We start from the raw sequence: 230,686 nt of genomic DNA on the forward strand, positions 1-230,686 counted from the left end.
TCCTGATGGGATACCGTAGATAGTATCTACGCCCCATGTTTTCAATACGTTGAGCATTGCTGCAGATGCAGTAATTTTCCCTTGAGTCATAATGATAACTCTCCTTCAAAATAATTTCATATATTTACAAAAAACGCTTTTATATGTTATTTGAAAACGATTCAGTAAATTTACAATCCTAATTTATCACATTTGATTTTAGATTTCTAAGTATATGCTCAGAAACTTTCATTCTCTATTACAGTACAGTTTGGAAGCGTTTTGAAAATCTGTTTTAGAATAGAAAAAAGCGGTTAAGACCGCCTTTTTATACTCAATGAAAATAAAAGAGCAAACTAGGAAGCTAGCCGCAGGCTGTACTTGGGTACGGCAAGGTGAAGCTGACGTGGTTTGAATTTGATTTTCGAAGAGTATTAATCGACTTTAGTAAAATTAAGCATAAGAGAGCTGATTAGAACAGAAACTGAACTAAAGGCCATGGCCAATCCTGCAAGTTCTGGATTGAGCACTAAACCAAGTCCTGAAAAGACTCCTGCTGCAATCGGAATACCAATGAGGTTATAGATAGAAGCCCAGAAAAGATTGAGTAGAATACGATTAAAGGTCTTCTTACTCATATCAAAAGCACGTGCCAACCCTAGTAAATTATTGGTTGTAAGGACAAGATCTGCTGATTCAATGGCAATATCTGTCCCAGAGCCCATGGCAATTCCGACATCGGCTACACTGAGGGCCGGCGCATCATTGATACCATCTCCAACAAAGGCCAATTTGCCATTCTTTTGAAGTTTGTGAATTTCATGTGCCTTTTCCTCTGGCAAGACATTTGCAATCACTTCTTCTATCCCAATTTGCTCTGCAATCGCATGGGCTACTCCAGCATTATCTCCAGTAAGCATGACCGTTCTAAGGCCACGTTTTTTCAATTTGGCAATAGCTTCTCGAGCATTTTCCTTAGGGACATCCTGCAAGGCAATTAAGCCTTTTAACTGACCATCTACGGATAGGAAGACAACTGTTTTTGCTTCTTTCTCAAGCAAATCAAATCGTTCTTGATAATCATGTGGAATAGCAAGATCATCTAAGAGTTTGGCATTCCCCAGCAAGACTTGTTTACCATTAATAATCCCAGTCACACCTTTTCCATGCAAGGCTTGGAAGTTTTCCACTGGGTAAAGGCTAATTCCTAGTTCAGATGCACGATTAACAATAGCTTGAGCTAGCGGGTGTTGAGATACATCTTCCAGTGAAGCAGCCAAACTTAGCACTTCTCTTTCATCACCAATAACATCTGTCACTACTGGCTTCCCTTCGGTCAAGGTTCCTGTCTTATCAAAAACAACCGTTTGGACTTTTTGGATTTCCTGTAAAACTGTACCATTTTTGAGAAGAATCCCCATCTTGGCACTTCGTCCTGTTCCAACCATGAGTGCTGTCGGTGTCGCAAGTCCTAGTGCACAAGGACAGGCAATAATCAAAACAGCAACTCCGTAGAGAAGTGACGTCACAAAGCTTTCTCCTAGGAAAACAAACCAGATCCAAAAAGTAAGAAGTCCTAAAATGACAACTGCTGGTACAAAAATCCCTGAAATCTTGTCGGTCAAATCTTGAATAGGAGCACGACTCGTTTGCGCTTTCTTCACAAAGTCTACAATCTGAGCCAACATAGTCTCAGAGCCCACTTTTTCAGCTCTAAAGATGATTGTACCACTATTATTGATGGTTGAACCAATGACAGCATCTCCAACTGATTTATCGACTGGAATACTTTCCCCAGTCACCATTGATTCATCAATACTCGTTTCACCTTCTAACACAGTCCCATCAACGGCAATTTTTTCACCTGGTCGAACGCGAATGAGATCCCCAACTTTGACTTGTTCTAGAGGTATTTGAACATAAACATCATCACGCAAAACCTCTGCTGTTTTTGCTTGTAGGTCTAATAATTTTTCGACTGCCTGCGAAGTATTTTTTCGCATTTTTTCCTCAAAAACTGCTCCCAAAAGAATGAAGAAGAGGATAAATGCAGCACTTTCAAAGTAAACGGGCAGACCAGTGAAGAGGGCAACTAAGCTATAGAAATAGGCCACTAGGGTTCCCAGAGCAACCAAGGTATCCATGTTGGAATTGTGCTTTTTAAAACTAGCCCAGGCGCTTCTGATATATGGAACTCCAGCTACCAGCATAATTGGTGTTGTGGCTAAAAAGGTGCCCCAACGCATGACTTGGTGACTAATTCCTCCTGTAGACATCCCAATCATGAGAATCACAAGAGGCACAGTAAAGATACTAGTAATCCAAAAACGCTGTAAAAGACTGAGAGACTTTTTAGTTTTTTCAACAACGGTGTATGTCCCCTTTTGCATCCTCATGCCGCATGAAAATTCATGCTCACCCAAGTCTTGAGGAGTAAAACGAATGACTTTTTCCTCATCTTGAGCGATTGGTTCTAGGATTCCTTCTTCTTCGAAGAGAATCTCTTTATAACAGTTTGAAGGTGTCACACGATGAAAGGTGATCTCAGCAGGAACTCCTTTTTGTAGTTGAATATGGGCTGGATGGTAGCCTTTGTCTGCCGTGATACGGATTTTTTGAACACCATTTTCAAGACTTGCTTTTACAATTTCAGTCATATCATTCTCCTATTCTACAATCATCTTACCGTGCATCATATTCATGCCACAAGAGAAACCATACTCACCTGCTTCTTCAGGAGTGATTTCAACCACATATTGGTCTCCCATAGGCAGATCAGCATGCACACCAAAGTCTGGGAAAACGATTTGGTCCAAGCAAGGTGAAGGATCTTTTCGATCAAAAATAATACGAGCTGGTTGCGATTTTTTGAGGATAATAGTTCCTGGAGTGTATCCCCCCATGACTTCCACTCGAATTTCTTGATAGCCATTCTTTTGTTGAGCTCTCTTAGCATCTTCTTTCGGTTTTTTGAAAAACCAAAAGAGGATAAAAGCAATCAATCCTAGAACAATAATAGATACAAATAGATTTAACATAGCGTCTCCTTTACATACAATTACATCTTACTTCTGCCACAGCACTCGCTTTTTTCTTTGAAATCACTTCTTCCAAGCCTTCCAAGTCAGCCAGAGTAAAATCACATTCCATAATCAAATCAGCAAGTAACTGCTTCATCCTGCGGGAACAAACCTTGTCTTTGATATCCTGGACAAGTAACTTCTTGCTATCTTCCTGTGTCAACAGGGCTGAATAGATAAAGGACTTGCCCTGTTTTTCCCGAGTCAAACATTCCTTCTCCACCAAACGAGCCAAGAGTGTCTGGATCGTGGATTTGGACCAGCTAAACCTTTTCTCTAATACTTTTATGAGATCAGTACTAGTCTGTTCTCCCTGCATCCAGATAATCTTCATGACCTGCCATTCTGCATCTGAAATCTGCATCAGCACACCTCCAAAATCTACATTTGTCAATTACAATTACCAGTATACTCTCAAAATCTACATTTGTCAACTAAATTTCCTAAAAATTTTTAAAATAATTTGAAATGTATTAAAATTTTTTCTTATATACTCGTTGAGTTCACTTTTTAAACTCTCTTTCATGTTTACAAAAACATAACTCAAAAACCTCCACATGGAGTGGAGGTTTGTTTTACTACTAATACAATTTTAAGTCACGAGGATCAACTGGGAAGGTTGGGTTGTAAGGGTTGTGACGGAGTTTGAATCGTTTCACATCTTCAATTGTCTGTGTTCCAGATAACTGCATAACTGTCTTCAATTCATCATTCAAATGTTCAAAGACTTGGCGTACACCAACACTACCACCAAGGGCTAAGCCATAAATGACAGGTCGACCAATGGCTACTAAGTCAGCTCCTGAAGCTATGGCTTTAAAGACGTGCTGACCACGACGAACACCCGAGTCAAAAACGATTGGCACACGTTTATTTACTGCTTCAGCCACTTCTTGTAGCGAGTCAAAAGCAGCAGGTCCACCATCAATTTGTCGACCACCGTGGTTGGTTACCCAAATACCTGAAGCCCCTGCATCCAGTGAGCGTTCAACGTCTTCACGGCATTGTGGCCCCTTGACATAAACAGGAAGTCCTGAGTATTCTGCTATAAACTCAACATCTCGTGGAGATAGGCGCTGTTTGGCTGACTTGTAAACAAAGTCCATTGATTTACCAGCACCTTCTGGCAGGTATTCCTCAACAATTGGCATACCAACGGGGAAGACAAAACCATTGCGCTTGTCGACCTCACGATTGCCCCCTACAGTAGCATCTGCTGTCAAGACAATCGCTTTATAACCTTCAGCCTTCACACGGTCCATGATATGGCGGTTGATACCGTCATCCTTACTAAAGTAAAATTGAAACCAGTGAGGTGTCCCTTGAAGGGCTTCTGTAATTTCTGGAAGATCTACAGTAGAGTAAGAGCTAGTTGTGTAAAGAGAACCAAACTCATGCACACCACGCGCAGTCGCAACTTCTCCTTGGTCATTAGCTAGTTTATGGGCTGCAACAGGTGCCATAATGATTGGTGAAGATAGTTTTTCACCATCAAATTCAATCTCTGTGCTTGGATTTTCCACATCACATAAGGTCCGAGGAACAATAAGTTTGTGGTTAAAAGCTCGGATATTCTCTCTCAAAGTAAAAGTGTCCTCTGCACCACTTGCAATATACCCAAAAGAAGCTTTGGGAATAACTTGTTGGGCCATAGGCTCCAAGTCATAGGTATTTATAAAATCTACAGGTCCTTCTGCATTGCTTGTTTTATATGACATAAAATTTCCTCCTGTTCGAGTAAGCGCTTTCCTATTTCTTTACACATACATCTTAACTCTTTTTCATAGAATTTTCAAAAAATTTGTCTGGGAATTTCAAACTGATTACCTGGACCTTTCAAAAAGAAATCAGGTAATCCTAGCGACTACCTGATTTTTCTATGCTCTATACATTTTGCCAATTTTCTTGGTCTTCTTTAAAGCGTTTTAGGAGGTCAAGTCCTTCTGGTGTGATGTAGCCTTCTTCTTGGGCTAGGTGAATGAGCTCACTGTAGTTTGAAAGAGTCACCAATTTGACACCAGCATCCGCAAAGTTTTTATCAGCTTTTGGTAATTGATAGCTGAAGATAGCCACGACACCAAGCACATCTGCTCCTTCACGTTTAGCAGCTGCTACGGCTTCAAGAACAGACCCACCAGTTGAAATAAGGTCTTCCACAACGACCATCTTTTGTCCTTGAGCTACACGGCCTTCGATTTGGTTTCCTGCTCCGTGGTCTTTTGGTTTGCTACGGATATAGGCAAATGGCAGATTCATCTTATCAGCGATGATAGCACCGTGTGGGATACCCGCAGTCGCTGTTCCTGCAATCACTTCTACCTCAGGGAATTCTGCCTTGATGGCTTCTACAAAACCATTCTCAATCAAGGTACGTGTCTCTGGATAGGCAAGTGTTACACGGTTATCCGTATAAATTGGTGACTTGATTCCTGATGCCCAAGTGAAGGGCTCTTCTGGTTTGAGGTAAACGGCTTGAATTTTCAATAGATGGCTAGCAATATCTTTAGCAAGTGTCATGGGTTTCTCCTTTGTATTTTAAACTATATTCTTATTTCCAGTCTCGTGTCCATTCATCCTTGATAGCATGATAAGCTACCACTGGATCAGTGGCTTGAGTGATTGGGCGTCCGACAACGATATAGTCACTACCAATTTGATAGGCATCTGCTGGTGTCATTACTCGTTTTTGATCTCCTACTGCAGCACCTGATGGACGAATGCCGGGTGTCAGGCAAATAAAGTCTGGACTGGTAGCTTCTTTGATGAGTTTTACTTCTTGAGCTGAACAAACCACACCATCTAATCCCGATTCCGCAGTTTTCTTAGCATAGTGAATAACCGATTCTTGAAGACTGGTTTGGATATTTTGAAAGTCTCTCATTTGCTCCTCAGAGGTTGAAGTTAACTGAGTGACAGCAATCAATTTGGCTTCTTTCCCAAGGCCTTCACGCGCAGCCTTCATCATCTCAACGCCACCTGCTGCATGAACATTGGTCATATCAACGCCCAGATGAGACAAGACCTTCATGGTTGATTTGACTGTATTTGGAATATCATGGAGTTTGAGATCCAGAAAAACACTATGTCCCAAACCTTTCAGATAAGAAACAATCTCAGGACCTGTAGCATAATAGAGTTCCATACCTACCTTTAGATAGAGACTCTCTCCTGCTGGAAAAAGAGCTAAAAATTGCTTGACTGCCTCAAAACTTGGAAAATCAAGAGCAATAACTGGACGAGCTTCGCGCATACTTTTCTCCTTTTACCTTTGTAAGCTAGAGAGCATGAAAAAAGGAACCTGCCTGCAGCAAGGTTCCACGAAAAATGGGTAGTCTCCACCCTTTCACCGTCTAACCTTAGCTGCCTCTCTGGACTGCTTTAAAGGTTTTTTACTATTCTATTATTTAAAGCAGTACTTGTCAAGTAAAAACAAGTAACTGAACGAATCATCTTAAACTTAGCGACTCTGTGTTGTTTGAGTCGTCTGTGTTGTTTGATCTTGATTTCCTTGCTCAGCTTGTTTTTTCTTCTCTTCTTCCTGCTTCTTCTTTTCCTCTTCTTTGGCTTTGACTCTTTCGTCATCCAGAGCCTTATCCACTAGACTATAGCTATAGATACCGACCTCCATGTCAATACCGCTAGGAACTGTTAACTGTGGTTTTATCTTACTATAGTAAGGTAATTTCTTCCCTAGTTCTGATAATGGCACCAAAATCTCGTCTGTATCATACATGGTAATCTTTAGAAGGTCACTTGTTACCTTACTTGGTGCAAGTTCAATCTTCTCAATCTCTTGCTTAATTTCTGGACTAACTTCATTTAACTGAGAAATTAGGGTTTTAATCTGTTCCTCATCGTTAAATAAAACAGATATGTATTTCTCAGGTAAGTTGTCAGAACTAACGGCAGTTGATTCAATGCTTCCACTAGATAAGATTGGATAATAGTTATCTCCTGAAACTGAATAGGCTACAATTTCAAATTCCTTCACTTCAATGGTGAAGTGAACTGGAAATTGATAAACTATCTTAGCTGATTCAATCCAGTGATTTGATTTGACCATTTCCGCATACTTATCTTTATTTAAGAGCAAGCTGATTGTATAGTCGCTGTCACGAATGCCAGATGCTTCTCTAACTTGGTCTGCACTTGTCTGAACAGTGCCCGTAACCTCAATATGTTTCATTGTAGCTAGAGGGCTTAGAAGATAAATAGACAAGAATAAGATTATAAAACTTGGGACGAGGATTGTAACTGCTCGCCAGATATGTATAGAAGGAATGGCCGGTTTTGGAGGTTTACTCTTGGCTTTTACCTTTTTCTGTTTCTTAACCTTTTCGTCAGCTTTTTCTTTTTCTACTTGATCCTGACTCTTAGAGTCCTCTTGAGGAGTTTCCTCCGAATCTTTCTCTTCATTTGAAGTCTCATCGCTAGTATCCGAATCCTTCTCTTCAGATTTTTCGGATTCTTCATCCACTTCTTCAGAACTCGTAGAGTTTTCTTCCATTCTTTTGCTCAAATACTCGTGGTGTTGTTTTTGCCATTCTGACACTTCTTGAGCGCTTTCAGAAGACTCTGATACTTGTTCTTCTTTTTCACGAGCTTCTTCTTCGGCACGTTTCGCCTCTTCTTCAGCTTTTTTTTGAAGATATTCTTGATTTCGTTTTTGCCACTCTGACAATTCCTTGCCTTGAGTGTCCTGATTCTTTTTATCCTTTGACATCAATTTTCCTTATGATAAATCTTTTTTGAGTAGCTCATAAAAATCTGCCACAGATTTTAATTCCTGAGAATTCTTCATCTTGTTTTGGTAAATCTCTTTGTTTGTCAAGAGTTGATTTACTTTTTCTTCTAAAGTTGACAAAGTCAAATCGCTCTCTTGCAACTCCTCAGCATAGCCTTTCTTCACAAAATAGGCTGCATTTTCAATCTGGTCCCCACGACTAGCTTCACGACCCAGTGGCACAATGACGTGCAATTTAGCCATAGCAAGGAGTTCAAAAATCGTATTGGCACCACCACGAGTGATGACCACATCAGCCATATTCATGAGTGGTTGATAGAGTTCCGTCGCATAGTCAACACGGTAGAGGTTTTGACTGAGTTCATTTAAACTAGCATCCCCTGTCAGGTTAATGATATTATAGCGACTAGTCAGCTCTTCCTTGTGGTCTGTTACTAGTTGGTTAAAGACACGCGCCCCAGCAGAACCTCCAACAAAGAGAAGAGTTGGTAACTTGTCGTTGAAAGAAGTTCGGATATCCACCATTTCTTCAGGTTCTTCCATAACTGGACCAGAAACCTTGGTCACAGCTCCTACATGTTCTACCTTAGTGAGACTAGACGCTTGCTCGAAAGTAGAGTACATCTTAGTCGCAAACTTATAGGCAATTTTATTGGCCAATCCCATAGAGAGATCAGACTCGTGGATGAAGACTGGTACTCTGCATACTCGCGCTGCGATAACAGGCGGAACAGATACAAATCCACCCTTAGAAAAGAGGGCTTGTGGACGAACTCGAAGCATGATAAAGAGCGATTGAAGAATTCCAAAAGCAACCTTAAAGACGTCAACCATATTTTGCCATGAGAAATATCGACGTAATTTCCCTGTTGCAATCGAATGGAAGGTAACATCTAAACCTGACTTGAGAATTTCATGATGCTCAATCCCATTTTTATCACCAATATAGTGGACTTCCCAGCCATCTTCGATGAACTTAGGCATTAACAAAAGGTTGAGGGTAACGTGTCCAACCGTTCCCCCACCTGTAAATACTATTTTTTTCATATTATCCCTTTAACTCCGCTACAGTGTCGATGAAAAGATCTCCACGTACTTCAAAGTTAGCATACATATCCCAGCTCGCATTGGCAGGACTGAGGAGAACAACATCTCCTTCTTCTGCAAGTTCAGAAGCCTTACGAGTTGCATCTGCAATATCAGTCGCGTCAACATAAGGCACACCAGCCTTATCTGCTGCACGTTTGACACGTTCTGCAGATTGACCGAGGATAACCATTTTCTTCAGTCCGGTAATATCTGGAACCAATTCGTCAAACTCATTGCCACGGTCCAAACCGCCCGCAATCAAGATAACCTTGCTATTGTCAAATCCAGACAAGGCTTTTTGAGTTGCTAAGATATTGGTTGACTTACTATCGTTATAAAATTTAACGCCATTGATTTGGTCTACAAATTGGAGACGGTGTTTTACACCACCAAAAGCAGACAAGGTTTCCTTGATGGTTTTATTGTCCACACCACGCAGTTTAGCAACGGCAATGGTTGCAAGAGCATTTTCCACATTGTGGCTACCTGGAACACCGATTTCATCAGCTGCCATGACTTTTTCACCACGGAAGTAGAGAAGACCATCTTCAAGATAAGCTCCGTCAACCTTTTCAAGTATTGAGAATGGTACTACAATCGCGTTTGTCTTTGTAGCAAGCTCTTTAGCTAATTCCTGGTTGAAGTTCAATACTAGGTAATCAGCTGCTGTCATATTGCTTTGGATATTCCACTTGGCTGCCACATAGGCTTCAAAAGAACCGTGATAGTCAATATGTGTTGGCATCAGGTTGGTGATAACAGCAATTTCAGGATGGAATTCCTGGATTCCCATTAATTGGAAAGAAGAAAGTTCCATGACAAGGGTGTCCTTATCTGTGGCAGTTTGAGCCACTTGACTAGCAGGATAACCGATGTTACCTGATAAGAGTCCATTTTGTCCTGCAGCAGTCAGAACTTCACCAATCATGGTTGTGGTCGTTGTCTTACCATTTGAACCAGTAATTCCAACAATGGGTGCATCAGAAATCAAGTAGGCCAACTCAACCTCAGTCAAAACTGGAATGCCTTTTTCTAGAGCTTTTTCAATCATAGGGTTGCTATAAGGAATACCAGGGTTTTTCACCATGAGGGCAAAATCTTCATCCAACAATTCCAAGGGATGACCACCAGTTACAACCTTGATACCATCTTCCAAAAGGCTTTGAGCAGCTGGATTTTCCTCAAAAGGCTTGCCATCATTAACCGTTACAATGGCACCCAACTTATCCAAGAGACGAGCTGCAGACTCACCTGATTTTGCTAAACCTAGGACTAATACTTTCTTATTTTCAAATTGATCAATTCGTTTCATATCTAGAACTCCATTTCTACTCTTACTATTTTACCATTTTTATGAAAATAAAAAAGCCACAAAGGGCTTTCTTATTTGTTTTTTGTATAAAAAACTATTCTACCGACTTGAGGGCTTCTAACATATCCACCTTTCGGAGATAATGATTGACAAAAACTCCTAGGATGGTCAAAATGACACTGACAGCTAGAACTGGGATTAGATACACTTCCCAGCCGACCTTTGGTTGAAAACGGAAGGTACCGGGTGCGATCATCTGAATGAGAAATTGATGGAGATAAAAGCCTGATACCAATCCTACAATCATTCCAATTAGTGACAATATGATAGTTTCCCGATAGATGTAAAGGGTCACTTCTTTGTTATGAAAACCAAGAACCTTGATGGTTGAGAGTTCCCGAATCCGTTCAGCAACATTGATATTGGTCAAATTATAGAGAATCACAATAGCTAGTAGCACCGATACCAGCACCAAAATCGCCATGGTATGATTCAGAGAATTAGCAAAACTTTCAAAGAGCTGAATGGTGGAGGCGTTTTGAACGAGGCCACTGACAGCGACCTGGTCCATAAATTCTCCTGCGACTCTTTCAGTATTCCCTTCACTTTTATCCTTAAGTTGGACCAGATAGGTGTTCATCTTGGGAGCTTGACCATAAATTTTCTCATAGATCGCCTGATTCATATAAACAAAGTGACCTACATAGTGCTCAGTAATAGCACCTACTTTAAAGGTTTTCCCATCGATTGTAAAGTTGTCACCAACAGAAACTCCAGCCAACTGAGCTAATTTATCTGTTAGGATGACTCCACCTGATAAGCTCAGTTTTTCTCCATTTTTTTCTAAATGGACAAAAGGTTCCAGGTCATCCTTATCCGTTACCATGATGGTTACTGTCTGAACTCCAGCCTTGCCTGCATACTTTTCTTCAATCTGCTTGGAAGAAATCAATCGATAGCTTTCAACTTCATCACTCTGCAATTTTTCTTCTAGCTTTGCCTTATCTGAATCTGAAGTTCGAGAATTGACAGAGAGAATCATCTGATATTGTTGCAGATCCTTAAACTGCCTATCAGCAACTCCTACCACAGAGGATTGAATGCCAAGCCCTGCAAAGAGGAGGGCTACTGATCCTGCAACCCCAAAAATGGTCATCAACATACGTTGCTTGTAACGAAAGATATTACGAGCCGTAACCTTTTGGGTAAAACTCAAACGAGACCAGATAAAGGTCATTCGCTCCAAGAGGATTTTAGAACCCTTGACTGGTGGCTTGGGTAGTAATAATTGCCCTGCTTCTTCATGCAACTCTCTACGAGATACAAGATAAGCAGGTAAGACACTAGCTACTAAGCTTAGAGCCAGAGCTAAGCAACTATAGGTCCAATAGAAATACTGCTGACTCTCACCAACAATCATTCGCTCAGTAATGATATGCGAAATTGTGGGTGCTAGGACATAATGGCCAATCAGAATCCCTAGAAGAGTTCCAAGAGTGCCAGCAACCAGACCATAAATTACAAACTTAGCGATGATGTCTTTGCTATGGTAGCCTAGAGCTTTGAAAATCCCAGCATTTGTTCTTTCCTCATCTACAAATCGAGTCATGGTGGTAAAGGTAACCATAGCTGCGACGGCATAGAGAACAACTGGAAAGATATTTCCCACGGCACGAATACTCATGGCTGAGTTACTATACATGAGATAACCTTGACCAGTAGGAGAGCTTTTTCGATTGTAAACATGATAGGTTGGCTCTGTCAGAGCATTGACTTCATCCTGACTGGTCTGCCATTTAGCCTTCTCACTAGTAAAATCTGACTCAGCATGACTTAGTTTTTCCTTTTCTTGTTTCAATTGTTCTTTAGCTTCTTCTATCTGGCTCGAAACTTGGCTCTTTTGCGGTTCTGGAAGTTGGCTCACTTGATTTTCTTGAGCTTGTAGACGCGTTTCGATTTCTTGCAGGCGTTTCTTGCCAGCTACCAGGTTGGTCTCTGCCTCGTCCAGTTGCTTCTTTCCTTCATCAAGTGATTTTTGAGCGTCTTTCTTCATTTTCTCAAGTCGAGCTTGACCATTATCAGCAACTAGCTCCTTGAGTGTTGCCTCTTCTTCCTCGAGTTTCTTTTCGTAATCGGTGTAAAAAGGGTTAACATCTGTTAGACTAGTAAAACGCAGGCGGGCAATTGTGTAAACAGAGCTCTTAAAATTTTCTTCAGTTACAACACCATATGCTGCTAAGTTCCCATTACCACTGGCTGAACTCCCCATATCTGATTTTGAAAAAATATCTGGAGAGTGGACAAAGCCTGTAATGGTATAACTATCCCGCTTTAATTGAGAATTACTGCCCTTTTTTTGGATAAAATAAATGACTTGACCAATCTGATAGCGATTTTTCCAAAAGTCCGCCAAGGCCAATTCATCTTCTTTTTCAGGCAAACGACCTTCCGTTACTTGAAATTTTGAAATCTTATCAGTATTTGAAAAGATTCGTATGGCATCTTCACTATTTGCCAGAGTCAAATCTGTCATATAACCAAACTCGACATCTGCGCCTGATAGAGTTTGCAATTCTGCCTGGTCTGCCTGATCAAACCCATAATCTCCTATGACGGTCACATCTGCCGTATTAGTATCTTTCAGATAAGCCCAAGCTGTTCGCTCCATATTGGGACTAGCTACTTTAAGACCAACCACGGCTAAAGAACCTAACATCATCAGAGTTAGGATGGATAAAAACCGTCCCTTTGAACCTGTGAAAGACTGGAGCAGGTCTTTCCAATATGTCTTTCTTTTCATCTCAATACTCCAAATCATCAATATCCTGTGGTTGAGGATTGATAACAACACTCTTGACACCAGCATCATGCATCTGAATCACGCGATCAGCTATAGGAGCAAGGGAAGCATTATGGGTCACGATGATAGCGGTGGCCCCTTTTTTACGTGACATATCTTGAAGAATCTTTAGAACCTGCTTACCAGTCTGGTAGTCCAAGGCTCCCGTCGGTTCATCACAGAGGAGAATTTTAGGATTTTTAGCCACAGCTCTTGCAATAGAAACTCGTTGTTGCTCACCACCTGATAGCTGGGCTGGAAAGTTATTGAGACGGTGGCCTAAACCTACATCCTTGAGAACCTGTTCTGGATTCAAGGCATCCGAGACTATTTCTGATGCCAGCTCAACATTTTCTTTAGACGTTAGATTAGAAACCAAATTGTAAAACTGAAAGACAAAGCCAACGTCATCTCTACGATAGTTGGTTCTCTGATGGGAGGTATAGTCAGAAATGTTAGTCCCATCAACCCAGACTTGCCCTTCATCATTTGTATCCATACCACCTAGAATATTTAAGACCGTTGACTTTCCTGCTCCAGACGAACCAAGGATAATGACCAGTTCTCCCTTTTCAATCTCGAAGTTGACGTCACGATTGGCTACAATTTCTGTTTCTCCAGTATGATACCTCTTATAGCTATGTTTCATTTCAATATAGGACATCTTATCTCCTCCTTCCCTACCCCTTATTTCACCCTTATTATAACTCTTTTGCGGTGAGAATTAAAGCAAATATAAGATAGAAAAGAGAGGACACTTTGGTCCTCTCTGCTTCAGTTTTTCTCATTACTTCCACGTGTGTGCTCAACAGAAGTGTAGACGGTATTCTCCTAGAATATCTCCGTTTTCAGCCTTAACGACAACACGAACTGGATCCCCTTCACGAACGCTTGGAATCACTGTAGCAATACCATTATCTGATACACTTGCTGTTACAGTCGGTGCTTGGTCTTCTTTAGCTTCTAGATAATAGTCAGTCAAGCCAGGGTTAAAGTTTGGCAAATCTTTTCCATCTACTTGGATTTGAGCTTGAGCTTTCTTAGCTGCAGCTACTTGTTTAGAGAAGATTTGAATTTCTGTAATGGAAGTACCCCATTTACCATCTGGTCTAACCATACGGATACGAACCGCATAGGTATTGACTTTATCAAAGCTAAAGTGGGTCATTTCTCCCGCTCTTACTTGATCTGGAGCTTTAAGATTTGTCACTTGTTTCCAGTTATTGTCATCGTTAAAGACGTGGTCTTCACTAGCTACAAAGCTTGGGTTCTTAGGAACTGTTGGAACATCTGTTCCTACATAGTATTCGATGACATAAGACTTAGGTGCACCAACACCGTGGTCTTCGTGGAAGGCAACATTGAGATTGTCAACCGAACGTTTAGACAGGATACCAGAATCACCAAAGAGGATTCCCACTGACGCTTCACTTGTACGGTTCCAGTTTGTCCAACGGTTAGCTGGTTGGTTGTTGTATGAGATTAGTTTATCATTAACATTTGCTACCGAGTCACTTGGATTTGAGTCTGATGCAAAGGCAAGTGGCAACTCTGAACCTGTCCACTGGTCAGAAATGTTTGCACCAGTTTCTGTCTGAGCAGAAACACGGACATGAAGTTTCGTTGGTAACTGAGTCCCTTCCACATGTCCTGTAACGGTAAAGCTACCTTCAGTTGCATATTGGTTTGGGTCAATAGCATCCCAAGTCACTTTAGCTGAAGATACTTGGCCGTTTGAGTGGTAAGTACGAACACTTTCTGGTAATTGAGGAGCTTCTGAAACTGGAGTTGTTGTAGTCACTTCTTCGACTGCAATGATACCTTCTACAGAAACTTTAGCATGAGCTTCGTTTTCAATTCCTTCTACTTTACCTAGAACATCAAAGCTATGGTATTTAGCAAGGTCTTCCTTAGCAACTGCTTGCCAAGTCACCTTGTGAACTTTTGGAAATCCTTTGTCATACTCTACTGTTACTGTATCAGGTAGACTTGGTTCTTGGTTCAAACCTGTCACGACACTTACTGGACGAATGGCCTGGACAACTTTATTTTCAGTATTTGCTTGGATGTTCAAGTCAATCTGACCTTCAGCTCCTTCAAATTGAGCTTTCAAAGTTACTTGACCAGGTTTATGCAATTCAAGCATACCTTTACGAACAGCTACGTCTCCTTCACCTGATGTTGAGAAGGTTACCTTGTCAGCTTTTAATACGGCCTGAGTTCCATCTTGATAATGAGCCAAGACTTTGATACCAACTGTTTGGTCTTCTTTCAGTGCGTCAGCATTTTCAACTTCTAGGCTTAAACGTTCAATCTGAGGAGCTTCTTGTAAGAATTGGATAGCATAAGTCTGAAGTGCTCCACCATCATTTGGTTGAACATAAATACTAGCACGCATACCATTTGCTTCGTTAGCTTGAATAACAGTTACTTGCGCATTTTCAGCTAAAGCTTTGACTTCAGGCAAAGTAGCTCCATAAGCAAGTTTATGGTATAGAACCGGTTGGTCAGTTGAGAGCCCTTCTACAGGATGGTCTGCAACAGTCACAGTCGGTACTACTGGTGAAGCCGCTTGACCTTCGGCAACTACGAATGTAGCAGCGATTTCATCATCACCTGAAATTCCTTTAGCTTGGATACGAGAGCCTGGGATAGTTAATTTAGCTTGATCTTCAGCTACAACTTCCCACCTATCAACGTCATAGCTTCCTAGAGTACCATCTGACAATACATAGCTAACAGATGGATCAACCGTACTCAGATCTGTACTTGGTGCAATTCTCTTAACTACAGGTAATTCTGCTTCGAGCGCCAAGACTTCAACACGCGCTTCTACATCTCTTCCTTCTGCCACACCTTTAACAGTAAAAATACCAGGTTGGTTAACATCAACTGCGGACCATTCTACTGGAAGTTTTGCACGGCTACCATCACTGTAGATAAATCCTACTTTTGAAGGCATTTTCGCTGCTTGACCGATTACTGTACGAACTTTAGGAACCTCTGTACCTAAAACAGTTTTTTCCTCTTGGTCTTTCTTACCTGTGAAGATAGTTGTTTGACCAGATTTCAAGAAATCAGAGTGAGCAGTCAAGGTGAATTTACCTGCTTGCTCAGTTGATTTGACAATCACAACACCCCTACCATTAAAGGCTTTGCGAATCCATGAACCATCTGCTTGTTCTTTGTAACGTTCACGGCTGGCTTGTTCCCCGTTATCCACACCGACAATCTGACCTTGTCCATGCAACTGGAAGCGAACAAGATTTTTGGCTGTAGGAACTACGTTACCTTTACTGTCAACAATTTCGTAATAGATATAAGTGAGGTCTTTTCCGTCAGCTGCGATAGCATTTTCTTCTTTGACCAAACGAACTCCTGCAGGTTCTCCAGCAGTCACAATCTTATCACGAGCAATGATATTACCTGCTTCGTCACGAGCTACTGCTTCTAAAGTACCAGCTTCAAAAGCAACCTTCCATTCAAGGTAAAGTTCATTCGGTTTAGCACCTTCTTGGTAAGTGCGTCCATCACTTGTTTGTTTTTTAGTAAATGTCTTCTTGCCTAGAGTATTACCATTCAAGAATAGTTCTACACTTGTCGCATTAGAATAGGCACGGACTGGAATATTACCATCTGCGTCCGCTACATTCGCTTTTAGAGTCTGATTTTCCCAGTTCCAGTGAGGAAGCAAGTGAACCATTGGTTTCTTCTCAGCAGAAACCCATTGACTTTGATACAAGAAGTAGTCATGTTTTGGAATACCAGCTGTATCTACGATACCAAAGTATGAGCTTTTAACCGGTGTGTGGTTTTGGTTGTGCCATGGAGTAGGTTCACCGATATAGTCCGTACCTGTCCAGATGAACTGACCTGCATAACCAGCATTATCACGGTCAAAAGTCCAAGATGCTGTTGCTGTTTTACCCCAACCAACACGGTCATTACCGTAGTCTGATTGCTCGTAATGACGGTAAGCCTGATTGCTGTGGACCAATTCACGTTCTGGACGGAAATAACTTCCACGTGTACGAGTAGCTGAAGATGTTTCAGAACCGTAAATCAACCAATTTGGATGTTTCGCACGAAGCTTCTTGTAGTTGTCTTCTGAATAGTTAAATCCAACCGCATCAAGTTCGTTCGCAATCTTTTCATGATCACCACTACCATCACCAAAGCGGAACTTGTCTGCTCCCATAGTGACATAGCGTGTCTTATCAACTGCCTTGATCACTTGCACCAAGCGTTTAACCGTTGCTAGAGAACGAGCTTTACCGTCTGCTTCACCGATTTCATTACCGATAGACCACATGAAGATAGCAGGGTTGTTCTTACCTCTCTCGACCATTGTACGTAGGTCAAAGTCAGACCATTTTTCACCTTTTTTAGCATCTGGGTGAGTTGCATCTTTTTCAAAGAAACGTCCGTAGTCATACTGTTTCTTACCACCATACCAAGTATCGAAGGCTTCTTCTTGGACCAACAAGCCAAGCTCAGCAGCAATCTGCAAAGTCTGCTCACTAGCAGGGTTGTGGCTTGTACGGATAGAGTTTACACCCATATCCTTCATCTGTTTCAGACGGCGGTATTCTGCTTTATAGTTTTCTTCAGCTCCAAGAGCTCCATGATCATGATGAAGACAAACTCCATGGAATTTAATGCGTTCACCATTCAAAGAGAAACCTTCATTTGGTGTCCAGTTATAGTAACGGTAACCAAACAAGTCCTTCTGAGCATCGACCAATTGGCCATCACGATAAACACGAGTCACCAATTCGTAAAGGGCAGGCTGGTCGCTATGAACCGTCCAAAGTTTTGGTTTATCAACTTGTAAAATAGCATTCAAGCTGGCTGATTGATGAGCTTTCAAGACTTGACTAGCTTTACGAACGAGATCACTTACAGCTTGTCCTCCATGTTCGATGATTTGATACTCAGCTACGATTTCGTGGTCTTTGTCATCTGTATTCACAATTTTACTTGTTACGTGAGTATCTACTTTGCCATTCTCTTGTTTTTCAAGCTCAGGTGTTATTATGGTTGTACCATTTTTCTTAGTATGGACCTTGTCTGTGACTTGAAGGGTAACATCACGGTAAATCCCACTTCCTGAGTACCAACGGCTACTTGGTTGTTTGTTGATGGCATGCACTACTACGACATTTTCGCGACCATCTTTATGGAGATAGTCAGTGATGTCATATGAGAATTGGTTGTAACCATTTGGATAGTGACCAACTAGCTGACCGTTTACATAGACTTGCGAATCCATATAAACTCCGTCAAAGACCAAACGAACATTCTTGTTAAGGTCTTTTTCATCTAGTTTAAAGGTCTTGCGATACCAAGCATCACCACCATTAAGTTGTCCACCCTCATTTTGGGCAGGAGAATCATGATCGAAGTCATTGTAAATACTCCAGTCATGAGGAAGGTCTAATTTCTTCCAGCTTGATACATCTGCATTTGGTTTGATAGCATCTTTGGCATTGGCATTGAGTTTAAAATGCCAGTTTTGGTTAAATTCTCTTACTCGATTATCAATCAATATGTTCGCCCATCCTTGCTCTTTATTTTCATGAGTCATCATCTTCATTCATATTTTATACAATTACAATAGATACATCAATAGTTTGTCGAAAAAAGCATACTTCAGACTATGATTACTAAAATTAGTAGAAAATATTGGATATAAAAAACTGTATTGAGGCATTATGTGACAGAATTACTAAATCATATACAAAATAAAAGGTCGCTCCTTTATAGAAACAACCTTCTAATTTATTTTTTTACTGATATGGCATAATACTCCAATGAACCATGCTAGTCTATCATATAAACTACAAATCCATCTGGTAAGATGACCTCTTGTCCATCTTTAAGATGGCAATGACTAGCTAAATCAACAGAGTCTCTTTCTAAAACAAAATTCTCAGAAGACTGATTAAAGATTGCCTGAACTTCTTTTCCTTGGTAGTTCCAGCTCAAGGCAAGAACATCTGGTTTCACTTCTTCCAAGCGATAATTTCCATGCTGAATCATACTTGCCGCTTCCTTACGAACCTTGATTAATTTCTTCATAAAATTCAGCATGTCATTGTCTTCAGAAACACGGTCCCAAGGCATGACACGACGGCAGTCAGGGTCTGGTCCACCAATTAGTGCTAGCTCTGTTCCGTAATAGATACAAGGAGTCCCTTTTTGAAGATAGAGGAAAGTTAGAGCAGCCTTGACATGCTGGACATTTCCTTTGGCAGTTGTAAGGATACGCTCTGTATCGTGAGAATCCAGAAGGTTAAACATTACCTCTGAGATTTGTTGCTTGTAGTACATAGACTGGCGATTGATTTCTGAAATAAATTGCTCCGTCTTTTTACGCTGACGCAAGAAATAATCCTTGATACTTTCAGAGAGTGGGTAGTTCATGACCGCATGGAACTCATCCCCTTGTAGCCAAGGCTGAGACGTATGCCAGATTTCACCTAAAATATACAAATCAGGCTTTTTAGCTAGAACTGCCTTTCTAAAATCTTTCCAGAACTGATGGTCAATTTCATTGGCAACGTCCAAGCGCCAAGCATCGATATCAAAATTTTCAACCCAATAAGTTGCAACACTTAAAATAAATTTTTTAACTTCAGGATTTGCCGTATTTAACTTAGGCATATAGCTAGCAAAGGCAAAGGTATGATAAGGGAGTTGTCTTGGATTCTGAAGTTTATCCTCAGTAACTGGGAATTCTTGGATATGGAACCAATCTTTATAAGGTGACTTTTCGCCGTTCTTTAGAACATCCTGCCATTGGACTGACTGGTTGCCAATATGATTAAATACTGCATCTAGCATAATCTTGATACCACGTTTGTGGGCTTCCTCGACTAGATTACGAAAGACTTCCTTGTCTCCAAAGTGACGGTCAATTTCAAAATAATCCGTCGTATCATACTTGTGATTTGTCGTTGCTTCAAAAATCGGACATAGGTAAAGTCCAGTGATTCCCAAATCTTTAAGATAGTCTAAATGGTCAATAATCCCTTGTAAATCTCCACCAAAAAAATCATCCATGTTAGGTGCAATGGCAGCATCCCACTCTCGAGCTCCATCTGGAGTCAAATTAGGATTTCCATTAGCAAATCGTTCTGGGAAAATCTGATACCAAACGGTATTTGAAACCCAGTTAGGAACTTGGCAACCGTCAATTTTGTGAATATAAGGAAGCTTCAAGCCATTCCCTTCAGCATCCAAGTTTTCTTGAGTATGTTCTACACACCCCTTATCACCGTAAAAAACACCCTGACCTTCCTCATCAAGGATCTCAAAGAGATACTGAATGCGAGCGAAATCAACCGATACCGTAACTTGCCAATAGTCAAATAGGGCATCTGAGGTTACTTTGGTCATTTCTTTCTTAGCTTCATACTTATCCTCAATGAAAATAAAGGGATCTCCATAGTGTAAGATAACCTTCTGGACATCATTTTTCTTCGTTCTAATTCGGATATGTAGCTGACCTTCTTTGTAAAGATAAGCATATTCTGATTCTGGTCTATGATAAATGGCTGTTAATTCCATCATTTGTCTCCTAAAATTAATAAAACGCAAACGTTTTCATAATTGCTAGTTCTAGTATACTATTTTAGCTGTTTATTTGCAATTTTTATACTAGTTTTACGATAGGTATATTGATGGACAAGGGTAAAATTGAGTAGACTCTTTTTGAGCTTTAAAAAGAGAGTTTCCATGAACTGGAAAACTCTCTATCATTACGAATCAGATGATTAGAATAAATGCTATTTAATATCTTTAATCTTCTAAAATGAAAATTTCTTCAACATGTAGTTGTAGCAATCTTGCAATTTTCATTGCTAGTTCAAGTGTAGGATTGTACTTGTCATTCTCGATAGCAATAATGGTTTGTCGACTAACTCCTAATATTTTTGCCATATCTTCCTGACGTAGTCCTTCAGACTTTCTTAGCTGTTTGATATTATTTTTCATACAGCATTAGTATTTCTGAAAACAATAAATGCCAATTGCCAAAACTACGATAAGGATAACAACCATCAAAATCACTCCTTGAACAAGTTTATTTGGTTCTTTAAAATCCTCATCACCGTCAATCATTTTCTGTTTTATGGCAGTTTGTGCAAATCCTTGAACACAAATAGATAAACATAAAATCAGACATGGTAACATTTCAAGTTTAATGCCTTTTGTAATAGATTGATAAATATTAAATACTGTCCATCCACATAAGCCAAATAGAGCCATTTTATAACCCCATTCCTCAGAACGTAGCTGAATCGCTCTGTCCATTTCATCCATTTTTCTCATAGTCCTGTTTCTCCAATCCGTCAAAATAATGTCAAGAGCTCTTTACATTTCTTATTATACTCTAAATCGATAAAATGTCAAGATATTTTAACATTTTTAATTTTTTTATTTTCTTCATCTATTCTAAGAATATTACTAACTCAGTCTCACATCCTAGTCAATCTGACAAAGGGCAAGTTCTTTTAATCCTATTTTATCTTGATTTCATAAGCTTCGGCTATAGATATACTTTCAGTTATGTTAGACTCGAAGTTTATCCTCTCTTTTCTGCTTTCTTATCTCTATTTATACCTTAAATGGGCTTAATCGTTATAAACTGCCTGTTTATCATGAGATATTTGTCTACAAATTGACAACAGAAAAAATAAAAAGCCATTCCTCAAGGGAACAGCTTTCTCACTTATAATTAAAAGTTTCTCCAGCTAACTTATCTGCTAACTTGGGAAAGAGAGTATAAAACTTGTGGGCTAGATTGAGTAAGACTGGAAGATTAAGCTCTCGTTTATTTTTTCCTATGGTCTTAACGATTTTTTTAGCTACTGCATCTGGCTCGAGTAGGAAGCGGTCGACCGATTTGAGGTAGGCCCCATCTGGGTCTGCCTGGTCAAAAAATCCTGTACGGATAGGTCCTGGATTAACAGTTGTCACATAGACACCATAGGGCATGAGCTCAAGGCGAAGAGCATTTGAAAAACCAATGGCCGCAAACTTGGTCGCAGAATATAGACTAGACTTAGCAGTCGCAATCAATCCTGCCATGCTGACGATATTGATGATATGACCTTTTCGAATCTCCTTCATACGAGAAGCAACCAAACGAGACAGATTCATCAAAGCAAAAGTATTGACTTCAAACATTTGATGAATATCTTGATTAGAAATCTTGTCAAAATCTTCAAAAATCCCATATCCAGCGTTGTTAATCAAGACATCAATCTTACCATAACGCTGATAGAGTTCAGCAACTAGTTCCTCTAAGGATTGAACGTCGGTAATATCAATTTCAATCAATTCTGCCCGAGGATGATTTCCGTATAGCTGAACTAGTTTTTCCTTATTTCTACCTAGCAAAATGAGTTGGGCTTGAGGTAAGAGTTTGACCATTTCTTGGGCTAGATCCCCGCTAGCACCTGTAATGAGAATAGTAGACATACTTTTCCTTTCTCAATCTTCTAGATTTCCACTTCTTCCAAGTCTTTGACCACATGGACGTTTTCAAAAATCGTTGCAGCATCTTTCTTAAACTGGCTGATATCTTTTGAAAGGAAACGGGCGCTGATATGATTGAGCAAGAGTCGCTTAGCTCCCGCTTCTGCCGCTACCTGAGCAGCCTGCATATTGGTGGAGTGACCGTGATTACGAGCAATCTTCTCGTCTCCCTTGCCATAAGTAGACTCATGGACAAGAACATCCGCATTGACACCAAGACGCACACTGGCATCTGTTTTACGAGTATCTCCCAAAATGGTGATAATCTTACCAGGTCGCGGTGCAGAGATATAGTCTGCTGCCTTGATTTCTCTTCCGTCTTCTAAGACAACATCCTGCCCGTTTTTGATTTTTCCAAAGAGTGGTCCAAATGGTACACCAGCAGCCTTGAGCTTTTCAGCATTCAGAGTGCCTTCTAGGTCCTTTTGCATGATACGATAGCCGACACAGAAAATAGTGTGATCCAACTCTTCCGCATACACCGTGAATTTATCTGTTTCAAGAATTTTCCCTAGAGAAGCTTGGTCAAATTCATGGAAATGAATCTTATAGGGCAGGCGTGAACCTGACACTCGTAGACTGGTCAAGACAAAAGATTTGATGCCTTGGGGACCATAGATTTCTAAATCTGTCTGCTCTTCATTAGCCTGAAAAGCACGACTAGAGAGAAAACCAGGCAATCCAAAGATATGGTCTCCATGTAAATGGGTGATAAAGATTTTGCTGATTTTTCGTGGTCGAATCGTAGTTTCCAGAATGCGATTTTGCGTCCCTTCTCCACAGTCAAAGAGCCAGACTTCGTTAATCTCGTCCAAGAGTTTCAGGGCGAGACTTGAAACGTTGCGGGCTTTAGAGGGCTGACCAGCCCCCGTTCCTAAAAATTGAATATCCATTCGATACTTTCTAATTAATCAATATATAACATAGCGGTTCTATTTTCCGAGCGGTAATAAAATTTGCCAGAAAAAGCTCTAGCTTCTTGTAGTAAATCCTCTTGGCTATATCCCTTAAGTCGCTTTCTTCCATCTGCTAAATTTTCCAGATCTGTCAAGGCTGTGAGATTTTCCAGGCTGACTACTTCCTCTTCACCAATCGCCTTCATGTAAATCTTACCAGACTCCACAAAAACTAGCTGATGGGGAAAAATTTGCGCTATTTCAAAGAGTAATTCATCCGTAATTGCTTCCTCGTTCTCTGAGAAAATGCGACCAAGTCCTTCTTTCTCGTAGCAAAATCCAAAGGATTTACCAGATAGATTGAGACGAATAAAGGGCTTGCTTTCCAAAGCGAAACTTGGTTCAGCATTATAGAGGTTCAGTTCTTGGCTGACTTCTGCAAAATAATCGGTCGCAGCTTGAGGACTTTTTTTCTGGTAGAGCTCGGCAAAGTAGGCATTCACTACGCTGGGTGGAGGTGTAATGAGAGCTAGTTGCTCCTCTTCAGACCTACCAGCTAAAAGTTGGTCCAGATAGACCTTGTCTAGACTTGTATAGCCACCATACTTGAGGGCTAACGTTTTGATATCAGTCATAAAATTCTTCTAATCTCCATTTATTTTTCTCAGAAATGTAGCCTGTGATGACTTCTCCATCATCTTGGTAGTCACGTTCTTCTAGAATCGCAACACTTTCTAAATCATGAATCTTGTAAGATTTAGAAAACGGTACGCGCAGGATAAAGGGTTCAAAAATTTCCTTAATCTTATCCAGCAATAAAGCCTGCAACTGTTCTCGACTATCCTCAGACTTTGCCGAAATCAGCGCATAAGGCGTTTGAGTAGGTGTGAAATCCTCCACCAAATCTGCTTTATTATAAAGGGTTAAGCGAGGAATATCCTCCATGTCCAAATCTTTCATGATGGAGAGGACCGTTTTTTCATGTTCCTCATGGTAGGGATTGCTAGCATCGATGACATGGACCAGGAGATTTACATGCTTGCTTTCTTCCAAGGTTGATTTAAAACTCGACACCAACTCTGTCGGTAGATCTTGGATAAATCCAACGGTATCTGTCAAGGTTACTTGTAGATTGCCCCCCAGATGGATGCTTTTAGTTGTTGCATCTAGAGTTGCAAAAAGCTCATCCGCTTCATACTGGGTCTTGCTGGTCAAAGTATTCATAATAGTTGACTTCCCAGCATTGGTGTAACCGATCAAACCAATCTTAAAGGTACTTGACTCCAAACGTTTTTCTCGAACTGTCGCTCGGTTTTTCTCAACTACCTTGAGTTGACGTTCGATATCTGTAATCTGGTTGCGAACACTACGACGGTTAAGCTCCAGCTGACTTTCACCTGGACCACGGGAACCAATTCCCCCTGCCTGACGGCTGAGCATAATCCCCTGACCAACCAAACGAGGCAAGAGGTATTTGAGCTGAGCTAGATGCACTTGGAGTTTGCCTTCATGGCTTCGAGCTCGCATGGCAAAGATATCCAAAATCAACTGCATACGGTCAATGACCTTGACACCTAACACTTCCTCTAAATTAACATTTTGTCGAGGTGTCAGACGGTTATTGACAATGACAGTCGTGATTTCTTCTGCGTCCACCATTTGAGCAATTTCTTCCAACTTACCAGAACCGACAAAGGTCTTAGAGTCGTATTTTTCTCGTTTTTGTCTGTAGCTATCGACTACAAGTGCTCCAGCTGTCTTAGCTAGACTAGCCAACTCTTCCATGGAGAGGTCAAAATTATCCATGCCCTGGAGTTCAACACCAATGAGCAGGACTCGTTCCTCTTTTTTCTCCGTTTCAATCATTTAAAAACTCCTCAATCTGGCTTAAAATACGCTCTTTAACACCAGATTCTCCTATATGATAAAAGGTCACCTGCATGCGATTGCGGAACCAAGTTAGCTGGCGCTTGGCAAAACGACGAGTCGCCTGCTTGAGACTATCGCTAGCCTCCTCCAAACTCTGCTCTCCTCGAAAATAGGGGAAGAGTTCCTTGTAGCCAATCCCTTTAGCAGCCTGCACATCTGGATAATGGTCAAACAACCACTTGGCTTCGTCTAGAAGTCCAGCTTCAAACATCAAATCCACTCGGTGGTTAATCCGTTCATACAATTGACTCCGCTCATCATCCAGACAAATAATCAGAGCTTCATAAGGACTCTCCTGATTTTCCAAATCTTGAGAAAAATGAGCAATTTCCATGGCACGCATGGCACGACGACGATTAAACTGGGGAACTTCAAGACCTGCTTGCTCTAGGAGTTGGGCTAACTCCTCATCTGAAAAAGGCTCTAGACTAGCACGATAAGCTAAAATGTCCTCATGTGGTGTCTCTCCACCTAAATGATATCCTTCTAGCAGACTTTGGATATAAAGTCCTGTCCCACCAGCGATAATAGCAAGTTTCCCGCGATTTTGAATATCCTCGATGGCTGCCTTTGCTTCTGAAACAAAATCAAAAGCCGAGTAAGACTCGGTTACATCTCTCACATCAATCAAGTGATGAGGGACAGTTGCCTGCTCCTCCAGACTTGCCTTGGCTGTTCCAATATCCAGTCCTCGGTATACTTGTTGGCTATCCCCACTGACTACTTCACCATTGAATCGCTGAGCAACTTCAATGGCTAGGGCAGTCTTTCCAACTGCAGTTGGACCAACAATCACAATTATTTTGCTTTTCATCGTTTTTCCTTGAAAAATTCCCATTTTTTCGTTACTATTATTATATCACAAAATAGACAGGCAGAAAAATGCTATATCTTAAGCTATTTCCGTCTGATTTATAAATAAAAGGAGGAAGACTCATGGCTAAAGGATTTGCTAAAGGTCTCGTAACAGGTGTTGCAGGAACTGTTGCTGCTGTTGCAGGTGCAGTATACGCATTCAAAAAGAAAGTGATTGAACCAGAAGAACAAAAAGCAGCTTTCATCGAAGAAAACCGTAAAAAAGCAGCTCGCCGTCGCGTATCACGCTAAGCAACAAAAGAAGTTGGAATTTCCAACTTCTTTTTTTCTATTCTTTTATACTTGAAAATCAAAGAGCAAACTAGGAAGCTAGCCGCAGGTTGCTCAAAGCACTGCTTTGAGGTTGTAGATATGACTGACGAAGTCAGTTACATATATCTACGGTAAGGCGACGCTGATGTGGTTTGAAGAGATTTTCGAAGAGTATTAAATAGCTAGGTCAAACTTCAACTGCGGTTTCACTGGATCATAGTCAACCAACTCAAAATCTTCTGCTTTAATATCAAAGAAGTTGGTCTTGTCTGGTACATTCAAGACCAAACGTGGTTGGCAATTTGAAGGCTCACGACGGAGCAATTCTTGAGCTTGTTCAAATTGATTATCATAGATGTGAAGGTTATTGATAAAGTAGAAGAATTTCCCAACCTTCCAGCCAAAATGTTTAGCAATCATCATTTGAAGCGCCACATACTGCATGGCATTGATGTGATGAGCTACCAGCATATCGTTAGAACGCTGGGTCAAGGTTGCATCCAGATAGATGTCCCCATCTACACGACGGACATCAAACATGGTCTGGAAGGCACATGGAAGAAGGCCGTCTGTTTCCTCAAAAGCTTGGTAATCCCAGAGAGAGATGATATTGCGACGGTTCCAAGGATTGGCTTCTAACTGTTTGAGAATCTTGTTAATGATGTCATGCTTCTTAACAACAGCCCCGTAACGCTCACCGATTGTCCCTGTATCTCCAACTTCCCAGTCATTCCAGTAGTGAACATTGTACTTGTCATTGAGAATTTCTAGACTATTTGTCTGGTCTTGATAAATCCAAAGCACTTCTTTTATAGCTGATTTGATTGCGATTGGACGTAGGGTTGTGATGGGAAATTCACCCTTAGACAAATCATACTCCGCAAAAGCACCTGTAATGTACTTGGAGTTGGCTACTGTTCCATCCTTATACTTGGGACGAGCTTGTTCTGAAAAGACTCCTTCATTGAGAATTCGCTCAATATTTTCTTTAAAAATCTTATCTGCTTTTGTCATTTACTCTCTCCTCAACGTTTATTCTTAACTAGTATAGCATAAAAAAAGAAAGGAGGAAAATCACTCGCTTCAAGATAGTGATTTTCTCCTTCTTTTGCTTCTTATTGCAAGACAAGAGATGCTGCCCCAATTACTCCAGCGTCATTTCCTAGAGTTGCAAGAGCTAGCTTAGTTGTTGTACGAACTTGTGGGAAGGTATTTTCATCATAAACCTTTTGCACACCTTGGAGAAGGAATTCCCCCGCAGCTGAAACTCCACCACCGATAACAATCGTTGATGGATTTAGGATAGAACCGATGTTGGCACACGCAATACCCAAGTAACGTGAGAAGTTACGGTAAACGATCAAGGCAAGGTCGTCCCCTTCTTTTGCAAGATCAAAGACAGTTTTGGATGTTACTTCTTCACCGTCGTCGATCAAGCGTTTCAAGGCCGCATCGCCTTCGTATTCATCTGCATAACGACGAGTCAAGTTGACAATACCTGTTGCTGAAGCTACTGTCTCAAGACAGCCTTTTTTACCACAAGTACATGGGATTGGTTGGTCAAAGTCAACTGTGATATGTCCAAGTTCACCTGCAGCACCTGCAACACCGTGAAGCAATTTACCTTCTGCCACGATACCGCCACCAACACCTGTACCAAGAGTCATAAAGACAACGTCTGGTTGGTTTTCACCAGCACCCATCCAACGCTCACCAAGAGCAGCTACGTTAGCGTCATTGTCGATAAAGAATGGAATACCCAAGGCTTTTTCCATCTTTTCTTTGATTGGTTGAAGAGTTTTCCAGTTGAGGTTGTAGGCTCCGATAACAGTTCCATTTTCACGGTCAACTACACCAGGTGAACCCATACCAATCCCTTGGAAATCAGTCGCAGCCAATCCAAGCAATTCAAAACGATGTTGAATAGACTCAATCATATCATCTACAATGTGGCTTCCTTCGTCCAAAATGTTGGTCTTGATAGACCATTTTTCTTGGATTTCTCCTTCTTGAGTTAAAATTGCAAACTTGACAGAAGTTCCACCAAGGTCAATCCCAATAATCTTTTGACTCATCTTTTTCTCCTTATCCTTAATTGAAAATGCTTATAGTAATAGTATAACAAAAACTACTTATCAATGCAGAGGTTTGCATTAACTTTACAGAATTTTTTCTATTCTATGGTTTCCACAAACCAGAAGCATCTACATAATAGCGTCCACCATCCACTCGTTCATTCTTAGCCATTTTACCATCCGATTTCAAATAGTAATTTCCTTGCCATGCATTGCGTGCATAAGATCCATCTGATTTGAGGTAATACCAAGATTGGTAAGAAGAGTCATAGACCCATTCACTCTGAGCCATTTTCCCATTTGACTTGAGGTAATATGCACCTTGCCAAGTATTATGCGCATAAGATCCATCTGATTTGAGGTAATACCAAGCTTTGTAGTAAGAATCATAAATCCATTCACCCTGAGCCATCTTACCATCTGATTTGAGATAGTAACTTCCCTGCCAAGTATTGCGTGCATAAGATCCATCTGATTTGAGGTAATACCAGGCTTGGTAATAGTTATCGTATACCCACTCATTCTCAGCCATTCTTCCATCTGACTTGAGATAGTAAGCACCCTGCCAAGTATTTGTTACTGTTTTCCCATTTTCAGAAAAATAGTACCAAGATCCATTCTGACGAACCCAGCCACTTTCAGCTGCTACACTTGAGGTAGGTGCTGCACTATTTGGTGCTACATTGGTGTTAGCTTGTGATGTACTCGACTTTTTCTCTTTTAAAACACCCTTAGGCGCATTCTTCGATTCACAGGCAATCCCATCATGATCCTTATCTAGAGTAGTAGAATACCCTGGTTCTCCCTTATGAATATCTGCATAACCATTCTCCCAAGCTTCCTTACAGCTTGAAAAATGGATACTTTCATCTGCCACAACTGGATGTAAAAACAAAGCTAGAGCAGGTAAAGAAGCTAGACCAAGTTTTAATAAATGACGTTTGTTCATGATTTCCTCCTAAAATTATAATATTAATCTCGATATTATTTTATCAAACTTATTTCAGCAATTCAAGAAAACTTCTAGTTATTTCTGCAAACTCTTTTGGTTTTGCCCTATTCAAGATATGAGGGCCGTCAGGGATAATCTGAAATTAAGAATCTGGCAACAGTTGTTGAATACCTACCATAACCTTTAGATTAGGCTTATCCATGTAAAAAAATTAGTTTCATTTAGTTCTCCTTCACTGACAACTCATACAAGCCCCTAACTGCATTACAGCCATAAATAACTTCTGCTTCTTTCAAATCTGATAAAATCAAGACCTTCTCTTCTACCTGCCCACTTTCAAGTAAATGCTGGCGATAAATCCCTGATAAAATGCCAAGAGTACTAGGTGGGGTATAGAGCTTACCATCCATTTTTAAGATTAGATTCCCAATGGAGGTCTCAAGCAATTTTCCATCAGCAGTGTGATAGATGATTTCCTGCTCTCCCACTGTCAAATGTGGTCGGTGTGTCGTCTTAAAGTAGGTAAAGGCCTGCTCCAAATCCGCTTCCTGTAGACAAAGTTTGGCCTGACAAAAGTTAGAGCTAAGTGGTGTCAATACTTGTCGTTCAATTTCAATCTCTCCAGATTTGCTGAGACTGATTCGTATCCGATAATCTTGACAGATGTCACAAGACTGGTACTCCTTCTCTATTTTTTGTCTCAAAACTTCTTGGTCAAATGGAAAGGCAAAATAACGACTAGCCTTTTGCAATCTTTCTAGATGTTGCTTTTCAAAGAGCAATTTTTTCTGGTTGATTTTCCCTGTCGTAATCAGCTGAAAACAAGGCTGTTTTCGATAAAGAACCGCTGCTTTTTGCTGGACTTCACGGTATTCTGACTCCCAAGTACTATCCCAAGTGATGCCACCTCCGACACCATAGATGGCTTGCCCTCCATGCAGTTGAATGGTTCGAATGGCTACGTTGAAAATCCGTCTACCATTGGGAAGTAAGAGTCCAAATGTCCCACAGTAAACTCCTCTGGGTTGGGGTTCCAAGTCCTTGATAATTTCCATGGTCGCTATCTTGGGAGCTCCTGTGATGGAGCCACATGGAAAAAGCGAACGGAAGATTTCTACTAGATCAACATCCGGTCGTAACTGACTCTTGATAGTCGAAGTCATCTGCCACACCGTAGAATACTGCTCCACTTGGCATAAACGCTCCACATGCTCACTACCAACCTCAGAAATACGATTCATGTCATTGCGCAAGAGATCCACTATCATCATGTTTTCTGAACGATTTTTGGGATCCTGTTCCAACCAAGCCGCCTCTTTCAAGTCGTCATCGTTATTCAAACCACGTTTAGTCGTCCCCTTCATAGGACGAGTCGTCAACTCACGACCATTTTGCTCAAAAAAGAGTTCAGGACTCATGGAAATCACTGCCATATCATCATGCTCTACGTAGGCATTATATCCCGCTTCCTGCTCAACCACCATACGATTGTAAATGGCAAAAGGATTAGCACTTAAATTCTGCTTGAGTTGGACAGTATAATTGACCTGATAGGTATCTCCTTGTCTTAAATGATGGTGAATTTGGGCAATCGCCTTTTCATAGTCCTCAGCAGATGTTACTTCCTGCCAATTTGATGGCAAATCCACCTCCTCATAAGTCAGAGGGATACTGGATTTTTCTACACTATCATGAATAGTGAAATAGAGGAGATACTCTCCTAACAAGGGACCTGAGTGTACTGCTAATTTTTCCTCAAAAGCTGGTGCAGCCTCATAGCTGACATAGCCCACCACATAGTAGCCTTGCTCTTGGTAGCTTTCCACTTGTGCTAATAAGTACGCCACTTGTGCTAAATCTCTGGTTTTTAACTCTTTGATAGGCTGGGTAAAGGTGTATCTCTCGCCCAAAGCCCTAAAATCAATCACTGTTTTTCTATGCATATCCTAAGTATACCATAAAAGCCAGATCCCAAACAGGAGATCTGGCTTTTTAACTAATATGGTTGAGAAAACTTACTCAACATAACCCAACAAATAGCCATAGCCCTTTTCTTCCATTTGATCCTTAGGAATAAAGCGAATGGACAGACTATTGATACAATAGCGTAGACCTCCCTTGTCCTGAGGTCCATCTGTAAAGACATGTCCTAGGTGAGAATCCCCTGTTCGACTTCTGACTTCTGTTCTGACCATATTGTATGACTTGTCTTCCTTGTAGGTCGCAACATCTGGACTGATAGGCTGGGTAAAACTTGGCCAACCACAGCCCGATTCGAATTTATCTTTCGAAGAAAAGAGAGGTTCGCCAGTCGCAACATCCACATAAAGACCTGCTTCAAATTGATCCCAGTAACGATTTGAAAAGGCACGTTCTGTTTGACCATTTTGAGTCACGGCATACTCCTCTGGAGACAAAAGTTTTTTCAATTCATCGTCGCTCGGTTTTGGATATTGACTTGCATCAATAACAGGATAGGCTGCTTGATTGACATTGATATGACAATATCCATTAGGGTTTTTCTGGAGATAGTCTTGGTGGTAGTCCTCAGCCACAATAAAGTTTCTTAAGGATTCCTTTTCTACCGCTAAAGGTTGGTCGTACTTCTTAGCAACTTGATCAAAAACTTGATTGATGACTTCTAAATCTTTCTCATCTGTATAGTAGACTCCTGTTCTGTACTGAGTTCCCACATCATTTCCCTGCTTATTCTTACTGATTGGATTGATAATGCGGAAATAATGGAGCAAAATTTCTTTTAAAGAGATTTGATTGGCATCATAGGTCACATGAACAGTCTCAGCATGTCCAGTCTGGCCGATCAATTCATACTGGGTTGTTTCTCCTCTCCCATTAGCGTAGCCAGAAACAGCATCTGTCACACCTGCTACTCTTGAAAAATACTCTTCGACTCCCCAGAAACAACCTCCTGCTAGATAGATATCATGTAAGTCAGCATCTTTACTTGGTTGAGTTTTTTTCGTGACTTTTTGTCCTTGACTAACTGCTGCCTTCTCGATTTGAGTGGTATCTGTGTAGCTTGCGCTCCTTTTTTCCAAAAGAAATAAAAGTCCAATAATAATGCAAATGATGATTCCTATGAATACAATTATTTTTAATTTATCATTCATGATGAGCCTCTAATCTATGCTTTTTAGCGTCTGTAAAATAGTTTCCTTGTCCATAAAACCTGGCTGGGTCTTGACTAGTTTGCCTTCTTTATCGATAAAGGCCTGAGTCGGATAAGAACGAACTCCGTAACTCGCCAAAAGTTGTCCCGAAGGGTCTAACAATACTGGTAAATCTTTATAGTCCAAGACCTGATACCATTTCTTGAAGCCTTCTTCTGCTTGCTCGCCTTTTTGACCAGGAGAAACGACTGTCAAGATGACATAGTCATCACTTGCTTCTTTTGCAAGTTCATCTGTATCAGGAAGACTGGCTAGACAAATAGAGCACCAAGATGCCCAAAATTTGAGATAGACCTTTTTACCTTTGTAATCTGATAGATGGTAGTTTTTCCCATCAACTCCCGTGAGTTCAAAATCTGGAACTACTTCTCCTTTTTTTGCTACCTGAGAGCTAACTTGCGCTTGTTTGTCTTCATTTTGCTTATCAGCCTGGCTCCCCATCTGATTTTTACAAGCTGACAGACAGAGTAGACTAGCGCAGACCAATACAGTTTCTTGCCATTTTTTCATCTTCATCACCTTTCTCACTCCTCATATGAATATAGAAATTGTATTATAGCTCTATTATATACCTACCATACTAAAAATACTTAGAATCTGTTTGGAAAATCAATAATCTTCTTGATTACAAAAACTCCCACCTGCTAAGCAGATGAGAGCTTTGGATTATTTAAAGATAGAAGTTTTAAAGCTATCTGTTTGTTGAAGAAGTTTCTTGAAGACCTTTTCTTTAAGTGATACGGTATTGTCAAATTTAACAGATCCCTTACTTAGAGTAGCCTTATCTTTATCAACTGCTTCAGCAAATGCGCGTTTCAAGTCTTCATAGCTATTGTATGTTTTACCATCGATTTCAATAGATTGAATTCCATTTTTGGCACTTGTCACAACTTCTTTGAAATAAGCTTTCTTCCAATCTTCAAGATTGTTGAATTTTCCTTCAGAAATCTTATTAATGATGAAGTCATCACCTAGAGTCTCTTTACCAGCTTTCTTAGATTCAGCTTTTAGCATATTAGATGCATAGTTTAAGAATCCTTTTTCGTAGCCATAGTAACCCCAGATTCTGAAAGTATTATGTTTAAATGACATCGCTCCAGGAGCACCTTCACTTGTGTTACCACCATAGATACCAGACATCATTGGAACGTTCACATAAGCAGAATCAAAGTCAGTAGGATTATAAACTCTGTTACCTGGACCACGGTTAGTCATAAAGTTATTGGTTACTAAGTCATCTACTGTACGTAAAGGAATAGCTTTTTCCTCATCACTTAAAGGTCTAACCTTATCGAATTGGTTCTTGGTGTTATTTCCTCGGTATTGCTTATCAACCTTCTTGAACCAAGCATTATTCAAATCTTGATTTGCCTTATCGAGAACAGCCTCTCCTTCCAGATAATCCAGAAGCATGAGGGTGTCATTGTAGCCCTTCATGTAACGATCAATTTCGTCACGAGACTTCAGATCATTTGGATTGGTGTTATACCATTGATTTCCATCATTTGGACGTTCATAAGCCATATTGAGACCTAGGGCTTTGTATTCACCGTTTGGATTTGATACGGATGGAGTTTGCAACATTCCTTGTGCAAATGCTTCAAGGTCAGTTCCTTCACGGTGTCTTGAGCCACCTAGATAAACCATTCGATCATTGACGTGAGTCGTTTCGTGAGTAAAGGCAGAAACTCCAAAATCACTAATCATGTCCGTCACCATAAAGAAGACAGAATCATCCTTATATGGATTCGCATAAACGCGAGCCACAGCTCCCATACGCCAATCAGTCGTATGGTAACGGTCTGTAGGTCCATACAATTCACGGATAGGCGCCACATCTTTACCACTGTTTGTATGGCCATAACGGTCAGTACTAATGTCTTTATAATTCTGGTTATCCAGTACAGGTGTTGGAACCATATTATTGCTCTTCAAGAGCTGATTACGTACTTTATCTAGAGATAGACGTGACCAGAAATCTAGGTAATTCTGTTGTCCTTTAGCAACCTTATCAATTTCAGCTTTGAAGGCATTACGCTCTGCTTCAGTGTTCTTACCATATTTTTCAAATGAACTGTAGGCCATGGTATTATATGTTGAAATCAAGAACATATGGGCATCTTTTAAGTTCAACAGAGGTAAAATCATCTTGCCATGCATATCGTTATTTAAGCCTTCGTAAGCTCTATGTTTCTTATCTGCAAAATCAGGATTTGTTGTTTTTGGTTCCACGATATAGACATTATCTTTAGTTGCTTTGATAAACCAATCATTCAAGTCTGTATCTTTTGTGAAGAGTTCCATGTTATATTTCAGGAAGTCATTTAGGTTACCAGAAAGAGTATTTTTAGCAACTACTTCACGGAAGGCATCGTGTGTACGAGTTCCTTTGACATAATCTTCTTTTGAACCAATTTCAATCAAACGGTCTAATACACTTACATTCTTACCATAGAAGTCTGGCTTGAACAACATGAGTTGCTTGATATTGAAATCATCAAACTTCACTCCGTAATAACGGTTAAGGTAAGATAGGCCAAGGAGAATCGCTGCCTTGTTATCATCAATTTTCTTGATCAAAGCACGTTTAGCAGCCTCATCTGTATTTAATTGATGATCCTCATTTTCAACCAACTGTTTCACAAATTTAGTAAGATTATCCTTAACTTCTTTAAAGGTTTCTTCAAGATAAAGGTTCTTAATAGCATTAACTTTGTTTGGACCAGTTCTACCAAGGTGCGTGTAGATTGGGTCAGATTGTAATTCCACAGGACTTAATTTTTCAACAATAGCATTGATGAGATCACTACGGTCCTTGTCAACCATATTCGGAGTATAAACAACTTCACCAAGTTCTGCAATACCGTACTCTTTCACTTGTTTCACTTTTGAATCTTTAGGTGAAATGGTAAGGATATCTTTTGTCTTATCTGCATAGTGGATCATAATATGATCAGCATCAGCCAATTCCGTTACAAAGGTATTGCCTTTCATAGCAGTTACAGACAATATTTCTTTAGTCAAGAGAGGACTTCCTGCGGCTAATTTATTACCTTGGTCTACAATCCACTCTTTATTATAGAAAGGTTGAAGTTTTGCAATATTACGGTAAGCTAGCTCACGAGTTGCATCATAACTATCAATTGCTTTGTACTGATCGTCTTTGTTTAGACTGTTATTAAGCTTGTCTTCAATAGGTTTGCTGCTGGTAAATTTATCAGCAGTGATCCCCATTGCTTCAATTTTCTTCTCGGCTTCAGCCAGTGAGATACTTGGAATTTTACGTGAATTGTTAAAGGATTTTTTACCTTCACTCACGTCATCAACACTATAATTACGTTTGGTTCTTGAATAAGTGAAGTAGTCGTCAGCATCAATATCTGAATGACCAAACACCATCTCACCTGTTTTGACTTTCATCATGGTGATATTGTCTTCAATAGCACCTAAGGCCCAGTTGGTACCCAGCAATCCACCAGACTGAACAGCTTCTTTCAGTTCGATAGAACCTTTAGCAACTGAATTTCTTAGGACCCCTTCTGTACCGACCGTGTAGTTATTAGCACCATTTTGAGATGAATAGACAAGTCCTGCAGCTTTTGCTTTATTACCAGTAATTTCAGCATCAACGTATGCTTTCTCAACAACACCCTTCCAGTTTTCTCCAAGAATACCAGCTAAATAGCCTCCTCTATTGCCAGCAGCGTGAAGTTTACCGATAAAGGCTACATTACTTACTTTTCCACTACCATCAATTTTATTGATAATGCCAGCTACATCATTGTTACCTACAACACTTCCGGTTACTTTGACATTTTCAATAGTTGCATTGTTTTTGATAACATTGGCGATTGGAGCTACTCGATCAACTCCAGGCATATCAATATTGACATTTTCCAGTAAGAGATCCTTAACAGAACCACCTTCAATGTTTCCAAATAATGGTCTAGTGATATTATGAATAGCAAATTTATTACCATCAGTGCTTCCCAATGAACCTTTAAAGGCATTGGTTACATAGGATTTGCCAGCCGGTGGTACATTATTAGCATTCATATTGCTACCAAGCTTAAAGGTACCCGTAGGATTTGCTTGCATAGCTTTTACAAGTTCATTAAAGTCGTAATACACATCACCTTCATGAGCTTTTGGCTTAGGCAAATAGTGTACATACTCTTCAGTGAAACGATTTTCTGCAGTACGTTGAATCAAATCTGGTGCTTTAGCAGTTACTTTGTATAGTTTATTTCCATCTACAGTAACTTCTTCGATTTTATCAACAGCTAGTTTTGTAACCTTGTTATCGTAAGTCGTAACTTTTAAGTAGTAAGGCTTAACATTCGATGGTTTCTCGGACAAGAGACTACTATCGGTCTCATTACCTTGATCATCAACACTGATTAAGCTTGTTTCCTTAATATTTTTGACTTCAACTTTTTTAAGGTCGATTCTCAATGGTTCTTCCTTAAGAACCTCTTCCTCGTCACCATTACCACGATCATACACCATAGTCGTCGCAAGTGTATAATCCTTGTAATAATCTAGATCAGCTAAAGCTGTTGCAAGATTAGACTCTGAAATAGCAAATGTCTTAATAACTTGATCGCCTTTTTTCAACACTGCTTGAATAGACTTGATAGTCACTCCATCTGGTTTTTTAAGGCTATAAGTTGCTTTTGCACTTCGATTCAATTCTTCTGTATCAACTTTAGTTAATGTTAAAGTAGGTTTTTCTAATTCCTTAGTACCTTTTTTGATAATGTGGTCTTGTGCCTGTTCAAGAACTTCTTCTGAAACAGTAGGTGCATCTGCAGTTTTCACACCCTTGATAGTCTTGTAGACTTTGGTAATTTTCTTCGTACCATTCTTACCTATCTGAGCAACTGTTTCAGTTCCCTTGAGTAGACTAGAATCTTGTTCCGTTATCGTTTTAAAAGGAACTTCTTCAACAGAAACTTCTTCGGTTTGGCCTTCAATTGGTTTGGTTCCACGACTGATTTTTTCAGCTACAGGAGCCTTAACAACTTCCGTACTAGTGGTGATAGCTTCACCAACTTTCTCCCCATCTACAGTTTTATAGACACGATGTATGAGTTGACTACCAGCTTCACCCTTTTGAACAACACTTTCTTCATCAGTATAGCGATTAGCATCCGATAGGTATTCTGTAGTGTATGGAATTGTAACAGTTTCTATTTCAGTCACAGTTGATTCTGTCACATTGTATTCTGGCAAGCTAGGTTGAATAAGAGGTTCACCTACGTGGCCCTCTTCTTGAGTTCCTTTGGCTGTTACTTCTCCTGTATAGGCTGGAAGTTCTGGCTGAATAAGAGATTCACCTACATGACCTTCCTCTTGGGTACCCTTGGCTGTTACTTCTCCTGTATAGGCTGGAAGTTCTGGCTGGACAAGAGATTCACCTACATGACCTTCCTCTTGGGTACCCTTGGCTGTTACTTCTCCTGTATAGGCTGGAAGTTCCTGTTGGATTAGAGATTCACCTACATGACCTTCCTCTTGAGTACCTTTAGCAGTTACTTCTCCTGTAAACTCTGGAAGGTCTTCCTGGACAAGAGATTCGCCTACATGACCTTCTTTTTGGGTGCCCTTTGCTGTAGTTTCCTCTGTTTGGGCTGGAGGCTCTGGTTGGACAGGTGGTTCTTCTATAGGAGCTTCTCCATGGATGTTCTCAGTCGTTTCTTCACTTGTATTAACCGGAGGTTCTGGTTGAACAAATGATTCGCTTCCGTGTGTTTCTTCCCGTGTTACTGTAGTTGTCGTTCCTTGGCTGTAGGTTGGAAGTTCTGGTTGAACAAATGGTTCTCCTTCACGAGCTTCTTGTGTCACTTTATCTGTAACCAAGTTGTTGTCTTGATTATTTTCAGGCATAGAAACTTTAAAATCAGCTTCTTTGAAGTAACCAATATAGTCATATCCATCAATTTGAATGACTCCGTTGGCTAAATCTTCTTGACTACAAGCAGAGATTGTTTGGTTATAAGATAAAAGAATTTGATTTTCAAAAGCTTGAATCGTCTGAGGAACAAAGTAGCTACCCCCAAGTGCACCAATAAATAGAATACCTGCTATCTTATTAGGTCGCTTCTTAGAAATCACAAGTACAGCTAATGAAGCTGTCGCAAAACCAAGACCAACGAGACCTAACTCCTTACTTCCAGTATTTGGTAAATGTTGCGTATTAACTTCTTTTTTTCTATAGACAAGATAAACAACGTCATCTTGTTGTAAATCAGAAGGGAGTTCCTTATGAATAAGGGCTTTTTCAGCTTCTGTCAGCTCTTGCTCTGCCAAATAGCGATAGTGTACCTGATTTGGCTCACAAACTTCATTAGCCGCTACTTGATCAAGCAAGAGATTATTAGCACCAAAAAGCAAAGCCCCAATAACAGCAGAACCAACTCCGACAGAGAATTTCCTAATAGAATATTTTATAACCTTTTCAACTTGTTTCTTTTCCATTTTACAATTTCCTAATAGTGTCTTGTAGATATTGAGCACGCGCCCCACCGATTAATTTCGGACGACTAGCAAGGGCTGTTACATGTGCATGACCGATTGATTTCAAGACTGGACGTATAGGCACTTGAACATGCTTGATATGCATCCCTATAGCTGTGTCACCAATATCGATCCCTGCATCTGCCTTGATAAATTCAACCTCAACTGGGTCTTTCATATAGCGAAAGGCAGCCAATTGACCAGAACCCCCTGCATGTAGAGTAGGCAGAACACTCACAATCTCCAGATTGTATTTGATTGCGACCTCTCGTTCCACTACCAAGGCACGATTAACATGTTCGCATCCCTGAACTGCTAGATGAATCCCTCTAGTTGATAGGATTTCTAAGATTTTTTGAACAATCAATTCTCCAATTTCTTGACTAGAGGCTTTCCCGATGCGACCTCCTATCACCTCGCTAGAAGATAAGCCCAAAACAAAGAGAGCTCCCTCATGGAGAGAAGCCTTTGCCAATACATCTTCTAGGATTTCCTCTACCTCTTTTTGTAAATGTCCTTGGTCCATACTTTACCTCGCTTACTTCCTTCTATGATATCCTTTTTTCATCATTTTAGCAAGCTAGGGACATTGGCCTAAGTCCTATTGACTCTTCTACTTTTTAATCAAAAAAGACAGAGAATTTATATCCCTGCCTCATTTTTATCTATCTTTAGACCTTTTGAAGTCCTTGAACAGCATCATGATTGATGATGACTTGTCCATATTCTTGAAGGACTGAGCGACTGATATCACTATCATCCGCAAATTCGCGCATACGTGCCAATAACCATGCTGGATAAAGACTTGGATGATCCTCTACATCAACCAAAACTGTTAGATAGTATTGGTCATTCATCTTGTAGAGTTCTGAAGTCTCCATTTGGTAATCAACCGTTTTAGCAAAAGAAACTAAACTAGCTAGGTTGTCAAAACGTAAGATGTAGTAGATATAAGGTTCTCTTTTCCCTTCATCCACCTCAGCAATTTCATCAATTGATGCTTCCTCTTCTTTTTCAACCTGCTCTAAAGATTGAATGGCTTCAATATCCTCTTTAGTTTTCTCTGCCATGGTTTTCTCCAAAGTCTTCAAAAATTCATCTGGAGACATTTTCGCTAACTCATCCATATCTGGAAGATCTGCCAAATCCTCAAAATCCAAGTTCTGGTCAATCTTAGATTTCGTCACAAAGACGTCGACCTTATCAGGCTTCGGTGTCACTCGGAAACTAAGCATTCCTGTATCCAAAAAGCTGTCTGGCATTTCTAACTCATCCAAGATTGCATAGAAAAACTCTTCTGTTTTTTCCTGTGGAACGAGAAAGTCTGCGATTTCCATTCCACGATCCATCAAATCTTCTAAAGACATCGTGATTTTTAAAGTCGTATCACTGATTTGTTTCATTTTCATAGTTCGTAACCTCATACTTTCAGTTCTATCTATTATACAAGATTTAAATGATTTTATCAAAAGAATGGCGTTGGAATGTGATATAATACTAGTATCTAGTTTAGAATATAAGAAAGAAAATTTCATGAAAAATATAAAAGTTAATGCTTTGGCTAGCTTACTGGTCAATATTTTAAATATCGTTTTTCCATTGATTACTAATCCCTATCTAACACGGATTCTTAGTAAATCAAATTACGGTTACTTTAACACTGCTAACACCTGGGCAAGCTTTGTCATTCCACTAGCTGCCTTTGGGATTTACAATTATGGGATTCGAGCTATCAGTAAGGTTAAGGATGATAATAAAAAGATCAATTATGTCTTCTCTAAGTTATTCTATATTTCCCTGATTACTTCAATTCTGACAACAGCTATCTATTTCCTCTTTATTCACTTTGATACCAGTATTATCAATCTAAAAATCCTTTACTATATCCTTGGAGTCCAAGCCCTCTTTCAATTCCTAAATATCGAGTGGATGAATGAAGCCTACGAGAACTATTCTTTTATTCTTTATAAAACACTGGTTATCCGGATTGGAATGTTGGTTTCTATCTTTACCTTCGTCAAGACACCTGATGACATCGTCCCTTATGCTACAATCATGAGTGTGACAACTATCATCAACTATCTACTCAGCTTCCTCTGGATTAAACGAGAGGTATCCTTTGTTAAGATTGAGTTCATCGAACTTCTCAAATCATCTAAACCACTCTTAACCATGCTCCTTCTAGCAAATGCCAATATGCTCTATACCTTGCTGGATCGTATGTTCATTACTAAAGGACCTGATGAGAATTTCATCTCCTATTACACCATCGCTTCCAGCATCGTTATGCTGATTGCTAGTGTTCTTAGTGGAGCTATCAACGTCAGTATACCACGACTTGGTTATTATCTAGGAAAAAAAGATTTTATTTCTTATAAAAATTTGGTCAATCAGGGCGCGTCACTCTTTTACTTCCTCATGGTCCCTACCAGTATTGGTATTATGGTTTTAGGAACCTATGCTACAGTTATCTACTCTTCTGAGAAATATCTAGAAGCAGGAATCGTAACGAGTGTCTTTGCCTTTCGTACCATTATCTGGGCCATCGAATTAATCCTTGGAAAACAGATTATCTTTATTAATGACCATGAAAATCGTTTGACTGCCTTTTACTTTATCGGAGGTGGCGCCAATGTGATTCTCAACTCACTACTCCTTTTCAATAATATCTTTACTCCTGAATACTACATCGGAACAACCATTATAGCTGAATCAATCGTAGTTCTGCTAGAAATTCGCTTTATTCAAAAGCACAAACTATTGGATTTGAGAGAGATTTTTACAACCTTGGCTCGCTACACAATCGTGTCACTTGGTTTCATCCCAATTTATTATGTTTTTAAAACCCTCTTCCAAGTTCATAGTTATGAAGTTACGATGAAGATGATTAGCATGGTTCTTTCTACAATCGTAGCTTGTGGTATCTATTACGCTATCACACTCTTTATTATCAAAGATAAAACACTTCATTATGCGCTTGATCTAGTTCGTGCTAAAATTAAACGAAGTTAACAAAACACCTATAAAGCTTAATAAGCTTTATAGGTGTTTTGTTTATAGGAAAATTTTGTTCATAATGATTAGAAATCTAATTTTTTTCTTCACTAGTTTGTGTTTTAGGTTCAGTAGACTGATTGTTTCCCTCAAGCTTTGAAGATATCTTTTCAGACTTAGACTGTTCTGTCACAACTTCAGTTGTTTCGAAAGTGAGACCTTGTCTACTTTCAACTGTTCGTTCCTGAGTAGTTTCTTCTTCAATAGTAGTTGACCAAACTCCATCCCGATTAACCTTATAGCCATCAGGTGTTGTGCCATTTCTTAAAAGTGAACCATCTGTTTGGAAGTAATACCATTTACCATCAAGTTGTTTCCATCCAGTCTGCATGGCTCCATTAGCATCAAAATAGTAAGTTTCATCATTTACTTTATGGATTCCTGTAGCCATTTGACCAGTTTCAGTATCAAGGTAGTACCAAAGACCATTTTCTTTGAGCCAACCTGTCTTCATTGCTCCACTTTCTGTAAAGTAGTAATACTGGTTATCTAGCAATTTCCATCCTGTCTCCATAGCTCCACTTGCATTGAGATAATAACGAGTACCATCAACATCTAGAAGACCTGTTGCCATGACACCGTCCTCAGGTTTGAGATAGTACCAAAGCCCTTTATCTTTGAACCAACCTGTCTTCATTGCTCCGCTGGTTGCGAAGTAGTAATAATGATTGTCTAACCATTTCCAACCAATTTGCATTGCTCCACTTGTATTAAGGTAATATCGGGTTCCATAAATCTCTTGAAGACCTGTTAACATGATGCCGTCTTTATCTAGATAGTACCATAGTTCTTTATCTTTAAGCCAACCTGTCTTCATAGCGCCACTACTTGCAAAGTAGTAATAATGGTTATCGAGCCATTTCCAACCAGTCTGCATTGCTCCACTTGCATTGAGGTAATAACGAGTGCCATCAATCTCTTGAAGACCCGTTAGCATGATACCGTCTTTATCTAGATAATACCAAGTATCTTTATCCTTGATCCAGCCTGTTTTCATTGCTCCGGAACTTGCAAAATAGCTCCAATGCCCTTCAATCAAGGCCCAACTTGTTTGCATAACTCCCTTATTATCAAAGTAGTAGTGTACTCCATTGATTTCCTTTTTACCAACTATGTGTTTTCCATCTTCATCAAAGTAGTACCAGTTTCCATCTATTTTTTGCCAACTAGATGCTGTTGCTTCTGTTTGAAGAGCACCACTACTTGCAAAGAGCATCTTCTTGCCATTAAAGACTTGTAAGCCAGTCAGCATTTTACCATCCTTATCAAAGAGGTATTTTTGACCACCAATTTCAGCTAGTTCATTGTAACGTCTTGCACCGTTTGACTGGATATAGTACCAAGTATTATCATGATAGAACCAACCACCCGTCTGCATTTTACCATCATTGTTTAGATAGTAGTCATTAAATTTTGGTTCTCCGTTCCATTCGTCAGTGATACGGAGCCAACGACCACTCTGCATTTGACCTTTTCCGTTAAAGAAATATGTAGCACCAGCAATATCTTGCCAACCGATAGCCATCTGACCATCTTTTAAACGATACTTCCAATGACCATCTTCTTGATACCATTTTTCTTCAACAGTAGGAATATTCGGAAAATCTCCTGAAACATTTGTAAAGCCTTTATCACTAATATCAAATACAGTTGCATCCTGAGTTTTACTTGATGCATGAATCACTTGAATATTTTTCTTTTGGAGATAATCTCTCGTTGAAGCAACGTTAATATCACCTCCAGTCGTTTGAATGACCATACTAGGAGAAAGGTGATCTATGAAACCAATTGTATTAGAAACCTTGGCATCGTAGTGGTGATTCCATTTCATCATATCTACTTTTCCAATAACAGGCCCTAATTTATCTTCAGCTCCCTCGGCATTATCCAAATCGCCACCAAGATAAATTCTTTTTCCTGCTACAGTCACTACTGCAACAATTGAATTGGAATTATCATCAAGAACCCTTTTTAAATTTCCATCAGCATCATATTCATTTTTATAATTATAAAGCTGAATGTCCATGTCACCAAATTTAAAATGGCTATCTTCATCTTTTATGTCTTGAATAAGTGTAACTCCCTTATTCTGTGCAGCACGAAGAGCATTATCATAATTGAAAAGGTTATCCCACAATCCCCAAGTGCTTGTAATTCGTTGATCTGAATATTTTTTCAAATAGAATTTATTGACTTGATAGCGATTAAGAATTTCATCTGCTCCACCTATATGGTCGCTATGAACATGAGTTCCTAATATAAAATCTAATTTCTTGACACCTAATTGATCAAGATGTCGAATCAACCGATCTTCCAAAACTTGATAATTGTTAATAGAAATTCCCCATCGATTTGGATAACGTGTATCCGTTCCATCCGGAAAGTCATAATCCTCTCCCATATCAATCAAAGCATAGTGACCATTACTTTCTAGTAAAATAGCATCACTTCCAGAGTTAGCTTTTGTATTGATAAAGTGGATACGATTCCCTGAACCTGTTGAAATAGTATCTGCATTCACTGTCTGTGCTTGAATTATTGATGCCGATAAGATCAAGGCACTAAGTAATATTGATTTTTTAATAGTTTTCATATGGTATTCAACTTTCTCTTTTTTATATACTCTTTCATTAATCAATCCAATAATTCTTCTCATTTCCTGGTATCTGTTTGTCAGCAGGAGGTGGAGTCATATAATCTTTCCCAAATTCATAGACAAGAATCTCATGATATCTTCTTGGTACTTTTAGGATTAGATTTTCATATGGCATATCAATTGTATCATACAGCCATTCTGCTTTAATGCCAGCTGGATAGTATGAATCATAAGTTGAACAAACCAAGTCTGTAGAATTTTCAACACTGTATTTTAAGGCAAGTTGTTCTAGCTTTTGATTCCAGAATTGAGGAGATGTAAATCTGAATATTGCTGACGCGATATAACGAGGAAGATTTTTAATCCCTCCGTTTTCGTATTTAATTCCTTTAAAGTTCAAAGACGATAGACGAATTAGTTGTTTATAGAGTTTCATTTTCTTACGATCTTGTTCGTCTGTAACAAGACCATCGTACGGGAAGACATCTACGCAAGTTCCAAGCACAACACTTGGATCTAAAAGATTCGAATCTCTCCGTGTTCGAATATCGTAAACACGCATATAACTATATGGATAACCCTTCGTTTCTCTAAAAGAAATCAGCTTATAGTATGGGTGGTTATCGTTTTTTAGAACTTCGTATAACTTTTCAAATTCATCTCTAGCTAAGGAAATATCTGTATCATCATCCCAAGGAATAAAGCCTTTGTGACGTACAGCCCCAAGCAAGGTTCCAAAATCGATAAAATATTTAATATCATGTTTTTCACAGATTTTATGTAAATACTCTAGAATATCAAGTTCTACTTGCTTAATCTCTTCTAGACTTAAAATTCTCTCAGACATCTTTGTCACTCCTATTTTTTACTCTTTCCTAAGATGAAAAAATATTATCCATTCTCTACAATTTTCCATAGTTTGAAGTCATGATGGGAAACTTGTTGCTCCACTGGTGGCAACTGCATATAGTTTCCATAATCTGAAGTAAGAATTTCATGGTAGTGTTTTGGTATCATGAATTCCTTACCTTCAAAATTACCAATTTCAACATTTTCTAACCATTCTCGTTTCCAAACAGGTTTATTCATATCTTTATAGATAAGGTAGTCTACTTGTTCATAATCTTCTACTTTTCTAGATTTTGCCAATTCATCGATTTGAGAAACGTACTTATTTGTGTTTGTGAAATAAAAGATAATAACAGAAATATAGCGGATCATTGAATTTACTACACTTTTAGTATTCGTAATTCCCTTGAAAGTATAACAACTTAATTGGCGTTTTTTTATAATTTTAGTCATTTTATCCTTAAACGCCCGATCATCTTCATAACCATCTACAGGGAAAATATCTACATAGATTCCCATATTCGAATCAATTCGCACATCTTCCTCAAGTAGGTAGGTACGATTATCTTGAACCTTCATGAAAGGATAAACATAATTGATATTATTTTTATAAGACATGACTTCGTATCGTTCATCTGGATGGGCAATCAAATAATCTTGTAACTTTTCATAATCATCTCGAAGCATACAAATATCCATATCATCATCCCATGGAATAAAACCTTGATGACGAACTGCGCCAATTAAGCTACCATAAGCTAAGAAATACTTAACACCAATTTTCTGACAAACTTCATGAATATACTCCATGATTCCTAATTCCATCTGTTGGATTTCAGAAATATCTGTCACTTCCTCATAACGGATATTTTTTTCTTTCGAACAGACCGTTAAACCATAGCCAATCACTAACCAGAAAATAATATTGATAAAGTTTGTAGAATACATAATCTGACTTTCAAACAATTGTCCAAATAAAATACCAAAAAATAGAATCATAATAAATTTTTCGCTATTCTTCTTAGACACAATTAAATAAGTAACAAATCTTCCAGCGATATAAATTATTAAAATGATGAAAGAAAGTAAACCTAATAATCCTGAACTTACAAAAATTGTTACAAATATATTGTGGAAGTTCCCACCAATCAGCGAATTCTGAATTTCAAATTTACTAAAGTACTCTGTATAGTAATCGGTAACATTTCGAACACCATAGCCAAATAACGGTTTTGCACTTCCCATTTTAATAGCATTTTTCCAAATATAAGTACGTCCACTTGGTGTCGTCTCGATTAGGTGAAGTTCCCCGTTTTTCTTGGCTATGTCCGAATCTGTCTCTGAATATGATTTGCCTTTATTCAAGTCAATTACAGTTGCCTTGGCTGCTGAAATATATATAGAAGTTACATAACTAATACCAATATTACTACCTGTGAGTAAGATACTAGCTACTAGAAAAGTAAGCCATTTTTTGAGTAATTTTCCTCTAGAAATAAAAAGACAATAAATTCCAAGCATCAAAATGACTGATAAAAGTGCTCCTCTACTCTGCATAGTCGCAAAATAGATTAACTGAATCAGATTGTTTATCTTTAAATAAACTGAGTATTTACTTCCTTTATGAATAAGATACAAAGCAAAAACAATGCTGATGTAAGAAAAAATAGCACTTGCATTTGGATTAACAATTCCCCATAGGCGTCCATTCATAACACCATAATAATAGGATTGTTCTCCAATTTTAAATAATATTAAAACTCTAAATATTAAAAGAACAAAAGCAAATATGGCTGAGAAAAAAGAAACAATTTGAACCGTTCCTGCAATCAAGCGAATTAACTTCTTAAGATACTCTAAATTCACCATGGTAAATAGTAAAATGTAGGTAATCATAAAGAAGATTTCAACCATATTTCCCATCAAGTGGCCCGAGCGATTAACCAATGTTGCTACTAGATGGCTCCCCGCTAAAAGCCCAAATAAACCTAGGAACTTTTTATCGATTTCTATTCGTTTCCAATTTAATAATAAGGTTAAACAAATACAAAGAACAACAACTGCTGATAAGCCCTTATAAACAGGATTTGTTACTTTATAAACTAAGGAACTCATGCTTAAAATCGATATAAAAACAAACAGATATGAAATCCAAAATTTTGATTTTTCAAAGCATTCATTCGTTTTTGAAAAATTCATCTTCAACTCCTTTAAATGACATTATTGATTCAAGCCGACAATTTGTCTATAAATCCATGGAGAAACAAGGAGGGACAAAACGGCTATTTTTCGAAAATTAGTAAAATAAGGATCTTTTAATATCTCAGATAAATGATTAATAATCCACTTTCTCAACGTATTTTTCTCTGTTTGATATTGATTAGAATCCGTAAAGATTATTTTATCGTATACAGTAATATATGACCAACATTCTCTGTTTACTAATTCAGTTTTTAGTTGTGGGAATATTTGAAAAACTTCCGAAACAATAATCTTATAGACCTCTATGGTATCAAATACATGTGTATTGACAGAAGTTGTCGCACTTCCCTGACGATGATCATAATAGTAGATTAGTTTATCAATAAATACGCTTGTACATTTGGTTTTTAGTAAGACTTCTGTTAAAAACAAAGCATCCTCAGCCAAATGATAGTCTGTATTAAATGTAAAATCTGAAATAATCTCTCTTCTAAATAATTTTGCAACAGGGAAAAAAGAAGTTTTACTTGTCGTCAATAATTCTCTCATTGTCTGCTCTGTCGACCACTTTTCTTCTTTTCCTGAAAAAACTGGTAGTTCTGTAATTTGACCATTTTTTATATGATGGAGACGTGCTACACTAAATCCAATTGAATCATCACCATCAACTGCGCTTAGTAAAGTTTCCAAGTAATCTGGTGTAATAAAATCATCACTATCAATAAAAGTAATCCATTCTCCTGTTGAGTTTTGAATGCCTACATTTCTAGCATTAGAGACTCCAGCGTTCTCAAGATGAAAAATCTTGATATTTCCATTTTTAGAAACTAGTTGATCACATAGTTCACCACTCTGGTCTGTCGAACCATCATTAATAAGAAGCAATTCAAAATTGGTATAAGTCTGCTTTAAAATCGACTCAACACATCGTTCAAGATACTTTTCTACATTGTATACTGGAACAATAATACTAATTTTTTCTTGCATTATATTCTCCCTTATATTCTGTGTAGCTCTTATCCATATCAGCGATTACAGCATCGTGGTGAGGTACTTGCTTGTCTGCCGGCGGTGGTGTCATATAATCACCAAAAGCCGTACTGAGATAGGCATCATAACCAACTGGAATAGGCATCTCTGTTCCTTCAAAAGGTAAGAAAATATTATCTTCAAAGGCCTGAATTGGATATTTTTTCTTCATGTAGCCTGGACCTGAGCATAATTCTGTAATGCCATCACTTTCAGCTGGTCCATACTTGGTCATTTCTTTTTCAGCCTTTTTCCAGATACGATAGCGAAGCGATTTAGGAGTCAACCCTAGTAAAATGGTACTACCCCACTTCATGAGAGCTCCATGTTTTTCTGGAATGGTTTGTGCACAAAAGAGAGAATAAATCAGGGCCCAACGTACTTGTTTCTTACGTTCAGCTGGATTTTTAGGGTAGTAATCCAAGGGAAGAACATCCAGAGCCAAGCCATGTGGGAGATCTAAATCTTGTTGGTAAGGCTTGATGCAAGTTGTTTCCTTGTCTCGAATAGTGATAAAGAGGTTGCGGTCGATAAAGTCTTTATCACTTTTTGATAGGAAGTAACGCTCGTCCGCATAACGAGGCCATAGCTCTGCTAATTTTTCATAATCCTTGCGGGGCATAAAGAAGTCTAAATCATCATCCCAAGGAATAAAACCTTTATTTCGGAGAGCTCCAATAGCTCCTCCACCACACAAATAACAGAGCAATCCGTGTTCTTTACAAAAGGCGACAAAATATTCAGCCATCTCTAGGCTACGAGCTTGAATTGCCTTTAAATCACTCATCTCATTCTCTTCCTCTTCTATAGAATACATCATTCTATTATACCATAAAAATAGTTTATAAATCCATCTGACCATGTGAAAAATCAAAGCTTGAGATACCTATTTTTATAGGTGCCTCAAGCTCTGATTCATTTTATATTTTATCTAAATCCCATCTGGGCCAGTTTATTTTGGTAAGCTTTTTGGTCCACTCGAAGGGATTGACCACCGTATACGTCAAAGTCGTCTACCCAGTCTCCAAGTTCTGGAACTGTCAATCTTTCAATACCATTCTGCGCACCTTCAAGGACTGATAAACCATTGGTCAATAAGAAAGTATATGGAAGGTTTGTAGAGGTCATGGCGAATACTTTACCAAGAGCTTCCGAACCAGTGAAAAGTTTTGTCGGATCTTTAATTTGTTGTAAAACAGCAGTCATGACTTGTTGCTGTCTACGAGTACGCCCATAGTCCCCTTCATCATCATCACGGAAACGTGCATAGTTGAGAAGAGTCGAACCATTCATCTGTTGTTTCCCAGCTCGAATGGTTTGAGTCGGTGACTCAGTTTCCGTCGCGTGCAAGTCATCTCCTACAGTCGCTTCTGTAACTGGGACCCCATTTAGAGTTGAAAACTGAGCATCAATGGTCACACCATCAGGGAAAAGCGTATCAATGGCTGTTGCAAAGGCTTGGAAATCGACAAGGGCATAATATTTGATGTCTAGATCAAAATTATCCTTGAGCACCTTACGAACCCTTTCGGCTCCTTGTTTACCTTCTTGTTCCCCTAATTCGTAGGCTAAGTTTAATTTATGGTCGGTCTGTTTTTGACCATTGATGACTTGACTATACCCATCAATATAGACCAAGTTATCACGCATAAAGCTAACAAGCTTCAATTTTTTATCTTTACCACTTACATTTAAAACCATGACAGAGTCCGTCCGAGTTTCCGAACTATCTTGTCCGATACGTCCATCCGTACCCAAAATAAGAATATTAACTCCATCACGAGTATCCTGTCCATTGAAGACTTCAACCTGAGCAGCTTTGGCATCTTTGGGACCACTTGAACTATTAGGACTCGCTGATTGAAATCCCTTTAAGAACATGACGATCATTCCTACTGCTACACAAAGCAATAACATCCCTAACCAAGCAAATAAGCGTTTAAAACGAAAACCTCTTTTTTTCTTTTGTTTCTTTTGCTTTGGAAGTTTAGCTTTTGGTTGAGATTGACTAGTACGTCGGCTTGCACGAGTACGATTTGTATAACTTGGTAGACCGGTGTTAGATTCAGAAAAGCCTTGATATTCTGATTCATCTGTCTCTTCCTTTTCAACCGGACGGACGTCTTGTTGACCATCTAACTTTGCTTGCAAAAAAGCAAACTCTCTTCTTTCCCTTTCATTTAGATAATGAATATTTTTCAAGAGATAGTCATAACGTAATTTTTCATGGTGTGTTAGAGGATTCTCTCTAGTCATTCCTTCTCCTTCCCTTTATCCTGTATGGTATAGATAGGGTAAGATCCTAGTATTTTATACTGGATTCCAATCGTTTCTAATTCTTTTTGAGCAAAATAGACCAATTCTTTATCAGCATAGTCTACATCAATGATAAAAAAGTATTCACCCAAGGCTGTTTTAAGGGGACGGCTCTCAATTTTAGTCAAGTCAATTCCACGCCATGCAAAGGTAGAAAGTGCTTTGTATAATGCACCTGGAAGATTATCTGGCAAGGTTAAAGCTAGACTCATCTTTTCAGAACCTGGACTCAAGGGGATTTGTGGTAAGTTAGGCCCCAAAACCCAAAAACGAGTAAAATTGGCTTCCATTTCTTGAATATCTTGAGCGATCAGCTTTAAACCATATTCCTCTGCAGAACTTCTTGGGGCAATCGCCGCAAATGGTTGATCAGGATGCTCAGAAACATAGCGCGCAGCGTAGGCTGTACTGGCAGTGACTTCTAGTTGCGCATCTGGATAATACTCGTCAATAAATTTCTTCCCTTGTGCCAAGGCCTGTGGGTGAGAAAAGATTTTCTCAATTTTAGATTGCCCTGGCACTGCCATCAATTGTTGGTGAATTGGCTGAACAATCTCTGCCACAGCTTGAATGCGAGCTTGATGGAAAAGATAGTCCAGTGTCTCATGAACACTGCCTTCAATGGAATTTTCAACTGGCACTACTGAATAGTCTACCAATCCCTGTTCATAGGCCTTGATAACGTCTGTAATATTTGAAAATGGCTCCAGTTCCTCATGAGGAAAAGCCGTCTGCACAACATGGTGCGAAAAAGATCCTTTGGGACCTAGATAGGCAATTTTCATTTCAGTTCCTCTATAATTTCTTCTGGGCTTAAGCTTGACACGTCTACAATCTGGCTAGCTACTTCTTCATACCAAGCCTGTCTTTCATCAAAAATCGCAGCTAAATCTTCCTTGCTATTGTTTAGAAATAGCGGGCGTTGATTGTCTTTATCAGCTGAAATTCGCTGGTAAAGGGTCTCAAAATCTGCTTTTAGGTAAATGTTATCTGGATTTTGCTTGAGTAAGGCACGATTTCGAGGAGAAATAACGATTCCTCCTCCTGTGGAGATAACTTGATCTGTCTTTAGCAGATCAGCCAAAACTTCTTCTTCTATCTGACGGAAGGCTGCTTCTCCTTTTTCTTCAAAGAAACGAGCAATTGGCATCCCCAGTCGGTCTTCAAGCAAGGCATCCATGTCTACAAAGTCAGGATCTAATCCTCTAGCAATAGTAGATTTTCCTGCACCCATAAAACCTAGTAAAACCTTAGCCATGAATCAAAGTCTCCAAATCATCAAAGAAGCTTGGGTAGCTAGTATTAATAGCTTCTGCACGATCCAATTCAACTTCTCCATCTGCCACTAAAAGCGCTGCAATGGCTGTCATCATGCCGATACGGTGGTCACCAAAGGTATTGACTCTGGCTCCATGGAGAGCAGATTTCCCTTTGATAATCATGCCGTCTGCTGTAGGAGTAATAGCTGCTCCCATGCTATTTAAAGCGTCTGCGACAACTTGAATACGGTCAGTTTCTTTAACCTTGAGTTCTTCTGCATCTTTGATGACCGTTTGCCCTTGAGCTTGGGTAGCTAGGAGAGCAATAATTGGTAATTCATCAATTAAGCGTGGAATCAAGGCTCCACCAATCTCTGTTCCCTTCAAATCTGAAGTTTCAACAGTCAAGGTTGCAGACTTAGCAATTGGATTAATATCAGTAATCTCTAATTTGCCACCCATAGCACGGATTACATCAATAATCCCTGTACGAGTTTCATTAATACCTACATTCTTAAGTACCACACGAGAATTAGGAACAATCAAACCTGCGACCAACCAAAAGGCTGCACTCGAAATATCTCCCGGCACAACAACCTTTTGTCCACTAAGTTTCTGTGGCCCTTGGACAGTGATTTTCTTACCATCGACACTTAACTCCCCACCAAATTGACGCAACATATCTTCTGTGTGGTTACGAGTGCACTCCTTCTCGATAATGACTGACTGTCCTTGAGCCTGCAAGGCTGCAAAAATCAAGGCAGACTTGACTTGAGCAGAGGCGATTGGCAATTCATAATGAATAGGTGTTAAGTTTCTTGTTCCTTTTAAGTGCAAAGGTGGCAAGTCTCGCTCTGTTTGACCAGAAATGCTAACTCCCATTTTTTTCAAAGGAAGGGTCACACGGTCCATAGGACGTTTGGAAAGACTATCATCTCCAAACATCTCTACTGCAAAGTCTGCGCCAGCAAGTACGCCTGAAATTAAACGAATAGAGGTCCCAGAATTCCCCATATCGAGAGCATTCTGAGGGGCTTTCAATCCATCCAACCCAACACCTTGAATGGTAACGACACCGTCCTTGTCCTCAATATCAACGCCGAGGTCACGAAAAACTTGCATAGTTGATAGGACATCTTCACCACGCAAGATATCATAAACCTTAGTCTCACCCTCAGCTAAGCTTCCAAAAATAATCGAGCGATGACTGATGGACTTATCTCCTGGTACCCGAATACTACCATTTAAGTGCTTAATGTTTGTTTTTAATTTCATAGTGGTCCTCATACTGACAATACTTTTTCTTATTTTATCATAAAAAGTCAGAAATTTCTTAAAAATTCCTGACTTTATGAGGTAAATTCTTATTTTAAAAGTTCTGAAATTGGTTCAAAAACAATTTTTTCAATATCAGATAGATAAATAGAAAGTTGTTGCTGTTTGGCAAAGAAAGCTGATAAAAGAGAGTTGCCTTGAATCTGCTTGCCAAAAGATTCCATTTTTTCTTGGAAAGAAGCGTCTGGCATTTGACCAGTTTGGGCCATCACTTGGATTTCATGCTGAAAAGCAATATAATCTGCAAATATTTTGCTAGCTTCTGCATCGGCTTGGATAGCATCTCTAGCTTCCTTAACCGCCTTGTATTCAGGCAATTCGCGTAGTCCGCGACTTAGTTCGTTTGCACTATCATAAATATTTGACATAATTGTCCTCCTTATTTAATAACGACTGTGTAATTTGTATTTTCTGTAATGACTTGCTCAGCACGTTTTAAATCCTGAGCATTCTTAAAGGAAATTTGCAGAATCCCGTGAATATCTTCACGGTTTTCCTCATTGATATGGATATTGACCAAGGAAGTTCCTCGTAGCAATTCCAAGATGCGCAAGATAACATCTTCCTCATCGGGAACATCGACATAGAGGTCAAATGAGCTATCTACTCCTCCTCGTTTATGGATTTCCATAGCTTGGCGTTGCTCACGCGCTTGATTGAAAAAGTTCCAGATTTGGTTTTCATCCCCCTTGCTGATTGCTTGCTCAATCTCGTCCAAACGACCCTTGAAATTCTCGATGCGTTCAATAATAGTCTCTCGATTAGATAAGAGGATAGAAGTCCACATGCCTGGCTCACTTTCGGCGATTCGAGTCATATCACGGAAACCACCTGCCGCAAAACATCGGGCCATCTCATGCTCTTCAGCATATTTGGCAGTTTGTTCCATCAATCCTGAGGCTAAGATATGCGGAAAATGACTGATCTGAGAAGTCACTCGGTCATGCTCTTCAGCATCGATTTCAATGAAACGAGCGTGCAGACCTGACAGCAAGTCCTTCATTTCTTCAAGCGTGTCTGGAGTCGTTAGGCTCGAAGGTGTGAAGATATAGTAGGCATTTTCAAAAAGATTAACATCGGCAGAAGCCGCTCCTGTCTTATGACTCCCTGCCATAGGATGAGCCCCTACAAAGCGAACAGGCTTATCTGCAAAACAGTTCTCAGCTGTAGCCACGATTGCTGACTTGGTCGATCCAGCATCAGAAATAATGACACCTTCTTTTAGTTCCAAAGTTGCCAATTCTTGTAAAAAAGCAATGGTTTGCTTGATTGGCAAGGTAAGAATGATGATATCTGCAAGTGGAGCAAAACTGGCAAAATCATCCGTCGCACGATCAATCATTCCTCGCTCCAAGGCAATATCTCTAGATGCCTGACTGCGATTATATCCTAAAATTTCATAATCAGGATGATCCCGCTTGATTCCAAGTGCCATGGAAGCACCAATCAAACCCAATCCTGCGATATAGATGGTTTTAGCCATAAGCACTCCTTAATAATTCTTTGTATACTCCCGATGTTTAGCAACAGCTTCTTTTAATTCCTCCAGATTATCAGAAGAGAATTTCTCTAGAATTTCCTGGGCCAAGACCGTTGCTACGACTGCTTCCATAACAACACCTGCTGCTGGAAGAGCGGTTGGATCACTTCTCTCCACCGTTGCCTTATAAGGCTCATGGGTTTCAATATCGACACTCATTAATGGCTTATAGAGAGTCGGAATTGGTTTCATGACCCCACGAACAATAATCGGTTGACCATTGGTCATGCCACCTTCGAAACCACCAAGATTATTAGTACGACGAGTATAGCCATCTTCTGGTGACCAGATGATTTCATCCATGACTTGGCTACCCTTAAGATAACCTGCTTTAAAACCAAGACCAAACTCCACTCCCTTAAAGGCATTGATGGAGACAACCGCTTGAGCTAGTCTTGCATCTAGTTTTCTATCCCATTGAACATAAGAACCCAGACCAACCGGAACACCACCGACAACCGTTTCAACAACACCGCCGATGGTATCTCCATCACGTTTAATCTGATCAATATAGTCCTTGATTTCCTGCTCACGTTCTTGGTTGACGATAGAAACTTCTGACTGGGCAGCTAGTTTCTTAATATCTGCGACTGTCAAGTTTTCTGGAACATCGATTTCCTTACCACCAAAGACAACAACATGGTTAGCAATTTCAATATCAAGCTCAGCCAATAGTTGTTTAGCCACAGCCCCAACTGCCACTCGCATAGTCGTTTCACGAGCAGATGAACGTTCCAAGGAATTTCTCAAATCATCAAAGCGGTATTTGATACCTCCTACCAAGTCAGCGTGACCAGGGCGAGGATGAGTGATTTTTCGTTTGCTTTTAAGCTTGTCTTCAATATCCTCTGCAGACATGATATCCAGCCACTTTTGATGGTCTTTGTTAATGACATCCATGGTAATGGGAGCTCCTGTCGTCTTTCCATGACGAACGCCAGAAGTAAAGACCACCTGATCGCTCTCAATCTTCATGCGACCACCACGACCGTAACCACCTTGGCGACGTTTGAGATCCTCATTGATATCCTCGGCAGTCAAAGGAAGACCTGCTGGAATTCCTTCAATAATTGCTGTCAGACGAGGACCGTGTGATTCTCCTGCTGTTAAATATCTCATACATTCTCCTTATTTTACCAAGTAATCTTTCATTTCTTCGAGTGAGACGGGGTGAATAGTGGCTGAACCAAGTTCTGGTACCAAGACTAATTTCATGGTGTTACCACGCGCTTTTTTATCATGAGTCAAGGCCTGATAAAGCTTATCAACATCCCAGTTTTCATAATCAACAGGAAGACCAAATTTCTGACACATTTCTCGGATTGACTGAGTGATTCCCACTGGCATGAGACCTTTTTGTTCGGCTACCTTAGAGACCTGAACCATTCCCATCGCTACTGCCTCACCATGCATGACACGTCCATAACCAGCAGTCGCTTCGATAGCATGACCAATTGTGTGACCAAAATTGAGATACAGACGAATACCATTGTCCAATTCATCCTCAACTACCATCTTGCGCTTGACCTGGCAAGAATGTTCAATCAAACTTTCTGAATTCTCCAAAATACTCTCTACAGAACCATCCATATCAGATAATAGGTCCCAGAGTTCTGGATCTTCAATTAAGCCATATTTAACGACTTCACCCATTCCTTCAATCAATTCTCTCTTCCCTAAGGTTTCAAGAACCGTTGGGTCGATCAAAACGCCATCTGGCTGGGCAAAAGTTCCTACCATATTCTTGGCAAAAGGAGTATTCACTCCTGTCTTACCACCGATTGAAGAGTCCACTTGAGCAGTCAAACTGGTCGGAATTTGAACAAAGTGAATACCTCGCATGTAAGTTGAGGCTACAAAGCCAGCCAAATCACCAACAACTCCACCACCTAGAGCTACGATACCATCGCTACGAGTCAAGTCTTGCTTAACTAGAAATTCATAAGCCTTTTGAACCGTTGTTAGATTTTTTCGCTCTTCACCCTCTAGAAAGTCAAAAACTGCCACTTGAAAACCCGCATCCTCTAGGCTCAATTTAACTTTTTCTGCATAGAGAGAAGCCACATGGTTATCGGTAATGATAACGACTTTTTGCGGTTGCCAAAGTTCCCGCAACCATTTTCCTGCTTGAGACAAGCATCCTTTTTCAATCTGAATATCATAGGGATGGTGGGGAAGGTCTATTTTGATTTTCATAGCAGTTCTCCTTTTTCTTTATTGATACTTTTGTTTTAATAATTCCCAGATTTGATCTGTTGGCATTTCCTTGCCGGTCCATAACTGAAAAGATTCAGCTGCTTGGTAGAGCAACATCCCTAGGCCATTAACAGCGTGATTTCCCTGGCTCCTTGCCCACTTTAGAAATGGTGTTTCAAAGGGTTGATAAATCACATCTGCTACCAAGAGCTTCTCTGGTAAAACGATGCTGGTCGGGATCGGCTGAGAGGATCCATCCATGCCCACACTAGTAGCATTAACCAAGAGGTCGGCTTTAGTGATGCTGTCTTGAAGTTCTTGAATATCCTCTAATGCAAATAAATCTACTCTAAATTCAGTCACATTCTGTATTTTTTCTAAATAAGGTCTTGTTTTTCCCATGGATGAAGAACGAACAAAGACAGAAATCTGACTTACTCCATCCAAGATTGCCTGTGCCAAAATTGCCTTGGCTGCACCGCCTGCTCCTAACAAAACCAGTTTTTTCCTTGATATTTTAAAAGAAGGCAAGCTCTTAAAGAATCCCTTGCCATCTGTATTATATCCAATTAATGTTCCTTCTCGATTCACAACTGTATTAACTGCACCAATTAAACAAGCCTCTTCGCTCAACTGGTCCAGATAAGGAATCACTTGTTCCTTGTAAGGCATGGAAAGATTGATTCCATACATCTGATAGCGACGAATATTGGCAACTGTTTCTGCCAAATCGGTTGCCCCTACTTCCCAAGCAAGATAAACTCCATTGGTATTGGTTGCCTCAAAAGCGCTATTGTGAATAAAGGGAGAAATGGAGTGTTTGATAGGATTTGCGACTACAGCTGCTAAACGTGTGTAGCCATCAATCTTCATTTAGAAGCTCCCTAATTTTTTTCATGCTAGATAGTGAAATTTGTCCTGGAGCACTAGCTTCATCTAGACTTGCAAAAGACCAACTAGAACCAGTCACATCTGAAGTAATACGAGAGACCTTGCCCACTTTTCCCATAGAAATCGTTACATATTCTTGTTCAGGATTCAGTGTTTTAAAGCCACGTGTAAAGTTCATCAGATCCAACACATCTTGTTCTGTATTAGCCATAACAGCTATTTTCACAACTTTAGGATTTAAACTTGTTAACTCAGACAATATTTCCATTAGATTTTCAGGTGTCTCTTGGAAGTTATGGTAGCTCAAGACAAGATTTGGAAAGTCCAACATCTGATCAAAAACATCCTTGTAGCTGAAATACTCAAAATCAATATAATCTGGTTGATAAAGCTGGGCCACTTCCTTGATAATTTGAACATACTCTTCTGAAGAGAGCTCAATTTGACCACCCTCAGAACGAGTACGTAAAGTAAAAACAAGCTCACGACCTGCAAATTTTTCAAAAATAGCTGGCGCTACCTGCAAGATAGCTTCCTTGGGTAAGAAGTCTGCTCTCCACTCAATGATATCTGCATCATGATACCGCATAACATCAATAGCCTGAGCCTCTTCTATACTTCTTGGCATGACAGAAACAATTAATTTCATTTACTAACCTTCATGGTAATCACTTTGAGGTAATTACTACTTTCATCTTTTTCATTGTAGACAAAGTCTGCTGGAAGTCCATATTTATGAAGGACCTGATACTTTCTACCTGCAAATCCTTTGTCGATTTGTTCTGTGAATTTTTGACGGGAAACATTAGCCGCATTGGTACTAGCAATAATGATTCCACCTGGGTTTAAAATCTCTAGGCTTTGGGAAATCAACTTATGATAATCCTTAGCTACAGAGAATGTTTGTTTTTTATTTCGGGCAAAACTAGGCGGATCCAGAACAATCACATCGTAGCTCAAACCCTTCCTCTTAGCATATTTAAAGTATTCAAAGACATCCATGACAAGTAATCGATGATTGTCTAGACTCAAACCATTAGCATGAAAATGAGCTTCTGATAGTTCTCTCGAACGCTTGGCTAGATCCACAGAGGTTGTTTCACTAGCTCCTCCCATAGCTGCAGCGACTGAGAAAGCTGCTGTATAGGAAAACATATTGAGCAAGGATTTCCCCATTGCTAAACCATCCACTAAGCTCCCACGAACTTCATGCTGATCCAAGAAGATCCCTGTCATTAGGCCGTCATTCATAAAGACTTGGTACAAGACTCCATTCTCAAGAACAGTGAAATATTCAGCTGTTTCTTGACCATAGATATGGGCAGACTCATAATCTAGACCTTTAAAGCGAATCTTTTCATAGGCACCCAAGACTTCTGGAAATACCTGAGCAAAGGCTGCCATAATCTCTTGGCGAAGACCATAGATATAGGAGTTATACCAAGAGAAAACAACATAATCTCCGTAGAGGTCCAGCGTCATTCCACCAAAACCATCGCCTTCTTGATTAAACAAACGAAAGGCAGTTGTCAACTCATCTTGATAGTAGGAAGAACGTTTTTGTTTGGCTTTTTCAAATAAGCTTTCAAAGAACTTTTGATTAAAAGAAACTTTCTGGTTGGTTACAAACCAACCAATCCCCTTGTTTTGACTGGATAAGTAAGCCTTTCCTAAAAATTCTTTGCTTTGGCTGAAAAGCTCAACTTCTTGATTAGTTTCAGATAAGTCTAGAAAATCAACTTCTTCCAAAAGAACCTGACCTTTATGGAGCTTTTTTTCGACACGCCGACTGACGAATACTTTATTCATAGATACAATTATATCAAATTTGTTGAAAATTCACAAAATAGAAAGTGATTTCTCCATTGATTCCATAGGGATTGAAGCTATTTATCACTCTTTTCCATCAGATAGCATCTTTTTTCTATAAAAGCTTTTGTAAAAAATGGACATAAAAGAGCTAGAGTATATTTTCTAGCGCAAACGTTTGCGTATTCCTTGGCTTTGTGGTAAAATGATTCTCAAATTGTTAAGTATGAGGACTATCTATGACAAATCAAACCCTAATGCAATATTTTGAGTGGTACCTTCCCCACGATGGACAACACTGGACGCGACTTACCGATGATGCTGAGCACCTTGCAAATCTAGGAATTAGCCACGTCTGGATGCCACCTGCCTTTAAAGCTACCAACGAAAAAGATGTCGGTTATGGTGTCTATGACCTTTTTGACCTCGGTGAATTTGACCAAAAAGGAACTGTGCGTACCAAGTACGGTTTCAAAGAAGACTATCTTCAAGCCATTCAAACACTTAAATCACATGGGATTCAACCTATGGCTGACGTCGTCTTAAACCACAAGGCAGCTGCAGACCGTTTGGAATCTTTCCAGGTTATTGAAGTCGACCCAGGAGATCGCACAATTGAACTTGGAGAACCTTTTACCATCAATGGTTGGACAAACTTTACTTTTGATGGAAGACAAAACACCTACAATGATTTCCACTGGCACTGGTACCATTTCACTGGAACTGACTATGATGCCAAAAGACGGAAGTCTGGTATTTACCTTATCCAGGGAGATAATAAGGGGTGGGCCCACGAAGAATTAGTCGATAATGAAAATGGTAACTATGACTACCTCATGTATGCGGACTTAGATTTTAAGCATCCAGAAGTCATACAAAATATCTACGATTGGGCTGATTGGTTCATGGAAACGACTGGAGTAGCTGGTTTTCGTTTAGATGCAGTCAAACATATCGACTCCTTCTTTATGCGTAATTTCATTCGTGACATCAAAGAGAAATATGGACAAGACTTCTATGTCTTTGGAGAATTCTGGAATCCAGACAAGGAAGCTAACTTGGACTACCTTGAAAAGATTGAAGAACGCTTTGACCTTGTCGATGTCCGACTCCATATGAATCTCTTTGAGGCAAGCCAAGCTGGTGCAGACTACGATTTGCGTACCATCTTTAATGATAGTCTGATTCAAGTCAAACCAGATAAGGCTGTAACCTTTGTCGAAAATCATGATACTCAACGAGGACAAGCTTTAGAATCTACTGTAGAAGAATGGTTTAAACCAGCAGCCTATGCTCTTATTCTTTTGCGCGAGCAGGGTCTCCCTTGTGTCTTTTACGGAGACTACTACGGTATCTCTGGTCAATATGCTCAGCAAGATTTTAAAGAAGTTCTTGACCATCTGCTAGCTATCCGAAAAGATTTGGCTTATGGAGAGCAGACGGACTACTTTGATGACCCTAATTGTATCGGTTGGGTCCGTTCAGGAACTGACAATCAATCACCTTTAGCTGTTCTAATCTCTAATGCCCAAGAAAATGATAAAACCATGTTTGTAGGCCAAGAATGGGCTGACCAAACCTTTGTTGATTTACTCGGTAATCATTCTGATCAAGTAACTATCAATTCGGATGGGTACGGAGATTTCCCAGTAGTTGAACGTTCTCTCAGCGTTTGGGGACTTGCTAATTAAAAACAAAAAAACTTGCCTGATTGGCAAGTTTTTTTATTATTCATTATTAGTCTTTCCATAGATCCATAGCGTTTTTGAAATCTGATGAGACTTGTACATTTTGAGGATTGCTTGCTTCTCTTTCCTGACGTTTCGCCTCTACCTGGGCTACACTCTTAATACCCTCATGTCGCCAGTTTCGTAGGATTGCTTGGATATATTTCCAGTTTGGTTTTCCATTCAAAACAGCTTCACGTAGAGCTTCTTTTATCAAATCAGCACTCGTTCCGTCTTCTTTCAAACTCTTTTCCAAATCTTCGATTTCAAAGGGACTCAAGAGTCGACCTAGCTCCTGTTGGAAAGTTTCCACCAAGCTCTTCAAGTCATTCTGAGCTGGTTTCACTTGATTTGGAGCTTGTTTTTCAAAAAGTTGGTCTAGGCGCTCCAAGGCAAGAGTTGCATCGAAGATTACTTCTATTTCGCCATTAAGTTCAATGGTTCGGTATTGAAGCAACCCTTTCTCAGTCAATCGTGAAATAGCCTGATTGACTTCAGTGACATTTTTGCCGATTTTTTCAGCAATCTGACTTGGAGACAATTCACCTAAAGCCGTTGTATTCTGTAGGTAAAAGAATTGCCAAACAAGAAAGTCCTCGCTAGATGAAAAGAGTTGATTATAGTGCAATAAGAGTGCACTTGGTAAAACTAAATTTCCAGATTTAAAAGCATCTAAATATGTCATAATTCCTCTTATAAATATCCAAAATGAGAAACATCGTCTTCCACCCTCTTCCAGTCAAAAGGTGTCTCCTGGTATACTGCGTAATTCACCCAATTACTAAAAAAGAGAGCTGCTGAAGAACTCCACAGCATACATGGACGAGTATGGATATCATCATTTTTAAAATAATTTTCCGGTATATGGGGGTTTAAACCAGCATCTAAATCTCTAAAGTATTCTTTAGCAAGAGTATCACGATCATACTCTAAATGTCCAAAACTATAAACTTCTCTTAAATCTCTACTAGCGAGGATTGACACTCCAACCTCATCACCAGATGCTAAAATCTCTAAATTGGTATGATTCAAAATATCTTCTTTTAAGACCTCGGTATGTCTAGAATGCGGAGAGACATATAAATCATCAAAACCTCTCAATAGGAGATGACCTTCTTTTAAAACATCTTGAGGATAAATCCCAGAAAGCTTCTGGTCCATCTGGTATTTATCTACACCATAGCGATAGTATAGACCTGCCTGTGCTCCCCAACAAATATGCAAGGTTGAAAAGACATGAGTCTTAGACCAATCGATAACTTGGGTAAACTCTTGCCAATAGTCAACCTCTTCAAATGGAAGGTGCTCAACTGGAGCTCCTGTGATAATCAAGCCATCGAAATAATCGTCTTTGACTTCCGAGAAGGTCTTATAAAAAGTCTCCATATGCTCTGAGCGAGTTGTTTTTGATTGGTGACTCTCCATATATAAAAAGTCAATATCCAACTGGAGTGGAGTATTTGCCAAATGCCGTAAAAGTTGTGTCTCTGTCACAATTTTTTGGGGCATCAAATTTAAGATAAGAATTTTTAAGGGTCGGATATCTTGGTGAGCCGCCCTTTGGTCATCCATGACGAAAATATTTTCCGTTCGTAAAATATCGACTGCTGGTAATTTTTTTTCAATTCGAATCGGCATGGAAATCTCCTTACAATATCAATACTGGGTACGTGTTAAACTGTTATCACCAATTAGACTTTCCAATTGGCAACTTTCTTTCCCTTTATTATACTGTAAGAAGGTATAGTTTTCAATTATAGTTTTTCTCTAACTAGATATAGCCTTATTTTATATCAAATGACGAGAAAACAGCCCCAAGGACTGTTTTTCATTAATAATGCATCAAAACTTTATAATCGTAATCTCCGATTGCCTCACGACCTTTTAGCTCATCAAGCTCAATCAAAAAGGCACAACCAGCTACGACACCACCTAATTTCTCAATCATTTCGATTGTCGCCTTAACAGTACCACCTGTTGCCAAGAGGTCATCTACAATAAGAACACGTTGACCTGGTTTGATAGCATCTGCGTGCATGGTCAAAGTATCAACACCATATTCTTTTTCGTAGTCAGCTGAAATGACTTCGCGTGGCAATTTCCCTGGTTTACGAACAGGTGCAAAACCAATTCCCAACTCAAAAGCAACTGGACATCCAACAATAAATCCACGTGCTTCTGGTCCTACGATCATATCAATTTTTTTGTCAGTAGCATATTGAACAATTTCGCGAACAGCGTAACTGTAGGCATTTCCATCTGCCATCAAAGGGCTGATATCACGGAATGTAATTCCTTCTTGTGGATAATTTTCAATACTTGCAATGTAATCTTTTAAGTTCATAGCGTTTCTTTCTTTTAAAGTTTTTACTCCCTATTATACCATATTTCCTAGAAAAGCGAAATAGAAAGAAGCCTTGGAATATCGTTCCAAAGCCCCTCAGACCTTCATAAAATTCGGAGATTCGCTCGATCAATGAAATCTTTACTTCTTTTTGCTTTTAGAAGTTTGATTCCGTTGACGATTCTGTTGAATACGCCACTCTCGCTCAAAGTAGGACATGACTTCAAATACTCTCTTTGGTAAGCCAACATCCAGCAAATAGATTGGGATTTTCAAAACGTTAGAATGTTTTGAACTTGTAAATCTACTTCGAAGACGATACCAGAAAAAGTTGGATTTTAAAACTTCCTTGTCATAAAACTGAACCTCAATCATATAAAAATCCCTTGCATTTCTACTACCCTTAATTCTCGTGAGAGCAAACTTTTCTACCTGTCCCCAGGAATAAAACTGCCAGTCTTTCTTTGGATATGGTTTATAGGAAAATCCTTGAGCCGTACATTTCAAATACTCTTTATCAGAAAAAAGCCGTCGCAAATGTTGATACAAAATGAAGCCAACGATGAGGATCAAGAAACCAATAAAGAGGATTAAGGGCACCAATCCCGCAGGTGCTTCTTCGGGATAGCTCAGCAAAAACGAAAAGATCCAAAGTAGAAGAGCCAATTCTAGTAGATAAAGAATAAGGCTCAAAACGATTTTCTTACTACTCCATTTAATAATTGTTTCTTCCATTATACTAACTCACTTAAATATTCATAGCGTTCATATTTTTCCAGCAAGTCTTCATTTTTCTCGTCTAACTCTTTTTGAAGGGTAGCTAGTTTCCCAAAGTCAGAACCATTTGCTAGCATTTCTTTCTCTATAGAAGAGATGCGGTTTTCTAAGGCTTCGATATCACCTTCAATACTTGCCCACTCCTGCTTTTCCTGGTAGGTCATGCGTTTCTTCTCTTCACGGACTTTGACCACTTTCTCCTTTTCAGCCTTTTGAACTTGGCTTTTTGCTTCTGCTTCAAAAGCCTTTTCATCTAGATAATCTGTATAATGGCCAAAGAAAGGACGGATGGTCCCGTCTTCAAAAGCAAGAATCTTAGTTGCTACCTTATCAAGGAAATAGCGGTCGTGACTAACTGTCAAGACTGGCCCTGCAAAACCTTGTAAGAAATTTTCTAGAACTGTTAAGGTCGCAATGTCTAGATCATTTGTTGGTTCATCTAATAAAAGTACATTGGGTTTTTCAAGGAGTAATTTGAGGAGGTACAGACGCTTCTTCTCTCCACCTGACAGCTTCTCAATCAAGGTACCGTGCGTTGAACGAGGGAAAAGAAATTGTTCTAGTAATTCTGCAATGGATGTCGTAGTACCACCGCTAGTCTTAACCTCTTCTGCCACTTCCTGTAGGTAATTGATAACCCGCTTACTTTCATCTAAACCTTCGATTTGTTGAGAGAAATAAGCGATACGAACTGTTTCACCGATGATAACTTGTCCTTCAGTAGCTTCAAGTCTTCCTGCAATAAGGTTAAGAAGGGTTGACTTCCCAACACCATTGTCCCCGACGATTCCGATACGGTCTTTGGCTTGGACCAAAAGATTAAAATGTTGCAGAATCGCTTTATCGTCATAGGCAAAGGAAACATCCTTAAACTCGATAACTTTTTTACCGATACGGCTAGTTTCAAAATTCATGCTCAAGTCTGTCTCAAGGCTAGTATCTGAAACTTCCTTTTTCAAGTCATGGAATCGATTGATACGAGCTTGTTGCTTGGTCGCACGAGCTTGAGGTTGCCGTCTCATCCAAGCTAATTCTTGTTTGTAAAGTTGTTCCTTTTTGTGAAGTAGAGCTGCGTCACGCTCATCCTGTTCAGCCTTGAGACGGACATAATCTTGGTAATTCCCCTGATACTCTGTCAATCCACCTCTATCCAATTCAAAAATTCGCGTAGAAAGAGCATCCAGGAAATAACGATCGTGAGTGATGAAGAGGACGGTCTTCTTGGAATTTTTCAAAAAGAGAGTCAACCATTCGATGGTCGCAATGTCCAGATGGTTAGTTGGCTCATCAAGAAGCAAGAGATCATGATTTCCTAAAAGCACTTGCGCCAATTGAACCCGTCTACGAAGACCACCCGACAAAGCTCCAACAGGAGTTGATAATTCTTGAATGCCTAGTTTACTGAGAACAGTCTTGACCTGACTTTCGATTTCCCATGCTTGGAGAGAGTCCATCTCCGCCATGACCCGTTCTAGACGCGCCTGCTTGTCCTCACTATAGTTAAGCATGAGCAGTTCATACTCACGGATCAACTGGATTTCTTTCAAATCGCTCGATAGAACAGTATCCAAGACAGTCTTGCTGTCATCAAAATTTGGATCCTGAGTCAAATAACCAATCTTGTAATCATTCTTTGATGAAAATGGGCTTACGTCACCATCAAAACCTAAAACACCTGAAAGTACATCTAGAAGGGTCGTTTTCCCAGTTCCGTTGACCCCAATAAGACCGATGCGGTCTAAGTCGTGGATGATAAAAGAAATATCCTTAAAAACGGTCTTATCACCAACTGATTTGCTTAGTTTTTCAACGATAAAATCACTCATTTTCTCTCCCTTAAGTATGCATGAATAGCTTCCACTTCATTATCTAGATTACCATCCACAATAGCATACTCAATTTCCTCTAGAACAGCTCCTAATTCTGGACCTGGATGATAGCCGTATTCCTTGATCAAAATCCCACCATTGATTTGAATTTCTTTTTTTTCATGAATGGTTAGGCTGTGATAAGTCTCTTCGATAGCCTGTGGATTGACTTCTTTTCCTTGAGCCTGACGAAGATTTTCAGCCTGTAAAAGTAAATCTAGATCAAAACGGTAACAATCACGGTTACCTAGTTCCCCTTCTTCTCGAAGAGCCAAAATAGACAGCAAATCCTGTACCTGCTTAGCAAATTGGCGTGAAGTCTTCCAATGTTTCAAAAATTGTTGAGCATCTTCCACTTCTAAAACCCATAAAAGTGCTGCCCAAGCTTGCTCAGAAGATTCAAAAGTAAAATCTTTTTCTAAATCAAACAAAGACTGGAGTTTGTCCTGACTGCCTACCATATCTGGAAGAAAATCGTAAGCTTGACTCTCAATCATAGATGATAAACCTACTCGCCAATAGGGAGCCAGTAAAAGCTTATCAAACTCGACAAAGGTGCGCTCCACAGAGATTTTATCTAAGAGTGGCGTTAAGGCCTTCATCGCTTCAAACGTTTCTTGCTCGAGTTCAAAACCAAGACTAGCTTGGAAACGAAAGCCACGCATGATGCGTAGCGCATCTTCATTGAAACGTTCACTAGCTACACCGACAGCTCGCAGAACTTGATTTTCTAAATCTTTGAGACCATCAAATAAATCGACGATCTCCCCTGTCTCATCCAAGGCAAAGGCATTGACTGTGAAATCTCGGCGTTTGAGATCTTCTTCGAGTGAACGAACAAAAGAAACAGAACTTGGTCTCCGATAGTCTACATAGACATCCTCTGTTCGAAAAGTGGTGACCTCGTACTCTTCATCTCCATCTAAAACCAAAACGGTCCCATGTTCAATGCCGATATCAGCTGTGCGTGGAAAAATCTGCTTGGTCTCTTCAGGATAAGATGAAGTCGCGATATCCACGTCATGGATGGGACGATTGAGTAGGGCATCCCTAACAGAGCCACCCACAAAATAAGCCTCAAAGCCTGCTTCTTTAATTTTTTCTAATACTGGTAAAGCCTTCTGAAATTCAGAAGGCATTTTTGTTAATTTCATAGTAAGTGTTCTAATCCATAGACAAGCTCATGACGCTTGACAACTTCTTTGATTCCCAAATTCACCCCTGTCATGAAGGAGCTACGATCATAGGAGTCATGACGCAGGGTCAATCCTTCTCCTTGATTTCCAAAAATAACTTCCTGATGAGCTACCAAACCTGGTAAACGAACCGAATGGATTCGCATACCATCAAAGTTAGCTCCACGAGCTCCCGCAATGAGTTCTTCCTCATCGCTAGCGCCTTGTTGAATAGACTCACGAACTTGTGCCATCAACTCAGCTGTTTTGATTGCTGTCCCGCTCGGCGCATCTTTTTTCTTGTCATGGTGAAGTTCAATAATCTCCACATTTGGGAAGTATTTAGCTGCCTGTGCTGCAAATTGCATGAGTAAGACAGCACCCAAGGCAAAGTTAGGAGCAATCAATCCACCCAAGCCTTTGGAACGAGACAATTCTTTTAATTCTTCGATTTCCTGACTGGTGAAACCTGTCGTTCCTACTACTGGAGCAAAGCCATGTTCAAGAGCAAAGCGTGTATTCTCATAGGCGACAGCTGGTGTAGTAAAGTCCACCCAAACATGGGCATCAAAGCCTGCTAAGTCATTTTTATCATTGAATACTGGAATTCCTTGCCATTCAGATGCAGACTCAAAAGGATCCAAAACAGCTACTAGTTCAAGTTCAGGATCAGACAAAACCATCTGACAAGCAGATTGGCCCATTCTTCCCTTAAAACCAGCAATAATCACTCGAATACTCATCTTTACTCCTATCTAAGATACAAAGCCTGTAAGAACACAAAGTGAAAATAGGAGTTCTGATCAAGGAGTTTCTTTTCCTTGGAAGAACTATCTTTTTCACATAGGGTTCCAGGCGTGTTCAATTCTAAGATACAAAGGACGTTAGCTGCCCATGAAAAATAGGGAATGGCGCTGACTTTCCACGAAAGGCAAGACAGGCATCTTTTTTCAAGATGCAGATAGTCCGTGTTCAATTCTAAGATACAAAGCCTGTAAGAACAATCTAGACGATTGGTGTGTATGCTAAAGCGATACTTCCTTCTCCCAGGTGGGTTCCAATGACACTACCAAAGGTTGCAATCTCAACATCTGTAGCTACTCCACTATCTAGCAATAGCTGACGTAAATCGGCTGCTTTTTGAGAGGCATTCCCATGAATTACCATAATCTGGTAGTTTCCGTTACTTGTCACATCTTTGACAATTTCAACTAGACGTTTAGCTGCTTTCTTCTCTGTACGAACCTTCTCATAAACTTCGATAACACCTTGGTCATTGAAATAGAGGATTGGTTTAATGCTAAGAAGGTTTCCTAAAATAGCTGCACCATTTGACAAACGACCACCTTTTACAAGATGATTCAAATCATCTACCATGATAAAAGCAGAAGTATTTTCAATCTGTTCTGTTAACTTATCTAGTATAGACTGGAAGTCATCACCCTGTTCCACCCATTGAAATACACTCTCCACCATGAAACCTAGAGGAGCACTTGTAATACGAGTATCAGGAAAAGCAATGGTTAATCCTTCGAACTCATCCGTCATATATTGGATATTCTGGTGAAATCCTGAAATTCCTGAAGAAAGGAAGAGACCCAGAACATGAGTATAACCTTTTTCTTTCAATGATGACAAAATTTCATCCAACTTAGCAATACTTGGCTGACTTGTTTTAGGTAGCTCAGATGAACGAGCCATTTTTTCATAAAATTCTTGAGCGGTTAGATTTACACCTTCAACATACTCCTGTCCGTCGATATTCACAGGAATGTCTAGCACAAATAAATCTTCTTTCCGCAAGGTTTCCGCTTGTAGAAAAGCAGATGAGTCTGTTATGACCGCTAATTTCATTCTTTAAAACTCCAAATTAATTCCTGGTAAATCTAGTGCAATTTCCGTCACTTCATAAGTCAAACGGTTTAGCATATCCAAACAAGGACGAGCAAGTGTCTCAACTTCTTCTTGAGTGAAATCACTTGGTTGGTCTACGATGCGACCTTCTACGTGGTTAACTTGGGAAATAGTGCCACTGATTACAAATTTATCAAAGACAATCATAAAGCTCAAAACAACTACGAGAGAAGTCACTTGGTTTTCTTGATCATGTTGAAGTAGTTGGAAGTTGACATCAACCTTTGTTTCAGGAATTCCGTTTTCATTTTCCCATTCAAAGTTACGTGCATCAAAGTGATACTGACTAACAAATTCTTGTTCACGTTTTAAATTCATCATATTCTCCATGGTTACAATTTACTTTGACATTGTAACATATTTTCTTATTTTCTGCTAACTTTCCTAAATTCCAATCTCTGTTTTCACAACTTTGGCAATAGTATCCACATAGTAGTCTACTTCTTCAGTTGTTGGAGCTTCGGCCATGACACGCAAGAGTGGCTCAGTTCCACTTGGGCGAACAAGGATACGTCCGTTACCTGCCATCTCTTCTTCCATCTTATCGATAATAGCCTTGATAGCTGGTACTTCCATGGCTTTCTCTTTCATGGCATTTTCAACACGGATATTGACCAATTTTTGTGGGTAAATCGTTACTTCTGAAGCCAACTGAGATAAGCTCTTACCTGTTTCTTGCATGATTTTGGTCAATTGAACCGCTGAAAGCTGACCATCACCTGTTGTATTATAGTCCATCAAGATAACGTGACCTGACTGCTCTCCTCCAAGATTGTAGCCATATTTTCTCATTTCTTCAACGACATAACGGTCTCCAACAGCAGTGACTGCCTTATTGATACCTTCACGATCCAAGGCTTTATGGAAACCAAGGTTGGACATAACTGTTGTTACAATTGTATTATGTGCCAATTGACCTTTTTCAGAAAGGTATTTACCGATGATGTACATAATCTTGTCACCATCGACAATTTCGCCATTTTCATCAACCGCAATCAAACGGTCGCTGTCCCCATCGAAGGCTAAACCAATGGCAGATTGACTTTCTTTTACAAGTTCTTGTAAGGCTTCTGGATGAGTTGAACCAACATTCAAATTGATATTAAGGCCATCTGGTGTTTCACCGATAACTGTTAATTGAGCACCCAAATCTGCAAAAATTTGACGAGCACTTGTAGAAGCGGCTCCATTTGCAGTATCCAAGGCTACCTTCATCCCTTCAAGAGGAGTTCCAGTTGAAACGAGGTAGGCTTCATATTTACGCAAGCCTTCTGGATAGTCAACAACAGTACCTAAGCCCTCTGCACTTGGACGTGGTAGAGTATCTTCACTCGCGTCAAGCAAGGTTTCGATTTCTGCTTCTTTGTCATCGTCTAGCTTAAAGCCGTCACCACCAAAGAATTTGATACCATTATCAAGGGCTGGATTGTGGCTTGCAGAAATCATAACCCCAGCACTTGCTCCCTCAGTTTTTACCAAGTAAGCAACAGCAGGTGTTGCAAGAACTCCAAGCTTATAAACGTGAATTCCGACTGAAAGGAGCCCAGCAATCAACGCTGCTTCAAGCATTTGACCTGAGATACGAGTGTCACGTCCTACAAAAACCTTAGGCGCTTCTGTCTCATGTTGACTAAGAACATATCCTCCAAAACGGCCTAGTTTAAAGGCCAATTCTGGCGTCAATTCTACGTTTGCTTCTCCACGGACTCCATCCGTTCCAAAATATTTACCCATTTTTATAATCCTTTTCTAGTTTAATATTAATTTTGCTTTGAAGTATCTGGCTTCGTTTCTGCTGCTGTCGTTGATGAGTTTTCAGCAGTTGAAGCATTACTTGTTGTCGTTGAACTATTTGTTGTTCGGACTGGTTTAGTTATTACTTTCATAGTAACCTCAAAAGGAGTAATAACTGTTGGTAAAACGGTTCCATTCTTGTCGACAGCTTGTAAAGGTACTGACCCTGAATAATTCCCAGTTATTTTTTCACTCGTTGGCAAAACTGCAACAATACGATCAATCTTAGACAGTGTATCTGCATCACTAGTTACTGAAACTTTTTCATCTGAAACAGTAACTCGCTCGATTATAATACGCTCATCGATTTGACTAGAATCAATTTGAGGAACAACAGGTATATTATCTCTAGTGACCTTCTTACCAATTTTGACTGTAATTTTTTGTGGCGTTGCTACAGCCGTTAAACCACTTGGGAGATTTTCAATGGTCAAGGGAACTTCGATTGTTCCTTCTGTGGCTTGTGACAAATCCGCAGTCACTTTGAATTTACGAGTGCTTTCTTGCATCTCACTAGCCAAGGTCACTCGATTGGATCCAGTTAGAAATACAGTAACTTCTGAGCTGAAACCACTAATAAAATACTGCTCACTATCGTACTGGATATCAATCGGTACATTGACTACCGTATTGGTATAGGTTTCTGTTCGAACTGGTCTTGCATTATTATTATTTTGATAATTAATGGAGGTAGCGTAGATAAATAAAACGCAAGCAAAGAGGAGCGAGGAGATGATATAAAGGCTATTTCTTTTCATTGTTCCACCCTCCAAAAATACGTTCTCTTAAAGTTGGTTCTTCTGAATCCTTAGGTATCAAAATACGACGTAGTTCTTTCTCGAATTCTTCCAAACTTAGATCATGTTTAAAGACACCATTGTAGGTGATGGATATACCCCCAGTTTCTTCTGATACAACAAAAGTAAGGGCATCTGAAACTTCTGATAAACCAATGGCTGCACGGTGTCGTGTCCCAAACTCCTTAGAAATACCAGTGTTCTCAGTAAGTGGAAGATAAGCAGATGTTACAGCTATTCGATCACCTTTTATAATGACTGCACCATCATGTAAAGGTGTGTTTGGGATAAAGATATTGATTAAGAGTTCTGCAGAAATTTTAGCATCTAGAGGAATCCCTGTGGAAATATATTCCTGCAAGGTTCTGACACGCTGAACAGAGACCAGTGCTCCTATTTTACGTGGACTCATGTATTCAACTGCCTTGACAAAAGCCTGAACCATCTGTTCTTCTGAACTCATTGGAGTAGTGGAAAAGAAATCCGTAGCCCTACCTAATCGCTCCAAACCTGTCCGAATTTCTGGAGAAAAGATAACAACCGCTGCAATAACTCCATAAGTAATCAATTGATTAATCAACCAGGAAATAGTTGTCAGGCCTAAAAAGTTAGCTGCTATCTGAGCTAAGATAAAGACTAAAACCCCTCGAACCAGAATCATAATCTTGGTTCCTGCAATTGATTTTGTAAATTGATATAAGATATAAGCAACGATTAGAATATCAATCAAATTTATCACAATACTCCAAGGACTGGAAAATAAACTAGACCAGTATTGGAGATTAGATAATTGCTGAAAATTCATCCTGGGACCCCTCTCCATAAAAAAAGCTTCTCTTCATTATACCATTTTTAATGGAAATTTTCTCCCCCCCACCTCATTTTAAATTAGTAGAAAATATGATAGAATAAAATGATAAAAATGAAATAAGGAGAAACCATGTCTGAATTATATGATATTACCATCGTTGGAGGTGGTCCTGTAGGCCTGTTTGCCGCATTCTATGCTCACCTACGCCAAGCCAAAGTCCAAATTATCGACTCTCTTCCACAACTAGGTGGCCAACCTGCCATTCTTTATCCTGAAAAACAAATTCTTGATGTCCCAGGTTTCCCAAATCTCACTGGTGAAGAACTAACTAATCGCCTCTTAGAACAACTAAAAGGTTTTGATACACCAGCACATCTCAATGAAACTGTTCTTGACATTGAAAAAGAGAATGATGTTTTTAAGATAACAACTACTAAAGGTATTCATAGTAGTAAAGCTGTCATTATCGCTATGGGTGGAGGTGCCTTTAAACCGCGTCCACTTGAATTGGATGGTGTTGATAATTATGAAAATATCCACTACCACGTTTCTAACATTCAGCAATATGCTGGAAAGAGAGTAACCATCCTGGGTGGAGGAGACTCTGCTGTGGACTGGGCTTTAGCTTTTGAAAGGATTGCGCCAACTACACTTGTTCACCGTCGAGATAACTTCCGTGCGCTTGAACATAGTGTCCAAGCCCTTCAAGAATCATCTGTTAGCATCAAAACACCATTTGTACCAAGTCAACTTCTTGGAGATGGAAAAACTCTTGACAAGCTTGAAATTACAAAAGTTAAATCCGATGAAACTGAATCCATTGAATTGGACCACCTCTTTGTCAACTATGGTTTCAAATCTTCTGTCGGAAACCTTAAAAATTGGGGATTAGAACTGAATCGCCATAAGATTATCGTCAACAGTAAACAAGAGTCAAGTCAGGCAGGAATTTACGCTATTGGAGACTGCTGCTACTACGAAGGTAAGATTGACTTGATTGCGACAGGTCTAGGTGAAGCACCTACTGCAGTTAACAATGCCATTAACTACATTGACCCAGAGCAAAAAGTACAACCAAAACACTCTACTAGTCTATAAGAAAAAACCACGAATCCTTTGATTCGTGGTTTTAAAGTTCATCTGCAATTTTATTTATCTTTCGCAATCTATGATTGACACCACTTTTGGTGAGTGGATTTGTCAAACTGTCTGCCAATTGTTGAATAGAATAGTCTGGATGCTGGATACGCAGATGCGCTACTTCCTGCAAATCGACTGGTAGACTATCTAGACCAATGGTATCCATGATTTTACTGATATTGTTAATGGTTTTCATGCTTGCAGAAACCGTACGTGCAATATTAGCTGTCTCTGCATTATTGGCACGATTGAGATCATTTCGAGTTTCTCGGAGAATCTTGACCCCTTCAAAAGTATCACGCGCCTGCATGGCTCCCACCAAAATCAGGAAATCCATAATATCTTCGGCTCTTTGGAGATAGGTTACTGCTCCCTTTTTTCGTTCGATAACCTTGGCATCTAACAAGAACTGCTGCAAAAGCGAAGCAATCCCTTGCGCATGGTCCACATAGACAGAACTAATTTCTAACTGATACTTTCCTGACTCAGGATCCCGAATACTCCCATTTGCCAAAAAGGCTCCACAAAGGTAAGCACGTCCAGCTTCTTCATCTCCTAAAATTTCTGGATCAATCCCAGTCTCTAGACCAAAGAAAGAATCAGCCAAACGCAAATCCGCTAAAAGTTCTTGAACCCGCTCATCAGTAAACACGGTATAAACACGATTTTTCCGAAGATTACTTCTCTGATGATGACGGATCTCGGACTTGATACCATAGAAGTGCAGGAAAGATTCATAGAGGTGACGAGCTAACTTAGCGTTTTCTGTTACAACGGATAAGGTTAAACCAGAGCTAGATAAACCTACACTACCAGACATCTTGATAATAGCTGATAATTCATAACGACTCAGATGATGCTGACCAAGGATTTCTTCTTTTACTGCTACTGTGAAACTCATTTTCTCACCTGTATAATTCGCATCAACTCGTCCACGATTAAATCTCCATCATGGAAGGCTCCACCATTTTCCAAACGTAGGAAGTTAGATGAAATGACACGCGGTACTTGCTTACGCAAACCTTCAAAATCATGGTCAACCTGCACCAAATATTCATCAAAACGGTTGGTATCCATATAATCTCTCGGAATCTTTTCGATATTAACAAGAACAGTATCGATAAATGGACGGCCCAAATGACGATGTAAGACTTCTACGTGATCACTATCTGAGAAATATTCTGTCTCTCCACGCTGGGTCATGATGTTGCAGACATAGGCAATTTCTGCCTTAGTCTCAAGAAGTGCCTGCCCAATCTCCTCAATGACAATATTTGGCAAAATCGATGTAAAGAGGGAACCTGGTCCCAAAACAATCATATCACTCTCAAGAATTGTATTCACAACTCGACGGCTAGCCTGCGGCTTTTCATCATCCAGAGTATTGGTCACATAGACATGGTCTATCATTCCTGGATGGTCTGCAATATGACTTTCCCCAGCCACCTCTGTCCCATCATTAAAGACAGCATGGAGTGTCAAAGGATGGTCGCTTGATGGGAAAATCTTACCTGTGGTATGGAAAAATTTACTCAATAGTTGCATGGCATTATAGGTTGAACCTTGCATTTCAGAAAGACCAGCAATAATAATGTTTCCTAGGGGATGACCTGCAAAGGCGCCTGCATCCTCAGAAAAACGGTATTGAAAGACCTTTTCATAGAATTTTGGCATATCTGACATAGCCACAAGAACATTGCGAAGATCCCCAGGAGGAGTCAATTGCTGAATATTCTTACGAAGCTCTCCTGAAGAACCTCCATCGTCAGCAACGGTTACAATGGCTGCAATATCAACATCCTTTTCCCGTAAACTCTTTAAAATAACAGGGATCCCGGTTCCACCACCAATCACCGTAATTTTTAGTTTTCTCATGAACGGTTTACCGTTTCCTTTCTTCGGTCTTTATCACGATGACTTTCATTTACAGGCCAATGTTTCGCCAAATCATTGGCTAATCGTTTGGCAAAGGCAACGCTTCGGTGTTGCCCACCTGTACATCCCACTGCAATGGTTAAAACAGATTTTCCTTCTTTCTTATAGCCAGGTAGGATTGGTTCAATCAAGGCCAATAAATGGCGGTAGAAATCCTCAGATTCCTCATGATTCATCACATAGTCATAAACCGCCTTGTCCTCACCCGTCTGATTACGAAGTTCTGGAAAATAGTATGGGTTTGGTAAAAAGCGAACATCAAATACCAAATCAGCATCAATTGGAATTCCGTATTTAAACCCAAAAGACATGACCTCGATACGGAAAGACTGCGTTTGTTCTTGGTCCGAAAATTGCTCTGCAATAGTTTTACGGAGTTCACGAGGAGTTAACTCTGTTGTGTCTACCACGTTTTGACTCATATTTTTCAAAGGCGCCAAGAGTTCGCGTTCCAACTTGATCCCGTCCAAGATACGACCATCTGCTGCTAGAGGGTGACTTCTTCTAGTTTCCTTATAGCGTGCCACCAATTCCTTATCTGCCGCATCCAAAAAGAGGATTTTAAAGTCCAAATCATCTTGGTTTTCCAATTCATCCAAGACAGCTTGAATCTCTGAGAAGAAAGAACGACTACGCATATCCACCACTAGGGCCAACTTGTGGTCGTCATCCTTGGTCTCTACCAACTGCAAAAACTTTGGCAAGAGAGCTGGTGGCATATTATCAATGGTAAAATATCCTAAATCTTCAAAGGACTGAATGGCTACAGTTTTCCCTGCACCACTCATCCCTGTCACAATCACCAGGTGAAGTTGTTTCTTTGTCATCATAGTCTCCTTATATCAAAAGAAGTTTGGAAGAACCAAACTTCTACTAGCTTATCCAATCTCTGCGATGACTTCAATTTCGACTTTTACATCGCGAGGAAGACGAGCTACTTCCACAGCTGAACGAGCTGGAAATTCCTTGTTAAAGGCTGTTTGGTAAACCTCATTAAAAGGAACAAAGTCGTTCATATCACTCAAGAAGCAAGTTGTTTTAACAACATGGTCAAAATCTGTACCTGCTTCTGCTAAAATAGCTCCAATGTTTTTCAAGACTTGTTCTGTCTGTTCTTGAATCGTTTCTCCTACGATTTCTCCAGTTTCAGGAGATAAAGGAACTTGACCGCTAGCAAACAAAAGGTTCCCAACGATTTTTCCCTGAACGTAAGGCCCGATTGCCTTTGGAGCTTTATCTGTATGAATTGTTTTTGCCATATGTATTCCTCACAATTTTTCTAAAATAGCATCCCAAGCCTGGTCCATTCCTGCTTTTGTTACGGATGAAAAGAGGATAAAGTCATCACTTGGATCAAAGTTTAATTTCTTTTTAATAGCTGATTCGTGCTTGTTCCATTTACCGCGCGGAATCTTGTCTGCCTTGGTCGCCACAATGATGACAGGAATCTCATAATACTTAAGAAATTCGTACATCTGCACATCATCTGCTGTCGGGTCATGACGAAGGTCAACGAGACTAACAACTGCCCGAAGATTTTCTCGAGTAGTCAAGTACTCCTCAATCATACGACCCCATTTTTCACGTTCCTTTTTGGAAACACGGGCATAACCATAGCCAGGCACATCCACAAAACGCATCTTGTCATCAATATTAAAGAAATTGAGTAGTTGTGTTTTTCCCGGTTTTCCAGAGGTACGAGCTAGATTCTTACGATTAAGCATGGTGTTGATAAAGCTTGATTTCCCAACATTTGAGCGACCTGCAAGAGCAATCTCAGGAAGTTCATCCTCTGGATAGTGGGACTTGTTAGCTGCACTCAGCAAAATCTCAGCATTGTGTGTATTGATTTCCATAGTCACCTCTAGGCTGTCTCTAGAATTGGTTTAGCTGTTCCGTCAACTGCTTCTTTTGTGATACGAACAGTTTTCACATTTTCTTGACTTGGAACCTCAAACATAACATCTAGCATGGTTTCTTCGATGATTGAGCGAAGACCACGCGCACCTGTTTTACGTTCGATGGCTTTGTTTGCAATTTCCTGGAGTGCTTCGTCGTCAAATTCAAGCTCAACATCATCATAAGAAAGCAAGGTCTGGTATTGTTTGACCAAGGCATTTCTTGGTTCCTTCAAGATGCGAACCAAATCATCTACAGTCAACTGCTCCAAGGCTGCAAAGACAGGCAAGCGTCCAATCAACTCAGGAATAATACCGAATTTTTGAATATCTTCTGCGATGATTTCTTGCATATAAGAGCTGTTTTCGTCAATGGCCTTGTTGTTTTGTCCGAAACCAATCACTTTTTCACCTAGACGCTGTTTGACAATCTCTTCGATGCCATCGAAGGCACCACCCACGATAAAGAGGATATTTTTTGTATCCACTTGAATCATTTCTTGTTGTGGATGTTTGCGTCCACCTTGAGGTGGTACGCTGGCTACAGTTCCCTCGATAATTTTGAGGAGGGCTTGTTGTACCCCTTCACCAGAAACATCACGTGTGATAGACACGTTCTCGCTCTTCTTGGCAATCTTGTCAATCTCATCTACATAGATGATTCCACGTTCTGCACGTTCGATGTTAAAGTCAGCTGCCTGCAAGAGTTTGAGGAGAATATTTTCCACGTCCTCACCAACATAACCAGCCTCAGTAAGAGCTGTTGCATCTGCAATGGCAAAAGGTACATTCAAACTTCTAGCAAGAGTCTGAGCAAGGAAAGTCTTCCCTGATCCAGTTGGGCCAATCATTAGAATGTTTGACTTTTGCAAATCCACATCTTCACTATCTTCACGAGTGTCATGGAAATTGATGCGTTTATAGTGGTTATAAACAGCTACTGCCAAAGCACGTTTAGCACGATCTTGACCGATCACATAGTGGTTCAAAATGTTTAGGAGTTCGATTGGTTTTGGTACCTCAGACAAGTCCGCCAAAACTTCCTCAGCTAACTCCTCACGAATAATTTCCTGAGCCAACTCCACACATTCATTACAGATAAAGGCATTGTTCCCAGCAATTATTTTTTTAACTTCTTCTTGGCTTTTGCCACAAAATGAGCAATAAACCATCATATCATTTTTCCTATTTGTAGACATGATTCCCTTCCGTTCTAACTATTCATTCAATCTAAAATAAGGTCATATAAAAAGCATGAATGCTATTCACCAAGTTTGTGAAAGCATTTAGCCAAAGCAGAGTAGCAAGTCCAAAGCGCTTTTTACGAAAAGCGTGTGTTCCAGCTACAAGACAGACAGCACACAAAAGAGCTGTAAAAAATCCAAAAATACTGCGCTCCATTAGACTTCCTTTCTCTTTCTATATTCGATGGTAAAATCATAGACATTTTTCTCATCTTTGGAATAAGATTTGCTTGCAACAGTCTCAAAAGCAGTCAAGTCAAAATCTTCTGGGAAATAGGTATCCCCTTCAACTTGAGCATGAATTTGTGTCACAATAATCTCATCGAGATAAGGTTCAAAAAGCTGAAAAATCTGCTTGCCACCAATGATATAGAGATTCTTAGCCTGATGATGATACCAGTCTAAAACATCCTCAACATTTTGAAAGACCAGAGCACCATCGATTGCTTCTTCAGGATTGCGCGTCAAAATCAAGGTTTCACGTCCTGGAAGCAATCGTCGACCCATCCCATCAAAGGTTACACGACCCATTAAAATGGCATGATTCAAGGTTGTTTCTTTAAAATGTTTTAACTCTGCTGGCAAATGCCAAGGTAAACGATCCTCTTTCCCGATCACACCCTTTTCATCTTGAGCCCAAATGGCTACGATTTTCTTTGTCATGCTTTCATCCTTTTCATTGATAGTTCTATTTTATCAAAAATCTTCAAAAAAGACTGTTTTGGAATGCCCTCCTGAATAGAAAAAATCCGTAGAAAACTTCTACGGATTTTTAGAAAAATACAGTATCTTACAAACCAGGTGCTTGTCCTAATTCTGCCGCAAGCATCCAGACTGTTTTTTCAAGATCTGCCTTAGCACCAACGAAAATATCATTGGTTACATCATCACCTTCTTCATCTGTTACATCCAATGCTTTTTGGAAAAGAGTGATAAGGTAACGATAAATTTCAAGGACACGTTCCAAACTTTCTTCTACGTTACGGAATTCTCCTACTCCTTCTTCGATTTCACTATGTTGAAGGAATTCTGTCAAAGTAGAGTATGGTTTTCCACCAAGTGTAATCAAGCGTTCGCTGATTTCATCAAGGTAACCATCTAGGCTATCCATGTATTCATCCATCTTAGGATGCCATACTTGGAAACCACGACCACGCATGTACCAGTGTACTTGGTGAAGGGCAATGTGAGCCACATACAAGTCTGCTACTGCTTGGTTAAGCACTTCCTTTGTTTTTGCTAGCGCTTCAGGCGCTGATTTAGATAATGTTGTTACATCTTTTAATGCATCTTTTTTCAATTCAACCATTTTTCTCACCTCATAATATTATTTTTGCAACCATATTTATTGATTACTACCTCAGTATACTACACCTAGTAGACAAAAGCAAGAAAATTAACCCATATTAAAAAAGTTGTAATTGACTGATAATTTAAGAAAATGAGTGGCTATTTATCCTAGCTATTTTCTCTGTTTTTACTAGAGAATTGACTTCGGTAAAGGTCATAATAGAAACCTTTTGCAGCTAGGAGACTTTCATGATTTCCTTGTTCGATTATCTGCCCATCTTTCAGCACCAAAATTTTGTCAGCTTCCTGAATAGTCGAAAGTCGATGGGCAATGACAAAACTTGTTCTCCCCTTCATCAAACGTTTCATAGCCTTTTGAATCAAGAGTTCTAAACGAGTATCGACTGATGAGGTCGCTTCGTCCAAAATTAAGATTTTAGGATCCGCCAAGAGAGCACGCGCGATCGTTAACAACTGTTTTTGCCCAAGAGAAATATTACTTGACTCTTGGTTCATTTCCATGTTATAGCCACCAGGAAGGGTGCGGATAAAGTGGTCAACATTGGCCGCCTTAGCAGCTTCAACGATTTCTTCATCTGTTGCCTCAAGATTTCCAAAGCGAAGATTTTCCTTGATACTGCCTTCATAGAGCCAGGCATCTTGTAATACCATCCCAAACTGTCGACGGTAGTCCTGACGAGACAAGTCTCGAATATCTTGACCATCCACTAAAATGGCACCAGCTGTCACATCGTAAAAATGCATGAGCAGGTTGATCAAGGTAGTTTTACCTGCTCCAGTAGGTCCAACGATAGCTACCATCTCACCAGGTTCAACATCTAGGTTGAAATTGCGAATCAATGGTTTATTTTCCACGTATTGGAAATCAACATTCTTGAAGCTAACCTGTCCTGTTAATGGCGCCAGTTCTTTTACTTTAGCAGTTTGGACTTCTTCTTGTTCATCCAAAACTTCAAAGACACGGTCAAGCGAAGATTTAGCACTTTGCATTTGCCCAGCTAGTTGAGTGATGTTTTGGATTGGTTGACTGACCTGCCACACATACTGAACGAAAGCTTGCATATTACCAATGGTTAAGCGTCCTGCGATTACCTGCAATCCTCCTAGGACAGCGACTATCAGATAAGTTAAGTCAGATACAATATGTAAGGCAGGCATCATCAAACCTGAAATAAAGCTCGCCTTAAAGCCAACCTGTTGCAATTCATCCGTAATCTTTTCAAATCTCTCTTGAGATTTCTCTTCGCGTCCGAAAAGTTTTAAAACATTGAAACCAGTCAGGTTTTCCTGCACAAATCCATTCATACGACCTAGAATGGCCGCCTGCTGTTTAAAGTATGGTTGCGAACGATTTAGAATCGTTTTAGCACCAAAATAGGTCACTGGAATTGACAAGATAACAATGATAGCCAACTGAAGATTTAGATAGAGCACCATTCCCATAACAAAAAGAATGGTAAAGACTGCATTAACAATCTGTAAGAATGATTGTTGGAGCGCATTAGATACGGTCTCTACATCACTAGTAAAACGTCCCAACAAATCTCCAAATTGGTGCTTGTCAAAGTAAGACACAGGAATACGATTGATTTTTTCACTCATTTCATTTCGCAAATCCTGTATCATAGACTGGACAGCATTGGTCATAAAGTAGTTTGAGTAGTAAGAACCCAACTCATAAAAAAGCCCACGCAAGAGATAGATGACCAGAATCACTGCAATATAGCTAGTATTAATACTTGCTCCTGCAACACCATTTGCCATGGCAAGGAGGTTGCTGGTTAACTCAGTGATAGCAAGCCCTAATACGAAAGGCTCGATAACACTCATAATAACGCTGACTATTTTCAAGAAGACTGCAAAGAAAACAGAGAATCGGTAGGCTTTTAAATAGCTCCATAGACGAGCTAGACTAGATTGTTGTTTCATCCTTTACCTCCTATTCTTCTGTCAGAGACGCATTTTTTAACTGCGAATCAGCAATTTCACGATAGATGTCATTGGTTTCCATCAATTCTTCATGACGTCCACGACCAACGATTTCGCCCTTATCAAGGACGATAATCTGGTCCGCATCCATAATAGTTCCAACACGTTGCGCAACAATCAATACCGTAGCATCTTGTGTCACTTCCTTGAGACGACGGCGCAAAATAGCATCTGTACGGTAGTCCAAGGCTGAGAAAGAATCATCAAAGATATAGATATCTGGACCCTTGATGACTGCTCGTGCAATCGACAAGCGTTGTTTCTGACCACCTGATAGGTTGCTTCCGCCTTCTGCCAGATGCGTTGCGAAACCTTCTTCTCGACTTTCGATAAAGTCTTTGGCTTGGGCCACATCTGCTGCTTGGTGCAAGTCCTCATGACTGGCATACTCTTTGCCGTAACGGAGATTGTCTGCGATAGTCCCAGTAAAAAGCAAGGCCTTTTGTGGAATAAATCCAATCTTCTGACGGAGTGATTTGAGACGGTAATCTCGGACGTCTACACCATCGACCTTTATTTTTCCTAGCGTAACATCGTAGAAACGAGGAATCAATTGAACTAGAGTAGACTTACCTGAACCAGTTGAGCCGATAAAAGCAATGGTTTCTCCCGGTTTAGCAGTAAAGGAAATGTTATGCAAAACAGGGCTTTCCGTCTCACCAGGATAGGCAAAGGTTACATTATCAAATTCTAGATAACCATGGGTTTCTGTTTCTTGAATTCCGTCCTCATTTGGATCAATGGAAATCGGCATTTCCATGATTTCCTTCAAACGCTCACTAGACACAGCCGTACGTGGATACATGGTAAAGAGGTTTGACAAGAATAGGAAGGACAAGAGAGCGTGGAAACTATACTCGATAAAGGCCACCAAATCCCCAATCTGCAAACTTCCTTGCTTGAGAGGATCTAGAGCAAACCAAACGATAGCTACAATCATGGCAATAATGATTTGCACAAAAAGCGGCTCTGTCAAGCCAGTCAATTTGAACAAACGATTGGAATTATCCGCATAGATTGCATTTTTCTCCTCGAAACGGTTTTCTTGGAAGTCTTCACGAGCAAAGGCACGAATCACTCGCAAGCCCATCAAATTTTCACGGACATACTGGTTAATCTTGTCCAGTGTTTTCTGTTGTTTTTCAGATAAGGGGTGCGTTTTCACTGCCACATAAATGACAACAACAGCTAGAAAAGGTACGGAAAAAGCGACAATCCAGGCTAGTGAAGGACTCGTCAAGAAAATCATGAGAATACTCGACAGCATCATCATGGGAGTGATAACACCCAACTTAAGCGTCTGTTCTGCAAACTGCATGAGGACAAAGGCATCACTGGTAATACGAGTAACTAGTGAGGATACTCCAATTTGTTCATACTCATGATGAGAATACTCTTGTAATTTAGCATAAACATCATTTCGCATGTCCTTAACCATATTGGTGGTCAGTTTACTAGCAGCGTAGGCTAGAACAATCCGCCCACATGTTCCCAAGACGATAATAACCAACATGATGATGGCCCAAAAATAGAGTTTATCCTGATCACCTTGGTTGATTCCCTGGTCAATCATGCGGGCCAAAACTGTTGGTAAACCTAGATTGACAATGACAAAGAAAATTGCCCCGAGAAAGTCTAACACTAACCACTTGGGATAGCGTTTGAGATAAGACCAAATATAAAGCATAATTCTCCTTTCTTTTTCTTCTAAAATGCAGAAAAGAGCGTGCTTTCGCACGCCATTTTACCAAAAAGAAGACAGGCAGTCATAATCTCAAGAGAGGAAACTGTCTGTCTCAGATATTTGAGGCTTATTTTACAAAGTCAAGCAATGCCAAGAAGCTTTCTGGATCAAGTGATGCACCACCTACAAGAGCTCCGTCAACGTCTGGACAAGCCATGTATTCAGCAACGTTTTCAGGTTTAACTGAACCACCGTATTGAACACGTACTTTATCAGCAACTTCTTGACCGAAGTCAGCAGCTACAACGTCACGAACAACTTTACACATTTTTTGTGCGTCATCTTGTGAAGCTGATTTACCAGTACCGATAGCCCAGATTGGCTCATAAGCGATAACTGATGAAGCTACTTGTTCTGCAGTCAATCCTGCAAGAGCAGCTGAAACTTGAGCACCTACGAATTCTGCTGCTTTACCAGCTTCGTAAGTTTCAAGTGACTCACCACAACAGATGATTGGAAGCATACCGTTCGCAAAGATTGCTTTTGCTTTTTTGTTGATGTCTTCATCTGTTTCGTGGAAGTAGTCGCGGCGTTCTGAGTGACCGATAACAACGTAGTCAGTACCGATTTCTTTCAAAACTTGTGGGCTAGTTTCACCTGTGAAAGCACCTGCATTTTCAAAGTAGCAGTTTTGAGCAGCAACTTTAAGGTTTGAACCTTTAGCGGCAGCAAGAACAGTTGTCAAGTCAAGAGCAGGTACAGCAATCCCAGCTTCAACAAGGTCTGATGAAGGAAGTTTTGATGCTACAGCTTCAACGAATGCTTTTGCTTCTTCTGGGTTTTTGTTCATTTTCCAGTTACCAGCGATAAATGGTTTACGTGACATTTCACATACCTCTTTTTTCATTTTATTTTCTACTTATTTTATCATAAATAGAGGGAGCTTGCAAATCTTACTCTGTAACTAGAAGCCTTCTTTTCAAAAACTTTCCAGTTATTCTTTCTATTTGGAAGCTGACTTACGCCTCGTTAATTTGACTACTGCTTCTGTTCTAGCCGTGTGTGGAAACATGTCAACGGACTGGATATAATGCAGGTCATAGACCTCCAGCAAACGGACTAAATCACGTGCCAAGGTAGACACATTACAGGATACATAAACCATCTTTTCAGGAGCGTATTTGACGATGGTATCCAAGAGCTTATCATCTAAACCAGTACGCGGCGGGTCTACTATCAAAGCATCGGCGCGATAGCCTTCCTTGTACCAACGAGGGATAACTTCTTCTGCAGTCCCTGCTTCATAATGAGTATTGGTATAACCCATGCGCTTAGCATTTTCTTTGGCATCCTCAATGGCTTCTGGAATAATATCCATCCCTCTCAAACTTTTGACTTTTTTAGCAAAAGCGAAACCAATGGTCCCAACACCACAATAGGCATCGATCAGATGGTCGTCCTCAGTCACGTCCAAGGCCTTAACGGCTTCACTATAGAGTATTTCTGTCTGTTCAGGATTGAGTTGGTAAAAAGCTCTTGGTGAAAGAGAAAATTCATAGTCTAATACACCTTCGCGAATACTATCCTGCCCCCAAATGATCTCAGTCTTGTCCCCATAAATCTCACTAGTTTTAGCAGTATTGGTATTGACTGCGACAGTCACTACTTCAGGATAATCCTTGACTAAATCTTTCACAAATTGAGTCAGATTTAATTGACGATTAGTCACAATGATAATCTGAACTTGCCCAGTTTTCCGTGCTCGACGAACCATGATGGTCCGAACTCCAAGGATTTTCCGTTCATCCGTAATCGGAATTTGATGGTAAGTCAAGAGTTCAGCGATGCGATTGGCAATAGTTTGCGTTTCCTTGTCTTGAACCAGACAGTCCTTTAACTCGACCAAATAATGGGAATTCTGAGCATACAAACCTGCCTTGACTTGGCCTTTGAACTTTCGAGTTTGAAATTGTAGTTTGGCCCGATAATATTTTGGTTTTTGCATGCCAATGGTTGGTCTGATTTCAAAGTTTTCATAGCCAGCAGGGGCAAATTTTTTTAGAGCTTGATGAAGAAGATCTGTCTTGAACTCTAGCTGCTTGTCATAATGTAGGTGCATGATCTGACAACCACCACACTCATTATAGATAGTACAGTCTGGGACTACTCGAAACTTGGATTTTTTATTGACCTCAAGCAGTTTAGCCTCAACGTAGTTACGCTTGACAGAAGTGACCTGACAATAGATATCTTCGCCCTTGAGGGCACCTGGAACAAAAACGAGTGTTTTCTGGTAAAATCCGATACCTTCCCCGTTAATCCCCATGCGCTTGATTTTTAATGGAATTTTTTGTTTGACTTTAAGATTCATATCCCTATCTTATCACAAAATACGCTATAATAGAAACATGAAAATCACAAAACTAGAAAAGAAAAAAAGACTTTATCTGCTAGAGCTTGATAGCGACAAAACTTGCTACATTACCGAGGATACCATTGTTCGCTTTATGCTGACCAAGGATAAGGAAATTAGTCCAGAGGAGTTTGCAGAAATTCAGACCTTTGCACAATTTTCCTACGGAAAAAACTTGGCTCTCTACCACTTATCCTTCAAGGCTCGTACCGAAAAAGAGGTCAAAGACTATTTAATTAAACATAAGATTGATGAAAACATCATACCCCAAGTCATCCAATCTCTAAAAGAAGATAATTGGATTAACGACCGTCAGTATGCCTATGCTATCATCAACTCCAATCAGCTTTCAGGAGATAAGGGAAGTTATATGCTGATGCAGAAGATTTCGCAAAAGGGAGTTGCCAAATCCATCATCCAAGAAGTCTTACAAGAATTTGATCTGACGGAAGTGGCAGAGCGTACAGCCGAAAAACTACTGAAAAAATATCAGGGTAAATTACCTGCCCGCGCTCTACAAGATAAGATTATCCAAAGCCTAACCAATAAAGGATTTTCCTACTCAGAAGCCAAAACAGCCTTTGACCAACTGGATAGTCAGGTAGAAGAGGAAACTGTCCAAGAATTGATTTTTAAAGAATTAGACAAGCAATATCGAAAATATTCACGTAAGTATGAAGGATACGAACTGAAACAACGCCTAACCCAAGTTTTAGCTAGAAAAGGCTATGATTTTTCAGATATAGCCAGCGCTCTCAGAGAATATCTTTAATTTTTTCATGAAAAACTAAGAACTTTAAACAAAAATGTGATACAATAGTAAACGATAAACTTATAAATTGTAGAAAGTTGGTTAGTTATGAAACTTCCAAAAGAAGGCGACTTTATTACAATTCAAAGTTATAAGCATGATGGGAGTCTCCACCGCACTTGGCGAGACACCATGGTACTAAAAACAACAGAGAACGCTATTATCGGCGTCAACGACCACACACTTGTTACCGAAAGTGACGGTCGTCGTTGGGTAACTCGAGAACCGGCTATTGTTTACTTTCACAAAAAATATTGGTTTAATATCATCGCCATGATTCGTGATAATGGGATTTCCTACTACTGCAACATGGCTAGCCCTTATTATCTAGACGAAGAAGCTTTAAAATACATCGATTATGATTTAGATGTTAAAGTTTTTACAGATGGTGAGAAACGCCTCTTGGACGTCGAAGAGTATGAACGTCATAAACGTAAGATGAATTATCCTGATGATTTAGACTATATTTTGAAAGAGCATGTTAAGATTCTTGTTGATTGGATCAACAATGAACGAGGTCCCTTCTCAGAAGCCTATGTCAACATTTGGTACAAACGCTACGTAGAACTAAAGAATCGGTAAAGTTGTCAAAGGTCAGGATTTTGTTCCTGACCTTGTTTTTTTATAAGCAAAAACCTGCCTTGAGGCAGGTTTTCCTTTAAATATCTAACTTCGTAACAGTAAATTTGATGTGGGAATAATCTTTCTCAATATCCTTATCTACCATAAAGGCTGTCGCATCCTTCTTGACCTGCACCAAGTCAATATTTTGAGCTTGAGCTGCGTAGACACAGCCACAGTAACATTGACGATAGATATCGTACTCTTCACACATTTCTACAGATCGTTTATAACCTTGATTTTTCTTAAAATCACTTGGAAGGTAATGAGTGGTGTAGATTTTCTGCACATCAATCCCAATACTATTGATGGTTTGTGAATTTTTGTGAGGGCTGATGGTTAGGGCAGAGCCAAAGTAGTCAAAGCCCAAGTCCATAGCCACCTGGGCTGTCTTATCTAATCGATAGTCAAAACAAACCTTGCAACGATCCCCACCTTCAGGTTCTTCTTCCAAACCTCGAACCAGTTTACGATATTCGTTTGGTTCATAGGGAGCTTCTATGTATTGGACCTTATTGCCAGTTCGTTCATTGAAATCGCTGACAAACTTTTTTGTCACATAGGCACGCTTGTGATACTCAGCTTTAGGATGGATATTTGAATTAGCAAAATAAATGGTCACATCCGCATACTTGGTCAAATACTCTAAAGTATAGGTGCTACACGGAGCACAACAGACGTGCATGAGAATAGTTGGTCTCTCTTCATTTTTTTCCCAAACTTGAACCATCTTTTGCATGACACGGTCATAGTTGATCTTTTGATTGGGATTCATCTTACTTAGAATTTCTTCTACATCGATCATACTCTTCTCCTTTTCTTCTTGTTATTTTATCACAAGAAGGCTCTTTGGGCAAATAGGGTTTCATGCTTTATTCAGTTATTAAGTCCTGATTTAATAGCTTGCCCATCCTTTTTAGACCAATTCTTAAGATAGGATAGGTTAATAGTAAGATAAGACCTAGAACTAAAAAGACAGCTACCAGACCCCAACGATCAATCAACCAACCTGTCAATGGGAAAATGACAATCATAGATAAACTAAAGAGCATAGAATTGATACTAAGCATAGTTGCTCTTACACTGGACGGTAAATAGCCTTGTAAGTCATTAAAATAGATTGGTTGATAAACTGCATAGAGTGTATCGGTTAAAAGATATACGAGAAGAAAAGCAAAGGGAGTTCCAAAAAATACCAATAGTAAGGCCAAGCCCGTTAGTGCAACAAGAGTCGGAAAAACTCGATTGCTATTCCATTTTTTTCCGATTTGACTAGCTACATAAACTGCTATAAGATTTAAGCCACTACCAATCAGCATGACCAGTGAAACCTGCCATCCTGCTAAGTCACTTATTTTCTGCTGATAGTAAAAGTAAAACATGCACATGAGTGTTCCGACTAGCTGATAAGTCATCATCCAATAAAAGAGAACTGGTTTTTCATGCCATTCTTTTCGAACTTGCAGGACAATCGTTTTAAAGGTTAAGGCTTCATTTTTTTCTCTCTTAGCCATTGGTTCTTTCATAAAATAAATCAAGATTATAGAAAGAAATGAAAATCCAATAGCAATCAGATAGGTCCAAGCCAATGCTCCGTGAATAAAGAAGCCTGCCACAACTGTACCTAAGGTTCGGGTTACTTCTGCTACACCAGACAAAAAGCTAGAAATCTGAAGATACCGGTCCTTTTGACCCGCTTCTACCGCAGAATCATATAAGAAAGCGGTGCTGGTCCCCGAATCAAAATTATAGGACCAAGCATTGACCATCATAGCAAGAGCATAGATCCAAAAATTCCCCTGACCAAACAAAATCAAGATAGAGGATACAATACTGGCCAAGCGAGCCAAATAGAGATTGGTTTTGTAGCTAAATCGATCGGCCAACATACCAGACGGGATTTCACACAAGAGACTCGTCCCGTGAAAGATACTTTCTAATAGACCAATTTGAAGTAAGGAAAGACCATTTTGAATGAAAAATAAAATCCAAAAACTGGTAATCCCAAAATAAGATGTAAATTCCAGACCTGCTAGGAGTGGAATATTGCGTTTGTAAGTTCTTTTAAACATTGTTTTCTCTCTTTCAATATGTAATATGATTATTTCTAAAAGACTTACTTAGATTTGCCTACATTTTCTCCACCTCTTTCATTTAAAGTAATACTCAATGAAAATCAAAGAGCAAACTAGGAAGCTAGCCGCAGGCTGTACTTGAGTACGGCAAGGTGAAGCTGACGTAGTTTGAATTTGATTTTCGAAGAGTATAAAAACGCCAGACGGCGTTTTTATGGCTATTAAGGTTTGATACGGTGCAACATACGTGGGAATGGAATGGCTTCACGGATGTGTTTTGTACCAGCTGCGAAGGTTACCATACGCTCGATACCGATACCAAATCCACCGTGTGGGACTGTACCATATTTACGAAGGTCAAGGTAGAATTCATATTCTGTACGATCCATACCAAGTGATTCCATCTTCGCAACAAGGGCATCGTAGTCTTCCTCACGCATTGAACCACCGATGATTTCTCCGTACCCTTCTGGTGCGAGCAAGTCCGCACAAAGAACGCGGTCTGGATTACCAGGAACTGGTTTCATGTAGAAGGCCTTGATGTCTGCTGGGTAGTTCATGACAAAGGTTGGTACACCAAAGTGATTTGAAATCCAAGTTTCGTGTGGTGAACCAAAGTCATCGCCATGCTCGAGATGTTCGTAGTCAGCATCTGCATCATTTTCATGCTCTTGCAAGAGGTCAATGGCTTGATCGTAAGTGATGCGTTTGAATGGTTCAGCAATATAGCGTTTCAAGAGCTCAGTATCACGCTCTAATGTTTCTAAGGCTTGAGGAGCACGGTCCAAAACGCCTTGAAGAAGAGCTTTGACATAAGCTTCTTGCAAGTCAAGTGATTCATCATGTGTCAAATATGAGTACTCTGCATCCATCATCCAGAACTCTGTCAAGTGACGACGAGTTTTTGATTTTTCAGCACGGAATACTGGACCAAAGTCGAAGACGCGACCAAGTGCCATAGCACCCGCTTCAAGATAAAGCTGACCAGATTGGCTCAAGTAGGCTGGTGTTCCAAAGTAGTCTGTTTCAAAGAGTTCTGTAGAATCTTCTGCAGCATTTCCTGAAAGAATTGGGCTATCAAACTTCATGAAACCATTCTTATCAAAGAACTCATAAGTTGCATAGATGATAGCATTACGGATTTGCATGACAGCTACTTGTTTGCGTGAACGAAGCCACAAGTGGCGGTTGTCCATCAAGAAATCTGTACCGTGTTCTTTTGGAGTGATTGGGTAATCTTGAGATTCACCGATCACTTCGATGTCTGTAATATCCAACTCATAACCAAATTTTGAGCGTTCGTCTTCTTTTACAACCCCTGTTACAAAGACTGAAGTTTCTTGGCTTAGACGTTTGATGGTGTCAAATTTTTCAAGACCTACTTCTTCTCCAAATTTTTCGATAAAGTTTGGTTTAAAAGCAACTCCTTGGAAAAAGGCTGTTCCGTCACGCAATTGCAAGAAGGCAATTTTCCCTTTTCCTGATTTGTTGGCAACCCAAGCTCCGATGGTCACTTCTTGACCAACGTAATCTTTTACTTCGATAATTGTTACACGTTTTGTCATAATCTATCTTCCTTTATCGTTAAACTTGTCCGAAGACATTATTACTCATTATTGTACCACAAATAATGCCTGATAGCTAGCTAGTTTGACAGAAATTCCTAAGTTTTTAAAAATAAAAACCTCCGTTATTAAGACGGAGGTTAAGCTTCTTATTTTTCCATAAATTGGTGTAAGCGACGAATAGCTTCTTTAAGAGTTTCCAAGTCTGTCGCATAGCTGAGACGGACATTTTCTGGTGCTCCAAATCCAGCACCTGTTATCAAGGCTAGCCCCACCTCTTCAAGTATGGCCGTTGTAAATGCTGTTACGTCTGTATAGCCTTTCATCTCCATAGCTTTTTTAACATTTGGGAAGAGGTAGAAAGCTCCTTGCGGTTTGACAACCTCAAAGCCAGGGACTTCACATAAGAGTGGATAGATGGTATTGAGACGTTCCTCAAAAGCTTGGCGCATGGTTTCTACAGAGTCTTGCGGTCCAGTTAAGGCCTCGATTGTTGCATATTGAGATACTGCTGTCAGATTTGAAGTTGTTTGTCCTGTCAATTTGCTCATGGCAGCAATGATTTCTGGATCACCAACTGCATAACCTACCCGCCAACCTGTCATAGCATAGGCTTTTGAAATCCCGTTAATGACAATGGTTTGCTTACGAATAGCTTCTGATAGACTAGAGATTGGGATGAACTCATTCCCGTTATAGACCAAACGACCATAAATGTCGTCTGCCAGAATGAGAATATCGTGTTCAACTGCCCAATTTCCGATGGCTAAAAGTTCCTCACGAGAATAGATCATACCGGTCGGATTAGATGGTGAGTTAAGGACCAAGACCTTGGTCTTATCTGTACGAGCTGCTTCTAATTGGTCTACCGTCACTTTAAAATGATTGTCTTCCTTAGCTTGGACAAAAACTGGCACACCACCAGCCATTTTAACCTGATCTCCATAGCTGACCCAGTAAGGAGTAGGAATGATGACCTCATCTCCAGGATTAACTACAGCCATAAAGAAAGTGTAGAGAGAGAACTTGGCACCTGTAGCAAAGGTGACTTCGTTAGCTGCTACAGAATAACCATAATAACGTTCAAAATAAGTATTGACTGCTGCTTTTAACTCAGGCAAACCTGAAGCTACCGTATAGAAAGAAGCACGCCCATCTCGAATGGCTGCAACAGCAGCGTCTTGAATATTTTCAGGAGTATGAAAATCGGGCTGACCTAAAGTTAAGAAAAGAACGTCTTTTCCTTCAGCTTTTAATTTCTTAGCCTTTGCATCACTAGCCAGAGTGACACTTTCTTCCATTTCTAAGACACGTTTGGATAATTTCATTGTTTCTCCTTTTCGACTAAGGCACCAGATTCAAAATCTACTAGATAATAGTCTCCTCCAGACTTGATTTCCCAGACAGGCTTATCAGCGTAGCGTCCAAAAGTAATCTTGTCGATCTCAGTTGCTCCTTTTTCTTTGACAACTGCTTCTGCTTTTTCTTGAGAAGTCCCATTTTCTAGTTGATATACGTAAATATTATTGCTACTTTTCTCTATTAAGACAGCAACTGGTTTCTGGTTCTTATCTTGACCAAGAACACTATAATAGCTTTCTAAACCATTAAAGATATCAACTTGGCTAACCGTTTCTAGATTCGCATACTGCTTGGCAAGTTTTTCCCCTTCGACTTTTGCAGTTTGATAAGGTTTCATACTGAGCCATACCAAATAGAAAAAGGAAGAAGTCACAACTAGAGCCAGCAAGGTTAGCCCAATAGTATACTGAAATAATAGGGAATTTTTTTCTTTTTTTTGTCTCTTTTTCACTCGTCTATTTTACCATCTATCCAAGTGAATTACAAGTGAATAAAGGGAGGGCTTCTTGATATCCCAGATATTTTTAGACTTTCAAACTAAAGCGCCAACCATTGATTCCACAGGCTTAGCTGCATGCGTCATTTAGAAATTTAATCTTACAATTCATTGATTTTTAATTTATGAGCAAATGATTTGCAAATAATTTTTCTTTGTTGTAACATTAATTATAACAACAGAGAAAGCTCTGAAAAATTAAAAGGAGATATATCATGTCTAAAAAAGTATTATTTATCGTTGGTTCACTTCGTGAAGCATCTTTTAACCACCAAATGGCCCTAGAAGCTGAAAAAACTCTTGCTGGAAAAGCTGAGGTAAACTATCTTGACTACTCAGCCATTCCTCTCTTCAACCAAGAAGTTGAAGTTCCAACTCTTCCAACTGTAGCAGCAGCTCGCGAAGCTGTTCTAGCTGCTGATGCTATTTGGATTTTCTCTCCAGTCTACAACTTCTCAATTCCTGGAACAGTGAAAAACTTGCTTGACTGGCTTTCACGTGCTCTTGATTTGTCTGAGACCCGTGGTCCATCCGCACTTCAAGACAAAATCGTTACTGTATCTTCTGTAGCAAATGCAGGCCATGAGCAACTCTTTGCGATTTACAAAGACCTCTTGCCATTCATCCGTACACAAATTGTAGGTGAATTTACTGCAGCTCGTATCAATGATTCTGCTTGGGCAGATGGTAAATTAGTTCTCGAAGACAGCGTTGCTGCTTCTTTGAAACAACAAGCTGAAGACTTGCTTCAAGCTATTCAATAATTGCAACAAAAAGAAAAAGATAGTAGAAATAGAAATTTCTACTATCTTTTTTGTTAATCAACAAGTTCTGCAATCATACTATGTTTGAGTGGTAGACTACACATCACTAGAAGGAAGATAAATGATGATTGGATCCAAAAGAGGGCCAAATCAAAAATCCCATGCACTGCAACCACTGTTAAAAATGAAAGATAGAGTCCAAGAATCGGTCGTTTACTTGGTACTTGACTCATATCAATTAATTTTCGGATTGAATCTGAAGAAGCAATCCCTAACAAGACAGTACCTACTACACCGTAACTCAATATCGTATCGATATAGATACTATGCGCATGTTCATGATAAGGTGCAAAAATACGTGGATAAGCATGCATGTATGTTAGTGGACCTTCTCCCCAGAAAGGGTTTTGCTTGAATAAGGTCATCCCCGCATTCCAGATAGATACTCGTTCTTCCATAGATGAATCAAGTGTTCCCATTCGAACTCCTAAGTCACTTGAGAAAAGAAAGGCCAAACCAATACCAAAGACTGCAATACTTAACCAGAAAGCACGCCAGTTTTTAATGGTAGTGAAAAGATAAATAATCGCACCAAATATGATAGCTGGAAAGGCCGTTCTATTTTGAGTAAAGTTGAGTCCAAACAAATTAGCAAAGATTGCAATCACTGAGAAGATTTTCAACCATCTTAATCTAGTCGTACTAATCAGATAAAAACCAATCATGATACAGAAACAGCAGATAATCCCATAATAGTTAGGATTAAAGAAGGCTACTTCTGCTCGGTTCTGGTGCCAAACCTGCATCTTAGGAGATAAGAAGGTATAATCAAATTTCTTAACGATTTGAAAATGCTCCAGAGCTGCGAAAACTGAGGCTAGCACACTAAGCGATAAAATCCCTTGTAATACTAATCTAAAAAATTTAGGGGTTAGATGAGCCTGGTAATAGTAAAAGAAAATTGCAAAGAGGAACATTCCTAAAGTAGCAACCATCCCCATGACATTTTGAGCCAGAAGAGAGATGACACCACTATAGCCAATAAATAAAAGAAGAATAGCATGGTTAGAGAGTCGTTTTAGAATCCCCTTCATTTCTCCTGTAAATATCAGACCTATTAAATAAGCGATAAAAATAATGACGAAAATATAAAAAGGCAAGAAAATACTTAGAATAACAGCTAGCAAGATAAGTTCTTGCTTAGAGAAGCCTTTCAATTTTTCAATGATACCTATTGATTTCACAACAGATCCTTTCTCTCTGTGCCTTAGAGCTCAGATATATAAACTATTAAAACATTTTACCATTTTTCAAAGAATTTGAAAACCACTTTGTCTATATCATCCTAACTAAAACTTGGTAAAACTTTATAGGGAACGAGGATTCCTCTCATAAAAGCAGTCTATCTTTTGTAAAATTATGGTACAATTAAATTAATTTTCCCGGAAAGGCTCTACCATGAAATCTTACCAAGAAGTTTATAAAATATTAGCTAGTGAAACTGATTATTTAAGTGGAGAAAAAATTGCTGAACTATTAAACCTCTCTCGAACTTCTGTTTGGAAAGCGATTCAGCGTCTCCAACAGGAAGGTTTAGAAATTGACAGCATCAAAAACCGTGGCTACAAGCTGCTTCGTGGTGACCTTATCTTACCTCAAGACATCGAAGCCAATAGTCCCATCTCCGTTCAATTTAAACCTATCACCAAATCGACCCAGAGCGATGCCAAGGAGGCCATGGAATCTGGTGCCAAGGGAGATACACTCTATCTATCAACTAGCCAAACAATGGGACGTGGTCGATTCCAACGCCCTTACTATTCTCCAGAAAAAGGGGGAATCTATATGTCCCTCCACCTTAAACCCAATCTTTCTTATCTGGATTTACCAGCTTACACACTCTTGACTGCAGCTGCTATTTATAAGGCTGTTAAGAATCTAAGCTTGATTGATTTAAATATCAAGTGGGTAAATGATCTATATCTAAATCAGAAAAAAATAGCCGGTATTCTAACTGAAGCTATTACTTCTGTCGAAACCGGACTTGTTACAGATGTTATTATTGGTGTTGGAATCAACTTTTCTATCGCTGATTTTCCCAAAAATCTGCAGGGAAAAGCTGGAAGTCTCTTTTCTCAAAGCAGCCCCATTACTCGCAATGAACTGATTGCTGAAATTTGGAGATGTTTCTACGAAACAGATGCCGACGAGCTACTTTATCTATATAAAAAACAATCAATTGTTTTAGGAAAAGAAGTTTCCTTCAAAAAAGATCAAGAAATAATCACGGGAAAAGCGTGTGACATTTCGGATCAGGGCCAACTGCAGATAGAATTAGCAACTGGTGCAAAAATCTGGCTCAACAGTGGTGAGGTTTCGCTTACCAAATGGTAAATACTCGTCAACAACATAAAAATCGACCTCTCTATCGAGAAGGTCGATTTTCTTATCGTTTATTTTTTCAAACGTTCCACATCACGCGCAATAACAAGTTCTTCATCAGTTGGGATGACAAGGACACGAATTTTTGCAGCATCAGTAGAGATATCTCCAGTAACACCAAAAACATTTTTCTCTGGATCTACATCACAACCAAACCAAGAAATTCCTGAGATGACTTTCTCACGGACAAGCGTTGCATTTTCACCAACACCAGCAGTAAAGATGATGGCATCAGCTCCATTTAGGACTGCCAAGTATTGGCCAATATGTTTTTGGATACGGTCAACATACATTTCAAAGGCCAAAGCAGCATCATGATCCCCTGCTTCCATTGCAGCAATCACATCACGCATATCACTAGACTTGCCTGAAACACCCAGCAATCCTGACTCACGATTAAGAATACGACTGATATCCTCAGGCTTGTTAAAGTCCTCTGTATATTGCATTAAATAAGGAATGATAGCTGGGTCAATATCCCCTGTACGAGTTCCCATCATAACACCACCAAGTGGAGTGAATCCCATTGATGTATCAATTGATTGACCACCTTTAACAGCTGTGATAGAAGCACCATTACCGATATGGCAAGTGATTAATTTCAATTCTTCTAGTGGATGGCCCAATAGTTTTGCTGCTTCTTGAGCAACGTACTGGTGACTTGTACCGTGAGCACCGTATTTACGAACTTTGTTTTCTGTATAGTACTTAGTTGGTAATGGATAACGGTATGCTTTTTCTGGCATTGTTGTGTGGAATGATGTATCAAAGACCGCTACACTTGTGATATCTGGCAACAATTCTTTGAAGGCACGAATACCAGCAGCATTTGCAGGGTTGTGCAATGGAGCAAGAAGTCCTAGCTCTTCAATTTTTTCCAAGACATCGCCTTCAACAACTGTAGACTCTTTGAAGTACTCACCACCTGCAACGACACGGTGTCCAACACCAGTAATTTCATCATAAGAGTTAATAATATTAAAACGAATCAAGTCATCAAGCAAGATTTTTACAGCCAAAGTATGGTTTTCAATATCAAGAACTTGTTCTTCAGAACGACCATCGAACTTAACTGTTGATACAGAATCCTTCAATCCAATTCGCTCAATCAAACCTTTTGCAAGCACCTTTTCTTCTGGCATTTGGTAAAGTTGCCATTTCAAGCTTGAGCTTCCAGCGTTAATTGCAATGGTTTTTGTCATAATGTTTCCCCTTTTTAAGCGTTTTCAACTATTATATCAAAATTTACATTAGATTTCATGTTCTTGACACCAATTTTGAAAATTTTCTTTAAATTCCATCAAAATTTCAGGGTCACGAAGACTCGTAAGTGGATAAACAAATGGTTCAATCGCTTCTCCCGTCTTCTTCTGTAGAACAAAGATTGTTTTAGACTGAGCTCCCTGTGCAAAGAGATCCTCTGGTAAAGCGATGATTGCTACTAGTTGAGCCTGTTCAGTCAGCCATGATTTCAAAAGTTCGCTCTGAGGACTTGTCAGGAGATCTGTTGGAGCTAGAAAAATTGCATAGCCTCCTGTTCTGAGATACTTGAGAGATTGTTCCATTAACAAATGATGAGCATAAGTATGTTCATTCTTAGCCACTACTTGATAACGTGAGGCTGTCTGATCATCTGGATAGTAACCGATAGGCAGGTCGCTCACAATGATGTCACTTTCTTTTAATACTTGTGGACGTACTGCATCTCCTTGGACAAAGCCCATTTGAAGATCCATTACTTCCGCCATGCTTGCCGCCAAGTCAATCAGGAGGTCATCAAGTTCTATTCCCAGATAATCTACCTTTTTGTTCATGGACGTTAAGAAGCTAGCTCCCAGAATTCCCATCCCAGAACCCAACTCTAATAGACTCACATTTTCAGCAGGAAAAAGTTGCTCTATGATAAAAATCATCAAGTGACCAATGGCATCTGGCGTGAACTGATGGTTGGCTTGAAGAGGTTCTGTTTGCGCTGCCTTCATCAACAAAAATTGATAGGTCCGTAGCCACTCCTCTTTTCGAAGCGCCAAACGTTTTAATGCTTGATTGTTTTTCTTTACATCTTCCAGATTTGTCTGACCATCCAGATAGATTCCATTTTGCTCAATCAAGGCATCGTAAAAGTTAGTCGTCAAATCATTTTGAATGATTTGAACGTTTTCTAATAAATAAGTATATGCTTGTTCAATTTTTTCAAAATCCATAACCTTATCTTACCAAATTCAGAACTGATTTTCCAGATTTTCATGATAATGAAAAAAAATAAAAACCTCTGAGATGACTCTCAAAGGTTTTATTCTGTCTATTTACTATTTTCAACCGCTGCTGTTACAAAAGCAGTGTAAAGTTCTTCTGGGCGGTTTGGACGACTTGAAAGCTCTGGGTGGTACTGACAAGCCACAAAGAATTTGTTTTCTGGAATTTCAACAATTTCGACCAAGCGATTGTCTGGTGAAACACCTGAGAAGACAAATCCTGCTCCTTCAAACTGTTCACGGAAGGCATTGTTAAACTCATAACGGTGACGGTGACGGCGTTGCACCACCTCTTTGTTATGATAAGCTGCCGCTGCCTTAGAACCACGTTTTAACTTAGAAGGATAAAGCCCCAAACGAAGGGTACCACCCATGTCCTCAACATCAATCTGATCACGCATGATATCGATGATAGGGTATTTGGTATCAGGATTTAGCTCTGCTGAATTAGCTCCTTCAAGACCTAAGACATTACGGGCAAACTCGATACAGGTCAACTGCATACCCAAGCAGACTCCCAGCATTGGTACATCATTTTCACGCGCATAGCGAATCGCTTCAATCTTACCTTCAGTTCCACGTTGACCAAAACCACCTGGCACGATGATTCCGTCAGCATCAGATAGGAGTTCTGCCACATTGTCAGCTGTCACATCGTTAGCATTGACCCAATTAATCTTGACTTCTGCATCATTTGCATAACCAGAGTGTTTCAAAGCTTCAACAACTGAGATGTAGGCATCCTGCAACTCAACATACTTACCAACAAGGGCAATCTTGACTTGTTTTTTGAGGTTCATGACCTTATCAACCATAGCTGACCACTCTGTCATATCTGCTGCAGGTGCATCTATTTTCAAATGGTCGCAAACAATTTGATCCATTCCTTGTGCTTGCAGATTAAGTGGAATTTGGTAAAGATGATCCACGTCCAATGACTCGATAACAGCTTCTGGCGCCACATCACAGAACTGGGCTAGTTTGTTTTTAATCCCTTGTCCTGCTGGTTTTTCAGTACGAATAACCAACATATTTGGTTGGATTCCCAAACCACGCAATTCTTTAACAGAGTGTTGAGTTGGTTTGGTTTTCATTTCCCCAGCTGCCTTGAGGTAAGGAAGCAAGGTTGTGTGGATATACATGACATTATCAGCGCCGACATCTGCCTTCATCTGACGAAGAGCTTCTAAGAATGGAAGGGACTCGATATCGCCAACTGTTCCACCAACCTCTGTAATAATAACATCAGAGTCAGTCGTAAGAGCAGCTCGCTTGATTTTTTCTTTCAAGGCATCTGTAATATGAGGAATAACTTGGACAGTTGCCCCAAGGTACTCACCACGACGTTCCTTGCGAAGAACTTCGCTGTAGATTTTACCAGTTGTCACGTTTGAGTATTTATTAAGGTTAATATCAATAAAACGCTCATAGTGACCCAAGTCTAAATCTGTCTCAGCCCCATCATCTGTTACAAATACTTCTCCGTGCTGGTAAGGGCTCATGGTCCCTGGGTCGATATTGATATAAGGGTCAAATTTTTGAATGGTTACTTTCAAACCACGGTTTTTCAACAATCGTCCAAGGCTCGCTGCAACGATACCTTTCCCAATAGACGATACCACACCACCAGTGACAAAAATATATTTCGTAGACATAGATTCCTCTTTCTAAAATGCTTAAGGTCTTGTTTACTAGTAGGGGAAATAGGAAACAAGACCTTCATCAATAACACAATCCAGGATAAAAGTTCCCAGAAAAACAAAAATAGCTCCCTAATTACTAGGGAGCTCCGACCTCTAAAAGAGGTGCCCGAACAATATCTTACCTCAATTTGACTCATTTGTCAAATACATTCGAATATCAGATTTTCAGTGTCTTGCTTTTAGTAAAGATATAGTGTTGCAAAAAGACAAGGAAGATTTCCTTGCCTTTTAGTGTTATTCTTCTTCATCCTCAACATCTTCGTCATCTTCTTCGTTAAGATCAACATCTTCGCCAAGGTCATCCGGTGCAATTTCGTTGATTTCAGCGTCGTAGGCTTCTACTTCGTTCTTTTCATCATCTGTATTTTCATCATCGTAAGAAAGAGCTGGATCTTCTTCATAAGCATCCTCATCTTCTGGATCATCTGCACCATAATCAATGGCATCGTCGTCACCATCCATAAAGGCATTAACACGTTTTTTCTTAGCTTGAGGTGCGACTTCTTCATCATCACTTTCTTCAAGAGCGATAATTTCTTCGTCAATTTCATCAACTCCGTACCATGAACGAAGGCCCCATTTGTTATCTCCAAGAGAGATAAAGCTACCATCAAAGTTCAATTCTGTATAGAACAAAGGTAGTGCTTCACGAATATCGCTATTAGAGGTACCAAGATAGTTTTGGATTTCATTAACCAAATCGCTAAAATGCATTTCGTGATCGCGACCACGGAGTTCCAAGATGGCACGAGCCACCTCAATCATAGATAGTTCACTTTTTTCTTGCCCAGCAAATACTTCTAATTCCAAAGCGTTTCTCCTCATTTTTTACTACTAACGCCAAAGCATACAAACTCTGGTCTCATTTTATCATGTACTCTTTATTGTACGATAATTTTGCCTAATAGTCAAAGGTTTAGAAGAAATTAATGTGAAATATTTAGGCTAATTAAAAGACCTGGGAGATACACTCACAGGTCCGATATTTTATTTATAACTTAAAGCTCGTTTAAAGGTTTTCCAGATCCCCAAATCATCTGTTTGAAGAACTAGACTAGCATACATGCGTCCGATAAAGGCTGTTGCAGTAACTGCAAAAATAACCGTTATAGCAAGCGAAATCCATGCTTCTAAACTACTTGCATAACCATTAATAGCTCTAAAAGGCATAAAGAAGGTTGAGACGAATGGGATGTAAGAACCGATTTTCAAAATCAAATTGTCCCCAGAAGTTCCTAAGGCGGTTACTCCAATAAAACCTACCATAATCAAAAGCATCAAAGGCGATAATGCCTTACCAGAGTCTTCAGGTCGAGAAACCATTGAGCCCAGAAAGGCAGCCAAGACCACATACATAAAGAGACTGACTAAGACAAACAACAAGGTATTGATCGAAAAGGCTTCTCCCAAGTGATTTAGAATACCTGAATTAGCCAAGATAGGCATATCCTTAAAGAATAAGATAGCTCCAAGTCCGCCTACAACATAAATACCAATATGAGTCAAAATGACTAGAAGCAAGGCAATCATGCGGGCGTAGAAATAATGGCTAGCACGAATGCTTGAGAAGACCACTTCCATGATTTTGGTTCCTTTCTCGCTGGCTACTTCTTGAGCAGTAACACTAGCATAAGTAATCAAAATCATATAGAGGAAGAAACCAAGTCCCGCAGCTGCAAAGGTTTGGACCATCTTTTTATTTTCCTTGGCTTCATCTATCTGCTCTGTAAATTGAATTGTTTGTGCCAAACGTTTTTCCTGTTCTTGAGATAAATGTGCCTCTGAACGGTTGAGTTGGGATTGAAGTTCATTCAACTTAGCAGTCACAGCTAACTTAATACCACTCTCTAGTGAAGTATCCCCATGATAGACTGCCTTGAGGACACTGTTCTCCTGGTCAATGGTTAGATAGCCTTTTATTTTTTCATCCTTGATAGCAGCTTGAGCACTTGCTTCATCCTTATAGTCAAAGTTAATGCCATTGGTCGATTTTAACCCCTCTATTACAGCAGGAACCGAACTAACAACTGCTACTTTATTATTTTGAGCTAGAGAGGAACCTTGGAGATAACCAATTCCTCCAGACAAGCCGATAAAGAGAAATGGCGAGATTACCATAAAGAAGAAACTCCAGGATTTGACATGACGCAGATAGGTTTCTTTGATTACAACTAACATATTTCTCATACTTCCACCCCTGATTCTAGTTTAAAGATTTCATCGATTGTCGGAGCTTGCTGGTCAAAGGTCGCAATATAGTGTCCTTGAGTCAAGATAGCAAAGAGCTCCTGTCCAGCATTTTCGTCATCTAGAATAAGCTTCCAAGTCCCCTGCTTGGTCAAGCTAACATGAGTGACATGTGGGAGATTTTCCAACTCTTCCTGATTTTTTTCACTTGAAACAAAAAGTCGTGTTTTGCCGTATTGATTACGAACATCTTGGACCGGTCCATGTAAGACGACACGCCCATCACGAATCATCAGGATATCATCACACAGCTCTTCGACATTGGTCATGACGTGGTCAGAAAAGATAATGGTCGCTCCACGTTCTTTTTCTTTGAGTATAACCTGCTTAAGAAGTTCGGTATTAACTGGATCCAGGCCACTAAAGGGTTCATCGAGGATAATCAAGTCAGGTTCATGAATCAAAGTGATAATCAACTGAATCTTCTGTTGATTTCCTTTTGAGAGACTCTTGATTTTATCTGTCAGTTTTCCTTTGACTTCTAGCTTTTCCATCCATTGAGGGAGTTTTTCTTTGACCTCTTTTGCATCCATGCCTTTTAATGTTGCCAAATAACGCACTTGTTCAAGGACTGTCAATTTAGGCATAAGACTACGTTCTTCGGGTAGATAGCCAATGCGAGCATAGGTTTCCTGACGAATTTCCTGGCCATCAAATTGAATCTCTCCCTGATAATCCAAAAATTTCAAAATACTGTGAAAAATAGTTGTTTTTCCAGCTCCATTTTTCCCAACCAGCCCCAAAATACGCCCTGGTCGTGCTTGAAAGTCAACACCAAACAAAACTTGCTTAGGCCCAAAACTTTTTTCTAGATTTCTTACTTCGAGCATCATCTACTCCTTTAAATTTATTATACACATTATATTCTTTTATAGTAGATATTGCAAGGATTTACTTACATTTTTATTGATGGAATGTACTGAAAATCTTTTATATCAAAAACTGAAATTCAACTAATAGATTTTAGTCCTAAAGTTATTTTGTCTTTCCAATATTAAATACTAACAAGAATTAAAAAATCCACCCCTAGGGATGGATTGAAGGTTCTTAACGCACTTCTGCGTCTACTTTTTCTTCAAGTGATGCTTGGATTTTTTCCATGTAGCGAGCAACTTCTTCGTCTGTCAAGCTATCTTCTGGATTTTGGAATGTCAAGCTATAGGCCATTGACTTCATACCAAGTCCTAGTTTTTCACCTGAGAAGACGTCAAAGAGTTTGATATCTGTCAAACGTTTCACGCCTGCAGATTTGATAGCATCAACTACATCTTGGTGAGTCACTTCTGCTTTGAGAAGAAGAGCAATATCACGGCTAACTGCTGGGAACTTAGTAATTTCCACAAATGGGCTAGCTGGTTGAAGAGCTGTCTCAATAGCTGAAAGGTTAAGCTCAGCTACATAAGTCTCAGGAATATCATAAGCCTTAGCCGTAACAGGGTGTACTTGACCGAGGAAACCGACTACTTGGTCACCAAGTGAAATCAAGGCTGTACGTCCTGGGTGGAGACTAGCGATTTCAGATATTGCTGTATAGGTCACTTCAAGACACAAGCGAGCAAAGAGGGCTTCCAAGATTCCCTTGGCATAGAAGAAGTCAACCGGAACGGCTGTAGTTTGGAAGTCTTTTTCAGCGACTAAACCTGTCAATGCAAAGGCAAAGCTGTTGATCTCATTTGGCAAGTCTTCTTTTGGATTACCCGTTTGCTCGAAGACTTTTCCAATCTCATAAAGAGCCAGGTCTTTGTTCTTACGCGCTACGTTGTAGGCAACTGTATCCAAAATACCAGAAACCATATTCTGACGGAGAACAGAACGGTCCACGGTCATTGGCCACATGAGCTCCGTTAAATTACTTGGTGCAGTCGTAAACTCAACCGCTTTTTCAGGAGTTGTCAGAGCGTAAGTAATGATTTCTGTCAATCCTGCTCCTTCAGCAATAGTCCGAACTTGACGACGGAGTTTTTGAGTCTCAGTCAATTCACCTGCTGTCCCATCGTCTTTTGGAAGACTAGTTGGCAAGCGGTCATAACCATAGATACGAGCGATTTCTTCAAAGAGGTCCGCTTCGATGGTAATATCCCAACGACGACGTGGAACACTAACAGTAAAGCGATCAGCGTTTCCAGAAAGGCCAAAGCCAAGACGACGGAAGACATCCTCTACATCCGCGTAGGAAAGCTCCGTACCAAGAACACGGTTAACGTCAGCAAGAGTTGAAGAAACTTCCACATCTGAAGTATCAAGCTGCCCTGCTGAAACGATCCCCTTACGCACTGTCGCACCTGCAAGATCTGCAATCATGTTTGCTGCCGCATCAAGGGCTTCATTGACAGTTGCCACGTTGATGCCTTTTTCAAAGCGAGAAGAAGATTCTGAACGAAGGTTGAGGCGACCACTAGTCTTACGGATAGATTTGCCATTGAAAACAGCAGCTTCAAGGACGACACGACTAGATTTTTCAGAGATTTCTGTAGCCTGACCACCCATAACACCTGCAAGGGCAACTGGCTTGTTAGCAACAGTGATCACTAAGTCATTTGTTTCCAACTCACGTTCTTCACCGTCCAAGGTCACTAATTTCTCACCAGCACGCGCTTCACGCACACGAATCTCACTTCCTTCAAAGGTATCCAAGTCAAAGGCATGCATAGGCTGACCAAAGTAGAGGAGGATATAGTTAGTCACGTCGACCACATTATTGATTGGACGGATACCTTCATTCATGAGAAGGTTTTGCAACCATTGTGGACTTGGTGCGATGGTCACATTGTCCAAGATACGAGCTGCATAATAAGGTGCCTTGTCTGTGTCAATGCTGACAGAAAGAGCGTCCGCTGCAGCTTGGTCTGTTTCTGAAAGAGCAAATTCTTTAAAGTTAACTGACTTGTCATAAATCGCTGCTACTTCATACGCTACCCCACGCATAGAAAGAGCGTCTGCACGGTTTGGAGTGATAGAAAGTTCGATAATTTCATCATCCAAGTCTAGGTATGAGAAGACTTCCTCACCTGGAACGGCATTTTCTGGCAAGATTTGGATGCCATCTGCGAATTCCTTTGGTACAACTGAGTCAGAAATCCCCAATTCACCAAGTGAACAGATCATCCCTAGTGACTCTAAGCCACGGATTTTACCTTTTTTAATCTTGTAGTTGTCCGCAATGCGAGCTCCCGGAAGAGCCACCATAACCTTGATGCCTGCACGCACATTTGGTGCTCCACAGACGATTTGACGAGCTTCTTCTTCGCCAACGTTAACTTGGCAGACATGCAAGTGTGTTTCTGGCACATCTTCGCAAGTCAAGACTTCTCCGACGACAATTTTTGAGAGACCGGCAGCTGGTGATTCCACACCTTCTACTTCGATCCCTGTGGTTGACATTTTTTCAGCCAACTCTTGTGATGGCACATCAATGTCCACCAATTCTTTTAACCATTTGTATGATACTAACATAATTCTGATCGTAAGATCTCATCAATCGAGACCTTTTCAATTCCTTTCTTTTTCTTCGAGTAAGCTCTTGCCATTTCTCACCGAGAGAAAATGACTAGAACTGTATAGGACTGTGTTTTAGGTTTCAATCTTATTTAAACTGTTCTGAGAAGCGGACATCGCCTTGGTAGAATCCACGGATATCGTTAATTCCGTAACGAAGCATAGCTACACGCTCTTGACCAAGACCAAAGGCAAAACCAGAGTATACAGTTGCATCGATACCACTCATCTCAAGGACACGTGGGTGAACCATTCCGGCACCCATAATCTCGATCCAACCTGTTTTCTTACATACGTTACAGCCATCTCCACCACACTTGAAGCATGAGACGTCAACCTCAACAGAAGGCTCTGTAAATGGGAAGTAAGATGGACGCAAACGGATTTGACGCTCTTCACCAAACATTTTTTGGACAATCAACTGAAGCGTTCCTTGTAGGTCAGCCATAGAGATATTTTTTCCTACAACCAAACCTTCGATTTGATGGAATTGGTGACTGTGGGTCGCATCGTCTGTATCACGACGGAATACTCGCCCTGGTGAGATCATCTTCAAGGGACCTTTAGAAAAGTCATGAGCATCCATCGCACGCGCCTGAACTGGAGATGTGTGGGTACGGAGCAAGATTTCTTCTGTGATGTAGAAAGTATCCTGCATATCACGGGCTGGGTGGTCTTTTGGAAGGTTCATACGTTCGAAGTTGTAGTAGTCTTGTTCTACTTCAAATCCATCCACGACTTGGTAACCCATACCGATGAAGATATCTTCGATTTCTTCACTGGTTTGTGTGAGAACATGACGGTGTCCATTCGCTACAGGTCGACCTGGAAGTGTCACATCGATGCTCTCACTTGCTAGTTGAGCTGCGACTTTCTTTTCTTCCAAGAGCTTAGCTGTTTCTTCAAAGGCAGCTGTCAAGATATCGCGCGCTTCATTGACGTGTTTCCCGATAACAGGACGCATTTCTGCAGAAACGTCTTTCATCCCTTTAAGGATTTCGGTCAGTGACCCTTTTTTCCCAAGGACTGAGACACGCAATTCTTGCATCTCTTTTTCATTTTCAGCAGTAATCTGCTTCAAGCTAGCTAGCGTTTCTTCACGAAGCGCTTTTAATTGTTCTTCAATAGTTGACATAATTCCTCCATCAGTCGATTATCAGAAAAAAAAGAAAACCACATGCCAAAAACTCCACTCGGAGCGTTGACACGCGGTACCATCCGTTTTCATCTGACAAGTCAGACCTTTATTTCTGAATCCTTGCGCAAGTGAATTCACCCAGCTTTCATATAGAGAGCTTTCAGTCACGGCTCTCCTCCCTGATATACTTCCCCTGAGATACTAGTCTTGCAGATTCCTATTTAATTACTAAATATTTTATCAAATTTCAAGCATTCTTGCAAGGTATTTTGCGACTAATCAACATAGTCTCCACCTTCAAAGCCGTAATATTCTTCTAAACTGAGGCCACTTGCAGCGATTTCTTTGGCTTCTTTACCAACATAGCGAAGGTGCCATTCCTCAGCCATATAACCTGTCTCTTTTTCCTTACCTTTGAGATAACGAACGACAAAGCCATAGTCTGCAGCATGGTCCAATAGCCATTGGGCTGCCTTTTCTTCAGTGACTAAGTCTCCATTTGTTCCAATCAGATCAAAAGCTAAGCCAGTTTGGTGTTCACTGTAACCAGGTCTTGCAGAATAACGGTCAGCTTCAGCCTTGCCATCTTTATTTACATAGTTTTGATAAAGCTGAGTTTGAGTTTCATAACTTCTAAAACCACTATAGTTGTCGCTAATCGGGAATCCTGCTTGTTGCATAGCTGCAATGAGTTTCAACAGTTCTGCCTTAGCGGTAGGATTTTCTCCAGGATTGTAATCTTTTGACATTGGATAATGCTTATTAGCAACAACAATCTCATCGTACTTACCTTGAATACTGTAGTGGTCTCCTTTGTTAACCACTTCTGCTTTCTTTTGACTAGCTTCCTGAGACTTACTTCCCGCGGTTCCTTCTTGTACAGTTTTTTGCTCTGCAGAAGACTTGGCATCTGTAGTTGCTGATTTTTCTTGTGAACAAGCTGCCAATGTCAATGCTAATAATCCTGATAAGATAAGGTATCTTTTTTTCATCTGTTATCCTTTCATTTAATCATCTGGTTTAAAGTCTCAGACAATCTTGCAATCAAGTCTTCTAATTTGCTTCCCTTAACCTGATATTCTTCAGCAATCATTTCTTCCCATGGAACCCACCAGACTGGACCACGCCCATTAAGACCGTGCCCCTTCATATCACCCTCTCGTCTAGGGAAAATATGCCAGTGAACATGAGCGTCTCCATTTCCCAACAACTCTACATTCATCTTTTCAGCAGAAAAAGCCTTAGAGACAGCTTCCTGAACCAAACTCATTTCCTCTAAAAAGCGGAGTTTGACAGTTGGATGTAGGTGATGTAATTCTGTGACATGTTCCTTGGCTAGAAAGAGCGTGTAGCCTTCAAAATACTGGTGGTCTCCGATGACAACATAGCCTGTTTCCAGTTCTTTTACAAAGTAGGGATTGTCACCTGACTTAATTAATTCAATTCGTTGGCAAATCAAGCACATCTTAGTCCACCAAGTCACTCTTAAGGTAAGCATCTACCATACGCTCAGTAGCCACTACAGAATCGATGTGAGTACGCTCGTATGAGTGACTTGACTCAATACCAGCTCCTAGAAGCGCGTGCTTGACCTCTGCTCCAGCTGACATGGCTGCAGAAGCGTCTGAACCGTAAAATGGATAGATGTCTAATTTAAATGGGATGTCTTGCTCTTTTGCTAGAGCAACCAGATGTTGGCGGAACTCATAGTGATAAGGACCTGAAGCATCTTTAACACAGATAGAAACTGTGTACTCGTCTGTCTGCTGGTCATCTCCCATCGCTCCCATGTCCACAGCCAGATATTCGACAACTTGACTAGGAATACTTGAGTTAGCACCATGCCCCACTTCTTCAAATACTGAAAAAGAAAAATGCGTAGTAACAGGAAGTTCAATCCCTTCTTCTTTGTATACTTTAAGGAGATTGAGGAGAATAGCTGCACTGATCTTGTCATCCAAATGACGAGACTTGATAAAGCCTGTATCAGTCACGGTTGTTCGAGGGTCAAAGCTGATAAAGTCTCCAACCTCGATACCGAGTGCACGTGTTTCTTTTTCGTTGGTCACTTTTTCATCCAAACGCACTTCCATATTGTCCTGAGTACGTTCAGCTGTTCCCGCATCCTTATAGACATGGCAAGAAGTTTGGTGGATCAAAATCGTACCTGAAACTGTTTTTCCTGTGCTAGCCACATGGACTGTACAGTTTTCGCCTTCAATCATATTCCAAGGATAGCCACCGATACGGTCCATCTTGAGGCGACCGTCTGGTTTAATAGCACGAACAATGGAACCCAAGGTATCTACATGGGCGGTTACATAGCGATGTTGTTCGTCATTTTTACCTTTAACAGTGACATTCACTCCACCTTTAGCAGTACGGACAGGTTGATATCCAAGATTTTCAAGCGTCTCAACCAAATAAGTCGTAATTTCACGCGTAAAACCTGTTGGCGATGCGATACCAGTCAATTCTTTAATATATTCTACAGTTTGATTCATTTCTTCACCTCTTGCTACCATTATATCATTTTTTACATCTTAGTATGTGTGAAAATAGAAAACTAGGATAATTTGAATACAAAAGTATTTTGTGGTATAATAAAAGTAGTTCTTAGGAAGAAAGGAAAAAATATGAATAAATTTTTCAAAATGACGCTTCTCTTAGCTCTACCGTTGGCATTCTTGTTGGGATGTTCAAAACAATCATCAACAACTTCTAACTCTTCAAAAGTAGAGTCAACTGAGGTAAAAACCACTGAGGCTGAAACAACTGAAAAGAAATCAGAATTAAAAACTGCTACCTTTGTGAACGATTCTCAGCCTGGTGTCCAGTCAACATTGACCTATACAGTTGACGGTGATAACGTTGTGAAACAAACTGCTCACAATGTCGCTGACCCCGAAGTCCTAAACAATACTGCAGATGATTTAAAAAATGTAGTCGAAGAAACCTATAAAGGATATAAGGGCCTCAAGGGGGTAACTTTATCTGTCGAGATTAAAGATGGTAAAGTCGTACAAGATCTTGAGATTGACCTTTCAGTTGCAAGCCTAGATGAACTTAGAAAAGCTTTACCAGAAGAATACTCAGGTGTTGGGAAAAACGTTAGTTTTAAAGCCTCTAAGAAAATGTTAACAGACCTTGGTTATAAGGAAAAAACGAACTAAGAGTAATAGAAAAAAACTTGGCCAACGCCAAGTTTTTTTATTCCATTTCAAACGCTTCACTTTCTTGTTTATTTGGAAGAACGAGAGAAAGTAAGATTCCAACAATTGCTGGTACTAGCCATGGTAGGGAAGCATCTGCAAACGGTAGAACATTAACGATATTTGCAAGAAAGTCAATCTTAAATGTAGATCCTAAAACACTGGCAACGGCAATAGCTGTGACAAGTCCAATAGTCAACTGCATACCTGGTTTAGATAGGGCGATAAATTTGTTAACAATCACAATCATGACAATCGCAATCGTGATTGGATACAAGACAACTAGCACTGGTACTGAATACTTGATAATGGCACTCAAACCAAGATTTGCGATAGCAAAACCAATCAAGGTAAAGATAGTTGCATAAACTTTATAACTGATTTGTGGGAAGCGGTCGTTAAAGAATTCAGCTGTTGATACAATCAAGCCTACAGTTGTTGTGAAACAAGTCACAGATACCATGACTGCAAGGAAAAATTGCGCTATCGAACCAAATATTTCTTGTGTTGCTTGTGACAAGATATAAACTCCTGGAGTTCCACCCTTCATCGCTTCTTCTGTTACTGGGAAGTGATTCCCAAGGAAACCTAACCCGATATAGAGAGCACTAAATCCTAGAGCTACAACGATTCCAACTACCCAAATAGTTGAAATGTACTCTTTCTTACTTGAGAAACCAAGTTGTTTCAAGGTTTGTACGGCAATAACACTGAAGGCAACAGAAGCAAGCGCATCAAGTGTATTGTATCCTTCTAAGAAGCCAGCACCAAAGGCTGAAGTTTGATAAGCACCTGACGCTGCTTGTGGTGCATTTGCTCCGTATTTAAAGGCTCCAAGAATAATCAAGATAACAATCAAAATTGCAAATACTGGAGTCAAGATTCGTCCAATACGATCCAAAATCTTTGAAGGATTCAAGGCGATTAAATAGGCTGCAACAAAGTAGAGAATGGTAAAGATAATCAAACCTAAACCCTTATTTGCTTCAGCTAGAAGGGGACTGATACCGACCTCAAAAGATGTTGTTGCTGTACGTGGAATGGCAAAGAATGGACCAATCGACAAGTACAAAGCTGCTAGATAAACTGTCGCAAACCATGGAGAGATTTTCTTAGAAATCTCATAGATATAGCCCTTAGGATTAAGGGTCCCGATGATCAAGGTTAGGACGGCAATCCCAACACCTGAAAATACAAATCCTGCAATGGCAGGAAGAAAGTTTTCTCCAGACTGTGCGCCTAGAGTTGGAGGGAAAATCAAGTTACCTGCTCCAAAAAATATTCCAAACAGAAGTAATCCTGTTAAAGCACCTTTTTTAGCCATAAACTCTCCTTATAAAATTAAAATACTTTCTTAGTATAACATGTTTAAAGGCATGAAAAGGCTATCTCGAAATAATTCTAAAATGTTTTCAATTTTCTGATTTTTAGAGCAAAAAAATCCCTTTAAAACCGTTCTTATTTTCGGTCTCAAAGGAAGTTTTTCTTATTCTAAAGCATCCATGCCACCTTGGACATTTGTAACCTCATAGCCTTGTTCTGCCAAAAATTGACAAGCGCGTGCTGAACGCATTCCTGATTTACAAATCACGTAATAAAGCTGGTCTTTGTCCAGTTGTTTATAAGTATCCGCTAGTTGGCTGAGAGGGAAATTACGAGCACCTTCTAAATGAAGAGTTTCAAATTCCTCTACTTCTCTCACGTCCACTAGAGAAAGTTGCTCATTTTGATAAAGCTGGTAAAATTCATCGAAGGAAATTTCTTTCATTCTTTTTCTCCTAAAATTATTTTAATTCTTTTTTTCAAATCGGGCACCACTTCCGACTCAAACCAAGGATTTTTTTTCATCCAGATTTGATTACGTGGTGATGGGTGTACCAGAGGGAAATAATCAGGCAAATAATCCTTGAACCGATGTACGCGGTCCGTCACCTTGCCACTGACCTTTTCATGCAGATAGTAGGCTTGGGCATACTGTCCAATCAAGAGCGTTAATTGAATATCTGGCAACTCCTTCAAAAGTTTTGGATGCCATTTTTCTGCAAAACCTGGACGAGGCGGTAAGTCACCAGATTTCCCATGTCCCGGAAAATAGAAATCCATGGGCATGACTGCAAAGTAACCTGAATTGTAAAAAGTATCTTCATCTACACCCAACCACTCTCGCAAGCGGTCGCCACTTTTATCCTTCCAGTAGAGCCCTGCTTCTTGAGTTTTGAGTCCAGGAGCTTGCCCAATGATATTGATACGAGCAGTCTTTGGTGCTGCAAAAAGAGGCTCGATACCCTGCTCAGTATAGCTGGCATTCTGTGGATCCGCCATGATAGCTTGCTTGATTTTTTCGATTTGAGACATCTGTTTCCCTCCAAAAAGAAGTCCAAGCATAGAATCTCAGACTTCTAGATCATTATTTGATCAATTCATAAATAGCTTCAGCGTAGATGGCTGCTGCACGGAAAAGATCGTCCAAGGCGATAAATTCATTGGCCTGGTGCATAGTATCGATAGAATCTGGGAACATAGCACCGTAGGCTACACCACGCTCTAATAGACGTCCAAAAGTTCCTCCACCGATGACTTGTTCGTGACCTTGAAGACCTGTTTGTTTTTCGTAAACATTCAACAAGGTTTGAACGAGTGGATCTTCCATTGGCACATAGTGAGGAGTGTGACCATGTTCAGAAAGGCTGACTGAAGCAACTGGCAAGCTTTCAAGAACTGACTTGATTTGCTCTGGGCTTGTTCCTTTTGGATAACGGAAGTTGAGGGCAATAGTATTGTCAGCACTTGTTTCATCAAAGCGGAAGACACCCGCATTCATAGAAAGAGCTCCCATTTTTTCATCCACATGAGCAACCTTCAAATTCTTGCCTTCGTGGTCATTCAAGAGAATCTTACCAGCAATATCGAGGTACTCTTTTGCAGGTCCTTCAAAAGCAAATTGGCTGAGGAAGAGAGCAAGATAAGTTGCACCATTGACACCTGAAGCAGGCATAGCACCATGGGCTGATTTACCAATTACAGCCACCTTGTACTGACCATTTTCTTCTTGGATGTCTCCTCTGAGATTGTGCTCTGCAACGAAGGCGTCTAGCTTCCCTTGCAAGTCAGCTAAGTCACCTGAAACGACTGCAGTTGCTGATTCAGGTACCATGTTTTCGCGTAAGCCACCTGTAAAGCTGTGAAGACGAGCTGCACCAGTATTTTCACCAGCAAAGTGGAGGTATTCTGTGATATTTCCTTTTTCACCATTGATGATAGGGAATTCAGCATCTGGAGAGAATCCAAAGTCTGGTTTTGCAAGTCCTACATGTTCAAAGTAGTAGTCCATATCTGCCCAACCTGACTCTTCGTCAGTTCCTACAATGAAACGAACTTTCTTAGAAGTCGGAAGCCCAAGTTCTTTGATGATTTTCAAACCGTAGTAACATGCTGTAGTTGGTCCCTTGTCATCAGAAGCCCCACGCGCATAAAGACGACCATCTTTGATAGTTGGAGTGTAAGGGTCCGTGTCCCAACCACTACCTGCTGGCACTACGTCCATGTGAGCAAAGATTCCGAGAACTTCTTCTCCTTGACCAAACTCGAAATGACCTGCATAGTTGTCGATATTTTTTGTTGGGTAGCCATCACGGTCTGCGATTTCGAGGAATTTCTCCAAGGCTTTTACTGGACCAGGTCCAAATGGATGCTGCGCATCTGCCTTGCTGTCATCACGTTCTGAGTTGATTTCCAAAAGGCTAAACAAGTCAGCCAAGAGGTCTTCTTTACGTTTTTCTACTTCTGCTGTAAAATCAATAACTGTCATTTTTACTTCCTATCTTTTCTCGATAATTTCATCTACTGGCAAGCGGTAGCTTGGTTCCAATTTCTCATCTGTGTATCCTACTGTAATCAAAAGCTCTGGACGGAAGCGTTCTTCAATTTCCAAAACTTCATTAGCTTTTGATTTGTCAAAACCAAGGATAATGTTTGAACCAATTCCCTGGTCAGTCAATGCAAGGACCAAGTTCATCGCAACTAATCCTGCATTAAGAGCCAAGTAGTCACTGACTTGTTGTTCATTGTAACGTGCATACTCAGCTGGAAGATTTTTCATAAAGTACTGAAGTTGTTCTTCTGAGAAGTTCTTTGCTCCACCAACACGGGCAATCTTGCGAGCTCGTTTAGCTAGGTCAGTATCTGTAAACAAGGCAATGGTTACAGGGGCAGATGCTACTTGCTCAAAGTTTGAACCGTAAGCCAATTTTGCTAGTTCAGCATTTCTCTCACGAACCACGACAAATTTCCAAGGCTGACTGTTGTGAGCGCTTGGTGCCAAGGTTGCGATTTCGATAGCTGTACGAACATCCTTCGGATCGACAGGTTTATCAATAAAATGCTTGGTCGCATGACGTTTTTTATTTAACTCAAGAAATTTCATAATTGATTTCCTTTTCTATTTCTATTGCTTCCATTTTACCACATTCTGAAAGAGCTTGCAGAGTTTTTTCATTAGTGAAACAAATTATCTTTTTTCTTACTTGAGTTGTTTACTACAAAACTGGAAATTATAATATTTCTCTATCACTTCCATAAAAAATATATATTGGATATCTGATTGATTGTCTGGTAAGCTAGATACCATTAAGTAAAGGAGACTCTTATGAAAAAATTATTCTTATTATTAGCTATTAGTCCCTTGTTGGTTGCCTGTGGACAAGCCAAACAGGATAGTGCTTCTACTTCCACTGCTAGTCCTAAAACCATTGTCGTAGCAACTGCTGGAGACAGCCCCCCTTTTGATTTTGAAAAAGATGGAAACCTAACTGGATATGATGTTGAAGTTTTAAAAGCAGTCGATGAAAAACTAGACCAATACAAGATTGAATTTCAAAAAACAGCTTGGGAAAGTATATTCCCTGGAGTGGATGCTAGCCGTTACCAAGCTGCTGCCAACAACTTGAGCTATACCAAAGAGAGAGCAGATAAATACCTCTACTCACTACCTATCGCTAAAAATCCTTTAGTTCTTGTAAGCAGAAAAGACAAGGTTCTTACCTCTCTGCAAGATATCGCTGGTAAAACAACTCAGGATGATACAGGAACTTCTACTGCCAAAGTCGTTACAGACTGGAACCAAAGCCACTCCGACAATCCAGCAACCATCCAATACTCTGGTGAAGATGTCGCTAAACGTCTGACTGACCTTGCTAACGGTGAATTTGATTTCCTTATCTTTGATAAAATCTCTGTTCAAAAGATTATCCAAGACCGAGGTTTAGACTTGAACGTAGTCGACTTGGAAAGCAACGACAATCCAAACAACTACATTATCTTCTCAAGTGACCAAAAAGAATTTAAAGAACAGTTTGACAAGGTTCTTAAAGAACTCTACCAAGATGGAACCCTTGAAAAACTCAGCAAGACCTATCTCGGTGGTTCTTACCTACCAGATGCGTCAGAATTAAAATAAAAAGATTGGCTAGACCAATCTTTTTTTATTTTACAAAAATATGTCAAAAATAGTTGACATTTTATTTTTAAAAGAATATACTATAGTCAAATATATGTGACACAATCTTAAAAGGAGGAAGCATGAATCGTGTGAAAGAATTCCGCAAGGAACTGGGCATGTCCCAGCTTGAGCTCGCCAAGGATATCGGTGTCTCGAGACAAACCATTAACATGATTGAAAACGACAAGTATAATCCTACCCTGGAACTTTGTCTCAATCTCGCTCGAAGCCTCCAAACTGACCTCAACAGTCTCTTTTGGGAGGACGATTTTTAAAAAGGAGAAGAAAAATGAAAAAAGAAACCTTCACTGAAAAGCTCATCAAACGCACTTACGGTATTTCTGATCCACTGGACGAATACAAACGGCGCGAAGCTGACCGCCTCGGAAATAAAGTCTTTATGATTCTCTTTTATCTGATGATTTTCGGCAATCTTATTCCGCTTGTTCTGGCCTATCAATTTCCTCAACTAGTGGCTCTAGTCTATCCTCCTCTGATTTTAGTGATTGCCCTCATCGCTGCTGGCTATGTCACCTACCAAATGCAAAAAACAGGGATTACAACTATTGAACCAGATATGCTGACTGAGAAAGAAAGTAAGCAACTACACTATCCTGGTCTGAAAGCGGGGATAGTCTATGGATTAATGAGTTTTTTTTCAACCCCTCTTCTCCTTATACTGCTAGGTGAGAGTCAGGACTATCTTCAGTCTCTTCTCGCTTTTAAAAATATTTTTTCAAGTATCCTCCAGTCTGTCTTCTTTGGAGTGGTCATACAGATTTTCATCTCCCGTCGCATTGCAAAAGCCAAGGAAGATCAGGATAATGATTAGGAGGAAACTCATGAAAAAAGAAAAGAAGCAGTTACGTTATCCTGGTCTGAAAGCAGGTTCGATTTATGGAACAGTGATATTTTTTATAATTCCACTCATTGATACCCTAACAAGTGAAAATCCAAATTTTATCAGTTCTCTTCTAAATACAAAACATATTTTTAAAACTATACTGGGAACTTTCTTTTTCGGAGTGATGATACATATTGTCGACTCACTTCGTATTGCAAGAGCTAAAAAAGACCAGAATTAGGAGGTGCCCTATGAAATCACTAGTAACTTTACTTACCTATCATCTTTTGTTTGCTTCACTGCTCATCTTCATCATCGTTTCAGGGAACTTGCCAATCTACGATATAGTCCTCCTTCCAGTCTTTGTTCCAGCACTCAACAAAGGATTGACTTACCTAAAGATCGACTCTCAAAAAACGCGCATACTCAACTTAGCACTATTCTTTATGATTCTATCCTTACCACAACTGACGGTTATTTCAAACGATTGGAAATTTTATTTATTGCTAACTATCGCTATCCTTTCTTCTATTACTTATCTTTATTATCTCTATCAATTCGTAAAAGAAACAAAATAACATCGTTCATTTAGGAGAAATCACCCATGAAAAAAGAATCCCTCTATGAAAAACTAATCAAACGTATCTATGGCATTTCAGGGCCACTTGATGAACACAAACGACGTGAGGCTGACCACATTGGGAATAAAGTCTTTATGATTCTCTTTTACCTCATGACTTTAGGAAATCTCATTCCCTTTGTTCTTGCTTATAAATATCCCCAAATGGTCGCTTTCGGATATCCAATCATTATTTTTCTGGTTTCCTTGGTTTGTGCTTTTTATGTCACTACTCAAACTAAAAAAACTGGTATTGCTGCTATCGATCCTGATATGTTGAGCCAGAAGGAAAAGAAACAGTTACGTAATCCTGGACTTAAAGCTGGTCTGGTCTATGGAATAGCCATGTTCTTTGGGATGCCACTTCTCAATATCCTAATGGATGATAGCAAAAGCTATCTTACCGATCTCTTGAATACAAGAAGTATCTTGTCAACCATCGTTGCAGCCTTCTTTTTCGGGTTAACAGTGCATATTGTCATCACTTTTCGTATTCAAAAAGCAAGAGAAGATCAAGACATCGATTAGGAGGAAACTTATGAAATCACTACAAACTTTAATTCTCAGCCATATTTTGGTCAGTATCTTTATGACAGTTTTCCTAGTTTATGGCCAAATTACGCGCCCTTTTCTAATCATTTTCCTCTTAGCCCTTCCTGTCTTGAACAAAGGACAAAGATTTCAGAAAATCAAATCAAAAAAAATACGCCTCCTAAACGCATCACTCTGCTTTATCCTTATATCTTTTCCACAACTGTTAACGAATTCTATGGATTGGAGATATCTCCTATTTCTAACTATCTGTATCATTTTTAGTTTGGTCTATTTCTATACTCTCTATCAACTCTTTAAAGAAGTTAAACAAAAAGAAGGTTATTAAGAGGTCACTACCATGAAAAAAGAAGACTTAACCACTCGCTTAGTTCGAAATTTCTTTCATATCCAAGGACCCTTTGATGAATGCCGACAAGAGATTATCTACAAGGCTTGCGCCCGTTCCATGGTCCTAATCTTTTACTCTTCCTTCTTTCTCTTCCTGTTCTATATTCTGTTTGGACGCTTTATAGAAATTGTTCGATCGGTTATGCCTTACATCTATTTTGGACTCATTTGGTTCATGAGTATAAAAGCTCAAAGAGCCGTCAAAGAGCTTCATCTTGAAAAGGATGATAAATCAGAAATCATCTACAAAACTTATAGCAAACACCAAATAAAAGTTCGTAGTTGGTTGGTATTTATAAGTATTGAGATTGGCTTATTTACCCTGCTTCTCTTTCATAAACTCTTCGTTCAGCAGATGCCCTTTTCAACATTCTTGGAAAAAATCATTCAAACAGAGATAATGATCCCCTTACTGATCTTTGGTATTAGTATTGGAGCCGTCTTTGGGACTATGACTTATTGTTTTTTATCCGAACATGAAGAACAGTAGGAGAAAGCTGAACTAATTGATTTACACGTTCAAGATAGAATCACCCCTAACACGTCTCCGTGCTAGGGGGGCTGCTAGTTTCTTAAATATCTCACATATTCGACTAATACGTAGACAAGGATTGTTAAACAAATGATAGTTTCTAACCAAACGAGGAAGTTGAGGACCGGAAACTGCAGAATGCCCTGGGCCATTTTCAAGGAAGTTGCCGTGATGATGGTTGGGAAAGTCAGGGCTGAAAAGGCTGGTTGAAATCCCTGTTTTAGAATTCTCGGTAAGCGACTAAGAACAAAGAAAAAGAAAGCCTGTGATGCAGGAATCATGGCCAGTAAAACCCAGCTAGGAAGACCTGGGCCTCCTATCCGAACCAGTGATGCCAACAGGAGAGAAAATGGAGCACAATAGATCCCTTCTTGCCCTAGTAAAGGCAGCGGCAATGGATTTCTTTTCAAATCTTGATAAATGAGAGGATACAGAATAAGGGTTAAGATAAAACCAAAAATCCAAGCTCCGTATGCAATACCAACTATCCCTACTACTGGGTAAGTCAAGCTTGCCACTGCGATTCCCACATAAAGAACCGTCCAACTTGGCGTTGCGCTCGTCCTTGGTTTAACTTGTACGTAATTGATAGTAAAGTAGATGATTAAGCCTACATCTAGTAGAAAGGCAAACCACCAGAGAACCTGCGCAATGAAGTTCAAGCTAACTGGTAGAATTCGCAACAAATAGGTCGATAAAATCATCCCTGCCATGGGAAAGGTCGCCATTCCCGATAATAGAGGAGCTTTCTTAAGTTCTTGCTGGCTTTCTTGCCAATCACTAAGATGACTGTATAAAAAATAAAACCATAAAATCAAGCCTGACAAACTAAAGACGTGGGATAATAGTGGAAAAATATCCAGGATGAGATTGCCTGCTCCAGCCAATCCCAATAAGCACCCTGAAAAGGCCAAGGGGAGTTTTTTCATGTGAACCTCCAATAGTCATGTTATTATCAGTATAGCATAAAAACCATTAAAAAAGCATACAAAAATGGAGTCTGAAAAGTTCAGACTCCATTTTTTCTATTCTTAGGCATAAGGTTGTAACTCTGGGTTAATCAGCGTATTAGCAAGATTATTGGCATAGTTACAGAGAGTTGCCAAACTGACACCAAGAACAACATCTAAGGCATTATCTTGTGTATAAGCAACAAAAAGAATTAAGGTTTTATGATTTATCAAAATACTTCTTGGTCTCAGCGATAATGACTGGTGATAAGGCCAAGATAGCAATCAAGTTTGGTAGAGCCATGAGGGCATTAACAATATCCGCAATGACCCAGACCATATCCAGCTCGATAAATCCTCCCAGCAAGACCATGAGTACAAAGACCACTCGATAAAGCCAGATAAAACGAACACCAAATAGAAACTCAAAGCAACGCTCTCCATAATAATTCCATCCCAAAATCGTTGTAAAGGCAAAAAGCACCAAGAAGATTGTTAGAAGAGCAGGTCCAAAGAAAGAAAATACTGTAGAAAAAGCAGATTGAGTCAGAGCAACCCCATCCAAATTGCCATTCCAAACTCCAGTCACCAAGATTGTCAGACCAGTCAAAGTACAGATAATCAAGGTATCAATAAAGGTTCCTGTCATGGAAATCAAACCTTGCTCCACCGGTTCATTTGTTTTGGCTGCTGCAGCCGCAATCGGAGCTGAACCCAAGCCAGACTCGTTTGAGAAGACCCCACGCGCCACACCATTTTGAATAGCCATCCGAACACTAGCTCCTGCAAATCCTCCCACTGCAGCTATGGGACTAAAAGCTGATGTGAGAACCAGTGAAAGTGTTGCCGGTACTTTATCGATATTAAAGAAAATAACTGTCAAGGTTCCCAAGATATAGATAATAGCCATAAAAGGAACAACTGTAGTTGATACCTTAGAAATGGACTTGAGTCCACCAAAGACTGCGATCCCTACGAAAATAGATAAAACAAGTGCAGTAATTGTCGGATCAATACTAGCCGTATTTTGAACGGATTCTGTAATGGAATTCACCTGAGTAAAAGTACCGATTCCCAAAAGTGCAACCAATACTCCAGCTACAGCAAAGAAGATTGCAAGGGGGCGCCACTTTTCGCCCATCCCTAGAAGGATATAGTGCATCGGTCCTCCTGCTACCGCACCATGGTCATCCTTGGTCCGGTATTTGATAGCAAGTAGTCCTTCAGCATACTTGGTTGCCATTCCAAAGAAAGCAGCCATCCACATCCAAAAGAGGGCTCCTGGGCCACCGACCTTGATAGCTGTTGCAACCCCGATAATATTTCCTGTACCAACAGTTGCTGCTAGGGCTGTACACAAGGCAGCAAAGCTCGAAACATCACCATGTCCTTTATCCTTGGTAAAAATAAGCTGGAAGGCCTTAGGGAGACGCAAGATTTGTAAAAGCCCTAAACGAAGAGTCAAGTAAATCCCTGTACCAACCAATAAAATCAAAAGGGGTGGGCCCCATACCAGAGCATCCAGCTCTTTTAGCAAACTTAACATACCATTCTCCTATCTATTCAACCCAAAAGAAAGAGCACATGTTTACTAACATGTACTCTGGAATGCATCGATAAATGCCAAAAAGCGCTCTATCATTGCTCTGTCCTTTTACCTGAGAGTTTGAGCAGTTGCCTGCCTTGCCCCTTCGGTGCCTTTACGGTCTCTCCAGAGTTCCGTCCATTTACAGTCATGGAAGGTCAAAGGACTTTCCACTTCTATTAAACTTCATTCGGTGTTGTATTTGATTTTTACTTATTTTACAAGAAAAAACTGTCCTTGTCAATTGCTTTCAGAAAATTTTCTTATAATTTTCTGAAAATAATATTCTAACCTTTAAAGGTTACGATGGTAGCTCCACTTCCACCTGCATTTTGCGGTGCATAGCCAAAGCTCTTGACCTGTTTATTTCTTTGGAGGTACTTAGTTACACCTTCACGGATGACTCCCGTACCGATACCATGGATGATATCTACTTGGGCCATATTGTTGAGCAGAGCTTGGTCGATAAAGGCGTCTAAGGCTTCCATGGCTTCCTCGTAGCGTTTGCCACGAAGGTCTAGTCGAGCCTGTGGACCTTTGCCTGCTGCACGTTTGACGACGTTGACTTGTTTCTTCTTGACTGGCGCTTCTTGCTTAGCTTGAACCAAGTCAAATTCTTTTTCTTCAAGCGTCATCTTAATCAAGCCAACCTGTGCTTCCCAACGTCCATCCTTGAGTTGATTGGTCAAGGTGCCCCGTTGACCATAGCTTAAAACGATAATATCATCTCCAACTTTTGGAGCTCGTTTTTTCTTGGCTTTTTGTAGGACCTTATTTTTAGAAAGGTCAACTTTTTCAGGAGCTAATTTTTTGAGCTTAGCCTTGGCTTCGATAATCTCATGTGGTTTTAGTTGAGATTTGCTATGAAGATTTTTTAGAATAACATCACTTTCTGCCAGAGCCAATTCAACAATCTCAGCAGCTTGCTCACGCGCCTTATTGAGTTCTGTTTCCTTCTCACGATTAAGCTCATTGTAAAGTTTTTTAAGTGCGCGATTCATCTTGAGGTTTTCTTGTTCAACTTGGCGGATATTTTCAAGACGTTTGTGGCTTTCAAGTGTCTGCTCTTCTAATTGCTCAATGATGCGATTGACATCATTGTCTTGGTCAATTTGCTTACTAGCGTCACCTACAATGACATCCGACAAGCCTAGACGTTTGGCAATCTCAAAGGCATTGCTTCGACCTGGTACGCCTTGCATAAAGCGATAGGTTGGGCGCAAGCTAGCTGTATCAAATTCCATACTGGCATTTTGAACATAGGTCGTTTCAATACCATAGGCTTTAAGTTCAGGATAGTGAGTGGTTGCCATGGTCTTGACCTGACGCAAGCGTAAATCTTCTAGGATTGACATGGCAAGAGCAGCCCCTTCTTGGGGATCCGTACCTGCTCCAAGCTCATCTAGTAGCAAGAGGGAGTTTTGGTTGACCTTACCAAGAATATCAACGATATTGGTCATGTGACTAGAGAAAGTTGAGAGGCTTTGCTCAATGGACTGTTCATCTCCGATATCTGCAAAAATTTCTTCAAAAATCCCTACACGACTGCCTTTATCAGCTAGGATAGGCAAACCAGACTGGGCCATGACTTGCGTCAATCCTAAGGTCTTGAGCATAATGGTCTTACCACCAGTATTAGGACCAGTGATGACGATAGCTGTCAAATCCTTCCCAAAGTGCACATCATTTGCGACAGCATTCTTAACCAAAGGATGGCGAACATGGAGGAGTTGGATTTCCTGTTCCTCAGAGACTTGAGGTACCACTGCTCCAGTTTCTTGGATAAAGCGTACCTTAGCGCGAATCAAATCCAAACGTCCAATAATCCAGGCATCATTGGCAATTTCAGCCGCATGCGGTCTTACTCGTTCAGAGAGTTCTTGGAGGATACGCATCATCTCATAGCGTTCATCTGCACGAAGACTAGCTATTTCCTCACTTAACTTAACTACTTCACGAGGTTCAATATAAACTGTGTTCCCACTGGCAGAAATATCGTGAACGACCCCAGCAATCTTATTCCGATAGGTATTTTTAACTGGAAGAACTTGGCGACCATTTCTACTAGCGACAATCCCTTCTGTCAACATCTGCGCCTTCTGCTTGAGAAGGTCTTGCAAGACATCACGAACCTGGCTCTCACTGTCATGGATTTTACGGCGGATTCGTGCTAGTTCTTCACTTGCAAAATTCTCAATAAATCCAGCCTCGTTGATGGCTTGGAGATTGCCCTGTAGATGTGGGAAATCATGAAATTTCTCAAACCAATTTGCTAAGTGATCCAAGCGTACATTTTCAAGATTGTCATAGAAGTTTTTCAATTCACGACTGGAAAATATAACACGTTTGAGAAGGAGAAATTCTTCAATATTAAGGTCAGCACCCATCTCCAAACGTTTGCAGGTCGCTGCAATATCTTTTGTCACCGAAATGCTGAAATGAGGATGTTCGACAAAAAGCTCCTGCATCTCCTTCATCTCTGCAAAAGCTTGTTTTATCTTGTCACCTTTATCCGTTGGAGTAAGTTCTTTTAACTGCTCTAGTCCCTGCTCCGTCAAAAGATGAGGCTCAAATAGAGCTTTGACCTTGTTAAATTCTAACGTTTCTAGTATTTTTGTATTCATCTTATTTCCTTAGTCAAAAGTTATGGCTTTTCTTGTTTTTAACTTTTTTTAATCAATCTCTTACTTTTGAAATTGTAAACAAAAGGCTAGGAATAGTTCCCGCCCTTTTTATCCGATTATTTTAGTAATCCAAAGCTGCTTAATCAAACTGGTTGTGAATGGAATGCTTTGGATGATATGTCTAGCTACAAAGCTATTTTCAAGTGAATTTTGAACAATTTGTAATGGAACAGTCGCGAGGATGGTTAGCATCATCTGAAGGACAAATAAAGTCACTCCAACAGATAGAACACCCGCACCGATACGGTAGTATTTCCCATCAAGTATCTTAGTTGGCACTAGGTTTACAAAAAGACCAATAAAGCGACCGATGCAGTAAAAGGCTGTAAAGACCAAGAGGAAACCGATACCTGCATAAAAGACCTTATCCAATTGGAAAAGTTGATTGGATGGGAAAAAGAATGTTCCCTGTCCTTCCTGTGGATTAGCATAAGGGATTAGTAAATTGAACTTCTGCCCTAAAGACTGGTAAGACTTGCTTGCTAAATAAGCGGAAACAATCGTCGCTACAAGATAAAAAGCTTGTAATACGATTCCTCTGCGATAGCCAATATAAAAGCTCCAAGCAAGGATTATTAAGAGTAGGATGGAAATCATAGAGAGTCCTCAATCTTGCTCTGTTCTTGTTTAGCCGCAACCACCTTATAACGGAGCGATTCTAATTCTTGCTCCTTGTCATCGAACTCAATCTCACGGCTAAGCTGAGTAGATAGGCAGTTAACTGCTAAAAGGATAGCTACTGTCTCATCATCAGCTCCAGGCATTTGTTCTTTGATTGCTTCATATTTTTCCGTCGCAACCTTAGCAATCTCCTCCATAAAAAGATTGTCATGTTCAGTTGTCAGCGTTAATGTTTTTTTCCCAAATGTAAACTTGAATCGATTTAAATTTGCCATAAAATTCACCTCACGATATTATACCAAATTTCACTAAGTTTGTCAGTTTTAACCAATTCTACTGCTTTTATGGTACAATAGAGACTATGGCAAGTATCACATTGACTCCGAGTGAAAAGGAAATTCAAGCTTTTGTTCAAAAGCATGAACAAACCCTCGCTCCAAGTAAAAATCCTTATATTCGCTACTTTTTCAAGCTTCCCCAAGCCAGTGTTTCCATTTATACATCTGGAAAAGTTCTCTTGCAAGGTGAATCTGCTGAAAACTATGCTAGCTTATTTGGTTATCAGGTAGCGCAAGTTGTTAGCGGACAAAATTTCCCCTTAATCGGAACAGATGAAGTCGGAAATGGTTCCTACTTCGGTGGTCTAGCTGTAGTGGCATCCTTTGTAACTCCTGACCAGCATGACTATTTACGAAAACTCGGTGTAGGGGATTCCAAAACACTGACAGATTCAAAAATCCGTCAGATAGCTCCCATTTTGAAGGAAAAAATCCAACATCAGGCACTACTACTTTCTCCAAGTAAGTATAACGAAGTCATTGGTGAGCGCTACAATGCTGTTTCTGTCAAGGTAGCTCTTCATAATCAAGCAATTTTTCTCCTCCTTCAAAAGGGAGTTCAACCAGAAAAGATTGTTATTGATGCCTTTACGAGTGCTCAAAACTATGATAAGTATCTAAAAAATGAAGCCAATCATTTCGAAAATCCTGTTACACTTGAGGAAAAAGCTGAAAGTAAATACTTGGCTGTAGCTGTTAGCTCCATCCTCGCGCGTGACCTCTTTCTAGAAAATCTTGAAAACCTAGGACGAGAACTTGGATTTCAACTTCCAAGCGGGGCTGGAACGGCTTCTGACAAGATAGCTAGCCAAGTCCTTCGTGCTTATGGTATGCAGGGACTCAACTTCTGCGCCAAACTACACTTTAAAAATACTGAAAAAGCAAAAAAAATGCTAGAAAGGTAAATTATGAAATATATTATAAATTTTTTAAAAGAATGGGGAGTTATTATTCTACTTATCGCACTAGTAGGGCTTAGTCGTCTCTTTCTCTGGAGTAATGTGCGTGTAGAAGGACACTCAATGGACCCTACTCTAGCTGATGGAGAAATCCTCTTTGTTGTCAAACACCTCCCTATCAATCGCTTCGATATCGTAGTTGCCCATGAGGATGATGGAAACAAGGATATCGTTAAGCGTGTTGTCGGTACACCAGGTGATACCGTACGTTTTGAAAACGACAAACTTTATATCAATGGTCAAGAAACTGATGAACCATATCTGGCAGAATACCTCAAACGATTTAAAGAGGACAAACTCCAATCTACCTATACTGGAGATGGTTGGGATGGAAGAAAGGGAGAATACTTTAGAGCTTTAGCTCAGAAGGCCCAGGCCTTTACCCTAGATTCTAATTCCAATACAAGCTTTACCTACACTGTTCCAGAGGGAGAGTATCTCCTACTGGGTGATGACCGTCTAGTATCTAGTGATAGTCGACATGTTGGTACTTTTAAAGCAAAAGATATCATCGGGGAGGCTAAATTCCGTTTTTGGCCACTCAAACGTATCGGAACAGTCTAAAATACTAAGAGGCCGAGAATACTAATCTCAGCCTCTTCTCATTCTATTATGAATGATATGGTTTTATTCATGATTGTAAAGGAATTATATGGAAGTCTATTTTACAGGTACGATTGAACGTATTATTTTTGAAAATGTCAGTAATTTTTATCGTATTCTCCTCTTAGATATCGAGGATACCGATGCTGAGGACTTTGATGATTTCGAAATCATTGTTACAGGGACCATGGCTGATGTCATCGAGGGAGAAGAATACACTTTTTGGGGGCAGATTGTCCAACACTCCAAATACGGAGAGCAGCTACAAATTACCCGTTATGAAAGAGCAAAACCGACTAGCAAGGGCTTAGTTAAGTATTTCTCCAGCAGTCATTTCAAAGGGATTGGGCTCAAAACTGCCCAAAAGATTGTGGAACTCTATGGAGAAAATACCATTGATGAAATCCTAGAGCATCCTGAGAAACTCGAAACCATCTCAGGACTATCTTCTAAAAGTCGTGAAGCCTTCGTTTCCACTCTGCGCCTCAACTACGGAACAGAAATGGTCTTGGCCAAGCTTGCTAACTACGGCATTCCCAATAAATTAGCTATTCAAATCCAGGATACCTATAAAGAGGAAACCATCGATATCGTTGAAAATTATCCTTATCAGTTGGTAGAAGATATCAAGGGCTTGGGCTTTACTATTGCTGACCAATTGGCACAGGAATTGGGGATTGAGAGTCAGGCTCCAGAACGTTTCCGAGCAGGGCTCGTTCATAGTCTTTTAAACGCCTGTATGGAAAGCGGGGATACTTATGTTGAAGCCAGAGATCTATTAGAAAAGACTCTAACCCTACTTGAATCCTCACGTCCTGTTGAATTAGAACCCAGTCAACTTGCACAAGAATTATCCAATCTCATTGAAGAAGAAAAAGTTCAACAGGTTGATACGAAAATCTTTGATAACAGTCTCTTTTTCGCTGAAGAAGGGATCCATAATCACCTCATTCGTATCCTTGAAAAGGAAGAAAGTAATAAACAAAAAACAGAAATCATCCAAGAGCATATTGCTACGGTTGAGGAAGAATTAGGCATTCAATACGATACTATTCAAAAGCAGGCAATCTGCGACGCTATCCAAAACAAGGTCTTTATCCTGACAGGTGGACCTGGTACGGGTAAAACCACTGTTATCAATGGGATTATTGGTGTTTACGCCCTATTAGAGGGGCTCGACCTTAGAAAGAAAAGTAGTCTACCGATTCTCCTAGCTGCTCCAACTGGTCGCGCGGCTCGTCGTATGAATGAGTTGACAGGCTTGCCAAGTGCAACGATTCACCGCCATTTGGGGATGACTGGAGACGACGATACCAGTCATTTGGAAGATTATCTAGATGCTGATTTTATCATCGTAGACGAGTTCTCTATGGTGGATACCTGGCTAGCCAACCAACTCTTCTCCAACATCTCCTCTAATAGTAAAATTCTCATCGTAGGCGATAGTGACCAGTTGCCATCGGTTAGTCCTGGTCAAGTCTTGGCTGACTTACTCCAAATTCCAAGCATTCCTCAAACACGCTTGGAAAGAATCTACCGTCAGAGCGAAGAATCAACCATTGTCACTCTCGCTAGTCAGATTAGACAGGGCACCTTGCCTGCAGATTTCACTCAGAAAAAAGCAGATCGTTCCTACTTTGAAATCGCCAGCAACCATATCCCTGCGACCATTGAAAAAATCCTAGATGCTGCTATTAGAAGTGGCATTCCTGCTCGTGATATCCAAGTTCTAGCGCCTATGTATCGTGGTACAGCAGGAATTGATGCCATCAATCAACTCATGCAAGAACTGCTCAATCCTCTTCAAAAGGGACAAATTAGTTTTGAAGCAAGTCAGTTTCATTATCGCACAGGCGATAAGGTCATTCATCTAGTCAACGATGCTGAAATCAATGTCTTTAATGGAGATTTAGGCTATATTACTGACCTGATTCCTGGAAAATACACTGAATCTAAGCAAGATGAAATTATCATCGATTTTGATGGCAACGAGGTTTCCTATCCTCGAAATGAATGGTACAAAATTCGTCTGGCCTATGCTATGAGTATCCATAAGTCACAGGGGAGTGAGTTTCCAGTTGTTATTTTACCAATTACCAGTGCTAGCAAGCGCATGCTGGAGCGAAATCTCATCTACACTGCTATCACTCGCGCCAAAAGCAAACTCATCCTACTTGGTGAACTACAGGCCTTTGACTATGCAACCAAGCACATCGGAACAGCTCGCAAGACCTATTTAATTGAACGTTTCAGCGACTTAACTAAAAGCTCTGAAGAAGTAAATGAGCCTATTCTTGAAACCTCTAAGCAGACTGATTCTCAGCAATCCTACATTCTAACCGAGGACAACTGGACCAGTATTCCAGCAATGATTGGAATTAGCCAGGATGACCTTCAAGAATTTTTCGGAAAATAAAGCACAAGAAAGCCCACCGAATCCGGTGGGCTTTTTATCTTTTTAGATTATTTTACTGTTGCAGTGCTTGTAATCAATTCAACAGCTTTTTTGATTGTGATATCGTGTTTCAACATGTCAGCTGAAAGCAAGCTTTGTACTTGAGCAACTTCCATATTGTAATCTGCAGCCAATTGCTCGATTTCTTTTTGGATTTCTTCTTCAGTAGCGTCGAATCCTTCAGCTTTCGCAACAGCTTCGATAACAAGGTTAGTCTTCGTACGTGACTCAGCCTCTGCTTCATATTGTTTGTGAAGGTCTTCTTGAGTAGTCCCAGTGATTTGGAAGTACATGTCAGGGTTGATACCTTGACGTTGCAAGTTGCCAAGGAATTCATTTACTGAGCGGTGAACTTCTTCATGAATCATTTCTTCTGGAAGTTCTACGATTTCAGCGTTTTCAACTGCTTTATCGATTGCTGCACCTTCAACGGCATCAGTGTAAGCTTCTTCTTTAGCAGCAGCTAATTCTTTACGGTATTTTTCTTTCAATTCGTCGAGAGTTTCAACTTCTTCGTCGATATCTTTTGCAAGTTCATCGTCAAGAGCTGGGACTTCTTTAGCTTTAACTTCGTGGATAGTTGTTACGAATTTAGCTTCTTTACCTGCAAGGTCTTCTGCTTGGTAGTCTTCTGGGAATGTTACGATAACGTCAACAGTTTCACCAGCTGAATGTCCAACTAATTGGTCTTCGAAACCAGGGATGAATTGTCCTGAACCAAGTCCAAGTGAGAAGTTTTCGCCTTTTCCGCCGTCAAATTCAACACCGTCGATAGAACCAACGAAGTCGATAACAACAGTGTCGCCGTCTTCAGCAGCACCATCTTTGATTACCAATTCTGCCAAGTTGTTGCGTTCACGTTCGATACGTGCATCTACATCAGCGTCAGTTACTTCTTTATCTACATCAACTGATACTTCAAGGTTTTTGTATTCACCCAATTTAACTTCAGGTTTTGTAACAACTTCTGCAGTGATAACCCAGTCTTGACCTTTTTCCATAGAAGTTACGTCAATTTTTGGTTGAGCAACTACTTCAAGTCCAGCTTCTTTTACAGCTGCTTCATAAGCGTCTGGCAAAAGAGCGTTCATTGCATCTTGGTAAAGGGCTTCTTCACCAAATTTTTGGTCGAAGATAGGACGTGGAAGGTGACCTTTACGGAAACCTGGAACGTTAAGAGTTTTCTTTACTGAGTTAAATACACGGTCCAATTCTGGTTTGATTTGGTCTTGAGAGATAGTGAAAGTCAAGACACCACGGTTTGTTTCTTTGTTTTCAAATGATACAGACATTCTGTCATTTCTCCTTAAAATTTTTAATACAGTCCATTATACCATATAGTAGCGAATTTTTTCAAGTAATGGATGCGCTTTTCATCCATGCTTGAGTTACATCTTAGCTTCCTTAAAATTCGTCAGGAGCTACCAGGTGATGCTGAAAGGCGTAAACAGCTACCTGTGTACGGTCACTAACCTGAAGTTTAGCCAGAATATTCGAAACATGTGTTTTAACAGTCTTTAGGGAGATAAAAAGCTCATCCGCAATTCGCTGATTTTCATAGCCCTTAGCGATTAGCTGAAGGACATCCCGTTCACGAGCTGTCAGATCTTCATGTAGTTCGACGTGATTACGGTTGTATTCCACCTTCTTGCTCACCTCTTGTTCAATAGCAAATTCACCAGCTGCTACCTTACGAACAGCATGCAGCAATTCATCCGCACTAGAAGTCTTGAGCATATAGCCCCTAGCTCCAGCATTCAGAACCGGCATTATTTTTTCATTGTCTAGGTAAGAAGTCACAATCAAGATTTTAGCCTCTGGCCATTCTTTGAGGATAGCTAGGGTAGCGTCAATTCCATTGACTTCAGGCATGACAATATCCATGACAATCACATCCGGACGAAGCTCCAAGGCCATAGAAATTCCTTCTGCGCCATTGGTCGCTTCTCCCACAACCTCTACATCATCTTGTAATTCAAAATAACTTTTCAAACCAAGACGCACCATTTGGTGGTCATCTACCAATAATAGTTTCATCTTACTTCCTCTTATTTATCCAAATCAAGCAAGGGAATACGGATATCAACAGCCAAACCTTGCTTAGGTGCTGTTAATAGTTGTATAGTCCCTGCCATATCTTCCACTCGTTCTTTGATATTTCGTAAACCATAGCTCAGTTCGTCTCCATCATTTAGCTGAAAACCACGACCATTGTCTGTCACCTTCAATTGTAACTCGGTTTCGGTTTGATAAAGGTAAACATCCAGACAAGAAGCCTGCGCATGCCTAAGGGTATTACTGATCAATTCTTGGACAATACGGAAAATATGCTCTTCTATCTTTTTAGGTAATGTCGTTACCTGATTTTTAAAGCTTACCTTCAAATCACTTTTTTCTTCTAGCTCTTTGAGGAGTACCTGAATCCCCTCCACCAAACTCTTTTGTTCCAGTTCAATAGGACGCAAATGCAATAGTAGAATACGCAAGTCTCGTTGGGCAGTTTCCAAAATAGCTGTGACACTTTGGAGTTGTGTTTGTATCTTCTCTCTGTCTATTTTGGAAGCTTGTTGACTGAGGCCTGATAAAATCATATGGGCAGCAAAAATTTCTTGGCTGACCGTATCATGCAAGTCACGCGCGATTCGCTTGCGCTCCTTTTCAACAATTTCTTCTTCTTTGACCAAGGCCTGATTGTCTGCTTTTTGGATAGCTTCTGTCAACAAACCAAGCTTTCCTGACAAGTTTTTAAAACTTGCATCTAAATCTGCATCTCCCAGACTTTTAATCTCTTTACCAGCTAGCAAACATTTGAGATTTGCTTGTATTCTTCTTTTAGAAATTTCATCAACCATTGTCCAGAATAGGACAAACAAAAAGGCTAGGGCAAAACTAAACATCAAAGTCAGAAACACGATTTTTTCTGTCTTTTCTAGATCCTGAAAGAGAGAGCTCCACTCTAAATCCAGAACCTTAAAAATGCTTCGAAATAGAAAGGCAACAAAGAGAAATGAGGTGAGTCCAATTAAAATATAGGGTTGCTTTTTCATCCTCTCACCACCTCAACATCTCCAACCATGGTTGTCAAAAGAATCTTCACACTCTTGGGACTCTTGAGATAATCTCTGGTTTCTTGATGAAATTGCTCATTACGTAAAGCACGTTTAGGCTGGTCAAAGAAGGTTAAATCTCCGTACAGAGAATTGACACTGAGGCTGACTTCTACATCCACTGGTACGATAATTCTAGTCGTACCGACCAGTTTTCTCAAGATGATGACATTATCATGATTGCTCAAAATCACGTGCTCTAGATGAATGGTATCCTTCCCCATGAGACGAAAAAGGTTGATATCATCAAAGCGACAAGTCTGGTAACTTGAAAAATGGTGGAGGTTCCCAAACCAGCGATTTTTCTCCCTCTTCACCGTCACTACTTCTTCAAAAATCAGATTGGTGTCTTCTCTTTCCTGATTCATCATAGGATAAAGCAAGAACAGGCTGTATATCAAGGCCACAAAGATGGCTAAAATGACAAAAGGATTGAGCATGATGATAAAGAAAAATAGGATGCTCACTGCCACTAATATGAAGTTATTACCCTGTCTTCCAGTATAGTATCGAATCAGCAGTAAAAACAAGAGCAAGATCAGCAGAAAACGGGAAAAATGCTCTGATACCATCATAATCAGAGCTCCTGTCAATAAACAAGCTTCAATAAATAGAAAAATTTGAAATTTTCGCATGTATCCGTCCTCTCTATTTTATTGTATCACAAAACCAAAAAGTCACATCAGTCTGAGGAATGATAAAGAGATCGGGACCAAAATCCCGACCTCCTCACATTTGGTCTTTTGCTTCTTTTAATTTTCCATACAGGAGATAGTCGACCTCTTGTAAATCCTCAATTTTTGAACAATTAAGAGCACACATAATCAAGCGTAGGTCTTCCTTCCAACCTTCAACAATAGAGATAACGGCATCTACTGGGTAGTTTTCGACCAACTCTAACATGGTGCGTGATAGCCCAACTGCCTTTGCTCCAAAGACCAAGCATTTGATAATATCTAGTGGATTGCGAACCCCTCCACTTACCAGAAGCTCCATCTTATCTTTCCAGTCTTGGGCATTGATAAGAGCCTGCATGGTCGATTGCCCCCAATCATTGAGGTAGTCCCGTTGACCGCTACGACGATTTTCGATATAGGCAAAACTAGTTCCCCCACGGCCAGACAAATCAACTGTACGTATCCCCATTTCGTACGCCTTAGCAATGGTCTTTACATCCATGCCAAAGCCGACCTCTTTTAAAACAAGGGGCACAGAGATTTGTTCAGCATAATCTTTCAGATTACTTTGCCACAATCTAAATTGACGCTCACCTTCTGGCATGAGTAATTCCTGCATAACATTAACATGGATTTGCAAGAGGAGGGGATTCATCTCTTTTACCGTCTGTATCCCCAATTCAACAGGCTTGTCTAAGCCAATATTGGTTCCAAAGAGGAGGTCAGGATGATTTGACTTGACAGAGAAAGAGTCATCCGATGGATCCTTAAGTGCCGCACTGTAAGAACCCGTCACAAATAAAATTCCACAGGCCTCTGCCACCTGAGCCAACTTTTGATTGATTTCTCTGCCCTTGTCACTACCGCCTGTCATGGCATTTATATAAAAAGGAAAGTCCCATTTGCGCCCTGCAAATTCTGTCGAAAGATCAATCTCATCTAAGTCATATAAGGGTAGTGAGGAGTGGATTAACTCCACCTCATCAAAACTATTATAAGAACTTTTTTGTTCAAGGGCATAGCGGATGTGCTCATCCTTCCGATTCGTCGTCATGTCCTATCCTTTCTTGATATAAGAGCTCAATCCCTAGATCAGCCCAGCGTTTTTTCAGTAATGTGGTCGAATCTTGGTCAAAACTAAGGGCAATGCCGCAATCTCCACCACCGGCGCCACTACTTTTAGCAACAGCTTTCAAGTCTCTGCTGGCATCTTTTAATTGTCTGAGCGAAGGCGTGTAAATATCTGAACTCAAGCCTTCTAAAAGTTGGCTGGCTTGTTCTAGCAAGTCAATAACGGTTTCTTCTTGCCCCATCTGCAAAGCCTTTACCAAGTTAGTTACTGTTTCTTTTGAAGCCTGTAAAAAGCTAGAGTTCATATTATCCTTGATTTGCTTGACCATATGGCTAGACACAGCTACTTCCTTGGTCCAACCAACCATAAAATCAAATTTCAAGGTCGGTTCAACATTTCTAATAGAAAAGCCCCAATCACGTGCTAATACAGTTGGCAAGTCTTCTTTCTCTAGCCATTGTGCTACTGTTTCTCGATTAAACGACTGATAGAGGACTAGGTCTTCTGAAGCGATACAGGCAATATCTCCCATAGAACCATTGTCCCCACGTTTAAGAAGTACAGCACTAGCCAGTTTAAATAAGAGGTCTCTTTCAGCTGGTCTATCATAGAAAGCAAGCATGGCCTTGATAACCAATACAACGACGCTACCACTAGAACCCAGACCAAACTTCTTGCCCTGACGCTCCATTTTCCCACGAATATCTAGGGAAAAAGGCTGCAAGTCAACTCCTTGGGCAGTCAGATAGTCCTCCACCAAGGCAACTGTTTCTTGGATCAAGGCATAGGAAGAATCTGGGCGCATATCTACACTATAAGTAAACATATCTGAGTAGAGTCGATAAACTTCTGAGGACTCAATCTCAGCTGTCATATAGATGGGAATAGCTTTTATTAGTGCCAACTGTCCTGGTTCTAAAATGGCATACTCACCAGCCCAGTAGAGCTTCCCACAAGTTTTAACAATCGTCATCTTGGCTCAAATCCTTTGTCTTTGAAACGATTAAGCGATAGCGTTGACCTAAGAGTTCTGATAGATGTTCCAAGTCTTTTTCTAAACAAAGAACCTTTACATTAGGCCCCGCATCCATGGTGAAGTAACAAGATTCTCCTTGTTCTCTAAGCTGACGAACAAAATCCATAGCCTCATAACTCGCATCTGTCAGATAAGAGAACGGCGGATTTGCTGTCTTTGTCGTCGCATGCATAGCTAGAGCATTCTTCTCTGTTAATTCCCCAACTTTTTTAAAGTCGTTTTCCTTTAGGTAGACCAACATATCCTTGTAGTCTTGTTCAGATTGACGAATCCACTCATCAAAAGTCGTCGAGGTTTCCACACAGAGTTTCATGCCATCTCGACTAGAGATTGGTTTTTTCTGGTCTTCCAAGACCAACATAATCATAGCTAGCTTCAAGTCAGTTTCGACAGGATAGATTTCTCCACTATCCTTATCCCAAGCTGCTAAGGGACCATAAAAACTACGAGATGAAGAACCAGATGCGAACTTAGCTTCCAAAGCTAATTCTTTACGATCTAGCCCTAATTGGAAGTAAGCATTGCAGGCTTTGACTAGAGCAGACAAACCACTAGAACTTGAAGAAAGACCTGCCGCTGTTGGCATATTGTTCTTGGTATCGATACGAACAAAACCTGCTCCTTCAGGACGGTAGCGATCAATAATTTTACTCATTTTTTTATGTTCAGCTTCATTTTGCAATTGACCATTGATGTAAAAGGAATCAGCGGTTGCATCTACTGGTAATGGAGAAAGTGTCGTCTCCGTGTACATATTTTCTAAAGTCAGAGAGATACTGCTAGTCGCAGGAACCATCTCTTTTTCTTTTTTCTTACCCCAATATTTGATAATAGCAATATTGGCATAGGAACGTACTGTTACAGGCTTTCGATCCATGTCTGAACAGCTCCTTTCTCTTCTAATCTTTCCGCGAGTTCTTGCGCTTGTTTTACATTAGCAACCAAGGCAATGATGCAACCTCCTAGACCACCACCACTCATCTTGGCTCCTAGAGCTCCATGTTCAAGGGCAGTTTCAACCAAGGCATCTGCCTCAGGGCTACTAACTCCGATTTCTTTTAGATTTCCATGAGCTTTGGTTAGAATTTCTCCCAGCTTCACAGCATCTTTTGTTTTTATTGCTTCTTCTGCTTCTTGGGTCAACTCTCCTAGTGCATGAAAGAAAGGTAAGGCATCCTTGCCCTTGCTCTGCACGACTTGGATAGCTTCACGAGTATGTCCATAAACTCCAGTATCTGCAATGACCAGATAAGCTGATAAATCCATGGCTAATTCTTCAAAACCTACATTCTTGATAAAACGAATAGGTTGGTCACTTAGGCAAGTCTTGGCATCCAAACCACTAGGATTCATATGGGCAATCATCTCCGCCCGATTGACCAAAATCTCTAACACGTCATGTGGAAGTTCCGCTTGGTAATAATCAAATACCGCTCGAATGGCTGCAATGCTAATGGCTGCTGAAGAACCCATCCCCCGCTTTTCAGGAATAGCCGAGTCAATTTGACAACGAATGCAAGCATCTTTGATATTTAGATACTCAAGAGAAGCATAAACTGCCATGGACAAGGTATCCTCTTCAAAAAGACGCCATGGTGTCGCTGCTGGAACCACACGACAAGTCACTTCAACCTCTAAAAGAGGTAAAGAGATGGCTGGGTAGCCATAAACCACCGCATGCTCTCCTATTAAAATAATTTTACTATGTGCCTGACCGACACCAACTTCTTTTGTCATTTAATCCTACTATCAGATGAATATCATCTGTTTCTAGATAAAATTTTAGAACTTTATTCCTTTCTATTTTATTATATTTTCACAAAAAAAGCGATTGTTTCCTTCACAATCGCTTGTTTTCATTATTGTACCCACTCACCATTGTAGTTGACGTAGTAGCCACCTACAGTGGTATTCACAGCTAAGGCACCTGAACTATAAGCATAGTACCATTTACCATTAACTTGGAACCAACCTGTCACCATAGCTCCTGATGAACGGAGGTAATACCAAGTATTATCGACATAAATCCAGCCAGTTTTCATATCACCGTTTTGAGCATCTAGGTAATACCAAGTTGAACCATCTAGATACCAGCCTGTCGCCATAGCTCCTGATGAACGGAGATAATACCATTTATTACCTAAGTACTGCCAACCAGTTTGCATTGCAGCAGTTGTTGGATCAAGATAGTACCAAGTTGAATTGTCGTTGATCCAACCAGCACGTCTTTCTCCACCAAGGTAGTCTTTTCCTGAAGAACCTGTTTTTGCTAGGTAATACCAGTTAGACTGATCGTAAAGCCAACCTGTTTTTAAAGAATGGTCTTGGTCAAAGTAATAGTTTGCTAATTTAAGAACTTCTGGGCCTTCAAAGCCTTCACCATGTTTTTTGCCAACATTTAACGAATCCTTAGCCTCTAATTGTTGCCAGCCGAAAAATTCTTGTAGGACCCCATCTTGTCCAAAATAGTACCACTTGTGTTGAAGGCCGATTTCATTAACTGGTTGGTTATCTAACAAATTATCTCGGTAACCTGTCCCAGGAATTTCTATGTATTGCCAACCGATAACCATTTCTCCTCTATCACCAAAATAGTAGGTTTTGCCGTCTATTTTATGCCAATAGATTGCTTTATGGTCATCTTTTATATAATATTTTCTATTGTTCTTATCAACAAACTGTCCACCTGTAGTATCCGCAAATACTGTACTTGTAGTTAACAGGCCGAAAAAGAATAGCGCTAGTCCAACTTGCATCATTTTTTTCAAAAATTTCATTCTTGTTTCCTCCAAAATGATTGTAGCAAAGACAAGACTATATGTCAATATATAATAAGTTCAAAAAAAGCAGTTACATAACTGCAACTGCTTTTCTATTCTTGCATGGTATAACCCACACCACGCACGGTTTTAATGTAGCTCTTTTGACCTTTTACGTCAAGTTTGCTACGTAGATAACGGATATAAACATCCACGATATTGGTTTCGGTCGCACTTTCATACTTCCAAACACTTTCCAGCAACTGCTCACGAGTTAAAACCTTCTTGCTTCCCATAAGGGTAGCCAAAAGGTCATATTCACGACGAGTCAGGGCAATCATCTCCTCGCCACGATAGACGGTATGATGTTCTACGTCCATACGCAGATTGCGATAGGATGTTGGAACCTTCATCTGACTACAGTGTTGGTCGATAAAGTCCCGACCTCGGAAAATTGCTGCAATACGAGCCACCAAATCATCGATAATGACTGGCTTGTAGATATATGAAACAGCGAAACGCTGGATTGTTTCAACTTGATCTTGCAATTCTTCTCGATGGTCCAAGACCATGATAACCGAAGCTGGCTTGGTCCGACTCAACTTATCTGCAAAATCCTGGGCTGTCATATCCCCTAGATGAGCATTCAGTAAAATCAAGTCATAGTCTGTCTGAAGAGCCATGGAGAGGGCTTTTTGTCCCTCTTCTACCTGATCAACTCGGTATTGCTCTTTTTGGAGTTCCAGACTTAAAAAATGAGCTAGATTTCTTTCTTTCTCAAGTAATAAAATCCGTTTCCCCATGGCTGACCTACTTATTTTTCGTCATACCAAGAGTAGTGGAATGTTCCTTCTTTGTCTTTACGTTGGTATGTGTGGGCACCAAAGTAATCACGCTGTGCTTGGATCAAGTTCGCTGGAAGATCAGCTGAACGGTAGCTATCGAAGTATGTAATTGCCGCTGAGAAGGTTGGTACTGGTACACCTGCTTGAACAGCAAGAGCTACGATATCACGAACTGATTGTTGGTACTTAGCTGTTACATCCAAGAAGTACTCATCCAAAAGAAGGTTAGCAAGATCTGCATCACGGTTGTAAGCATCTGTGATCTTTTGCAAGAAACGAGAACGGATGATACATCCATCGCGCCAGATAGATGCGATGTCCGCAAATGGCAAGTTCCAGTTGTTTTCTTTAGAAGCTACACGCAATTGGGCAAAACCTTGTGCGTAAGAGATGATTTTTGAGAAGTAAAGGGCTTGACGGATTTTTTCAATCAACTCAGCCTTGTCTCCTTCAAATTTGAAAGCTGCTGGTTTTGGAAGCACCTTGCTAGCGTGTACACGTTCTTCTTTATAAGTTGAAATGTAGCGCGCAAATACTGACTCAGTAATGAGTGACAATGGCACACCAAGGTCAAGAGCTGATTGGCTAGTCCATTTACCAGTTCCTTTGTTTCCTGCAGCATCCAAGATATAGTCTACGATTGGTCCGTCTTGGCCTTCGTCGTCTTTGCGTCCAAGGATATCAGCTGTAATTTCAATCAAGTAGCTGTCCAATTCACCCTTGTTCCACTCAGTAAAGATTTCAGCCATGTCTTCTGCAGAAAGACCAAGCAAGTGTTGCATAAGATCGTAGCTTTCTGCGATCAATTGCATATCACCGTACTCGATCCCATTGTGAACCATTTTTACATAGTGACCAGCTCCATCAGGACCGATGTAAGTTACACAAGGTTTACCATCTTCTGGAGCTTTTGCAGAGATTTCTTCAAGAACATCAGCCACTAATTCATAAGCTTCTTTTTGTCCACCAGGCATGATAGAAGGACCTTCAAGGGCACCCTTTTCACCACCAGAAACACCTGTACCGATGAAGTTGATACCAGAGTTCGCTAACTCTTCGTTACGACGGATAGTATCTTTGTAGAACGTGTTTCCTCCGTCAATCAAGATATCGCCTTTATCCAAGTGTGGAAGAAGGGCTTGGATGGTCGCATCTGTACCAGGTCCTGCTTGAACCATGAGCATGATACGACGTGGTTTTTCGATTGAGTTTACGAAGCTTTCGATATCATAGCTTGGCACAAAGTTCTTTTCAGGATGGCAAGCAACAACATCTTCTGTTTTTTCTTTACTACGGTTATAAATCGCAACTGTATAACCACGAGATTCAATATTAAGGGCAAGGTTACGACCCATTACGGCCATACCAACAACACCAAAGTTTGCTTTTGTCATGTGACACTCCTCTTATTTAATATGTTTTATTTTATCATGTTTATCTGTGAAAAGAAAGAATTTTATAACAATTGACTAGTAGTCCAAATCATCCGCATGGCCAGAACCGTTCCCTACAAAGTAACCTGTCTTACAGTTCAGAGTGAAGAGATAAGTTCCATCTGGTTTGTAAAGGTTGTAATAACCATTACCATTAACGATATTTACAGGTTCTAAAATGTATTGGTTACCCGTGATATAGCCACGCGCACGTGATGTCTCGAGAATTCTTTCAAGGACACCATCAGCAAATGTCCAGGCTGCATTACTACTATCTTTGACAACTGATTGATTATACGGTACACGACTAACGCCTCTTTGCAAATTAACGCCTTCGCTTGACAGACCACCATTAGTAGATGCAGCAGTATCACCTACTGAAGTAGAGGGACTGCTTTCTGTAGTTGGACTTGAATCTTCCTGGCTAGCAACTGTTGTTGTAGCTGTACTTGTTATACTTGCTAATTGACTCTTACCAAGGCTGATTGCTTTATCTAAAAGTTTATCAATTTCTGTATTACCAGTCTTAATATCTGTAAATTTCGCATCTGTTTTGATTTTCGCATTTGTATCCAAGACACCATCTGTAATAGCTGGAGTTTCAAATTGAGAATTCACTTCTTGGATTGCTTTTATCTGAGTTTCCAAGCTATCATATTTTGATTTGACTAGAGTATATTCTCTAGCTCCCTCAAGTTTATCTAGAAGTTCCTTCAACTGATTCAGTTGACTAAACTGGCTATTTTTAAGAGCCGTTTTGTTTTCATCGGTATAGAATGTATCGTAGAGAGTATTAAATTGTTCCAAAACTGACTGATTACTTACCAGACCTGAATCTGCCGCTTGCGTTTGAATTTCTTGAGAAGAACGAGAAATTTGTCGATAAACGTAATAGGAACCTCCAAAAATCAAGAGGAAGACTAAAATAATGGCTGAAAGGATTGCCAATTTTTTCTTACTTTTTGGCTTCTCAATAGGCTGAGCAGAACGAGACAAGGGTTGTAGTTGTTCTTTATTTTCTTCATTAACTAGTGCGACTTGAGAGTTGTCGAACTCAGCTGTTTCAACAGCTTCCAATTCATCCTTAAAAGGTTGCTCTAGAACTCTTGTTTCTTCAACATCAACATCTTGAGCTACAATCTCCGCGGTCTCTGCAGCTACTGCATCTGCAATTGTTTCCTCTTCTGAACTTGATGTATTTTCTTGTTCAGTCGTTTCTCTCACCTCCTGGATCATCTCATCCAAGCTTTGAGTTGTTTGGTCCTTTTTGGTTTGTAAATTTTCAAACTTATCAGCTTCGATTTCTTCACGGTGTTGTTTGATATATTTGTCTAAAACCGTGTCATCTGGAGTTACACCTGCTTCAACTTCTTCGTTCTTACGAATGGCCTGACCAACCGTTAAATCTTTAGCTTCTTCAAATTCAAATTTAGATTCTTGCTCACCCTTATGATGGTGGTTACGTTTTTTCTTACTCATCTGTTTTCCTTTCTGATTTGACATCTTGCCTTTTCACACGTTGACCAAAATATTGATATAAATCAACTTTCAAGGTACCGTTATAGAGTTTCCGTTTTTTATCTGCCTGACTCCCATATTTACTTTCAAAAGCTTCATCACTAGTCAGGATAAATTTACTCCATGTTTTAAGTGGGGCAAATACTTCTCCCATCTCAGCATAGAGCTTAGTTACTCCTGCATCATCTGACAAGCGTTCTCCGTACGGTGGGTTCGAAACAATAACTCCATTGATCTTGTCCGTTCGCAAATCCTGAACGCGCATCTGTTTAAAGAGGATGTCCTTAGAAACTCCTGCTACCTGAGCATTTGCCTTCGCAATTTCTACCATGCGGCCATCAATATCGCAGCCCATGATATCTAGTTCAATCTCACGATTAATTTTTTTACTTGCTTCTGTGCGGACTTCTTGAATCAAACGGTCACTAATCCAGTTCCAATCCTCAAAAGCAAAGGAACGGCGCAAGCCTGGTGCCATATTACGAGCAATCATAGCCGCTTCGATACAGAAGGTTCCAGAACCACAGGTTGGATCAATCAGAGGTTTATCTGGATACCAGTTAGACAATTGCAAAATAGCCGCCGCCATGTTTTCCTTGATTGGAGCACCACCCTTTTCTGTTCGATACCCACGTTTGAAAAGACTAGAGCCACTTGTATCAATCATAACAGTCGCTACATCCTTCAAAATGGAAACTTCAATCTTGAACTCAGGACCATTCTCCATCAGGGGAACACCTTCTGGTCGTGCATAGTGTTTTTGTAGTTTCTTAACAACTGCCTTTTTAGAAATAGCTTGGACACTAGGTTCGTTATGAAGTTTTGATTTGACACACTTAGCCTTAGAAATCGGGAAACGTGCTCCGAGCGGAAGATAGTTTTCCCAATCAAGAGCGAACACTCCTTGAAAAAGTTCTTCAAATGTTTTTGCAGGAAAAGTTCCAACAACAATCTTAATCCTATCTGCAGCTCGTAGCCACAAATTACTTTCAATGATTGTCTTCACATCTCCTTCAAAGCGAACGCGACCATTCTCAACTTGGCAGTCATAGCCCAGTGCACGCACTTCTCGACCTACCACCGCCTCTAAGCCTGCCGCAGCAGTCGCAATTAAATTAAATGTTTGTTTCATGTCAGTCTTTAAAGACCTTTCTCTTGTTCACTTTTAAAAAATGAGGTTGAGAAAGATTTCTCAGCCCCAACCTATATGCAATTTTCTATAAGCCATGTTTTGTTCCAGAAGCGACTAGGACCACTTCCTTCGATAATCATCTGTCTACCACTAACAGCCAAAAGCCACTAGTGGTCAGAGTACTACGTTCGTTTCCGTGTACTCCATGCCCCGACCAAAATTTGGGTTGCTAGCTTGAGGGGTTTACCGCGTTCCACTCTTTCTGTTTCCAGAAAGACTACGTCACTGTGGCACTTTCAGAGCTACTAAAACATATCCGAAAACTTAGTCTCTTCACTCGCCGTAACGATTTCTCGTCCCTAGGCTTATGGTTTCGCCTAGCACAAACACTACAGGCATCACAGCCTGTGCTAGCATGGACTTTCCTCATGAAAAGATAAACTTTCCACGCGATTATCCAAAAATTGCACAACTGTATGATTCTTAAAAATCAGAGTTTTCTACGATCTGTTTGCCAAATACTTCTTTTTCAAGACGATTCAAACGCTTCAAGATATCAAAGTTGGTCATAGAAGTTGTACTTCCTAAATCCACAGATTCAGTAGTCACAGATGTTGCCTGAGGTCTCTTTGACAATTCTTCTTTTAACTCTGCAATTTCTAATCGTAGTGATTTCACGAGAGCTGCATAGGTTTCATAATCTTTGATGACATCATCTAAAAATTCATCCACCTCTGCTTTACTATATCCGCGTACTTCTCTTCCAAAATCTTGTTCAAAAATATCCTTTGCTGTAAAAATAATACTCGCCATGTTTCTCTCCGTTTTCAGTTACTAGTATTATTATATAAAAAAAGGCAAACAAAAAGCAAGGTCAAAGCCTCAATTTTCGGAAAAATTTTCGGCTACTTCGTTTAAATCCTCAAATGTTAATATTTTTGTAATATAGTTGTCTTTCTTTTTCATCTGTTCGTAAAAAAATCCCAGTTTTGTTTCGTTTTCTTGATCATAAAAAAGATAGGCTCCATCTGTATTTTCAAGTAAAAAAATCTGGTAATCTCTCAATTGACCTTTATGCTCATAAGCCGGATAGGCATACTTTATAAAATCGACCTGTTTAAAATCACTCAATTTGATCTGATTTGCTTCATTCCAATTCGATCCATGTGTTTCAAAATCAAAAATAGTCGCTAGTTGGAATCCATAGTCATCTTTAATCTCCTTAGCAACTTCTAAAACCCAATGTTCAAATCCAAGAGTCCCCGTAAACACTAGCCATTGCAACCCTTCCTCAACCATTCTTTCCAAATCTCTACGAATAGCTTTTTTGATAATTTTTAAGCGAATGTCCTTTTCATTAAACACTCCCAAATCAAAAGCTGAGTATCCCAAAACCAAGGCTGTATGCATTTTTTCACCCTTTCTGAAAACCTTTGTGGTATAATAGAGTGATGTTATTGTACCAATAAGGAGGACTATGGTCAACTATCCACATAAACTTTCATCTAAACCAAGCAAAACTTCTCTACCTCAAACTAAAAATTTCGCAAATCGAGGTATGAGCTTTGAAAAGATGATTAATGCTACCAATGACTACTATCTATCACATGGAATAGCAGTCATTCACAAAAAGCCAACCCCAGTTCAGATTGTTCGGGTCGACTACCCTCAACGGAGTCGCGCTAAAATTGTTGAAGCCTATTTTAGACAAGCTTCAACTACTGACTACTCGGGTGTTTATGAAGGATTTTACATCGATTTCGAGGCAAAGGAAACCAGACAAAAAAATGCTTTCCCGATGAAGAACTTCCATTCTCATCAGATACAGCATATGGAACAGGTTCTTGAACAAAAGGGAATTTGCTTCGTCCTAATCCATTTTTCTTCTTATCAGGAAACATATTTATTACCGGCGATTGACCTTATCCGTTTTTATCAACAGGATATGGGGAAAAAATCAATGCCGCTTGATTATATTCGAGAGCATGGTTATGTGATTGAACAACAAGCCTTCCCTCAAATACCTTATCTCGATATCGTCAAACAACATTTACTAGGTGGTAAAACAATATGAACAAACAACTTATCTGGCGCATTGCTAAATATCTAGGAATTGGATTTTTAGCAGCCTTTATCGCTGCAATATTGATTGGTGGAAGTGTCTTCTTCTACTATGTATCTAAAGCACCAGAACTTTCTGAAAGCAAACTTGTCGCAACAACTTCAAGTAAAATTTACGACAGTAAAAACGAATTGATCGCTGACTTAGGAGCCGAGCGTCGTGTCAATGCTCAAAGCAATGAAGTTCCAATTGAATTGGTCAATGCAATTGTCTCTATCGAGGATCACCGTTTTTTTAACCATAGAGGAATCGATAGCATTCGAATAGCTGGAGCTTTCCTGCGAAACTTAACTAGTAGAGGTGGACTCCAAGGTGGTTCAACCTTGACGCAACAGTTGATAAAATTAACTTACTTTTCAACTTCTTCGTCAGACCAAACAATCTCACGTAAGGCCCAAGAAGCTTGGCTAGCTATTCAGTTAGAAAGAACTGCGACCAAGCAGGAAATTTTGACATATTACATCAATAAAGTATACATGTCAAATGGTAACTATGGGATGCAGACTGCTGCTCAAAATTACTATGGTAAAGATTTAAAAGACCTTTCTATTCCACAACTTGCTCTTCTAGCCGGAATGCCACAGGCTCCTAACCAATATGATCCTTATTCCCATCCAGAAGAAGCAACAGAACGTCGTAATCTAGTCCTATCAGAGATGCAAAAGCAAGGTTATTTAACAGCTGAGCAATATGAAACGGCTATAAACACACCTATCACTGATGGTTTACAAAGTCTTAAAGGAAGCAACTCCTACCCTCCATACTTAGACAATTACCTCAAAGAAGTGATTGAACAAGTTGAAACAGAGACAGGCTACAACCTTTTAACTACTGGAATGGATGTCTACACTAACGTAGACCAAGACGTTCAAAAACGACTTTGGGATGTATACAACACGGATGAATATGTAAACTATCCAGATGATGAAATCCAAGCAGCTTCTACCATTATTGATGTATCAAATGGTAAAGTTATTGCTCAGCTTGGTTCTCGTCACCAAGCTAGTAACGTATCTTTCGGTATTAACCAAGCTGTTGAAACTAACCGTGACTGGGGTTCTACCATGAAACCAATCACAGACTATGCCCCTGCATTAGAGTATGACATTTATGACTCTACTGCCTACATGCTGAAGGATGTTCCGTACAACTATCCAGGCACTAACATTCCTCTTTATAACTGGGATAGAGGGTATTATGGTAATATTACCCTTCAAACTGCTATCCAACAATCTCGTAACGTACCAGCCGTTGAAACTCTCGATAGAGTTGGACTCGATAAAGCAAAAGGTTTCCTAAATGGTTTAGGCATTGATTATCCAACCATGGTATACGCAAACGCAATTTCAAGTAATACGACCGAATCAGGTAAACAGTACGGTGCAAGTAGTGAAAAAATGGCTGCTGCCTATGCTGCTTTCGCTAACGGTGGTATCTATTATAAACCAATGTACATCAATAAAATTGTCTTCAGTGACGGTAGTTCAAAAGAGTTCTCTGATCAAGGTACTCGCGCTATGAAAGAAACAACTGCCTATATGATGACAGAAATGATGAAAACAGTTTTATACTCTGGTACAGATGCTTATATTTCATGGCTTCCACAAGCAGGTAAGACGGGTACATCTAACTATACAGATGATGAAATTGAAAATTACATTAAGAGATACGATTATGTCACACCTGATGAAATGTTTGTAGGATATACCCGCAAATATTCAATGGCTGTCTGGACCGGTTACTCCAATCGATTGACACCAATTGTTGGTGACGGATTTAGAGTAGCGGCCAACATCTACCGATCAATGATGGAGTACCTTTCCGAGGATGATAACCCAGGTGATTGGACAATGCCTGAAGGTCTATATCGTAATGGTGAGTATGTTTTCAAAGTTGGCGCTCGTAGTAACTGGATCCCTCAAACAACCCAACAAGCTACTACAGAAGCTCCTACTACAACAACCGAAAATCAAACTACAGTAGCTGAAACTACTGGCCCAAATAATGGACAAAACCAAACTGTTCCAAATACAAATCAAAATCCTCAACAAAATCCAAATCCTCAAGGACAACAATAATCTTAAAAGACCTAGGAAGATGTTTTCTAGGTCTTTTATTAATGAAAAAGTGGAGTTAATTACTAACTCCACCTTTTTTTATTTTACATGGTTTGCAAGATCTTCTTGCGCTTTTTTATTAGATTCTTCTTTTTCTTTCTTCCATTTATCTTGAGCTTTTTGATATTCATCAGCAGTTACTGGTTTATCTTGAAGTTCAAGGTACTTGTACAAGAGGGCTTCACTCATACCCTTGTTACCTGAGTATGCAAATGGAAGGGTGAATGGCACCATCTTAGACAACATTGGACGTCCAGTTTGAGAAGTTGTTGGAATAATCAAAGCGCTATCTGTCAACCAAGCTTGGGCAGCGGCATATTTATCATAACGTTTTGAAACATCTGTGACTTCATTGTCAGCTTCAACAACCATCTTTTCGTAATCTTCCAAACCAACTTGTTTGGCAGCGGCGTTGTTTGTACCAGCATCAAATCCTAGATAAGTTTTAGTATTTTCACCAACAGATGGTTTGATGATATCAAGGTAAGTAGATGGGTCAATGTAGTCTGGTGACCAACCAACGTTATCTGAGAGATCCCAATCTTCTCCAGCAGCTGTTTCAGCAAAGTAGGTAACATTTAAGACTTCATCTTTTTGAAGTTGTTGAATGTCAATGACAACATTGTCAGTTCCTAATGTTGCTTCAAGTGATTGTTTTAACGATTGAACACGTTGTACTTTTGTAGTACTTGTTTGGTCAACTGGCATATCCAAGTGAATTGGGAATTGAACACCCTCTGCTTGGAGAGCTGTCTTAGCTTTAGCAAATTCTGCTTTCGCTTTTTCAGGATTGTAAAGACCATCTTGAGCGTCATCTAGATTGACATCTTTCCACTCATCACCATAGGTTACCAATTTTTCTTTAACTAAGTCACCAAAGTTTTTACCATCAACTTGAACAAATGTTGGTGGTACAAACAAGTTACGAAGAAGTTTTGTTGCTCCACTTTCTCCATTTACTTGAGAAGCATAAGCAGTTCTATCAAAACCAAAGGCAAGAGCTTGACGGAAATCTTTGTTAAGGAGAGCTTTTTTAGTTGATGTCTTTTGCTCATCTGTAGTCTTAGAAGTGTACTTGTAAGACTGACGGTCAATATTTGTCCCAACTAAGTAAGTTGAAGAATCTTGAGGTGTATAAACGATGTTGTCTTTAAACTCTTTTTCGAGTTCAGGATAACTTGCACTTGTTGGGAAGAGACGAGCCATTGAAAAGCTTCCATCTTTGAAGTTTTCTGCAAGTTTGTTATTGTCTTGACCATCCCAGAATGATAGTTTTACTTTATCAATATGAACATTGTCCTTATCCCAGTAGTTTGGATTCTTTTCGAATTCTACTGAAGATTTAGCTACCAATGATTTCAACAAGTAAGGACCGTTATAAAGGATACTGCTTGGATCTGTTGCTTTGGCAAAGTCACTTCCTTTTGAAGTAAGAAATTCTTCATTGACCGGTGCAAGAACACCCATGGTTGTCTTAGAGTTCCAGAAGCTTTCTGGTTTATTCAAAGTGTATTGAACTGTCTGATCATCAATTGCCTTGATTCCAACTTCTGAGAAGTCTTTAACTTCACCTTTCACATATGCATCAAGACCTTTAATAGAATCTTGGACGAGATAAAGGGCTTCTGATTTATTGTCAGCTGCATATTTAAGACCTGTTACAAAGTCTTGAGCTTTCACAGCAGCATACTCTTCACCCTCAGAAGTGTACCACTTGGCATCTTTACGGATTGTATAAGTGTAAGTCAAACCATCTTGAGATACTGACCAGTCTTCTGCCATAGATGGCACAAAGTTTCCATAGCGGTCATTTTCCATCAAACCGTCAATGACGTTACTAGTGATATTAGCAGTTGCAGCTTTACCAGTTGTCAAATAGTTGAGGTTGTCTGGGTCAGTTTCATACACGTAAGAAAACGTATTTCCACTTTTTGCGCTCGAACCTGAACAAGCTGCCAAAACACCTGACGCTAACAGAGTCACCCCTGCTAGGGCCATTACTTTTGAAAATTTCATAATAAACTCCTTTATGACTTTTTATACATTATAGTCCCTTTTTCGCCAAGTGTCAATACAATTTTCAGAATTTTTCAAATTGATTTGAAAATATTTTTTCCTATTTCTAACTTTTCAATAAACATCTGATACAAAATTCTTTTTTTGACAATTATCAAATAAATCTTTATGATATAATGAAAGAAGAAAGTTGAAAGGAAATACTATGACAAAAGAAGTTATTGTTGAAAGTTTTGAACTTGACCACACCATTGTTAAAGCACCTTATGTCCGTTTAATCGGAGAAGAAACAGGTCCAAAAGGAGATATCATTTCTAACTTTGATATCCGCTTGGTTCAACCAAATGAGGACTCTATCCCTACTTCTGGACTTCATACCATTGAGCACCTCTTGGCTAAGCTAATCCGTACTCGCATCGACGGTATGATCGATTGTTCACCATTTGGTTGTCGTACAGGGTTCCATATGATTATGTGGGGACGTCATTCTAGCGCTGAAATCGCAGCTGTCATCAAGGATTCACTGAAGGAAATCGCTGAAACAACAACTTGGGAAGATGTCCCAGGAACAACTATTGAATCTTGCGGAAACTACAAGGATCACAGCCTCTTTTCTGCTAAGGAATGGGCAAAATTGATTCTCCAACAAGGAATCTCAGACGATGCCTTTGAACGTCATGTCATCTAATAATAAAAAAGAAACCAGCTTTTGAACTGGTTCCTTTTTTTATTTTCAAAATCTTGATTTAGGCTTTTTCACGAATGACCAAAACACCATCTTCCATGTCAGCTTCTAGGTGTTTAGCATCAAGGTTATCCAAGTGGAAGTCTGTGACTTTGTCACGGATTTGTTGTTCAACCACACGACGGAGTGGACGAACACCCATGACTTCATCGTAGCCTTCTTCAGTCATGTATTCTTTAGCAGCATCACTCACTGCCAAGTCAATTTCTTTCTTAGCAAGTGTCTTATTGACATCAACCAACATCAAATCAACAATTTTAGAAAGATCTTCTTTGCTCAAGTGTGAGAACTCAATCACTGCGTTAAAGCGATTCAAGAATTCTGGACGGAAGTAAGGTTTCAAACGATCCATGAGTTCTGGTTTGTCCGCATCTTCTGTCAAGTTAGCTTCGTAACCAAAGCCTGCGTTTGAAGTTGCGATAATCACCGTATTCTTGAAGTTGACAGTGTTACCTTGACCATCTGTCAAACGACCATCGTCCAAAACTTGGAGGAGAAGGGTGATGACTTGAGGGTCAGCCTTTTCAATCTCATCCAAAAGTACGATTGAGTATGGATTGCGACGGACGCGTTCTGTCAAGGTATTGTTGTTGTCATCGTAACCAACATAACCTGCAGTTGTACCAATCAATTTAGATACGGCTGTACGGTCGCTATATTCTGACATGTCCAAACGGATGATGGCATCTTTAGTACCGAACATATCAAGAGCCAATTGTTTAGCCAACTCAGTTTTACCAACACCAGTAGGTCCTACAAAGAGGAAGCTACCGATTGGACGGTTACCTTCATCAAAACCAGCACGGTTACGACGGATAGCTTTTGCTACTGCCTCAACAGCTTTGTCTTGACCGATAACTTTCGTTTGCAAACGGTGACCCATATCTTTCAATCGTTCGATATCGGTTGCACCCATTTGTGATACTGGGATTCCAGTCATCCGTTCGACAGACTCAGCTACATCATTTACAGTAGCTGTAACCTTGTGATCTTCTGTATGATTAGCAATTTGCTTTTCAAGCTCTTCGATACGGACTTTTGCATTTAGAGCTGCTTCGTAATCTTCTTTAGCCGCAGCTTCTTCTTGTTTAGTTTTTTCCGCTTGAATTTCGTGCTCAACTGCATGTACATCTGTCACTGGGTGTTGTGCTGCCAAGTGAGCAGCTGTCACATCCACAAGGTCAATAGCCTTATCCGGCAAGCTACGTTGTGGAATATATTGAACAGAGTAATCAACGGCAGCTTTCAAGACTTCATCTGGCAAAATAACATTGTGGTGTTGTTGATAAAGATCTCGAATACCTTGAAGAATCTTGAAGGTATCTTCAGCAGATGGAGCATTAACTTTTACTTCATTAAAACGACGAGCAAGGGCTGCATTTTTCAAGATAGTATTACGGTATTCATCTTGAGTAGTTGCGCCAATCACTGTCAATTCTCCACGTGAAAGAGCTGGTTTCAAGATATCAGCAAGACCTTTAGACCCTTGACCATCACCTGTGCTACCAGCACCTAGGATTTGGTGAATTTCGTCGAAGAAAAGGATAATATTTCCAGCTTCTTTGACTTCGTTTACCAAGTTTTGAATGTTTTCTTCAAAGCTACCACGGTATTGAGTACCAGCTTCAAGTCCAGAAATATCAATAGAAATGATCTCTTTGTTCTTGATTGCTGCAGGAACGTCACCGTTCACGATAGCTTGGGCCAATCCTTCTACTACTGCAGTTTTACCAACACCAGCATCACCGACGAGAACCGGATTATTCTTTGTGCGACGAGAAAGAATTTCAGAAGTTTCTTGGATTTCTTTATTACGTCCAATAACCGGATCTAACTTACCTTCACGTGCTTCTGCTGTTAAGTTACGTCCAAGTTTTGCAAGAATCCCATCTTGTTTCATATCTTTACCTTGAACGTACTGAGCTTGTTCACTTCCTTCGCTTGGAAGTTGACCAGTTTGACGGTAAATAGCGAATTCTTCAGGCGTTACTTCACGGCCGTTAATCAAGTAACGACGGTTTTCTGAACTGTATCCACGCATACCACCCATCAATTGGTTAAATAAATCATCCATGTTGTTAAAGTTATTAAAGTTGTTATTCATATTTCATACCTCGTTTGTTTTCAAATTCACTTAGTCAAAATAGTTTGACTTTCTCTGACCTTTGTTTTAAAAAATTTAGACTAGCTATTTGCTACTCTACGTATAATTTCAGGTTTTTCTTTATCCAATACAGTTTTTTCGATTGGACTTCTAAAAATACTAATGTTAACCATAGGTTGTACCTCTTTTCTAGGTTTTACCCATACTTTGATCTTAAGATAGTATATGTAATCACCTTAAAATCAAGGTTTTCTAAGGACTTTCATTATCCTTATGTTCTTAGTATATCACTTTGGTCAGTTTTAGTCAACATATTTGACCAAATTTGACTAATTTTTTTAAAAAAATTTTTATAACAAAAAAACCAGTCAGAGTGACTGGTTTTTGATTTACTATTTATAAATCTTAGCTCAATGCATCATCCATTGAAAGAACTTCGTGGAAGACACGTTGTGTTAATTCAGTTTTTTGTTCCGGAGTAAGGTATTTAGTGTTTACACAGTATCCAGAGATACGTACGATTACGTCTTCACCTGACATGATCTTTTCGTAAACATCGTTCAAGTCCATAACGTTCAAGTTAACGTGTTGTCCACCGTTTTCGAAGTAACCATCAAGGATTGTTACCAAGTTATCAACTTGTTCGTCACGAGTTTTACCAAGAGCACGTGGTGAAACTTGAGTTGTCAATGAGATACCATCAGCTGCATAACCAAAATCAAGGCTAGCAAGTGAGTTCAAGTTTTGCAACCATCCACCTTTAGCTTTGTTAGATGGGTTAGCACCTGGTGAGAAGAATTCAAGTTTAGATAAGTTCACAGAACCATCTTCGTTGAGGTATACACCTTTGTGGACTGGTGAGTTACCAGTTTGTTTAGAGTAAGCAACGTTAGATGTGATTGTCAAAAGTGATACAGTAGCTTCTGCGTCTTTGTAAAGTTTGTGGCTACGTAGACGAGTTGTGTAAGCTTCGATCAACCATTCTGCCAATTCGTTTGAACGTGGGTCATCTTCACCCCAACGTGGGTATTCACCGATTGTTTCGTAATCGTAGATGTAGCCATTTTCGTCACGGATTGGTTTAACTGTAGCGTACTTGATAGCTGACAATGTATCAACAGTGTTAGCAAATCCACAGATACCGAATCCCATGTTAGCACGTTGTTTAGTTGGCAAGAAGGCCATTTGAACAGCTTCGTAGTTGTACTTATCAGTCATGTAGTGGATGATGTTCAAAGCATCTACGTAAGTGTCAGTCAACCAGTCAAGAGATTTTTCAAAGTTTGCTTTAACTGATTCGAATTCAAGAACTTCGTCACGGATTGGTTCGATGTCAAATACTTTATAGTCTTTATGAACATCGTCGTAACCACCGTTCAAACCAGTAAGAAGAGCTTTAAGAACGTTAACGCGAGCACCGAAGTACTGGATGTTGTGACGTTGTTCTTCGTTTTCTGGGTCAAGTGGAGACACACAACATGAGATACAGCTCATTTCACCGTATCCATCTTTAGCCATTGTTGTAACACCTTCGTATTGGATTGAAGAGTGTTTGTGGCTCATGTGCATACAGTAGCGACGGAAGTTGTATGGCAATTTGTCAGTCCAAAGAACTGTCAAGTTTGGTTCTGGAGAGTTACCGATGTTATCAAGAGTGTTCAAGAAACGGTAATCCATTTTAGTAACACGGTGACGACCGTCGTTACCCATACCAGCCATAGAAGTTGTGATGAAGGTTGGGTCACCTGAGTACAATTGGTCATAAGCTTTTGTACGAGCAAATTTAACTGTACGAAGTTTCATAACGAAATCATCAATAAATTCTTGGATTTCTGATTCAGTAAATGTACCACGAGCAAGGTCACGTTCTGCGTAGATATCCAATACGATTGGCACACGTCCTAAAGATGTAGCTGCACCGTTGATAACACGGCAGACAGCCATGAAGGCAATGTTTACCCATTGGATAGCTTCTTTAACGTTCATCGCTGGTTTGCGAACGTCAACTCCGTAAAGATCACCCAAGCGTACAACTTGTTGCAATGCTTGATATTGAAGGTTGATTTCTTCACGAAGACGGATTGTTTCTTCATCGATTTCTTCGATTGAGTTCCAATCGTTTACTTTTTCTTGCATCAAGTAGTCTGCACCGTAAAGAGCAAGACGCGCATAAACACCGATGATGCGTCCACGTGAGTATGCATCTGGAAGACCAGTTACAGTGTGAGCGTGGCGAGCACGACGGATGTTTGAAGTGTAAGCACGGAAGATACCGTCGTTAACAGTTGTTACATATTTTGTAAAAATTTCGTGAACAGCTGGGTCTGGCTCGTATCCATTTTCTTTCAAAGTAGTTTCAGCCATACGGATACCACCTTTTGGCATGAAGTTCAATTTGAAGAGTTCGTCATTTTGGATACCAAAGATAACTTCGTTTTCTTTGTCGATGAATCCTGCAGGGATGTCAGCGATAGACGTTGGACGAGTGTCCATTGGGAAACGAGTTTCTTCGTAGTGTGCTTTAGTTTCTTCTACGATTTTTTTGATGTGAAGTGAACGCTCTGTTGGTCCTGCAAGGAAGCTTTCATCTCCATCATAAGGTGTGTAGTTAGCTTGTACAAAGCGTGATACACTTGCTTTTTCTTTCCAGTCAACACCTTTAAAGCCTTCCCAGGCTTTGTCAAAAATGTCCTGTGCTTCAACAACTGTCTTAACAACCATGTTAATGTCCTCTTTTATCTTTCTAGTAACAGCAATCTGTTACATTCATATATTCAGTATAACACACAGTAAACGATTTCAACAAGTGAAATCACACTTTTTAGACACTTTCTTTTATAATACAGTTGTTATTTCAGTGCAAACTGTAGTATATTTTTGAAAAGTAATTAGCTATTTCCTATTTTTTCAGAAAAAAGGTATAATAAGGCTAGATAAACTACCAAAGAAAGGCCATTTCATGCTGATATTTCCACTGATGAATGATTTATCCCGTAAAATTATCCATATTGACATGGATGCCTTTTTTGCTGCTGTAGAAATTCGTGACAATCCTAAACTTAAAGGCAAACCCGTTATTATTGGTAGCGACCCTAGGAAAACAGGTGGTCGGGGTGTTGTTTCAACCTGTAGTTATGAAGCCAGAGCATTCGGCATTCACTCAGCTATGAGTTCTAAAGAAGCTTATGAACGCTGTCCTCAAGCTATTTTTATTTCTGGGAACTACGAAAAATATACTACTGTTGGCCAACAGATTCGAGCTATTTTTAAACGATATACGGATAAAATTGAACCTATGAGTATCGACGAAGCTTATCTAGATGTAACTGAAAACAAGCTTGGTATCAAATCTGCTGTTAAAATTGCTCGTTTAATTCAGCAGGATATTTGGAATGAATTACAATTAACAGCTTCTGCTGGTGTATCATACAATAAATTTTTAGCTAAAATGGCAAGTGACTATCAAAAACCTCGTGGTTTGACAGTCATTCTTCCTGATGAAGCTGAAGATTTTCTCAAACAAATGGATATTGCTAAATTCCACGGTGTGGGCAAGAAAACAGTTGAAAAACTCCATCAAATGGGTGTATATACGGGTACTGACCTTTTAGAGATCTCTGAAATCACTCTCATTGATCGTTTCGGAAGACTCGGCTTTGATCTATATCGTAAGGCTCGAGGTATAGATAACTCTCCCGTCAAATCGAATCGTATCCGTAAGTCCATCGGTAAGGAAAAAACTTATAGTAAGATTCTAAGTCTAGATGAAGATATTAAAAAAGAGCTAACTCTCCTTTCGGAAAAAGTTGCTCTTAGTCTTCAAAAATATGAAAAAAGTGGTAAGATCGTCATTTTGAAAATCCGCTATGCCGACTTTTCTACTTTGACAAAACGAAAAACACTGAATCAACAAACACAAGACTCTGAAGAAATCGCACAAAGCATTATCCAACTCTACGAAACACTTAGTGATAAAGACAAGGGTGTCCGCTTATTGGGAGTCACTGTGACAGGATTTTAAAAACCTTGAAGGAAATTTCCCTCAAGGTTTTTTCTTATACAAATAATCGAACAAAGCTATAAAGCAACAAGACACTACCAAGAACAATACGGTATTTACCGAAGACTGTGAAGTCGTGTTTTTTTACATAGCCGGTCAAGAAACGAATAGCAACCATGCTGACTGCAAAAGCGACTACCATGGCGACTAGGAGCAAGAAGAATTGACCAAAACTCAATACTTCCCCTGCTTTGATGAATTTAAAAATCTTCAAGGCACTAGCTCCAAACATAACAGGAATTCCTAGATAGAAGGTGAATTCTGTCACCACTGAACGACTGGTTCCATTTAACAAACCACCGACGATAGTCGCACCTGAACGGCTAGTTCCTGGTAAAAGAGCCAAGACTTGGAAAAGACCAATATAGAGGGCTGTTTTATAAGGCAACTTATCTAGCTCAGTTACTGTTGGCTCAATTGCTTGTGCTTTGTTGCGTTTTTCAAGATAAATGAAAGCAACCCCATAAACTATCAACATAATGGCTACTGAAACCATATTATGGAAGTGAGTATCAAACCAATCATCAAACTTAAAGACTAGAAGAAGAGGGAGAGTCGCAACAAATACTTTAGACCATAATTGCCAAGTTCTACGAACTTGAACTTTATCCTTACCTGGTTTGAAAGGATTAAGTTTGTTAAAGTAGATAACCATGACGGCTAGGATAGCACCCAGTTGAATGACTACGTTAAACATAGACATGAAGGCTTCATTTTGATCTTTATACTGGATAAACTCTTCTGCCAAAATTAAGTGACCAGTACTCGAAATCGGCAACCATTCCGTAATTCCTTCAACAATACCAAAAAAGATAGATTTTAAAATTTCAATAAGATACATAGATAACTCCTTTTTCTATCCTCCATTATATCATACTTTTAAAGGCTGTGTTTAGTTTTCTTTAGAAAGCACCAACACTTCCTCCGCCACCACCGCCTGAGAAACCTCCACCAGAGCTACCGCTTCCGGATGATACAGAAAAAGTACTTGCTGTATTTGCGATGGTTGCATAATGGCTCATTTGCGCTGTTGAATGATAAAACATACTATGCCAGCCATAGACTACATAGAGATTGATATCTGGATTTTCCACTTGAATATGATGAACCTTCATCAAATGACTGACCTTGTCCGCATAGCCAAATAAGGTTGCATAGACCAAGAGGCGATTCCAGACTACAATACTTTCCAATTCAACCTGATCCAATCGCGCAATCTCACGCAACATATTTTCAAAACTGGTCCAGAGATAGTAGACTTCTGCTCCCGCTTCATTTAGAACACCATCACGATTATCTAGCCGAAGCTTCCAATAATAGAAAACAGCCAAAACTAATCCTAGAAAACCAAGAATTGGCAAGGGGAGGTAAAGATAGCCATGAACATCCAAACTGTACAAGAACAAACCAAATCCTATAAATAGGGGCAAGATAGTGGAGATACCCATACTCACTTGCAAGACCTTTTCCCCGCTAGTCAAGGGGCGATAATAATCTGGTAGCCCCCAGAAGGAAACTCGATTTCTCACCCCTTCTTGCATCTGTTTTAATGCTCTTTCAAAAGAATATTTGAGCTGACACCCCTTTGCTTGAATACGTTTTTCATCAGCAGCTTTTGCTCCACGGTAAAGACTCTCAGAGACCTTATAATCCGCAAACAAATTTGAAAGAGCTGCTTCTTTTTTGTTTGAAAAGGCCAGATTTATACAGTCTTTCTCAAAGTTTGACAAACCATCTTCTTTTACCAGCCTCAAGCCAACTGCATCTCCTTCTGAAATAATAGAAACATTCCCACGGTCAATCACATCTAGCAAAGTAGCTTGAATGAGTTGATCAAAGGTGAATTTGCCTGCTCCTTTGATTAGAGGACTCACTTCCTCCAAAGAGGTCGAGTAAACTGCTTCTGATAAAACCATAGGTTCTAATTCCATTGGTGGTTCATAGAGACGATGATTTTTGGCATATTTGACTGAAGGTCCTGTCTTTCTTTTATAAATAAAATAGAAGCAGATACTCAATAACAAGGAAAGAGACAAAATCAAAGGAAACACCCAAGTTACTATATATTTACTCTGCTCTTTTTCTCTAACAATCGAGTCTTCTATCTTATTAAACTCTTCTAAACGATTCCCTTTCAAGTTCTGATCCGTAGCGCTAGCAAAATCAGTTCGAGGCCAGTAGGCATGCAACTCAACTCCGCGCTTAGACGGAAGATTGTCTAAACGAATAGTATATTCATGACCACTCTGTTTAATCCTTCCCTCTCTATAGAGTTGCCCTGTGTGAAAAAAGAGTTTTTCAGCCCCCTTCTCTCCACTTACGTGAAACTCAAACTTTTCAATAGATTCTGAACTATCTGTTAAGGGTTGCCAATTTAATTCAGCGATATCATCATATAGGAAAAGAAGATTTTTCAATTGCCAGGTAAGTTCCACTTCGACCCTGTCCCCTTCCTGACCTGGATTATAGACCTTAACAGTATAACCATTCGTTTCTTCTGTCACTTCGCTAGTAAGATTTTCGATTTTATGACTATTTTTAAAGGCCTCAACCTTTGGCTGAGGAACAATTTCAAATCCACTAGGCATCTTCCCTGCACGACCAATCCCCACGATTTGGCCATTAAAATCCTCCTCGAACTGGTAAACTATCTTCTGCCTAAATTCCGCTGTATTATCTGCATGAATATACAGTTCTCCTTTATAGGATGGAATGCTAAAATCCACGGCAAAAACCATTTTGGGAACAATTATCAGACAAGTAAATATGAGTACTATTAACCATCTTTTTTTCATAATATAGCCTCTTTTGACCTTTTTTTCATTATATCATTTTTTTCCAAGTAAGGGTTTACTTGTATTGAAAATCTCACCATTTTTAGATACAATAGAGGGAGCCATTTTTAGACTAGAAATAGGAGAAAACATGAAAAAACTATGCTTAACTATCCTTGCTAGCCTAGCCCTTACTTTAGGACTAGTTAGTCAGGTCCAAGCCGATGAATATTTACGCATCGGAATGGAGGCAGCTTACGCACCTTTTAACTGGACTCAGGATGATGACAGTAATGGTGCTGTCAAAATCGATGGAACCAACCAATATGCCAATGGTTACGATGTTCAAATCGCTAAAAAGATTGCAAAGGACCTAGGCAAAGAGCCCTTAGTTGTTAAAACCAAGTGGGAAGGACTTGTTCCAGCTCTGACCTCTGGCAAGATCGATATGATTATTGCAGGTATGAGCCCAACCGCTGAACGTAAGCAAGAAATTGCCTTCTCAAGTAGTTACTATACCAGTGAACCAGTACTTTTAGTCAAAAAAGATTCAGCCTATGCAAACGCCAAAACACTAGATGACTTTAAAGATGCAAAAATCACTTCTCAACAAGGTGTTTACCTTTATGACTTAATTTCACAAATCCCAGGTGCTCAGAAAGAAACTGCTATGGGTGATTTTGCGCAAATGCGACAAGCTCTTGAAGCTGGTGTCATTGATGCTTACGTTTCTGAACGTCCTGAAGCCCTAACTGCCGAATCAGCAAACGCTAAGTTCAAAATGATTCAGCCTGAACCTGGTTTTAAAACTGGTGAAGAAGATACATCTATCGCTATTGGACTTCGTAAAGATGATGACCGTATCAGCCAAATCAATGCCAGTATTGAAACCATTTCTAAAGATGAACAAGTTGCGCTCATGGATCGTATGATTAAAGAGCAACCAGCAGAATCTACAACAACAGAAGAAAGCAACAGTAATTTCTTTGGCCAAGTCGCTAAAATTCTGACTGAAAACTGGCAACAACTCTTGCGTGGTGCTGGTATTACCCTTCTCATTTCAATTATCGGTACCATAGTTGGTCTCGCTATCGGTCTTGCTATCGGTGTCTTCCGTACTGCACCTCTATCTGAAAACCAATCTATCTTTGGTATCCAAAAACTAATCGGTTGGATTCTCAATATCTATATTGAAATTTTCCGCGGAACACCTATGATTGTACAATCAATGGTTATCTACTATGGAACTGCCCAAGCTTTCGGAATCAATCTTGACCGTACACTGGCTGCTATCTTTATCGTTTCTATCAACACTGGTGCCTACATGACAGAAATCGTCCGTGGTGGTATTCTAGCTGTTGACAAGGGACAATTTGAAGCGGCGACTGCACTTGGAATGACCCACAATCAAACTATGCGTAAGATTGTCCTACCACAGGTCGTCCGCAACATCCTACCTGCAACTGGTAATGAATTTGTCATCAACATCAAGGATACATCTGTATTGAACGTTATCTCTGTTGTAGAACTTTACTTCTCAGGAAATACGGTGGCAACACAAACCTACCAATACTTCCAAACCTTTACTATCATCGCAGTTATCTACTTTGTCCTCACCTTTACAGTAACGCGTATCCTACGCTATATCGAAAAACGGATGGATATGGATACCTACACAACAGGAGCTAACCAAATGCAAACGGAGGATTTGAAATAATGAATCAACCCATTCTTGAAATCAAACACCTCAAAAAATCCTATGGACAAAACGAGGTCCTAAAAGACATCTCCCTCACTATTCATAAAGGAGAAGTGATTTCTATCATCGGAAGTTCCGGTAGTGGTAAATCAACCTTCCTACGTTCTATCAACCTCCTCGAAACCCCAACTGAAGGTGAAATTCTTTATCACGGTGAAAACGTCCTTGAAAAAGGGTATAACCTTACTCACTATCGCGAAAAACTAGGAATGGTCTTCCAGTCCTTTAATCTTTTTGAAAATCTCAATGTTCTCGAAAATACAATCGTTGCCCAAACAACTGTACTCAAACGTGAACGCTCAGAAGCAGAGAAAATCGCAAAAGAAAACCTTGAGAAGGTTGGTATGGGAGAACGTTTCTGGCAAGCTAAACCAAAGCAACTTTCTGGTGGTCAAAAGCAACGTGTAGCTATTGCTCGCGCTCTTTCTATGAACCCTGATGCCATTCTCTTTGACGAGCCTACATCAGCCCTCGACCCTGAAATGGTCGGTGAAGTTCTTAAAATCATGCAAGAACTAGCTCAGGAAGGATTGACTATGATTGTAGTAACCCACGAAATGGAATTTGCTCGCGATGTATCAAACCGTGTTATCTTTATGGATAAGGGAGTTATTGCAGAAGAAGGCAAACCTGAAGATCTATTTACCAACCCTAAAGAAGAACGCACCAGAGAATTTTTACAACGCTATCTTGGATAATCAAAAAAGACTGCAACCTGCAGTCTTTTTATATTTCCTAAAATGAAAAGGCAAGTTCTTTTCGAACCTGCCTATATCCAAAGACTAATCTTCAAATTTTTCATGATTTTTGTCGTAGAAATCAATTAAGCCGAGGGCTGTTTCAAAGGAAATATTTTTAACTTTTGCACGTCCTTGAGCTAAAGCAATGATAGACATTTCACGTGCATTTGTTTCCTTAGAAATACGATACCCTGTGATTTTTTTATCACGAACCCAGCTAACAACTGATTCTACTTTTTCAAAGTTAGACTTAGCCATGTTATTCTCCTATTTTTTTCTTTGCGCTATTTCATTCTATATGTTTTTATAGTGTTTGTCAATAAAAACGCATACATACACTGAATTAAAGCGCTCAGAACACAATTATTTGGCTTTTAAAGCCGATAATATATGGGTCCGTATATCTTCAACTCCATTAGGATTTGCTGGCAAGAATATAGTATTATTTCCTTGTTTGTCTGCAAAATTATTCAATGTGTCTAAATACTGATTGGTTAATAGGATTGACATAATTTGTTCTTCAGTTAATTCGACATTAGCTCCTTTTAACTCTTTAATAGAATCAGCAAGTCCATCAACAATTGCTTTCCGCTGCTCTGCGATCCCCACACCATGGAGACGATCTTTTTCTGCCTCAGCTTCTGCCGCTGTAACGATCTTAATTTTGTCTGCTTCAGCCAATTCTTGAGCGGCCACTCTCTTACGTTGAGCGGCATTGATTTCGTTCATTGATTGTTTGACTTCTGCATCCGGCTCAACTTTGGTAATGAGTGTCTTAACGATAATATACCCATACGTTGACATTTCTTCCGCTACTTGTTTTTGAACTTCTAATGCAATTTCATCTTTTTTCTCAAACAATTCATCCAAAGTTAATCTAGGAACAGATGAGCGTAATGCATCTTCAATATAAGATTTAATTTGAGCTTCCGGTCTCATCAATTTATAGTAAGCATCTGTAACGTTTTGCTCATTTACACGGTATTGAGTTGCGACATTCATGGTCACAAAAACGTTATCTTGGGTTTTGGTTTCAACCACGATTTCACTTTGTAAAAGGCGTAGCTGTACACGAGCTGCAATTTTGTCAATGCCAAATGGTGCTCGCAGATGAATACCACTATTACTTAACTTTTGATATTTACCAAATCGTTCGATAATGGCAACAGATTGTTGACGAACGACATAAACAGAACTTACTAGAGTAACTCCCACAATAAGCATTAGAATTAATAGAACAAGTATAACTGGTAAAACCATGGGAATCTCCCCCTTTCTTCACTTACATTATAGCACTCACATATAGGTTAGGCAAATAATATGATAAAAATTTTATAGGATATTAAACAAGCATATTATATAGGGTTTCGTTCCCATTTAAGTTAATATAAGACGGGTCGAATTTTTCCATTCGATGAATCAAACCCGCATAATCGTGCTTATCCGCTAGAGCTACACCAATCAAAACAGGTCCAGTTCCCTTGCTAGCACGTTTGATATACTCAAAACGTGTGATATCATCATTCGGTCCCAAGATATCATTTACAAACTCTCGAAGGGCTCCAGGACGTTGCGGGAAATTCACTACAAAATAATGCTTGATGCCATCGTAAATCAAGGCACGTTCTTCCATCTCCGGCATACGGTTGATGTCATTATTTCCTCCAGAAATAATACAACAAATGGTCTTACCTTTTATATAATCTGACAGTACTTCCAGAGCCGCCACACTAGCAGCACCAGCAGGTTCTGCTACGATACCTTGTTTAGAGTAGAGATCAATTAAGGTTTCAGAAATCAAACCTTCATCCACTCCTATAAGAGTTTCTACATGTTTACGCGTTGTCTCATAGGTCAACTGTCCAACCTTCTGCACAGCAATCCCATCCGCAAATTTATCGATTTCCTTGAGTTTGACTGGTCCTCCAGCTTCAAATGCAGCCTTCATGGAGCGAGCTCCTTCGGCCTCTACCCCAATAATCTCAATCTGAGGATTTGTTTCTTTAATATAAGTAGAAACACCTGAAATAAGGCCTCCACCTCCTACAGGCACCAAAACAGTATCAAAATCAATGGATTCTTTGCGTGCTTCTTCTAAAATCTCGTAGGCAACAGTTCCTTGTCCTGCTTGAACATGGGAATCATCAAAGGGATCGATAAAAGTACGATTTTCAGCGACTGTAAACTCTTGAGCTGCCTTGGCTGACGCATCAAAGGTATCTCCTACCAATTTAATGGTTACAAAATCACCACCAAAGAAACGAACCTGACCAATTTTCTGTTGAGGTGTTGTAATTGGCATAAAGATAGTTGCAGGAATCTTCATCTCATTACATGTGTAAGCAACTCCTTGGGCGTGATTTCCCGCTGAAGCACACACTACACCACGTTCACGTTCTTCCTTGGTCAATTGAGAAATCGCATAATAAGCACCACGAATCTTAAATGACCGAACACGTTGAGCATTTTCTTTCTTGAGATAAATTTTAGCTCCGTATTTCTCTGATAAGTAATGATCATATTCTAACGGTGTATTGACTACTACACCACTCAATACTTTATGGGCTTTTACCACATCTTTTGCACTAAGCATAATCTTCTCCTTAATTCGTTTTCAAGATAAAAAGCGGGTTAGGTACCCCCAACTCGCCTTCTATCTTTATTCTCAAAAATTAGTTGTAGATTTTGAATGCGTCATCGTCGTTTTTACCAACAAATGGCATTGCTTTACGCAATTCTGCACCAACCTTTTCAATTTCAAGGTTAGCAGCTTGTTCACGGTAAGTAGTCAATTTTGGACGACCAGCTTTGTAGTCGTTCACAAAGTCGTTGGCAAATTTACCATTTTGGATATCAGCAAGAACGGCTTTCATGTTTTCTTTGACTTGTTCAGTGATCACACGTGGACCTGAAACGTAGTCACCGTATTCAGCTGTGTTAGAGATTGATTGACGCATTTTCTTGAATCCACCTTCGTAGATCAAGTCAACGATCAATTTCATTTCGTGAAGCACTTCGAAGTAAGCCAATTCTGGAGCATAACCAGCTTCAGTCAAGACTTCAAAACCAGCTTCGATAAGGGCAGTTAAACCACCACAAAGAACTGCTTGTTCACCAAACAAATCTTCTTCAGTTTCTTCTTTGTATGTTGTTTCAAGAAGACCTACACGAGCTGCACCAACACCTTTACACCAGTCCATAGCGATGTCTTTAGCATTTCCTGTAGCATCTTGGTATACAGCGTAAAGCGCTGGAACACCAAATCCTTCTTCGTAAGTACGACGTACCAAGTGTCCTGGTCCTTTAGGTGCACACATGAAGACATCAACATCTGCAGGAACTTTGATGAATTCGAAGTGGATGTTGAAACCATGGGCAAAACCAACAGCATTTCCAGCTTCCAAGTTTGGAGCAATTTCTGCTTCATACAATTCTTGTTGGATTTCATCTGGTGCCAAGATCATGATAACATCAGCCAATTTAGTTGCTTCTGCTACTGTGTAAGTGTCAAAACCATCTTCTTTAGCTTTATCAAAAGATTTACCTGGACGAACACCGATAATCACATCGTGACCTGAATCACGCAAGTTTTGAGCGTGCGCATGTCCTTGTGAACCATAACCGATAACGGCGATTTTTTTACCATCAAGTGCTGCTACTTTTACATCTTTTTCGTATTCCATTTGAACTGCCATAGTTTTTCTCTCTTTTCTATTTTTATTGCCTGTTAGGCTAGATTAACAAATTTAGGTTGGGTTCTTAATCACGGGTAAATCCAGTTGCACCCGTACGAGCAATATTCTTGATACCGTATGGTCGAATGACACGAATCAAAGCTTCACTCTTTTCTGCATTTCCCGTCATCTGAACGGTAATGGAGCTTGGAGCTACATCGACCACTGTTGCACGGAAAGGTTGAATGATTGCCAGAATTTCTGCTCGCTTCTCAGCTGGTGCAGCAATCTTAACCAAGATAACTTCTCGCTCTAGGTGAGGTTTATCAGTGATATCACGAACACGGATAACATCGACCTGACGGTTAAGTTGTTTGATAATTTGCTCCACTTCATCATTCGATGCGACATCAATGATAATAGTAATTCGTGATACATTAGGATTCTCCGTTGCACCCACAGAAATACTTTCGATATTAACTTGACGTCTCGACAAGACTCCTGTAAAGCGATTAAGAACACCTGAACGGTTTTGAAGTTTGGCTGTTAACATTCTACGCATTAAACTTCACCCCCAACATCTCATGATTACTCTTACCAGCTGGTACCATCGGTAAGACATGCTCTTTACGAGAAATATCTACTTCGATGAACATTGGTACATCCTCTTTGATGACTTCCAAATCCTTCTCTAAGGTTTCAGGATTGTCAAATTTATAATTTTTAATCCCATACGCCTGCGCCATTAATTGGAAATCAGGGAGGCTATCAAAGACCGACTCTGATGTTCGTCCTTCATAGAAGGCTTCTTGCCATTGACGAACCATCCCAAGCGAGTGGTTATTGAGCATGATGACTTTGATTGGAATATTATAGATATTTAAGATTGCCAATTCTTGGTTGGTCATCTGGAAACCACCGTCACCAACAAAGAGGACAACCTCTTTATCTGGATTAGCAATTTTTGCTCCGATGGCTGCAGGAACTCCGAATCCCATGGTTCCTAGACCACCTGAGGTTACCAATTGACGCTCGTTTTGGTAAGGATAGTATTGAGCTGTCCACATTTGGTGTTGGCCAACGTCTGTTACAACAATGGCATCCCCCTTGGTCAACTCACCGATGCGTTCAATGACTGCTTGCGGTTGGACGACCCGTTCCTTCTTATCATAAGAACGGACACGATTCTTATCTTTTGTAACTTTTTCAACCCATTTTTCAGTATTGTTATGAACAACTGGTTCAGCAAGTAATTGTTGCAGAGCTTTTTTCGCATCCCCAACAACTGGGATATCGACTGCAATAATTTTACCAATTTCTGCAGGATCAATATCAATATGCGCTACTTTAGCCTTCTTAGCAAAAGTCTTAGGATTTCCAGTTAAACGGTCATCAAAACGGCAACCAATAGAAATCATAAAATCAGCCTCAGTCATTGCGATATTAGCTGCAAAGGAACCATGCATTCCACCCATTCCCAAAAATAGTGGATGACTTGTTGCAATTGTCCCCTGTCCCAAAAGACTGGTAACAACAGGAATTTGATAACGCTCTGCAAATTCATTTAACTCCGCAGCAGCTTCAGCATAACTAATACCACCACCAGCTAGTAAAACAGGTTTTTTAGCCTTAGAGAGTTGTTTCAAGATTTTCTTGATTTGCATCTCATTAGGCTCAAGAGTTGGTTGATAACTTGGTAAATCTATTTCTGATGAATAGACGAAGTCCGTTTCAAGAGCAGAAACATCTTTTGGTAAGTCAATAACAACTGGACCTGGTCGACCCGTAGTCGCAATGTGCACAGCCTCTGTAATTACACGTGGAATATCCGCTGTTTCTCGAACCTGGTAGTTGTACTTGGTAATCGGCATGGTAATTCCGACAATATCTGCCTCTTGGAAAGCATCCTTACCGATTCCCGCTCTTGCCACTTGTCCTGTGAAAACCAAAAGGGGAACACTGTCGCTCATAGCATCTGCAATACCCGTAATGGCATTTGTAGCTCCCGGTCCACTTGTGACGACTGCAACACCAAGTTTTCCTGTTGACTTAGCATAACCTTCAGCTTCATGAAGACATCCTTGTTCATGGCGACCTAAAATATGACGAATGCCTTTAAAATTATAAATAGCATCATATAAAGGCAATACCGCCCCGCCTGGATAACCAAAAATCGTATCGATTCCTAGGTCACGGAGCGTTTCCAAAACGAGTTCTGAACCTGACTTTGGTGAATCTAAAATGATTTTCTCCATCGTTCCCCTTTCTCTTCTCAATAAAATGACTTGTTTCTATAATACCATTTTTTCAAAAATTTTCAAGACAAAAGAAACAATTTTCTGAATTTTCTATCTAGATACTTTACAATATCAAATTGATTAGAAAAATAATACGTATTCTTACCTTTTTTATAGAAAAAAAGGTTGAGACTTAATTGCCTTCAACCTTTTTGTTTATTACTAATTAAAGTGAGTTAACGTCAACCTTGATACCAACACCTTGAGTAGTTGTGATTGTCAAGCTTGTTACGTAAGTTCCTTTAGCAGTAGCTGGTTTAGCTTTTTGGATTGTTTCGTTGAATGCTTTGAAGTTTTCAACCAACTTGTCAGCTTCAAATGAAACTTTACCGATGATAGCTTGTACGATACCTGCACGGTCAGCACGGTAAGTGATTTTACCACCTTTAGACTCTTCAACTGCTTTAGCAACATCCATTGTTACAGTACCAGTTTTAGGGTTCGGCATCAAGTTACGTGGTCCAAGGACACGTCCAAGACGTCCAACAAGAGCCATCATGTCAGGTGTAGCGATAACTACGTCGAAGTCCAACCAACCGTCGTTGATTTTAGCAACAAGGTCGTCTTCACCAACGAAGTCTGCACCAGCAGCTTTAGCTTCTTCAGCTTTTGCACCACGTGCAAATACAAGAACGCGAGATGTTTTACCAGTACCGTTTGGCAATACCATTGCTCCACGGATTTGTTGGTCAGCTTTTTTCACGTCGATGTTCAAGTTGTAAGCAACTTCTACAGTTGCATCAAATTTTGCAAAGTTAGTTTCTTTTGCAAGAGCTACAGCTTCTTCTACGCTGTATGCTTTTGTGCTGTCGATTTTCTCAAGAGCAGCACGAAGTTGTTTGCTTTTTTTAGCCATTTTCTATTCTCCTTGTAAGTGGTTCAATCGATTTTCATCTCCCACGTCACTTCTCGAAATGATGAAGTCTTGCGGGTTATATAGGGAAGTTATTGATTAGTCAACAACTGTGAATCCCATAGAACGAGCAGTACCTTCGATCATACGCATTGCAGACTCAATGTTTGCTGCGTTCAAATCTGGCATCTTAGTTTCTGCAATTTCTTGTACTTGTGCACGAGTAACTGTAGCAACCTTAGTTTTGTTAGGTGTACCTGATCCTTTTTCAACACCTGCAGCTTTTTTCAAAAGAACAGCAGCTGGTGGTGTCTTAGTGATGAAAGTAAATGATTTATCTTCGTATACTGAGATAACAACTGGAATAATCATACCAGCTTGATCAGCTGTACGAGCGTTGAACTCTTTTGTGAATCCCATGATGTTGATACCAGCTTGACCAAGAGCAGGTCCAACTGGTGGAGCTGGTGTAGCTTTACCAGCAGGGATTTGCAATTTTACAAGTTTTTCGACTTTTTTAGCCATTTTTAAATCCTCCTTTGTGGTTTTGGCGGTAATTTAGAGATTTTTACCTCCCACAAGTATGTTTTACACATACCCATCTATTATACACTATTCTGTCTAAAATTCAAGTAGGAAAAATCAATTTTTTTGAGATTTTTTTCGTTTAAATGCTTATCTAAAATCTATATGTTTTTTAAACCGTTTACTTTAAGAAACAGTTTTTTCACGTCAAAAAAGCACTCTATTTGAGTGCTTCCTATCATTACTTCTGCTTGCCTTTAAAACGCCATTGGAAACGGAGTTTGTCATAAAATGGAAATTCAATAAATAGAACCCCTAGGCCAACACAAAGACTGGCAAGAACATCTGATGGATAATGAACTCCCAGATAGACTCTGGATACTAGTACACTCAATAAATAGAATCCTAGTAAGACTTGGACGATTCTTTTCCAAAGCTTGTCTTTAATCCTTTGACTGAAAATCACAATCAAAGTTCCTACCATAATCGTTACTGCCAGAGAATGTCCGCTAGGGAACGAAAAACCTTTTTCTTCTACCAAGTGTAGAATTTCTGGCCGTGGTCTTTGGTAGATATTCTTAAAGGTCACAATCAAGAGTCCAGCCAAAGTCAGATTACCCAACATGAGAAAACTTTCCAGTTTCCACTGCTTACGATAGAAAATAAAAGCCACAAGTAAGACCCAAGTGATAATGATCGGGATATCAATTAGATGCGTGATTGCTCTAAAAAGCAAGGTTAGAAATTCAGGCAAGTCTCCTCGAATCGCTGTCTGAATCGGTTGATCAAAGTTGACCAACATTTCAGGGTAGAACTTTACCATATAACCAATAATCACAAAAAGTAAAAGGGCGAAAGAGCCCTTTGTGAAATATGTTTGTTTATCTTTCATAGTATTTCAAGGTTGGTTTCAATAGGACAAATAATAACCAGAATGAGAGGGCAAAGATGACGCCTTCAATCAAATTGAATGGTAAAACCATTGCCAACAAGTAATTACTTAGCCCTAGAATATTTTCAATATCAAAATTAGCAAATTTTGCGTACAAAGGAACAGCATAAACATAGTTTAACACTAGCATTGCCAGAGTCATACTAATCACACCAATTAGGGAAGCTAGGGCAAAACGAATGGCTGTTCGTTCTTTTTTCCAAATCAAACCAAAGGCAATTACAAAGACTCCTAGTGCAACAATATTCATTGGCAAACCTATATAGGTACTAACTCCTTGATTGTTCAGAAAGATTTTCAGCAAAGAACGAAGCAAGAGAACTCCTAAAGCCGCTGGTAAATCCAAGACTACCAATCCCACAAGAACTGGTAAGATACTAAACTCAATCCTCAAGAAGGCTGCCGCTGGTAAAAGCGGAAAGTCAAAGTACATCAACACAAATGAAAGTGCCGATAAAATTGCAATGGTCGAAAGTCGACGTGTGTTTGTCATAACAGGTTCCTCCAATTTTCTATAAAATCAGAAGAAGTTGGAAAGTTTCTCCCTATCTACTCTCTTTCCTATCTCAAAAAACAACCTAAGTTTATAACAAAACTGGTTCTTTTCTATTATATACTGAAACAGAATAGACAAAGCCATCCTTTCGTCTTCTCCCATCCAGACTATACTGTCGGTTGTGGAATTTCACCACATCAGCTTGCGCTCGCGGACTTCTTTTACTAGCTATTTTGGATTAATCTAGGCGTCGCAGTCGAAGATAATACTAAAGTATATCGAGACAAGACAACGACGAGTAAGCCAAAATAGCTAATAAAAGTCACCGCCGGTCGGGAATTTCACCCAGCCCTGAAGACCCTCTAATGATAACAAAAAAAGCTTGCAAGCGCAAGCATTTTATCTCTCATCAGTGTTTATTTCAACTTATCAGTTTCGTAGGTATGAACCAGTTCGAGACCCACAAAGTTTTGTTGACGAAGGGCCTCATAGACAATCATACAGACTGTATTGGAAACATTTAGGCTACGAACATGTTCATCATTCATAGGAATTCTAAGAGCTTTTTCAGGATGTTTACGCATATATTCCTCAGGCAAACCCTTATCTTCACGACCAAAGAGAAAATAATGATTCCCTTCTGTTGTGAAATCTGCATCTGAATAGACCTTTTCTGCAAACTTGGAAATCAAGTAGAGTTGTCCATTCATTTTGCTCATAAATTCATCTAGACTATCATAGAAATAAATATCAAGTTTGTCCCAATAGTCCAGCCCAGCTCGCTTCATTTTACGGTCGTCAATAGGAAAGCCCATAGGCTTGATAATATGAAGGGGCGCATTCGTCGCCGCACAGGTTCGTGCAATATTTCCCGTATTTTGTGGAATTTGTGGTTCAAACAATACAATATGATTGGCCATGCCTTGCTTCCTCTCACTAGTGCAAAAAAATAGCCACACTGCCCGGAGTCAAGCTCAGCAAACAGCGTGGTTAAGGCATCGTTAACTTACCTCACAACAGGTTTGAAGTAAATCAGCGAAACTACTTTTTTAGTATAACACTTTCAGCCTGATTGTCAATAGAAATGACTTGATTTTTTCATTTTTTTTACAAGCATATTTACAAAAGTTAAAATTTCAACTTTCAGCAAGCAATATCATAGAATTTACATAAATTAAGAATTTTCGGAACAAGTTTTTTCATAAACATATGATGTTTAAAGCAAAATATTTATTCGAATTCCCCTAATCCCTTTATTAAACAAGGAAACAGTCGGTTGTTGAGTGCATTTTTTTCTAAAAAAAGGTATGATAGAGACATATTGAAAAAGTAGGTTAACTAACTATGAAGATTATTCTTGTCGGAGGGGGAAAAGTAGGTTCTGCCCTCTGTCGTTCACTGGTTGCTGACAACCATGATGTTGTCTTAATTGAACAGAACGAAACTGTTCTAAAATACTTGACCAGCCGTTTTGATATTATGGGAATCGCAGGTAACGGAGCTGACTTTGCTATGTTAGAAGCAGCCAATGTTCAAGATTGTGATATTTTCATTGCCATGACTCAATACGACGAAGTCAATATGGTTTCGGCTGTTTTAGCCAAAAAAATGGGAGCTAAAGAAACTATTGTTCGTGTCCGCAATCCTGAATATTCCAATCCCTATTTCAAAGAAAAAAATATTCTTGGATTTTCACTCATTGTAAACCCAGAACTCCTAGCAGCTCGTGCTATCGCCAACATTATAGACTTCCCTAATGCTCTTTCTGTTGAGCGTTTTGCAGGTGGATTAGTCAGCTTAATGGAATTCAAGGTACGAAATTTCAGTAATATTTGTCAGATGTCTATTGCTGATTTCCGTAAAAAGTTTGGTAATGTTATTGTCTGTGCTATCGAACGTGACCACAAACTCATGATTCCTAGTGGAGATATGATTTTAGAAGATAAAGACCGTATCTTTGTGACAGGAAGTCGTGTCGATATGATGCTCTTCCACAACTATATCAAATCTCGAGTTGTTAAGAGTTTACTCATCATAGGAGCTGGGAAAATTGCTTACTATCTCTTAGGTATGTTAAAAGACAGTCGTATCGATACCAAGGTTATTGAGGTCAATCCTGAAAGAGCTGCCTTTTTCAGCGAAAAATTCCCTAAACTCTATATAGTCCAAGGTGATGGAACAACTAAGGACACCCTCTTAGAAGAAAGTGCACAAAACTATGATGCTGTTGCCACTTTGACAGGAGTCGACGAGGAAAATATCATTACCTCTATGTTCTTGGATAACATAGGTGTTCAGAAAAATATTACTAAGGTAAACCGAACAAGCCTATTGGAAATCATTCATGCGACAGATTTCTCAAGTATCATCACCCCTAAAACAATCGCTGTTGATACCATTATGCACTTTATCCATGGTCGTGTAAATGCGCAATATTCTGACCTTCAAGCTATGCACCATCTAGCAAATGGACAGGTAGAAACTCTTCAATTCCTGATCAAGGAAGCCAATAAAATGACTGGCAAGCCTTTATCTCAATTGAAGCTCAAAAAGGATGTCTTGATTGCTGCTATTATCCGCAATGGAAAAACGATCTTCCCAACAGGAGAAGACACACTCCAAGTCGGTGATAAGCTTGTGGTTATCACTTTGCTATCAAACATCACCAAGATTTATGATTTGTTAGAGAGGTAAGCTATGAATAGAAGTATGGTACGCTTTCTTCTTGCAAAACTACTCTTGATTGAAGCTGGGTTACTTTTAGTTCCTGTTGGTATTGCTCTTTACTATCGAGAATCTAATCAAGTTTTTACAGCTCTTTTCTCTACCATCGGGATTCTTGTTGTCCTAGGTCTACTCGGAATCATCAAAAAGCCTAAAAAACAACGTATCTATGCTAAAGAAGGAGTCTTAATTGTTGCCCTATGTTGGATCCTCTGGTCTTTCTTTGGCTCCCTTCCCTTTGTCTTTTCAGGTCAAATCCCCAATTTTATCGATGCCTTCTTCGAAACTAGTTCCGGCTTCACTACTACGGGAGCAACTATCTTAAATGACGTTTCTGTCTTAAGCCGTTCTCTTCTATTTTGGAGAAGTTTCACCCACCTCATCGGAGGTATGGGGGTGCTAGTTTTTGCCCTAGCTATTATGGACAATGCTAAAAACAGCCACTTAGAGGTTATGAAGGCCGAGGTCCCTGGACCAGTATTTGGTAAGGTTGTGTCTAAGCTAAAAAATACAGCACAAATCCTCTACATCCTGTATCTAGCAATGTTCGCCCTCTTTGTAGTGATTTATTATCTTGCCGGTATGCCACTCTACGATAGTTTTGTTATCGCTATGGGAACTGCTGGGACTGGTGGTTTCACGGTTTACAATGATGGAATCGCCCACTATAATAGTTCTCTCATTACCTATCTGACGAGTGTTGGGGTCTTGATGTTTGGTGTCAATTTCAACCTCTACTACTATCTCATGCTTCGTCGAGTCAAGGAATTCTTTTTCGATGAGGAGCTTCGTGCTTATCTCTTGATTGTCGTCGTTTCTACCGGCTTAATTACTCTCAATACACTCCACCTTTATAGTGGCGTTTCACAAAGTTTTGAGATGGCCTTCTTCCAAGTCTCTAATATCATCACTACAACTGGTTTCGGTTACGGCAACATTACAAATTGGCCTTTGTTTTCACAATATATTTTACTGATGCTGATGGCGATTGGTGGTTCTGCTGGATCTACTGCTGGTGGTCTCAAAGTAATGCGTGGAGTTATTCTAGCTAAAATTGCTAAAAATCAATTTTTGTCTACCATATCCCCTCACCGTGTTTTAACTCTCCATGTTAACCAAACGGTAATTGATAAGGACACCCAACACAAGATTCTCAAGTACTTTGTAGTTTACATTATGATTCTACTCAGCTTAATGTTCATTATCAGTTTAGATGCTAACAATTTAATGATTGTTACGAGTGCCGTTTTCAGTTGCTTTAACAATATCGGCCCAATTCTCGGAACAACCTCAAGTTTCTCAATTTTTAGTCCATTTTCAAAACTCCTCCTATCCTTTGCAATGATTGCAGGACGTCTTGAAATTTATCCAATCATATTACTCTTTATGAAGCGAACCTGGTCTAAGCGTTAGCAATGTTATTATCAAAAAGCACATCCTTCAAAAAATGAGGGATGTTTTTTTCTGTTGATAAGATTTTTAAAAGACAATTGAGAGTCAAAAAATAACACTTGGGAAAAAGATGATTTTTCATGAATCATTTTAGTTATAATTTTAAAAAAACGTAGGGGTTTTATATGGAAAAAATGAACAAATCAATCCAACTTCTTTTATTGATTTCCTTGGTATACTTAGGCTGCTGTAGTTGCTTAGTTTGGCCTGGTATTGCTTTAACACTCAAACAATCCTGCTTTTACTTTTTACTTCTCTTACTGTTTTTAGCAGGTATCTGTACATTTATCCACTATCTTTCAGGACATAATCATCTAAAAAGTCAACTACATAATCGTAGTCGATCCTTCTTTTTATTGTATAGCAGCATGGTTATCATTAACCTTGCTGGAGTCTGTTTTATTTTATTTGAAAGCATAAGCACTGACACTCTACTACAAAAAGAAATCGTTGACTTGTTACTCATCTCTTTCTTTTTCCTTTTCGGACTTGATATTGCTACCTTTCTGCCGTTAAACAAATGGAGAAAATTACCAACTCATAAAAAGACAGGCAGGCTAACAACTCTTATCTTTCTTAGTTTATTTTTTCTGCACAATCCTTTAACCATATTTTCTGTCAGTTTTTATATCCTTTTGGGAGTCAGCTTTCTAAACTTTTTATTTCCTAAAACCTTAAGACAAGATTTATCCTTCTATAGTCATTTAATTCGAAACATCTTACTTGTTTTATCTACGCTTATGTTCTGGTAATTAATAGAATTCCTATCCAAAGTATGCTATAATGAAATAAATTTTTTAGGAGATATATGAATGAATTTTTTTAAAGATTATCGTAAACGATTGATTTGGCTAGGAATCTTTCTTGTCGCTATGTGCCTATCACAAGTTCCTATCGTAACCTTAATGTTACTTCAAAAAACTCAACTTGGATCTATCTGGTCATCTCTAATAGTGGGGCTTGTATCTACTGTTATTGTTACACTTTTTTTATATGGTGCTCACAAAAGTAAGTTATTAAACCTAAAATCGAAACTCTTCACTATTAATGACGCCCCTCGAATCGCTCTTAGTTATGTAGCCGTTGTCGCTGGAAATATGATTGGTGCGATTTGGTTGCAACTTCTGAAGCAAACAACTACTTCGAATCAAGAGACTATCAATAGCATCATGTCAGAAAGCTCTCTAATTTCCAGCATTTTCGTGGTTGCAATAGTGGCACCTATTTGTGAGGAAGTTATCTGTCGAGGTATCATACCTACTAAACTCTTCGAAGGATACGAAAAAATTGGGTATATTTTCGGTTGGTTTATCTTCACTATAGCACATACCCCAACAAATCCACCTTCTTTCTTGATCTATGGCTGGATGTCTGCCGTCCTAACTTGGACTGCTTATCGCACCAAACGTCTAGAGATGTCTATCTTCCTCCATTTAGTAATTAATGGAATGAGCATTCTATTGCTTATCCTCCTTACATTTCTTATCAAGGTTGTTGGTATAGATGCCATTCAATAAATGAAGGTTCCACTACTAATATAATTTAAAATAAAAAGACTAGAAATCTATCTAATTTCTAGTCTTTTTTGTCTATATAAAACCGAAACACGAATTAGGTGTGAGAAGTTGAGACACGAAGTTAGTGGTAGTCTACTGGTTCGCTTTCTATCTGTTACGATAAGACGGAAAAACCCACGAATCGATACCATTCGTGGGTTTTGCCTAGTGAAGCGTTTAGGTAAACCGCCATAGCGGTTACCGTCAAATGACAGCAACTTTGTGTTGCTAGTAATTTGTAACGATTTACATCTTTTCCTCTAATTCCACATCTGGATACTTATCTGCAAACCAGCGGAGGGCAAAGTCATTTTCAAAGAGGAAGACAGGTTGGTCAAAGCGGTCTTTAGCCAAGATATTCCGGCTTGAAGACATGCGCTCATCTAAGTCTTCTGGTTTGATCCAACGAACGGTCTTTTTACCCATTGGGCTCATGACCACCTCGGCATTGTACTCATTTTCCATGCGGTGCTTGAAGACTTCAAACTGGAGTTGCCCAACTGCACCTAACATGTATTCACCTGTTTGGTAGTTGGTATAAAGCTGAATAGCTCCTTCTTGAACCAATTGCTCGATTCCCTTGTGGAAGGATTTTTGCTTCATAACGTTCTTAGCAGAAACTTTCATGAAAATTTCAGGGGTAAAGGTTGGCAGTGGTTCAAATTCAAATTTGTTTTTCCCAACTGTCAAAGTATCTCCCACCTGATAAGTACCAGTATCGTAAACTCCGATAATATCTCCTGCTACGGCATTGGTGACATTCTCACGAGTTTCTGCCATAAACTGGGTGACATTAGAAAGTTTGGCTCCTTTACCAGTACGAGGGAGATTGACACTCATTCCACGCTCAAATTCGCCCGATACGATACGGACAAAAGCGATGCGGTCACGGTGACGAGGATCCATGTTGGCTTGGATTTTAAAGACAAAACCTGAGAAGTCTTTGTCATACGGATCGACAAGTTCACCGTCTGTTTTTTTGTGTCCATGAGGTTCTGGAGCAAACTTGAGGAAGGTTTCAAGGAAGGTCTGCACCCCAAAGTTGGTGAGGGCTGAGCCAAAGAAGACTGGTGTCAAATCACCTGCAAGAATAGCTTCCTCTGAGAATTCATTCCCTGCTTCATTCAGGAGTTCGATATCTTCTTTTACTTGCTCATAGAATGGGTTGCTAGCAAAGAGCTTATCGCCATCTTCTAGACTGGCAAAGCGTTCGTCCCCTTTATAAAGTTCCAAACGTTGGTTATAAAGGTCATAAAGTCCTTCAAAGGCTTTCCCCATCCCGATCGGCCAGTTCATCGGGTAACTCGCAATTCCCAAGACTTCTTCCAATTCTTGCAAAAGGTCTAGTGGTTCACGACCATCTCGGTCCAACTTATTCATAAAGGTAAAGACTGGAATCCCACGATGTTTAACAACCTCAAATAATTTTTTGGTTTGGGCCTCGATACCCTTGGCAGAGTCCACCACCATGACGGCAGCATCCACCGCCATCAAGGTACGATAGGTATCTTCTGAGAAATCCTCGTGTCCTGGAGTGTCTAGGATATTTACGCGCTTACCATCGTAGTCAAACTGCATAACAGATGAAGTGACTGAAATCCCACGTTGTTTCTCGATATCCATCCAGTCTGACTTAGCAAAGTTTCCTGTTTTCTTCCCTTTTACAGTACCTGCCTCACGAATCTCTCCCCCAAAATAGAGCAATTGCTCAGTAATGGTTGTTTTCCCAGCGTCCGGGTGAGAGATGATGGCAAAGGTACGGCGTTTTTTAATTTCTTCTTGAATACTCATAGCTTCTCTTTCTTTCTACTTTTTTAATTATTTCAATTTATAATCACTCTTTATTACATCGGACCCTAACATTCCTTTCAACACTCCATTATATCGGATTTTAGAGAGTTTTTCAATTGCTTACACAAGAAAAAGCAGGTCAAGATACTAGACCTGCTCTTCAGATTCTTTTGTTCAATATTCATTTTGTATCGCTAGTTACAATCTCTTCAAAATTTAATTTTTTCTAGAGCAATTTTCTTTTGCCAACGTTTCTTGAACAAGATATCAAAAAGTACTAGGGCTGAAGAAAGAATGATTGAAACCAGAAGATACTTTATCCATATAGGGGCATCTGGAATAAAAGGCGTCGTATTCAAAAGCCCATAGTTTCCACCTGTCACTTGATTGACTCCAACTAGGAAAAGGTTGAGAATAAAAGTGTAGGCGATAATTCGATACTTTTTAAGTAGGTTTTTATCGTAGTGATTCATGAGATAAACCAGGGAATTGACCAAGAGGGCATAATGGCCAATCAGGAAAGAAAAGCTGGTAATATGCGGGAAATCATAGGGGTCAAAAACAGGATAGCCTAAAGCAAATACTGCGCCGCTGGCTCCCATAAGGGCAAAATACTGCTTAGTTTTCCATTTGTCAGGTAAGAAAACAACCGCGAACATGGCCAAACGGCAATGGTAAAGAGGCAGGCTGTTCGAAAATGGAATGCTAAAACCTATATACCAAGTATAAAGAGCTAGCAATTGCGCTATTTGAATCCACTTAAACAATCGAACAAATTTGGGGTTTTTGTAGTAAGTAAGAGAAGCATAAATAGACAAGGCAAGAAGGCCTATCATGACACCGTACCAAAAAATCGGAATAGGCGGTGGCGTCGTTTGGGTTCTTGTAATAAAATGATGCATAAAGTCTCCTTAAGGTAACGAATTCAGTTGTATATTAACTATTCTTATGTTTATATTTAACGAGTTGATTGATAAGGATGAGAATACCTGTCATCAAACTGGTCACTATCAAATAGTTAAGCAAACTACCATGATCCCCAATCACAGGTGGCTTGCTCATAAAGCCATAATTTCCTCCTGTCAAGAGGTTGGCAAGAAAGATAATGGCATTAACCCCAAAAGTCATCTGGCATATTTTCCATGTATCCCCTTTTTCAACTTTATAATATCTAACAAGATAAATCAAGCAGTTAGCCAAGAGGGCCCAGTGTCCGAAAACATTGTTCACAGACGAAACATGAGGGAAAGGAAAAGGATAAAAGACTGGATAAACCAAAGCCATGATAGAACCAAAAACTCCCACTAATGCAAAGTATTGTTTAAAAAAGGTCTTATTAGGGGCAAAAAGAATTATCCACATAGCCATGCGACTGTGGTAAAAAGGGAGAGCCTCAGAAAGAGGCAGGCGTGCAGCAATATACCAAGCGTTGATAATGAGCAACTGAATCAATTGTCCCCAATACCAAAAGTTTCTGTAACCTTTAGACGATGCGAAACGAATCGATAAAACAGCTATGATTACCAAAGAAGTAGGTAATAAAAAGTACCAGGCTCCCAAATGGGGAGGAACCGTTTTTTTACTGGTGAAAAGTAACTCCCAAAGCGTCATATGTCATCCTTAACGTGTTCTAGTTGAGTCAATTCTACATCCTTTTTACCAACTAAAAACGACTGTTATTCTTTCTTCTAATTTCAACCATTATATCGAAATAAAAAGTATTTTTCAATTTCTGTTTCTTTTTAGCTTGGCTTGCCTTATTTATAGGAAAATATGGTAAAATAGAACAGATAAAGAATCATCATTTCACGAAAGGATATCCGATGAAAATTACGCAAGAAGAGGTAACTCACGTTGCCAATCTTTCAAAATTAAAATTCTCAGAAGAAGAAACTGCAGAGTTTGCGAAAACACTCTCAAAAATTGTTGATATGGTCGAATTGCTCAGTGAAGTCGACACTACTGGTGTTGTACCTACTACAACGATGGCTGACCGTAAAACTGTTCTCCGACCTGATGTGGCTGAAGAAGGAACAGACCGTGACCGCTTGTTTAAAAATGTACCTGAAAAAGATAACTACTATATCAAGGTGCCAGCTATCCTAGATGATGGAGGAGATGCCTAATGACTTTTAATCATAAAACGATTGAAGAGCTGCACAACCTCCTTGTTTCTAAGGAAATTTCAGCAACAGAACTAACACAAGCAACGCTTGAAGATATCAAGGCGCGTGAAGAAGCTATCAATGCCTTTGTCACTATCGCTGAAGAGCAAGCTCTTGCTCAAGCTAAAGCTATTGACGAGGCTGGAATCGACGCTGACAATGTCCTTTCAGGAATTCCACTAGCCGTTAAGGATAATATCTCTACAGACGGCATTCTGACAACTGCAGCCTCAAAAATGCTTTATAACTACGAGCCAATCTTTGATGCGACAGCTGTTGCCAATGCAAAATCTAAGGGCATGATTGTTGTCGGAAAAACCAATATGGACGAGTTTGCCATGGGAGGTTCTGGTGAAACATCTTACTACGGTGCAACTAAAAATGCCTGGGACCACAGCAAGGTTCCTGGTGGATCATCTAGTGGTTCCGCAGCTTCTGTAGCTTCAGGACAAGTCCGTTTATCACTTGGTTCTGATACTGGTGGTTCTATCCGCCAACCTGCTGCCTTCAACGGGATTGTTGGTCTCAAACCAACCTACGGAACAGTTTCACGTTTCGGTCTGATTGCCTTTGGTAGCTCGTTAGACCAGATTGGTCCTTTTGCTCCAACTGTTAAGGAAAACGCCCTATTGCTCAATGCGATTGCCAGCGAAGATACCAAAGACTCTACTTCTGCACCTGTTCGTGTAGCAGACTTTACTTCTAAGATTGGTCAAGACATCAAGGGTATGAAGATTGCCCTTCCTAAGGAATACCTTGGTGAAGGTATTGATCCAGAAGTTAAAGAAACCATCCTCAACGCCGCTAAGCACTTTGAAAAGCTAGGTGCTATCGTTGAAGAAGTGAGCCTTCCACACTCTAAATACGGAGTTGCCGTTTACTACATCATCGCTTCATCTGAAGCTTCATCAAACTTGCAACGATTTGACGGTATCCGCTATGGTTTCCGTGCTGAAGATGCTAAGAACTTGGATGAGATCTATGTGAACACTCGTAGCCAAGGATTCGGTGACGAAGTGAAACGTCGGATCATGCTTGGTACTTTCAGTCTTTCATCAGGTTACTACGATGCCTACTACAAGAAAGCTGGTCAAGTTCGTACCCTTATTATCCAAGATTTCGAAAAAGTATTTGCAGATTACGACCTCATCCTTGGTCCAACATCTCCAAGCGTGGCCTTTGACTTGGATTCGCTCAACCACGATCCAGTTGCTATGTACTTGGCGGATCTCTTGACAATCCCAGTTAACTTGGCTGGTCTACCAGGAATTTCGATTCCTGCAGGATTTGCTCAAGGTCTACCAGTAGGTTTACAATTGATTGGTCCGAAGTATTCTGAAGAAACCATTTACCAAGTTGCTGCTGCCTTTGAAGCAACAACAGACTACCACAAACAACAACCCGTGATTTTTGGAGGTGATAACTAATGAACTTTGAAACAGTCATTGGACTTGAAGTCCACGTAGAGCTCAACACCAATTCAAAAATCTTCTCACCTACTTCTGCCCACTTTGGAAATGACCAAAATGCCAATACAAACGTGATTGACTGGTCTTTTCCAGGCGTACTGCCAGTTCTCAATAAGGGTGTAGTCGATGCTGGTATCAAGGCAGCTCTTGCCCTCAACATGGACATCCACAAGAAGATGCACTTTGACCGCAAGAACTACTTCTATCCTGATAATCCTAAAGCCTACCAAATTTCTCAGTTTGATGAGCCAATCGGTTATAATGGTTGGATTGAAGTGGAGCTAGAAGACGGAACAACTAAGAAAATCGGTATTGAGCGTGCCCACTTGGAAGAAGATGCTGGTAAAAATACTCACGGAACAGATGGTTTCTCTTATGTCGACCTTAATCGTCAAGGGGTGCCATTGATTGAGATTGTATCTGAAGCCGACATGCGTTCTCCTGAAGAAGCTTACGCTTATCTAACAGCCCTCAAGGAAGTGATCCAATATGCTGGTATTTCCGACGTTAAGATGGAAGAAGGATCTATGCGTGTAGATGCTAACATCTCTCTTCGTCCTTATGGTCAAGAGAAATTTGGTACCAAGACTGAGTTGAAAAACTTGAACTCATTCTCTAACGTCCGCAAGGGACTTGAATACGAAGTGCAACGTCAGGCTGAAATTCTTCGCTCAGGTGGTCAAATTCGACAAGAAACTCGCCGTTATGATGAAGCGAACAAAGCAACTATCCTCATGCGTGTCAAGGAAGGTGCTGCAGACTACCGCTACTTCCCAGAACCAGACCTACCACTCTTTGAAATCTCAGATGAGTGGATTGAGGAAATGCGTACTGAATTGCCAGAGTTTCCAAAAGAACGCCGTGCTCGCTACGTATCTGACCTTGGTCTATCAGACTACGATGCTAGCCAGTTGACTGCCAATAAAGTCACTTCTGATTTCTTTGAAAAAGCTGTCGCCCTCGGTGGTGATGCTAAACAAGTTTCTAACTGGCTCCAAGGTGAAGTCGCTCAGTTCTTGAACGCGGAAGGCAAGACACTAGAACAAATCCAATTGACACCAGAAAACTTGGTAGAAATGATTGCTATCATCGAAGACGGTACTATCTCATCTAAGATTGCCAAGAAAGTTTTTGTCCACCTAGCTAAAAACGGCGGTGGAGCTCGTGAATACGTGGAAAAAGCTGGTTTAGTTCAAATCTCAGATCCTGATGTTTTGATTCCAATTATTCATCAAGTCTTTGCGGATAATGAAGCTGCTGTTGCCGACTTCAAGTCAGGAAAACGAAACGCTGACAAGGCCTTCACAGGATTCCTCATGAAAGCAACCAAAGGCCAAGCCAACCCACAAGTAGCTCTTAAACTACTTGCCCAAGAATTGGCTAAGTTGAAAGAGAACGAGTAAATATACTTTCGTTAATAGCCTTTTCTACTAAAAATAGAATAAGGAGAATGAATGAACAAATTTTTACGAGTACTATTTATCTTAGTTATTGTCGCCATGTTGGGTGCTTCCATTCTACAAATCTTTCTCCCATCATATATGGGAGAGCATTCTGGTTACGGTATTTCTGCAGGATGGCAAAGAGAAATTGGAATTTGGAATCTAGCCGTTTTAATTATTATTCTTGCTGTTAATATTAAATACGATTGGTTTTACCTGAGAATTGCCCTTCTTGCCCTCATCATTGGTGGTATCGGAATAGGAACAAATCATTTGTTAAATTTTATTGAATATCATTCTCCTGTTAATGCGATTGGTGCTATCGAGAATTATTTACTCGTATGTGGTTGGATTATAGGATGGTTTATTGAAAATAAAACTATAAAACTCAAAAACTCTTTATAGACATATAATTTACCAAAAACTATTTTTGTACTCACATAGTTAGGAGACATATGAAAAAGTTATATACTCTTATCGCTACCTTCTTGCTTCTTATCTTTGTGACACCTCTTCAATCAATAGATGCGGGTGTCGGACATTCTCGAAGTGGTAGCTCTAGCCGCAGCAGCTCTCGAAGTAGTAGCAGTAGCCGAAGTCGTTCTAGTAGTAGTTCTTCTTCACGAAGCAGTTATCATTCTAACAATAGATACTCAAGTTCAGGAGGTTCTCTAGGGACCGGAATGAACATTCTTATCATGTTTGGTGTTGGGGCTTTCCTACTCTTCATGCTCATCAAATATTTGAGTGACCAAAATTCGTCATCTGGTAAATCATACGGAAACTCAACTGGATACAATGTTGAACCAATACTTCACCGTCGAGTTGAAAATAACACCTTGGCTATTAATCGTGTACACCATGGTGATCCAAACTTTGATGCGGATGCTTTCACTTCATGGGTTAGAGAAGTTTACATCCAATTACAGGCAGCCTGGACTAAAAAAGATTGGAATTTGGTGCGCTCACTTGAAAGTGCTAGCCTCTATTCTCAACACAGTGCTCAACTGGAAGACTATATCCAATCTCAAACAACGAATGTTTTGGAACGTGTTTACGTTGAAAATGTTCGAATCAAAGATTTCTACGAAAATCCAGATGGAAATGATACTTTAGTGGTTATCCTTTCATCTACTTTGAGAGACTATGTCATCGAAGATAAGACTCGTAAGGTTATCGAAGGAGATCCTCAACAAGATCTATTTACAGTTTATCAAATGAACTTCATCCGCAAACATGGTAGCCAAACTGAAAACAATGTTCAAGATGAAGCTGTTAGCGACCACTGTCCAAACTGTGGTGCTCCACTTAAAATCTCAGCTATTAGTCAATGTGATTATTGCGGAGCTGAACTCACACGTAGTCCAAATCAATGGGTTCTTGATACCTATGAAGTTGTGGATGAAGACGAACTTTATAATTAGGAGGAAATTATGGGATTTATTCGTGCTGCCCTTTCAGCTGGGCTAAATAGTTTTAATGATAGCAAATTCAAGGAAGCCGTTGTACTTCCAGACCACGTCTCTTCAGACGTCATGGCCATCAAGGGACAATTGCTTACAAAAGATCCTGACGGTGGTTCAAGACAAAGCAACCAAAATACTGGTCTTTTAACAGACGGTTCTGTTGTTATTGTCCCTCAAGGATATGTTGCTGTTCTTGTCAATAACGGTACCTTCCTAGGGGATGTACTTGAAGCCGGAAGCCATGAATGGCGTGCAGGTGATAACGCTTGGCTCCTTGAAAAAGGTGGAATCAAGGGTACTTGGGAAAACTTCAAAAACCGCTTCTCTTTTGGTGGACAAGTTATTACTCGACAAGAAATCATCTTTATCCGTATGCAACCAATTGCAGGGAATAAATTTGGTACCCAAAATGCTGTAGAGTATTTCAGTGAACGTTACCAACAATTGCTCAACATTCGTTTCTACGGCTTGTTTGATATTAAGGTTGCGGATCCAGTTCTTTTCTATGTTAGCTCTATTAGTCAACAAATTGAAGATCATAAACCATTTACAATCCAAGATATTGCTCAAGGAACACTTCGACAAAATATCTCTCCAAAAATCGCAATTGCTATCGCTAAGTATACCAATGAAAACGGAGTTGATATCTATAGCCTAAATGCTAACCAAGATACTTTTAATGAAGTAGCTAAACAAGAAGTTAACAAGGTTTGGACAGGACTTTATGGTATCGAAGCAACCAATATCTTGCTTGAAGATCTCAGTTACGACCAAGAAAGTCTAGAAATTGTTCGTAAACTTGATAGCGAACTCGTTGCTATGAAATACAATACCATCGAAATTGAAGAACGTCGTGCTCGTAACGAAGCCCTTATTGCTGCAGCTAACAATGAAGGTAATGGCAATGGTATGAATATGTTTATGGGAATGAATCTCGGTCAAACTCTCGGTGGACAACTCAGCCAACAAGCTCAAAATCAGGCTCCTGTCCAAAATAATGGACAAGCTCCAACTCAAAATACTGGACAAACTGCAAGCAAGAACTTCTACATTGAAGTCGATGGCAAGTACGTATTAGTAACTAAAGATGAAGAAGGAAACATCGTTCCTGTCAACTAATCTCACTTCCCTGATATTTGAGAAATCTCACGACTTATGATACAATAAAGAGTAAATTATTTTATTAAAGAGGTAAAAACATGATTGAAGCAAGTAAATTAAAGGCTGGTATGACCTTTGAAACAGCTGACGGAAAATTGATCCGCGTTTTGGAAGCTAGCCACCACAAACCAGGTAAAGGAAACACTATCATGCGTATGAAACTGCGTGATGTCCGTACTGGTTCAACATTTGAAACTAGCTACCGTCCAGAGGAAAAATTTGAACAAGCGATTATCGAAACTGTACCAGCACAATACTTGTACAAAATGGATGATACAGCTTATTTCATGAACACTGAAACTTACGACCAATACGAAATTCCTGTTGTAAATGTTGAAAACGAATTGCTTTACATCCTTGAAAATTCTGAAGTTAAAATTCAATTTTACGGAACTGAAGTAATCGGTGTAACAGTACCTACAACTGTTGAATTGACAGTTGCTGAAACTCAACCATCTATTAAAGGTGCTACTGTTACCGGTTCTGGTAAACCAGCTACAATGGAAACTGGACTTGTCGTTAACGTTCCAGACTTCATCGAAGCAGGACAAAAACTCGTTATCAACACTGCAGAAGGAACTTACGTTTCTCGTGCCTAATCTCTAGAAAGAGGTCATTCTATGGGAATTGAAGAACAATTAGGCGAAATCGTTATCGCCCCACGTGTACTTGAAAAAATCATTGCTATCGCTACAGCTAAAGTTGATGGTGTCCACTCTTTTTCAAACAAATCAGTATCTGACACCCTTTCAAAACTTTCACTCGGTCGCGGCGTCTATCTAAAAGAATCCGAAGAAGAGCTAACAGCTGACATCTATCTCTATCTCGAGTATGGTGTCAAAGTACCTAAAGTTGCAATGGCTATTCAAAAAGCTGTAAAAGATGCCGTTCGTAATATGGCTGACATCGAACTCTCAGCTGTAAACATTCACGTTGCTGGTATTGCACCAGATAAAACACCGAAACCAGCATTGACAGATTTGTTTGATGAGGACTTCCTCAATGACTAGTCCATTATTAGAATCCAGACGCGAACTAAGAAAATGTGCCTTCCAAGCACTGATGAGTCTTGAATATGGTTCTGATATTGAAACTGCTTGTCGCTTCGCTTATACTCATGATCGAGAAGACGACGAGGTAAAACTCCCTAGTTTCCTAATCGATCTTGTATCTGGTGTTCAAGCTCAAAAAGAGGAACTAGATAAACAAATCACTCAGCATTTAAAGGCTGGTTGGACGATTGACCGTCTAACCTTAGTAGAAAAGAATCTATTGCGTTTAGGAGTCTTCGAAATTACTTCTTTTGATACTCCTCAACTCGTAGCTGTGAATGAAGCTATTGAGCTTGCAAAAAGCTTTTCGGATCAAAAATCAGCTCGTTTCATTAACGGACTGCTCAGTCAATTTGTAACTGAAGAAAATTAAATAAAAAAAAGTGTTTGACAGATATCAAACACTTTTTTATTTGTCTCCTCAAATTCTATCTAAAAAAACGATTATAGATTAAATTAGAAAGAAATAACCAGATGAAGTCTGCATGGATGAGAAAATTTATAAAACTATGGCACAGGATGGTGATTTTTAAATTCTTTGTCCAACGGTAAACTAAAGCAAAGAAAAGACCGAAAAAACAATAAATCATCAAACTGATGGGGTCGCGATGGGACAATACCAAATGACTGAGCCCAAATATAAGAGCTGATAAGATGACATCCAAGTAGTATTTGGACTTAGGGAAAAAGGTATTCATAAAATAGCCTCTATGAACAATCTCCTCCAATATAGGCCCCAAAATGACAACTGAGATAAAAGAGAAGCAAGTCGTTAAAATAGTAGATTGCTCACTGAAGGATAGGACCGAAAGAAGGTCTTCAAAGATATAGTTGTTATTAATGAAGCGACTAAACTGTAAGTAAAAAGCACTTAACAACTGACGGACAAAATAAGCAGCCACTAAACTAACTAAAAGGTAAAAGAATCTGGATTTCTTCGAGCCCTTTTTTTCAAAAATATAGAGCATTCTTTTCTTTTTAAGCCAATAAATAACTAGACCTAAAAGAATTAGTTGCTCTACTGCTACAATAATAGAATAGCCATCCATACCCCAGACAAACATCTTAGCCAGATAAAGACTACTGAAATCTAGTAGATAAATTGATAAAAATACCAGTAATGTATAGATTCCCAAATGACCTAGTTTTTTCATACTCACTCCAAAAAATCTTTGTTGACTTATTTTTATAGCATAAATATCTTTTATTATATTAACAGCTATTTTTAAAAAAGTCAATTTTTTATCCTGAAATGTATTTTATAGAATCCAAAAAGCTAGAACTATTTCTCAGTTCTAGCTTACTTTTTAGTATTTTCTAAAGCGTTGGTAACGTTCCTCAATGAGCTGATCTAGTGGCAGTTTACCAAGTTCATCAAGTTCTGCTCGGAGTTGTTCTTTGACTTGCTTGATCAAATCTTTACTTGATAGACCTACCTCAGAGATAACCTTATCAACAATTTTCATATTTAGCAATTCGAAAGAAGTAATTTTCATCAACTCTGCAGCTTCCATGGCACGACTGCCATCCTTCCAAAGAATAGACGCAAAGCCTTCAGGACTGAGAACTGCATAGATCGAGTTTTCTAACATCCAAACACGGTCAGCTACTGCAAGAGCTAAAGCCCCTCCTGAGCCACCTTCACCGATAATAATGGCAATAATTGGCACCTTAAGATCGCTCATCTCCATAAGGTTACGGGCAATAGCTTCACCTTGACCACGCTCCTCTGCTCCGACACCAGGATAGGCACCAGCAGTGTTGATAAAGGTTACAACAGGACGACCAAATTTTTCAGCCTGCTTCATCAAGCGAAGGGCTTTTCGATAACCTTCAGGATGAGGTTGTCCAAAGTTGCGGTTAAGATTATCCTGTAAGCTTTTACCTTTTTGAATTCCAACAACAGTTACTGCTTGGTCTCCCAACCAACCGATACCACCAATAACAGCACCATCATCTCGGAAAGAGCGATCACCATGTAGCTCTACAAAGTCATCAAATATTCCTGTTGCGAAGTCCAAGGCAGTTAAGCGGGTTTGTTCACGTGCTTCTCTGACGATTTTTGCAATATTCATCAACAATCCCCCTTATGTAACCTTACTAATCGAGCAATCATATCTGGCAATTCTCTCCGTTTAACAATCGCATCCACAAATCCATGTTCTAACAAAAACTCTGCCTTCTGGAAATCCTCTGGCAAATCTTCCCTTACGGTATTTTCAATGACACGACGTCCAGCAAATCCTACTAAACTTTGAGGCTCTGCCAAGATGATATCACCCTCCATAGCAAAGGAAGCTGTAACACCTCCAGTTGTTGGATCCGTTAGGATAGTCAGATAAAAGAGACCTGCATTGGAATGACGTTTGACTGCTGCAGAGATTTTAGCCATCTGCATCAAACTCATAATCCCTTCTTGCATACGTGCTCCACCAGATGCTGTAAACAATACAACTGGTAATTTTTCAACTGTTGCATATTCAAACAATCGAGTGATTTTCTCACCAACGACTGTTCCCATAGACGCCATGATAAAGTTGGAATCCATGATTCCGAGGGCTACCTTTTCCCCCTTGATCAAAGCAGTTCCTGTAACAACAGCCTCATCAAGACCTGTTTTTTCACGCATAGAAGCTAATTTTTTCTGGTAACCTGGAAATTCCAATGGATCCTGCGTCTCAATTCCTGTAAACATCTCTATGAAGCTTCCCATATCGATGGTCAAAGCAAGACGCTCTTGAGCTGAGATACGGAAGGTATAGCCACAGTGAGGACAAATACGCTCACTTCCTAAATCTTTTTGGTAAATGGTGTGTTTACAACCTGGACATTTTGAGAAGAGTTCGTCTGGAACCTCAGGTTTAGCTTGGGGCTTTTCTCTAAGTGAACGATTGGGATTAATTCGTATATATTTATCTTTTTTACTAAATAGAGCCATACATCCCCCTTTTCAGTCTCATACTCTTTTTACATTATTCTTTCTCTTGATAGTGTGGTAAGAAAGTTTCCATCAAGAATGAGGTGTCGTAGTCTCCTGCAATCACGCGACGATCTGAAATCAAATCGAGCTGAAAATCAGCATTGGTGACAACCCCTTCAATTTCGAGTTCATAAAGAGCTCGTTGCATTTTCATGAGTGCATCAAAACGATTTTCCCCATGAACAATAATTTTAGCAATCATACTATCATAGTATGGCGGAATGGTATAACCAGGATAGACTGCTGAATCCACACGCAAGCCCACACCACCACTTGGTAGATAAAGATTGGTAATCTTACCTGGACTTGGTGCAAAATTAAAGGCTGGGTTTTCTGCATTGATACGGCACTCAATGGCATGTCCTTTTAGAACAATGTCTTCTTGTTTCAAAGTCAATGGTTGACCTGCTGCGATACGGATTTGTTCCTTAACAATATCTACACCTGAAACAAATTCGGTTACCGGGTGTTCTACTTGGACACGCGTATTCATCTCCATAAAGTAGAATTTGCCAGTTGCTTCATCTAGTAGGAATTCAATGGTACCAGCATTCTCATAACCAACCGACTCCGCTGCACGGACTGCTGCAGCACCAATTTCATTACGCAGTGTTTTCCCGATAGCAATCGAAGGACTTTCTTCTAAAACTTTTTGGTTATTCCGTTGAAGCGAACAGTCACGCTCACCTAGGTGAATAACATGTCCCATCTGGTCAGCAAGAATCTGTACCTCAATGTGGCGAGCAGGATAAATCACACGCTCAAGATACATAGCCCCATTACCAAAGTTGGCTTTGGCTTCACTAGAAGCTGTTTCAAAGGCTGACACAAGATCCTCTGCCTTTTCAACCTTACGAATCCCTTTACCACCACCTCCAGCTGAAGCTTTCAGCATAACTGGATAACCAATTTTTTCGGCAATAGCCAGGGCCTCTTCTGCAGTATGGACTTCTCCATCTGATCCTGGAATGACAGGCACGTTCGCCTTAATCATTTGAGCACGGGCGTTAATTTTATCTCCCATGACATCCATGACACCAGCTGATGGTCCGATAAATTTAATACCAACTTCTTCACACATGGTTGCAAACTTGGAATTTTCACTTAAGAAACCAAATCCAGGGTGAATAGCTTCAGCTTCAGTCAAGACTGCAGCTGAAAGGATGGCATTGATGTTCAGATAAGATTCTGTAGCCTTCCCAGGGCCGATACAGATAGCCTCATCAGCCAAAAGCGTGTGGAGAGCTTCCTTGTCAGCAGTCGAATAGACAGCGACTGTTGCGATTCCTAACTCTCGTGCCGCACGAATAATACGAACAGCAATTTCACCACGATTGGCAATTAAAATCTTACGAAACATGGAAAACCTCCCTAGTTTCCAATAGCAAAGGTTAGAGTACCGCTTGCTGCAAGCTTACCATCTACTTCTGCCTTCGCTTCTACTACGGCGATTGTGCCACGACGTTTGACAAAAGTTGCTGTCATGACAAGCTGATCACCAGGAACAACTTGTTTCTTAAACTTAACCTTATCCATACCAGCATAGAAGACAAGCTTCCCTTTGTTTTCTGGTTTAGACAATTCCAAAACACCTGCTGTCTGAGCCAAAGCTTCCATGATCAAGACACCTGGCATTACAGGGTAGGCTGGAAAGTGTCCGTTGAAGGAAGGTTCGTTAATCGTTACATTTTTAATAGCAACGATTGTATCTTCACTGACTTCCAAAACACGATCCACTAAGAGCATGGGATAGCGGTGGGGCAAAGCTTCTTTAATTCCTTGAATATCAATCATTTGATACGTACCAAGCCTTTCCCGAACTCAACCATTTCTTCATTAGCAACAAGAATTTCTGTTACGACACCGTCTTTAGGTGCTGGAATTTCGTTCATAACCTTCATAGCTTCGATGATGACCAAGGTTTGACCTTTTTTAACAGTATCGCCGACTGAAACAAAATTAGGTTTGTCTGGTCCGGCAGCCAAGTATGCAACTCCAACAAGCGGACTTTCTACAAGGTCTCCTTCAGCTACAGATTCAGTAGTGTTTGATTCTGGAACAGTTTCTACAGCCGGTGCTGTAGTTGGAGCTTGTGGTGCAACTGTAGGCGCAGCTGCTGAAACCACTGGTTGAGGTGCTGGACTTGTTTCTGTAACAAGTTTTGCTTCATTCTTGCTGAAGAGCAACTCATCCGTTCCATTTTTATAAGAAAATTCTTTCAAGCTTGACTGGTCAAATTGTGCCATCAAGTCTTTGATTTCATTTAAATTCATTTTTACTTATTCTCCCAACGTTTGAAAGCAAGAACTGCATTATGCCCACCAAATCCAAAAGTATTTGAGATAGCATAAGGAATTTCACGTTCCAAGCCTTGCCCATAAATAACATTTGCTTCAATGTAGTCTGATAATTCTGTTGTTCCAGCTGTCATTGGAACATAGTTGTTACGAATTGCTTCAATTGTTGCAATGGCTTCAACTGCACCTGCTGCACCGAGCAAGTGTCCTGTAAATGACTTGGTTGAAGATACAGGTACTTCCTTACCAAGAACTGCTACAATTGCTCCACTTTCTCCTTTTTCATTAGCTGGAGTTGATGTACCGTGAGCATTGACATAGGCTACTTGGTCTGGTGTGATTTCAGCTTCCTCCAAGGCAAGTTTGATAGCTTTAATAGCACCTTGTCCTTCTGGATGTGGTGAAGTCATATGGTAGGCATCACAAGTATTTCCATAACCAACAACTTCGGCAAGGATAGTTGCTCCACGTTTTTCTGCGTGCTCTAAGCTTTCAAGAACCAACATACCTGATCCTTCACCCATGACAAATCCATTACGGTCTTTGTCAAATGGAATAGAAGCACGAGTTGGATCCTCTGTTGTTGAAAGAGCTGTTAAGGCTTGGAAACCTGCAATCGCAAATGGAGTAATAGATGATTCTGAACCACCAACCAACATGATATCTTGGAAACCAAACTTGATAGAACGAAAGGCATCTCCGATAGCATCATTTGATGAAGCACAAGCTGTGTTGATAGATTTACAGATACCATTGGCACCAAAGCGCATAGCAACATTTCCTGCTGCCATATTTGGCAAGGCTTTTGGAAGTGTCAATGGTTTTACACGTTTTGGACCTTTTTCGTGAAGTCGAAGAACTTGGTCTTCGATTTCTCTGATTCCACCAATACCTGATGCAACAATAACACCAAAGCGGTCTTTATCAAGTGCTTCTACATCAAGATTTGCATTGTTTACTGCTTCTTGAGCTGCATACAAGGCATACAAAGAATAGTCGTCGAAACGATTGGTATCTTTTTTTACAAAATATTTGTCAAAAGGAAAATCATTAATCTCTGCTGCATTATGGACGTCAAAAGCACTGTGATCAAACTTGGTGATTTCACCAATCCCAATCTTTCCATTCTTTAAACTGTTCCAAAATTCTTCTGGCGTATTCCCAATTGGAGATGTTAATCCATAACCTGTTACTACTACACGATTTAGTTTCATTTTCATACCTCTATTTTAACTCTTATTGCATGGTAAGTCCACCATCAATTGCAATGACCTGTCCCGTTAGATAATCTTGGCTTGCAAGAAAGGCTGTGACCTCTGCCACCTGCTCAGCTTGGCCAAATTGTTTCATCGGAATTTGTGCCAACATGGCATCTTTTACCTTATCAGATAGAACTGCAGTCATATCAGATTCGATCATTCCTGGTGCAATGGCATTGACACGCACATTACGATTGGCTACCTCACGTGCTACTGATTTCGTAAATCCAATTAGACCAGCCTTAGATGCAGCGTAGTTTGCTTGACCGATATTTCCCATCAAACCAACGACACTAGACATATTGATAATGGCCCCTTCACGTGCTTTTATCATCTGCTTCAAGACTGCTTGCGTCATGTTGAAGGCTCCCGTTAGGTTGACTTTCAAGACCTTCTCAAAATCTTCTTCTGTCATCTTCAGCATGAGGGTGTCTTGAGTAATCCCAGCGTTATTCACTAGGACGTCAACTGAGCCTAGCACTTCAATCGCTTGGTCTACCATGCGTTTTGCATCCGTAAAGTCAGAAACATCACCAGAAATAGCAAGGACCTTCACCCCGTAAGGTTTAAATTCGTCTAGAAGCTCCTCGGAGATTTCACCACGACTATTCAAGACAACGTTGGCTCCCAAGCTAGCAAATTTGTGAGCAATGGCGAGACCAATTCCTCGACTTGAGCCTGTAATAAAGACATTTTTCTGTTCTAGTTTCATTTTTCTCCTTTCAGAACTTCTACTATTTTGGTCTAATTTTCTAAGAGTGCTTGTAAACTTGCTTGATCTTCAATATTTGCAAGTTGAGCTGTTTTATCAATCTTTTTGACGAATCCTGACAAAACTTTACCAGGTCCAATCTCGATAAAATGAGTGACACCCGCTTCTTGCATGACTGCAATACTTTCATAAAAACGGACAGGTTCCTTAACTTGACGAGTCAAAAGTTCAGCAATTCGTTCTTTTTCCATGACCTTTGCTTCTGTATTTCCAACAAGAGGACAAGCAAAGTCAGAAAATTCAACTGCTGTCAGGGCTTGTGCTAATTTTTGACTTGCAGGCTCCAATAAAGCTGTATGGAAAGGTCCAGAAACATTTAGAGGAATCAAGCGTTTTGCTCCCGCTTCCTGCAAAAGTTCAACTGCACGATCTACTGCAGCTACCTCACCACCGATAACAATCTGGCTTGGAGTATTGTAGTTAGCTGGAGTCACAACGCCAAATTGAGAAGCATCTTGACAAGCTTGTTCGATAACTTCAACTGGTGTATTGAGTACAGCTACCATTTTCCCTGATCCTACAGGTACTGCTTCCTCCATATAAGCACCACGTTTTGCAACTAGAGCCACTGCATCTTCGAAATCCAAGGCACCACTAGCTACAAGGGCTGAATATTCTCCAAGAGACAAACCTGCCACCATATCAGGCTGGTAACCTTTTTCCTCTAGAAGTCGGTAAATTGCAACTGAAGTAGCTAAAATAGCTGGTTGCGTGTAGCGAGTCTGGTTTAGCTTCGTTTCATCATTATCAATCAAGTCACGAAGGTCATATCCTAAGACCTGGCTAGCTTGGTCGATTGTTTCCTTGACGATAGCATATTGGTCGTATAGTTCACGTCCCATTCCAAGGTACTGGGCTCCTTGACCTGCAAATAGAAAGGCTGTTTTAGTCATTTCTTGTAACTCCTGCCCAACGAGCGGCTTCTTTTTGAATTTTCTTAGCTGCACCATAGTAGATATCTTTTAAGATTTCTTCAACAGTTTCTTCTTTCGATACCAAACCTGCAATCTGACCGGCCATTACTGAACCACCATCCACGTCACCATGGACAACAGCCTTAGCTAAGGCTCCAGCGCCCATTTGTTCAAAGATTTCTAAGTCTGGATTTTCTTGTTTAAAGGCATCTTTTTCAGCTTGCTCGAAATCACGAGTCAATTGGTTTTTGATGGCACGAACTGCGTGTCCAAAATGTTGTGCTGAAATCGTTGTATCAATATCACGGGCTTTTAAAATCTTAGCTTTATAGTTTGGATGAGCATTAGATTCTTTAGCAACTACAAAACGAGTTCCTACTTGAACAGCTTCTGCACCAAGCATAAATCCAGCTGCAGCTCCCTCGCCGTCTGCAATACCACCTGCAGCGATAACAGGAATTGAAACAGCCGCCGCAACTTGGCGAACCAAGGTCATAGTTGTTAATTTACCAATATGTCCGCCGGCTTCCATACCTTCAGCAATGACGGCATCTGCACCGATTTTTTCCATGCGTTTAGCCAAAGCTACACTTGGGACTACAGGAATAACGGTAATCCCTGCCTCGTGGAATCGCTCCATGTATTTGCTTGGATTTCCTGCACCAGTTGTGACTACCTTAACCCCTTCTTCAATAACGAGGTCAACAATATCATCTACAAATGGAGACAGAAGCATAATGTTAACACCAAAAGGTTTATCTGTTAAAGATTTAATCTTATCGATATTAGCTTTAACAACTTCTTTAGGTGCGTTTCCTCCACCAATGATTCCGAGACCACCAGCTTTTGAAACAGCTCCAGCCAAATCGCCATCTGCCACCCAGGCCATTCCACCTTGGAAGATAGGATATTTAATATTTAATAGTTCAGTGATACGTGTTTTCATATTGCCTCCATAAGTCTTGCTTACGTAATAGTTCGACTTTATTATAATTTGACGGTCAAACTATTACCTAAACAAGAGGGAGCGGGTCTCCCCTACTCCTTCTTTATTTATTCTAATTATTTTGTTTGCTCTTCAACGTAAGCAACCAAGTCGCCAACTGTTTTCAAGTTGTCTTCTGCTTCGATTTGGATATCAAAAGCGTCTTCGATTTCAGAGATTACTTGGAACAAGTCCAATGAATCTGCATCCAAATCATCAAAAGTAGATTCAAGTGTTACTTCTGATGCATCTTTTCCAAGTTCTTCAACGATAATTTCTTGTACTTTTTCAAATACTGCCATGATAGACTCCTTTAAAATAAATAGTTTTTTTATAACAATGTGATCACCACATGATTACCTAAATTGTAACAATAAGTGTGCCCCATGTCAAACCTCCACCGAAACCTGACAAGAGAATTTTTTGGCTACCATCTAAATTGATGAGCCCTTCTTCTACACACTCAGAAAGTAAAATCGGGATACTTGCCGCACTGGTATTTCCATACTTCATCATATTAGCAGGAAGTTTGTCACGATCGACACCGATTTTTCTAGCCATCTTATCTAAAATTCGAATATTAGCTTGATGAAGCAAGAGATAATCGAGTTCATCTGCTGATATTGGACTTTTTTCGATGGTCTGTTTAATAGATTTAGCCACGTCTCGAATTGCAAAGTCAAAAACTGCTCTCCCATCCATTTTCAAGAAAACATCTGGTTCTTCTTGAATCGAAAATGGTGAAATCAATCCTGTCTGTCCATAAGTGAGACACTCACCACGAGAACCATCGCTATTGAGACTTTCAGCTAAGAAATGTTTTTGGTCACTTGCCTCAAGTAGTACACCACCAGCTCCATCTCCAAACAAGACAGCTGTTGAGCGGTCAGACCAATCCAAAGATTTTGACATGGTCTCACTACCGATAACCAGACCCTTGCTATATGTTCCTGAAGAAATGAACTTTTCTGCAGTTGATAGGGCAAAAACAAATCCACTGCAAGCGGCTGTTAAATCATAGGCAAAAGCCTTATGAGCGCCAATCTTTGCCTGAACACGAGCTGCGGTTGATGGCATCATCGAGTCAGGTGTCATAGTAGCAAGAATAATAAAATCTAGCTCTTCAGCAGAAATCCCTGCCTTGTCTATAAGTTGCTTTGCAACCTCTGTAGCCAAATCTCCTGTTGATTCTGTTTTAGAAATATGACGTTCTTTAATCCCTGTCCGACTTGAGATCCATTCATCACTCGTATCCATGACCTGAGCCAAGTCTTCGTTAGTGATAATCTGCTCTGGAGCATAATGAGCGACCTGGCTTATTTTTGCAAAAGCCATTACTTCAAATCCTCCAAAAAGTGATAAAGATTAGTCAACCCTTTTCCCATAACTTCAATCTCTTCAGGACTCATGCCCTCGATAATTCTTTCGACCATGGCCTTATGGAAACGTTTATGAAGACGATGAACGAGGCGACCTTTCTTTGTCAAATGCAGATGTACTACACGACGATCTTGATCTGAACGGATACGTTCGATGTATCCTTTTCGTTCCAAATTATTTAAACTCGTTGTCACAGTCCCTAGAGTTACCATCAACTCTTTGGACACCTGACTTGGAGTCACTTCTGGATACTTACCGATAACATCAATCGTGTGCATTTCTTTGATAGAGATGTCTTTGAAACGACTACCTCGCAAACTTACTTCCTCGATTACTAGGACGTTGTTAAAAATTGATGTTAAATAGTCATTGACTTGTTGGTAGTCCATTTCTCTTCCCTCCTTTACCAAAAAAAAGTTTAATAATCAAAACATTTGACAAGAAAAGTATATCAAACTTCAAAGAATAGTGCAAGTATTTTTTATTTCCCGACAAATTTTGGACGTCTTCTTTCAGAATGTGCCCGAACACCTTCTTTAAAATCTTCCGTATAGGATAGTGATTTTTGTAGCTCCAATTCAAGTTGGGCGTATTCATGCCACCGCTTGAACTCACTCTCCCAAACAAGCTTCTTAATTGCTGCATAAGAATTTGAAGAACCACGTCTCAACTTCTTCAACAATTGTTCTCTTGTTTTTTCTAATTGTTCACTAGTACATAGACGATATAGAGCTCCTGCCTCCATTGCTTTTTCAGCAGTGAAAGCTTCACCTGTCATAGCTAATTGAGTTGCTCTAGTTGCACCGAGCGATCTTGTCAGTAAGAATAACCCGCCTGCGTCAGGAGCCAATCCTACACCTACAAAAGCCTGGATAAATTTAGACTTGTCAGATGCGATACAAAAATCAACTGCCAAGGCCATATTGGCTGCAGCTCCAGCAACTGCTCCATCCACCTCCATGATAACAGGTTTAGGAATCTGTTTAATCTTATAAGAAATAGTATTGACCAATTCAGCAATTCGAGTTAAGGAAGCAATATCATCCTCATCAACGGCACGTTTCATTTCAACTAAATCTCCACCGACAGAAAACACCTTACCAGCAGCATTGATTAGAATAAATGAAACTGAATCATCTTTTTCAGCTAATTCCAGTACTTCTAAAATTTCTTCACACATAGGAATATGGAAACCATTTGCCACCTCGGGACGATTTAATGTAATCACCGCTAAATCGTCTTGAATTTGAAAGATAATATGATTCATAGTCACTCCTTTAATTTAAAAAGCTGATTAAATTATTTTATCTTCAAAGTATATCTTTTTATTTCTATTTACACAAGCAAAAATCGATTAAAAGTGTATCAGCCGATTTCGAAAGAAAAGTTTCTAACCTTATGGATACAGCTCTCTTATAAGATAACCCTTTCGTATTCCAGATTGAAAAAAGCCCTTCTTTCTGCTATAATCGTATAAAATACTAACTGAGGAGTTCTTATGAAGGTTGTAAAATTTGGAGGAAGTTCACTTGCCTCTGCTAGTCAATTAGAAAAAGTTTTAAATATTGTCAAAAGTGACCCAGAACGTCGTTTTGTGGTTGTATCTGCCCCTGGTAAACGCAATTCTGAAGATACTAAAGTTACAGATGCCTTGATTAAATACTACCGCGACTATGTAGCTGGAAATGATATTAGCAAAAGCCAGAACTGGATTATTGATCGCTATGCTGCTATGGTTAGTGAATTAGATCTTAAACCAGCCGTTTTAGATAAAATTTCAAAAAGCATTCGCTCTCTAGCTACTCTTCCAATTGAAGATAATAAGTTTCTCTATGATACCTTTCTAGCAGCTGGAGAAAATAACAATGCCAAGTTGATTGCAGCCTACTTTAACCAAAATGGCTTGGAGGCGCGTTATGTTCATCCTAGAGAAGCTGGTATCGTTGTTACGAGCGAACCTGGAAATGCACGTATCATTCCTTCAAGCTATGATAAAATCGAGGAACTCAATAACGGTACAGAAGTCCTTGTTATTCCTGGATTCTTCGGTGTCACAAAAGAAAATCAAATCTGTACCTTCTCCCGTGGAGGATCTGATATCACAGGTTCTATCATTGCTGCTGGTGTTAAAGCAGACCTTTACGAGAACTTTACTGATGTTAATGGGATTTTTGCGGCTCACCCTGGTATTATTCACAAACCACACTCAATTCCTGAATTGACTTACCGTGAAATGCGTGAATTGGCCTATGCAGGATTCTCAGTGCTCCATGACGAAGCTCTCTTGCCTGCCTATCGCGGGAAAATTCCTTTGGTTATCAAGAACACCAATAACCCTGACCATCCCGGAACTCGTATCGTACTACAACATAGTAGCGATAAATTCCCAGTAGTAGGAATCGCAGGTGACTCTGGCTTTGTCAGCATCAATATGTCTAAGTACCTTATGAACCGTGAAATCGGGTTTGGTCGTAAAGTTCTTCAAATCCTTGAAGACTTAAATATCGGTTGGGAACATATGCCAACTGGTATCGATGACTTGTCAATCATTTTACGTTCACGGGAATTGACTCCTATCAAAGAAGAAGAAATTCTTCGTCAACTTGTTCAAAAAGCAGAGGTAGACCACGCTGAAATTGAACATGATCTCTCAATCATTATGATCGTTGGTGAGAAGATGAAGCGTCATATCGGGGTAACTGCTACTGCTACTCGCGCCTTGTCTGAAAATAATATCAACATCCAAATGATGTCCCAAGGGTCTAGCGAAGTTTCTATCATGTTCGTTGTCCACAAAGACCAAGAGAAAGCAGCCATCAAGGCTCTTTACCAGGCATTTTTTGGTGAAAGTAAGGAAGACTAAAGATGGCACAATCTCTTAACAAAGTCGTTGACCTACAAACTACTGGAACCTCCTATCTTTCCATTTCAGGAAAGGTTGGAAAATTTCTGGTTGGAGATCAGGCTTTAGAATTTTACGCAGACCGTAATGTTGAGGATTACATTCAGATTCCATGGTCCAGCGTTCATCAAATCGGAGCCAATGTCTCTAGGCGCAAGGTCAGTCGTCATTTCGAAGTCTTCACTGACCAAGGAAAATTCCTCTTTGCCTCAAAAGACTCTGGAAAAATTCTTAAAATTGCTCGTGAAAAGCTAGGCAATGACAAGGTTGTCAAGCTTCCAACCTTAATCCAAATCATTGGACGTAAAATCAAAAATCTATTTGCAAAAAAATAGAAACTTTAGTATAATCATAGAAACGGATAAGTAGGTTAAGTTGATCTTTCAGAAAGTCTGCGGGTGCTGTGAGCAGATAGAAAACTTAATTGAAATTCTACCGTTGTTGCAAACTAAATACAGAATCAAGTGCACACCTGTGAAGTTGGATGGAACCGTGGCCCTGCCACTCCAACGCTTTGTCGGGTGTGCTTTTTTCATAAAGGAGTTTATATGTTAGATATCAAACGTATTCGTACAGACTTTGATGCTGTCGCAGAAAAACTAGCTACACGTGGTGTAGATGCTGCTATCTTGAACGAGATGAAAGAAATCGATGCCAAACGACGTGACATCTTGGTTAAGGTTGAAACCCTCAAGGCTGAACGTAACACAGTTTCTGCTGAGATTGCACAAGCTAAACGTAACAAGGAAAATGCAGACGACAAGATTGCAGCTATGCAAACCCTCTCTGCCGAAGTAAAAGCTCTGGATGCTGAATTGGCAGAAATCGATGCTAAATTAACAGAATTCACTACTACTCTTCCAAATATCCCAGCTGACAGTGTTCCTATTGGAGCAGACGAAGATGATAACGTAGAAGTTCGCCGTTGGGGAACTCCTCGTGAGTTTGACTTTGAACCAAAAGCTCACTGGGATCTTGGTGAAGATCTTGATATTCTGGACTGGGAACGTGGTGGAAAAGTTACTGGAGCTCGTTTCCTCTTCTATAAGGGCCTCGGAGCTCGCTTGGAACGTGCTATTTACAACTTTATGCTAGATGAACATGGTAAAGAAGGTTATACAGAAGTCATCACACCTTACATAGTCAACCATGATTCTATGTTTGGTACCGGACAATATCCAAAATTCAAGGAAGATACTTTTGAACTCAGCGATACCAACTTTGTCTTAATTCCAACCGCTGAAGTACCTTTAACTAACTACTACCGTGATGAAATCATCGATGGCAAAGATCTACCAATCTACTTTACTGCCATGAGCCCATCTTTCCGTTCAGAGGCTGGTTCTGCTGGTCGTGATACTCGTGGCTTGATCCGTTTGCACCAATTCCACAAGGTTGAAATGGTGAAATTTGCCAAGCCTGAAGAATCATACGAAGAACTAGAAAAGATGACAGCCAACGCTGAAAACATCCTTCAAAAACTCAACTTGCCATACCGTGTAGTTGCTCTCTCTACTGGAGATATGGGCTTCTCAGCTGCCAAGACTTACGACTTGGAAGTTTGGATTCCAGCACAAAATACTTACCGTGAAATCTCAAGCTGTTCAAATACAGAAGATTTCCAAGCACGTCGTGCGCAAATCCGTTACCGTGATGAAGCCGATGGTAAGGTTAAACTTCTCCACACCTTGAACGGTTCTGGACTTGCTGTTGGACGTACCGTTGCTGCTATTCTTGAAAACTATCAAAACGAAGATGGTACTGTTACTATTCCTGAAGTCCTTCGTCCATACATGGGTGGAGCTGAAGTTATCAAACCTTAACATTTTCAGATAAAAAAAGAGGAAGCTGAGCTCCCTCTTTTTAAGTGATTCAAAAGAAACAGGTAGAAATTATGATTTCTACCTGTTTTTATTTATTAGTAACCACCCATCATTGAAGGATCCATAGCTGGAACTGGTGCTACTGGTTCTGGCTTGTTAGCCACAACGGCTTCTGTTGTCAAGATAAGACTTGCTACTGAAGCTGCGTTTTGAAGGGCTGAACGGCTAACCTTAACAGGATCGATAATACCTGCTTCAATCATGTTCACCCATTCACCTGTTGCAGCGTTGAAGCCTGTACCAGCTTCTGCATTTTTCAAACGATCAATAACGATTGAACCCTCATAGCCTGCATTGTAGGCAATTTGACGAACTGGTTCTTCCAAGGCACGAAGAACAATGCTACGTCCTGTTGCTTCGTCACCTGTCAATTCTAAAGCTTCAACAGCTGGAATGACATTCACTAAGGCAGTACCACCACCTGCAACAATACCTTCTTCCACTGCTGCACGGGTAGCGTTAAGGGCATCTTCGATGCGGAGTTTCATCTCTTTCAATTCAGTTTCAGTTGCAGCGCCGACCTTGATAACTGCTACTCCACCTGATAATTTGGCCAATCGTTCTTGGAGTTTTTCACGGTCGAATTCTGAAGTTGTTGTTTCGATTTGTGTCTTGATAACAGCTACACGATTAGCAATTGCTTCAGGATTACCAGCACCTTCTACGATGACAGTGCTATCTTTATCGACAGATACTTTAGCTGCTTGACCAAGAGCTTCAATAGTAGCATCTTTCAACTCAAGACCAAGGTCTTCGGTAATAACAGTTCCACCTGTCAAAATCGCAATATCTTCCAACATCGCTTTACGACGGTCACCGAAACCAGGAGCCTTAACAGCAACGACGTTGAAAGTTCCACGAATCTTATTCAAGACAAGAGTTGGAAGAGCTTCACCGTCAACATCATCAGCTATGATTAAGAGTGGACGACTGCTTTGAAGAATACTTTCTAGCAGTGGCAAAATTTCTTGGATATTTGAAATTTTCTTGTCAGTAATTAAAATGTATGGATTTTCAAGGTCTGCAACCATTTTTTCATTATCAGTAACCATGTATTGTGAAAGATACCCACGGTCAAACTGCATTCCTTCTACGACTTCTAGTTCTGTTTCCATTCCACGTGATTCTTCAATAGTGATAACTCCATCTTTACCAACTTTTTCCATGGCTTCAGAAATGTATTCACCAACTTTTTCAGAACGAGATGAAACGGCAGCGACCTGCGCAATCGCTTCTTTGTTTGCAACAGGAATAGCATTGTTCTTCAAGGCTTCTACAGCTGCAGCAACCGCTGCTTCAATCCCACGACGGATACCGATTGGGTTTGCGCCAGCCGTAACGTTTTTGATCCCTTCACGAACAATAGCTTGGGTCAAAACTGTTGCAGTAGTTGTCCCATCACCAGCGATATCATTGGTTTTAGAAGCCACTTCTGACACCAATTTGGCTCCCATATTTTCAAAATGGTCTTCCAACTCGATTTCTTTAGCGATGGTTACACCGTCATTGGTAATCAATGGTGAACCAAATGATTTCTCAAGAACAACATTACGGCCTTTAGGCCCCAAGGTTACTTTAACTGTATCAGCTAGGATATCAACACCACGTACCATAGCTGAACGAGCATCTGATGAAAATTTAATGTCTTTTGCCATACTTACTTTCTCCTTCTATTCTTCAACGATTGCCAAGATACTAGCTTCACCCACGATGAGGTATTTTTCATCCCCATCTTTAACATCAATACCCGCATGAGCTTCAACTAAAACATGATCTCCAACTTTTACACTTGGAGCGACTAACTCACCGCTCAAGGTACGAACACCTTGTCCAGTAGCCACTACAGTAGCTGTTTTCGTTTCTTCTTGGGCTGATTTTGCGAGGACAAAACCTCCGACTGTTTGTTCTTTCTCTTCAATTTTCAAGACCACACGGTCTCCTAATGGTTTCAACATCTGCTTTCCTCCATAAGATAATCATATTATTAGCACTCTTAACGCGCGAGTGCTAATCTATAGTTCTATTGTATCACTTAGTCAGAAATAGTCAAGAAAAAAAGCTGATTTATAGCATAAAAAAGAGTCTGAGAAAGCTCTCAAACTCTTATAAGATTAGAAGGGAAGTTCCTCCTCTTCCAAAACCAAATCTGCCAAGTCTTGACCAGCATTATTTTCACGCATCGCACGTTGGGCGCGACTTTCCAAAAGTTGGAAGCCTGTGGCGAGAACTTCAGTCACATAGTTGGTCTGACCATTTTTCTCAAACTTACGAGTACGAAGCTCCCCATCGACAGAAATGAGACTGCCTTTAGTCGCGTAGCTAGACAAGGTTTCAGCCAATTTCCCCCAGACCACAAAATTGATGAAGTCCGCTTCACGTTCCCCGTTTTGATCCTTAAAACGACGGTTAATGGCAATCGTCGCACGAGCTACAGACTTGTCATTGTTGGTTTTGTGCAATTCTGGCGTTGCCACAATTCTTCCAATAAGAATAACTTTATTATACATTTTTCATCCTCCTACTTATCTATTCGAAGGAAATCAAAAAAAGTTACAACATTTGTAACTTTTTTAAAAATAATATTAATCTCTGTAAATTGTAAATCCAGTAGCTTGTTGATTGGCCATGATTGTCATATCTGTGATTTGTACACGACGTGGTAGACTGGTCACATAAACTACTGCATCAGCGATATCCTGCGCTTGCAAGGCTTCAAGCCCCTGGTAAACAGTCGCAGCCCGTGCATCATCTCCATGAAAACGAACTTTTGAAAAATCCGTCTCTACAATTCCAGGTTGAATAGTGGTCACCTTGATATCTGTAGCAATGGTATCAATTCTTAAGCCATCCGAAAAAGTTTTGACTGCAGCCTTGGTTGCTGAATAGACTGCTGCACCCGCATAGGCATAAATACCTGCGGTTGAACCCATATTAATGATATGACCTTGATTAGCTGCAACCATGGAAGGTAAAAGGCAACGAGTAACTGCCATCAAACCTTTGACATTGGTATCCAGCATAGTCAGCATATCCAACTCCTCATAGTCCTGATATGGAGCTAAGCCTAAAGCAAGTCCAGCGTTATTAACTAAAACATCAATCGAACCTACTGCTTTAATAATTTCTGAACAAACCGTTTTAACCATTGTCATATCGGTTACATCTAGAGGAAAGGTCCAAATTTTTTGATTCGGATAGTTTTCCACAAACTCAGCTTTTAGAGCTTCAAGCCTTTCTGTTCGACGTCCTGTGAGAACAATATTTTCACCTTTTTCTAGATAGGCACGCGCGATTGCTTCACCAATACCTGATGTTGCACCTGTAATCACTACATTTTTTGCCATCTTACTTTCTCCTATCTAGTTTAATAGATACTCGTTACCAATTAAGCTGTCCAGTGTTTAGCTGGATCGAATGGAGTTCCAACAACTTGGTCTTCTGACAATTCAATAACACCACGCTTTTGTGGAGCATTTGGTAAGGCAAGTTCACGAGGACTACACATCATCCCAAAACTCTTTTCTCCACGAAGTTCCCCTGGAAAAATGAGATTGCCTTTTGGCATCATCGCTCCTGGAAGAGCTACAATGGTTTTCAAGCCGACACGCGCATTAGGAGCACCCGCAACGATTTGTACAGTTTTATCATTTCCAACAGCAACTTGGCAGATATTCAAGTGATCACTATCTGGATGCGCAACCATCTCTACAATTTCTCCAACGACAAATTTTGGTTCCTTGTCATTGATGATTTCTTCAGTAAATCCTTGAGCCTGTAGTTCTTGATTCAAACGAGCTGCTTGATTGTCTGTTAGAAATACTTGGCCACGATTCTCAATCTCAAATAAGCTAGAAACTTCAAAAATATTCCAAGCGACAGTTTCACCAGTTTCTTTGAGAAAAACACGTGCAATATTGCCTTTACGCTCAGCATCTAGCTTGGCGTCACCACTGTTTTTCACGATGACCATAAGGACATCGCCTACATATTCTTTATTGTATGTAAAAATCATTCTTTTCTCCTATTTCAATCCTGCTAAAAAGTCATTAATCTCTTCCTTAGTTTTACGGTTACGATTGACAAAGCGACCAATCTCCTTGTCATTGTCTAAAACAACAAGACTTGGAATCCCGTATACATCCCAAAGTTTAGCAAGTTCCATGTACTCATCACGGTCTACTCGTATAAAAGTAAACTCTGGATTTGCCGCTTCAATCTCTTGCAAGGCGGGATAAATATAACGGCAATCGCCACACCAATCCGCAACAAAAAGGAAGACCTTCTTGCCATCCTGCTCTACTAAATTCGCTAATTCTTCTAAACCGTTAGGAGAAATCATAAGCCCTCCTCCTCGTAGATGAGATCTTCATCTTCATAGACAAAGGTATAGTGACGACCATCTTCAAAAATGACACCGCCAACGAGACGCTCTAGGCTGCTTTCATATACTTGGACATAGAGAGTCGCGATTTCACCCATCACTGAAAAGTAGTCACGCACAATCGCAGTCAACTCTTCTTGCGTCTTCATGAGCTTGTGCTCATCAGCTACTTTCTTAGCTCCAAAAGCAAGTGCTCCAAGTCCTACCACTGCCAAACCTGTTTTAATGATATTTTTCGTTTTCATGCTAACATTGTAACACAAAAAGATAAGTAGGACAAATCGTGAATGCTAATTTTGTTTGAACTATATATACCTCATTTCAAGAAATATTGACTCCTATCTCCTCTTGTGTTACAATACCTCAAAGTAACGATTTACTTTTTCATAAAATTCTAAGGAGACTCTAAATGAACAAAGAAAGTTATTTTGACGGTGGATTACTCAGCTTTATCGGGCACTCGATTGTCGCTTTTTTCATCATCACCTTAACTCTAGGGATTGCTACACCTTGGGCCGTTTGTTTTATGCAAGATTGGAAAGTCAGACATACTGTCATCGATGGTCAACGTTTATACTTTGATGGAACTGGTACCCAGTTATTTGGAAATTGGATCAAATGGTTCTTACTGACGATTATCACTCTTGGAATCTATTCATTTTGGTTAAAAATAAAAACAGAACAATGGATTACCAAGCATACCCATCATATGTAAAAAGTGTGGTTTATAGACCACACTTTTTTTATAGACCTTAATAATGTCTCTGACCAAACAAATCCTCTGGCAAGTCATGGAAATCCTTACCTGCCTTGAAATTTTCAAACTTGCCTAGCAAAAACTGGTAGGCATCCAAGCGGCTTTCATAGCGAATCATGGCATCTTTAGCGCGCTCATCTTGATCTTCTTCATAGACCTTTTGACTTTCCTTGTGTGCCATATCGTTAATCATGATTTGGGTATTAACCCAGGCTTCAAATTCCTTCATAAATTCTTGCTCGTAACTCATTTTTTCTCCTTATTCTAATCCACGGAAAAAGTCTGTATCAATCTCACGGTAGGGTTGGATGTCCTGAACATATTCCAAGACTCCTTGAAATTCCCCATTCTCATCATGTACTGCAGCGTAGGTAACATGGACAAACTTACCTCGTGACTCAGACTTGAACCACATCTCATACTTGTCTTTTTCCCCCTCACGAAGACCTTGCATAATCGTTTTGACTTTATCCAAATATTTTGGCGGGTGGCAGAGTTCGACATTTCGTCCAACTTGAGACGGTGTCCTCTTGAAAATCATCTCATCTGCTAGCGTATTATCGTTATAATATTGGAAGATATCATCCTTATTAACAAAGGTAATCTCCATCGGCAAATGATTAAGGATAAGATTCGCCTGTTCAACTGATAGATAACCATTGCCAAAAGCCTGTTGACTATGACGGTCTAGCACCGCTTCCTTTTCCTTAGGTGTAAAGGTAATAGTAAACTGCCCTTCTGGCTTATCAATGACTTGCTGGACTTTGCCATCTGACTTATCTAACTGTACAGGCTCCTCTTCTCTTTTTTCCTCAACAAAGCTCTGACGTTCTGGTTCCCATTTTTCAGACGGACGGATGATAGCATAACCATAGGCATCACTTTCCTCAGCAATCTGAATCCAGTCATCCTGGGTAAAGGATTCGAGTAGAATCATGAGAAGGATAGACTCTTCCTTAAAAATCATACTCTCAAACTCTGTCGCAAAAGCTTCAAAGGTTTCTTTTACATTTGCAATGGTTGTTTCTGGCAAAGATTTAACAGAAGATAAAGCTTTTTGATAGAGTTCCCTGATTTGGTCATCCACTCCCCACATGACCTTTGGAGGCGAGTCATGTCCATAACGCTCCATGATTGGAAAGAAAAGCTCTTCTTTACGCTGATAGTGACGGTCGAACTGGCCTACAAGTCCCATTTGGCGAACCAAACCCTTACGCATCTCCGCCAGCATTTCCTCGTCTTCCATCGACTCATAAGTGTCTAGCAATCTACGAACACGAATCAAGGCTGCACGTAGGGCTAGATTTTCATCCTTAAAAACACGAACAGGATGACCTGGATGTTCGGTATCCTCAACCTCGACGCCCTTAACAGCATTTTTAAAAAGATTGGCATGGACATCACAGAGCTCCATGACATCCTCGAATGTCACACCTGAATCAGAGTTCATCAGCTCATGCTCCATGAGGGAAATCTCGATGGCTGATACACCTGAAAAGGTTGCATCAAAGCGTACCTGAACGGATTCAGGAGAGGCTCCATTGTGCAATTCTAATAAAATATCCCGAAGGACATGAATTCGTTCATCTGTCATTAGTCTAATCCAATCACTTCGTAACCATTTGCTTCTAATGTTCGTACAATCTTATCCATAGAAGTTCCTTCAAGCTTTGAACCTTGTTTTAGCGATACTTTTCGCCCTACAGTATTGCGCATCAAAGGATTTGCAAGAGGTTTAAAACCGAGTTCCACAAGAATATCCAAAACCTCGGGATGCTTGTCCACCACTTCCGCAACAGGAATAGATACATCAATAATATTATCCATCACAACCTCCATTACATTCTTTACTGATTTTTCTTTTCTTATTATACCATAAGGGAAAAGATTAAAAAACTAGCAATACAAGTATTGCTAGTTTTTAATCTTAGTCAGCTTCGACTATCTCAGCCTCTTTTCGAATAGTTGCCATATCATTTTGGTATTGCACTTCAGAATAGTTAACCAATTTAGATAATTCTTTTTGCAATCTTTCACCCATCGGTTTCATGGTTGCAAAGGTTAAACCTCCCGAAATAAATCCTCCTAGAATAGGAATCGCTTTCCCCATCCCTTTTGCCAAACCTCTCCTTGTAAGAGTAACACCAAAAATCTTTAAAACTTTTTCTAAAATAGGATACCACAAAGTCTTAGCCAAAGCCTTCTGGGGAACTGTCTTCATGACATGTTTAGCGACTGTAACTCCACCAGAACGAAGCAAGGCACCTGCTCCGTTTACCCCAAACATGACCCCTAGATAAAGTAATAGAGTATTTTTGGCTTCTTCACTCAATTCATTTCGAGAAGCCCAGAGATTATCATATCCATAAATATATCCCAATTCTTGAGCTAACTTTAATGAAAAAGCATAAAATTGAGCAACATCTGTTGGAATAGTAAGCGCCATTAGAATACCTCCAGGTAGACCTGCTAGAACAGATGTTCCACTTGCTCGTAAAACATTATCCTTTATGCAGGACCTGGCTACCCTATCTAAGGTTTCCTGGGGTAATAATGAAGGAGGACCTTGTTCTAACAATTTGGCAATATCCTTCTTATCTAATTCTTTAGAAAACTTCTCAACTAAAAATTTTTCTCTATTTACTTTCACGACAGGAAGCTTTACAACTTGTTGTAAAACTTTTATAGCTATATCTTGTTTAACCATCTATATCTCCATTTTTCATTCAAGTCCAGCTTTATCATATCATACTCTTAGAGATTAATACATTTTTTTAACCGACTTTTAAGAAGGGCAATTAGTTAATCTATCGTCATGTTTAAAGTAACAAAAAAGAGGGTTTCCCCTCTTTCTTAGTTCTTATCCAGATTGCGTAACATTTCGTCAATCTTGTTTCCATACTCAATGGATTCGTCTTTAACGAAAGTTAAGTCTGGAATTTTATACAATTTCAAATTGCGACCAAGCTCACGTTTGATAGTTCCGGTTGCTTTTTCAAGCCCAATTTGGGCCTTTTGATTATCTGAAGCAAGATTACTCAAAATTGTGTAGTAAACCTTAGCTACAGACAAGTCCCCAAGCATCTGAACATCTGTGATGGTCACACCTTGGACACGCGGGTCACGGACTTTCTTTTGCAAAATCTCATTGACTTCACGCTTGATCTCCATGCCCACACGATCCGTACGGAAATGATTTGCCATGCTATTCCTTCCTCTCTATTGAACCAAAAGCTAGGCCAGCAGACCTAGCTTTTTCTAAACTTATTGATTTTCAATTCAAATTGGAACGAAGTTCAATTTGAACTCATCGGCTTCTTTCGCCGTGGTGAAAGTGATTGGGCTGATAATTCAGTTCAATCACTGGGGATTTTTGAGACCCTAGGCTCAAAAATAAGCAATGAAACCATCGGTTTGCTTGCGTCCCTCACCACCTAAGAAAGGAGCAAAAATTTTATCTCTTGATTTCTTCCATGACATAAGCCTCAATCACATCATCCATCTTGATATCATTGTAGCCATCAATCATGAGACCACCTTCACGGCCGTTTGTAACTTCTTTGACGTCATCTTTATAGTGTTTCAAGCTTGCAAGTTCACCATCGTAAATAACGACACCGTCACGAATAACACGGACTTTAGAGTCACGGGTAATTTTACCACTAGTAACCATAAATCCACCAATCGTTCCGACTTTAGATACTTTGAAGGTTTCACGGATGATTGCTTCACCGATAACTTTCTCTTCGAATTCTGGATCAAGCATCCCTTTCATAGCTTCTTCCATCTCTTCGATAACCTTGTAGATAATGCTGTGGAGACGGATTTCTACATCGTCTGCTTCTGCTTGTTGACGAGCTTGTGGTGTAGGGCGTACGTTGAAACCAATGATAAAGGCATTTGAAGCTTCGGCAAGGGTGACGTCAGATTCATTGATAGCACCAACTGCTGAGTGAACGATGGTAACTTTTACACCTTCCACATCAATCTTTTGAAGGGATGCAGCAAGAGCTTCAACAGAACCTTGTACGTCAGCTTTGATGATGACGTTAACAGATTTAAGTTCACCAGCTTTAAGAGTGTCAAATAGATTTTCAAGGCTGACACGTTGAGTAGCTTGACGTTGCTTCATAAGAGCACGTTTAGCACGTTCTTCACCAGCTGCACGAGCAGATTTTTCATCTTCGTATACAGCAAAGTGGTCACCCGCCATCGGTGCTTCGTTCAAACCAGTGATAGAAACCGGAGTAGATGGTCCAGCCACCTTCACACGACGTCCAAGGTCATTGGTCATGGCACGGACACGACCAAAGGTATTTCCGACAACGATTGGGTCTTGAACGTTCAAAGTACCTTGTTGTACAAGAAGAGTTGCAACCGCACCTTTTCCTTTATCCAAGCGCGCTTCGATAACAGTACCGATAGCACGAACAGTTGGATCTGCTTTGAGTTCTTGGATTTCAGCTACAAGAAGGACAGTTTCCAAGAGTTCATCAATATTTTGGTTGAATTTGGCTGAGATTTCTACAAACTCAGAATCCCCACCCCAAGCAGTTGACATAACACCGTGTTCAGCCAATTCACCGATTACACGTTCTGGATTGGCACCTGGTTTATCAATCTTGTTAATGGCAACGATGATTGGAACATTAGCCGCTTTTGAGTGGTTGATAGCTTCGATAGTTTGAGGCATAACCCCGTCATCTGCCGCTACGACCAAGATGGTAATATCAGTAACAGAGGCACCACGTGCACGCATGGAAGTAAAGGCCGCGTGTCCTGGTGTATCAAGGAAGGTAATCTTCTTACCATTTTCCTCAATCTGATAGGCACCGATATGCTGAGTGATACCACCAGCTTCTCCTGTCGCAACACGAGAATTACGAAGGGTATCCAAAAGGGTTGTTTTACCATGGTCAACGTGTCCCATGATGGTTACAACCGGTGGACGCTCAACCAACTCATCTTCATTGAGGTATCCATCTTCTACGAAGAAGCGTTCGATATCCGCATTATCCACTTCAACCTTTTGTTTAGCTTCAATTCCGTAATCAACCATAAGGAGTTCAATTGTTTCACCATCCAGAGATTGGTTTTGAGTGGCCATTACGCCCATCATAAATAGTTTCTTAACAATCTCAGCTGGTTCACGTTTGATACGTTTTGCGATTTCCGCAACAGTCATACCATCTGTATATTCAAATTCTGTTGGCAACTCATGGAATTTACGCTCTGTAACAGGTTTTGGAGCCTGGTTACGGTTGTTTTGCTTGTTGCCTTTTTTATTTTTCTTATTGTTATTCCAGTTACTATTTCTTTGATTTCTCACTTGATTCTGACTACTTCGATTCTTTTGTTGTTTTCTAGGACCATCTTCTTCACGATCGTAATCATCACGATCTTTGTCTGGTCGGGCTTGTTTTTTACGACGTGTATCCACTACAGGCTCTTTGACTACAGGAGCTACTTCAACCACTTGCTGAGTTTGTTCAGCTAGCTTAGCAGCTTCTTCAAAGATTTCCTCTGGTTCTTTTCGTTTATTAGCTTGAGCCAAAGCTTCTTTAGCTGCTTGTGACTGTTTGAAGCGTTCCTCGCTTGAACGTGCGTATTCGGCATTTTGCTCCGCCTTCAGGGCTGCTGCACGAGCCTTGAAATCAATACGTGGGCCAGCTTGATTCGGACGATTGTCCGCTTGTTGGCGGCGATCGTTCCCACGATTTCCTTGACCTTGCTGTTTCTTGGCTTGATCATTAAAACGACGATTGTCGCGGTTCCCTTGACCTGGTTTTCCACCATTACGGTTGTCATTTTTTTGACGATTCCCGTTTTGTTGTTGGTCGCGGTTGTTGCCCTTGTTTTGCTTGCGTCGCTCTGCTTGCTCTTTTGCACGAGCTTCACGCTCTGCCTTGAAGTTTCGGCTTTGTGGTCTAGCAGCTACTACTTTTTCTTCCTTAGGAGCTGCTGGCGTTTCAGATTTCTTTTCTACCTTCGCTTCACTTGCTTTTGGCGCTACAGGTTTTGCTTCTGCTTTAGGAGTAGCAGGCTTAAAGCTAGCAACGATTTTTTCAGCAGCATCAGCTTCAACGCTTGACGAGTGGCTCTTCACCTCCAAGCCCAACTCTTTTGCACGCGCTACAACTTCTTTACTTTCTTTTCCAAGTTCTTTTGCGATTTCGTACAATCTTTTCTTAGACAAATCATGTCCTCCTCTTCTATTCCATAAGAGACCTCATTTTCTTTGTAAATCCAGCATCTGTCACAGCTAAAATCTTTCTTGATTTTCCAACTGCTATGCTTAATTCCAGTGTTGAAAACACGGTTACAACTTCTACTTGATAATAGTGACTTTTATCTTGAATCTTCTTGGTCAGGTTGGGAGCAGCATCATGCGCTAGAAATACCAGCTTAGCTTTCTGTTCCTGAATGGCTTTGACAACCATTTCTTCACCCGAGATAATTTTCCCTGCTCGTTGAGCAAGTCCCAAAAGATTACTTACTTTTTGCTTATTCAAGTCCTAACTCTCTTCTTTTTACTTTGTGATCAACATAGGCGATCAACTCGTCATAAAAGCTTTCTTCAACTTCCATGTTAAAGCTACGGTTAAAGACTTTTTTCTTTTTAGCCTCTAGGGCTTCTGCATTGTCTAGCTTGATATAAGCGCCACGGCCATTAGCCTTGCCTGTCGGGTCGATAAAGACCTCCCCTTCTTTGTTCTTGACAATACGGAGTAAATCTCGCTTATCAATTACTTCGTTGGAAACAACAGACTTGCGCAAAGGGATTTTTCTTGTTTTCATCTTTCCCTCCTCTTGCGGCTTTTATTCTTCTGTCAATTCGTCTGTGTCAGCAAAATCAACCTGACCTGCTTCTTCCATAGCTTCAAATTCACTTGCAGACTTGATATCGATACGGTATCCAGTCAAGTGAGCTGCCAAGCGAACGTTCTGTCCACGACGACCGATTGCAAGAGAAAGTTTATTATCTGGTACAACAACCAAGGCACGCTTGCTGTCGTTTTCATCAAAGATAACTTGGTCAACTTCTGCAGGAGCAATGGCATTGTAGATAAACTCAGCTGGATCCGCCACCCATTCGATAACGTCGATGTTTTCTTCTACAGGTACCATGCGGTCGCTCTTAGCATCGTAGCGAGCTGGGTGGAATTTGCTAGTGATTTTCTTGATGTTTGCACCACCGCGTCCTACAATTGTTCCGATAGCATCAACGTTAGGATTGTGACTACGAACTGCAACCTTGGTACGGTCACCCGCTTCACGAGCTACGCTCATTATTTCAACGGTTCCATCGTATACTTCTGGAATTTCTTGTTCCATCAAACGTTTGATCATTTCTGGATGACTACGGCTAACAAAGACGTTAACTCCACGAGGGTTGTCTTCAACTTTGTAAACATAGACTTCGATACGATCATGAGAAGCAAAAACTTCTCCAGGAATTTGGTCTTGTTTTGACAATTGGGCTTCGATGCTACCAAGGTTGACATAGATGAAACGGTTGTCAAAGCGTTCTACTGTACCTGACATGATTTCTTGTTCATGTTCTTTGTATGTATTGTAGGTAATGGCACGTGTTTGCTTGCGCATTTTTTCCATAATGGTTTGTTTCGCAGACTGAGCCGCTACACGACCAAACTCTCCTGGTGCTTCTTCAAATTTGATTTTGTCACCAAGCTCATAGGCTGAATTAATGGCAAGAGCATCTTTCAAACTGATTTCCAAACGGCTATCAAATACTTCATCAACAACTTCGCGGACAGTATAGACTGTAAAGTCACCTGTTTTTTCGTTGAAGTCAATAGCTACGCTGTCTGATTGACCATAGCGTCTACGATAAGCAGAACGAAGTGATTCTACTACTGCGTCGATGATATCTTCTTTCTTGATTCCCTTGTCTTCTTCCAAAATGCGGAAGGCCTCTAGCATTTCTTTACTCATGTTCTTTTTACTTTTGAATTTTCAAAAGCTATCCTTTCTTTTCTATAGTTTTACTGCCAAACGTGCTTTTGATACCAAACTGTATGGAATTTGGACTGTTTTCTTACGTGTCTTGTCCATATATTCCACAGTCAGCTCATCGTCTTCAAAGGCCAACAAGGTTCCCTCAAAGATTTTTTGCTTGTCGATGGCCTTATAAAGACCAACGTGAATGTATTTCCCAACTGCTCCATCTATAGCTTCCTTGGTTTTCAAAGGACGCTCCAAGCCAGGGCTAGTCACTTCTAGGAAGTACTGTTCTGGGAATGGATCTGGTTGAATCTGATCCAACAGAGGACTAATCACTTCTGTCAAATCTGCCGTATCGTTCAAAGTAATACCGCCTGGTTTATCAACAAAGATACTTAGAACATAATCTCCTACAACCTTTTCATATTCGACATCCACCAATTCAAATGGAGCTTGAATTGCCGGTTCAATAAGTTCTGTTACTAATTCAACAATTGTTGCGATAGGACAACACCTCCTCATGAGCAAGAGGCGAAGATATTTCTCCGCCTCACTTTCTCATATTCTTACTATAAGTATAGCACATTTAAGGACCTGTGTAAAGCATAAGCACTTAAACTACTTGATTTTAAGCTATTTCTTAAAATTCTGCCTCGACTCGATAGATAACCTGACCTTTGCTAGAGAATTTTTGCTCGTATTCAGTCATAACATTACCTTCAAAGTCGCTAGCATGCAAGTCCAACCATACTCCATTGAGCTTCATTCCATATTGTGAAAAACTTACTAGACTATATTCGAAGAGCCCTCGATTATCCGTTTTAAAATGAATTTCACCATGTTCTGGCAAGATTCGTTTAAAGGTATCTAGGAAACTCTTATATGTCAGACGACGCTTTTCATGGCGCTTTTTGGGCCAAGGATCCGAAAAATTCAAATAGAGGCGGTCAATCTCACCATCTTCAAAATAATTGGTCAAATCTGAGCCATCTACCCATAGGAGTTTGATGTTAGGCACTCCTACTTCTAGGACCTTGTCTAAGGCAAAACTTAAGACGGATTTTTGGATATCAATACCGATGTAATTGATATCCGGATTTTGTTTAGCCATACCTGATACAAAGGCACCTTTCCCACTTCCAACTTCAACATGAATGGGATGATTATTTCCAAACAATTCTCTCCATTTCCCTTTGGCTTCCACAGGATTTAGAACAACATACTGAGGATTAGCCTCTAGTAACTCCGTTGCTCCTTTACGATTTCTTACTCTCATTTTTTCTTTCCATACTTATCTCGGAAGGTGCGCAAAGCATAAATCTCCCGATTTACATTATCCAAATCTTGATTTTCATAGTATTTGGTAATCAGACTCAAAAAGGACAGTTGAGCATACCAATATAACTTATTCAAAACCGTTTGATTGTACTTGTAGCCATAATTTGTCAGCCACTCTTGCCATTGATACTCTGGAATATAGTGACAGAGCAGATAGGCCACATCAAACATACGATCCGTCAAGCGAACAGAATCCCAGTCTACCAAGTAAATCAAACCGCTCTCTGTCTCAAACCAATTGCTGTGACGAACATCCCCGTGAACTATGGTTGCATAATCTTCCCTAAACCCAGGAAGGTTCTCACGCATATCACTCAAGATCAGGCGTAGATACTGGTTATTTTTCAAAGCATCAGGAGCCTTATTCACCCATGACTGAAGTAAATCCGAAGGTGTTTCTAATGCATACCCCAAGCGTGTCAACTGGGTCATTAAGGGACGTGAACGGTGTAAACGTGTCAAAATATCGATAATTTGTTTACGGTTCATATCGCTTGGCGTCAAAATTTTCCCTGTCAACCATTCCTGAGCAGACATATCACGACCGTCTGGCAAACGACGGATCCAGAGTAATTGCGGCGCAATTTGCTCTCTAGCTAAACCAGGCAGGATTGGAGAAGTATTCATTTTTATAAAAACACGTTTTCCATCAGGATAAGTCCCCATATAAGCTTTTCCGCTCTTCCCAGATATAGGAGTTAACGTTAGCTCAATATCACCCAAGTCCATTTTTTTCCTCCGAATAAAGTTTCCTTATTATTCTACTAATTTTTATGCTATTCGTCAACCAATCTTCTCAGTTGATATGGCAAATAAAGATATTGTAATACAAGGCCTGCTCCCACAAGGGCTAAGACGAGGATTTTATCCTTGAAAACAACCAATCCTATGAGACTTTCCAAGACCAAGACAAACATGCCAATCGCTCTCAAAATTTCCTTCAATCCTCTCTCTTTTTGCCCCTTTCCTACTGGAAATAGCTGCGTCAAATATTGATAGTCAAAGGCATGATAGAGGGCTAGCAGCTGGAATAACAAAAGATAGTTGAATAAAATTACAATTGCGACTGCAATCCAAGATTGCTCAATGAAGATGAGAGCGGTCAAAGATAGGATTATGAGTCGGAGACTAAGAGCGAATAAATCTCCATTTCTCAGATAGGAGCGAAGATAAAGATTCTGCCAGATTTTTCCCGGTACTTTCTGAACTCCTTTGAGGATAAAGTCTAGATAAGCCCGTCTCTTAACGCTGTTTGAAATCCCCTTGACCTGGGTAAAGAGGGCAAAGAATCGAAGCAAGAACTGCTTACGTTTACTTTCTTGTGCAATGACATAATCCCAGTCAAGCCCATTTGCAAGAATAAATTTGCTGGATTTTCGACGAAAAATCACATATTTTACTATCCCCAAGACAAGGAGATAGACTCCAAAAATCGGCAAACCAAGACCCATAGCTAAGAATAAAGGCGCAAACAGGAGCAAAAAGAGAGTCTGTACACTGACCCAAAAGATAAAAGAAATCAGACTTTGCTTCTGAATGTGTTCTCTCACTTTTTCTTCAGCTACTAAGAGAAAGAGTTTGTCAGGTGCTTCTAGATAGGTCGCAATACCACCCCAAAGCAACAGTAAAATAGATATAATCCCAATCAAAATTAGAATTGGGAAGTGATTCTCAGGAAAGTGTTGCAGCAACTGATTGTACTGGTAGGCCAAAAAACCTAGTAACACCAATAAAAACAAAACAAAATGATCATTGAGCACATAACGAAGGTAGCCCAAACATTCCTTGCGAAATTCCTGCTTTCGTTTTAAAAACAAGTCTTTCATAGCTCCTCCTCTTTGGTCAGAGCCAAATAGATATCATTAAGGCTTGCATCTGGCATAGCAAATGCTTCTCGGAGTTGTTGGAGATTTCCTTTGGCTCTTACTTGACCTTTGTGGAGAATGACAAAAGAGTCACACATCTTTTCAGCTGAATCAAGGACGTGGGTACTCATAAGGATAGATTTGCCTTTTTTCTTTTCCACTTCTAGAAGATGAATTAAGTCTGAAATTGCCAAGGGGTCGAGGCCGAGGAAAGGCTCGTCTACGATAAAGAGACTTGGATCCACAACAAAGGCACAGATGATCATAACCTTCTGCTTCATCCCTTTTGAAAAATGAACAGGGAACCAATCCAGTTTCTGATCCAAGCGAAACATTTTTAGAAGGGGCTCTACACGTTCGAAAGCGATAGTTTGCTCGATACCATAGGCCATAGCAACTGTCTCAATATGCTCTCTGAGAGTCAATTCTTCATACAAGCTAGGAGTTTCTGGGATGTAGCCAATTTTCTTACGATAGTTCGTAACATCCTCACCTAGAGTCAATCCATCAATACTTATCTTTCCACTGTAAGGAGTCAAGAGTCCGATAATTTCGTTGATGGTTGTTGATTTACCTGCACCATTTAAGCCGATCAAACCAACCAACTGCCCGCTCTCAACAGTAAAAGATACATCCTTTAAGACAGGGACGTGGACATAGCCTCCTGTCAGGTTTTTAATTTCTAACATATTTTCTCCGAATCTGGTATAATGTAGCTATATTATATCAAAATTCAATACATTAGAGGTGGTTTTTATGTCAGATTGCATTTTTTGTAAAATTATCGCTGGGGAGATTCCCGCATCAAAGGTTTATGAGGATGAAGAAGTCCTTGCCTTTCTTGATATTTCTCAAGTAACACCTGGTCATACCTTGGTCGTACCTAAAGAACACTATCGCAACCTTTTAGAAATGGATGCGACGAGCGCTAGCCAACTCTTTGCAAAGATTCCAGTCATTGCTCAAAAAGTTATGAAGGCTACCCAAGCTGAAGGCATGAATATCATCGCCAACTGCGAAGAAGTCGCTGGACAAACCGTTTTTCATACCCATGTTCACCTCGTTCCTCGTTATAGTGCAGATGATGACCTAAAAATTGACTTTGTTGCCCATGAACCTGACTTTGACAAACTTGCCCAAGTCGCTGAAAATATCAAAAACGCTTAAGGAGTTCCTATGAAACTATCAAATTTACTACTTTTTGCTGGATCAGCAGTCGGATCTTACCTCCTCGTTAAAAATCGTGAAGTTATCACTGAAGAAGTTTTAGATACAACTGATCGCGTTGAAGCTATCAAGGATGATTTGGATATCATCCAAAACAGCTTACAAATCATCGACCAACAAAAAGAAGTCATCAAGGAGTATCAAGAAGACCTCACTTACAAATTTAAAGCCTTAGAGAAAGACCTCCAAGCACGACTTGCTGTGATAAAAGAACTACGAGAAACTGAAGAAAACTAAAAAAGAAAGCATCTATCTTTCCTTATATCCCCTTAAATCCATCTTGGATTACCAGCTCCTAACAGAAAAGGGAGGGACTAAAAATAAAACTGTTTTTAAAAGTCATCTTGATTATTTCTGGTTGCATCTGTCTTCTTGCAACCCTAGCATTTCTACTAGTGGCCAATCTTTTCAAGGCTTCATCAAGTGACATCCGAAAAGGGAATGAAGATTTAAAACAAATCTTTATCTCTCTTGACATGCCTCCTAAAAAAGTAGAATCAGATGGACACTATGAATTCGAGGGTGGAGGCTTAAATTTTTATGTGACTTTCTCAGATGAGGTCATCAATAGCCACCCTGTCCTGAAAGAAAGTCCAAACCTGACTAAAAACCGACTCAAAGTCTATGTCCTACAGACAGGAGATATTTCTTACTATAAAGTAGGGGATAACTTGTTCAATCACGGTTTATTGCAATTTTTAGAGAAGGAAAGTAGGAATTATTTACAGGAAATCGGAAAGAAACCAAATCCTAATTACTCAATTCTATATTGGAAGGATCAGGAGAGCCTAAAAAAGGGTGTCGCATTCTATGAAAAAGCTTTGACCTTGGTAGATATTCAGGATAATTCGGCGATTAAGCACATTGATACCGTAACTGTGAAACCCGGCAAAGAAGCAGAACTCAAGCAACTCATCCAGGAAATGGATGAAGCTGGCTTGCTCACTCAAAAGTATAAATAGTAGACTAACTGGAAAATGATTTTCTGAAGCTAAATTTTTCAAGACAACACAAAAAGAGCCAATCGGCTCTTTTTGCTTTATTCTCCTTCAAAGGCATCTTTTATATGGTCAAAGAAGCCTTTTTTCTTTGGATTGACTTTCAAGTCACCTGCAGCTGCGAATTCTTTCAAGGCTGCTTTTTGTCGTTCATTCAAACCTGTCGGAGTCACGACATTAACAGTGACGTATTGGTCACCAACAGCACCACCACGTAGGCTCGGAGCTCCCTTGCCACGTAGGCGGAATCGTTTACCGGTTTGAGTTCCCTCTGGAATCACCAATTCAACATCACCGTGAACGGTTGGAATATCGACTGTATCACCAAGAGTTGCTTGGACGATATTGAGGTTTAATTTGTAGAAAATAGTTGTTCCTTCACGTTCAAATTTGTCGCTCGGCTCAACATTAACAACAACATACAAGTCTCCATATGGTCCGCCGTTAAATCCAGCTTCCCCTTGACCCGCTAAACGGATTTGTTGACCAGTTTCGACACCAGCTGGAATTTTCACATGGACACTGTGGGCTTGTTTTTCATGACCCGTTCCATGACAAGTTGTACATGGATCTTTGATTTCTTTTCCACGTCCGTGACAGACATCACAGGTTACTTGACGACGCATCATACCAAGCGGTGTTTGAGTATCAACATTGATAACACCAGAACCGTGACAGCGTCCACAAGTAACTGGACTTGTTCCAGGCTTAGCACCTGATCCATTACATGTACGACAGGTTGCTTCACGATTGTATTTGACTTCTTTTTCAGTACCAAAGATGGCTTCTTCAAAAGTTAAATTGACGCGATATTGGAGGTCATCACCTTGACGGGGTGCGTTTGGATTGCGAGAAGAACCGCCTCCGCCGAAAAAACTTGAGAAGATATCTTCAAAACCACCAAAACCACCTGCACCATCGAAGCCACCGAAACCGCCTGCACCACCAAAGCCACCATTGGCCCCAGCAGCACCGTATTGGTCATAGGCAGCACGTTTTTGTTCGTCACTCAAAGTCTCATAAGCTTCTTGAACTTCCTTGTACTTTTCCTCAGCACCAGGCTCCTTGTTGATATCTGGGTGATATTTTTTAGATAATTTCCGATAGGCTTTCTTGATCTCATCTTGAGATGCATTCTTTGAAACGCCCAAACGGTCATAAAATTCAGTATTGTTCATTTAAGATACCAAGACCGTAAAATTCGACTGAAAAATAGGAAATCTAACGCAGGAGCTATGCTCCTAGACAGATTTATCTTTTTTCCGAGAATTTAGGTCGGGTTCAGTTCCTTTCTTTTATATTGAATTAGAAACTTTGGAACCCGTGTTCAGTTACGAACACTCTTTGTTCCTTTCTTTCTAGTATTGCGAAACGAACTAAAATATTAGTATCGTCCCATTTTACCGAAAAACAGAGGCTGGGTTGCAACCTCTGGATTTCTTACTATACTTACTAGTTTAAGTTTTAAAAATCAAACTAGTAATGCTGAATTGAGTTTCGGATTAAAGGAATCCTCAAATCTCGGAACCTTTCTTTATTTCAGGAGGTTCCGCTAAAACAATCCACTGGATTGTTTTACTTTTCCGTAAACTCTCCGTCTACGACGTCATCGCCTGCGTTTCCTGTTGCTTGTGCGCCTTCTGCTTGAGCTTGTTGCGCTGCTGCGGCTTGTTCGTAGAGTTTAACGGCAAGTCCTTGAGCTTTTTCGTTCAATGCTTCAAGTTTTGCTTTCATTTCGTCCAAGTTGTTGTCTTCTTGGGCCTTCTTAAGCTCATCGAGGGCAGCTTGGGCAGCATCACGTTCTGCATCGAAGCCTTTGCCTTCAGTTTCTTTGATTGTCTTTTCAGTCGCAAAGATAGCTTGGTCTACTTCGTTACGAAGGTCAACTTCTTCTTTACGTTTCTTATCTGCTTCAGCGTTTGCTTCTGCATCTTTCATCATGCGGTCGATTTCTTCATCAGTCAAACCTGAGTTGGATTGGATAACAATTGTTTGTTCTTTTTGAGTTCCAAGGTCTTTGGCTTTAACAGATACGATACCGTTCTTGTCGATGTCAAATGTTACTTCGATTTGTGGGATACCACGAGGTGCAGCTGGGATATCTGTCAATTGGAAACGTCCAAGAGTCTTGTTATCTGCTGCCATTGGGCGTTCACCTTGAAGAACGTGGATATCAACGGCTGGTTGGTTGTCTGCTGCAGTTGAGAAGACTTGTGATTTAGATGTTGGAATGGTTGTGTTGCGGTCGATCAATTTTGTGAAGACTCCACCCATTGTTTCGATACCAAGTGACAATGGTGTTACGTCAAGAAGGACAACGTCTTTGACATCACCAGTGATCACACCACCTTGGATCGCAGCACCCATGGCAACTACTTCGTCAGGGTTCACTGATTTGTTTGGTTCTTTACCAGTTTCAGCCTTAACAGCTTCTACAACGGCTGGGATACGAGTTGAACCACCAACAAGGATGACTTCATCGATTTCTGACAAGCTCAAGCCTGCATCTGAAAGGGCTTGGCGAACTGGAGTTTTCGTACGTTCTACAAGGTCACGAGTCAAATCATCGAATTTCGCACGAGTCAAGGTCATTTCCAAGTGAAGAGGTCCAGCAGCTCCTGCAGTGATGAATGGCAAGCTGATTTGTGTTGAAGTGACACCAGAAAGGTCTTTCTTAGCTTTTTCAGCTGCATCTTTCAAACGTTGAAGTGCCATCTTGTCTGTTGACAAGTCGATACCGTTTTCTTTCTTGAATTCTGCTACTAAGTGGTCGATGATTTTTTGGTCAAAGTCATCACCACCGAGTTTGTTATCCCCTGCTGTTGCCAATACATCGAAGACACCATCACCCAATTCAAGGATAGATACGTCGAATGTACCACCACCAAGGTCGAATACCAAGATTTTTTCTTCTTTGTCAGTCTTATCCAAACCATAAGCAAGGGCTGCTGCTGTTGGTTCGTTGACGATACGTTCTACTTCAAGACCAGCGATTTTACCAGCGTCTTTAGTTGCTTGACGTTGCGCATCGTTGAAGTAAGCAGGAACTGTGATAACTGCTTTCGTTACTTTTTCACCAAGGTAATCTTCAGCGTAACCTTTCAAGTATTGAAGGATCATAGCTGAGATTTCTTGTGGAGTGTATTCTTTTCCGTTAGCAGAAACTTTTTCAGAAGTACCCATCTTAGATTTGATAGAGATCACTGTATCTGGATTTGTCACTGCTTGACGTTTTGCAGCGTCACCAACGATGATTTCACCATTTTTGAATGACACTACAGATGGAGTTGTACGGTTACCTTCTGGGTTTGCGATGATTTTGCTTTCAGTTCCTTCAAGAACTGCAACTGCTGAGTTTGTTGTACCTAAGTCAATACCGATAATTTTAGACATGTGTTTTTCTCCTTAAATTTTATATTCTTTTTTCTTTTTGATACTCTTCTTAAGTGGCGACGCCGTCAGAGCTTGACTTCGTCAATCTCTTTGACTAAACTTTGAGCCTAAGGTCTCAAAGTTTGCGCAAATAGCGCCACGGCGAAGAGTATCGCCAATGGTTCGCTTCGCTCACTATTGCAAAGCTGAATAATTTTTTATCTTTCTTCATAGTTTTCTGTCGTTTCGGACAAGGTTTTTAAGTTCTCTAGACTAGTTGTAGACAACTACCATAGCCGGTCTTAGGATGCGGTCATGGAGTTTGTAGCCTTTTTGAAAGACTTGTGCGATGGTGTCTGCTGGATGCTCATCATCAGCTGGGACTGTTTGAATTGCCATGTGGTAGTTATGGTCGAATTCACCGTCCGCTGCGATCTCCTCGATTCCTTCTTCTTTCAGAGCGTGAATCAAACTTTCTTGCACCATTTCCAAGCCCTTCTTCACATCATCTGTCAAACCTTCGACTGCAAGGGCGCGCTCAAGGTTATCAAGTGATGGCAAGATTGCTTTTGCCAAATCTTGGCTACGATAGCGTTGCAAGAGTTGACGCTCTTCATTGGCACGACGCTGAATGTTTAGCATTTCTGCGTGGGCACGAAGATATTTGTTTTCAAACTCCTCGGCACGTTCATTAGCCAAGTCCAATTCCGACTTCTCGGGAGTTGTTTCTTCTACTGGTTCAACAACTTCCTCTTCTTTTACTTTTTCATTTTTTATATCTTGGGACATTTTCGCCTCCTTTAATGATTTCAATCTTAATTCACTTCATAGTGATTGCTGCTGAGATAGCGGTAAAAATCCGTCAACTTCATGGTCAAAACTCGATTGACAACGTTGAGTTGATTAACCAATTGTTGATAATCCAGATTAACTGGACCAATAATCGCCAGAATTCCAAACCCACGATAGGGAATCAGGAACTTACTGCTAATTACTGCTAAGTCAGCAAGACAAGATTCTTGGCTATCAGCAACTCGGACACTTTGCATCTGGTCACCAATCAGATTTTCTCGAATTGCCAAAGCTACCTTTTGTGGCTGATCAAAGAATTGATAGGCCGCTAAATTAGCGAAATTCAAAAGATTGACTTTGCCAGAAACCACGATATTTTCATTGAACATTTCTTTGAAGATATGCTCAATAAGATCCATAACATTATCCGTTGTTGTGAAGTAACGTTGGATAATTTGCGGAATCTCTGTCCGAATCTTGTAGTGAATATCCAAAACAGTCTGATCCAGGAAACGTTCTTGAATCATGGTCTTGAGGCGATTTAAATCCTCCTGCAAGAAATTTCTCGGAATCAAAAACTGACTGGTAACTGTTCTAGACTCATCAAGCGTAAAAACAGCAAGAGCTGTATGTTGCCCGAGGACAACAATATCAAAAGCTGTTAGCTTCTGTCTACTTGGTTCTACATCCAGTGCAACAACCGTACAACCACTCAAGTCTGTCAAGATTCTAGTTGCCTCTTGAAGAATATCCTCAAGTTTGAAGAATTCCTGATCAAAGGCTTTTACAATCTCATAAACTTGATTCTCAGCTAAACGGTCGAAGGATAAGGAGTGTTTGACATAATATTGAAAACCAGCCACACTCGGCATCCGACCACTGGAAGTATGAGCCTTTTCAAGCAAACCTTGCTTTTCTAGAGCTGCCATATCATTTCGAATGGTAGCACTACTTGAGTTGATAGTCTCTTGCAAGGCCTTAGATCCAACAGGTTCGTGCGTTTTGGTAAAGATGTCAATAATCAGATTTAAAATATTCTGCTGACGTTCTGTAACCATCTCGTCACTCCTCTCTGATAGATCTTTTTAGCACTCGACGTATCCAAGTGCTAACTTATGATTCTATTATACACCCTTAGAAAAGAATGTCAAGACAAAAACTCAAAAAATTAGCACTCTTTTGCCAAGAGTGCTAAAAATCAGTCTGAGGTCCTAGAAAATCATCTTACATTCTCAAGATATTTCTTTTTAAGTCTGTAAAAACTATAGATTAGGTAAGAAATCATGAGGGCATAAAGGGCAAAAATAAGGAAGAAAGACTGAGAGAGACTTTCGCGAAACAGGCTCATACAAACAACTAGACCGCCAGAGATAGAAACTGTAGATATACGAAGTCTAGATTTCACATCAGCCCATCGAAGACGATCGTCCATGAATGATTGATCATTTGAATCTACATCACAAGTTGCTTTTCGAAAAACAGTATAAGAACAATTTTCCACAAATTCCCATCCTCTATCCTTAATACTTTGTAAATCTATCTCATTTTTTCTAAGGTAGCTAGTATTCCACACACGGTAAATTACATCATCTGATCGGCATGGTTCAAAATAGAAAAAGCCAAAACGATTGGCTTTAAATTTCCAACCTTTCAAATGCATCTCATGCAAATAATCTTCTACCTTATCCAAATCAAAAATGGTAAACATTCGAAATTGTACTTTGCTTTTCATTGTCTAACCTCCAAAATGGTTTTATTTATCAGATAATTCTCTCCACTTTTGAAACAATCTCCAAAAAATATAAGAAATCTGAATCGCGAAAACTATCAATAAAGTACAGTCTATGATAACAATCAAAAACATTCCCCAACTGAAAGAACTACCTCCACTGACAAACTTTGAGAAAATCGGTAGTAGAGCTGAAAAGAGAAGCAAAATAGGAAGCATCCGCATTGTTAAAATCTTCTTGACCATTGCTAACTTCCCTGTCGCGTCATTATAAATTTCAAACTCGGCATCCGACTCAACTCCAGAATAAAGCTTTCTAAAGTAGGAAAAACCATTAAAGTCTGTAATATGCTCCCAGCCACAATCTTTAAATAGTTGTAAATAGGAAGCTCTCTCTGACTTTTTCATAGGATAAAAGTCCAACTGATAAACCACCTGCTCCGGTTGGCACTTTTCAAAAGTATACTTAACCGCAACTACTAAGTTAGAATAACTTACTTCCTTAAGTTTCCAGCCCTGAGCATGCATTTCTCCGAGATAGAGAGCTTCTCTATCATAATCCGCAATGGTAGCAATTCTATAAACAACTTTCTTTTCCATCAAAGCTCCTCCCGACTGTTTCTATAGAGCCGCTCAATACGTTTCAACTCAATCTCTAAAACTTTTCGGCCCAAGTCTGTTATCTGATAGATTTTACGTTTCTCCTCTTCTCGGACAAAGGAAACCAAACCATCCTTTTCCATCTTCGATAGGGTTCCATACATAGTTCCAGGACTAATGGATACTTGCGAATCTGTCATCTCTTTGACCTTTTGTGTAATACCATAACCATGGTTCTCCTTTTGCAGACAGAACAGAATATAAAAACCCGTTTCAGTCATGGGAAGGTAAACCCGCCTAATCTTATCTGTTAATTCCATTTAATCAGACCTCCTATTCAGTTCGATATATCGCACCTCGTTATATAAAATATATCACACCTCGATATAAAATGCAAGAAAAAAAGATTGTCCTCACGGACAATCTTTCTGATTTATCATTAGTATAGATCTAGGTAGTTATCAATTTCCCATTGTGAAACGAAGGTTGCATAGCTTGCCCACTCAATTCGTTTGGCTTCAAGGAAGCTAGTGTAGATGTGTTCACCTAGAGCTGCTTTAACCACTTCGTCTTCTGTCATGGCCTTCAAAGCGTTGTGAAGAGTTGATGGAAGGTCTGTGATACCAGCCTCTTTACGCTCTTCTGCAGTCATGATATAGATGTTTTCTTCGATTGGCGCTGGTGCTTCGATTTTGTTTTCAATACCGTGCAAACCAACTTCCAAAAGAACAGCCATTGCGATATATGGGTTTGCCATTGGGTCTACTGAGCGCAATTCCAAACGTGTTCCCATTCCACGAGTAGCAGGAACGCGCACCAACGGTGAACGGTTACGACCAGCCCAAGCGATGTAAACAGGTGCTTCATACCCTGGAACCAAACGTTTGTATGAGTTAACGGTCGGGTTCATGATAGCTGTGTAGTTGTAGGCATGCTTGATCAAACCACCAAGGAAATGATAGGCTGTTTCTGACAATTGCATTCCTTTTGGATCATTTGGATCAAAGAAAGCGTTGTTCCCTTTATCATCAAACAAGGACATATTGCAGTGCATTCCTGAACCAGCGATACCAAATTTAGGTTTAGCCATAAAGGTTGCATACAAACCGTGTTTACGAGCAATGGTTTTCACAACGAGTTTAAAGATTTGAATCTTGTCACATGCACGAAGAACTTCATCATACTTAAAGTCAATCTCATGTTGACCTACGGCAACTTCGTGGTGACTGGCTTCTACTTCAAATCCCATTTTAGTCAAGACATTTACAATCTCACGACGGGTATTATCCGCAAGGTCTGTAGGCGCCAAATCAAAGTAACCACCCTTGTCATTCACCTCAAGAGTTGGGTCTCCATTTTCATCCAGCTTAAATAGGAAGAATTCTGGTTCCGGACCAAGGTTGAAAGATTTGAATCCAACTTTCTCCATGTGATGAAGAGCTCGTTTAAGGTTGCTTCGAGGATCTCCAGCAAATGGCTCTCCTTCTGTTGTATAGACATCACAAATCAATCCTGCGACACTACCGTTCTCATCTCCCCAAGGGAAGACAGTCCATGTGTCCAGGTCAGGGTACAAGTACATATCTGATTCATTGATACGAACAAACCCTTCAATAGAAGATCCATCAAACATAGCCTTGTTTGACAAGACCTTGTCTAGTTGTTCATCTGTAGCAGGAATTTCGACGTTTTTCATGGTTCCCAAAATATCTGAAAACATGAGACGGATAAAGGTTACATTTTTTTCCTTAACTTCACGACGAATATCTGCAGCTGTGATTGGCATGGTTTTTCTCCTTATATATGACGACTAGCGGTTGCCTAACCGCGACCAAAAGGCGATTGTTGAGAAGCAAAGCGACTTTGTTGAAGAACCTCATTCCGAAGGGCCCGACGCACCTCAGTTTGACTGACTGGTTTCTTGGCTTTCGCCTCACGTTCGGCATATTTTTTCTTGATAGCAGCAATGTTAAGACCTTCAGAGATATAATCTTTAATTTCAAGCAATCGATCCATATCATTCAAAGAATACATACGGCGATTACCTTCGTTTCGATCAGGTTTTATCAACTCTTGATCTTCATAATAACGAATTTGACGCGCCGAAAGATCGGTCAGCTTCATAACACTACCAATGGGGAAAACTGCCATATTGCGACGAAATTCTTTTTCCTTCATGTACACTTCCTTCTTTCTGTCTATTATAGTCTAAAAAAATTCAATCGTCAATCAATAATGTTATATCTTGTGACATTATTTTGTCTTTTTCAGTAAAATGCTCCGTAAACGATCAATATCGTAATTTACAAGAATTGCTGCAAAAACACCCATAAAAGTTTCAAATACACGAGCAAATACGTACAAAACAGTCTCTCCACTCGGAATTGATAAGGTAATAATCAACATAGCCGCAACTCCACCGATAACTCCTGACTTATTGTTCATGGCAACATTTGTCATAATGGTTAACATGGTACAAATTGGAACTACAAGAAGAGTTACCCAAAAGGCTCCATGAAAAAAGTTATTTAGGAGGAAGAACATCAGCGCATAAAAACCACCGATACTATTCCCTAAAATACGTGATGTCCCAAAGTGGACACTTTTATCAAAGTCTTCTCTCAAGCTAAAAACGGCTGTAAGAGCCCCAATCTGAAGTCCCTTCCATCCAAAAAAACCAAAAATCATGAGGACCAAAAAAACAGCGATTCCTGTTTTAAACGTTCGCATCCCTAACTTAAACTTAGATTTATCAAATGTATACTTTTTAAAATAACTCATAGGCTCATCTTTCTTTTTTCCATTTTATCATAATTTTACTTTTTTGAGAAAAGGATTCCTCAATTGAAGAAAATAGGAACTAAAAAGAGAAGGGTATAAATCCTTCTCTTTTATATTCCAATATTCTATTTTAGAATAAATACATGAAAGCCAAGGTCACGAGACTAGCAAGCAAGCCCACTCCCCAGAAGAAGAAATCGACCTTCCACTCACTCCAGGCTTGGCCTTTACCTGAAAATCCACCCAACTCAAAATGGTGATGAACTGGTGTCATCCGGAAGATACGTTTTCCTCCAGTCAACTTAAAGTAGGTAACTTGCATCATGACAGATGTTGTTTCAAAAACATACACTATCCCAATCAAGAGCAAGGTCCATTCTTGGTGTAACGCCATAGAAATAGCGGCCAACATTCCTCCAAGAGCAAGACT

221 protein-coding genes, 1 other RNA gene, 3 pseudogenes and 2 riboswitches (2 of these 227 only partly in view) are annotated in these 230,686 nt (G+C 40.0%); of the genes and pseudogenes, 45 read left to right on the plus strand and 180 right to left on the minus strand.

Translation table 11 applies throughout. The features are described 5' to 3' along the window. From spxB to miaA, 21 genes and pseudogenes are all read right to left on the minus strand, one after another. Positions 1–90: the beginning of a pyruvate oxidase gene (spxB, locus tag TZ94_RS03305; protein WP_045614086.1), read on the minus strand. Its footprint begins 1,686 nt before the window's first position; the window shows 90 of its 1,776 coding nt (coding positions 1–90); the start codon lies at positions 88–90; its stop codon lies beyond the left edge, outside the window. Between the two features lie 323 nt (positions 91–413). After that, positions 414–2,636: a heavy metal translocating P-type ATPase gene (locus TZ94_RS03310; protein ID WP_045614089.1), complete on the minus strand. Its 2,223-nt coding sequence runs from the start codon at positions 2,634–2,636 to the stop codon at positions 414–416. Positions 2,637–2,645: 9 nt separating this feature from the next. After that, positions 2,646–3,017, minus strand: a complete 372-nt coding sequence (locus tag TZ94_RS03315; protein ID WP_045614092.1) for a cupredoxin domain-containing protein — start codon at positions 3,015–3,017, stop codon at positions 2,646–2,648. Positions 3,018–3,027: 10 nt separating this feature from the next. Next, complete coding sequence (locus tag TZ94_RS03320; RefSeq protein WP_045614093.1) at positions 3,028–3,423, minus strand: CopY/TcrY family copper transport repressor; 396 nt, start codon at positions 3,421–3,423, stop codon at positions 3,028–3,030. A 217-nt stretch (positions 3,424–3,640) separates the two neighbouring features. Continuing rightward, positions 3,641–4,777, minus strand: coding sequence for an L-lactate oxidase (lctO, locus tag TZ94_RS03325; RefSeq protein ID WP_045614095.1), 1,137 nt, complete (start codon positions 4,775–4,777; stop codon positions 3,641–3,643). Between the two features lie 166 nt (positions 4,778–4,943). Beyond that, positions 4,944–5,576: an orotate phosphoribosyltransferase gene (gene pyrE, locus TZ94_RS03330; RefSeq protein ID WP_045614097.1), complete on the minus strand. Its 633-nt coding sequence runs from the start codon at positions 5,574–5,576 to the stop codon at positions 4,944–4,946. 31 nt (positions 5,577–5,607) lie between these two features. Continuing rightward, complete coding sequence (gene pyrF, locus TZ94_RS03335; protein WP_045614099.1) at positions 5,608–6,309, minus strand: orotidine-5'-phosphate decarboxylase; 702 nt, start codon at positions 6,307–6,309, stop codon at positions 5,608–5,610. A 207-nt stretch (positions 6,310–6,516) separates the two neighbouring features. Further along, complete coding sequence (locus TZ94_RS03340) at positions 6,517–7,782, minus strand: cell division protein FtsQ/DivIB (protein ID WP_045614101.1); 1,266 nt, start codon at positions 7,780–7,782, stop codon at positions 6,517–6,519. 9 nt (positions 7,783–7,791) lie between these two features. Beyond that, a complete protein-coding gene (locus TZ94_RS03345; protein WP_045614103.1) occupies positions 7,792–8,850 on the minus strand; it encodes a UDP-N-acetylglucosamine--N-acetylmuramyl-(pentapeptide) pyrophosphoryl-undecaprenol N-acetylglucosamine transferase in 1,059 nt (352 codons plus the stop codon). Between the two features lies 1 nt (position 8,851). Beyond that, positions 8,852–10,204 carry a UDP-N-acetylmuramoyl-L-alanine--D-glutamate ligase gene (gene murD, locus TZ94_RS03350; protein ID WP_045614105.1) on the minus strand — a complete coding sequence of 451 codons (1,353 nt, stop codon included), beginning with the start codon at positions 10,202–10,204 and terminating at the stop codon, positions 8,852–8,854. 94 nt (positions 10,205–10,298) lie between these two features. Then, positions 10,299–13,004 (minus strand): FtsX-like permease family protein, encoded by a 2,706-nt coding sequence (locus TZ94_RS03355; RefSeq protein ID WP_045614107.1) that lies wholly within the window; start codon positions 13,002–13,004, stop codon positions 10,299–10,301. Position 13,005: 1 nt separating this feature from the next. Next, positions 13,006–13,707, minus strand: a complete 702-nt coding sequence (locus TZ94_RS03360; RefSeq protein ID WP_045614109.1) for an ABC transporter ATP-binding protein — start codon at positions 13,705–13,707, stop codon at positions 13,006–13,008. A 147-nt stretch (positions 13,708–13,854) separates the two neighbouring features. Then, positions 13,855–18,573: pseudogene (locus TZ94_RS03365) on the minus strand (Ig-like domain-containing protein); the annotation flags it as partial. Positions 18,574–18,866: 293 nt separating this feature from the next. Continuing rightward, positions 18,867–20,615 carry a glycoside hydrolase family 13 protein gene (locus TZ94_RS03370; RefSeq protein WP_045614112.1) on the minus strand — a complete coding sequence of 583 codons (1,749 nt, stop codon included), beginning with the start codon at positions 20,613–20,615 and terminating at the stop codon, positions 18,867–18,869. A gap of 231 nt (positions 20,616–20,846) precedes the next feature. After that, positions 20,847–21,041: a helix-turn-helix transcriptional regulator gene (locus TZ94_RS03375; protein ID WP_033584559.1), complete on the minus strand. Its 195-nt coding sequence runs from the start codon at positions 21,039–21,041 to the stop codon at positions 20,847–20,849. Between the two features lie 6 nt (positions 21,042–21,047). Next, on the minus strand, positions 21,048–21,377 hold the full coding sequence (locus TZ94_RS03380; protein ID WP_045614114.1) for a hypothetical protein: 330 nt from the start codon (positions 21,375–21,377) through the stop codon (positions 21,048–21,050). Positions 21,378–21,773: 396 nt separating this feature from the next. Next, entirely contained in the window at positions 21,774–22,529 is a 756-nt protein-coding gene (locus TZ94_RS03385; RefSeq protein ID WP_045614116.1) for an SDR family NAD(P)-dependent oxidoreductase, read from the minus strand. 20 nt (positions 22,530–22,549) lie between these two features. After that, entirely contained in the window at positions 22,550–23,479 is a 930-nt protein-coding gene (gene rnz / locus TZ94_RS03390) for a ribonuclease Z (RefSeq protein ID WP_045614118.1), read from the minus strand. Positions 23,480–23,493: 14 nt separating this feature from the next. Next, entirely contained in the window at positions 23,494–24,117 is a 624-nt protein-coding gene (locus TZ94_RS03395) for a cystathionine beta-lyase (RefSeq protein ID WP_045614120.1), read from the minus strand. Beyond that, on the minus strand, positions 24,110–25,348 hold the full coding sequence (gene hflX / locus TZ94_RS03400) for a GTPase HflX (RefSeq protein ID WP_045614122.1): 1,239 nt from the start codon (positions 25,346–25,348) through the stop codon (positions 24,110–24,112). The genes TZ94_RS03395 and hflX overlap by 8 nt, the downstream gene beginning before the upstream one ends. After that, on the minus strand, positions 25,341–26,225 hold the full coding sequence (gene miaA / locus TZ94_RS03405; RefSeq protein WP_045614123.1) for a tRNA (adenosine(37)-N6)-dimethylallyltransferase MiaA: 885 nt from the start codon (positions 26,223–26,225) through the stop codon (positions 25,341–25,343). The genes hflX and miaA overlap by 8 nt, the downstream gene beginning before the upstream one ends. Before the next feature lie 122 nt (positions 26,226–26,347). On the opposite strand from miaA, the gene TZ94_RS09475 reads away from it, so the two are divergent. Beyond that, entirely contained in the window at positions 26,348–26,518 is a 171-nt protein-coding gene (locus TZ94_RS09475) for a DUF3042 family protein (RefSeq protein WP_001051780.1), read from the plus strand. Positions 26,519–26,713: 195 nt separating this feature from the next. Here TZ94_RS09475 and TZ94_RS03415 read toward each other — a convergent pair whose 3' ends face one another. The 10 genes and pseudogenes from TZ94_RS03415 to mecA all read right to left on the minus strand — a co-directional run bounded on the left by TZ94_RS03415 (position 26,714) and on the right by mecA (position 40,685). Then, a complete protein-coding gene (locus tag TZ94_RS03415; protein WP_045614124.1) occupies positions 26,714–27,553 on the minus strand; it encodes a thymidylate synthase in 840 nt (279 codons plus the stop codon). Positions 27,554–27,654: 101 nt separating this feature from the next. Further along, positions 27,655–28,614, minus strand: coding sequence for an ROK family glucokinase (locus TZ94_RS03420; RefSeq protein ID WP_045614125.1), 960 nt, complete (start codon positions 28,612–28,614; stop codon positions 27,655–27,657). 103 nt (positions 28,615–28,717) lie between these two features. After that, entirely contained in the window at positions 28,718–29,563 is an 846-nt protein-coding gene (locus tag TZ94_RS03425; protein WP_080929467.1) for an excalibur calcium-binding domain-containing protein, read from the minus strand. 49 nt (positions 29,564–29,612) lie between these two features. Further along, positions 29,613–29,765 (minus strand): annotated as a pseudogene (locus TZ94_RS10005) (alpha/beta fold hydrolase); the annotation flags it as partial. 22 nt (positions 29,766–29,787) lie between these two features. Further along, positions 29,788–31,509 carry an aminodeoxychorismate synthase component I gene (gene pabB, locus TZ94_RS03430; RefSeq protein WP_045614127.1) on the minus strand — a complete coding sequence of 574 codons (1,722 nt, stop codon included), beginning with the start codon at positions 31,507–31,509 and terminating at the stop codon, positions 29,788–29,790. A gap of 72 nt (positions 31,510–31,581) precedes the next feature. After that, the gene (msrB, locus tag TZ94_RS03435) at positions 31,582–32,697 is read right to left on the minus strand and encodes a peptide-methionine (R)-S-oxide reductase MsrB (RefSeq protein ID WP_045614130.1); all 1,116 of its coding nucleotides are present in this window, start codon (positions 32,695–32,697) and stop codon (positions 31,582–31,584) included. Positions 32,698–32,706: 9 nt separating this feature from the next. Beyond that, positions 32,707–33,267, minus strand: a complete 561-nt coding sequence (locus TZ94_RS03440; protein ID WP_045614790.1) for a redoxin family protein — start codon at positions 33,265–33,267, stop codon at positions 32,707–32,709. A 156-nt stretch (positions 33,268–33,423) separates the two neighbouring features. Then, positions 33,424–39,237 (minus strand): ZmpA/ZmpB/ZmpC family metallo-endopeptidase, encoded by a 5,814-nt coding sequence (locus TZ94_RS03445; RefSeq protein ID WP_045614132.1) that lies wholly within the window; start codon positions 39,235–39,237, stop codon positions 33,424–33,426. A 1-nt stretch (position 39,238) separates the two neighbouring features. Further along, positions 39,239–39,802 carry a TIGR01440 family protein gene (locus TZ94_RS03450; RefSeq protein WP_045614134.1) on the minus strand — a complete coding sequence of 188 codons (564 nt, stop codon included), beginning with the start codon at positions 39,800–39,802 and terminating at the stop codon, positions 39,239–39,241. A 145-nt stretch (positions 39,803–39,947) separates the two neighbouring features. Further along, a complete protein-coding gene (mecA, locus tag TZ94_RS03455) occupies positions 39,948–40,685 on the minus strand; it encodes an adaptor protein MecA (RefSeq protein ID WP_045614136.1) in 738 nt (245 codons plus the stop codon). A gap of 124 nt (positions 40,686–40,809) precedes the next feature. Between mecA and TZ94_RS03460 the strand changes: the two genes are divergently transcribed. After that, positions 40,810–42,288: an oligosaccharide flippase family protein gene (locus TZ94_RS03460; RefSeq protein ID WP_045614137.1), complete on the plus strand. Its 1,479-nt coding sequence runs from the start codon at positions 40,810–40,812 to the stop codon at positions 42,286–42,288. 76 nt (positions 42,289–42,364) lie between these two features. On the opposite strand, the gene TZ94_RS03465 is transcribed toward TZ94_RS03460, so the two are convergent. From TZ94_RS03465 to TZ94_RS03540, 16 genes are all read right to left on the minus strand, one after another. Continuing rightward, positions 42,365–44,923 (minus strand): MBL fold metallo-hydrolase, encoded by a 2,559-nt coding sequence (locus tag TZ94_RS03465; RefSeq protein WP_045614793.1) that lies wholly within the window; start codon positions 44,921–44,923, stop codon positions 42,365–42,367. Positions 44,924–44,960: 37 nt separating this feature from the next. Continuing rightward, positions 44,961–45,773, minus strand: coding sequence for a LicD family protein (locus TZ94_RS03470; RefSeq protein ID WP_045614139.1), 813 nt, complete (start codon positions 45,771–45,773; stop codon positions 44,961–44,963). A 44-nt stretch (positions 45,774–45,817) separates the two neighbouring features. Beyond that, entirely contained in the window at positions 45,818–47,974 is a 2,157-nt protein-coding gene (locus TZ94_RS03475) for a LicD family protein (protein WP_045614141.1), read from the minus strand. A gap of 21 nt (positions 47,975–47,995) precedes the next feature. Continuing rightward, complete coding sequence (locus TZ94_RS03480; RefSeq protein ID WP_045614143.1) at positions 47,996–48,967, minus strand: glycosyltransferase family 2 protein; 972 nt, start codon at positions 48,965–48,967, stop codon at positions 47,996–47,998. After that, entirely contained in the window at positions 48,948–49,793 is an 846-nt protein-coding gene (locus TZ94_RS03485) for a LicD family protein (protein WP_045614146.1), read from the minus strand. The genes TZ94_RS03480 and TZ94_RS03485 overlap by 20 nt, the downstream gene beginning before the upstream one ends. Positions 49,794–49,933: 140 nt before the next feature. Further along, complete coding sequence (locus TZ94_RS03490) at positions 49,934–51,262, minus strand: LCP family protein (RefSeq protein WP_045614149.1); 1,329 nt, start codon at positions 51,260–51,262, stop codon at positions 49,934–49,936. Then, positions 51,259–52,107, minus strand: coding sequence for a prephenate dehydratase (pheA, locus tag TZ94_RS03495; protein ID WP_045614151.1), 849 nt, complete (start codon positions 52,105–52,107; stop codon positions 51,259–51,261). The genes TZ94_RS03490 and pheA overlap by 4 nt, the downstream gene beginning before the upstream one ends. Further along, the gene (locus TZ94_RS03500) at positions 52,104–52,580 is read right to left on the minus strand and encodes a shikimate kinase (RefSeq protein WP_045614153.1); all 477 of its coding nucleotides are present in this window, start codon (positions 52,578–52,580) and stop codon (positions 52,104–52,106) included. Before TZ94_RS03500 ends, pheA begins: the two co-directional genes overlap by 4 nt. Next, positions 52,573–53,856, minus strand: coding sequence for a 3-phosphoshikimate 1-carboxyvinyltransferase (gene aroA, locus TZ94_RS03505; RefSeq protein ID WP_045614158.1), 1,284 nt, complete (start codon positions 53,854–53,856; stop codon positions 52,573–52,575). The genes TZ94_RS03500 and aroA overlap by 8 nt, the downstream gene beginning before the upstream one ends. A gap of 89 nt (positions 53,857–53,945) precedes the next feature. Continuing rightward, on the minus strand, positions 53,946–54,284 hold the full coding sequence (locus tag TZ94_RS03510; protein ID WP_045614159.1) for a YlbF/YmcA family competence regulator: 339 nt from the start codon (positions 54,282–54,284) through the stop codon (positions 53,946–53,948). An 11-nt stretch (positions 54,285–54,295) separates the two neighbouring features. Further along, a complete protein-coding gene (locus TZ94_RS03515; RefSeq protein WP_045614160.1) occupies positions 54,296–55,399 on the minus strand; it encodes a prephenate dehydrogenase in 1,104 nt (367 codons plus the stop codon). Between the two features lie 9 nt (positions 55,400–55,408). Beyond that, positions 55,409–56,575 carry a chorismate synthase gene (gene aroC, locus TZ94_RS03520; RefSeq protein ID WP_045614162.1) on the minus strand — a complete coding sequence of 389 codons (1,167 nt, stop codon included), beginning with the start codon at positions 56,573–56,575 and terminating at the stop codon, positions 55,409–55,411. Positions 56,576–56,584: 9 nt separating this feature from the next. Next, entirely contained in the window at positions 56,585–57,652 is a 1,068-nt protein-coding gene (gene aroB, locus TZ94_RS03525; RefSeq protein WP_045614165.1) for a 3-dehydroquinate synthase, read from the minus strand. Positions 57,653–57,670: 18 nt separating this feature from the next. Then, complete coding sequence (locus TZ94_RS03530) at positions 57,671–58,525, minus strand: shikimate dehydrogenase (RefSeq protein ID WP_045614169.1); 855 nt, start codon at positions 58,523–58,525, stop codon at positions 57,671–57,673. Further along, positions 58,515–59,192, minus strand: a complete 678-nt coding sequence (gene aroD, locus TZ94_RS03535) for a type I 3-dehydroquinate dehydratase (protein ID WP_045614175.1) — start codon at positions 59,190–59,192, stop codon at positions 58,515–58,517. Before aroD ends, TZ94_RS03530 begins: the two co-directional genes overlap by 11 nt. Next, positions 59,189–60,352 (minus strand): class I SAM-dependent rRNA methyltransferase, encoded by a 1,164-nt coding sequence (locus TZ94_RS03540; RefSeq protein ID WP_045614177.1) that lies wholly within the window; start codon positions 60,350–60,352, stop codon positions 59,189–59,191. Before TZ94_RS03540 ends, aroD begins: the two co-directional genes overlap by 4 nt. 239 nt (positions 60,353–60,591) lie before the next feature. Between TZ94_RS03540 and TZ94_RS03545 the strand changes: the two genes are divergently transcribed. Then, positions 60,592–62,043: an alpha-amylase gene (locus TZ94_RS03545; protein ID WP_045614181.1), complete on the plus strand. Its 1,452-nt coding sequence runs from the start codon at positions 60,592–60,594 to the stop codon at positions 62,041–62,043. Between the two features lie 46 nt (positions 62,044–62,089). On the opposite strand, the gene TZ94_RS03550 is transcribed toward TZ94_RS03545, so the two are convergent. The 12 genes from TZ94_RS03550 to cdaA all read right to left on the minus strand — a co-directional run bounded on the left by TZ94_RS03550 (position 62,090) and on the right by cdaA (position 73,553). Beyond that, positions 62,090–62,764, minus strand: coding sequence for a DnaD domain-containing protein (locus tag TZ94_RS03550; RefSeq protein ID WP_045614185.1), 675 nt, complete (start codon positions 62,762–62,764; stop codon positions 62,090–62,092). Between the two features lie 8 nt (positions 62,765–62,772). Further along, positions 62,773–63,717 carry a homoserine O-acetyltransferase MetA gene (gene metA / locus TZ94_RS03555; protein WP_045614188.1) on the minus strand — a complete coding sequence of 315 codons (945 nt, stop codon included), beginning with the start codon at positions 63,715–63,717 and terminating at the stop codon, positions 62,773–62,775. 193 nt (positions 63,718–63,910) lie between these two features. Continuing rightward, the gene (locus TZ94_RS03560) at positions 63,911–64,423 is read right to left on the minus strand and encodes an adenine phosphoribosyltransferase (RefSeq protein WP_006154681.1); all 513 of its coding nucleotides are present in this window, start codon (positions 64,421–64,423) and stop codon (positions 63,911–63,913) included. A gap of 141 nt (positions 64,424–64,564) precedes the next feature. Beyond that, positions 64,565–65,158 carry a hypothetical protein gene (locus TZ94_RS03565; protein WP_045614191.1) on the minus strand — a complete coding sequence of 198 codons (594 nt, stop codon included), beginning with the start codon at positions 65,156–65,158 and terminating at the stop codon, positions 64,565–64,567. After that, the gene (locus TZ94_RS03570; RefSeq protein WP_045614193.1) at positions 65,158–67,026 is read right to left on the minus strand and encodes an ABC-F family ATP-binding cassette domain-containing protein; all 1,869 of its coding nucleotides are present in this window, start codon (positions 67,024–67,026) and stop codon (positions 65,158–65,160) included. Before TZ94_RS03570 ends, TZ94_RS03565 begins: the two co-directional genes overlap by 1 nt. Next, on the minus strand, positions 67,023–68,222 hold the full coding sequence (locus tag TZ94_RS03575) for a CCA tRNA nucleotidyltransferase (RefSeq protein ID WP_052689732.1): 1,200 nt from the start codon (positions 68,220–68,222) through the stop codon (positions 67,023–67,025). Before TZ94_RS03575 ends, TZ94_RS03570 begins: the two co-directional genes overlap by 4 nt. After that, positions 68,219–68,986 (minus strand): 4-hydroxy-tetrahydrodipicolinate reductase, encoded by a 768-nt coding sequence (gene dapB, locus TZ94_RS03580; protein ID WP_045614195.1) that lies wholly within the window; start codon positions 68,984–68,986, stop codon positions 68,219–68,221. The genes TZ94_RS03575 and dapB overlap by 4 nt, the downstream gene beginning before the upstream one ends. A 262-nt stretch (positions 68,987–69,248) precedes the next feature. Continuing rightward, positions 69,249–70,097: a DegV family protein gene (locus TZ94_RS03585; protein WP_045614198.1), complete on the minus strand. Its 849-nt coding sequence runs from the start codon at positions 70,095–70,097 to the stop codon at positions 69,249–69,251. Positions 70,098–70,100: 3 nt separating this feature from the next. Next, the gene (locus TZ94_RS03590) at positions 70,101–70,475 is read right to left on the minus strand and encodes a DUF1149 family protein (protein WP_045614200.1); all 375 of its coding nucleotides are present in this window, start codon (positions 70,473–70,475) and stop codon (positions 70,101–70,103) included. 66 nt (positions 70,476–70,541) lie between these two features. Then, a complete protein-coding gene (gene glmM, locus TZ94_RS03595; RefSeq protein WP_045614203.1) occupies positions 70,542–71,891 on the minus strand; it encodes a phosphoglucosamine mutase in 1,350 nt (449 codons plus the stop codon). Between the two features lie 26 nt (positions 71,892–71,917). Then, positions 71,918–72,709, minus strand: a complete 792-nt coding sequence (locus tag TZ94_RS03600) for a CdaR family protein (protein WP_045614206.1) — start codon at positions 72,707–72,709, stop codon at positions 71,918–71,920. Continuing rightward, positions 72,696–73,553: a diadenylate cyclase CdaA gene (gene cdaA / locus TZ94_RS03605; RefSeq protein WP_045614207.1), complete on the minus strand. Its 858-nt coding sequence runs from the start codon at positions 73,551–73,553 to the stop codon at positions 72,696–72,698. Before cdaA ends, TZ94_RS03600 begins: the two co-directional genes overlap by 14 nt. 135 nt (positions 73,554–73,688) lie before the next feature. Between cdaA and TZ94_RS03610 the strand changes: the two genes are divergently transcribed. After that, entirely contained in the window at positions 73,689–74,657 is a 969-nt protein-coding gene (locus TZ94_RS03610; protein ID WP_045614209.1) for an NAD(P)/FAD-dependent oxidoreductase, read from the plus strand. A gap of 31 nt (positions 74,658–74,688) precedes the next feature. On the opposite strand, the gene whiA is transcribed toward TZ94_RS03610, so the two are convergent. The 12 genes from whiA to rlmD all read right to left on the minus strand — a co-directional run bounded on the left by whiA (position 74,689) and on the right by rlmD (position 87,131). Beyond that, positions 74,689–75,600 carry a DNA-binding protein WhiA gene (gene whiA, locus TZ94_RS03615; RefSeq protein ID WP_045614210.1) on the minus strand — a complete coding sequence of 304 codons (912 nt, stop codon included), beginning with the start codon at positions 75,598–75,600 and terminating at the stop codon, positions 74,689–74,691. Then, positions 75,597–76,574 (minus strand): YvcK family protein, encoded by a 978-nt coding sequence (locus tag TZ94_RS03620; protein WP_045614213.1) that lies wholly within the window; start codon positions 76,572–76,574, stop codon positions 75,597–75,599. The genes whiA and TZ94_RS03620 overlap by 4 nt, the downstream gene beginning before the upstream one ends. Further along, a complete protein-coding gene (rapZ, locus tag TZ94_RS03625; protein WP_045614215.1) occupies positions 76,571–77,461 on the minus strand; it encodes an RNase adapter RapZ in 891 nt (296 codons plus the stop codon). The genes TZ94_RS03620 and rapZ overlap by 4 nt, the downstream gene beginning before the upstream one ends. Positions 77,462–77,512: 51 nt before the next feature. Next, the gene (locus TZ94_RS03630) at positions 77,513–77,893 is read right to left on the minus strand and encodes a RidA family protein (protein WP_001140424.1); all 381 of its coding nucleotides are present in this window, start codon (positions 77,891–77,893) and stop codon (positions 77,513–77,515) included. A gap of 9 nt (positions 77,894–77,902) precedes the next feature. Beyond that, positions 77,903–78,490 carry a ribosome biogenesis GTP-binding protein YihA/YsxC gene (gene yihA / locus TZ94_RS03635; RefSeq protein ID WP_006150399.1) on the minus strand — a complete coding sequence of 196 codons (588 nt, stop codon included), beginning with the start codon at positions 78,488–78,490 and terminating at the stop codon, positions 77,903–77,905. 8 nt (positions 78,491–78,498) lie between these two features. After that, on the minus strand, positions 78,499–79,731 hold the full coding sequence (clpX, locus tag TZ94_RS03640; RefSeq protein ID WP_045614220.1) for an ATP-dependent Clp protease ATP-binding subunit ClpX: 1,233 nt from the start codon (positions 79,729–79,731) through the stop codon (positions 78,499–78,501). A 201-nt stretch (positions 79,732–79,932) separates the two neighbouring features. After that, positions 79,933–80,439 carry a dihydrofolate reductase gene (locus tag TZ94_RS03650; RefSeq protein ID WP_045614224.1) on the minus strand — a complete coding sequence of 169 codons (507 nt, stop codon included), beginning with the start codon at positions 80,437–80,439 and terminating at the stop codon, positions 79,933–79,935. A gap of 127 nt (positions 80,440–80,566) precedes the next feature. Continuing rightward, entirely contained in the window at positions 80,567–81,085 is a 519-nt protein-coding gene (locus TZ94_RS03655) for a Dps family protein (RefSeq protein WP_045614227.1), read from the minus strand. Between the two features lie 149 nt (positions 81,086–81,234). After that, positions 81,235–83,016 carry an ABC transporter ATP-binding protein gene (locus TZ94_RS03660; RefSeq protein ID WP_045614228.1) on the minus strand — a complete coding sequence of 594 codons (1,782 nt, stop codon included), beginning with the start codon at positions 83,014–83,016 and terminating at the stop codon, positions 81,235–81,237. 10 nt (positions 83,017–83,026) lie between these two features. Next, complete coding sequence (locus tag TZ94_RS03665) at positions 83,027–84,763, minus strand: ABC transporter ATP-binding protein (protein ID WP_045614231.1); 1,737 nt, start codon at positions 84,761–84,763, stop codon at positions 83,027–83,029. Between the two features lie 124 nt (positions 84,764–84,887). Continuing rightward, entirely contained in the window at positions 84,888–85,646 is a 759-nt protein-coding gene (gene tpiA, locus TZ94_RS03670) for a triose-phosphate isomerase (RefSeq protein WP_045614233.1), read from the minus strand. A 117-nt stretch (positions 85,647–85,763) separates the two neighbouring features. After that, complete coding sequence (gene rlmD / locus TZ94_RS03675) at positions 85,764–87,131, minus strand: 23S rRNA (uracil(1939)-C(5))-methyltransferase RlmD (RefSeq protein ID WP_045614235.1); 1,368 nt, start codon at positions 87,129–87,131, stop codon at positions 85,764–85,766. Positions 87,132–87,168: 37 nt separating this feature from the next. Here rlmD and recX point away from each other — a divergent pair, with 37 nt between their 5' ends. Together recX and ntdP are read left to right on the plus strand one after the other, a co-directional pair. Beyond that, positions 87,169–87,945 (plus strand): recombination regulator RecX, encoded by a 777-nt coding sequence (gene recX / locus TZ94_RS03680; protein ID WP_045614237.1) that lies wholly within the window; start codon positions 87,169–87,171, stop codon positions 87,943–87,945. Positions 87,946–88,032: 87 nt separating this feature from the next. Further along, complete coding sequence (gene ntdP, locus TZ94_RS03685) at positions 88,033–88,566, plus strand: nucleoside tri-diphosphate phosphatase (protein ID WP_004252157.1); 534 nt, start codon at positions 88,033–88,035, stop codon at positions 88,564–88,566. A 76-nt stretch (positions 88,567–88,642) separates the two neighbouring features. Here ntdP and TZ94_RS03690 read toward each other — a convergent pair whose 3' ends face one another. From TZ94_RS03690 to TZ94_RS03710, 5 genes are all read right to left on the minus strand, one after another. Continuing rightward, positions 88,643–89,410: an epoxyqueuosine reductase QueH gene (locus tag TZ94_RS03690; RefSeq protein WP_045614240.1), complete on the minus strand. Its 768-nt coding sequence runs from the start codon at positions 89,408–89,410 to the stop codon at positions 88,643–88,645. A 67-nt stretch (positions 89,411–89,477) separates the two neighbouring features. Then, positions 89,478–90,677 carry an MFS transporter gene (locus TZ94_RS03695; protein ID WP_045614242.1) on the minus strand — a complete coding sequence of 400 codons (1,200 nt, stop codon included), beginning with the start codon at positions 90,675–90,677 and terminating at the stop codon, positions 89,478–89,480. A gap of 224 nt (positions 90,678–90,901) precedes the next feature. Continuing rightward, complete coding sequence (gene asnS / locus TZ94_RS03700; RefSeq protein WP_045614244.1) at positions 90,902–92,245, minus strand: asparagine--tRNA ligase; 1,344 nt, start codon at positions 92,243–92,245, stop codon at positions 90,902–90,904. A 149-nt stretch (positions 92,246–92,394) separates the two neighbouring features. Beyond that, positions 92,395–93,573, minus strand: a complete 1,179-nt coding sequence (locus tag TZ94_RS03705; protein ID WP_045614245.1) for a pyridoxal phosphate-dependent aminotransferase — start codon at positions 93,571–93,573, stop codon at positions 92,395–92,397. After that, a complete protein-coding gene (locus TZ94_RS03710) occupies positions 93,570–94,058 on the minus strand; it encodes a DUF5590 domain-containing protein (RefSeq protein WP_045614246.1) in 489 nt (162 codons plus the stop codon). The genes TZ94_RS03705 and TZ94_RS03710 overlap by 4 nt, the downstream gene beginning before the upstream one ends. A gap of 260 nt (positions 94,059–94,318) precedes the next feature. Here TZ94_RS03710 and TZ94_RS03715 point away from each other — a divergent pair, with 260 nt between their 5' ends. Further along, entirely contained in the window at positions 94,319–94,867 is a 549-nt protein-coding gene (locus TZ94_RS03715; protein WP_045614247.1) for an NAD(P)H-dependent oxidoreductase, read from the plus strand. Between the two features lie 53 nt (positions 94,868–94,920). Here the strand turns inward: TZ94_RS03715 and TZ94_RS03720 are convergent, their stop codons facing one another. Next, positions 94,921–96,111 (minus strand): O-antigen ligase family protein, encoded by a 1,191-nt coding sequence (locus TZ94_RS03720; protein ID WP_045614248.1) that lies wholly within the window; start codon positions 96,109–96,111, stop codon positions 94,921–94,923. Positions 96,112–96,325: 214 nt separating this feature from the next. Here TZ94_RS03720 and birA point away from each other — a divergent pair, with 214 nt between their 5' ends. Continuing rightward, entirely contained in the window at positions 96,326–97,261 is a 936-nt protein-coding gene (birA, locus tag TZ94_RS03725) for a bifunctional biotin--[acetyl-CoA-carboxylase] ligase/biotin operon repressor BirA (protein WP_045614249.1), read from the plus strand. 59 nt (positions 97,262–97,320) lie between these two features. Here birA and TZ94_RS03730 read toward each other — a convergent pair whose 3' ends face one another. The 11 genes from TZ94_RS03730 to TZ94_RS03780 all read right to left on the minus strand — a co-directional run bounded on the left by TZ94_RS03730 (position 97,321) and on the right by TZ94_RS03780 (position 110,651). Beyond that, positions 97,321–98,511, minus strand: a complete 1,191-nt coding sequence (locus TZ94_RS03730) for an acetate kinase (protein ID WP_045614250.1) — start codon at positions 98,509–98,511, stop codon at positions 97,321–97,323. A gap of 48 nt (positions 98,512–98,559) precedes the next feature. After that, entirely contained in the window at positions 98,560–99,513 is a 954-nt protein-coding gene (locus TZ94_RS03735) for a class I SAM-dependent methyltransferase (protein WP_045614251.1), read from the minus strand. Positions 99,514–99,611: 98 nt separating this feature from the next. Continuing rightward, a complete protein-coding gene (locus tag TZ94_RS03740; protein ID WP_045614255.1) occupies positions 99,612–101,219 on the minus strand; it encodes a CTP synthase in 1,608 nt (535 codons plus the stop codon). Between the two features lie 282 nt (positions 101,220–101,501). Further along, the gene (rpoE, locus tag TZ94_RS03745; protein WP_045614257.1) at positions 101,502–102,077 is read right to left on the minus strand and encodes a DNA-directed RNA polymerase subunit delta; all 576 of its coding nucleotides are present in this window, start codon (positions 102,075–102,077) and stop codon (positions 101,502–101,504) included. Between the two features lie 177 nt (positions 102,078–102,254). Beyond that, the gene (locus tag TZ94_RS03750; protein WP_045614260.1) at positions 102,255–103,454 is read right to left on the minus strand and encodes an ABC transporter permease; all 1,200 of its coding nucleotides are present in this window, start codon (positions 103,452–103,454) and stop codon (positions 102,255–102,257) included. Next, complete coding sequence (locus TZ94_RS03755) at positions 103,451–104,344, minus strand: ABC transporter ATP-binding protein (protein WP_045614263.1); 894 nt, start codon at positions 104,342–104,344, stop codon at positions 103,451–103,453. Before TZ94_RS03755 ends, TZ94_RS03750 begins: the two co-directional genes overlap by 4 nt. Before the next feature lie 217 nt (positions 104,345–104,561). Beyond that, a complete protein-coding gene (pheT, locus tag TZ94_RS03760) occupies positions 104,562–106,967 on the minus strand; it encodes a phenylalanine--tRNA ligase subunit beta (RefSeq protein ID WP_045614266.1) in 2,406 nt (801 codons plus the stop codon). A 130-nt stretch (positions 106,968–107,097) separates the two neighbouring features. Then, entirely contained in the window at positions 107,098–108,144 is a 1,047-nt protein-coding gene (pheS, locus tag TZ94_RS03765) for a phenylalanine--tRNA ligase subunit alpha (protein WP_045614269.1), read from the minus strand. A 278-nt stretch (positions 108,145–108,422) separates the two neighbouring features. Continuing rightward, positions 108,423–109,139: an LD-carboxypeptidase LdcB/DacB gene (ldcB, locus tag TZ94_RS03770; RefSeq protein WP_045614272.1), complete on the minus strand. Its 717-nt coding sequence runs from the start codon at positions 109,137–109,139 to the stop codon at positions 108,423–108,425. An 11-nt stretch (positions 109,140–109,150) separates the two neighbouring features. Next, entirely contained in the window at positions 109,151–109,612 is a 462-nt protein-coding gene (locus TZ94_RS03775; protein WP_045614275.1) for an HIT family protein, read from the minus strand. A gap of 1 nt (position 109,613) precedes the next feature. Then, positions 109,614–110,651: a M42 family metallopeptidase gene (locus tag TZ94_RS03780; RefSeq protein ID WP_045614797.1), complete on the minus strand. Its 1,038-nt coding sequence runs from the start codon at positions 110,649–110,651 to the stop codon at positions 109,614–109,616. Positions 110,652–110,783: 132 nt separating this feature from the next. Here TZ94_RS03780 and TZ94_RS03785 point away from each other — a divergent pair, with 132 nt between their 5' ends. Next, positions 110,784–111,320 carry a DUF1307 domain-containing protein gene (locus TZ94_RS03785; RefSeq protein ID WP_045614278.1) on the plus strand — a complete coding sequence of 179 codons (537 nt, stop codon included), beginning with the start codon at positions 110,784–110,786 and terminating at the stop codon, positions 111,318–111,320. A gap of 37 nt (positions 111,321–111,357) precedes the next feature. Here the strand turns inward: TZ94_RS03785 and brnQ are convergent, their stop codons facing one another. The 5 genes from brnQ to TZ94_RS03810 form a co-directional block, all read right to left on the minus strand. After that, complete coding sequence (gene brnQ / locus TZ94_RS03790) at positions 111,358–112,683, minus strand: branched-chain amino acid transport system II carrier protein (RefSeq protein ID WP_045614281.1); 1,326 nt, start codon at positions 112,681–112,683, stop codon at positions 111,358–111,360. A gap of 162 nt (positions 112,684–112,845) precedes the next feature. Continuing rightward, entirely contained in the window at positions 112,846–113,127 is a 282-nt protein-coding gene (locus tag TZ94_RS03795) for a rhodanese-like domain-containing protein (protein ID WP_045614284.1), read from the minus strand. Next, positions 113,124–113,714: a uracil-DNA glycosylase family protein gene (locus TZ94_RS03800; protein WP_045614287.1), complete on the minus strand. Its 591-nt coding sequence runs from the start codon at positions 113,712–113,714 to the stop codon at positions 113,124–113,126. The genes TZ94_RS03795 and TZ94_RS03800 overlap by 4 nt, the downstream gene beginning before the upstream one ends. Before the next feature lie 52 nt (positions 113,715–113,766). Then, a complete protein-coding gene (pepV, locus tag TZ94_RS03805) occupies positions 113,767–115,167 on the minus strand; it encodes a dipeptidase PepV (protein WP_045614289.1) in 1,401 nt (466 codons plus the stop codon). Between the two features lie 9 nt (positions 115,168–115,176). Next, the gene (locus TZ94_RS03810) at positions 115,177–115,782 is read right to left on the minus strand and encodes a nitroreductase family protein (protein WP_045614292.1); all 606 of its coding nucleotides are present in this window, start codon (positions 115,780–115,782) and stop codon (positions 115,177–115,179) included. 222 nt (positions 115,783–116,004) lie between these two features. Between TZ94_RS03810 and TZ94_RS03815 the strand changes: the two genes are divergently transcribed. From TZ94_RS03815 to TZ94_RS03850, 8 genes are all read left to right on the plus strand, one after another. Continuing rightward, positions 116,005–116,814, plus strand: coding sequence for an amino acid ABC transporter substrate-binding protein (locus TZ94_RS03815; protein WP_045614295.1), 810 nt, complete (start codon positions 116,005–116,007; stop codon positions 116,812–116,814). A gap of 122 nt (positions 116,815–116,936) precedes the next feature. Continuing rightward, entirely contained in the window at positions 116,937–117,131 is a 195-nt protein-coding gene (locus TZ94_RS03820) for a helix-turn-helix transcriptional regulator (RefSeq protein ID WP_001082478.1), read from the plus strand. Between the two features lie 14 nt (positions 117,132–117,145). Next, positions 117,146–117,688 (plus strand): DUF3278 domain-containing protein, encoded by a 543-nt coding sequence (locus TZ94_RS03825; protein ID WP_045614299.1) that lies wholly within the window; start codon positions 117,146–117,148, stop codon positions 117,686–117,688. Between the two features lie 10 nt (positions 117,689–117,698). After that, positions 117,699–117,941, plus strand: a complete 243-nt coding sequence (locus tag TZ94_RS03830) for a hypothetical protein (RefSeq protein ID WP_045614800.1) — start codon at positions 117,699–117,701, stop codon at positions 117,939–117,941. Positions 117,942–117,951: 10 nt separating this feature from the next. Next, positions 117,952–118,278 carry a hypothetical protein gene (locus TZ94_RS03835; protein WP_045614302.1) on the plus strand — a complete coding sequence of 109 codons (327 nt, stop codon included), beginning with the start codon at positions 117,952–117,954 and terminating at the stop codon, positions 118,276–118,278. Positions 118,279–118,304: 26 nt separating this feature from the next. Continuing rightward, positions 118,305–118,847, plus strand: a complete 543-nt coding sequence (locus TZ94_RS03840; RefSeq protein ID WP_045614305.1) for a DUF3278 domain-containing protein — start codon at positions 118,305–118,307, stop codon at positions 118,845–118,847. A 10-nt stretch (positions 118,848–118,857) separates the two neighbouring features. Beyond that, the gene (locus TZ94_RS10010) at positions 118,858–119,199 is read left to right on the plus strand and encodes a hypothetical protein (protein WP_045614308.1); all 342 of its coding nucleotides are present in this window, start codon (positions 118,858–118,860) and stop codon (positions 119,197–119,199) included. A 12-nt stretch (positions 119,200–119,211) separates the two neighbouring features. After that, positions 119,212–119,751, plus strand: a complete 540-nt coding sequence (locus TZ94_RS03850) for a DUF3278 domain-containing protein (RefSeq protein ID WP_045614310.1) — start codon at positions 119,212–119,214, stop codon at positions 119,749–119,751. Positions 119,752–119,825: 74 nt separating this feature from the next. Here TZ94_RS03850 and TZ94_RS03855 read toward each other — a convergent pair whose 3' ends face one another. From TZ94_RS03855 to zapA, 6 genes and pseudogenes are all read right to left on the minus strand, one after another. Further along, on the minus strand, positions 119,826–120,722 hold the full coding sequence (locus TZ94_RS03855; RefSeq protein WP_045614312.1) for a TDT family transporter: 897 nt from the start codon (positions 120,720–120,722) through the stop codon (positions 119,826–119,828). 102 nt (positions 120,723–120,824) lie between these two features. Beyond that, positions 120,825–120,953 (minus strand): annotated as a pseudogene (locus tag TZ94_RS09485) (carboxymuconolactone decarboxylase family protein); the annotation flags it as partial. A gap of 10 nt (positions 120,954–120,963) precedes the next feature. Further along, positions 120,964–122,289, minus strand: a complete 1,326-nt coding sequence (locus TZ94_RS03860; RefSeq protein WP_045614316.1) for an alanine/glycine:cation symporter family protein — start codon at positions 122,287–122,289, stop codon at positions 120,964–120,966. A gap of 90 nt (positions 122,290–122,379) precedes the next feature. Beyond that, positions 122,380–122,468, minus strand: a riboswitch (glycine riboswitch). A gap of 147 nt (positions 122,469–122,615) precedes the next feature. After that, complete coding sequence (locus tag TZ94_RS03865) at positions 122,616–124,952, minus strand: endonuclease MutS2 (RefSeq protein ID WP_045614319.1); 2,337 nt, start codon at positions 124,950–124,952, stop codon at positions 122,616–122,618. A 108-nt stretch (positions 124,953–125,060) separates the two neighbouring features. Continuing rightward, positions 125,061–125,609, minus strand: a complete 549-nt coding sequence (locus tag TZ94_RS03870; protein WP_045614323.1) for a CvpA family protein — start codon at positions 125,607–125,609, stop codon at positions 125,061–125,063. Next, a complete protein-coding gene (zapA, locus tag TZ94_RS03875; protein ID WP_004252047.1) occupies positions 125,606–125,908 on the minus strand; it encodes a cell division protein ZapA in 303 nt (100 codons plus the stop codon). Before zapA ends, TZ94_RS03870 begins: the two co-directional genes overlap by 4 nt. Positions 125,909–125,994: 86 nt before the next feature. Here zapA and rnhC point away from each other — a divergent pair, with 86 nt between their 5' ends. The 3 genes from rnhC to recD2 all read left to right on the plus strand — a co-directional run bounded on the left by rnhC (position 125,995) and on the right by recD2 (position 129,949). Further along, complete coding sequence (rnhC, locus tag TZ94_RS03880) at positions 125,995–126,876, plus strand: ribonuclease HIII (RefSeq protein ID WP_045614326.1); 882 nt, start codon at positions 125,995–125,997, stop codon at positions 126,874–126,876. Between the two features lie 3 nt (positions 126,877–126,879). After that, entirely contained in the window at positions 126,880–127,494 is a 615-nt protein-coding gene (lepB, locus tag TZ94_RS03885; protein WP_045614329.1) for a signal peptidase I, read from the plus strand. An 88-nt stretch (positions 127,495–127,582) separates the two neighbouring features. Next, on the plus strand, positions 127,583–129,949 hold the full coding sequence (gene recD2 / locus TZ94_RS03890) for an SF1B family DNA helicase RecD2 (protein WP_045614332.1): 2,367 nt from the start codon (positions 127,583–127,585) through the stop codon (positions 129,947–129,949). Between the two features lie 47 nt (positions 129,950–129,996). On the opposite strand, the gene tig is transcribed toward recD2, so the two are convergent. The 16 genes from tig to TZ94_RS03965 all read right to left on the minus strand — a co-directional run bounded on the left by tig (position 129,997) and on the right by TZ94_RS03965 (position 144,977). Beyond that, positions 129,997–131,280 carry a trigger factor gene (gene tig, locus TZ94_RS03895; RefSeq protein WP_045614335.1) on the minus strand — a complete coding sequence of 428 codons (1,284 nt, stop codon included), beginning with the start codon at positions 131,278–131,280 and terminating at the stop codon, positions 129,997–129,999. Between the two features lie 112 nt (positions 131,281–131,392). Then, a complete protein-coding gene (locus TZ94_RS03900; protein WP_045614339.1) occupies positions 131,393–132,025 on the minus strand; it encodes a response regulator transcription factor in 633 nt (210 codons plus the stop codon). 11 nt (positions 132,026–132,036) lie between these two features. Next, positions 132,037–133,035 (minus strand): sensor histidine kinase, encoded by a 999-nt coding sequence (locus TZ94_RS03905; RefSeq protein WP_045614342.1) that lies wholly within the window; start codon positions 133,033–133,035, stop codon positions 132,037–132,039. Next, positions 133,032–133,730 carry a cell wall-active antibiotics response protein LiaF gene (gene liaF, locus TZ94_RS03910; RefSeq protein WP_045614345.1) on the minus strand — a complete coding sequence of 233 codons (699 nt, stop codon included), beginning with the start codon at positions 133,728–133,730 and terminating at the stop codon, positions 133,032–133,034. Before liaF ends, TZ94_RS03905 begins: the two co-directional genes overlap by 4 nt. A gap of 94 nt (positions 133,731–133,824) precedes the next feature. After that, a complete protein-coding gene (fni, locus tag TZ94_RS03915; RefSeq protein ID WP_045614347.1) occupies positions 133,825–134,826 on the minus strand; it encodes a type 2 isopentenyl-diphosphate Delta-isomerase in 1,002 nt (333 codons plus the stop codon). Then, a complete protein-coding gene (locus TZ94_RS03920; protein WP_045614350.1) occupies positions 134,804–135,817 on the minus strand; it encodes a phosphomevalonate kinase in 1,014 nt (337 codons plus the stop codon). Before TZ94_RS03920 ends, fni begins: the two co-directional genes overlap by 23 nt. Continuing rightward, complete coding sequence (gene mvaD, locus TZ94_RS03925; protein WP_045614352.1) at positions 135,804–136,757, minus strand: diphosphomevalonate decarboxylase; 954 nt, start codon at positions 136,755–136,757, stop codon at positions 135,804–135,806. The genes TZ94_RS03920 and mvaD overlap by 14 nt, the downstream gene beginning before the upstream one ends. After that, positions 136,739–137,617, minus strand: a complete 879-nt coding sequence (gene mvk, locus TZ94_RS03930; protein WP_045614356.1) for a mevalonate kinase — start codon at positions 137,615–137,617, stop codon at positions 136,739–136,741. The genes mvaD and mvk overlap by 19 nt, the downstream gene beginning before the upstream one ends. A 122-nt stretch (positions 137,618–137,739) precedes the next feature. After that, complete coding sequence (locus TZ94_RS03935; protein WP_045614359.1) at positions 137,740–138,657, minus strand: N-acetylmuramoyl-L-alanine amidase family protein; 918 nt, start codon at positions 138,655–138,657, stop codon at positions 137,740–137,742. 95 nt (positions 138,658–138,752) lie between these two features. Further along, positions 138,753–139,442 carry a response regulator transcription factor gene (locus TZ94_RS03940; RefSeq protein ID WP_045614362.1) on the minus strand — a complete coding sequence of 230 codons (690 nt, stop codon included), beginning with the start codon at positions 139,440–139,442 and terminating at the stop codon, positions 138,753–138,755. Between the two features lie 11 nt (positions 139,443–139,453). After that, positions 139,454–140,878, minus strand: a complete 1,425-nt coding sequence (gene gndA / locus TZ94_RS03945; protein ID WP_045614364.1) for an NADP-dependent phosphogluconate dehydrogenase — start codon at positions 140,876–140,878, stop codon at positions 139,454–139,456. A 75-nt stretch (positions 140,879–140,953) separates the two neighbouring features. Then, positions 140,954–142,396 (minus strand): cell division site-positioning protein MapZ, encoded by a 1,443-nt coding sequence (mapZ, locus tag TZ94_RS03950; protein WP_045614367.1) that lies wholly within the window; start codon positions 142,394–142,396, stop codon positions 140,954–140,956. After that, positions 142,389–143,567, minus strand: a complete 1,179-nt coding sequence (locus TZ94_RS03955; RefSeq protein ID WP_045614370.1) for a THUMP domain-containing class I SAM-dependent RNA methyltransferase — start codon at positions 143,565–143,567, stop codon at positions 142,389–142,391. Before TZ94_RS03955 ends, mapZ begins: the two co-directional genes overlap by 8 nt. Before the next feature lie 83 nt (positions 143,568–143,650). Beyond that, positions 143,651–144,032, minus strand: an RNA gene (gene rnpB / locus TZ94_RS09490) — RNase P RNA component class B. Positions 144,033–144,050: 18 nt separating this feature from the next. Then, positions 144,051–144,380, minus strand: a complete 330-nt coding sequence (gpsB, locus tag TZ94_RS03960) for a cell division regulator GpsB (RefSeq protein WP_045614373.1) — start codon at positions 144,378–144,380, stop codon at positions 144,051–144,053. Positions 144,381–144,449: 69 nt separating this feature from the next. Then, complete coding sequence (locus TZ94_RS03965) at positions 144,450–144,977, minus strand: DUF1273 domain-containing protein (RefSeq protein WP_045614376.1); 528 nt, start codon at positions 144,975–144,977, stop codon at positions 144,450–144,452. 67 nt (positions 144,978–145,044) lie between these two features. On the opposite strand from TZ94_RS03965, the gene recU reads away from it, so the two are divergent. Further along, complete coding sequence (gene recU, locus TZ94_RS03970; RefSeq protein WP_006150093.1) at positions 145,045–145,641, plus strand: Holliday junction resolvase RecU; 597 nt, start codon at positions 145,045–145,047, stop codon at positions 145,639–145,641. Beyond that, on the plus strand, positions 145,638–147,767 hold the full coding sequence (gene pbp1a / locus TZ94_RS03975; protein WP_045614379.1) for a penicillin-binding protein PBP1A: 2,130 nt from the start codon (positions 145,638–145,640) through the stop codon (positions 147,765–147,767). Before recU ends, pbp1a begins: the two co-directional genes overlap by 4 nt. Positions 147,768–147,845: 78 nt before the next feature. Here pbp1a and TZ94_RS03980 read toward each other — a convergent pair whose 3' ends face one another. Then, on the minus strand, positions 147,846–149,822 hold the full coding sequence (locus TZ94_RS03980; protein WP_045614381.1) for a peptide ABC transporter substrate-binding protein: 1,977 nt from the start codon (positions 149,820–149,822) through the stop codon (positions 147,846–147,848). A 205-nt stretch (positions 149,823–150,027) separates the two neighbouring features. Between TZ94_RS03980 and TZ94_RS03985 the strand changes: the two genes are divergently transcribed. After that, positions 150,028–150,510, plus strand: coding sequence for an S-ribosylhomocysteine lyase (locus TZ94_RS03985; RefSeq protein ID WP_045614382.1), 483 nt, complete (start codon positions 150,028–150,030; stop codon positions 150,508–150,510). A 58-nt stretch (positions 150,511–150,568) separates the two neighbouring features. On the opposite strand, the gene TZ94_RS03990 is transcribed toward TZ94_RS03985, so the two are convergent. Together TZ94_RS03990 and pflB are read right to left on the minus strand one after the other, a co-directional pair. Next, positions 150,569–152,671 (minus strand): AAA family ATPase, encoded by a 2,103-nt coding sequence (locus tag TZ94_RS03990; RefSeq protein ID WP_045614384.1) that lies wholly within the window; start codon positions 152,669–152,671, stop codon positions 150,569–150,571. A 405-nt stretch (positions 152,672–153,076) separates the two neighbouring features. Continuing rightward, complete coding sequence (gene pflB / locus TZ94_RS03995; RefSeq protein WP_004251975.1) at positions 153,077–155,392, minus strand: formate C-acetyltransferase; 2,316 nt, start codon at positions 155,390–155,392, stop codon at positions 153,077–153,079. A 238-nt stretch (positions 155,393–155,630) separates the two neighbouring features. Between pflB and dinB the strand changes: the two genes are divergently transcribed. After that, the gene (dinB, locus tag TZ94_RS04000; protein ID WP_004251973.1) at positions 155,631–156,692 is read left to right on the plus strand and encodes a DNA polymerase IV; all 1,062 of its coding nucleotides are present in this window, start codon (positions 155,631–155,633) and stop codon (positions 156,690–156,692) included. A 34-nt stretch (positions 156,693–156,726) separates the two neighbouring features. Here dinB and TZ94_RS04005 read toward each other — a convergent pair whose 3' ends face one another. Beyond that, positions 156,727–157,572, minus strand: coding sequence for an undecaprenyl-diphosphate phosphatase (locus TZ94_RS04005; protein WP_045614387.1), 846 nt, complete (start codon positions 157,570–157,572; stop codon positions 156,727–156,729). 61 nt (positions 157,573–157,633) lie between these two features. Beyond that, positions 157,634–159,526 carry a DUF2207 domain-containing protein gene (locus TZ94_RS04010; protein WP_045614389.1) on the minus strand — a complete coding sequence of 631 codons (1,893 nt, stop codon included), beginning with the start codon at positions 159,524–159,526 and terminating at the stop codon, positions 157,634–157,636. Positions 159,527–159,656: 130 nt separating this feature from the next. Between TZ94_RS04010 and TZ94_RS04015 the strand changes: the two genes are divergently transcribed. Together TZ94_RS04015 and TZ94_RS04020 are read left to right on the plus strand one after the other, a co-directional pair. After that, the gene (locus TZ94_RS04015) at positions 159,657–161,222 is read left to right on the plus strand and encodes an ABC transporter substrate-binding protein/permease (RefSeq protein ID WP_045614392.1); all 1,566 of its coding nucleotides are present in this window, start codon (positions 159,657–159,659) and stop codon (positions 161,220–161,222) included. Beyond that, positions 161,222–161,962 (plus strand): amino acid ABC transporter ATP-binding protein, encoded by a 741-nt coding sequence (locus TZ94_RS04020; protein WP_045614395.1) that lies wholly within the window; start codon positions 161,222–161,224, stop codon positions 161,960–161,962. The genes TZ94_RS04015 and TZ94_RS04020 overlap by 1 nt, the downstream gene beginning before the upstream one ends. Positions 161,963–162,046: 84 nt before the next feature. Here the strand turns inward: TZ94_RS04020 and TZ94_RS04025 are convergent, their stop codons facing one another. The 11 genes from TZ94_RS04025 to TZ94_RS04075 form a co-directional block, all read right to left on the minus strand. After that, positions 162,047–162,262: a hypothetical protein gene (locus tag TZ94_RS04025; RefSeq protein WP_002893653.1), complete on the minus strand. Its 216-nt coding sequence runs from the start codon at positions 162,260–162,262 to the stop codon at positions 162,047–162,049. A 105-nt stretch (positions 162,263–162,367) separates the two neighbouring features. Next, entirely contained in the window at positions 162,368–163,264 is an 897-nt protein-coding gene (locus TZ94_RS04030; protein ID WP_045614399.1) for an SPFH domain-containing protein, read from the minus strand. A gap of 82 nt (positions 163,265–163,346) precedes the next feature. Further along, entirely contained in the window at positions 163,347–164,597 is a 1,251-nt protein-coding gene (gene ilvA / locus TZ94_RS04035) for a threonine ammonia-lyase IlvA (protein WP_045614402.1), read from the minus strand. Positions 164,598–164,676: 79 nt separating this feature from the next. After that, a complete protein-coding gene (gene ilvC / locus TZ94_RS04040) occupies positions 164,677–165,699 on the minus strand; it encodes a ketol-acid reductoisomerase (RefSeq protein WP_045614405.1) in 1,023 nt (340 codons plus the stop codon). A gap of 64 nt (positions 165,700–165,763) precedes the next feature. Then, positions 165,764–166,240, minus strand: a complete 477-nt coding sequence (gene ilvN, locus TZ94_RS04045) for an acetolactate synthase small subunit (RefSeq protein WP_006150351.1) — start codon at positions 166,238–166,240, stop codon at positions 165,764–165,766. Further along, complete coding sequence (locus tag TZ94_RS04050) at positions 166,233–167,933, minus strand: acetolactate synthase large subunit (protein WP_045614408.1); 1,701 nt, start codon at positions 167,931–167,933, stop codon at positions 166,233–166,235. The genes ilvN and TZ94_RS04050 overlap by 8 nt, the downstream gene beginning before the upstream one ends. A gap of 208 nt (positions 167,934–168,141) precedes the next feature. Beyond that, positions 168,142–168,831, minus strand: coding sequence for a 50S ribosomal protein L1 (rplA, locus tag TZ94_RS04055; protein WP_045614410.1), 690 nt, complete (start codon positions 168,829–168,831; stop codon positions 168,142–168,144). A 96-nt stretch (positions 168,832–168,927) separates the two neighbouring features. Then, positions 168,928–169,353, minus strand: coding sequence for a 50S ribosomal protein L11 (rplK, locus tag TZ94_RS04060; protein ID WP_001085806.1), 426 nt, complete (start codon positions 169,351–169,353; stop codon positions 168,928–168,930). Positions 169,354–169,594: 241 nt separating this feature from the next. Then, positions 169,595–170,245, minus strand: a complete 651-nt coding sequence (locus TZ94_RS04065; protein ID WP_045614411.1) for a phosphatase PAP2 family protein — start codon at positions 170,243–170,245, stop codon at positions 169,595–169,597. After that, complete coding sequence (locus TZ94_RS04070) at positions 170,235–170,798, minus strand: ECF transporter S component (RefSeq protein ID WP_045614413.1); 564 nt, start codon at positions 170,796–170,798, stop codon at positions 170,235–170,237. Before TZ94_RS04070 ends, TZ94_RS04065 begins: the two co-directional genes overlap by 11 nt. A gap of 149 nt (positions 170,799–170,947) precedes the next feature. Continuing rightward, a riboswitch (FMN riboswitch) is annotated at positions 170,948–171,164 on the minus strand. Positions 171,165–171,217: 53 nt separating this feature from the next. After that, positions 171,218–171,721: a tRNA (cytidine(34)-2'-O)-methyltransferase gene (locus TZ94_RS04075; protein ID WP_045614415.1), complete on the minus strand. Its 504-nt coding sequence runs from the start codon at positions 171,719–171,721 to the stop codon at positions 171,218–171,220. A 424-nt stretch (positions 171,722–172,145) separates the two neighbouring features. On the opposite strand from TZ94_RS04075, the gene trkA reads away from it, so the two are divergent. The 3 genes from trkA (at position 172,146) to TZ94_RS04090 (ending at position 176,494) form a co-directional block, all read left to right on the plus strand. Continuing rightward, positions 172,146–173,495 (plus strand): Trk system potassium transporter TrkA, encoded by a 1,350-nt coding sequence (gene trkA, locus TZ94_RS04080; protein WP_045614417.1) that lies wholly within the window; start codon positions 172,146–172,148, stop codon positions 173,493–173,495. A gap of 3 nt (positions 173,496–173,498) precedes the next feature. Continuing rightward, positions 173,499–174,938 (plus strand): TrkH family potassium uptake protein, encoded by a 1,440-nt coding sequence (locus TZ94_RS04085; protein WP_045614419.1) that lies wholly within the window; start codon positions 173,499–173,501, stop codon positions 174,936–174,938. Between the two features lie 851 nt (positions 174,939–175,789). Continuing rightward, entirely contained in the window at positions 175,790–176,494 is a 705-nt protein-coding gene (locus tag TZ94_RS04090; RefSeq protein ID WP_045614428.1) for a CPBP family intramembrane glutamic endopeptidase, read from the plus strand. A gap of 285 nt (positions 176,495–176,779) precedes the next feature. Here the strand turns inward: TZ94_RS04090 and TZ94_RS04095 are convergent, their stop codons facing one another. The 3 genes from TZ94_RS04095 to TZ94_RS04105 form a co-directional block, all read right to left on the minus strand. Beyond that, positions 176,780–178,324, minus strand: a complete 1,545-nt coding sequence (locus TZ94_RS04095) for a peptide chain release factor 3 (RefSeq protein ID WP_045614429.1) — start codon at positions 178,322–178,324, stop codon at positions 176,780–176,782. Positions 178,325–178,533: 209 nt separating this feature from the next. After that, positions 178,534–179,226, minus strand: a complete 693-nt coding sequence (locus TZ94_RS04100) for a TIGR02206 family membrane protein (RefSeq protein WP_045614432.1) — start codon at positions 179,224–179,226, stop codon at positions 178,534–178,536. A 34-nt stretch (positions 179,227–179,260) separates the two neighbouring features. Further along, complete coding sequence (locus tag TZ94_RS04105; RefSeq protein ID WP_006151751.1) at positions 179,261–179,935, minus strand: TIGR02206 family membrane protein; 675 nt, start codon at positions 179,933–179,935, stop codon at positions 179,261–179,263. Positions 179,936–180,147: 212 nt separating this feature from the next. Between TZ94_RS04105 and gatC the strand changes: the two genes are divergently transcribed. From gatC to nusB, 9 genes are all read left to right on the plus strand, one after another. Next, entirely contained in the window at positions 180,148–180,450 is a 303-nt protein-coding gene (gene gatC / locus TZ94_RS04110) for an Asp-tRNA(Asn)/Glu-tRNA(Gln) amidotransferase subunit GatC (RefSeq protein WP_045614435.1), read from the plus strand. Then, positions 180,450–181,916, plus strand: coding sequence for an Asp-tRNA(Asn)/Glu-tRNA(Gln) amidotransferase subunit GatA (gatA, locus tag TZ94_RS04115; RefSeq protein ID WP_045614436.1), 1,467 nt, complete (start codon positions 180,450–180,452; stop codon positions 181,914–181,916). Before gatC ends, gatA begins: the two co-directional genes overlap by 1 nt. Further along, on the plus strand, positions 181,916–183,361 hold the full coding sequence (gatB, locus tag TZ94_RS04120; RefSeq protein WP_045614437.1) for an Asp-tRNA(Asn)/Glu-tRNA(Gln) amidotransferase subunit GatB: 1,446 nt from the start codon (positions 181,916–181,918) through the stop codon (positions 183,359–183,361). The genes gatA and gatB overlap by 1 nt, the downstream gene beginning before the upstream one ends. Before the next feature lie 51 nt (positions 183,362–183,412). Further along, a complete protein-coding gene (locus TZ94_RS04125) occupies positions 183,413–183,805 on the plus strand; it encodes a hypothetical protein (protein ID WP_045614438.1) in 393 nt (130 codons plus the stop codon). Between the two features lie 50 nt (positions 183,806–183,855). Continuing rightward, positions 183,856–184,824, plus strand: coding sequence for a zinc-ribbon domain-containing transport protein (locus TZ94_RS04130; RefSeq protein WP_045614439.1), 969 nt, complete (start codon positions 183,856–183,858; stop codon positions 184,822–184,824). Between the two features lie 9 nt (positions 184,825–184,833). Beyond that, complete coding sequence (locus TZ94_RS04135; RefSeq protein WP_045614442.1) at positions 184,834–185,985, plus strand: SPFH domain-containing protein; 1,152 nt, start codon at positions 184,834–184,836, stop codon at positions 185,983–185,985. Between the two features lie 80 nt (positions 185,986–186,065). Then, a complete protein-coding gene (gene efp, locus TZ94_RS04140) occupies positions 186,066–186,626 on the plus strand; it encodes an elongation factor P (protein WP_004251910.1) in 561 nt (186 codons plus the stop codon). Between the two features lie 21 nt (positions 186,627–186,647). After that, positions 186,648–187,037, plus strand: a complete 390-nt coding sequence (locus TZ94_RS04145; RefSeq protein ID WP_016466754.1) for an Asp23/Gls24 family envelope stress response protein — start codon at positions 186,648–186,650, stop codon at positions 187,035–187,037. After that, complete coding sequence (gene nusB, locus TZ94_RS04150) at positions 187,030–187,452, plus strand: transcription antitermination factor NusB (protein ID WP_006150319.1); 423 nt, start codon at positions 187,030–187,032, stop codon at positions 187,450–187,452. Before TZ94_RS04145 ends, nusB begins: the two co-directional genes overlap by 8 nt. A gap of 55 nt (positions 187,453–187,507) precedes the next feature. On the opposite strand, the gene TZ94_RS04155 is transcribed toward nusB, so the two are convergent. The 14 genes from TZ94_RS04155 to TZ94_RS04220 all read right to left on the minus strand — a co-directional run bounded on the left by TZ94_RS04155 (position 187,508) and on the right by TZ94_RS04220 (position 198,933). After that, positions 187,508–188,233 (minus strand): CPBP family intramembrane glutamic endopeptidase, encoded by a 726-nt coding sequence (locus TZ94_RS04155; protein WP_045614448.1) that lies wholly within the window; start codon positions 188,231–188,233, stop codon positions 187,508–187,510. A 153-nt stretch (positions 188,234–188,386) separates the two neighbouring features. Further along, on the minus strand, positions 188,387–189,154 hold the full coding sequence (locus TZ94_RS04160; RefSeq protein ID WP_045614451.1) for an acetyl-CoA carboxylase carboxyl transferase subunit alpha: 768 nt from the start codon (positions 189,152–189,154) through the stop codon (positions 188,387–188,389). Next, positions 189,154–190,017, minus strand: coding sequence for an acetyl-CoA carboxylase, carboxyltransferase subunit beta (gene accD, locus TZ94_RS04165; protein ID WP_045614453.1), 864 nt, complete (start codon positions 190,015–190,017; stop codon positions 189,154–189,156). The genes TZ94_RS04160 and accD overlap by 1 nt, the downstream gene beginning before the upstream one ends. Positions 190,018–190,051: 34 nt before the next feature. Then, positions 190,052–191,419: an acetyl-CoA carboxylase biotin carboxylase subunit gene (gene accC, locus TZ94_RS04170; RefSeq protein ID WP_045614456.1), complete on the minus strand. Its 1,368-nt coding sequence runs from the start codon at positions 191,417–191,419 to the stop codon at positions 190,052–190,054. A gap of 11 nt (positions 191,420–191,430) precedes the next feature. Then, a complete protein-coding gene (gene fabZ, locus TZ94_RS04175; RefSeq protein WP_045614458.1) occupies positions 191,431–191,853 on the minus strand; it encodes a 3-hydroxyacyl-ACP dehydratase FabZ in 423 nt (140 codons plus the stop codon). Beyond that, a complete protein-coding gene (accB, locus tag TZ94_RS04180) occupies positions 191,850–192,332 on the minus strand; it encodes an acetyl-CoA carboxylase biotin carboxyl carrier protein (protein WP_045614461.1) in 483 nt (160 codons plus the stop codon). The genes fabZ and accB overlap by 4 nt, the downstream gene beginning before the upstream one ends. 2 nt (positions 192,333–192,334) lie before the next feature. Continuing rightward, on the minus strand, positions 192,335–193,570 hold the full coding sequence (gene fabF, locus TZ94_RS04185; protein WP_045614462.1) for a beta-ketoacyl-ACP synthase II: 1,236 nt from the start codon (positions 193,568–193,570) through the stop codon (positions 192,335–192,337). A gap of 22 nt (positions 193,571–193,592) precedes the next feature. Beyond that, positions 193,593–194,327 carry a 3-oxoacyl-[acyl-carrier-protein] reductase gene (fabG, locus tag TZ94_RS04190; protein WP_045614464.1) on the minus strand — a complete coding sequence of 245 codons (735 nt, stop codon included), beginning with the start codon at positions 194,325–194,327 and terminating at the stop codon, positions 193,593–193,595. 32 nt (positions 194,328–194,359) lie between these two features. Next, complete coding sequence (fabD, locus tag TZ94_RS04195) at positions 194,360–195,280, minus strand: ACP S-malonyltransferase (RefSeq protein WP_045614466.1); 921 nt, start codon at positions 195,278–195,280, stop codon at positions 194,360–194,362. Next, entirely contained in the window at positions 195,273–196,247 is a 975-nt protein-coding gene (gene fabK, locus TZ94_RS04200; protein ID WP_045614469.1) for an enoyl-[acyl-carrier-protein] reductase FabK, read from the minus strand. Before fabK ends, fabD begins: the two co-directional genes overlap by 8 nt. Before the next feature lie 116 nt (positions 196,248–196,363). Then, entirely contained in the window at positions 196,364–196,588 is a 225-nt protein-coding gene (locus TZ94_RS04205) for an acyl carrier protein (RefSeq protein ID WP_000257840.1), read from the minus strand. 58 nt (positions 196,589–196,646) lie between these two features. Further along, complete coding sequence (locus tag TZ94_RS04210) at positions 196,647–197,621, minus strand: beta-ketoacyl-ACP synthase III (protein ID WP_045614471.1); 975 nt, start codon at positions 197,619–197,621, stop codon at positions 196,647–196,649. After that, positions 197,621–198,055, minus strand: coding sequence for a fatty acid biosynthesis transcriptional regulator FabT (gene fabT, locus TZ94_RS04215; RefSeq protein ID WP_004251873.1), 435 nt, complete (start codon positions 198,053–198,055; stop codon positions 197,621–197,623). The genes TZ94_RS04210 and fabT overlap by 1 nt, the downstream gene beginning before the upstream one ends. A gap of 92 nt (positions 198,056–198,147) precedes the next feature. Continuing rightward, a complete protein-coding gene (locus TZ94_RS04220; RefSeq protein ID WP_045614474.1) occupies positions 198,148–198,933 on the minus strand; it encodes an enoyl-CoA hydratase in 786 nt (261 codons plus the stop codon). Positions 198,934–199,164: 231 nt separating this feature from the next. Here TZ94_RS04220 and TZ94_RS04225 point away from each other — a divergent pair, with 231 nt between their 5' ends. The 3 genes from TZ94_RS04225 to serS all read left to right on the plus strand — a co-directional run bounded on the left by TZ94_RS04225 (position 199,165) and on the right by serS (position 202,391). Then, positions 199,165–200,529, plus strand: coding sequence for an aspartate kinase (locus TZ94_RS04225; protein WP_045614477.1), 1,365 nt, complete (start codon positions 199,165–199,167; stop codon positions 200,527–200,529). A 2-nt stretch (positions 200,530–200,531) separates the two neighbouring features. Continuing rightward, entirely contained in the window at positions 200,532–200,903 is a 372-nt protein-coding gene (locus TZ94_RS04230) for a DUF956 family protein (protein WP_045614480.1), read from the plus strand. 213 nt (positions 200,904–201,116) lie between these two features. After that, entirely contained in the window at positions 201,117–202,391 is a 1,275-nt protein-coding gene (gene serS / locus TZ94_RS04235) for a serine--tRNA ligase (protein ID WP_045614481.1), read from the plus strand. Positions 202,392–202,486: 95 nt separating this feature from the next. Here serS and groL read toward each other — a convergent pair whose 3' ends face one another. From groL to TZ94_RS04270, 7 genes are all read right to left on the minus strand, one after another. Further along, positions 202,487–204,106 (minus strand): chaperonin GroEL, encoded by a 1,620-nt coding sequence (gene groL / locus TZ94_RS04240; protein WP_045614484.1) that lies wholly within the window; start codon positions 204,104–204,106, stop codon positions 202,487–202,489. A 15-nt stretch (positions 204,107–204,121) separates the two neighbouring features. Then, on the minus strand, positions 204,122–204,406 hold the full coding sequence (gene groES, locus TZ94_RS04245; protein WP_045614485.1) for a co-chaperone GroES: 285 nt from the start codon (positions 204,404–204,406) through the stop codon (positions 204,122–204,124). Between the two features lie 156 nt (positions 204,407–204,562). Continuing rightward, positions 204,563–204,958, minus strand: a complete 396-nt coding sequence (locus TZ94_RS04250; protein ID WP_045614487.1) for a single-stranded DNA-binding protein — start codon at positions 204,956–204,958, stop codon at positions 204,563–204,565. 75 nt (positions 204,959–205,033) lie between these two features. Beyond that, positions 205,034–205,795 carry an SDR family NAD(P)-dependent oxidoreductase gene (locus TZ94_RS04255; protein WP_045614488.1) on the minus strand — a complete coding sequence of 254 codons (762 nt, stop codon included), beginning with the start codon at positions 205,793–205,795 and terminating at the stop codon, positions 205,034–205,036. Between the two features lie 41 nt (positions 205,796–205,836). Beyond that, complete coding sequence (gene ytpR, locus TZ94_RS04260) at positions 205,837–206,463, minus strand: YtpR family tRNA-binding protein (protein WP_045614491.1); 627 nt, start codon at positions 206,461–206,463, stop codon at positions 205,837–205,839. Between the two features lie 9 nt (positions 206,464–206,472). Further along, a complete protein-coding gene (locus tag TZ94_RS04265; RefSeq protein ID WP_045614493.1) occupies positions 206,473–206,790 on the minus strand; it encodes a thioredoxin family protein in 318 nt (105 codons plus the stop codon). Then, on the minus strand, positions 206,787–207,077 hold the full coding sequence (locus TZ94_RS04270) for a DUF4651 domain-containing protein (protein ID WP_045614496.1): 291 nt from the start codon (positions 207,075–207,077) through the stop codon (positions 206,787–206,789). Before TZ94_RS04270 ends, TZ94_RS04265 begins: the two co-directional genes overlap by 4 nt. A gap of 164 nt (positions 207,078–207,241) precedes the next feature. Between TZ94_RS04270 and TZ94_RS04275 the strand changes: the two genes are divergently transcribed. Further along, positions 207,242–207,547, plus strand: coding sequence for a DUF898 family protein (locus tag TZ94_RS04275; protein WP_045614501.1), 306 nt, complete (start codon positions 207,242–207,244; stop codon positions 207,545–207,547). 37 nt (positions 207,548–207,584) lie between these two features. Here TZ94_RS04275 and TZ94_RS04280 read toward each other — a convergent pair whose 3' ends face one another. From TZ94_RS04280 to TZ94_RS04345, 14 genes are all read right to left on the minus strand, one after another. After that, a complete protein-coding gene (locus TZ94_RS04280; protein ID WP_045614503.1) occupies positions 207,585–207,839 on the minus strand; it encodes a DUF1912 family protein in 255 nt (84 codons plus the stop codon). Between the two features lie 9 nt (positions 207,840–207,848). After that, complete coding sequence (locus TZ94_RS04285; protein WP_045614506.1) at positions 207,849–209,183, minus strand: DUF438 domain-containing protein; 1,335 nt, start codon at positions 209,181–209,183, stop codon at positions 207,849–207,851. Further along, complete coding sequence (locus TZ94_RS04290; protein WP_045614509.1) at positions 209,183–209,416, minus strand: DUF1858 domain-containing protein; 234 nt, start codon at positions 209,414–209,416, stop codon at positions 209,183–209,185. The genes TZ94_RS04285 and TZ94_RS04290 overlap by 1 nt, the downstream gene beginning before the upstream one ends. A gap of 100 nt (positions 209,417–209,516) precedes the next feature. Beyond that, positions 209,517–210,296: a hypothetical protein gene (locus TZ94_RS04295; RefSeq protein ID WP_045614511.1), complete on the minus strand. Its 780-nt coding sequence runs from the start codon at positions 210,294–210,296 to the stop codon at positions 209,517–209,519. Between the two features lie 146 nt (positions 210,297–210,442). Next, positions 210,443–210,793, minus strand: coding sequence for a 30S ribosome-binding factor RbfA (gene rbfA / locus TZ94_RS04300; RefSeq protein ID WP_001273601.1), 351 nt, complete (start codon positions 210,791–210,793; stop codon positions 210,443–210,445). Positions 210,794–211,043: 250 nt separating this feature from the next. Beyond that, the gene (gene infB / locus TZ94_RS04305) at positions 211,044–213,785 is read right to left on the minus strand and encodes a translation initiation factor IF-2 (protein ID WP_045614514.1); all 2,742 of its coding nucleotides are present in this window, start codon (positions 213,783–213,785) and stop codon (positions 211,044–211,046) included. A gap of 16 nt (positions 213,786–213,801) precedes the next feature. Next, positions 213,802–214,101, minus strand: a complete 300-nt coding sequence (locus TZ94_RS04310; RefSeq protein ID WP_045614517.1) for a YlxQ-related RNA-binding protein — start codon at positions 214,099–214,101, stop codon at positions 213,802–213,804. Continuing rightward, positions 214,094–214,387, minus strand: a complete 294-nt coding sequence (gene rnpM, locus TZ94_RS04315; protein WP_006144965.1) for an RNase P modulator RnpM — start codon at positions 214,385–214,387, stop codon at positions 214,094–214,096. Before rnpM ends, TZ94_RS04310 begins: the two co-directional genes overlap by 8 nt. A 21-nt stretch (positions 214,388–214,408) precedes the next feature. Next, positions 214,409–215,545 carry a transcription termination factor NusA gene (gene nusA / locus TZ94_RS04320; protein WP_006144963.1) on the minus strand — a complete coding sequence of 379 codons (1,137 nt, stop codon included), beginning with the start codon at positions 215,543–215,545 and terminating at the stop codon, positions 214,409–214,411. Positions 215,546–215,587: 42 nt separating this feature from the next. Beyond that, on the minus strand, positions 215,588–216,076 hold the full coding sequence (gene rimP / locus TZ94_RS04325) for a ribosome maturation factor RimP (protein WP_045614519.1): 489 nt from the start codon (positions 216,074–216,076) through the stop codon (positions 215,588–215,590). A gap of 118 nt (positions 216,077–216,194) precedes the next feature. Continuing rightward, positions 216,195–216,830, minus strand: a complete 636-nt coding sequence (gene trmB / locus TZ94_RS04330; protein WP_045614521.1) for a tRNA (guanosine(46)-N7)-methyltransferase TrmB — start codon at positions 216,828–216,830, stop codon at positions 216,195–216,197. Next, the gene (ccrZ, locus tag TZ94_RS04335; RefSeq protein WP_045614523.1) at positions 216,827–217,621 is read right to left on the minus strand and encodes a cell cycle regulator CcrZ; all 795 of its coding nucleotides are present in this window, start codon (positions 217,619–217,621) and stop codon (positions 216,827–216,829) included. The genes trmB and ccrZ overlap by 4 nt, the downstream gene beginning before the upstream one ends. Before the next feature lie 47 nt (positions 217,622–217,668). Beyond that, positions 217,669–218,718 (minus strand): ABC transporter permease, encoded by a 1,050-nt coding sequence (locus tag TZ94_RS04340; protein WP_045614526.1) that lies wholly within the window; start codon positions 218,716–218,718, stop codon positions 217,669–217,671. Then, positions 218,715–219,446, minus strand: coding sequence for an ABC transporter ATP-binding protein (locus TZ94_RS04345; RefSeq protein WP_045614529.1), 732 nt, complete (start codon positions 219,444–219,446; stop codon positions 218,715–218,717). The genes TZ94_RS04340 and TZ94_RS04345 overlap by 4 nt, the downstream gene beginning before the upstream one ends. Before the next feature lie 67 nt (positions 219,447–219,513). Between TZ94_RS04345 and TZ94_RS04350 the strand changes: the two genes are divergently transcribed. From TZ94_RS04350 to TZ94_RS04360, 3 genes are all read left to right on the plus strand, one after another. Next, a complete protein-coding gene (locus tag TZ94_RS04350; RefSeq protein WP_045614531.1) occupies positions 219,514–219,924 on the plus strand; it encodes an HIT family protein in 411 nt (136 codons plus the stop codon). Positions 219,925–219,933: 9 nt separating this feature from the next. Next, positions 219,934–220,221 (plus strand): hypothetical protein, encoded by a 288-nt coding sequence (locus TZ94_RS04355; protein ID WP_045614534.1) that lies wholly within the window; start codon positions 219,934–219,936, stop codon positions 220,219–220,221. 83 nt (positions 220,222–220,304) lie between these two features. Further along, entirely contained in the window at positions 220,305–220,946 is a 642-nt protein-coding gene (locus TZ94_RS04360) for a hypothetical protein (protein WP_045614536.1), read from the plus strand. Between the two features lie 77 nt (positions 220,947–221,023). Here the strand turns inward: TZ94_RS04360 and dnaJ are convergent, their stop codons facing one another. The 11 genes from dnaJ to mraY all read right to left on the minus strand — a co-directional run. Then, positions 221,024–222,160: a molecular chaperone DnaJ gene (gene dnaJ / locus TZ94_RS04365; protein WP_045614538.1), complete on the minus strand. Its 1,137-nt coding sequence runs from the start codon at positions 222,158–222,160 to the stop codon at positions 221,024–221,026. Positions 222,161–222,557: 397 nt separating this feature from the next. Beyond that, positions 222,558–224,375, minus strand: a complete 1,818-nt coding sequence (gene dnaK / locus TZ94_RS04370; RefSeq protein ID WP_045614540.1) for a molecular chaperone DnaK — start codon at positions 224,373–224,375, stop codon at positions 222,558–222,560. Between the two features lie 252 nt (positions 224,376–224,627). Further along, positions 224,628–225,143, minus strand: coding sequence for a nucleotide exchange factor GrpE (grpE, locus tag TZ94_RS04375; RefSeq protein ID WP_045614542.1), 516 nt, complete (start codon positions 225,141–225,143; stop codon positions 224,628–224,630). A gap of 26 nt (positions 225,144–225,169) precedes the next feature. Then, complete coding sequence (hrcA, locus tag TZ94_RS04380; RefSeq protein WP_045614544.1) at positions 225,170–226,204, minus strand: heat-inducible transcriptional repressor HrcA; 1,035 nt, start codon at positions 226,202–226,204, stop codon at positions 225,170–225,172. Between the two features lie 161 nt (positions 226,205–226,365). Beyond that, on the minus strand, positions 226,366–226,878 hold the full coding sequence (locus tag TZ94_RS04385) for a DUF2812 domain-containing protein (protein ID WP_045614546.1): 513 nt from the start codon (positions 226,876–226,878) through the stop codon (positions 226,366–226,368). A 21-nt stretch (positions 226,879–226,899) separates the two neighbouring features. Next, the gene (locus TZ94_RS10140; RefSeq protein ID WP_045614548.1) at positions 226,900–227,475 is read right to left on the minus strand and encodes a DUF2812 domain-containing protein; all 576 of its coding nucleotides are present in this window, start codon (positions 227,473–227,475) and stop codon (positions 226,900–226,902) included. Further along, entirely contained in the window at positions 227,475–227,795 is a 321-nt protein-coding gene (locus tag TZ94_RS04395; RefSeq protein WP_000423982.1) for a PadR family transcriptional regulator, read from the minus strand. Before TZ94_RS04395 ends, TZ94_RS10140 begins: the two co-directional genes overlap by 1 nt. 119 nt (positions 227,796–227,914) lie before the next feature. After that, positions 227,915–229,261 carry a type I glutamate--ammonia ligase gene (glnA, locus tag TZ94_RS04400; RefSeq protein ID WP_045614549.1) on the minus strand — a complete coding sequence of 449 codons (1,347 nt, stop codon included), beginning with the start codon at positions 229,259–229,261 and terminating at the stop codon, positions 227,915–227,917. Between the two features lie 35 nt (positions 229,262–229,296). Further along, the gene (glnR, locus tag TZ94_RS04405) at positions 229,297–229,653 is read right to left on the minus strand and encodes a transcriptional repressor GlnR (protein WP_000659542.1); all 357 of its coding nucleotides are present in this window, start codon (positions 229,651–229,653) and stop codon (positions 229,297–229,299) included. Positions 229,654–229,728: 75 nt separating this feature from the next. Further along, the gene (locus tag TZ94_RS04410) at positions 229,729–230,256 is read right to left on the minus strand and encodes an FUSC family protein (protein ID WP_045614551.1); all 528 of its coding nucleotides are present in this window, start codon (positions 230,254–230,256) and stop codon (positions 229,729–229,731) included. Between the two features lie 130 nt (positions 230,257–230,386). After that, a protein-coding gene (mraY, locus tag TZ94_RS04415) for a phospho-N-acetylmuramoyl-pentapeptide-transferase (RefSeq protein ID WP_045614553.1) crosses the window boundary here: on the minus strand, positions 230,387–230,686 show its end. It continues 681 nt past the right edge of the window; only the last 300 of its 981 coding nucleotides appear in the window; the start codon falls outside the window, past its right edge; its stop codon occupies positions 230,387–230,389.

It is taken from the genome of Streptococcus infantis (genome assembly GCF_000960085.1).
GTDB lineage: Bacteria > Bacillota > Bacilli > Lactobacillales > Streptococcaceae > Streptococcus > Streptococcus infantis_C.

Coding starts and splice junctions, on each gene's coding strand:
- TZ94_RS03310 (WP_045614089.1), bottom strand. CDS start 2,636: ATGACTGAAATTGTAAAAGCAAGTCTTGAAAATGGTGTTCAAAAAATC.
- TZ94_RS03315 (WP_045614092.1), bottom strand. CDS start 3,017: ATGTTAAATCTATTTGTATCTATTATTGTTCTAGGATTGATTGCTTTT.
- TZ94_RS03320 (WP_045614093.1), bottom strand. CDS start 3,423: ATGCAGATTTCAGATGCAGAATGGCAGGTCATGAAGATTATCTGGATG.
- lctO (WP_045614095.1), bottom strand. CDS start 4,777: ATGTCATATAAAACAAGCAATGCAGAAGGACCTGTAGATTTTATAAAT.
- pyrE (WP_045614097.1), bottom strand. CDS start 5,576: ATGACACTTGCTAAAGATATTGCTAGCCATCTATTGAAAATTCAAGCC.
- pyrF (WP_045614099.1), bottom strand. CDS start 6,309: ATGCGCGAAGCTCGTCCAGTTATTGCTCTTGATTTTCCAAGTTTTGAG.
- TZ94_RS03340 (WP_045614101.1), bottom strand. CDS start 7,782: ATGTCAAAGGATAAAAAGAATCAGGACACTCAAGGCAAGGAATTGTCA.
- TZ94_RS03345 (WP_045614103.1), bottom strand. CDS start 8,850: ATGAAAAAAATAGTATTTACAGGTGGGGGAACGGTTGGACACGTTACC.
- murD (WP_045614105.1), bottom strand. CDS start 10,204: ATGAAACGAATTGATCAATTTGAAAATAAGAAAGTATTAGTCCTAGGT.
- TZ94_RS03355 (WP_045614107.1), bottom strand. CDS start 13,004: ATGAAAAGAAAGACATATTGGAAAGACCTGCTCCAGTCTTTCACAGGT.
- TZ94_RS03360 (WP_045614109.1), bottom strand. CDS start 13,707: ATGTCCTATATTGAAATGAAACATAGCTATAAGAGGTATCATACTGGA.
- TZ94_RS03370 (WP_045614112.1), bottom strand. CDS start 20,615: ATGGAATTAACAGCCATTTATCATAGACCAGAATCAGAATATGCTTAT.
- TZ94_RS03375 (WP_033584559.1), bottom strand. CDS start 21,041: ATGAAAAATAATATCAAACAGCTAAGAAAGTCTGAAGGACTACGTCAG.
- TZ94_RS03380 (WP_045614114.1), bottom strand. CDS start 21,377: ATGAGAAAAATGGATGAAATGGACAGAGCGATTCAGCTACGTTCTGAG.
- TZ94_RS03385 (WP_045614116.1), bottom strand. CDS start 22,529: ATGTCTACTATTCTCATTACAGGTGCTAGCGGGGATCTAGCCCAAGAA.
- rnz (WP_045614118.1), bottom strand. CDS start 23,479: ATGGATATTCAATTTTTAGGAACGGGGGCTGGTCAGCCCTCTAAAGCC.
- TZ94_RS03395 (WP_045614120.1), bottom strand. CDS start 24,117: ATGACTGATATCAAAACGTTAGCCCTCAAGTATGGTGGCTATACAAGT.
- hflX (WP_045614122.1), bottom strand. CDS start 25,348: ATGATTGAAACGGAGAAAAAAGAGGAACGAGTCCTGCTCATTGGTGTT.
- miaA (WP_045614123.1), bottom strand. CDS start 26,225: ATGAAAAGCAAAATAATTGTGATTGTTGGTCCAACTGCAGTTGGAAAG.
- TZ94_RS09475 (WP_001051780.1), top strand. CDS start 26,348: ATGGCTAAAGGATTTGCTAAAGGTCTCGTAACAGGTGTTGCAGGAACT.
- TZ94_RS03415 (WP_045614124.1), bottom strand. CDS start 27,553: ATGACAAAAGCAGATAAGATTTTTAAAGAAAATATTGAGCGAATTCTC.
- TZ94_RS03420 (WP_045614125.1), bottom strand. CDS start 28,614: ATGAGTCAAAAGATTATTGGGATTGACCTTGGTGGAACTTCTGTCAAG.
- TZ94_RS03425 (WP_080929467.1), bottom strand. CDS start 29,563: ATGAACAAACGTCATTTATTAAAACTTGGTCTAGCTTCTTTACCTGCT.
- pabB (WP_045614127.1), bottom strand. CDS start 31,509: ATGCATAGAAAAACAGTGATTGATTTTAGGGCTTTGGGCGAGAGATAC.
- msrB (WP_045614130.1), bottom strand. CDS start 32,697: ATGAATGATAAATTAAAAATAATTGTATTCATAGGAATCATCATTTGC.
- TZ94_RS03440 (WP_045614790.1), bottom strand. CDS start 33,267: ATGAAAAAATGGCAAGAAACTGTATTGGTCTGCGCTAGTCTACTCTGT.
- TZ94_RS03445 (WP_045614132.1), bottom strand. CDS start 39,237: ATGGAAAAGAAACAAGTTGAAAAGGTTATAAAATATTCTATTAGGAAA.
- TZ94_RS03450 (WP_045614134.1), bottom strand. CDS start 39,802: ATGGACCAAGGACATTTACAAAAAGAGGTAGAGGAAATCCTAGAAGAT.
- mecA (WP_045614136.1), bottom strand. CDS start 40,685: ATGAAAATGAAACAAATCAGTGATACGACTTTAAAAATCACGATGTCT.
- TZ94_RS03460 (WP_045614137.1), top strand. CDS start 40,810: ATGAAAAATATAAAAGTTAATGCTTTGGCTAGCTTACTGGTCAATATT.
- TZ94_RS03465 (WP_045614793.1), bottom strand. CDS start 44,923: ATGAAAACTATTAAAAAATCAATATTACTTAGTGCCTTGATCTTATCG.
- TZ94_RS03470 (WP_045614139.1), bottom strand. CDS start 45,773: ATGTCTGAGAGAATTTTAAGTCTAGAAGAGATTAAGCAAGTAGAACTT.
- TZ94_RS03475 (WP_045614141.1), bottom strand. CDS start 47,974: ATGAATTTTTCAAAAACGAATGAATGCTTTGAAAAATCAAAATTTTGG.
- TZ94_RS03485 (WP_045614146.1), bottom strand. CDS start 49,793: ATGAGTGATTTAAAGGCAATTCAAGCTCGTAGCCTAGAGATGGCTGAA.
- TZ94_RS03490 (WP_045614149.1), bottom strand. CDS start 51,262: ATGACTAGAGAGAATCCTCTAACACACCATGAAAAATTACGTTATGAC.
- pheA (WP_045614151.1), bottom strand. CDS start 52,107: ATGAAAATTGCCTATCTAGGTCCCAAAGGATCTTTTTCGCACCATGTT.
- TZ94_RS03500 (WP_045614153.1), bottom strand. CDS start 52,580: ATGGCTAAGGTTTTACTAGGTTTTATGGGTGCAGGAAAATCTACTATT.
- aroA (WP_045614158.1), bottom strand. CDS start 53,856: ATGAAATTAAAAACAAACATTAAGCACTTAAATGGTAGTATTCGGGTA.
- TZ94_RS03510 (WP_045614159.1), bottom strand. CDS start 54,284: ATGTCAAATATTTATGATAGTGCAAACGAACTAAGTCGCGGACTACGC.
- TZ94_RS03515 (WP_045614160.1), bottom strand. CDS start 55,399: ATGGCTAAAACCATCTATATCGCAGGATTGGGTTTGATTGGTGCTTCC.
- aroC (WP_045614162.1), bottom strand. CDS start 56,575: ATGAGATATTTAACAGCAGGAGAATCACACGGTCCTCGTCTGACAGCA.
- aroB (WP_045614165.1), bottom strand. CDS start 57,652: ATGAAAATCAAAATAGACCTTCCCCACCATCCCTATGATATTCAGATT.
- TZ94_RS03530 (WP_045614169.1), bottom strand. CDS start 58,525: ATGAAGATTGATGGCTACACACGTTTAGCAGCTGTAGTCGCAAATCCT.
- aroD (WP_045614175.1), bottom strand. CDS start 59,192: ATGAAATTAATTGTTTCTGTCATGCCAAGAAGTATAGAAGAGGCTCAG.
- TZ94_RS03540 (WP_045614177.1), bottom strand. CDS start 60,352: ATGAATAAAGTATTCGTCAGTCGGCGTGTCGAAAAAAAGCTCCATAAA.
- TZ94_RS03545 (WP_045614181.1), top strand. CDS start 60,592: ATGACAAATCAAACCCTAATGCAATATTTTGAGTGGTACCTTCCCCAC.
- TZ94_RS03550 (WP_045614185.1), bottom strand. CDS start 62,764: ATGACATATTTAGATGCTTTTAAATCTGGAAATTTAGTTTTACCAAGT.
- metA (WP_045614188.1), bottom strand. CDS start 63,717: ATGCCGATTCGAATTGAAAAAAAATTACCAGCAGTCGATATTTTACGA.
- TZ94_RS03560 (WP_006154681.1), bottom strand. CDS start 64,423: ATGAACTTAAAAGATTACATTGCAAGTATTGAAAATTATCCACAAGAA.
- TZ94_RS03565 (WP_045614191.1), bottom strand. CDS start 65,158: ATGGAAGAAACAATTATTAAATGGAGTAGTAAGAAAATCGTTTTGAGC.
- TZ94_RS03570 (WP_045614193.1), bottom strand. CDS start 67,026: ATGAGTGATTTTATCGTTGAAAAACTAAGCAAATCAGTTGGTGATAAG.
- TZ94_RS03575 (WP_052689732.1), bottom strand. CDS start 68,222: ATGAAATTAACAAAAATGCCTTCTGAATTTCAGAAGGCTTTACCAGTA.
- dapB (WP_045614195.1), bottom strand. CDS start 68,986: ATGAGTATTCGAGTGATTATTGCTGGTTTTAAGGGAAGAATGGGCCAA.
- TZ94_RS03585 (WP_045614198.1), bottom strand. CDS start 70,097: ATGAAATTAGCGGTCATAACAGACTCATCTGCTTTTCTACAAGCGGAA.
- TZ94_RS03590 (WP_045614200.1), bottom strand. CDS start 70,475: ATGAATTTAAAACGTGAACAAGAATTTGTTAGTCAGTATCACTTTGAT.
- glmM (WP_045614203.1), bottom strand. CDS start 71,891: ATGGGTAAATATTTTGGAACGGATGGAGTCCGTGGAGAAGCAAACGTA.
- TZ94_RS03600 (WP_045614206.1), bottom strand. CDS start 72,709: ATGAAAAGAAATAGCCTTTATATCATCTCCTCGCTCCTCTTTGCTTGC.
- cdaA (WP_045614207.1), bottom strand. CDS start 73,553: ATGAATTTTCAGCAATTATCTAATCTCCAATACTGGTCTAGTTTATTT.
- TZ94_RS03610 (WP_045614209.1), top strand. CDS start 73,689: ATGTCTGAATTATATGATATTACCATCGTTGGAGGTGGTCCTGTAGGC.
- whiA (WP_045614210.1), bottom strand. CDS start 75,600: ATGAGTTTCACAGTAGCAGTAAAAGAAGAAATCCTTGGTCAGCATCAT.
- TZ94_RS03620 (WP_045614213.1), bottom strand. CDS start 76,574: ATGAGAAAACTAAAAATTACGGTGATTGGTGGTGGAACCGGGATCCCT.
- rapZ (WP_045614215.1), bottom strand. CDS start 77,461: ATGACAAAGAAACAACTTCACCTGGTGATTGTGACAGGGATGAGTGGT.
- TZ94_RS03630 (WP_001140424.1), bottom strand. CDS start 77,893: ATGGCAAAAACAATTCATACAGATAAAGCTCCAAAGGCAATCGGGCCT.
- yihA (WP_006150399.1), bottom strand. CDS start 78,490: ATGGAAATCAATACACACAATGCTGAGATTTTGCTGAGTGCAGCTAAC.
- clpX (WP_045614220.1), bottom strand. CDS start 79,731: ATGTCTACAAATAGGAAAAATGATATGATGGTTTATTGCTCATTTTGT.
- TZ94_RS03650 (WP_045614224.1), bottom strand. CDS start 80,439: ATGACAAAGAAAATCGTAGCCATTTGGGCTCAAGATGAAAAGGGTGTG.
- TZ94_RS03655 (WP_045614227.1), bottom strand. CDS start 81,085: ATGGTTGAATTGAAAAAAGATGCATTAAAAGATGTAACAACATTATCT.
- TZ94_RS03660 (WP_045614228.1), bottom strand. CDS start 83,016: ATGAAACAACAATCTAGTCTAGCTCGTCTATGGAGCTATTTAAAAGCC.
- TZ94_RS03665 (WP_045614231.1), bottom strand. CDS start 84,763: ATGCTTTATATTTGGTCTTATCTCAAACGCTATCCCAAGTGGTTAGTG.
- tpiA (WP_045614233.1), bottom strand. CDS start 85,646: ATGTCACGTAAACCATTTATCGCTGGTAACTGGAAAATGAACAAAAAC.
- rlmD (WP_045614235.1), bottom strand. CDS start 87,131: ATGAATCTTAAAGTCAAACAAAAAATTCCATTAAAAATCAAGCGCATG.
- recX (WP_045614237.1), top strand. CDS start 87,169: ATGAAAATCACAAAACTAGAAAAGAAAAAAAGACTTTATCTGCTAGAG.
- ntdP (WP_004252157.1), top strand. CDS start 88,033: ATGAAACTTCCAAAAGAAGGCGACTTTATTACAATTCAAAGTTATAAG.
- TZ94_RS03690 (WP_045614240.1), bottom strand. CDS start 89,410: ATGATCGATGTAGAAGAAATTCTAAGTAAGATGAATCCCAATCAAAAG.
- TZ94_RS03695 (WP_045614242.1), bottom strand. CDS start 90,677: ATGTTTAAAAGAACTTACAAACGCAATATTCCACTCCTAGCAGGTCTG.
- asnS (WP_045614244.1), bottom strand. CDS start 92,245: ATGACAAAACGTGTAACAATTATCGAAGTAAAAGATTACGTTGGTCAA.
- TZ94_RS03705 (WP_045614245.1), bottom strand. CDS start 93,573: ATGAAATTATCCAAACGTGTCTTAGAAATGGAAGAAAGTGTCACTCTG.
- TZ94_RS03715 (WP_045614247.1), top strand. CDS start 94,319: ATGTCTAAAAAAGTATTATTTATCGTTGGTTCACTTCGTGAAGCATCT.
- birA (WP_045614249.1), top strand. CDS start 96,326: ATGAAATCTTACCAAGAAGTTTATAAAATATTAGCTAGTGAAACTGAT.
- TZ94_RS03730 (WP_045614250.1), bottom strand. CDS start 98,511: ATGACAAAAACCATTGCAATTAACGCTGGAAGCTCAAGCTTGAAATGG.
- TZ94_RS03735 (WP_045614251.1), bottom strand. CDS start 99,513: ATGGATTTTGAAAAAATTGAACAAGCATATACTTATTTATTAGAAAAC.
- TZ94_RS03740 (WP_045614255.1), bottom strand. CDS start 101,219: ATGTCTACGAAATATATTTTTGTCACTGGTGGTGTGGTATCGTCTATT.
- TZ94_RS03750 (WP_045614260.1), bottom strand. CDS start 103,454: ATGAGAAATATGTTAGTTGTAATCAAAGAAACCTATCTGCGTCATGTC.
- TZ94_RS03755 (WP_045614263.1), bottom strand. CDS start 104,344: ATGCTCGAAGTAAGAAATCTAGAAAAAAGTTTTGGGCCTAAGCAAGTT.
- pheT (WP_045614266.1), bottom strand. CDS start 106,967: ATGTTAGTATCATACAAATGGTTAAAAGAATTGGTGGACATTGATGTG.
- pheS (WP_045614269.1), bottom strand. CDS start 108,144: ATGTCAACTATTGAAGAACAATTAAAAGCGCTTCGTGAAGAAACGCTA.
- ldcB (WP_045614272.1), bottom strand. CDS start 109,139: ATGAAAAAAAGATACCTTATCTTATCAGGATTATTAGCATTGACATTG.
- TZ94_RS03775 (WP_045614275.1), bottom strand. CDS start 109,612: ATGTGCTTGATTTGCCAACGAATTGAATTAATTAAGTCAGGTGACAAT.
- TZ94_RS03780 (WP_045614797.1), bottom strand. CDS start 110,651: ATGAATCAAACTGTAGAATATATTAAAGAATTGACTGGTATCGCATCG.
- TZ94_RS03785 (WP_045614278.1), top strand. CDS start 110,784: ATGAATAAATTTTTCAAAATGACGCTTCTCTTAGCTCTACCGTTGGCA.
- brnQ (WP_045614281.1), bottom strand. CDS start 112,683: ATGGCTAAAAAAGGTGCTTTAACAGGATTACTTCTGTTTGGAATATTT.
- TZ94_RS03795 (WP_045614284.1), bottom strand. CDS start 113,127: ATGAAAGAAATTTCCTTCGATGAATTTTACCAGCTTTATCAAAATGAG.
- TZ94_RS03800 (WP_045614287.1), bottom strand. CDS start 113,714: ATGTCTCAAATCGAAAAAATCAAGCAAGCTATCATGGCGGATCCACAG.
- pepV (WP_045614289.1), bottom strand. CDS start 115,167: ATGACAGTTATTGATTTTACAGCAGAAGTAGAAAAACGTAAAGAAGAC.
- TZ94_RS03810 (WP_045614292.1), bottom strand. CDS start 115,782: ATGAAATTTCTTGAGTTAAATAAAAAACGTCATGCGACCAAGCATTTT.
- TZ94_RS03815 (WP_045614295.1), top strand. CDS start 116,005: ATGAAAAAATTATTCTTATTATTAGCTATTAGTCCCTTGTTGGTTGCC.
- TZ94_RS03820 (WP_001082478.1), top strand. CDS start 116,937: ATGAATCGTGTGAAAGAATTCCGCAAGGAACTGGGCATGTCCCAGCTT.
- TZ94_RS03825 (WP_045614299.1), top strand. CDS start 117,146: ATGAAAAAAGAAACCTTCACTGAAAAGCTCATCAAACGCACTTACGGT.
- TZ94_RS03830 (WP_045614800.1), top strand. CDS start 117,699: ATGAAAAAAGAAAAGAAGCAGTTACGTTATCCTGGTCTGAAAGCAGGT.
- TZ94_RS03835 (WP_045614302.1), top strand. CDS start 117,952: ATGAAATCACTAGTAACTTTACTTACCTATCATCTTTTGTTTGCTTCA.
- TZ94_RS03840 (WP_045614305.1), top strand. CDS start 118,305: ATGAAAAAAGAATCCCTCTATGAAAAACTAATCAAACGTATCTATGGC.
- TZ94_RS10010 (WP_045614308.1), top strand. CDS start 118,858: ATGAAATCACTACAAACTTTAATTCTCAGCCATATTTTGGTCAGTATC.
- TZ94_RS03850 (WP_045614310.1), top strand. CDS start 119,212: ATGAAAAAAGAAGACTTAACCACTCGCTTAGTTCGAAATTTCTTTCAT.
- TZ94_RS03855 (WP_045614312.1), bottom strand. CDS start 120,722: ATGAAAAAACTCCCCTTGGCCTTTTCAGGGTGCTTATTGGGATTGGCT.
- TZ94_RS03860 (WP_045614316.1), bottom strand. CDS start 122,289: ATGTTAAGTTTGCTAAAAGAGCTGGATGCTCTGGTATGGGGCCCACCC.
- TZ94_RS03865 (WP_045614319.1), bottom strand. CDS start 124,952: ATGAATACAAAAATACTAGAAACGTTAGAATTTAACAAGGTCAAAGCT.
- TZ94_RS03870 (WP_045614323.1), bottom strand. CDS start 125,609: ATGATTTCCATCCTACTCTTAATAATCCTTGCTTGGAGCTTTTATATT.
- zapA (WP_004252047.1), bottom strand. CDS start 125,908: ATGGCAAATTTAAATCGATTCAAGTTTACATTTGGGAAAAAAACATTA.
- rnhC (WP_045614326.1), top strand. CDS start 125,995: ATGGCAAGTATCACATTGACTCCGAGTGAAAAGGAAATTCAAGCTTTT.
- lepB (WP_045614329.1), top strand. CDS start 126,880: ATGAAATATATTATAAATTTTTTAAAAGAATGGGGAGTTATTATTCTA.
- recD2 (WP_045614332.1), top strand. CDS start 127,583: ATGGAAGTCTATTTTACAGGTACGATTGAACGTATTATTTTTGAAAAT.
- tig (WP_045614335.1), bottom strand. CDS start 131,280: ATGTCTGTATCATTTGAAAACAAAGAAACAAACCGTGGTGTCTTGACT.
- TZ94_RS03900 (WP_045614339.1), bottom strand. CDS start 132,025: ATGAAACTATTATTGGTAGATGACCACCAAATGGTGCGTCTTGGTTTG.
- TZ94_RS03905 (WP_045614342.1), bottom strand. CDS start 133,035: ATGAAAAAGCAACCCTATATTTTAATTGGACTCACCTCATTTCTCTTT.
- liaF (WP_045614345.1), bottom strand. CDS start 133,730: ATGCGAAAATTTCAAATTTTTCTATTTATTGAAGCTTGTTTATTGACA.
- fni (WP_045614347.1), bottom strand. CDS start 134,826: ATGACGACGAATCGGAAGGATGAGCACATCCGCTATGCCCTTGAACAA.
- TZ94_RS03920 (WP_045614350.1), bottom strand. CDS start 135,817: ATGACGATTGTTAAAACTTGTGGGAAGCTCTACTGGGCTGGTGAGTAT.
- mvaD (WP_045614352.1), bottom strand. CDS start 136,757: ATGGATCGAAAGCCTGTAACAGTACGTTCCTATGCCAATATTGCTATT.
- mvk (WP_045614356.1), bottom strand. CDS start 137,617: ATGACAAAAGAAGTTGGTGTCGGTCAGGCACATAGTAAAATTATTTTA.
- TZ94_RS03935 (WP_045614359.1), bottom strand. CDS start 138,657: ATGAAATTTTTGAAAAAAATGATGCAAGTTGGACTAGCGCTATTCTTT.
- TZ94_RS03940 (WP_045614362.1), bottom strand. CDS start 139,442: ATGGGGAAACGGATTTTATTACTTGAGAAAGAAAGAAATCTAGCTCAT.
- gndA (WP_045614364.1), bottom strand. CDS start 140,878: ATGACAAAAGCAAACTTTGGTGTTGTTGGTATGGCCGTAATGGGTCGT.
- mapZ (WP_045614367.1), bottom strand. CDS start 142,396: ATGAGTAAGAAAAAACGTAACCACCATCATAAGGGTGAGCAAGAATCT.
- TZ94_RS03955 (WP_045614370.1), bottom strand. CDS start 143,567: ATGAAACAAACATTTAATTTAATTGCGACTGCTGCGGCAGGCTTAGAG.
- gpsB (WP_045614373.1), bottom strand. CDS start 144,380: ATGGCGAGTATTATTTTTACAGCAAAGGATATTTTTGAACAAGATTTT.
- TZ94_RS03965 (WP_045614376.1), bottom strand. CDS start 144,977: ATGCATACAGCCTTGGTTTTGGGATACTCAGCTTTTGATTTGGGAGTG.
- recU (WP_006150093.1), top strand. CDS start 145,045: ATGGTCAACTATCCACATAAACTTTCATCTAAACCAAGCAAAACTTCT.
- pbp1a (WP_045614379.1), top strand. CDS start 145,638: ATGAACAAACAACTTATCTGGCGCATTGCTAAATATCTAGGAATTGGA.
- TZ94_RS03980 (WP_045614381.1), bottom strand. CDS start 149,822: ATGAAATTTTCAAAAGTAATGGCCCTAGCAGGGGTGACTCTGTTAGCG.
- TZ94_RS03985 (WP_045614382.1), top strand. CDS start 150,028: ATGACAAAAGAAGTTATTGTTGAAAGTTTTGAACTTGACCACACCATT.
- TZ94_RS03990 (WP_045614384.1), bottom strand. CDS start 152,671: ATGAATAACAACTTTAATAACTTTAACAACATGGATGATTTATTTAAC.
- pflB (WP_004251975.1), bottom strand. CDS start 155,392: ATGGTTGTTAAGACAGTTGTTGAAGCACAGGACATTTTTGACAAAGCC.
- dinB (WP_004251973.1), top strand. CDS start 155,631: ATGCTGATATTTCCACTGATGAATGATTTATCCCGTAAAATTATCCAT.
- TZ94_RS04005 (WP_045614387.1), bottom strand. CDS start 157,572: ATGTATCTTATTGAAATTTTAAAATCTATCTTTTTTGGTATTGTTGAA.
- TZ94_RS04010 (WP_045614389.1), bottom strand. CDS start 159,526: ATGAAAAAAAGATGGTTAATAGTACTCATATTTACTTGTCTGATAATT.
- TZ94_RS04015 (WP_045614392.1), top strand. CDS start 159,657: ATGAAAAAACTATGCTTAACTATCCTTGCTAGCCTAGCCCTTACTTTA.
- TZ94_RS04020 (WP_045614395.1), top strand. CDS start 161,222: ATGAATCAACCCATTCTTGAAATCAAACACCTCAAAAAATCCTATGGA.
- TZ94_RS04025 (WP_002893653.1), bottom strand. CDS start 162,262: ATGGCTAAGTCTAACTTTGAAAAAGTAGAATCAGTTGTTAGCTGGGTT.
- TZ94_RS04030 (WP_045614399.1), bottom strand. CDS start 163,264: ATGGTTTTACCAGTTATACTTGTTCTATTAATTCTAATGCTTATTGTG.
- ilvA (WP_045614402.1), bottom strand. CDS start 164,597: ATGCTTAGTGCAAAAGATGTGGTAAAAGCCCATAAAGTATTGAGTGGT.
- ilvC (WP_045614405.1), bottom strand. CDS start 165,699: ATGGCAGTTCAAATGGAATACGAAAAAGATGTAAAAGTAGCAGCACTT.
- ilvN (WP_006150351.1), bottom strand. CDS start 166,240: ATGCGTAGAATGTTAACAGCCAAACTTCAAAACCGTTCAGGTGTTCTT.
- TZ94_RS04050 (WP_045614408.1), bottom strand. CDS start 167,933: ATGGAGAAAATCATTTTAGATTCACCAAAGTCAGGTTCAGAACTCGTT.
- rplA (WP_045614410.1), bottom strand. CDS start 168,831: ATGGCTAAAAAAAGCAAACAACTTCGTGCTGCTCTTGAGAAAATCGAC.
- rplK (WP_001085806.1), bottom strand. CDS start 169,353: ATGGCTAAAAAAGTCGAAAAACTTGTAAAATTGCAAATCCCTGCTGGT.
- TZ94_RS04065 (WP_045614411.1), bottom strand. CDS start 170,245: ATGAAAGATAAACAAACATATTTCACAAAGGGCTCTTTCGCCCTTTTA.
- TZ94_RS04070 (WP_045614413.1), bottom strand. CDS start 170,798: ATGACAAACACACGTCGACTTTCGACCATTGCAATTTTATCGGCACTT.
- TZ94_RS04075 (WP_045614415.1), bottom strand. CDS start 171,721: ATGGCCAATCATATTGTATTGTTTGAACCACAAATTCCACAAAATACG.
- trkA (WP_045614417.1), top strand. CDS start 172,146: ATGAAGATTATTCTTGTCGGAGGGGGAAAAGTAGGTTCTGCCCTCTGT.
- TZ94_RS04085 (WP_045614419.1), top strand. CDS start 173,499: ATGAATAGAAGTATGGTACGCTTTCTTCTTGCAAAACTACTCTTGATT.
- TZ94_RS04090 (WP_045614428.1), top strand. CDS start 175,790: ATGAATTTTTTTAAAGATTATCGTAAACGATTGATTTGGCTAGGAATC.
- TZ94_RS04095 (WP_045614429.1), bottom strand. CDS start 178,324: ATGAGTATTCAAGAAGAAATTAAAAAACGCCGTACCTTTGCCATCATC.
- TZ94_RS04100 (WP_045614432.1), bottom strand. CDS start 179,226: ATGCATCATTTTATTACAAGAACCCAAACGACGCCACCGCCTATTCCG.
- TZ94_RS04105 (WP_006151751.1), bottom strand. CDS start 179,935: ATGACGCTTTGGGAGTTACTTTTCACCAGTAAAAAAACGGTTCCTCCC.
- gatC (WP_045614435.1), top strand. CDS start 180,148: ATGAAAATTACGCAAGAAGAGGTAACTCACGTTGCCAATCTTTCAAAA.
- gatA (WP_045614436.1), top strand. CDS start 180,450: ATGACTTTTAATCATAAAACGATTGAAGAGCTGCACAACCTCCTTGTT.
- gatB (WP_045614437.1), top strand. CDS start 181,916: ATGAACTTTGAAACAGTCATTGGACTTGAAGTCCACGTAGAGCTCAAC.
- TZ94_RS04125 (WP_045614438.1), top strand. CDS start 183,413: ATGAACAAATTTTTACGAGTACTATTTATCTTAGTTATTGTCGCCATG.
- TZ94_RS04130 (WP_045614439.1), top strand. CDS start 183,856: ATGAAAAAGTTATATACTCTTATCGCTACCTTCTTGCTTCTTATCTTT.
- TZ94_RS04135 (WP_045614442.1), top strand. CDS start 184,834: ATGGGATTTATTCGTGCTGCCCTTTCAGCTGGGCTAAATAGTTTTAAT.
- efp (WP_004251910.1), top strand. CDS start 186,066: ATGATTGAAGCAAGTAAATTAAAGGCTGGTATGACCTTTGAAACAGCT.
- TZ94_RS04145 (WP_016466754.1), top strand. CDS start 186,648: ATGGGAATTGAAGAACAATTAGGCGAAATCGTTATCGCCCCACGTGTA.
- nusB (WP_006150319.1), top strand. CDS start 187,030: ATGACTAGTCCATTATTAGAATCCAGACGCGAACTAAGAAAATGTGCC.
- TZ94_RS04155 (WP_045614448.1), bottom strand. CDS start 188,233: ATGAAAAAACTAGGTCATTTGGGAATCTATACATTACTGGTATTTTTA.
- TZ94_RS04160 (WP_045614451.1), bottom strand. CDS start 189,154: ATGAATATTGCAAAAATCGTCAGAGAAGCACGTGAACAAACCCGCTTA.
- accD (WP_045614453.1), bottom strand. CDS start 190,017: ATGGCTCTATTTAGTAAAAAAGATAAATATATACGAATTAATCCCAAT.
- accC (WP_045614456.1), bottom strand. CDS start 191,419: ATGTTTCGTAAGATTTTAATTGCCAATCGTGGTGAAATTGCTGTTCGT.
- fabZ (WP_045614458.1), bottom strand. CDS start 191,853: ATGATTGATATTCAAGGAATTAAAGAAGCTTTGCCCCACCGCTATCCC.
- accB (WP_045614461.1), bottom strand. CDS start 192,332: ATGAATTTAAATGAAATCAAAGACTTGATGGCACAATTTGACCAGTCA.
- fabF (WP_045614462.1), bottom strand. CDS start 193,570: ATGAAACTAAATCGTGTAGTAGTAACAGGTTATGGATTAACATCTCCA.
- fabG (WP_045614464.1), bottom strand. CDS start 194,327: ATGAAACTAGAACAGAAAAATGTCTTTATTACAGGCTCAAGTCGAGGA.
- fabD (WP_045614466.1), bottom strand. CDS start 195,280: ATGACTAAAACAGCCTTTCTATTTGCAGGTCAAGGAGCCCAGTACCTT.
- fabK (WP_045614469.1), bottom strand. CDS start 196,247: ATGAAAACACGTATCACTGAACTATTAAATATTAAATATCCTATCTTC.
- TZ94_RS04205 (WP_000257840.1), bottom strand. CDS start 196,588: ATGGCAGTATTTGAAAAAGTACAAGAAATTATCGTTGAAGAACTTGGA.
- TZ94_RS04210 (WP_045614471.1), bottom strand. CDS start 197,621: ATGGCTTTTGCAAAAATAAGCCAGGTCGCTCATTATGCTCCAGAGCAG.
- fabT (WP_004251873.1), bottom strand. CDS start 198,055: ATGGACTACCAACAAGTCAATGACTATTTAACATCAATTTTTAACAAC.
- TZ94_RS04220 (WP_045614474.1), bottom strand. CDS start 198,933: ATGAATCATATTATCTTTCAAATTCAAGACGATTTAGCGGTGATTACA.
- TZ94_RS04225 (WP_045614477.1), top strand. CDS start 199,165: ATGAAGGTTGTAAAATTTGGAGGAAGTTCACTTGCCTCTGCTAGTCAA.
- TZ94_RS04230 (WP_045614480.1), top strand. CDS start 200,532: ATGGCACAATCTCTTAACAAAGTCGTTGACCTACAAACTACTGGAACC.
- serS (WP_045614481.1), top strand. CDS start 201,117: ATGTTAGATATCAAACGTATTCGTACAGACTTTGATGCTGTCGCAGAA.
- groL (WP_045614484.1), bottom strand. CDS start 204,106: ATGGCAAAAGACATTAAATTTTCATCAGATGCTCGTTCAGCTATGGTA.
- groES (WP_045614485.1), bottom strand. CDS start 204,406: ATGTTGAAACCATTAGGAGACCGTGTGGTCTTGAAAATTGAAGAGAAA.
- TZ94_RS04250 (WP_045614487.1), bottom strand. CDS start 204,958: ATGTATAATAAAGTTATTCTTATTGGAAGAATTGTGGCAACGCCAGAA.
- TZ94_RS04255 (WP_045614488.1), bottom strand. CDS start 205,795: ATGGCAAAAAATGTAGTGATTACAGGTGCAACATCAGGTATTGGTGAA.
- ytpR (WP_045614491.1), bottom strand. CDS start 206,463: ATGATTTTTACATACAATAAAGAATATGTAGGCGATGTCCTTATGGTC.
- TZ94_RS04265 (WP_045614493.1), bottom strand. CDS start 206,790: ATGATTTCTCCTAACGGTTTAGAAGAATTAGCGAATTTAGTAGAGCAG.
- TZ94_RS04270 (WP_045614496.1), bottom strand. CDS start 207,077: ATGAAAACGAAAAATATCATTAAAACAGGTTTGGCAGTGGTAGGACTT.
- TZ94_RS04275 (WP_045614501.1), top strand. CDS start 207,242: ATGAACAAAGAAAGTTATTTTGACGGTGGATTACTCAGCTTTATCGGG.
- TZ94_RS04280 (WP_045614503.1), bottom strand. CDS start 207,839: ATGAGTTACGAGCAAGAATTTATGAAGGAATTTGAAGCCTGGGTTAAT.
- TZ94_RS04285 (WP_045614506.1), bottom strand. CDS start 209,183: ATGACAGATGAACGAATTCATGTCCTTCGGGATATTTTATTAGAATTG.
- TZ94_RS04290 (WP_045614509.1), bottom strand. CDS start 209,416: ATGGATAATATTATTGATGTATCTATTCCTGTTGCGGAAGTGGTGGAC.
- TZ94_RS04295 (WP_045614511.1), bottom strand. CDS start 210,296: ATGGTTAAACAAGATATAGCTATAAAAGTTTTACAACAAGTTGTAAAG.
- rbfA (WP_001273601.1), bottom strand. CDS start 210,793: ATGGCAAATCATTTCCGTACGGATCGTGTGGGCATGGAGATCAAGCGT.
- rnpM (WP_006144965.1), bottom strand. CDS start 214,387: ATGAAAACAAGAAAAATCCCTTTGCGCAAGTCTGTTGTTTCCAACGAA.
- nusA (WP_006144963.1), bottom strand. CDS start 215,545: ATGAGTAAAGAAATGCTAGAGGCCTTCCGCATTTTGGAAGAAGACAAG.
- rimP (WP_045614519.1), bottom strand. CDS start 216,076: ATGAGGAGGTGTTGTCCTATCGCAACAATTGTTGAATTAGTAACAGAA.
- trmB (WP_045614521.1), bottom strand. CDS start 216,830: ATGAGAGTAAGAAATCGTAAAGGAGCAACGGAGTTACTAGAGGCTAAT.
- ccrZ (WP_045614523.1), bottom strand. CDS start 217,621: ATGGACTTGGGTGATATTGAGCTAACGTTAACTCCTATATCTGGGAAG.
- TZ94_RS04340 (WP_045614526.1), bottom strand. CDS start 218,718: ATGAAAGACTTGTTTTTAAAACGAAAGCAGGAATTTCGCAAGGAATGT.
- TZ94_RS04345 (WP_045614529.1), bottom strand. CDS start 219,446: ATGTTAGAAATTAAAAACCTGACAGGAGGCTATGTCCACGTCCCTGTC.
- TZ94_RS04350 (WP_045614531.1), top strand. CDS start 219,514: ATGTCAGATTGCATTTTTTGTAAAATTATCGCTGGGGAGATTCCCGCA.
- TZ94_RS04355 (WP_045614534.1), top strand. CDS start 219,934: ATGAAACTATCAAATTTACTACTTTTTGCTGGATCAGCAGTCGGATCT.
- dnaJ (WP_045614538.1), bottom strand. CDS start 222,160: ATGAACAATACTGAATTTTATGACCGTTTGGGCGTTTCAAAGAATGCA.
- dnaK (WP_045614540.1), bottom strand. CDS start 224,375: ATGTCTAAAATTATCGGTATTGACTTAGGTACAACAAACTCAGCAGTT.
- grpE (WP_045614542.1), bottom strand. CDS start 225,143: ATGTCCCAAGATATAAAAAATGAAAAAGTAAAAGAAGAGGAAGTTGTT.
- hrcA (WP_045614544.1), bottom strand. CDS start 226,204: ATGGTTACAGAACGTCAGCAGAATATTTTAAATCTGATTATTGACATC.
- TZ94_RS04385 (WP_045614546.1), bottom strand. CDS start 226,878: ATGAAAAGCAAAGTACAATTTCGAATGTTTACCATTTTTGATTTGGAT.
- TZ94_RS10140 (WP_045614548.1), bottom strand. CDS start 227,475: ATGGAAAAGAAAGTTGTTTATAGAATTGCTACCATTGCGGATTATGAT.
- TZ94_RS04395 (WP_000423982.1), bottom strand. CDS start 227,795: ATGGAATTAACAGATAAGATTAGGCGGGTTTACCTTCCCATGACTGAA.
- glnA (WP_045614549.1), bottom strand. CDS start 229,261: ATGCCAATCACAGCTGCAGATATTCGTCGTGAAGTTAAGGAAAAAAAT.
- glnR (WP_000659542.1), bottom strand. CDS start 229,653: ATGAAGGAAAAAGAATTTCGTCGCAATATGGCAGTTTTCCCCATTGGT.
- TZ94_RS04410 (WP_045614551.1), bottom strand. CDS start 230,256: ATGAGTTATTTTAAAAAGTATACATTTGATAAATCTAAGTTTAAGTTA.